Here is a 230686-nt window from a genome sequence, read left to right on the forward strand (position 1 = left end):
CCATAGTCGGCAGTGGGCTGGAGGTCGGTCAGGTATTCGGCATGGCGTCCGCCAAGGGATTTCTCCCAGAGGATCTCCTGGGCAGAAAGCCCAAGGGGAAGTAGCAAAAGGGGAAGCAATTTTCTCATATCGTATGTCTTAGTGGTTCTTTAATTACGGCGTATTATCTTACGACTGCGGAAAATTAACACATTTTTTTGTAATTCATTGGTAAGAATTCCGTAAAAGTAAGAACCGTATTTTTGGGCTTTTGAAAGGATTGCAGTTTTTATAAATGTTAATTTATTGCGAATAATTAGTAATGGTGCACTTTGCCATTTATGACATTCATCTGCCAAGACCTAGTTCAACAATTTAAAGATGCAAAAAGACAGGTGTCTAAATACTGAATGATGTAATGGTATAAAGGGTAGGTATTCTGTGCTGGCTATGCATTATATTTGCATAAAAATAACTATGGAGATCCAATTTGAAATATTCCTGAAACTATTGGAAATTGTAAATTTCAACCAGGCAGAGCTTTCCAGGAGGACGGGCAAACCTGTTGAAAGAATTAATGAATGGAAGAATGGTAAGCATTTGCCCTCTTTTAAGCAATTGGTTGTAAGGACTGAAAAACTAGGCTATAATTTGAATGTAGAACTGGTAAAGAATAAGGAGTAGTTTTTTTGACCAAAATTAAAAGCTAGGATATGCTATTTTTATAATGTTAGGATTTTGCTTCAATAGGGAGTGATGGTAGAGTTGTTTAGATATGTTTTTTACTAAAATTTTCTGTCTTTTTTTTAAACGTAAGGCAATAAAAAAAAGACGGTGAATACAGTCTTAGAATGGTCAAGAACATCCCACTATTTTTTATTTCTTTCAGCTTCAAGCAATCGTTCATAAAGCTTCTTATTTTCTTCGTAAGCTTCAATCAATTTATCCAAAGGATTGAAATTACAATTAAATGCACTTCCATGTACGATGTTACTATCGTTATATGTATTGCCTATAATATTTAACACAGCTTCTTCACTGAAATTCTTAATAGCTTCGGGTGTTACACCTAGCGCTTTCGCTACCTCAATTAGTTTTTCATCATCAATCGTCTCGCTGTTTTCCATTATTGAAATTGCCTGCTGATTTGTTCCCATAGCCTGGGCGAGTGCTTCTTGTTTCATATCGCGTAATTCGCGGATGCGGCTAATTTTTCTGCCGATGTGGTTTTTAGTTGGTGTCATAATTCAAAAGTAATAAATGTGTTTGGAACGCTGCAAATGTAAGATACGTGTAACATACAGAACAAAATGATACGGTACAGAAAACGGTCTTCCTTACTTGCAGTGATTTAACAAAAATACAATTTTTCGGATATGTTTCACTTTAAATTTCAAAATTATGTACCACAATTTATGCATTACCAAAGACCATCCCCATCAGGCAGACCTTGAAAGGGCGGTTGAAGTTGTTTTAAGTTATATTGCCGTAGAGGCCATTTACTTTTCCAAGCATCTTGAAGAAGGTTCGAACCTCGGAATTCTCCTTGTCATTCTGGCTGACGACAGTCCGCATTACTGGGATGATATTTACGAATATTCCTGGAAAATAGTAGAAACTTTCCCGCAGTTCTCGTTGCGCATTTTTGACAAGAAATGGATAGAAGACGATCTGAACGACGGTAATCCGTTTTTCGCGATGCATTGTACCTTGCAGTCCGTTGTCTATACGTCGACCGATGATGTCCTGTCGCACCTGCCGGTAGTTAAGAAAAAGCGTTTCCTGCGAAATGCGGTCAAATATTTTGAGTCCGAGATCAATGGCCTGCACAAATTGCGCGTGCAGGCATACAACTACCGCCGCGCCGACAGTTTCGTATTGGCCGCCTACACTGTTCATCAGGTCATCTGGCATTTATACCATACCGCAGCATGGTTCTTGACAGGAGAATATCCTGTTTCAAAAGACCTTGAAGTACAGCAAAAGCATGTCGTGATGTATGCGCCAGCATTGGGGTTGCTGTTCAATCCCGAAATAGAGGATGAAGCCGCACTTGAGGTAGAACTAAACGATGCCTGTGAAGCGGTGCAGAAAAACCTTGAGGCGGAACCGCTGACCATTGAGCTCGTGGACGCGGCAGCAGAAAAGATGATTTTTGCCGAAAAAGAACTCGAGCGGCTTTTTGCGCTCGCCATTGAACGCTGCAAATTGGAGTTTTCGAATAAGAAAACGCAAATGAAAATGCATGCGCGACAACCTAAAACGGCGGTGGTTTCCAAAAGCAGCACGGCTATAACTGCTGATGTTGGATCAACGAATGCACAAACAATGTCGCAAGACCTGCAGAATAGCTGTAAAATCATCACTGATTATATTCCGACAGATGGCATTTACTGTTTTGGAAAAAAGGAAACTGGGCATAGCGAAGATCTTGTGGACGGGTTTTCAAAGGATAAGGTCCGGCAGACGCAATTGTATCTTTTAGTGCTTGTTAAATCGACAAGGGCAAATGCATCGGCTGACCTCAGCGCGATTATCAACACCAAAACGGATGCACGAGTTAAGGCAACAGTATTGGTCCATAAGACCGCATCGTTGAAGCGGGCGGTTGGAGACCAGCACTATTTTTTCTCAAAGGTTATCCTCGAAGGTGAATTGCTCTATCAGGCGGATGGCTACAGGTGCCCGATAAAGAATAAAAAACTTCCGCAGCGCGACCCTTCGTTTGCAGAGCAATTTATGGTGGAGCGCGGCGCGATCGCCAATATTTTCCTGGAGGCGCATGCCGAAAGGGCATCCTGTACGATGTCGACCGTTGACCAAGTCATGTTAAACCTTGTGGCAGAGCATACCTGCCTGGGTCTGATCCGTGTGTTTCTCGGTTACACTCCCAATTATTTTTCATTGAATTATTTAGTAAATCTCTGCAGGTTCTTTACTTCGCTGCCTGACCAATTTTTCCCGAGGAACAGCGAAGAGGATGAACGTCTTTTTCGGATGGTCAGTACGCCTCCAAGCTCGATGCGCTTTAAGTATGAATGGGAAGTAAATGATACGGACATGGATTTCCTGTCGGGCAGATGCAGCGAGTTTGTGAGAGTTGCGCAAGAATTGGCGGGTACTGAATTGGAGCGGCTGAAAAGTGAAAACGTACAACCCTTAAACAGCTGAATGATGGAAAATATAAAAACATTGGAAGAACTAAAGGCATTCGTGCCACGGTATTTTCATAAGCTTGAACCAGTAAGGAATAAAGCCATTTTTACTTGCAAGGTCAGGGTGTATAATTATTTCGACATGGTGAGTGTCGCTGCCAATCTTCTTAAGCTTTGTGCGCTTGCAACACACGATGACGGGCAGGAAGTTTCTGAGTTAGTGCATAATAATAGCATAGACGTAAACCGCATCATAGAACTTGCGTTGCAGTTTATGCCTTATGACCAGGCCGAATTGGCAGATGAAATGTATTCGATGTTAGGGAAGGATGCTACGGAGCAGAAGTAGAGGGGTTGCAGGCTTTCACATCTATGGTTTCCTTCAAAATTTTTCAAAAGAAAAAAAGAGAAAAAAGAAAGTTGTTTATGGAATCGGGAATTTCAAATAAGCCAGGTTTTTAAAATCAAATACTACCCGCAGGGTGGAGATTTTATTTTAAACCCGCAGGGCTCGAACCTGGCGTCTTAAAATGACCGGTTATCTTCCCCAGCTCTGCGAAGTCTCCCGACTTCGCAGAGCTGGGGTGTTTTTTTGGATTGTAATTGTTCATCCTGAGTTGTTGTGTGAACTTTTTTTTGACTATTTTAAGGTGATGCTTCGGGTTGTGGTGCCGAGGGTTGTGGGTTCTAATCCCACTCTGGTCAATTATAACTTTATAGTATTAAAAAATATTGGTTCCCTATTCGAAAGCATTCACTGACCAATAAGATAGTGCAATTTGCCTATCATTCATTAAAAAACCCTCACCTCTGAAAACAATCCTTCCATTTTCTAATCGCCATTCAGCTTGAATAATTCTATTGTTCACTCTAAAAGTCAGTTCACAATTTACCGTACTATTTTCAATATCAATATAAACAGAATCATATTCGAATATACCATCACTTCTATCGTAAGCTTGACTATCTAATCTCACTCTCGCTATTTCCGTTAATAGTATACCACTCAATGCAGGGTGATTATTAGTATAAACACCGGTAAGACTTCCATCCAATTGTAGATCATACAATATTTGTCCTCTAAAATTTTCCATAAATGTTATTTCAAACTCCCCAACACCCTTCTAAAACTCTCCAACCCACTCTCAATATTCTCTATAATATCCACAGCCAAAACATCCGGGTCAGGCAGATTGTCCAAATCCGCCAAAGACTTATCCTTTAGCCAAGTAATATCCAAACTGGTTTTATCCCTTGCAATCACTTCATCATAAGAAAACTTGCGCCACCTTCCCTCTGGATTAGTTTCTGCGTTATAAGTTTCCATACGCTTGTGTCGGTTTTCAGGATTATATAATTCGATAAAATCCTTAAGATCGCTTAATTTTAAAGGATTCTTTTTTAAGGTATGATGGATGTTGGTTCTATAATCATACACCCACGTTTCTTTCGTCCACGGATCTTTGCTAGAAGGCTTACCATCAAAAAACAAGACGTTCGCTTTTACCCCATTGGCATAAAAGATACCCGTTGGTAAACGAAGAATGGTATGCAAATCAGTTGTTTCCAAAAGTTTCTTCCGAACCGTTTCCCCAACGCCACCTTCAAACAAAACATTGTCAGGCAAGACCACTGCCGCCTGTCCTGTGGTTTTCAGCATCGTGCGGATGTGCTGTACAAAGTTCAGCTGCTTGTTGCTCGTCGTAACCCAAAAATCTTGGCGGTTATACGTCAGGTCTTCTTTTTCCTGTTCGCCGTCTTCATTGGTAAACGTCATGCTGCTCTTCTTCCCGAAAGGAGGATTCGCCAAAATATAGTCATAACGTGTTCCCGAATCCGTAATCAAGGAATCATTAGGTGAGATAAAATTATCAGAATCGATATCGCCAATGTTGTGCAGGAACAAGTTCATCAAGGCAAGCCTTCTGGTGCTGGCTACAATCTCATTGCCAAAAAACGTTTCATATTTCAAGAACTTGTTCGCTTCTTTATCCAGTTTTCGGTTATCTACAATCCAGTCGTAAGCGGCCAAAAAGAAACCGCCTGTCCCACAAGCAGGATCCGCAATGGTCTTTAAAGGCTCCGGACGTAAACATTCCACCATTGCCTTGATCAAAGGTCTTGGTGTGAAATACTGTCCTGCACCACTCTTAGTATCTTCAGCGTTTTTCTCTAGCAAGCCTTCATAGATATCGCCTTTGTCTTTCACCCCCATCAAGATCCAACTCTCGGCATTGATCAAGGCAATCAATTTATAAAGCTTCGCAGGGTCTTGAATTTTGTTTTGGCTCTTGACAAAGATTTGCCCCAAGATGCCTTTTTCTTTGGCCAATTCTCTTAGCATACTGTTATAATGCGATTCCAGTTCTGTACCGCTTTTGGTGGTCAAGGTTTCCCAAGCAAATTCAGCAGGAATGGGCATTTCTCTGTTGTGAGGTGGCTTGCTGTATTCATCTGCCATTTTCAAAAAAAGCAGATACGTAAGCTGTTCTAAATAATCGCCATAGCCTACTCCGTCATCGCGGAGGGTTTGGCAGAAGGCCCAGACTTTTGAAACTATGGAGGATGTATTTTGTGATTTTTCTTTGCTCATTTTAATATTTACTTCCAAATAATTTTAATTAAATCAAATAATAGTTTGTGTCTTTCTTCTAGCTCTTCTTTACCAAAAACTTCCATACTTCTGAAATTAAGATTATAGCTGGTAATCATTTTAGAGAAATCCAATTTAGATTTATAAGTGTCTTCTCTTAAAGTTTCATTCCAATATAGTGTATTTGCATAAGATTTCAATTTCCTTTTGTAAGTTTCATTATTACTTGATATATTATCTGCTCCTTTTAAAATTAACAGTCCTCCTAATCTGTTTCGCTCTCTTTCAAATAGTTCTTCATCATTATCGAATAAATTTAAATTTTCTTTATTGTATGATAAAATATGTTCAACATGAAAACCATTTTTAGAGCCGGTATTTTGTATTAAATCATAAAAATTGTGCTTCATATTCATTTTAGTATTATCTGCAATGAACTTCTCTATTCGTGCAAAAAAATATCTTTTAAACCTTTTTTCTAATTCGATTCCTGTTTCTTTAAAAAATGAATAATTAATAATATCATCAACATTTACTCCTCTATAGTCTGAAATAAGTTGTAATAAATGAAATTCAAATACATCGTATATTTTTGATACTGATTGATTTCGTATTTCAGAACTTATTTTGTAAATTACAGTGGCAAACGCATTACTGTTGTAACTTCTTTGAAGTTGTAACAAACAAAACATTCTATCTAGCTGTCTACAAACAGCATATATTTTTTCCTCTTCGTCAATATCATTCAATTCACAAGCTGACATTATTAACAACCACTGTGTATTCATATCTATTAAATTATTATAGAATGTATAAGGCTGATTTTCATGATATGTTACTGCATACTTAAATACTTTTTGGTATAAATTAGTAAAATAAATAAAATCATTGAGAATAAATTTCTTTACTTCTTTCGGATTATGTTTAAGCTTTAAAACTTTATCATATTCATCATCAAACATAACCCTATGATAATCCTTATCAAATTTTTGAGCAAGACCTCTAGTATCAGCTAATTTGCCTTTTAAAAAGTAAGTGAAGAACTCATCAATCTCATCGTCTTTATAGTTGTTTATTTTATTTACCTGCTCTTCCCAAATTTCATTAAGCTTTAAGGCTATTAATTCATCTTTTTCAATCTGCCCTAATAATTTACCTTTTAATATTTCATAAGGCTTAAGTTTTACACCTCTGTCATTAATTACTTCAAAAACCATTGGAACCTCTGTTTGTTCTACAGATAAGTTTATTAATACTAACCTATTTAAGAAAAAGAAAATGAAAGATTCTAATTTATGGAGATTATCTCCAAACTCGGCATCCATCCATTTTGATATAATTTGATAATTTGAAACCATATTTTGAGCAGTAATACCGCTTGATGTATCTATTGTATCTAGTAGAATTCCATCTAATAATCCTTGCATACTTGTCTTGTGGATTTCATGGTTCATCCAAAATTCTCTCTTAAACCCAGAATGTCCTGTTATTTTGTTTTTAATCCAATCAGTTAAGTCTGATTTATTACTTTCAGCTAAATGCTTTAATTTAATTAGAATTAAAGTTATAGTGGTTAACCTCTGTTGACCATCAACTATAAAAATTTTACCATCAACTAAATTCGTTACATAAGTATTCAAATAATACCAAGAATATTTAGAAATTAATTGATCTAATGGAATATCGGAATCTTTGTGTTTTTTATATTCTTCATTAAATTTATAAAAAACATCTTCTAATAACCTTTTAACTGGTTCTTCGTTCCACTTATACTGTCTTTGGTAAAAATCTATGTAGTAAGTGGTATTTGAAAAAACTCTATCTATGTTTTGTTTGTCTGGTGAAATGTCCATGATTTACTTTTGTTATTTAATTAATTCTAATTGTCTTGCTATATCTTGCGTAAATTTTGAAAAAGGTCTTTTATAACACTCTTCGGGAGTTGTATAGTTACCAATAATTAATCTATCAATAAATGCTTCATCAGGAAAAAGTTTGTCTTCTTTTAAAATACTCATTAGGTCTTTTTTGTAAGTAGGACTGTAAATTTTTTTAATATAAATTAGTTCTTCGATTAAATCCTTTTGAGTATCATATATTTCCTTTATTCTAAAAGTATTATTATAATTTTCTCTATCATATCCATTTAATTCAAAATCTGAAATTAAATCACTTTTAGAATTAGTTTCCCAATATATTTGTTCTGATTTCTTATCAAGTTTAAATGTTATTAATTCTAGTTTAGTAGAATCTTCTTCAAAAAAATTAAATTCAATGTCATTATTTGTTTTTGCTTTATTGCAAATTGAACATGATGGTATTAAGTTAAAAAAACTAGTTGCTAAAAAAGGATATTTTGATTTAGCTTTTATATGGTCTAATTCAAATGTAGCCTTTCTTGATTTTACTTGACCTTTAAATTTTTTAGTTGTGTAATATTCAATTGGAATTATAACTGTCAATTGTGAATTGCAATAAAAACAAGTTTTGTATTGTAGTTCATTTGCTAAGTCCAAATATTCTTTACTCCTTAAATCTTCATATCTTAAGCATTCAACAATGGCTTTCCAAAATTTTGGAGTTATATTTTTTTGTTTAATAATATTATCAAATTCATTACATAGTTCAATAATCTTTTTTGGTTTAGCTTTTAAAATATTTCTATATTCATCTACTATTTTGTTAATGTATCTTATTTTGTCGGCACTTTTAAATCCATTTCTTTTTTTTAATAATTCTAATTTATCAATAGGCTTGATGAAATTTCTAGCTTCAAATAAATTGTCAGAGAAATGATTAACTTTTTCTTCAAGGTTTTTGTCAATTAAAATTTTTCTCATATCAATTACCTTTTAGTCTTTTAATTTCATCCTTAAGTTCTAAAATTATTTCATCTTTTGTTTTCACTCCTTTTTTTTCAGCAAGCAAAAACTCCAATCTTTCTTTTAAAATTGGCTCACCAATAATATTGATAATTTTTTCAATTTCATTTAATCGTTCTATACTAGGATTGATTTTTTCATCAATTAATTCTTTCCCTATTTCTTCAATTTTTTCTCTTGCAAAATCACCCATGAAGGTGTTTTCAAGATAAAACTTGTCTGCTAAAAGTTCATGTATATTTGCTCCAAAAGTATTTTTTATTGTAAATCTATAATCATCACTTTCACCAATACTAATGACATCTTCAATTTGCAGATCGCTCAGTAAATAAGGCGAATGAGAAGTGATAATAAAATGCTTTTTAATTGGGTTTATTTGATTAGTAAAAAGAATTAATCTTTTTAGAAACTCTTTTTGCCATTGAGGATGGAACCCTGTTGAGCCTTCATCAATTAATATGTATAATAAATTAACACCTTCAAACCTTTTCTCTTTATTTAGTTTCTCTAATAATCCGTAGTGTATTCTGGAAAACAAATTCAAATATGCTTTTTCTCCTGTACTAAGATTTGGCCAATCGAAAGTAAATAAAGGTAATTCTCCTTTAGAAGATATTATTTCGAGAATACCTCTTTCTATTTTTAAAAAATCTTTGACGATTTCAACATCATAAGTATAAAAGTCATCATTCCAATCATATCTTTTAAACTTGTTAATTATTTCATAAACGCATATTTGAATTCTTTTAAATAATTCATTATTGTCAATCCCGATGTTTAAATTCAAAATAAACTTTTCAAACAAATGTGGAATTCCCTTGTCATAGTCCTCAGTTTGGAAATTATATGTTTGAATTTTGGGCCTGTAATTGTTTTCTTCGTCTGTTTTAGGTTCAGGTCTATATTCAAAATTATAATATAATATTTCTAAAATTCTTTTGTAAAATGAATCTCGAGCAATAAAAAATTCATAATCTGAAACAGTTTTTCCTTTTAAATAATCCCTAGCTGAATAAAAAGCTCTCATATAAATCTTATCGAAATTTTCATAAAACTTAATATCTTCAAAATCAATATATCTTTGTTGTGTGTCAAATTTTTTGATTTTTCCATTAAAAAAAACACTTATTCCCTGATGAATAAAGTCTTTATAAAATCGGTTTGATTCATCTAAGATATTATCACCCAACTCAATAAATGAGATTTGTCTTTTAATTTCTTCTCTTCTAAAATTTATTGTTTGTGGTAAGGTTTGTTCGTTTTCTTCTTTTATTTGTTTCGATTCATTAAAAAGATAATCATTTGAAACATCGATATAATCAATAGGATCTATTTTAATTTCTTCAAATTCAAAAAAAGGAGAATAATATAATGAAGTGGATCTGATTTTACGGTTAAGAATACATTCATCAATATCAAACTCGATTCGTTTTGATTTAATAATATATAAATCATCGAAATGAGCAAAACCATTTTCATCTATAACTAATTTTTTTCGGTTTTTTTTTATTTCATCATCTTCAGTAATTGATTCTGAATAATAAAGTTTATCATCCATTGTATGTATAGCACACCAATGCCACCAAACAAAAGGGTAATCATAAATTCTATGCTCGTTGTTTAATTTACATATAATGTATTGAAGAAATTTCAATAAAGTTGTCTTCCCTAAACCATTTTTACCTACAATAGAATTAATTTTAATATCAGTTCCATAAAAATCATTAATGTAACTATCATTAACTCTAAAATCAATTTCTTTTGTTTTAGAATCAACAGAAAAATTATAGCGACCTTCTAAATTAAAATCTTTATTGCAAATTTTTAATTGTTTACCTGGTATTTCAAAAATTTTAAAATATAATAATTCCATATAATTTCTATTTCTAAACCAACTCCCCATTAAAAGCCTTCTTCAAAATACTCTGCCTCAAAGCCTCAGCCTGTTTTAAACTCTCATTAATACTTTCCTCCATTTTATCGGCAACACTTAAACGACTTTCGATTTCTTGAACGATTAGATGTTGCTCTTCAAAAGGGGCTATTGGTATATTAATTTTTTCTAAAATATCAACATTAATATTTTTTTGGGCTGTTGCTGGTGCTAACTCTTCTAACTTCTGTTTAAATGAAATGAAAAAATAATTCAAGTATTTATTGAAAAGAATACCATCTTTTGGAAGTAAGCCTACAACACTGTCTGGAAAACAAGCATCAAAATCTAATATTGCAGTTTCTCCAATATTTGCTGCAATTGTAATACACAAAGTTCCTTTTGGCCAAAGTTTACTTTGTGCTAATCCAATTTCACTGTATGTCTGAGAATATCTTTTTATATAGCCTCCATTTGCGTTTCTAATATCACCAGTTTGTATAAAAGGATAATTGCCTCCATATAATTCAGGTGCATTTCTTGGACGATGTTTTGATTTTCCTCTTTTTATTTCACAGACTTCCTTCAAATCAACTATTTTCCATCCCTTAGGCAACTCCCCTTCCTTCAAATTCTCATTTGTCAACTTCCCTTCAAAAGCCCATTTCAAAACACTTTGACGATACGTCTTTAATTGCTGTTGTGCTATTTTTAAATCTTCAATACCTTTGTCTATATCGCTGAAAAGTTCTTCGATTTTGGAGACGATTGCATTTTGGGTTTCAAGTGGCGGTATAGGGAGTTCTAACTTTTTTAAAATCGTTTGACTTATGTTTGGCTGAGCTCCACCTATCCCTTGTTTCACTAAATCTTGTTTTTTATGGAATAGGAAGTTGTAGATATATTTTGAATTCATTGATTCATTTTTATATATTCCGCAAACTGCCTGATTTGTTGCCGCCTCCACTCCCAAAAAAGCTAATTTTCCAATTGTTGCTCCATAAAGGGCAATCAATAAAGTACCTTTAGGAAATACTTTTGCACTTGAATTTTTTATAGCCTCCTCAGTAATTTTTTCTTCGGTATCATAAATAACTCCTTTGTTCAATTCTCCAGATTTTACCCAAGGAATTGTACCATTGTAATATGATTTATTTCCTCTTGAAGGAGTTCCTCCACTAGTAGTTTCACAAACTTCTCCGAGTGGTTTTACTTGCCACTTATTTACATTATTCATTAATTTACTACGATAACTTCAACATTAAAATTATTTTCACCTTTTCTTCTTTCTCCATTTAAGTCGTTAAAGTTTGAAATGTCACGAGTTTTTTTATAAGGATCATAAACAAAACAAAATAGCTTTCTCAGCCATTTGCATTGGTGATAAGACTCAAAATCAACTTTGAGCTGTTCAATAAAATGTATTTCATTTGAATCTTTTATTTTTATCATTTTTACCTCAATTAAAATTTTCTCTTCTCTAATAATTAAGTCTATTTTAGTTGATTTCCCACCCACCTTAGGGATAGGATCTTCCTCTCTAAGAGTTGGAAAAATTGATTTCAATATAACATATAAAATGTCTTGAACATCATACTCATCTTCAATTCTAAAAGTTGGATGATTTACCCTTCTATCTTTAATTATTTTTTGAATAGCATTACTGAAATTATTCATTACATCCCTAACCACTTCATCAGCATTTTTATTTATAAACTTTGTTTGAAGAAAAGTATCTTCAACATCTTCGAGCAAAATTTGCATTTGGACATCTATATCACAATCTCTCGTAATGCTTTTTAAAGTTGTGTTAAAATCTGTGTCATTTACTAAACTAACACCCAAAACAGTGCTAACGAGATTCACTAAAGGATCATCATCTATTTCTAAAATATCTTTTGATAATCTAGAAATTAGTGATGGTTCTACTTTAGTTAAAAAGTATTTTTGTTTTAAGTCGCTTTGATCATACTTCTCAATCATTTGTTGGCTTAATTCATCTTTAGCTGATAAATATAGACCTGCAAATTTATAAACATTGGAAATTGCACTAATTCCTTTAATTGGAGTTTTAGTAACGATTGCAACTATTTTTGAAGTATCAACAAATTCTTTTTTATAACCTATTAAAGCAAATTCTTCTTCAGGACTCAATTCAAAAGAATTATTTGACAGTTCTGAAAAAGACTTGATATACAAGTATGCGGCTAACTCAATATTTTTATGTTGAAATAACTTTGCTTTGTTGTGTTTCAGAATCTCTCTTAAATAAACCATAACTTATCGCTTACCGCTTTTAATCTTTCATAATCCCAACCTTCCACTTTTTTAAGCTCTTCAGTCATTTTAGCCATTATTGATGGGTACATAATTGTAACTGTTCTTTTAGAGGGCATATAACTTCTATGTGACAAGTGTGAAAACCAATATACTTGTTTAGCTATGTAGAACAGACTTGTAAATGTAGAACGTTTATCTAAGTCAATTTTTAAAGGCAAATCACTTTTACTAACAAAATGAAGTAAAGCAGAATGTTTGCTAAGTTGAATGTAAGTCCCTTGATTTATATCACCATTCCCATCATTGTAATACAATCTAAAATTATGACCATATGCTAAATGAACTAATGCAAACTCAAAATTGTAATTAGCTAGCCTTTTTTGTAACCCATTAATAGCTCTTATTTCGTATTCTTCACTTGCCGACTTAAATAAATGAAAAATTAAACGAAACGTACCTGACTTGCTCATCTCCTCTACTAAGGGTTTTAAAGTTTTATATAGATGATCCTCTAAATTTTCAGCATAATTTGAAAATGTAGATAGTGGCGAACAGTCGCCAGCCATATATCTGCCATCATTATGAAAAATTTGAGCAATACCTAGAACAAACTGGCCATTTTCAGATAATGTTGAACCAATACCAATAACCAACTCATCCTTTAGCTTATCTTCCTTTTCAATAGTCCAAGCTGTACCTCCCAATTTCGCATATGAGTTAAGAGAAATATTTGTCATTGTAAATGCATTCAAATTTTGTCTAATTGTTTCAATTTGAATGTCTTGTGTCGGTATTCCATTGCCAATAAATTTTGCTTTGCAAACATAATATGGTGAATTATTTGGACTTAATTTTTCCTGTGCTTCATTTACAATTACATAAATCAAATCACATTTCAATAACTCATCATCATATAACACTTCTTTGTAGCTTGCTAAGTCCTTATTAGTGATGGTTTTGAAATGAAAAATTAAAGAGTTGAAATGAAATACTTCTTTTAATTTCAACTCTATTTTTTTTATAAAACCTTCTGTTTCTCCTTGATATTCCGACGGGCAAATAATGCCAATGTTAATTTGTTTATTTTGATATAATTCTAGTGAATAAGGCTGATAAGTCTTAACCATTTCATCATAGTACCTTAAACTCTGGGTATTTTTACGGTTACTATAAAAATATCTCTGTGGCTTAGGAATTATTTCAGATTTAATTAATTCATCTTCAAAAGGCAAATACTTTTTAGAAACAGAGTTTATTTTCAAACCAAATGGCAATTGAATTTCAGTTTTATTTCTCTCAAGCCACCTATAAAAGCCATCAATAATAGAAAACATTTTTGCGTTTTTATTTTCTTTAGCAATGATTTGGTCATACATAGCAACTGCCCCTTTTGTTTCTAAGAAACGTTTTAACGATTGTTTGTTAGCAAAAATTCTTTCTTCATCTCCTTTCAATCCTTTTATGTCAAAACCATACCTTTCAAAATCAGCTTTGTTCCAAGTAAATACATTTTTAAGTGATGTTGACAATGAAAATCCCAACATTAATTTGTTTTCTTTGAAAAAGAAACAAGGTGAAAAATGAACAATTCTGTTTATTGATAATCCTTCAATGCCACCATTTAAAATATCTTTCATAGAAACAATTTCCCAAGAATTAGAATATTTATTCTTGAAAATTTTGTAACCCTTAGGTTCAATAAAATCGATAATAGCTCTTTCAAGTATTTTGGAAAGCACTTTTGCCTTTTCCGTAAAGTCAATTTCGATTAAACTATTCTTTTCAGGAAGTTCTGCATCCTTATCCTTTTTCCATATTAATATTCTATCATCATCACGATAAAAAGAAAAATATGGGAAATTTTCTTTTAAAGCTATAAATGCTTCCTTCGATGAATAATGACTGTATTCAACTGAATGAATAGGTACAGATTTTGTCGGTATATCAACCTGATAAAAGTTTAAAAATAATCCACTCATTATGCTGCTAAAACCTCATTTAATTCATTAATAATATTGTCCGTTTCTTCTCCAAACAAAACCCACATCTTACTCAAACCACCTTCCGCATTAAAAGGGCTTAAATCAAAATCCTCTTTTTCAATGCTAAAACTGTTGGCTACATAATCTTTCATCATTCGCAACCATTGCATTTGGGGTTCGGTAAACTTTAGAGTACCTGCTTGTTTTTTAAACACCCATTCCTGAAAATTACGGTCTACCGTTTTATCATAGGCCGTCAGCCATTCATCTGTTCCCATCGCCTTGCGTAATAGCGAAACCAATAAAACCAATTCTTGTTTTGGCTTTTCGGTTCTCGGCATTCGTTTGATCAACTTGCCTTCGGCATCGTGATCTTCTTCGGTGGCAAAGGCATCCCACAAAGCATTCAATCGCAAGGCAGGTCGCTCCACAAGAAGCAAGTCATACAAATCCCGAATCATCTTATAGGTCAGGCTTCTATTTTTATAGTCTTGGGAATAGAAAATCTGCAGGGCGGTAATCTCGTCTTTGTGCAGGTTAATCCAAGACTTGAAATCTGCAATTGCAGTATAGGCAGTTTCCACATGGTCTTTTACCCAGCCCTGTTTGGTAATGGTATCCATATTGACTACATCAATAATCTGGTCATATTGTTTGCGTATATCAATGATAAAATCCCTAAAATCCGGATTATGAAAAACGGCTACGGCATTTTCAATCAGTTTACAATGTGCTTCATCAATCTTTTTCTCAATCTCAAATGGAGGATAACCCTGTAGCTGACTTTTGACATTTGACTTTATACTTTCGATTATGTCCGGATCATAGGCATGCAGTAATTGTTTGACAATATGGTTTATTGAAGCACCACCAGACTGCTCCACAAACTTTTGCTTGTCCTTTTCAGAAAGCTGTTTGTCCAAACGCAACAATCGATTGGCTAAGGTCGTCAGCATATCTTCTGAGGTATTACCCATCGCCACGCTCGTCAGCACATCCTTCATGGAGATGCCTGGCGCTTTTTCTAAAGGTCGGCTGTCCGTTTTTTGGGATTGCTCCACACCTATGGCATCAATGATTACAAAATGATCCTTGCTGTATTTGGCGGTCGGCGTTCCTTTGGCTTTGAGTTCTTCTACTGAACAGGTTCGCGTGCCGCGTCCTTTCATTTGTTCATAGTAGCTTCGGCTTTTTACATCACGCATAAAGAGCAAGACTTCCAAAGGACGGATGTCGGTTCCCGTAGCAATCATATCTACGGTAACGGCTATACGGGGATAATAATCATTCCGAAACTGTTGCAGTACTGACTTTGGGTCTTCCTCGCTTCGGTAGGTAATCTTTTTGCAGAATTTATTTTCTTCGCCAAATTCCTCCCGGACAATCTCAATGATGTCTTCGGCATGGCTGTCGGTCTTGGCAAATATCAAAAGCTTGGGCACTTCAAAGTTGCCATCTTTGTCCAAACGGTCCGGAAACATTTGGGGCAGACTGTCCTTGGTTGCCCTGATAATGGTTCTGATGGTACTTGGATTGACAACGTCTTTATCAAGCTGTTTACCGCTATAGGCAACATCTTCATCAAGGGCTTGCCAAAATTTCTTTCGGGTTTGCCGCTCTCTTCTATCTACTTTTTCACCCAGCTTGATAATGTTTCCCTGTTTTGTAATTTCGGTTTCAATCGTGAAAACATTATACGGAACCAAAACACCATCGATCACCGCTTTTTCATAGCCGTAATCGGAAACCAAATTTTGATTGAAATACCCAAAGGTTCGGTTGTCAGGCGTTGCCGTGAGTCCGATTTGAAATACATCAAAGTAGTCCAGCACTTGTTTCCATAAATTATAGATGCTTCTATGGCATTCGTCAATGACGACGAAATCAAAAAACTCAATAGGCACTTTTTCATTATAACCAACAGGAACAGGCTCTTTTGCCTGAAATGCCATTTCATTGGGATTTTCCAGTTCCGCACTTTCGTCCAGTTCGGTTTCCTTTAGTATAGAATACATCCGCTGGATCGTACTGATATAGACTTGGCTGTCATTCGGAATAAACGAGCTATTCAGTCGCGTAACGCCATATAATTCTGTAAACAGGCGGTTGTCTTCATTGGCAATAAAAGAACGGAATTCGCCTTCTGCCTGTTCGCCAAGGTTTTTGGTATCGACTAAGAATAAGATACGTTTTGCTTTCGCGTATTTCAACAAGCGATATACAAAAGTGATCGCTGTAAAGGTTTTCCCAGAACCTGTAGCCATCTGTATCAAGGCTTTAGGTTTCTGTTCTTTAAAGGACTTCTCTAAATTGGCGATAGCACTAACTTGGCAGTCACGCAAGCCGTCTTCGGGAAGCGCAGGGAGATCGTGTAATCTTCCTCTAAGTGTTTTGTTTTCTTTTGACCATTGCTGGAACGTTTCGGGTCTGTGAAACGTAAATACGGTTCTAGACCGTGGCTTCGGGTCTCTATAATCCGTAAATCGGGTAATTGCTCCAGTACTTTCATAAACAAAAGGCAAAGGATCATTGTTTAACAATCGTAGTTTTGCATTGGCATAACTCGCAGATTGGTCTTCCACCGTAGTCAACCGAACACCTTCTTCCTCTCTTTTAGCCTCGATGATGCCAACTGCTTTTCGATCAACAAACAATACATAATCTGCCGGACCAATATCCGTTTGGTATTCTCTTATGGCAACACCCAAACCTGCCGAAAGATTAAATTTCTTCTTATCTTGAATAATCCACCCACAGCCAATGAGTTGGCTATCGATTTTATCACGGGCAATCTGCTCTGGATTTTGATTACTCATTCTTATTAATTGTTTGTTAATTTGATAAAGATATAAAATTTGTTGTAATGTTAAAATATTTACTTGAAAACCTTTATTGAATGGACTTTAAGGTACAATGATAATTATAAGCTTTTAATATAAATTACGGTTTTCCTCATTTTTACATTTTTTTGACGCTGCCAATGTCCAACAATCTCTAACCATCCACAATAGGGGAAACCCTATTTTTTAAGCAAACAATCAAATCACCCCCACAACCTTCACTCCAAACCCCTTCTCCTCCTGAAAGCCATAAAAACCACCATTCACCTCCTGCGAAAAGCGGTAATGCAAAACCGCAATGCGAATACCGTTTGCCGCTGCTGGAATAACTACAGGCAAGCTAATATCTTGAACGCCTCCATTTTTGGATACACGGACGACCTCACTGCTAAAAAGGGTAGCCCTCTGTTCCACCAAATCCAAAACCACTACACCAAGTTGCAGTTCAAAGTGGGTCGCACCCGTAATAAACTTCAACCTTTTGGGAGCAAATCCATTCAGGGTATAGGCCGCTGCAGTGGCATCATAAGAACCGGTGTCGGTCGGTAGGCAAAAGGACGTAAAGCAAAACCCCTCAAGCAAGGCTTTCCCATCAGCATGCTCCAACCCCACAGCTATCTGCCGTTTGCCACGTTCAGAAACCAGGTCGGTATTCTTGATTTGAATAAACAGCTGCATGAGCCTCCCTTGCAATTCCTCATTCCGCTGCTTGCCAAGAAAAGGAAACAAACTGTCCTTGAACAGCTTCTTCACACGCGAACAATGTCCAAACTCGGTATTGCTTTCCCGAACCCGAACCATCGAAGCACTTTTCTGAATACGCTCCTTTGTAAAGCCACCACCAGCTTTTCGGGCAACCAGCTTCCCTTTTCGCATATAGAAATTAATGCCATCAATAGTGCCAACCAAAGGCACAATACCCACCTGCTTTGCCATATCCTTATAATTTAAAAAACGTGGAGACAAATATCCGAAATAAAAACAATATATGCCGTATGTATGCCGTGTATATGTCGTATATATACCGTATAGTATTCGTATATAGAACGTATCTGATACATAAATACTATACTACTATTCTACAACCGAAATACTGCTCATCTTCTTCAACAACAGCCCCACCACATGATACATTCGGAAAAAAACAGAACCCATGTTCCAGCTACAGCGAGACCATTTACAGGTTTATAAAGTTCCACAAATGGCTAAAACTTAGAAATGGCGGGTTAAAAGGGAGCAGTTATCTTATCCCTTTTTATTTTTCGTAGTGGTGCTTTCGCATTTGCAATTTGCCCTTTATCTTTACCATCTAAAAAAAGCGCTATGGCACATCACTTTTTCGAAACACCACAGGATTTTAGAAATTGGCTAAAAGAAAACCATGATAAGGCATCAGAGATCATTGTGGCCTTCTACAAAAAAGATGCAGGCAAAAAGAGCATCACCTGGCCCGAAGCGGTAGAGGAAGCACTTTGCTTTGGCTGGATTGACAGTACCAGGAGAAAGATTGATGACGAAAGCTACTCGAATAGATTCACGCCTCGAAAGAAAACAAGCATCTGGAGTGCAAAAAATATAGCCAATATGGAGCGACTGCAAAAGGAAGGCCTCATGCATCCCGCCGGATGGGAAGCATTCAAACACAGGAAAGAACACCTATCAAAAGTGTACTCCTTTGAAAGTAAGGCAAAAGAACTGGATGAAGATTTCACCCAACTGTTTAAAATCAATAGAAAAGCTTGGGAATTCTTTACCAATCAGGCCCCTTCCTATCAGAAAGTAATCATCCATTGGATCATGACGGCCAAACAAGAAGCTACACGATTGTCAAGGCTAGAAAAAACAATCAAGGCAAGCGAAGAAGAAAAAAGACTGCAGCAATAGTAGTTATAAGTGGTGCATCACCAGCAATGTTGTTTCTAACAAATACCGTTTTAGATTATAAAACACAGATTATACAGATAGACTCTTATTAACTTGTAATTAAAAAATCGGTGTAAATCTGTGTAATCCGTGTTAACTAAAAATAATAGTGTTTAATTCTCAGCGAGTTTCTTATCAATGATTCGCTCCATATAATCCTGAATAAAGGCCTTGCATTTCAACTCGATCAAGTCCATTTCGGCATTTCGATTGGCAATCAAATTCTTTTCCATTCCCTTATCATTCTTATCATAAAAACCAATCGCTTTCTTGCCGTCAAACGTGCAGATGTAATTGCCACTCATAAACTGATACACATTCGAAGAATATTTGATCACAAATGGCTCCTCGCCTTCATTCTTGCTAGCCAAACTCCTTCCCCAGCTTCTAAAGGGCTTTTTATAACCAATCATATCCAAAATCGTAGGATAGATATCGATTTGTTGGGCCCATTCCGCACTAACACCTGGCTGTGCATATTTTCCATTTGGAGAATAGAAGAGTATTGGTACGGTATTTCGGTTAAATTCCTTTTTATATTCGTCATAAGCAATCGTATTCCCATGATCGGCAACCAGAACAAAAATAGTGTTATCATACCAAGGCTGTTTTTTGGCTTCCTTAAAAAATTGCTGTAAGGCATAATCTGTATACCCTATCCCTTCGTGAATATTTACGGTTCCCTTTGGAAACTTACCGCTATATTTTTCGGGAACTTTATAAGGCTCATGAGAAGAAACCGAGAAAAGCGTTGCCATAAAAGGCTGTTGCTTGGTGTCGAGCGTGTTTTTCATATACTGGAAAAAAGGCTCGTCCCAGATGCCCCAAACGCCATCAAATTCAGCATCATTATTAAATTCGGTCTTGCCATAATAATGCTCGATACCCAAGATATTCCCAAAACCTAGAAACCCCATAGAACCATTTGGAGCTCCATGGAAAAAACTGGTATCATAGCCTTCATCGTTCAAAACCGAAACCAATGACTGTATTTTCTGTTTTGGATAAGGCGAAGAGGTAAAGGCATCCTTGAATGAGGGTACTCCAGCCAAAATAGAAGACATTCCGTGAATCGACTTGAAGCCATTTGCATAAGCATTGGTATAAATCATACTGTGCTGTGCAAGCGAATCTACAAATGGAGAATAGCCTCTATACCCTGGAATATTCTGGTCTTTATTGAAGCTTGCAATGTATTCTCGGGCATAGCTTTCCAATATGAAAACCACCACATTCGGTTTTGTAGAAGGATTGTGGCTGTATTGTTTTATCGGCTTTGTGTATTTTGCAATAACCGATGGATCAACCAAATCTTGCTTCTTGAAACTGGTAGCACTTATCGTTCGGATAATAGCAAATGGGGTATTCAAAACCAAATCACCTTGCGAAATATGGCTTACATATCGATTGGCATCCAACATATTAATCGGTCGGGTACTCTTCTTGAAATCTCCCCTGATACCGCCAATACATAAAGTGGTTATGACTAGAAAACCAATCACTGAAAAGGCAAAATACTTTACATTCACCACAGGTTTTGTGTAGCTCACTTTCACTTTCTTATACAAATAAATCCATAAGTAAGAAAATGCAATTAGCAAAAGGAAGACATGCCAATAATTCACCAGAAAGTTTCCAAACAAGGTAGCTTTATTCGATTCATGTTCTAGCGAATCTACTACAGCAATGGTAGTACGGGAGAAAATAAATCGGTAGTAAATCAAGTCGATAAAATTGGTCGACCAAGCTATAAAGTTGGTTATAAAATAAAGATAGAATAAAAATTTCTGGAATCCTTTTTTTGTATTGACAACCAATGGCAGTATAGACAACAGTATAAACAACCCATTGGAATATAAAATGGCTGTAGTATCAAATGCCAAACCATGATAATAGAGCCTGAAGAATTCAAAAAACGAATCTACTACCAGAAGATCACTATTATACAAATAAAACAAAACTCGCGTGATGAAATAAAACAAATAAACCAATACTATTCTGTATAACAATATTTTATATTCGTTTAATCGAAAAAATTGCTGCATTATGTTGTCCTGATTAAAAGGTTTTTTAGAAGTGCAAAACTACATATTTCATAACAAAGATTTAATATTCTGAATAAATATTGTGAATGACTAGATATTTAATTAATTTGCAGTCACTAAAATATAATTTCATCAAAAATGAGTGCAATAACCCGGCTGTTTGATTTTCCCTATCATCAACAAAAAAACTACAATATTCCCGACTCATTAGTAACAAAACAGGACGGCGTTTGGGTGAAAACCTCGACCGATGAATATGTCGAAAAGGCCAATACCATCTCCAGAGCCTTGCTTCGATTAGGCATTCAAAAGAATGACAAGATTGCCATTATTTCTTCCAATAATAGAACCGAATGGCACATTATGGATATCGGGACGCTTCAAACGGGAGCCCAAACCGTACCTATTTACCCTACAATTTCCGAAGCTGATTATGAATACATATTGAACCACTCGGAAGCCAGCTATTGCTTTGTTTCGGATGATGTAGTTTTGGATAAGCTGAATGCCATCAAGCACAATGTGCCAAGACTAAAAGAGATGTATTCTTTTAACAAGATTGAAGGTTGCAAAAACTGGTCAGAACTATTAGAATTAGGAAAAGATACTAGCAATCAAGACGAAGTGGAGGAACGTAAAAACAACGTAAAACCGCTTGAACTTGCCACGATAATCTATACTTCTGGTACCACAGGAAAACCAAAAGGAGTGATGCTTTCGCATAATAATATCGTTTCGAACGTATTGGACTCTGCCAGTAGGATTCCGTTTGAAGCAGGAAAAAGCAAGGCCTTGAGTTTCTTGCCTATTTGCCATATCTATGAGCGAATGGTGACGTACATCTATCAATACTACGGAGTTGCCATCTATTTTGGTGAATCCATCGAAAAGATTTCCGATAATGTAAAGGAAATTGGGCCAAACGTGATGACAGGCGTTCCTAGACTTATCGAGAAAGTATATGAAAAGATTATTGCAAAAGGCACTGAATTGACAGGAATCAAGAAGAAATTATTTTTCTGGGCCATTTCTGTTGGTTTGAAATATGAACCGGATGGTGCAAACGGCTGGTGGTATGAATTTCAATTATCAATTGCCCGAAAACTTATTTTCAGCAAATGGAAAGCCGGTTTGGGTGGCAATTTAGATCTCATTGTAAACGGAAGTGCTGCACTACAACCACGATTGGCCCGCGTTTTTGCCGCAGCAGAAATATATGTGATGGAAGGCTATGGCTTATCCGAAACATCGCCTGTAATATCCGTAAATGACAGACGAAATGGTGGTTTCAAAATTGGTACAGCTGGAAAAATCATTGATAACGTAGAAGTAAAAATTGCCGAAGATGGCGAGATCCTTTGCAAAGGTCCAAACGTAATGATGGGCTATTATAAAGATGAAAAGCTCACCAGCGAAGCCATTGTAGACGGCTATTTTCATACCGGAGATATTGGTCAGGTGGATGCTGAAGGATTCCTGAAGATTACCGACCGTAAAAAAGAAATGTTCAAGACCTCTGGTGGAAAATACATAGCTCCTCAATTGATCGAGAATGCGATGAAACAATCGCGTTTCATTGGCGAAATAATGGTGATTGGCGACGGGGAGAAAATGCCTGGAGCTTTTATACAGCCTGATTTTGAATTCGTTAAACAATGGGCTAAAAAGAAAAACATCAACATCGGTAGTACTAACAAGGAGATCATTGCCAATGAAGAAGTAAAAAAACGTATCGACGAAGAAGTCGAAACCATCAATCAAAAGTTTGGACATTGGGAAAAGATCAAGCGTTTTGAATTGACTCCTGATGTTTGGTCGATTGATGGCGGACACCTCACCCCTACCATGAAACTCAAACGTAAAAGCGTTATGGAAATCTACAAGGATTTATACGATAAGATTTACAAATAAACAAAAGTCTCCCCATTTTAAGGGAGACTTTTATTTTTATAAACAGTAAAAAACAATATCAATGAAAAGGCGTTAGTAATGATTAAAAATTTTAACTATTTTTACTTCAACACTAGATAGATTGATTTATGAAATTTTCGCCAGACGTATTCGAATCCCTGCAAAGCAAACTAAAAGTTGGAAATCGCAGAGGGGTTCACTTAAATGCCATTCCGGGCAACTCCAGATATAAGTTTGATCTCTCAAGATTAGCTGCAATCAAGAAAAGTTTACCTGAACTTTTTGTCCTCGATTTGTTGACAATGAGTAATGTGAGCTTCACTTTTTCTACCCAACATAAAGAAGATAAACCAAAAGTAAAAACTGTTGCAAAGGATAGTATTTACTTGAATGATTATGATGAAATTCTTCCAAAGATAGAAAAACATCAAAAGGCAGATAGCGCTTCCGCAGATGAAGAACGTGAAATAAACCTTCGGAAAATTGCAACCAATATCGAAAATCTGATCTTCCAGAACGAAGTTGTAGCATCAGAAAAAGGAATGAATACGCTTGGTTTTGGATTTCCATTATTGATCAGAAGAGATGCAAATGACAATCAGATTTCGGCTTCGCCAATTTTAATCTGGACCGTTAAAATCAAGGCAACTTCGGCAATGAACACTTGGGAAATTAGCCGAACGGAAGATGATCCTATCTATTTGAACGAAGTGTTGGTCAATCATTTGCAAAGTGATTCGGGGGTATTTCTAAATGCAATTCCTACCGAAATGCTGGACGATGGAAAAATCGACAAGCCTGAACTTTTATCCATCTGCAAAAACATATTGGAACAACTGCAAACCAGTCAGGATTTGGATTTCATTTTAGATAATTATGCTCCAATTCCATCCATAAAGACAAAGGTTAGCTATGAAAAATTGTTACCCAAAAAAGGCGATACATTAATCGAGAAAAGTGGTATCTTCTCCCTTTTTGAAGTACAAAAACAAAATATCATCAACGATTATGACGAACTGATTGCTTCCTATTCTTTCGAAGAAAAAGCACCAAACGGTTTGTTCCAATCGATAACTCCAATTGCCACCGATCCTTCTCAACAAAGCATTTTAGAAGCCTTAAAGGCACATTCTAAAATCGTAATCCAAGGACCTCCTGGAACAGGAAAGAGCCAAACGCTCACAGCTTTGCTAATCAATGCTCTAGAAAACCGCCAGAAAACAATTGTGGTTTGCGAAAAACAAACCGCTCTTGAAGTTTTGCAAAATGCCCTTCAGCAGAAAGGCTTGGGCGATTTTTGCATGATGATAAAAGATAGTGTTTCCGACCGTCGTTTTGTCGTGGATCATGTTCGCACCAAGATTGATGCACCAACATTCAAGCAACATAAGGAAGTGTATCCTGATAGTGTTGTAAAAGAACTTCTGGAAGGCATTCATCTCAACAAAGAAGGCATCAATCAGGTGCATCACAAGCTGAACGAAAAAGTCATCAAGGATCAAGATTGGTCAGAAATTATTGGGCACCTTTTAGCTTTGAAAGCGAGTGCGGAAACCTTAAATCTGGAAGAATTAGCCCTAGATTTCTCGACTTCTGAACTAGATGAATTTCTTCAGACTATCGAAAGCGGACAACCTTTTTTCGCGAAATACCAAGCTTTTAAGGAAGATGCGTTTTTTAATCCGGATACAATCATTGTCAATAATCGATTTGAAACCGAACAACAACTAAAAAAATCTTTTGATCAGTATCAGAAAACAAGAGATGAGATACAGGCTTTGTTGGTACAATTCCGTTCGTACTATTTTGAAAAAAGAAAGGAAGAATTTGCTTCTCAATTAACCACTTTAGAACAACTGATTAACGAAATTATCGTCAGTACGGCTACACTATCTCCTGATTCTGATGTTTTCAATTTGGACAAGACAGGCGGTTTTTTCTATAAATTCCTTTCCCTCTTTTCTTCTTCAAAAAAAGAAGTTTTGCAAACACAGCAAAAACTTCGCAACAATATAACAGCAATAAAAAGTATTTCGTTGCACACTAATTTCCCTGAAATCAGCCTTAGTTCAGATATGTTGCAAAACGTAAAGAACTGCGAAAGTTATACTTCCAAAATGCAATTGGCTAAAACCGATTTTACCACAAAAATTGAAAGCGATTTCGAGCAGCTAGACGTATTGCATTTTTTTGAAACCAATTATCAAACTGCTGAATTAAAATCCATTCAGGAAAAAACCAAAAACTTAAAACTGCTTATCAATCAAGATCGTTGGACACAAAAAAGTATCAATGGGAATTCGTTTCAGGAAATCATTCAGGAAACAGATGAATTGATTTTTGTCTTCCAAAATGCTGCTCCAGAATTATTTGTAGCTACTTATGATTGGTTTTTATTTTTTAATTCGCTTTCGCCAACAAACCAACAGTTGGTTACGTTGTTATATCCTATATCCAATTGGAAAGATTCTTTTTTGTTTGCTTATTATTCGCTGCTTTTATTGAAAAAATCCGATAATAATTTGGCAATAAACGAAGAAAATTATAGCAATTTTGCCACAAAAATCAAGCACTTCGAATCGACACAAAAAAGCTATATCGAAAGTTATTGGAACAACAATCAATTACTTTCTACACAAAATTTTGAAAAATTAAATCCTGATATTTCGGTCGCCAATTTATACAACAAACGAAAAAGCACCAAGTTCAATCGGCTAACTTTAAGGCAAATTGCCAATAAGGACACTGATCTTTTCACGTCCTTCTTCCCTATCTTGTTGACCACTCCGGATGCTTGTTCGAATCTATTTCAAGGGAAAAATTTCTATTTTGACAACGTGGTTTTTGATGAAGCCAGCCAGCTGAAACTCGAAGATAATTTACCTGCAATGCTCAAGGGAAAAAACATCATTATTGCTGGTGACGAACACCAGATGCCTCCTTCCAATTATTTCAGCAAAGTGTTTGACGGGACATTTGAAGATGAAGAAGAAATTGAGGATGAAAACGAAAAAATCAACCAGAAGAATTCGATGCTTTCTATTGAATCGCTTTTGGATTTTGCCATGGAATTCAAATTCGAAAAGAATTATCTAGATTTTCATTACCGCTCGAAGCATCCCTATTTGATTGATTTTTCGAACCATGCTTTTTATGGTTCCCGATTAAAACCGCTTCCTGCAAACAGCCAATCAAAACCTATTGAATTTATCGAGGTTGATGGTGTTTTTGACGAACATATCAATGAGGCCGAAGCCGATAAAATCATTGAAATTCTGGAAAAAATAGAGCCATTGGAAAACGGGAAATATCCTTCGATTGGAATTGCAACCTTCAATATCACACAGCGAAATTTTATCAAACGAAAAATAATTCAAAAGCAAAATGATCCTACAGAAACTGCTTTCAGCCAAAAAATAACCGCTTTGGAAGAAGCCGGGTTGTTCATCAAGAACTTGGAAAATATTCAAGGAGACGAACGTGATATTATTTTGATTTCAACCACTTATGGCAAGAAAAAAGACGGTAAATTCATTCAAGGTTTTGGTCCAATCAACCATTCAAAAGGCTATAAATTATTAAATGTAATCATCACTCGTGCAAAAGAAAAAATTGTGATTTGCACCTCGATTCCGCAAGAATATTACAGCAATTACCGTGAGGCTTTGGAAAAAGAAGGAGGCAATAACCGTAAGGCTATTTTTTATGCCTACTTGAGTTATTGCAAAGCTGTTAGTGAAGAGAATGAAGCCAAGAGAAGTGAAATCTTGAAAGACCTCATCCTTTTTAGCCATGTTAGCGAAAAAGTAGAAACCTCTTCTAAAAAACTATTCAAAGAACAAGTTTACAACGCTTTACAGGAACGATTTCCGCAACATACTTTCAAGCTGAATCATCCTTTTGGAGGTTATACACTTGATATCATGGTGGAGATGTCGGGTACTACATCCATTGCTTTTGAATGTTTGAGCAAGGAAGAGTACAAGGGTGATTTAGCCTATCTGGAAGATTTACACAAAGAGAAAATCCTTAAAAATGCAGGTTATGAATATGCCCGGATTTGGAGTCAAAACTGGTGGCAGAATACGGAACGTGAATTGCGAAAATGGGAAGATAAATTGGTAGGATAGCTATTGGTTTATCGCTACAATTAGTTGAATAAAAAACCACGAACCTAAAAGTCCGTGGTTTCTTTTATTTAACGAAGATCTCCTTCAATTGCCCGATGATGTTGCCACTGCCAGAGATAGTGATTTCACCAATCTTATCGGCAATTTTCTCAACATATTCCATCTCTTTCAATTTCCACAACATCTCGTTTTCTTCCATCAATTTGGCAGTGTTCAACAAGCTTCTGGTAGAAGCCGTTTCTTCACGTCTCATGATGCTATTAGCCTGTGCTTTTTTCTCGGCCACCAAAACTTGGTTCATGATCTCTTTCATATCACCTGGCAAGATGATGTCTCGGATACCGGCATCGGCAACGACCAAACCCAAAGCATTGATTTTAACCTGAACATTGTCCAAGATTTCTTTTGCAATGGTATCTTTTCGGCTCAACAATTCATCCAACGTGAAACCGCCAATGAAGGCTCTCAAAGCCAATTGCATCAAGACATACAACTGTTTTTCAAAATCTTTATTATCCACCAAAGCCTTGAAAATATTTGTCACTTGGTAGCTCACAAAAAAGTTGATTCTCAAACCGGCCTTGTCCTTGGTCAATAATTCCTGACCAGAAATCTCCAATTGTTGTTGTCTTATATCGACATTCTTCACTTCTACAGAAATGGCATTGTTCCAGAAGTAGTAGGTTCCCGCCGTCAATTCTTTTGCAAAAATACCATTCACAAACAACAAACCTTTTTCGTAGTTAGCAACCTGAAAACGTCTCACATACATCTTTACCTTTATGTTTTCCAACAAAGCCAATGGAATCTGCTCAGTGATATATACTTTAGACAAGTCTGCTTTTACGAATTCATTCTTCATATAGCCTTTCCAAAACGCATATCTTCCTGTCGTTAAAACTTCCTTGAAAATACCGTTTACAAAATACAACACAATCTCATTATCGGCAACCTCAACGATTTCCAACAAGGAAGCCAAGGCCTCATTTTGCAACAAGATGTTCAATTCTAATGGTGCTACAAAAGAGTGTTTCTTTTCAAAAATCATTACTTCCTTGTTGCCCAAGATCCAGAAGTTGCCTTCCTCCAACACTTTTACTAATTTTTTATTTTCGAATACCAAACCAACCTGGTAGGCATTGATACGTACTGTTCTAATCATTTTTCTATTTTTTAATGTTTTACTAATAAGAAAACGAACCTTCTCTATCCTTCCTCCCTGACGGAAGCAAGAGTGTATTTTGCTAATTGGCAATTGTTTCGGACTATTTTCCAAAGAAATCCAACTGAATTTGATCGGTCAAGCCAAAAAGAAAAACCAATAGTTCAAAACACAGCATCGTGCTTTCAAGTCCTGTCAAAAGTGTAACCTTCAAATGTTGCATCCGAAGGCTCCTGATCGAGACAGGCTCCTTTTCCTTGTTGTGCATTATTTTAAAGAGCAATGCTTCTCTTTCTTTCAGATTTTGAGCCTGAAAAGGTTGACGCCACTGTCAATCCGAGCAAAATCGGAGCAGGATTCGAACCTGCGTAGCCATGTCTATTGTTCTAACCAACTGAACTATCCGCCGAGGCGGAACGGGAGTCGAACCCGTGACCCATAGAGTGGTGGCATTTTTTGGAAAACACCCAAACCTCCAAATCAAGTTGCACAGCAAAACATAATGCCTCTCGGCAAAGATTGCTACAATGATGCTATACAGAAACACGCAACAGGACTTGTTTGATATTTTAAATGCAATGAACCTATTTCTTTCTTGAACAAAGATTTCAAAACCACTACGCAATTATTTTGCGTAGTGGAATTTAATTTTGAATCCACGCCATCACCGTTTCTAGATAAGCACTTCTCACTTCTTCAAATCGGGTGATATTCGGAATATGATTGACTTCTAATAACTGTTTCGAACCATCCTTACAAACAATATAATCGTTACCAATCATACTCATATTGAGTGTTTTCATAAGGTGCAAGGTGTCGTCTAACAAATCCTGATCAATCTCTATAAAGCAAGCTGTATCAGGATGAATTGATTTTAACCATGTGTCTCCTTCCAACTTTATCTGCCAATATTGATTTCCTATTACCATAATTCTAACGGCATCGCCTTCAAAATAGGGTTCAATCGTTGAGGCCATCTCACTTTTCCAATCTCCAGTAAAGCGATGCTTGTTTTGTCCACAATGCCAGTTGCCCCATTTCGCAACCATATCAGTAGCAACTGTCACTTCTGTTTCGGCAGATATAAAACCTCTTGGAGCACCAAATCTTGAATGCTTCATTGCTTTTACCAGACACGGAATCTTTAATCGACAATCCATCATTGCTTCAGCATTCGGGAAACAGGCACCATTCCATACTGCCAAGCCTGTAATAAAATCAAAATCATTATCAAAAATGCCATAATACACTACCTTGTCAACTGGCAACATTCCAATACCATTTTCTTTTTCCATAAATAAAATACCATTCTTAATTACAATCTTAGGTATGGATTGGTGCCAAATAATAAGCCCTTTGTAACCAGACCTGATCACTTGATATTCTTCCATTTCAATTCCTACTAAAGCAATTCTTCCAAATTTTTCCATCTTTATTTATTTTAATATGTTGCGGAACAGATTCGAGTTGAACGAATACCTTCAGTGCTTCTCCCGAAGTTTCGGGACTAACGTGCAGACCACCTACACTACTATTCCAATTGTACAGGAAGAGTCCCGACGTTTCGGGACGAACTCTCAAAATACAGATCCTAAATCTGTCGCGTATGCCAATTCCGCCATTCCTGCATAGTCTGGGAAGCAAGATTCGAACTTGCGACCTCCCGCGTCCAAGGCGGGTAAACAACCACCGTTATCTTCCCAGTTTTAACTCCTGAGCACTTACTTGATGAGAGACAGTCAAAAAAATAAGCGCTTTCGGAGTTTTGTTTCCTTTCTAAAAAAACAGTTGTGATCTCGAAGGTCCCGAAACTTCGGGAGAACCCCCAACCTTTTGCTTCGTAGGCAATCGCTCTATCCAGTTGAGCTACGAAATCATTTCATTTTTGTGCATAAAAAAAGCACCTCATCAAGGTGCTTTCATAACATTCAACAGAATATACTTATTCCATTTGCCTGTATTCATGCACCTGCATAACTGTAAATCCAAGATCAAAACTCGGGTTCGCCAGTTGTCGGTTATGTGATTTTATGTTAAAAGCCATTGCTGCTATTTTTTTATATGTTGAAATCAATGTCGTCATCCTTACTCTATTATGTATTTTCTTTTCTCTCTTTCAGTTTCAGTCTTACTACTTAATACTCTAGTCTCAATATTTTCTCTCCCAACTTCCAACTTCCATCTCCCTACTCCCTACTCTTTTTCCTCTGCAAAGATAAAGTCAAAAAAAACAAACTTCCAAATCTTTTTTAAAATTATCTTATTGATAATCAATTAGTTAAACTCAAAAACAAACCATAAGAATTCCTGTCCACCCTTTCAGGTAGAAGCTCAATTGAACCAAATGACTGTCTCTCATCAGATTACTTTTCAAGGTTATTTTGTACTATTTAGTTTAATCATTAAACATTTTTCTATTTATTTCTTTAAATTATTTTCTATTTAGGCTTTTCATCTGGGGCTAAAACAAAAAAAGCGTCCCGATTATCAGGACGCTTCATGCTATTATTTTTGATTTTCTATTACATTTTCTACCTAAAAAACCAAACAATACCCTCACATCCACAGCGTCCACTAGGAAGTTTTGCTTCCTTGCGATCGCATAATAGTCTAAATGACGCGTTACTATGTTGGTATATGTTTTTCATTTCGAGGGCAAATGTAAGTGTTTTTTTATTTATTCAAAGTTTTCGAAGTTTTAAAATTTTAAATTTATATTGACTTTAAGGATTTTCCGAGAAGAATGGGGACAGTCCTTTTGAACCTGATCCATCTAAAACTTATTCTTTAACCAATGCTTCAGGCAACATCAGCAAAAAAGGTAATGCCTTGTTAAATTCCAATTCAGGATATTCCAATCCCAACAAGCGGATATTTTGATAATAAGTGGCGTGCTGTTCATAATACATCTTTTCACTTTCTATAAACCATGCCTTTTCGCCTAGTTTCTGTGCTAGAAACCATTTTTCATACAACCTCGCACTTCTTCCGTTGCCATCATTCCAAGGGTGGATTTTCACAAACACCAAATGAAGCATTGAGGCATAGAAAAAAACCTCTTCAATTATCATTTTCCTTTCAAGCAAGACAGCAAGGTCATGATGAAACTTTTTCATCTCGCCCTCTACTTCAAAAGGCGATACCGCAACATACTCTATCCTTCCGTCTGGAGTAGTCACAAACATATTCTGGGTTCTGTAAGTTCCTTGCCAATTCTTGGGCAAGATATGCCTGCTCAAAAGTTGATGGGATTCCATAATAGTAGATTGATTTAGCGGATGTAATTTTGCATAGGTATAAGCATCATACAAGTCGTCAATTTTTTTGGTATAATCCGCTAAAAACGCAATGCCAAACTTTTTATGCTTGATATAGCTGTCCAATTCAATGTCCTCACCTTCAATCTTACTGCTGTAAACGGACGACACCGAAGTATAAAAACTAAAAGTATCGGTTGAAATCTCCGCATCCTCCAAGGCATCAAAAGCATCTTGCAACCCTTTTGGCAACTGCTCTAGATAAAGAGGAAGTAAATCGTGGGCAAATAGCTGTAATTGGTTTTTCATAGTTGAGTATGATGCTAGTATTGGTTTGAAGCAAATATATTAAATTATTGGAGCGAAGTGTTTTTTGTGGTGTAGAAATACTTTTATCTTGTTCTAGATTCTTTTCCTTTGGATAGCCTGTCCCGATTTTTGCGGGAGGTAGCCGAAGGTCGGAATCAATCGCTTTAAGTTAAGAATATAAGAATTCCATTTTGTCATTCCGAAGAATAAGGAATCACATAATCTAAATCCAAGCTTGCAGAGCTACTTTATGAGATTCCTTATTCTTCGGAATGACAAAAAAACAGCTTAACTTAATGACGTTGAGGTCGGGGTGGATTATACCAAATGCTAATGGGCATCCTCTCTTTTAAGCAACCCCCATCCCCACTATCGTGTCTCAATCTCCACAATTTGCTTTCCTTTTTCGCCTAAATAATGTAGTACCACTTTCTCATAGACAGCTCCTCCCTCATCCGAATTGGTAAAAATCAAAAGGCCTTGTCCTGTTTTCGGGAAAATAAACACCAAGGTCCTCACGCCATGATCCGCACCACCATGTGACAGGGCATAATCGCCATCTTCAAAATCATAACGTTCAAAACCCAAACCGAAATGCTTGCCGTTTGTACTTTCAACTTGGGGTGTACTCATTTCTTTAAAAACGGCAGCCGAAAGTCCGTCGCCGTTCATTACCGCAATAAGGAACTTTCCATAATCCGCAATTGTCGTCATCAGATCATCGGCTCCGCTTGGCGTTTTGTTTTTTACGATAGGATAAGGCTTTTTGTTTTGGTCAAAGCCAATGGCAAGTCGGGTGGTGTCTATTTTTTTGTCCCATATATATCGGGTGTCTTTCATTTCTAGCGGTTCAAAAAGCAGTTCTTTGGCCAATTCCTGCAACGACTTTTTAAATTTACGTTCCAATGCCTTCCGAAGGTATTCATAACCTTCACCCGAATACTGATAATCAGTCCCTGGATCAAACTGAAAGGCCAGCTTCTTGTCCTCGGACATCCAACGCCAATTAGGGAAACCCGTTTGGTGGCTCAAAACAAGTCGCGTGGTGATTTTCTTGTGGCGAGGGTCTTTGGCTATTTCGGGATCGGTCCAATAGGGATAAAGCGGGTCGTCCAACTTCCATTTGCCCAAACTCACAAGTTTCAATGCCACCATTGCCGTAACAGGCTTGGTGAGTGAAGCTACATTAAAAATCGTGTTCGGGGAAGCTGGAATACCTTCCGCAATCTCGCCATACGTCTTGATTTCCTTTAATACCCCTTTCTCAATCACCCCGATTCCTAACAGGGGTACTTTATGGGCTTTAAGCCAAATTTTCACAGCATCATCATCTCCCAACATAGGCGATTTTGTAACAGAGAACTGTTTGATTTGATGCTCAAAACTCAAGGATCTCGCAAGTTTCCATTCGCCGTTTTCCAACAGCCAAACGTGTGTGAACTTCGCCGAACTTCCAAAACGTTCCGCTTGATCCGGTTGCTTTTCATAGAACTGATGCCAACCTTCCTGAACCGCTCCATACAGCGTTCCTTTTTGATAAAGGGCATAGATGGCGGTACTTTCCGGTACTAATTCCCTTCGGGCCTGAAAAGTGTTGGCGGGATTGCACAAGCCTTTTCTAAAATCCGACATAAACTTTTTCTTGTCAGCAATACCGTCCCTGTCGTGGAAGAATTCAAATGAATCACTCAGCAAGCTTTCAAACTGGACAACATTGCAAGTGTTGAACCCTATTTGAAAAAGCAGGCTGTCCTTTGCCATGATGGTCTTGTAGAGTGGTGACTCTGGAGCGAGTTGGGCATTGCCGTTGATCGTAAAAAAGAAGAGAAAGAAGCAACCGAGAAGTGCGTTTTGGAATTTCATACGTTTGTGTTTTGGACAGTCAAAAAGGATACCGCAAAAGTCAAGATCCTCCTCCAATACTCCAAAAAAACAACCCGACAAAAACCCGACAAATCACTGACACCCTTTATATCATGCTGAAATTCAGACGGAAATACAATGCCTTGTGTCGGTCGATGGCAACAGCATTTCGCACTATTACAAACACATTCGACAGCACCAGTACGATCATCAGTACTAAGGTAAATTCCCTACCCAACTTTAAAAAGATAAACAGCATAAACACAATTGGAGTCAAGATCGTCCAGAGGATTTGCAGCGAAACAATTTGCTTCGTAATGGGATGCTTGATTTTAAAGACGTGCATGAGCAATAATGGCACCAAGATATTGAAAAGTGGCACGATCAAAAAGGGCAAAGCAGAAAGATTCATGATTTTCACCTTCCCATAATCGAGCTCATTAGTTGATGAGGTATTACTAAAAGGAACTTCCTGCTCTTGGGGTTCCTCTGGAGCAACCGTATCAAGCAATTCCTGTTCTGCAACATTCAAGGCTTTCGCCAAAACCCGAAGGGTATAGCCCTTTGGAGCCTTCCCCGACTCAATTCGCTGGATAGTCCTAACCGAAACACCGGATTGTTCCGAGAGTTCTTCTTGGGTGAGGTGGCGGTGTTCGCGAAGGTTTTTTAGTGGTGACATATAGCAATAGATTATTTTTCCTGCACCACTTCAATTTTTTTATCGTCTATAAAAAGGATACAATTCACCTTGAAGGCACCTCCAAGCGTTACTTTAATCATTTTGCTTTCCTTATTTTGGTTCACAAGATGTCCCGTGAGGCGTGATGAAATTACAGAATACCGCTCGTCTTGCAAGTCGCCGTTAACATAGAGGCGTTCGCCGTTAAACCAAGTGTTTTCAATCCTGATTTCGTTTCCTTCATAACAGGCGGTCCAAATGCTTTTCATGTCCTTTAAGTGTTTTGCAAAATGAAAAGTAAATATAGTGCTTTCAATTTACAACTTCAAATCACTTGGCTGCAAAAGTTATACGCTAAAAAATACCGAAACTAGTGCTTCAAGACCTTAAAGATTTCCTTATGCTCACCACTTTCCACCACCACAATCAACAGTCCGGAGGAGGCTTCCAAGCCAAAGCTATTGTTTCCTTTCTGCAAGCTATAGTGGCTAATTTGACGACCTAAAGCATCATACACCACAACCGTTCCGTTATCTTCGGTACTGTGCAGTTGCAACGCATTCCCAACAGGGTTCTGCATCAGTCGGAAAGGTACGTTTTCCGTAACAAAATAATCCGTATCCAAAACCGCACAGGCCGCCTCTACCTCTACCTGTGAGTTGCACCCCAAAAGATTCGTATTGATGGTAACCAAGGCTCCGGCTGGCGGATTTTGTAGATAATTGCAAATGGACGGAACCGCACAAAAAGCCAAGAGGCCGTTTACCGCAATGGTCACACCGCCCGTCATCACCGTCGAGGCATTCCCCAAACCCTCAAGGCTCGTGAGCTGGCTGTTGCCTTCTATCACAAGGGCTCCTTCGTCTCCCCCAACAACAGTGGTCACATTTTCAAGTCCAGACAGGCTGGTTAGTACAGGATTTTCAACCACTTCCAGTATTTCACCGACAAAAGTCACACCCGAAAGCCCTTCTATGCTCGTCAGCGATTCACAATCGCGGATGATAAGGCCAAGGCCAACGGTTGCAAGGTTTTCCACACCGTCAAGATCAAGCAAGTCCGGACAGCTCCTTACCGTAAATTCACCACCTACAGAAGCCAGCGACGATAACGCTGCAAGACTTGAAAGTCCGCCCACTTCCCTCAGAATCAAATCGGTTCCTACAGTTTGCAGGTTTTGAAGACCGTTCAGGTTGGCAAGTGCGGGAACTTCCCTAATTTCCAAAGCTCCCGTGATGGAAACAATATTCGCCAAACCGTTCAGGTTGTTGATGCTTACTTCGTCTATAATCACATCACCATTGATTTCCGTACAATTGGGATACTCCACAAGAAAGGCGTCCAGTTGGGATTGGTTAGTAATCGTTAGTCCTGCCGGAGGACATTGTGCAAAAGAAAAGGTAGCCGCCATCAAGGCCAATGCCGAAAAGTAGTAGTGCTTCATAAACAAGATAAAAGTTATGTACAAGGTCATCCTCGACCCTATATTTTTGGCTCAAATATAGAAAGGTTTGTTGGATCTGCAAATAGTTTTAAAAGGGAGAAATACATGGAATGTTTGCTTACTTTCAAATCTTCCAACAAACATTTCCCACTGTTAAAATCCCAAAACCAAACCACTAATACTCCAAACAATACTATATTTGTAGTGGCTTTAGGGGTATTCTGAAAAGAATTGAGACAGTCCCTTTGAACCTGATACGGTTAACACCGTCGTAGGGAAAAGCAGGCAGGCACCTTCGTGTTCCGTCTATCTTTTATATTCCAAAGAATCTTCTTTAGCCATTACCGTATAACCCCAATTATATCAAAATGGACAAACAACTTTGGAAACACATTCAAGCCGTTCGGCAAGCATCACCTCTCGTACATAATATCACCAATTTTGTGGTAATGAACAATACCGCCAATGCTTTGCTGGCTGTAGGAGCATCACCCATCATGGCACATGCCCATTCAGAAGTAGAAGAAATGGTAGGCATCTGCCAGTCGTTGGTCATCAACATTGGTACACTCGATGAATATTTCGTTACTTCAATGTTATTGGCTGCCAAAAGAGTCAACGAACTCCAAAAACCTTGGCTGTTGGACCCCGTTGGTGCGGGAGCTACTTCCTACCGAAATACCGTACTATCACAACTATTGGAGTGCAAGCCAACGGTAGTCAGAGGCAATGCATCAGAAATACTAGCATTGGCAAAAGCAAACAGCACCACTACAAAAGGCGTTGACAGCACTGCCCAAAGCAACGAAGCTCTTGATGCTGCCCGTTTTATAAACAGTAAATACGGTGCAGTAGTCTGTATTTCTGGAGCAACAGATATCATCGTCAGCCAAGAACAGACCGTTTACCTCAGCAATGGCAATGCCCTCATGACAAAAGTAACCGGATTAGGTTGTTCAGCAAGTGCCGTGATTGGAGCTTTTATTGCAACGGTTGAAAATACTACCGAAGCGGTTGCAGCAGCAATGGCCTTGTTCAGCATCAGTGGCGAATTGGCGGCAAAGCACAGCAAAGGTCCCGGAAACCTACAAGTGAATCTATTGGACACGTTGCACGCGATCACCGAAGATGAATTTACAAACACTCTAAAAATCAAGCATGCCTAATTCCGAATTTCCTTACCAATTGTACCTCGTTATTTCAGAAGCCGACTGCAAAAACAGCCACTACCTCCAAGTAGCCGAACAGGCCATCAAGGGTGGTGTTGATATCATTCAATTAAGGGAGAAAAACCTAAGCACTGAACAATATATTGCAAAGGCAATTCGCTTAAAGGAAATAACCGACAAGTACAACATTCCACTCATCATCAACGACAGCCTAGAAACTGCCATGAGCGTCAATGCCTTTGGTATCCATGTTGGTAACAATGACATGACGCCTACAGAAATTCGAAGCGTATGGAAAGGCTGTCAAAGCTTGGGCTACTCCATTGAATTCATCGAGCAATTGCGAAACAAGGAAACCCATACGGCAGATTGCTTGGGCATCAGTCCTGTTTTTAATACAGCGACTAAAAAAGACACCATCAGAGAATGGGGGCTCGACGGAATAACAGCAATTCGAAGCCTGACCACCAAACCCCTTATCGCCATTGGCAACATGAATGGCAACAATGCCGAAGCCGTTATAAAAGCTGGTGCCGATTGTGTGGCGGTAGTCTCCGCCATCTGCTCGGCACCCAATCCTGAAAAGGCGGCCTATGAACTCAAAAACACAATTCTAAAATCCTTACAGATCCAATGAAAAAATACACCTACCCTTCCGTATTGGCCATAGCGGGATTCGACGGCAGTGGCGGAGCGGGACTTCAAGCCGATATCAAGACCATTTCTGCCCTTGGCTGTTTTGCTACCTCGGTACTCACGGCCTTGCCCGTCCAGAATACCCAGGGTGTCCGTACCATCTACCCCATTCCCTACAGTGCCGTACAGGAACAGATCGAAGCCATCATGGACGATATTGTTCCCGATGCCATCAAGATCGGAATGGTACACACTGCCGAACTCGTCACAACCATTGCCAACACCCTCAAACAATACCCACAAGTACCTATCGTTTTCGATCCTGTGATGGTCGCCACCAGCGGACACAAGCTCATCGAAGACTGCACCATCAACGCCATCATCGAAACACTATTTCCCATAGCGGCACTCATCACACCGAATATGGACGAAGCCGCCATACTAGCCAATATGGAAATAAAAACCCTGACCGATATGCACATCGCCGGAGCCAAGATACTTCAACTAGGCTGTAAGGCGGTTTTGCTAAAAGGCGGACACCTAGATGGCAAGTTGATTACCTCGCTTTATTTCCTACAAGAGGGAACCGTAACGGCTTTTGAATATGAGAAATTCGAAACCAACAACACCCACGGTTCGGGATGCACGCTTTCTTCTGCCATTGCTGGGTATATCGCTCAAGGCAAAAACCTCGCAGACGCCATCAAACTCGGACAAGACTATGTGCACCAAGCCATCTACCACGGAAAAGACGTGCTGATTGGCAAAGGAAACGGTCCGTTGAACCACTTTTTTAACCCTCAAAAACTCATCAAGAATGACTTGGTCTGAACAAACCTGGCAAACCATTGCCCCAATCTACAGGAAGATCATCGGAATGCCCTTCATCAGTGAACTAATGGGCGGCACGCTCGACCCGAAACGCTTTGAGTTCTATATCACACAGGATTCTGGCTACCTTGAACATTTCGGTAGGGCTTTGGCCTTGCTCGGTGCCAGAGCTACCCATATAGAAGATGCCTTGGCCTTTATGCGTTTTGCAGAAAATGCCCTCGTGGTCGAAAGCATCCTGCACGAATCGTATTTCAAGGATTTTGGCATCCAAGGTAAGGCCAAGCTCGAACCTGCCTGCCACCATTACGTTCATTTTCTAAAGAGTACCGCCTCGTTGGATGCCGTAGAAATCGGGATGGCAGCCGTACTCCCCTGCTTCTGGATCTACAAGGCCGTGGGCGACCATATCCTGCACAACCAGAATACCCAAGACAATCCCTATCAGGAATGGATCAATACCTATGCGGGAGAAGAATTCGGAATTGCCGTAAAGCAGGCCATCACGATTTGCGACACCGTTGCCGCCAACACTACTGAACAAACTAGGCAAGCAATGACCGAAGCCTTTGTAACCGCCAGCCTATTGGAATATGATTTTTGGAAAGGAGCTTATGAGTTGAGGAGGTGGTGAAAACCAAAAGTTCTTCCTTTTCGTCGCAAACATTCCCCTCCTCTGGAGGGGTGGCCGAAGGTCGGGGTGGCTTAGAAACTCAAAGTCTTTTAATGCTAAACACTAACGGAAACACCAGATTGTTCCGAGAGTTCTTCTTTAGGTTTTCGATTTCCAAAACAAATGTATTATTATTATTGTTCGCAGGTAATTCCCACCTCATTTGAATTACGCAATCTTTTGTACTTTTTTTTGTGAATTGCTTTCAAAATTTTATTTTAGTTGATTTAAAAAAATCGGACGCTGTAATTACTTGCAATGACTTCATTTTTTACTGATAAAATGATTGAGCAATTGCTTCATTTCTTCTAAGTGGGTCTAATGAAGTATAATCACGTTCATTCCTTACAAAATCTTCGTCATTCATATTATTTATGCTTAAATATAAGTAGCCTATATTTTTATGATCCCTTTGTCTCGTATCTTATTTAAACCTATCCCATGGCGGATTAGCATTATAATCATAGATACCTTTTATTGTTTTGAATAACTCAAAAAAATCGATTTTCCTGATATTCACATTTTCTAAAGGCGAAATAATTTTAAAAAATTCAGCATCGAAATCTGTCGAAGGAAAAATTGTTAGTTTGCCATCATTACATATCGCTAAAAATTTATATCCGTGGTCAGTCATTCTGCCAAACTCATAATAGACAATTTTAGAATTGACAGTAGCTAGCTTCCTTGAATACAAATACTTAAACTGCAAACTATCAACTTCGTTCTTGGGTATTTCATTATATTCTTTAAGAGACCGGACAATTTGTGATCTAAATCCATTCAACTTTTTGTCAAACTGCTGAGCAGTTAGCATGAATGAAGAAATCAAGAATAGTAGTAATATTGTTTTTCTCATTTCGGTTTAGCATCTATTAGTTCCTGTATAATTTTGCTTTCTGTAGCTTCTGCTTTTTTTTCAGTATCATGATTAGTCCCTTTCGTCTTGTTTTCATACGACTGCTGTGCGTTCACAGGATCTGTGGCATGGTCAATTTCATGACCGCTTGTTGCAGAAATCATACCTTCTTTATCATCGGAAATTTTTGCTAATTCTTGTGCCTGAGGATCTTTAAATTCATACCCTGCATCTATCATCTCTTTAAATGTTTCAAATTGCTTCTCAAAAATGACTACTTCAGCGGACTTAATTTTTACATTACCATCCTTGTCAACGGATAAATCCTTTGTGGTTGCTCCAAATTTAGTACTGACAGTTTCGCTATCAACTTTGAAAGAGACATTGTGTGTTGCATCCCTTGCCTTATCTAGCTGTTGCATCCCTGTTGCAGTTCTGGCAAGACCGTTTCCTATGCGTTGAGTATCGGCAGAAGCGTTAGCACTCCAAGCCAATGTACCATCACTTTTCCTTGTATAGGTAACCGCTTTACCATCTGTCCCCGGAATTACTCTCATACCGTCAGGATCAGTGAAAAATACAGGGTTATCTACTGCAAAAGTGTAGGGAGACCATCGCCTGTATTCTTCACTCAACGGGTCAGGCGAAAGCCACCTGCTCGGGATATCCACAATCGGTCTTGTATACATTCCATAGCTACTATCACGCTCAACTAAACCCACTATTTCTTTCCTGTCCACATGAAACCGCACAGAGCCGATAATGACAATACTGTCAAGGTCATGCACCTCGAGGTATTTCCCTTTGCTTAAGGTCGCAACCTTGGCCTTATACCCAAATTGCTTGAATGGGTTTCCAGCCTCAATATTCTTTTCTCGGCGTGCCTTTTCTTCTTTTGACAATTCTTCCTGTGCAAAGGCACTTCCTGCCAAAAAAAGAAACAGAACTGAAAAATAAAATTTCCTCATAGTCTTGTTTTATTGCTTGTTAAAGGTACTCAATTTTTTATTTTCATACTTATCTCTTTCCGTTTTTAATGAGACAAGCCAATTTATATACATTTCTTCGGGCATAAAGCGGTAACCGATTTCATGGATATGGGCATACACCTTTTCTAGCTGTTTGAAAGCGACTTTGGCTTTCTCCATATCGGTTTCCTGCTCAATCCTTTTCTTGTTTAGCTCCGCTTTTAAAATTAGGGCTGTTGCAAAATTGGGATAGGCTTTTATGGCTGTATCTGCACATTTCAGAAGAAATGTACCGTCATTCTCAGGATATGTTCTCTGATAGGCATTCGCCAAATCCATCATCACCAGTGCAATCGTTTCGTTAGTATTTAAAGCCTTCATATAGACCCCGTTCTTAATGGCATCGATATGCACAAACCCCGATGCCATGAGCCATGCATCATTGGGAAAAATGCCACTGGTTAGTTCAGTATTATACCAACCGTTCCTTTTATTCTGATGCTTGATATATATGTGGTTCGGGGCTAATGCCAGATGTGCCGTTGTTCCCTGCTCCTCACATAGAATTTTATACAGGTAGGGCAAGGAATGGCAATTGCCTTTTCGGGTATGGAGCAGTTTTGATACAAACATGTTCTCTAACGAGTCGTTCCCAAACACATCCTTGAAGTCATAACCGAATGGTACATACTTATATTGCTTGTCTTCAATAATAATCGGGATGCTGTCGCACATGACCTGATAGGCAGATGCCCATTTGTTGACATCTTTCTTGTCATTTTCGACATAAGCTAAGAACCTGTTTTCAATGAGCGATCGGCACATATTCGTAAGCAATGCAATTTCTTTAGATAGATAGGCCATGTCCAGCCCACCATTGAGATAGGCGTTCTCTACAGAAAACACCGCGGTCTTGAAGCTATATTTTCTTTCATTACTCAGCATGCCTTGAAGCGTTTCAAAGCTCTCTTGATAGAGCTTATCTTGGCTTTGTGCGAATACCGAAAAGGTATAAATAAAATATATAAATAGTACTATTAATCGCTTCATCAATCTTTGAGAGTTTTAGGCGGCTTTGCCAATATGCCTTTTAATTGTTTTGAAATATTCTCGTTATCCTGTTTTTGCTTTTCCCCTGCCATCGCCTGCAACCATTTTTGATAGGCATATTCCGGCATGTGTTCATAGCCAAGATTGTCAACCAGGTCGAATTGCTGGTTGACGCTGTCAAGCAATTCGATTGCTTTAGGGAAATGCCTTATATTTTGCAGGTCATTCGGGTCTTTGGGATTAATGCCCAACTGCTTCATCACATACTCAAATCTTGCACTGGCAATATTAGCCTTTAACATGTTCGCCGTGATACTGTTGGGGTAAAGGGCAAGTGCCTTATCAATGACAGCCTGCACAAATTCGTCATAGCCGAATTTAAAGATATAACCGCCCGCCAAATCCGTAAGGTGCTGTGCGAGAAGCTCCTTTCTTGAAAGGTTCTGCATATAGATTTTATTCTGCAATGCTTCCGACTTGATATACCCAGATTGCAGGATATAGGATTCTGTAGAAAACATTCCGTTGGTTAGTTCCACATTATACCATTTCCCCTTTTGGTCAGGAAAACGGATATAGGAATGATTGGGTGATAGGGCAAGATAGGCTTCGGCACCTATTTCCTCAGCCAATATCAGGTAAAGCATTGGCAAGGAATGACATTGACCCGAACCTGTCTCCATCAGCTTCGATACGAATAGCTTCGAATGGCTCTCAAACCCCATATAATCTTCAAAATCATATTTGAATGGTAGGTGTTCCTGCTTGGAAGATTTAAGTTGCAGGGTTTCAGAAAAGAATTGAAAGAGCATGAAATTCTTTGCCGAATTATCGGTAAGACTGTAATTAAGCTCTTTCATTTTGGCGATTAGGAAATCTGCGCTTTGCTTTATCACTTTGTCAAATTCGGCCTTGTCCATCTTGTTGCCAAAAAAGGCATTCTCCACCAGAAAATTATTTTCCTTGATGGAGAAGACGGTATCCAAGATGATTTTATTAAAGGCAGAATGGTAAAATTCGGCACCTGCCACAGCTCGTGAGGGCAGGCTGTATATAACTTCCCTTTTTGATTCCAATGCCTGAACATCTTTTGCAACCTCCCGCATTATTTGCATTTGCCGATGGATGTCCCTCTCTACCTCATTCATCAGGCTTGTATTCTGTAAATGTTGTCTCTTTTGTTCCGATTGAAGAACAGATGGAGAAGCCTGTTCCAGAACAGTCTTCCTATCTACAATCTGCTCGTTTACAACAACAGGGACAGCAAGGGGTGCTGGCACAGGTGGAGCGGGTAAAATCTGGGACAAACAGGAACCTCCATAAAGAATGGAAGCTACGAAAATAATACGCCGTATTGCCTTGTTTATCATTTGATTAAAAAGTATTAGTCAAATTTAGTAAAAATTTAATACGAATTTTTACGGATTTCCTCATTTAAGCAGATTTATTTCTGCTTACTATGTCCTGGAATTCCTTTTTAAGGTATATAACCTTAACAACCTGTTTCGAGTATTTTATCTTGTATTAGTAAATGAAATTTAACTAAAAATCCACCATAATATAATTAGAAAATTTTCTACAAGTGAAAACTCCTTATTTTTCGGGTGTTGTTCGGGTGTTGTTCGATAACTGTACCCTTTTTGCGAAGAAGACCCAAAGAATACCAGATAGAAAGGTTTACCGAACAACCAAAAAAAGGCCATTTTGAACAAAAAAAATGACGTTTGAAAGGGATAAAAATGTTTGAAAGTAATATTGCAAAATGTCGGAAAAAGCATGAACCGAACCTAGAATCTTGCTTAATGTTTGTTTTAAGTTTTAATAAAAAAGTAGAATTACAAACTGGAAGTATAAAATTCCTCTCCTACTTTACATCTTTTAAGTTTCTCAATAATAGACAAGCCGTGTTCTTGACTATCACACGGAATGATTAACTTGTTGGGTGCATTTTTAATGTCGTTTAGGACTGCAAAATTTCCTGCCATCATGATTTGGACTTTTAAAGTTCCTAGTATTTTGGGACGTATTACTCGCATTTATACAGTTATTGACTTTTTAAAGTTGGCTTTCAGATATTCGTTTGAAAAGAAGTAGATTTAGGAAGAGTATTGAATATTTATAAAAGTCTTATTCAGAAACTAATTTATTAATATCTCCAATAATTTTAATCAATTCATCGATTGAATTAATATTACTCCAACTTCTCTTATAATTTTCACAAGTAATATCAACTGTACCGTCTAACGATAAAGTTAACAATGTTTTAATTTCAGTATTTATGAAATCAATGTGATTAGTAATTAGTTTTTGTTTATAAACAAATCCTAACTCTTCAATCTGTTCTTTTGTTATCATGTCTCTTACTTTTTTATTAATTCATCAATAATCACCCAATCAGCATTTTTAAACTTTTCTAAATCATCTTTTACATTTTCCTCTAAAACAGCAAAACACAACAAATGTGTTGGACGAGAAAAACCAACATACATCATTTTCAATGCTTCAATTCCCGTTGGTGTTTCGCAGCTTTGTTTTTGTTTAAATAATGGGATAGTTTTTGTTTGCTGTTTTTTTACCGATTTATTTTTGCTAGCCTCTTTTAATTTTAAAGTTTCATAAATAGGCGTTTTATATGCAGTTTCTACATACATTGTTGCACAATGTGTTTGACCTTTTACTGCATGTACAGTTGCTACTTCAATACCTAAGTCATCTTTTACTATTTTTTTATTTTTAATTTTCATTTCATCAACGTATTCAAAAATAAAAAGTTGTGTTTTAGAATTAAGTTCTAAACTAAACCAATCTTTAAATTCGTTCTCAATGAAATCTTTTACAGAGTTAAATGTTTTTCTATAATTTTTCTTTGAAACTAAATCAAAACACCAACCAAATAATTTATCTTTAAACTTATCATAAACTTCATTATCTGAATGGTTTTTAATGTATTCTATTAAATCGCTTTTAGTAAAAAACCGTTCTACATTTTTACCTCTAATCTTCTTTAGTGTTTTCTTGTCTTCAAATCTTAATATTGCAATAAAAGAATTCAATATAGATTTTCTAACTGCTTCTAAAGTTTCTTTTTCCTGATTAAAAAGTTGAAGATATTTACTCAATGAATCGAAATCTTCTTTTTTTGCTTTACTTAATTTATTGTAATCAAAAATTGTATGAAGAGATAAATTACCGTCCCCTTCATTTGTTCTTTCCCCCGTCCAACCAATAATTTTAAAACCTTTTTTCTTTTCTTCGATATTATGAAGATTATGACTTTTTATTATTTCTTCAAACTTACTTTTTAATTGTTCTTTCGTTTCCTTAGTAAATAAAACTAAATGAGGATAGATTTCTTTTTCATCATTTAATAGATTTCTTTCACCAACAACTATAAATTTTTCATCTTCATTTCTGTGAGTAAAGTGATTCACTAATTCTGCATTTTTGGCACTTAAACGGTTTGAACCATTTAAATATTTAATTTTTCTTGGCTTCCAATCACATTCATCTTTAACCTTATTATAAATTGATTGATTTGGGTCACCAATTCTTTGAATTATTGTTTTAGAATTTTCATCAAAAAAAACATTCTCTACAATATCAATTTGATGTTTTTCTAAATCTTGCATTTCATCAATAAATACAAAACTAAAACGCTCTTTTAAAATTGTTTTTATATTAGGATATTTCAGTAAATATTCATTTGCCAATTCAAATGAATTATAGAATAGCAAATCACCATTATTTCTTAATTCATCATAAATTAATTTCAATTCATTTCCTGAAGGAGTACTGAAATTAAGTCTATTCCGTTTACTTGGAATATCATTTGAAAAAAAGCATTCTTCTTTTTCAAGATATCTAAACTCTTTAATTATGCTTTTGAAATTTAAAATATCTTGAGTTGCTAATTTTATGCGATTATTAAAATTGAAAAGAACTGTTTTTTCTTTTTGTGATAGGTCAGAATTTATAATTTTTGAGTAGTTTTCCTTTATATTTCCAAAAACATTATCGTCGTTTATTATCCCTATCTTATTGTATTTTAATAGAAGTTCTTTAACATCTTCTACATCATTTTCAACAAGAAATTGCTTTGTTATTTTATTATTCTTTGATTTAATGATATTGGAAATAAAACTAAAAATCTTACTTCCTTTATTATAAAATATTTTTCTTGTAATTAAGTCATTAATCCAGTCATCATCATTTCTGTTAATGTATGAACCATATTTTTCAAAGCAAGCCTGATTAGCGAGAAACTTGTTAACGAAGGTTTGGAGTGTTCCAACATAGTTTGGATACTCAAATAATTTAGGGCAATGTTTTTTTAGTTCTTTTTCAATTTCATCAACTGTTGAATTAGTATGTGCTAAAACTAAAACACCTGAACCATCTTTAAGCGGAAGTTGTTTAGACAAACAATAAAGTTTTGCCATTAATGCTGTCGTTTTGCCACTACCTGGTACTGCTAATAAATCACAAGTTTCAAGATTTTTAATAAATGGTATTCGTTCTGATTTATCAAATTGATTTCCTTTTATAAAAATTTGTTCTGCTTCCTTTATGTGTGTATCATCAATTTCAATTTTCATTACAAACGTGTTTGATAGCTTTTACTATATATCCCAACTTTTCATCTTTCTCCAATTTTTCTTTTGTGATTGACAAATCATTTTCAATTTTTTCAGCTAATAATGAAGCAACTTCAACTTTATCAATTGGACTATGACTTTTATCTTTTCTTAATTTTGACACAAATTTTGCTTCTTCAAACTTTTCTCCTTTGAACTCTTCTGTACCCGAATGAATTTTAGATACTGACTCTTTAAATAGTTTAGAAAGTATTTCCGATTTATATAAACACCACTCTAAAGTCCAATCGCTTGTATAGGATAATAATACTTTTGTTTCTTTAAAACTAATTTCTAATTCTTTTAGTTTCTTTTCTTTTTCTTCTTTTTTAATTGAACAAAATGAATTGTCTTTAGCTTCGGGTCTATTATCTAAATCCGTTATTATAGCAACGGGAATATTTAATTTTTCCAGTGTATTTTGTCTTAAAAATATTCTTGCGAATTTTAAATAAGCTGTAGAACCTACATTTACAATGGATATTTCTTTTTGTGTTAAATCATACCCTATTCTTTTAGCTATGATAGGTAAAATTATTTCTTCTGACCAACCTTCAACTAAAATCACACCTTTTGCAAAGAATAAATTTGCTTTTGTAACATCGAGAAATCGTTCTAAAAATTTATAATCGTATTTATCTAATTTAGTGTATTTATCTCTATTAGTTCTTTCGTTTTCTTCATTAGGAACTTCTCCTAAAGGCAGAGCAAAATTATTATTACAAAGTATCAAATTATGAAGCTTAACTTTTGATGCCAAATTTGGACTATGGGTAGATAATATAAATTGGACTTCCGTTTCTTTTTGAAGAGCTTCAATAATTTTCATCTGTGCTTGTGGGTGCAAATGTGCTTCTAACTCTTCTATCATACACAATTTCAAGCCATTCCAATTTTCCTTCTTTAAATGCAATAGCTCGGCCGCCATGTACAAACGATTCATGGTACCTAAACCTAAATTCTGTTGATTTAAAATACCAACAGAAACTTTTTCTAAAATGCTTTTTATATCGCTTTCTCCAAGAGATATATTTGATGTTTTGTTTTTATCTGTAAATGAAACTAAAAAGTCATCAATAACTTTTTTTAACTTTTCGTTTCCATCAGTTTTAAACCATTCTTCAATCTTTATATTTAATTTTTTAAATTCTAATTCAAATTGATGTTCCTCTTTTTTTGATTTCTTTTTAAAAAACTCATGCTCTTTAAGTATTTGAGATAACCTTGAATTCTTTTTTGCGGTTAAATCGTTATCAGCATCTCTTAATGCTTTTAAATATGTAGTTTTTAAATATTCTCTTGCTTCAGCATTTAACGGATAACCTGTTTCATCCATACCTGCTTTGACATCGGTTACTTGAATTTTGTCTTGTTTTATTTCGACTTGATAATTCAATCTTAAAATAGGTTTGGCTTCTTCTCCAATACCTTCCCAGCCTAACCATTCAATAAAATTTTTAGCTTCATTTGGTTTAATATCTTTAAACTCAAGTTCAATCCTTAATTTATCTGATTTTTTATAAAAATCAGATTCTTCAACCTTTATCCATTCGTATGCATGAGTTTTTAAAACTAATTTAATTGCATCAATAATAGCTGTTTTACCAGAATCATTTTCTCCAATTAAAACATTTAATCCTTTATTGAAAGGAACTATTAAATTTGGTTTATTCAAATCAAAAGAATCAATAGATCCATATTTTCTAAAATTCCAAAGTTTTAATTCTGATAAATACATAAACTATTTTTTTATTTCATTTCTAAAATCCACGCTACCTCTAGATTTCCTTCTTGTGGTTATGCTAATTAAACTAATCTCAAATATACCCAAACCTACCACATATTTCCCAACCCAAATTACGGTTTTCCATAAACACACAAATTATTTCAAAACCACCCTCACACTCTTACCAAATTTAACAAAAAAACCACCACAAAAACGTAGAAACTTTTCTACAACAAAAAACCCTTTATCTTAGGGGCTTTGTTCAGCCATTTACAATGAAAGTTGTTTTTGCGAAAAAAACCTCAATAGCATACTATCGATATAATATCAACACTGTTATCGCAATGATACAGTCTAGCCCAAACGCAAAAAGGCCCAGCAAGTAAGCTGGACCTTTTATTAATATAAAATAGCATTGTTATTGGCTAATCAGTTTTTCCAACCGCGCCATCATATCATCCTTTTCTTTCAGCATTCGCTCGTACAAGGCAATTTTCTCTTCATGCAATTGTACTATTTTATCAATAGGACTATTATTGAAACTCGGGTTATAATTGATTAAACCTTGGGTATCATGAAATGTATTCGAAATAATATTAATAGCCTGCTCCTCGTCAAAATTCTGGAACGCCTCCACAGGAATCTTTAAGGCTGCCGAAATCTGACGCAGCATATCCTCTTCAATGATGTCCCGCTGCTCCAATAGCGAGATCTTTTTCTGGTTCCACTCCTGCCCCAAATCAAAGGCAAGCGCCTCCTGCTTGATCCCCAGCATCTCCCTGAAGCGTTTTACGTTCCTGCCCTGATGTATTTTTTGTTCCATGGTATAAATGATTGTGATAGACCTAAAAGAAGACCTCTCTAGTAATAAGGTCTGCACCCCAAAGATAAAAAATATCTTGTAAAAAAATACAGTAAGAACGGATTTATATTACACACACCGCACATCTAGCAAATGGAGCACATTGTGAGAGCGGTCATAAAGCGGATAACGCTTCCCATTGGTTTCTTGGAAGAACTCGACCAGCACCAGCCAAAGTAAGAGTCCGGAACCGCTAGGCACTTCCATTGGTCGGAGTGCAATAGCAGCAGGCTCCACATCAACTCCCACGCTTACCATCGGGCTGCACTGCAGCTGGGAAGCCGCCCCTTCTGCATCCACAACCAATACCCCTGTCCGAAACCCCACATGGGTGGCACCGGCAGGACAGTCCAGCATCTGGGCGGGTACAAGCCCCTGCAACAGAAGCGTATAGTCTTCCTGCAAGGTAAACGGACAACGCAAAACCAAACCAAGTGCCGACTTCCCATTGAACTCAAAGCCCCGAAGCAGCTGCCTACCCTCCTCGGTACGCAACCCCTCGCCTGCGGTACGTTGGCCCCGCTCATGTTCCTGGTCACAGTGCCTTATCTTCGATAATACCGAAACCAGCCGCGTAGTGACAGTGGGGTCGGGAGCACACTGCAGCAGTGCGGCGGCACCATGCCGGATACACGCACCAAGCGTATTCAAACGCCCAAATTCCTGATAGTTCTCCCGTGTCCGCTGAAACGCAGGATCCGTCAGGATCCGCTGTTTCGTAAGCGTGTTTTGCTGTTTCACCAAGGTAGCCCCCTTCATATCCTTCCTTTTGTAAAAGATGAGTCCACCAACTGTCCCGCTGAGTTGCAAGGGGCCTTTCAATTGCGCCATGATAATAGGTTTTAGGAAACAAAGATAAGGGGGTAAAACCGTCCCTACCTCAGCCACCTGTCCCGTTAGTACCCTAATGTCCTCATTCGTACCCATTAATTCCCAAAACTGTGAGCCCTGATTCCCCAAAAAAACCAGCCACGCCACCCACCATCCTAAAATAAAGAATAGAAAGTATGTTTCACCCCAACACGCAAAGTGACCACCCCTCTCTTTGCGTCTTGGCGACTTGGCGAGAGCAAAAGTTAGACTTGAAGATAACTGAAAAACGCAATCGGATAGAAATAAACAATAAGAAATAGAAAGTAGCAACGCCCCCTTTACTCCCCATCTAAAGTAGGTCTAAGGTAGGTCAACCTCTATAACGCCCCTATGCAACAAGAACGTCCAAAAGTGGATACCGATAAAAGGATCGGTAAATTTATTAAGATTTTAGGGTGATTTTTTGAATGCGACATCCTGCGAATGCTTTTTATATGTAAATTTGAAAACCAGTACTACAATTAACCTTAAAAAGAATCAGTCGCCATGGGCAATACAAGTGAATCAGAACAGATTGCTCAACTCAAAAGACAGATTGCTTTTCAAAAAGTAGAAATTGACACCTTAACTTCCGAACTCCTCTTGTCGCAGGAAGAACATGTGTTCCAGAACAACGAGAAACAAAAAAGGGCCGATGAATTGTTCATTGCAAACAAGGAACTCGTTTTCCAGAATGAAGAGAAGCAAAAACGGGCAGACGAACTGTTCATAGCCCATGAGGAACTGGTTTTCCAAAATAACGAGAAACAGAAACGGGCAGATGAATTGATCATTGCCAATGCGGAACTCGTGTTCCAGAATGCGGAAAAGCACAAACGGGCGGATGAACTGATTATTGCCAATGCGGAACTTATTTTCCAGAATAAAGAGAAGCACAAACGGGCAGAAGAATTGGTGATGGCAAACAAGCATCTTGATGTGCAACACCAGGAAAATACAGCCTTGACCGAAAAGCTGACCCTCGCCAATGGAGAACTTCAGAAAACGGAAAACTATTTGAGAACCTATATCAAAGGGCTTGAGGAAATGATTTTTATCACTTCGCATAAGGTGAGGCAACCGGTTACGCAAATTTTGGGCATTGCCAATCTCATCGACCAATCTGCTGACTATTCGCTAGAGGAATTGAGAAATATTATTGGCTATGTGAAAAAGTCGGCACTTGCCTTGGACGATTTCACAAAGGAGCTTACTTTGACCATCAACCAACTGAAAAAGGAAGGCAAAAACAGGCTCAATAATCGATAAAAATTGACAAGCAATGCGTTTTGGGGTGCAGGGATTTCAAGACACAATGTGGTGCTAATTATTATAAAACGATCCTTATTCCACTACATCCGCCTGCCAATATTCAAAAGTTTTTAGTTCTCCGGTGTCAAGCCTGATGTCGTAGGTGATTTTCTTGGTCTGCAAGATCGAAAAGTCAATTTCCTTTTTGAATGGACCACCTGCATAGCAAAGGGTATGGTATTCTCCGTTTTCTCCACAAACATCGATACTGTCTGGAAACTGATGGATTGTGTTGAGGTCCAATTCTTTTCCGATAAAGGATTCGTCCAAGAGATCGGCCTGTGTCACAATTATTTTGGTTTTGATTCCTGATTGTAAGAACTCGTGAATGATCTCGGCAGACGATTTGTCCCAAAGCGGTTCTACCACTTCTATTCCCAATGGATGGAGTTTGCTTTCCCTGTAGGATTTTATGTCAGCCAAAAAAATATCGCCAAAAATAAAATGGGTAACGCCTTGTGCTTTGAAATGCTCGACTGTTTCACGCATTTTGTCGTCATAGTTGGTCAGGTCTTTTGCAAATAAAACAGTATGCAGCGGAATGCCAATACTCTGAGCTTGCCTTGACAGGATTTCCAAAGGAATGGCGTGAATGGAGGACGTTAGCGATTCCTGGTCGATTGTAGTCAATAAGGAGATAACCTCAAACTCATTGCATTGCAAGGTTTTTTGGAGTGCTAAAGCGGAGTCTTTTCCGCCACTCCAATTGAATACGGCTTTCTTTCTTTGGTTCATGCTGTTTTTTTATTTTTTGGACTTGAATAATTGCTTCATCAGGCTAAGGCCAGTCGTGTTACCCTCTTCGATGTTCACGAAATACTGAATCTGCCAACTTTGTGTTGCCATGGCTTGCTTGTTTGTCGTAGTGTCCCAAGGTGGATAAACTCTTATCCCTCGTTTTCCACCCTTCCCATTTTGCGAAAGTATTCCCTTGCTGACCAAGACGGCTTTGGGAAAAATAAATTGTCCTATTTTGTCCTCTGTTTTTGAGGTAATGATGATAAAATCGAGAGGATCTGAAGCGTCAAATGGGGCTGTTATTCCTTTTTCATTTCGTTTCCAGACGGTTACAAATTGCCCTGTTTTTGTAGGTGTGATTTTAGACATTCGGTGTTCTATAACTTGTCCGTCGAGTTGGAAGCTACAAGCACCATAGGCTGGATTTTCATTCTGTTGCAGATGGGTCAATTGCAGACCACATTTGTCATAAACCAATTGCTGAATCCATTTCAGGTCAGCAAAAAGTGGAGTTTCGGTTGGTATCACTTATTGTTTTTCTTTGTGAATTCATATAATACGCCTTCCTGTCCGTCAAAGTCAAAAGTGGAGGTAAACGTCATTCCTAGCTTCTCCAGCACTTTTATAGACGCCACATTCTCGCTCATGGCTCTACCAACGATGCGTTGAAGTCCGAGTTCATTACAACCAAAATCAAGACATCTCCTGGCCGTTTCAGTAGCAAAACCTTGGTTCCAATAGCCCTTAAAAAACCTGAAACCTATGTCGTATTCGTTCTTTTCTTTGCTGTATTTGAGTCCGCACCAACCCATGAATTGCAAAGTCGATTTGTCGAGTACGGCAAATCGACCTACTCCATATTTTTCAAATTGGTCATAATGGGTGAGAAAATCTTTTGCAGCCGCTATGCTTTCAAAAGGTGTGTCACCTGTGAATTGCAGTACTTCGGGGTCAAGATTTAGCGTATAAAAATCTGCAGCATATTCTGTTGTCAGATTGCGTAAAATAGTTCGTTGGGTTGTTAAAAAGAAGGGTTCTTTCATGTTACTACTTCTTCCCAATACGGTACAGCCTTCCTTCATCGGTCACGGCATATAAAGCGCCGTCTTTTCCTTGGGTAATGTCGCGAAAACGTTGCTTTTCCTCTTTCAACAGGCGTTCCTCTCCTACTACCTTATTGTTTTCAATGACAAGTCGGGCAATAAGGCTGCTGCTCAATCCGCCAATAAACAAATTGTTGTTCCACTCCGGTACATCTGTTCCGGTATAAAACGTCATACCGCTAGGCGAGAGTACAGGATCCCAATAATAGACTGGCTGTTCCAGTCCTTCTTTTTGTCCGATATGTTGCCCTATTTCGTCGCCACTGTATTCCATTCCGTAAGTGATTACAGGCCAACCATAGTTCTTTCCAGGCTGGATCAGGTTCAGCTCATCTCCTCCCAACGGGCCAAACTCATTTTCCCACAAATCACCCGTAACCGGATGGAACGCCAGTCCCTGAACGTTTCGGTGTCCATAACTGTAAATTTCGGGACGTGCATTTGGCGTGTTGGAAAACGGATTCCCTGCTGCAGGTTTTCCTTCGGTGGTAATGCGAAGTATCTTTCCGTTGGCAGAATTCAGCTGCTGAGCCTGTGGTCGGGTTTCCTTGTCCGAGCGTTCTCCCGTACTGAAAACTAGATTCCTCTGCTTGTCAAAAAGAATTCTCGAACCATAATGCAGGGTACTTTTGTGTCCGGGTGTAGCCCTGAAAATCACCACTACATTTTCCATTTTGCCTTCATCCGAAGCAAGTTTTCCTTTGGCTACAGCCGTGAGATTTCCTTCCTTTGTTTTTTCAGAATAGGTCCAATACACCATCCGATTGGTGGCGAAATTTGGATCCACTGTCACACCCAGCAAACCGCCTTGTCCGGCATCGTTTACTTCGGGTAGCCCTGTTATTTTTTCCGACACGACACCACTATTGGTAACAATTCGCATCGTTCCTCCCTTTTCTGTAACTAACAGTCTTCCATCTGGCAATGAAGCAACTCCCCAAGGCCTGTCGAGTTTGTCTGTAAGGATCTTGCCTTCGTAGGGAGTTGTGGTTTGAACACCTGCAATACGGGTCTGTCCTGCAAAGGCGGGTTTCAGGTCGCTGTTGGGTTGTTCGGTTTCAACCGGGGCGTTTGTTGTGGTGGTGGGCGATTCTAATTTTTCGTTCTTCTTTTCAGCATTCTTGTTGCCACAGGACGTTAGCACTAAGGCAGCCATTACGGTAGGAAAAATGTTTTTCATATTTTTTTTATTTTATGCATTCTAATATTTAATCTTTTTCCTAAAGATAGTAATGAATTTGGTTGTGGCAAAATGATTTCTATTTAAAAACACCCAATTTATCAAACCGATCACTAAATACAGATCACTGAATACTGATCACTGAATACTGATCACTGAACACTGAACACTGAACACTAATCCTCCCGACTCCCATCATCCGCCATCCTCACCATTTTAGGCGTGAATTTCGCCACCACATCTACCAAGTCTTCCTGTGAAGCCATCACCATGTTGATATCCTTGTAGGCCATTGGCGCTTCATCCAAACCAGCACCAATAAGCGTCACGCCGTGGTCTTTCAAGATGGTTTGCATCTCATTTTTGGTAATCGTCTTGATGGCTTGCGTTCGGCTCATCTGTCTTCCTGCTCCATGCGAAGCCGAGTTGATGGCGTTTTCCTCCCCTTTTCCTCTAACCAAGAATCCCGGTGCCGTCATACTTCCCGGAATGATTCCCATCACGCCTTTTCCGGCTGGAGTCGCTCCCTTTCTATGCACGATTACCTCTTCTCCATTCCATACTTCCTTCCAGGCAAAGTTGTGGTGGTTTTCCACTTTTGCCAAAACTGTCGCCCCCAAGGCTTTTTCCATTTTCTTATGGATGACCTCATGACAGGCAGAGGCATAATCTCCGGCAAGGTTCATTGCAATCCAATATTCCTGACCCAAGGACGAATTCATATCCAAATAGGCCAAGTTTTTTGCCACATCCGGTAATTTACAAACGTCTTTCGCCATTTTGGTATAATGTCCCGCAACCGTGGCACCAAAACCTCTGGAACCCGAATGCGTCAACAACGCTATATACTTACCTTTCGGGATGTTCAAAACGGCATCATCCTTGGCAAATTCCAAGATCCCGAACTCCACGAAGTGATTTCCTCCACCGGAAGAACCCAATTGTGACCAAGCCTTATCCTTCAACCCTTTTATTAAAGAGTTGGTTTGAAAATCTGGGCTTTCCATAACCGCATGATCCGATTTGTACTGTCCGTGAAAACCATGTCCGGCACCAAACTTCGAATGTGCCACCAATTCACGTTTGAATTTATCTTGATTTGCATAATAAAAATCTTCCGCCATATCATATACTGACAACGCCATCCTGCAACCAATATCTACACCCACTCCGTAAGGAATAATCGCATTGTTGGTTGCCAAAACACCACCAATCGGCAATCCGTATCCTTGATGAGCATCTGGCATCAAAGCACCTGCTACCGTAACAGGAAGTTGCATGGCTACTTTCATCTGGTTAATGGCACCGTCTTCGATATGGTCCAAACCATAAGCTGAAAACGCATCAGGAGTTGGATTCAAGGCGATAAAATCTTCTGGCTTTTCATTTGCTTTTTCAATTAAGGCGATGGCAAGCTTGCTAAATACCTTGTCGTCTATGTAATTTTCTGGAGTAGCCAATACGTTGGCATAGTGCTCCATCATTTGTTCTCTTGTAAAACCATTTCGGCCTCTGTTGATTCTTAAGGCAATACCTAAAACAGTTCCTTCGGCATATCCCAATGCCATTAAATCATTTCCGTTGATGGGTGTTTTCATAATTTCTATCTTTTGATGGTACAAAGATGATAGCGGTAGTACGCAATTATTTTGCGTAGTAGTATTTATGATTTAAAAATAATTCCTTTTCAGCAATTTTATGTAGTATTGTAAGCAAATAACTTGCAATGGATTCCTACGACATACTTTTAAATGCTCTAAAACAAATTACCTCCCTTGAACCGGAGGAGGAAATAATGTTTCGTAAAGCTTTTAAAACACATTCTTTAAAAAAGAACGAATACTTCTTGCAATCTACTAATGTAAACCATCGTTTGGGATTCCTATGCAAGGGTTTGGTACGCTATTTCGTTTTTAGAAATGAAGAGGAATCAACGTTGGAGTTTACCAAGGAAGGCGAATTTATTGCCGATTATGGGAGTTTTATATCGAAAGAACCTTCACTACAAAACATACAGGCATTGGAAGATTGCGAACTATTGGTCATTGAATACGACGAACTTCAAAAATTATACAAAGTTTCCCGAAATGCCAATCTATTAGGCAGGGTCATAATAGAACATCGTTTTATCATTATGGTCAACCAATTATTAACTGTTCACCGCTATAATCCGGAAGACCGTTACCGCTACTTCTTGACACATTATAAAGATCTTACCCAAAGAATTCCGCAATACCTCATTGCTTCCTTTGTTGGCGTAAAGCCACAATCTTTAAGCAGGATCAGGAAACGAATCGTACAGTAATTTGTTAACCCAAGTGCATCATTTTTAGTATAAAAGGCTTCTACATTTGTCTTGATTAGATTTAAAACAATTGTAAAACCTTGTTGTACTTCACGGTACGACAGTAAACTTAAATAAAATGACACTACTCATCATCTTTATGGTATTTGGTTTTTGCTTCTTATTGGAGCGACTCACACCAGGTTGGAAATTACCCGAAGTGCCTACTTGGACAATTAGGGTTTTAGCGATAAACTTCGTTCAACTTGGGGTTGTAACATTGGCTGGTTATACTTGGGAAATCTGGCTCGCACGCGTTTCCCTATTTGAACTGTCCAACTATGTAAATCCTTTCTTTGGAGGTTTGATTGCTTATTTTATTGCCACATTTATCTTTTATTGGTGGCACCGATGGAGACATAAGATCAATTTTCTGTGGACACATTTTCATCAGATTCACCACAGTCCACAACGCTTGGAAGTCATCACTTCTTTCTACAAGCATCCTTTAGAAATGACGGTAAATTCCATCATAGGAAGCCTTTTGGTTTTTACAACATTGGGATTGAGCTTGGAAGCGGGCGCCATTTATACGTTGTTCACCGCTCTGGGAGAATTCTTTTACCATACCAATGTAAAAACTCCGCAATGGATTGGTTATATTTTCCAACGTCCGGAAATGCACAGGATCCACCACGAATACGACAAGCACACCAATAATTATGGTGATATTGTGTGGTGGGACATGCTATTCGGAACCTATGAAAACCCTAAGGAGTTTCAATCTACTTGTGGCTTTGATACTGAAAAAGAACAACGACTGGGAGATATGCTCAAGTTTAAGGATGTGCATAAAGAATAATTCATAATTATTATTTTCAAAAAAGACCTGAGCAATTATCCATTGTTCAGGTTTTCTATTTTAAAAATCACTCAACGTTCTACGCAATTGTTTTGCGTAATAACAAAGATTTTCTATATTTGGGTAAACATCGCCATCCTAAACTTATGCAACTCCAAAAAATATTTATTGAATTACTCAAACATATTGGTTTCACTGAGGATAGCATCCAAAACCATTGGCAGACTTTAGAAAAAGCCTATTCCAAAAAATCAAGACACTACCATAATCTTACACATCTAGAAGAGATGATAGCATGTTTTGATACCTACAAAAATCAATTGCAATTTCCCGATGAAGTGCTGTACAGTATTTTCTACCACGACATTATCTATAAAAGCACCCGAAAAGACAACGAACTCAAAAGTGCAGAACTGGCGGTAGCCTTACTTCCAGACAACACGGCAATCAACAGTCGGATCGTTTTTGATATGATTCTTGCCACAAAGGACCACAGTAGCAAAGGTGTTGAAGATGAAAAATGGCTCATTGATTTCGATTTAAGAATCCTAGCAAAAGACTGGGAAGACTACAAAATCTATTTCAACCAAATAAGGAAGGAATACAGCATCTACCCCGATTTCCTCTACAACCCAGGCAGAAAAAAAGCCTTGGAACATTTCCTAGAAAAGGATTTCATCTACCAAACCGAAACCTTCAGGGAATTATTTGAAGCCAAAGCCAGACAAAATATCCAAAAGGAAATTGCTCAACTATAACCCAAAAACTCCTAAACCCTTAAACTTTAAACTTTTAAACTTCCTAAGATGGCCCAAAACAAAAACGCCCTCATCCGCTATAAAACCATCGACAAATGCCTGCAAAACCAATACCGCCAATGGACATTGGAAGATTTAATGAATGCTTGTTCCGAAGCCCTGTTTGAATACGAAGGCAAGGAAGATTCCGTAAGCAAGAGAACCGTTCAGTTGGATATACAGATGATGCGGAGCGAAAAACTAGGTTACAATGCTCCAATTGTAGTGTACGATAAGAAGTTTTACAAATACGAAGACGAAGAGTATTCCATCACTGATATTCCGTTGACGGAAACTGACATTAATGTGTTGACAGAAACCGTTTCGATGCTCAAGCAGTTCAAAGATTTTTCCCTGTTCAGCGATGTGTCGGACATCTTGCAACGTTTGGAAGATAAAATCTATGCCGAAAAATCGCATACGCAACCCGTTATTCATTTGGATAAGAATGAAAATCTCAAAGGATTAAATTTTTTAGACACGCTGTATCAAGCTATTATCAAGAAGATTGTTCTAAAGATTACCTACAAGTCGTTTACCTCACGTGATGAAAATACATTTTCCTTTCATCCCTACATCTTGAAGGAATTTAACAACCGTTGGTTTTTGGTGGGCAAGAAAAGAACAAACGCTCCTATCAGCAATCTGGCATTGGACAGGATTATTGCCATAGATTTCGATTTTAAGGCAGACTATATAAACGAGAATTTTGATGCAGAGAAATTCTATAAAAATGTTGTAGGTGTAACCGTCAATTCAGGTTTGCAACCCCGAAAGATCGAATTGCTGATTGACAGTACTAATGCCCCTTATGTGATTACGAAACCCCTCCATAATTCCCAAAGGCTGATCAAAACCAACGAGGACGGAAGCATCCTTATTCATCTTTTTTTAGTCGAAAATTATGAACTGCATCGCCTCCTTTTAGGTTTCGGATGTGGATTGGAAGTGATAAGTCCGGAAAGATTAAGAAATCAAATTAAGGAAAATTTTAAACAGGCTTTAGAAAAATACACTTAACTTTAAGAACATAAAAATTTTAAACCTAATATACTTTAAAAGAAGACTCAAAAACAAAAAAAAATAAATAAGACATAAAAAAAACACAATATAGTATGCATGCATAGTATTTTTTTAGTATCTTTGAAATCGTTATAGTTATATGAAAGACAAAACAATAGATTATATCTTGAGGGCAACTTGGCAAGCTGTATCAAGAATGTACAACGAGGAAGCCTCCAAATATGGTGGCACGATGGCAACAGGGTTCGTTTTATTAAGCATCGACAAAGACAAAGGAACACCATCAACAGCCTTGGGGCCTAAAATGGGAATGGAAGCCACGAGCCTCACCCGAACCCTCAAATCGATGGAAGAAAAAGGATTGATCATCAGAAAGAAAAATCCCGAAGATGGACGAGGAGTTTTGATTTACCTGACCAAATTCGGAAAGGAAAATAGGGAGCTGTCTAAAAATACGGTGCTCAAGTTCAATGAAATCATCAGGCAGAATATTTCAGATGAAAAGTTGGAGCATTTTATGGAAGTTGCCGAAACGATCAACAACCTCATTACAGAAAAGAAAGTGTTTTGGAAACCTTTCAAATAGACGAATAAAACAAACAACGAATAAACAATATAATAATGAAACGACTCATTAAAAAGGTTGCGGTAATTGGTTCAGGAATCATGGGATCGGGAATTGCCTGTCATTTTGCAAATATCGGTGTAGAAGTCCTGCTTCTCGATATTGTACCTCGTGAACTAACCGAAGCCGAACAAAAAAAAGGATTGACACTCGAAAGCAAAGTGGTTCGAAACCGAGTGGTAAATGACCATTTGGCAAACGCCCTGAAATCGAAGCCCTCTCCTATCTACAATCAAAAATTTGCTAACCGAATCACAACCGGAAACACTACGGACGATTTGGCAAAAATAGCCCATGTAGATTGGATTATCGAAGTGGTAATCGAAAGGCTTGACATTAAAAAACAAGTCTTTGAACAGATTGAGAAATACAGAAAACCGGGGACATTAATTACTTCCAATACCTCTGGAATCCCGATTCACTTTATGAGTGAAGGCCGAAGCGAAGACTTCCAAAAGCACTTCTGTGGGACACACTTCTTTAATCCGGCACGTTATTTAAAACTCTTCGAAATCATACCAGGTCCACAGACTTCTTCAGAAGTATTGGATTTTCTAAATGTATATGGCGAAAAGTTCCTAGGCAAAACTTCGGTCGTAGCCAAAGACACTCCTGCATTCATCGGAAACCGTATAGGTATCTATGGAATCATGAGTATGTTCCATTTGGTAAAAGAAATGGGACTTACTATTGAAGAAGTAGATAAGCTAACAGGACCAGTTATCGGCCGACCAAAATCAGCTACTTTCAGAACGGTTGATGTGGTAGGATTAGATACCTTAGTGCACGTTGCCAACGGACTTTACGAAGGTGTTCCGAACGATGAAGCACACGACTTGTTCAAGCTACCAGATTTCATCAGCAAGATGATGGAAAACAAATGGCTGGGTAGCAAAACGGGACAAGGTTTTTATAAAAAAGTAGACAAGGACATCTTGTCGTTAGACTTAGACACATTAGAATACAGAGCGGCAAAGAAAGCCTCTTTCGCTACATTAGAATTAACTAAAACCATCGATAAGCCAATCAATCGCTTCAAGGTTTTAGTAAAAGGAACAGACAAGGCGGGAGAATTCTACAGAAAAAACTTCACAGGTATGTTTGCTTATGTAGCCAACAGGGTTCCTGAAATTACAGAAGATTTCTATAAGATTGATGATGCGATGAAAGCCGGTTTCGGATGGGAAAACGGTCCATTTGAAATCTGGGATGCTATTGGTGTCGAAAAAGGCATCGAACTGATGAAAGCGGAGAATCTAGAGCCTGCAACTTGGGTGACGGAAATGCTGGCTTCTGGAAACAAATCGTTCTACACTATTAAAGATGGAGCGACCTATTATTATGACATCGCTTCAAAATCACAGAAGAAAATTCCTGGACAGGATGCTTTTATCATTTTGAATAATATCCGCGAAAGCAAAAAAGTTTGGAGCAATTCAGGTTCCGTAATCACGGATTTAGGTGACGGAATACTCAACCTAGAGTTCCAATCGAAAATGAATACTATCGGAGGTGATGTTTTGCAAGGTATCAACAAAGCCATCGATTTGGCCGAAAAAGAATATGCAGGTTTGGTGATTGGAAATCAAGCAGCTAATTTCTCTGTGGGTGCCAACATCGGAATGATTTTCATGATGGCAGTCGAGCAAGAATATGACGAGTTGAATATGGCCATCAAGTTGTTCCAAGACACAATGATGCGAGTTCGTTATTCCGGAATTCCAGTTGTGGTAGCTCCACACGGAATGACTCTAGGAGGCGGATGTGAAATGAGCATGCATGCTGATAAAGTTGTCGCTGCTGCGGAAACGTATATTGGTTTGGTAGAATTTGGTGTAGGAGTAATTCCAGGTGGCGGTGGTTCTAAGGAAATGGCTTTGAGAGCTTCGGATTTATTCCGTAAGAACGATGTTGAATTGAACGTATTGCAAGAATATTTCTTAACAGTGGCTATGGCAAAAGTTTCGACTTCTGCTCACGAAGCCTTCGATCTAGGCATCTTACAACACGGAAAAGACATCGTAGTCATCAACAAAGACCGACAGATTGCTGAAGCTAAGAAACAAGCATTGATTTTGGCAGAAGCGGGATATACACAGCCAATAAGAAGAAAAGATGTAAAGGTTTTAGGAAAGCAAGCATTGGGAATGTTCTTAGTTGGAACCGACCAAATGCAAGCTGGAAGCTACATCTCCGAGCACGATAAGAAGATAGCCAATAAACTGGCCTATGTAATGGCTGGTGGTGATTTATCAGAAGCTACTTTGGTTACTGAGCAATATTTATTGGATATTGAAAGAGAGGCTTTCTTGAGTTTGTGTACAGAGAGAAAGACATTGGAAAGAATTCAATTCATGCTAACAAAAGGAAAACCGCTTCGCAATTAATTATTTTAAATTATAAATGTTGAATTTTAAATGGTTCAGCTTATCGTTTAATAGACAATGATTTAATTTATAATTTACAATTCAAAATTTAAAATGATGAATAAAACAGCATACATCGTTAAAGCTTACCGCACCGCGGTAGGAAAAGCTCCAAAAGGAGTATTCAGATTCAAACGTCCCGACGAATTAGCTGCAGAAACCATTCAATACATGATGAATGAACTGCCAGATTTCGACAAGAAAAGAATAGACGACGTAATGGTCGGAAACGCAATGCCAGAAGCCGAACAAGGTTTAAATGTGGCACGATTGATTTCCTTGATGGGATTGAAAATCGATGACGTTCCAGGTGTTACCGTAAACCGTTATTGTGCTTCGGGATTGGAAACTATCGCCATGGCAACTGCAAAAATCCAATCAGGAATGGCAGATTGCATTATCGCTGGTGGTGCCGAAAGCATGAGCTTCATCCCAATGGGAGGTTACAAACCAACACCCGATTATGCCGTAGCAAAAGAAGGTCACGAAGATTATTATTGGGGAATGGGATTGACTGCGGAAGCTGTTGCAAAACAGTTCAAGGTTTCCCGTGAGGATCAAGATTTGTTCGCTTTCAACTCACACCAAAAAGCGTTGAAAGCACAAGCTGAAGGTAAATTCGATAAGCAAATTGTTCCGATAACTGTAGAACAAACTTACATCGATGAAAACGGAAAGAAAGCGACTAAATCGTATGTAGTTTCTAAAGATGAAGGTCCAAGAGCTGACACCAATTTAGAGGCTTTGGCTAAATTAAGACCTGTTTTTGCAGCCGACGGAAGTGTTACGGCAGGAAGTTCTTCACAAATGAGCGATGGTGCCGCTTTTGTAATGGTGATGTCAGAAGAGTTGGTAAAAGAATTAAACCTGGAACCAATTGCAAGAATGGTAAGCTATGCAGCTGCTGGAGTTGAACCTAGAATCATGGGAATTGGCCCCGTAAAAGCCATTCCGAAAGCCTTAAAACAAGCTGGAATGTCATTGAACGATATTGAGATAATTGAGTTAAACGAAGCCTTTGCATCACAATCTTTAGCAGTAGTGAGAGAATTAGGTATCAATCCTGATATCGTGAATGTGAACGGTGGAGCGATTGCTTTAGGTCACCCACTTGGCTGTACAGGAGCTAAACTTTCTGTTCAATTATTCGACGAAATGAAACGTAGAGGAAACAAATATGGCATTGTAACAATGTGTGTTGGTACTGGTCAAGGTGCTGCGGGAGTTTACGAGGTGCTTTAATTATTTGAGGATTTTCTCGCCTTTTTGTCATTCCGACGAAGGAGGAATCTCCCTAGAAATTTGAAATACTTGTAAAGATTCCTCCTTCGTCGGAATGACAAGATTGAGGTGATTGATTATAAATAAAAATATTAAAATAATATCAAAATGGCAGATACAATTGAAAAAGACGTAACCCGTGGTGGTCAGTTTTTAGTTAAGGAAACAAAAAGCGAAGACATCTTTACTCCTGAGGATTTTTCGGAGGAGCAATTGATGATGAAACAGATGGTCAAGGAATTTGTGGACAAGGAAATCTGGCCTAACAAAAATCGCTTTGAAAATAAGGACTACGCTTTCACCGAAGAGTGTATGAAAAAAGCGGGCGAACTTGGACTTCTTGGAGTTGCGGTTCCTGAAGAATATGGCGGACTCGGAATGGGATTCGTCTCCACAATGCTAGTTTGCGATTATATTTCGGGAGCAACAGGTTCGTTCTCGACAGCTTTTGGAGCACATACCGGAATCGGAACAATGCCAATCACCTTATACGGAACGGAAGAACAAAAGAAAAAATATGTTCCAAAATTAGCTTCGGGTGAATGGTTTGGAGCCTATTGCTTGACTGAACCAGGAGCGGGATCAGATGCCAATTCTGGAAAAACAAAAGCCGTTTTATCTGAAGATGGAACACATTATAAAATCACAGGACAAAAAATGTGGATCTCTAATGCTGGTTTCTGTAGCCTTTTCATTGTTTTTGCAAGAATTGGAGATGACAAAAATATTACCGGTTTTATCGTAGAAAATGATCCTTCAAACGGAATTTCGATGAACGAGGAAGAGCATAAACTCGGAATCCGTGCTTCTTCTACTCGTCAGGTTTTCTTTAGTGATACAAAAGTACCTGTGGAGAATATGCTTTCGGAAAGAGGAAATGGCTTCAAGATTGCAATGAATGCCTTGAATGTGGGTCGTATCAAATTAGGTGCTGCCTGTTTGGATGCTCAAAGAAGGGTCACTTCTGGAGCTGTAAAATATGCAAATGAAAGAATCCAATTCAATACACCAATTGCCAGCTTTGGAGCCATTCGTTCTAAAATTGCTGAAATGGCAACGTCTTGTTATGCAGGAGAAAGTGCGGCTTATCGTGCTGCTAAAAATGTAGAGGAAAGAATTGATGCAAGAGTTGCAAACGGTGAAAGCCACCAGGATGCTGAATTGAAAGGTGTTGAAGAATTTGCAATTGAATGTTCTATTCTAAAAGTAGCTATTTCTGAAGACATTCAAAACTGTGCTGACGAAGGAATTCAAATTTTGGGTGGAATGGGATTCTCCGAAGATACTCCAATGGAAAGTGCCTGGAGAGATGCCAGAATCGCTAGAATTTACGAAGGAACAAACGAAATCAACCGTATGCTTTCTGTAGGAATGTTGGTAAAGAAAGCCATGAAAGGTCATGTAGATTTATTAGGTCCAGCCATGAAAGTTCAAGAAGAATTGATGGGAATTCCTGATTTCAACACACCAGATTACAGCGAATTATTTGCAGAAGAAAAAGAAATTGTGGCCAAATTGAAAAAAGTATTCTTGATGGTAGCGGGTGCTGCTGTTCAAAAATATGGTCCGGATTTAGATGCTCACCAACAGTTATTAATGGCCGCTTCTGATATCTTGATTGAAATCTATATGGCAGAGTCTGTGATTTTGAGAACGGAGAAATTGGCCAAATCAAAAGGTCAGGAAAATGTGAAAGAGCAAATCGCAATGGCACAATTGTATCTCTACAAAGCCGTTGATATTGTAAATGCTAAAGGAAAAGAAGGAATTGCTTCTTTCTCTGAAGGCGACGAGCAAAGAATGATGTTGATGGGATTGAAACGTTTTACAAAATACACCAACCTTCCAAACGTGGTGGCCTTGCGTGAAACAATTGCTTCAAAATTGATTGCAGAAAATGAATATTGCTTCTAGAATTTTTTAGTAGGTTTATATAGTTTGTAATGAAAAAAGCCGTCGCGTTGAATTTAACGAGACGGCTTTTTGTTTCCTTTAGAAAACTACAATTAAAGTGGTTTTCTTCCTTGGATGATTCTTAAAAGCACGATAATTACGGCTATTACTAACAAGATATGGATTAATCCTCCTGTTGCTATTCCAGCTCCAAGAACTCCGAAGAATCCCAAAGCCCAAATAATTACCAAAATAACTGCGATTGTGTAAAGTAAATTTCCCATGATTTGAATTTTTATTGGTTTAGTTTTAATTTAATTATGATCGTTACCGTTCTAATTTTCTTATAGTACTAAATTACAGTATTTCATCAACGGGGTTTTTACAATATTAACTTTTAATGTTACACAATTCTGTCGCTACTCCATGACCTTATAAATTCGATCAAATCGCATCACTGCAATATCACCCATCAACAAGTTTAGCGTTTTTCCATCATCTGAAATCGAATAGCCATTCACTTTTTGTAACGTATTCATATACACACTCTCACCTTCTCCACCACAAAACATTTTAGTCGAAATCATTCCGTTTTCATCAAAAGAAATAGTGTTGGCCTCTACTTTTATCTTGCCCGAATAATTGTTGCAGCTGTTTTTTCCCATCACTTTATTTTCTTTCAAGACAAAAGTAATGTTGGGTTTCTGATCGGGATACAAACCTTCAAAGGCAATCCGAGGTCCTGAAATATAGTTGAGTTCCCAATTTCCTTCTAGAGAATTTGATCCAGTTGTGGCAACAGCTTTCTTAGAGTCGCACGACACAATGAATCCGAAAGTAATAGCCAATAATAAAGTTAGTTTTTTCATAATATACATTTTTTTGATTTCCATGATAGTGAATTAATCTACTTCTTAAAATTAGTGCTTTTAGAATGAAAGAGTTTTAAAATAAATACAAATTTTGGATTCTTTAAAATAGATTTCTACATTCGTAAAAATTAAACTTTAGAACATGAAAATACTTGGAATAGGCTCTCGAATCAACCATCCTGAATATGGAAAAGGTGTAGTTACAAACGTTTCCACAAAAGAATATTGGGTTACATTTATCGAAAACGGATTGGAAACCATAGCGTTAAACAGTGAGTTTGAGGTCATTGAAGCAGCCGATAATGAAGTGGACACCATCAGTTTTTATGATGTGGAAACCAGTTTGAAAAACATTTTACGAAAATGGTCAGATGTGACTGAAATCGTTCCAATTGCTGACAAGTGGAAAGGTGGAAAATTAATTTTGGATCCAGGACAAGCTGGTGTAGCAGGAAAAGACGTGCCAATTGATACTTTCTTCAATAAAATAGTGATGGTTCGCGACCGATTAAGAGTTATGGAGCAAAAGATAAATGCCAGCAATTTGGATAATTCCGAGAAAGTAGATTTGCAACAATACATCACTCGAATTTATGGAAGTCTCACCACTTTTAATGTACTTTTTAAATCGAACTCTGATTATTTTGTTGGAGAAAAATCAAAGTAGAGATAAAAAAAACGACCCCTCGATATAAAACCGAAGGGTCGTTCACCAAAAACAATTAAAACATAATCTTTGTAAAAAAATACAATTGTAGGGAAACAAATGCATTAAATTTTAGTCCAATTAGGTTTATCTACAAAACAAAAATGTACATCTCTAATGCTTATTATAAAGGCTTTTTGCCTTGAATAAGTCTTACTATAATTGCAATTACTGCAATAACTAACAACAGGTGAATAATGCTTCCTGTGACCAATCCACCAAGAAATCCAATGGCCCAAATTATAATTAAAATTACTGCTATGGTGTATAATAAATTTCCCATGATGGTGTGTTTTTATTTGTCGTTATATCTATTACAAAATTGGGTTTTTAAGCGCTGAATTTGTTATAGAATATTTCAAAAATGTTATAAGATTATTTATTCTCTGCCTCTTCAATTTCAAAAATTTCCTTTTGTATCGTTACTGCATAATCATTCGGGATGATTTTCTTCCCATACATTCGGGCATATACCTTGGTAAATTCTGCTCCAAAGTATAATATAATAGCCGAATAATATACCCACACTAAAATAATAACTACTGATCCGGCTGCTCCATACACCGTTGCCACTGTTGAATTTCCTAGGTAGAATCCAATTGCAAATTTTCCTATCATAAAAAAAATGGAGGTAAAACTTGAGCCTATCAAGGCATCTTTCCAAGCAATATCACCATCTGGCAAGGTTTTAAAGATAATCGAAAATAAAATGGTGGTACTGGCAAAAAGAATAATAATATTCAGAATATAAAACAAATAGACCGTTGCATCAGGAAAATAAAGTACCAATCGTGCATTGAGCAAATCCATAACTGTATTGACTGTTAAACTCACCAACAGCAAGAAACCAACTGAAGCAATCATGGAAAAAGACATCAGCCTGTTTTTGATAAACTTCATGACACCTTTATTGGGTTTGGCTTTCAGTCCCCAAATAAAATTGATAGAGCTTTGAATTTCGGCAAAAACCCCCGAAGCTCCAATTAGCAACATAATCCCACCAAAAACCGCTGCAAAAACATTACTGTCCGAAAGTTGTATATTCTTGATTGTTTCCTGAATCTGGGTCGCGGCATCATTCCCTACCAATCCATTTATCTGACCGAAAAACTGACCATTTACCGCTTCTTTTCCGAAAAAAATACCACAGATGTATAAAATTATAATAGATAAAGGAGGCAACGAAAAAATCGTATAATAGGACAACGAGGCACTGAGTTTTATAGCATTGTCTTCATCAAATTCCTTAAAAGTGGCTTTTAATAATCCCCATGATTTGTGTAAAAGTGCTTTTTTTCTCATAGCGTAAAATTTTTGTTTAATTGCTTTTTTACTTGGTAAAAATAGAGATTCCAAATACAGCAACGCTTATACAATACAACTATATAGTTACAAGATTTTCTTACGCCAAAAGGGCTAGCAGTTTATTTCTTTAAAATTTGTTGGGAGATAACCTCAAATAATGCCGTGGGATTGAAAGGTTTAATGACCACATCATCGATTCCGGCATCATCGGCTTTGTTTTCGACTTCATTTTTATCGAAAGCCGTAAGTGCGATAATGGGTGTGGTGATACCGAGACTCCTCATTTTTTTTGCAGTTTCATATCCGTCAATAATTGGCATATTGATGTCCATCAGAACTACGTCAAAATGTTGCTTCTGAATCAATTCAATAGCATCATATCCATTTTCTACCATTTTGCAACGGTGCTGTTGTCGTTCGATGATTTTTTGGGTAACCATCTGATTGATTTTATTATCTTCAACCACTAGGATATTGAGATTTTCTAACACGTTTTCATTTTTAATTTGGGGCTGTTTATTTTCAATTGCTTTTTCAAAGCCTATTACGAAGCTAAATTTTGTTCCTTCATTCTCCTTGCTTTCAAGCTGTATGCTACTTTTGAACAACTCGATAAGCCTTTTTACAATCGACAATCCGAGTCCTGTTCCTTGATAGTCGTCGCTTTTCCGTTCTAATTGTACAAATTTTTCAAAAATCTTTTCCTGATTTTCTTTGGTAATCCCAATACCGTTGTCTTTAACTTCGAAGGCAATAAAATATATTTTCCCTTCCACCCTGTCTAATTTGGCCGTAATTTTTACTTCTCCATTTTTGGTAAATTTCAAAGCATTACTTATAAGATTCATCAATATTTGGGACAACCTTAATTCATCTCCAATCAAATATTGCGGTATCTGAGGATCAAAATCAATGGTCAGGATATTTTCGTTTCCATCTGCAATAAAATGAAGTGAATTTTTAATCGTATTGATTTCTTCTTGAAGATTAAAAACACCATTTTCAAGTACAATCTTGTTCTCTTCCATCTTGCTGATTTGCAAAATATCATTCACGAGTGCCAATAGATATCGGGCTGAAAATCGCAACGAATGCAAATGATTACTGTTCACTAACTCCTTGTGTTCTTCCAGGATGATACTTGCAATTCCCACTACTCCATACAAAGGCGTCCTGAGTTCATGGCTGATGGTCGAAACAAACTGAGTTTTAAGCTCAGCATTTTCCTCGGCTTTTTTGTTTGCCAATGTTAGTTCTTCATTGGTTTTAAGAAGTTCGGCATTGAGTTTTTTTCTCAATTGATTACTTCGGTAGAAAGAATAGAGTAACAAAAGCATTACAATCATCAGCACCAAAAGCAACACGCTAACTGTTTTAGTAACCGATATCTTTTCTTGCTGAGTGGCATTTTCGCGTTCGATCCTTTCAAATTGGCTTTTATATTCGTCGAGTTCAATCTGGATGGCATATTTTTCTAAACTTCGTAGCTTCTCTTCGGAAAACAATGTATCGTTCATCAATTTTCGTTTGTTCTCATAAGCCTTGGCAAGCATAGGCTTATTGTAACGTTTATAATGTTCTGCCAAATTTTCATACAAATCAATCAGCAATCCATATAAATTTTCTCCTTTGCTTATTTTTAAAGCTTTCGCAAAAAAATCTTCAGCGAGTTCAGGCTGGTTTTGGTTGCTATAATACACGCCAAGGCAATTCAGCAAATGAAATTTCCCCTCTGCATCACCTTTTCGCTCAAAGTAGGATCTAATCTGACTCAAATATGAAAACCCCGACTCATAATCCTCATCTGAGAAATAGGCATTTGCCAAATTGAGCTTCGTATAAGCAATCTCCGTACTATCTTTAATTTTTTCGGCATAAAAGAGTGATTTTTGATAATAGGCAATCCCCTTTTTTACATCAATTTTATTGTAATAATAGGCACTGCCTAAATTGCTATATACCCAATCCTTTAGCGAATCATTCTCGGTTTGGTTGGCATATTGCAATGCCTTTTTATAAAATTCTATTGCCCTTTTGGACTGCGAAAACTCATCATAGACAACACCAATAGAGTTGTAGGAATGGGCTATCAAGTAAGGATCATCAATTTTAAAAGACCTCACCAATGCCTCCTTGGAAACTTCCAAAGATTTTTCATAATCGCCATTTCTATAATGATTCCCAGCTTGGGTTATTTGCTTCTCTATACTTTTCCGCTGGTCTTGTGCCGTTTGGGAGTATAAAAAAGAAATCGAAAATAGCAGTAATAGGATAAGGAGCTTTTTCACCTAAAAAATTTATGCCATGAAAATATAAAAATAATCCCAACAATGAGTCGGGATTAGTTTCTAAATTAGTTTCTAATTAATTTTCTGTATTTGATACGCTTTGGAGTCAAGTCACCACCAAGACGTTTCTTTTTATTTTCTTCGTATTCAGAGAAACTTCCTTCAAAGAAATAAACTTCAGAATCACCTTCAAAGGCCAAGATATGTGTACAGATTCTGTCCAAAAACCATCTATCGTGGGAAATTACAACTGCACAACCTGCAAAGTTTTCCAAACCTTCTTCCAAGGCACGAAGCGTGTTGATATCCAAATCATTCGTTGGCTCATCCAGCAACAACACGTTTCCTTCTTCTTTCAAAGTCATGGCAAGGTGCAAACGGTTTCGCTCACCACCCGAAAGCATCGATACTTTTTTATTTTGATCGCTTCCGCCAAAATTAAAACGGGATAGATAAGCCCTTGAGTTCACCTGTCTTCCGCCCATCATAATCAATTCCTGACCATCGGCAAAATTTTCCCAAATGGATTTATTTGGATCAATATTAGCATGAGATTGATCGACATAGGCAATTTTTACTGTCTCTCCAATAGCGAAGGATCCTGCATCTGGTGTTTCCTCACCCATAATCATTCTAAAAATAGTAGATTTACCAGCACCATTAGGCCCAATGATCCCAACAATTCCAGCCTGAGGCAATGTGAAGTTTAAGTTATCATACAATAATTTCTCACCATATCCTTTTGAAACGCTGGTTGCCTCTATAACATTTGTTCCCAAACGAGGACCATTTGGAATGTATAGTTCCAGTTTTTCATCCAATTGCTTTTGGTCTTCGTTTAATAGTTTATCATAGTTCTGCAAACGTGCTTTTTGCTTGGTCTGTCTTCCTTTTGCACCTTGACGCACCCAGTCCAACTCACGTTCAAGTGTTTTTCTTCTCTTCGAAGCCACCTTTTCTTCCTGAGCCATACGCGTTGATTTTTGATCCAACCAAGAAGAATAATTCCCTTTCCACGGAATACCTTCTCCTCTATCCAATTCAAGAATCCATCCGGCTACATTGTCAAGGAAATAACGGTCGTGCGTTACGGCAATCACGGTTCCTGCATATTGAGCCAAATGTTGCTCTAACCAAAGTACACTCTCTGCATCCAAGTGGTTGGTAGGCTCATCCAGTAACAAAACATCAGGTTGTTGCAACAACAATCTGCAAAGTGCCACACGACGACGCTCTCCACCAGAAAGCACCTTGATTGGCGTGTCTGGATCTGGAGTTCGAAGGGCATCCATTGCAATCTCTAACTTTGTATCGATTTCCCAAGCTCCCAAAGCGTCAATCTTGTCCTGTAAAGCTGCTTGACGGTCCATCAACTTGTCCATCTTATCTGGATCTGAATAGTTTTCTTCAAGCCCGAACAAATCATTAATTTGATTGTATTCTTCCAAAACCGCCATGGTTTCGGCAACACCTTCACGAACAATCTCGATTACGGTTTTACTTTCGTCCAATTGTGGTTCCTGTTCCAAATAACCCACGGTATAACCTGGCTGAAACACTACATCCCCTTGGTAATTTTTATCTACTCCAGCAATAATCCTCAAAAGGGAAGATTTTCCAGAACCATTTAGACCCAAAATACCAATCTTCGCCCCATAGAAAAAGCTCAAATAGATGTTCTTTAATACTTGCTTGTCGCTGCTTGAGTAGGTCTTACTCAATTTTTGCATCGAAAATATGACTTTCTTATCGTCTGACATTTGTTTTATTTTTTATTGCTATTATTTATTTTTTATTTCTTGAGCTACAAAGATAGTTTTAAATAAAAACAATGCAAAGGTGATTTTTAGAATATTAGGAACTCATTTTCTCCTAGTATTGCAAGCGTAGTATCTAAAATGCAAAAGCCCTGCAATTTCTTGCAGGGCTAAAACACTAAAAACAATTAACAAATTATTCCTTTATAATCTTGATGGTTTGTATAGCAGTATCAGAAGTTATTTTTACCAAATAGGCTCCACTTGCCAAATTCGACAAATCAAGTTGTGCAGTGTTGGCATTCACAGTTCTTGTAAACACCTCTTGTCCTAAAAGGTTGTAAATGGCAACATCACTAATGGCTGAAGCATGACTCAAATTCAAGAAGTTTTTCACTGGATTTGGATAGGCTTTCAAAGTATTTCTCTCAAAATTATCATCCGATAGGCTTTCATTAGTAGTGATTTCCAAACAGAAATTACCTTCATCTAGCTGTGAATATCCTGCCATCCTAACATAATAGGTTTCACCCACATTCACTTCTACATCTTCAATAATCGACATTGAAAAATTCCCGTTATCATCATTACATTCCATTTCGATCAAATCGCCACATGTCCCAGAATATACGGCCAAGACAGTATCAGTGATACTCGCTCCAGTGAAATCGGTCGAGATGTTTACAGTGGCAACGTTTGCTGGAACGGTGAAGCTAAACCATACGTCATTTTGCGGATTATCCATACAAGGAGAGGCTTCCCAGTCAGATCCTGTACTTCCAAGATTGGTTCCATTGTTTAGCACACCATTGCAATAGCCAGCATCAACTGTTAGAGCAACCGCTCCCTCACATTCATCGTTTAGTGGAGCTGTTTGTCTTTCGGTTAGGCAGATTTCGAAACTTACATTCGTAGGCTCCTCTTGATAAGAAAACACCCTAACATAATAGGTTGTTCCAATTTCAAGATTATCCACAAAAGGGGATTCTGGATCACTGATAAGATTGAGCTGTCCACAAGTTCCGTCAAACACCTCGATTAGCAAAGCTGCAAAGTCATCTGTTTCGGTTATCAATAGTTTATGGCTTGTTCCTGTAGCTACAAATGAAAACCAAACATCATCATCCGGGCTTCCTTCTTCGGTTTCAATACCCGAATCCGTTGCAGCAGCTAGAGAAGCCGTTGTAACCACGTCACACAATCCGTTTGTATTTACCGTCAAGGGTGTAGCTCCTTCACATTCGTCATTAGGCTGAAAGTCGGGCAATGTTCCAATACAAATATCAAAAGAACCAAAGTGAAATTCAGAATTATAGGTAAAAACACGAAGATAATATTCTGTCCCTACCGAAAGATCTTCCACTACAAACGTTTGAGGATCGCTTGAAACCACTATTTCTCCGCCACATTCACCATCAAAGACTTCTATGACAAAATCAGTTGTGGTTCCAAGAATGTTAAAAACTGATATCTTTTGGGTTTCGGAAAGAGCTGTAAAGCGGTACCAAACATCATCATCAGGATTTCCTGTTTCGGCATCAATACCAGAATTGGTTGCAAAGTTTATAGTTCCCGAAGCGATGGCCTCACAATTAAAATCTGTATTGACGGTTAGTTCAACTGCTGCATCACATTCATCGTTTGCAGGTGGTGGAGCTGGAGTAGAAATACAGACCGTAAAAGTAGTATCCGGATTTGGATTGTCATAATACGTATAGACTCTTAGATAATAAGTAGCACCAATTTCAAGGTCCGTTACAATTCCATTATTGGCATAAAATGTTTGAACGCTATTTTGTTCGTCACAAATGCCACTCAACACTTCAAAAGCCAGATCGGTATCATTTCCTTCAATATTTTCTAGGAATATCAAATGAGAGGTTGACGAAGCTACAAAAGAATACCAAACATCGTCATCTGCATCTCCCTCTACCCATTCTACCCCAGAATCAGTGGCAGATTGCAAGGTTCCAGGTGTAGAGGTTGCACAAAAGACACCTTGACCAACTGGCAAAGCAATTGCTCCAGAACATTCGTCATTGGCTGGTGGAGGTGGTGGCGTTCCGATACAGATATCAAAAGTAGTATCCACTATATAATCATAATAAGAGTAAACCCTCACATAATAAACGGTTTCTGGAATAAGATTCGAAACAATAAAAGTTTCTAGATCACTACTTTCCACTAATGTTCCCGAACAATCTGCTTCAAATAGTTCTACTGCAAGATCTTCTCCTTGCCACGTACTGGCTACAATATTGCTAACTTCAATTTTATGTGTAGAGGAAGTTGCAGTAAAGGAAAACCAGACATCATCGTCGGCCTGACCAAAATCTGCTTCTATTCCAGAATCGGTAGCAGATTGGAGTGTACCAGCAGTTACAGTTGAGCAAAGGAAATCTGTATTGACGGTAAGGTTCACTGCACTTTCACAATCATCGTTTGCAGGTGGCCCGGGAGGTGTTCCTACACAGATCTCAAAAGTAGTTTCCTGAGGCTCGTCTGAATAAGAATAAACCCTCACATAATAGGGAACCCCCACTTCAAGTCCGCCAACGACCAACATATTGGGAAAATCTACATACTCAATCAGATCCAAACCACCACAAGCTCCACTCATGACTTCTATTACCACATCATCTTCAACATTGTCCAACGAAATTTTATGGATTTCATTTGTAGCAGTAAAAAAGAACCAAACATCATCGTCAGCATTTCCTGTTTCTGCCTCAATTCCAGAATCTGTTGCTTCAAAGAGTGTTCCCGAAGTAACAGTTCCGCAGTTGTAATCCCCGTTTACTGTGAGTTCTGTAGCGGTATCACATTCGTCATTTGCAGGAGCAAAATCGAGATTGGCCTTTTTAGCAACAAGATGATGAGTATCTTGAACCGTTGTAGATTCCTGATCTGCAACTGGCAAATCCACCAGCCGGATAACTTGTGAACTGGCATACAAAAAGGACAAGAGTCCTAGTAAGAATAATTTTGTTTTCATAATTTATAGGTTTGGATTAAAAAAGTATTCCTTGTTAGAACAAACCCAGAGCTAAAAACCCTACCTAATTATTCATTTCAAAACAGTCCTAAACGCAAAAAATCCGCTCAAAAAAGCGGATTCATTATATTTTTTATGTGGGTACTACACTCTACCCTTCAATGAGCTAAAGACCCAGGCAATAGCAAAAAAGCCAATCCCTACTGCTGCAAAGCCCCATCCTGCCACATCATCATAGCGAAAAGCTCCGAGGCCTATCAATAATAACCCCATCAATACCATTATAAAGGTAGCCCATCCCAAGATGGTATTCTTATTCATTCCCATAGCTGTTGTTTTTGAAAGGCAAATATCGGGAAATAATTATGTATAAAAGAAGAATTTTGAAAGGTTTCCCCATAAAAATGCCAACATCACTTCAATATCAAATGAACTGTAACGTAAGATAAACACGTTATGATAACTAATTCTAACTATAGAAGTTTGAATTTCTTAACTTTGCAAAATGAAAGAAAAGATAATAAGAATAGTTTCTGAATTTAATAATGAACTAAAGCTTCAAGGATTTAAGGCATTTAAAATTGAAGATGACAGTAACGAAACACGTACCTACAGCAGAAAGGAATTTTATAAAATCTGCCTTACAACAGGGAAGAGTAAAATCCATTATTCTGATAAAACTTATGAACAGGAAGGTACGATTCTGTTTTTCGGAAATCCGCATATTCCCTATTCTTGGGAAACCATTTCTACTACTTATGTGGGTTACACCATTCTTTTCTCGGCAGAATTCTTTAAAAACTCCGAACGTTCTGAGAGCCTTCAACAATCCTCTTTCTTTAAGATTGGTGGAACTCCAATTTTAAAAATAACCCCCGAACAAAGGGATTTTCTCAATACCATTTTTCAGAAAATGATTGCAGAACAAGAAAGTGAATATGTATATAAAGATGAACTGATTAGAAATTATATCAGCCTGATTATTCACGAGTCTTTGAAAATGGAACCTTCTGAAAATTTTGAGCAAAATAAAAATGCATCTTCAAGATTATCATCTGTTTTTCTAGAATTACTAGAAAGACAATTTCCTATCGAAACCACCCAAAGTCCGCTTCAACTAAGAACTGCACAACATTATGCACAACATTTGAATGTGCATATCAATTATCTGAATCGAGCCGTAAAAGAAGTGACAGGAAAATCTACAACTTCACACATCACGGAGCGAATTATTACAGAAGCAAAAGCCCTTTTGCAACATACTGATTGGAGCATTTCCGAAATTGCTTATGCACTCGGATTTGATTACCCAACGTATTTCAACAATTTCTTTAAAAAAATTACTGGTGCCAATCCAAAATCATTTCGCTTGACGGAAGTTTGATTTTCTTAACTTTTGGTTTGATAATCGTTACTAGCTTGCTAAAAGGTCGTTCTATCTTTGTAATTGATTATCAAATCAATTTAAGATGTCAAATTCAAATATTATTTCCACTCCAGATCAACTACAAAAAGATATTTTTGAGCGATTGCTAAATGGCGAAACGATACTTCCTGATGATGCCCAAATTGGGCGATTGAGAGAAGAATCATTCGCTATAAAAGAATTGCTAACACAGATGAATAACACTACCAATCCTGAAGAGATTTCAAAGATACTGAGTGTTATTTTAGACAAGGAAATTCACAATCTTTCCATTTTCACACCACTTTACATCAATTACGGAAAGCACATCAATATTGGCAAAAATGTTTTTATCAATTTCGATTGCACCTTTTTGGCATTAGGTGGAATTACCATTGGGGATGATGTGCTGATAGGACCAAAAGTGAGCCTCATCACGGAAAATCATCCATTGAATCCAAAACATAGAAAAGGAATAATCAGCAAATCCATTCACATCAAAAAGAATGCTTGGATTGGTGCGAATGCAACCATCTTGCCTGGAGTTACCGTTGGCGAAAATGCAGTGGTTGCAGCTGGAGCAGTCGTTTCAAAAGATGTTCCTGATAATACAATCGTAGTTGGAATTCCTGCAAGAGTCATCAAAGAAATTGAATTTTAAAACCTCATCACTATGAAAACTATATCTGCTTTCCTTTTGAGTTTAATCTGTTTTCAGCTTTTTGCCTGTAGCAAAAATGAAGAAGTCAAACAGCCTGAAAATCCAACAACTATAAGTACTTCGAAAATGAAAATAACAATCGGCTCGACTGTTTTTACGGCAACACTTTATGATAATGTGACTGCAAATGCATTCAAAACAATGCTTCCACTCACCATTACTATGAGCGATCTTAACGCCAATGAAAAATTCTTTTATTTTTCTTCAACATTACCTACCAATGCTGCCAGCGGAGGAAGTATTCAAGCGGGAGATCTGATGCTGTATGGCAACAATTGTCTGGTTCTTTTTTACGAAAGTTTCAACACCTCATATAGCTATTCAAGAATCGGAAAAATTGATGATGTTGCTGAATTGGAAACGGCTTTGGGAGCTGGAAATGTAACAGTTAAATATGAATTAAATTAAAAATTATGAACACAAATATCAAAGACAGTACTAATTGCGAGTGGTTTAATGCCAATGCTATCACATCACCAATTTTGAAGAAAAAACTCAAGTAAATGGGTTAGAACCAGGTTCGACTGACGAATATAATTTAGTTAATAATAAAAAAAATCAACAATGAAATATCTATCAATAATTGCAATTGCATTCCTAATGTGTTTCGGACAAACATTTGCCCAAAACGCAAAATCAAAAAATAAAATGAATACAAAAGAACAATATACATTTGAACTCAGCGACAAAGTTACCCGTCAAAAAGTAAGCTTCAAAAACCGCTATGGCATTACACTTTCAGGAGATTTGTATCTTCCAAAAAATGCAGGAACTGAAAAATTAGCCGCATTGGCAATCAGCGGACCTTTTGGTGCTGTAAAAGAACAATCTTCTGGATTATATGCCAATCAAATGGCTGAACGTGGTTTCGCCGTTGTGGCATTCGACCCATCTTATACTGGCGAAAGTGGTGGAGAACCTCGCAATATAGCTTCATCTGACATTAATACGGAAGATTTTAGTGCAGCGGTTGATTTTTTAGGACTTCAAAAAAATGTAGATCGAAATAAAATCGGCATCATTGGGATTTGTGGTTTTGGTGGTTTTGCATTGAATGCTGTTGCAGTTGATAAAAGAGTGAAAGCTGTTGCCACAACAAGCATGTATGATATTCCCAGAGTTAACTCAAACGGATACAACGATAAAACCACAGTAGAAGAACGTACAAAAACGCTAGAAACTTTAAGTTTACAACGATGGGAAGATGCTGAAAATGGAAAACCTAAATATGGTGCACAACCAAACAAGGATAAATTGACTGGAGATGAGCCACAATTCATTAAAGAATATTTTGATTATTATAAAACGCCACGTGGCTTTCATGCTCGTTCCATAAATTCAAATGGAGCTTGGGCAAATACTTCTGCAATTGGATTGACTAATATGCAAATCTTAGCCCATCTAAAAGAAATCTCACCAAGACCAATGCTATTAATTGCTGGAGAAAATGCACACTCACGTTATATGAGCGAAGACATTTATAAATTGACTGCCGAGCCAAAAGAATTAATGATCATTCCAAATGCTGTTCACGTGGATTTGTATGATAAAATTGATATAATTCCATTTGATAAATTGGTGACCTTCTTCAAGGACAATTTGAAATAATATTGATTAACTTGATGTCTCTTGAAATCATCAAGATGCAGGACATCAATGAAGCCTATGTAAGGATGCTAAAGAGTGATGTGCGGTACCGTTTTGTGATTGATATGCAATCTTTGAAATAGTTTTTTTTAGCTATAATTTAAAAAACAGCTGTTGGTCATTTTAAATGATTGACAGCTGTTTTTTTAGTGATTTTTCGAAATAGATTACTTCATTGCTTTAATTGAATCATAGGTTAGAAGGCTTCATTCTATTGCTTTTGCTTAAAAGCTGTAGCAACAATAAACACATCATTTCGAACCACACCAAAAAAAAGAGCACCCTATTTAGCCTAATAGGATGCTCCGCTGACCACTAAAACTAACTCAAACTGTATTTGCAGTAAAATTACCACCAAGTCCTTACTTGCACAATACCTACAAATGGGTATTTTCCTGCATAAAAAAACCGCAACTGGGTTGCGGTTTTAAAAAAGTACTATTCGATGATCCAAACTTTATAGTCAGCAGCTGCGGTTCCTCGATTCCGAACATAGATCTTGATTGCATTACGTGGAACTGTTTTGCTCTACAGATGAACCCTTTCCTATCACGGAAGAACATCCTCTACAAGAGTGGAAAAACGAAAGTATCCCGTTTCCTATTCAAGATTTAAGAACCTTGAGTCCAAAGGAAATGAAGCTGGCACAGGAAGTTTTAAGGAAAATTATAAATGGCGAAGATATTGATTGAAAATTTTTGATAATCTGGCTTGAACAAAAAATGCGTCCCAAAAAAGGACGCATTCTTTTAAAGTCACTATTTAAAGAGTTCCGTAATTTTTTCAATACTTATATTGAGCCCTATATATAAAGAGTAATAAGGATTATAATAAGGGAGCATACCTCTTATATCTGCTCCTAAAATAAGTTCCGAACCATCCGCCAGAAATTGCCTGTAATAGGATCTTATCAGATAAAATCCATTCCAATTTCTATCTTCTTCCAATCTATAATATATCCTTTCTTGATCATTAACAGAAGCTACTTGAGGATAATTAGTAGTGACTCCAAAAGTAGGCTGAAAGAAAAGTGAGGACTTTTTGGCAAAAAGCAAATCAAATGTAACTCCTCCCCCAAAATATCCACTTAAAATATTTTGGTTATCTACATCCTCTTTAACTAAAAAAGGTGATGCCCTTTCTGGGATTTCATCAGAGGTATTAATAGTTATTGTTTCTGTTTGAATGGTTGCGATTGATGTTGCTATAGAAAGTTTTGAAATAAGAAGTTCCGCATGTGCATGTAAAAAAATGCGTGTCTTATTTTCACACATCAACCGAAATAATAATTGGCTATAGATACTATAGGAGGTGTTGCTAATTTTGGTTTTATACTGATTATATTGTTTGGAATAACTAGAGCCAACCTGCAGAATATCTAAGGGATTAATAAGAACATTTTCATTACGGTATCGTGTTATACTATCATTATTGGAATAATTTATTTTTAATATTCCAGTATTGAAACCAAATTTATATTTTTTTGTTGGTGGTGAATAAAAATTTATATGGCCTACATACCCTAATTTATTGCTTGAAAAATCAAAATCAGCGGCATTCAAATACATAAATTTATCTTCTTCAATATTACTATCTTTCTTTTCTTCTTTCTTTTCCTCTTTTGTTTCACAACAATTTTTAGATGCTTCAGTAAAACTGATATCATCGGGAAAATACTTGTCCAAGTTTTCCTTTTTTTTACCTGCCTTTAGATACTCCCTTTTCAATTTAATGGCAATATCATATATAGAATCTCTTTTATACTTATAAGAAATTGCAGATTTTGTCATTAGTGTATTGAGATCGGCATCAGTATATTTTTCTAAGGATTGATACTCTTCTTTAAAAATAGAATTATAGAGTTTGAATTTTTCTAATAGGTTTGATAACTTTATAGAATCATTTTCCTGCTTGTCCTTTTCAGTAGCCTGAATAGTAATGACATGCTCTTTACCATCATTTGTTTTAATGGTTATTTCCTGTCCGTGTGATGCAATACCTATTAATAGTAATGCAACAAAAAGTGATTTTGCTTTCATAATTTCTGTTCTTTAAGTTATTGGTAAATCAAAGTAAACCAATATCTTACAACAGAAAAATCCCTATAAGTAGGGATTTTAAAATACAATAATCAGTATCGTAAATTTCTAATTAAAAATCTTCACCAGCATCTCCTTCAACAAATCACTCTCCTTCAATGAAGCTCCAACACCCTTGCTTTTCACATCGGTATCACGCAAGGTGGCGACAATCTGGCTCACTTTTTTCATCGGATAATTTTTGAGGGCCACATCATAATCCTTTACAAAATAAGGGTTTATTTTCAAGACCGAGGCTACATTTTTAGGTGTCTTGTCTTTCAAACCGTGGTATTGCAACAGCTGGAGAAAAAAGCCAAAAACTAAGGTTGTGGTCATCACCATCGGGTGGTCTTTGGGGTTTTCGGCAAAATATTGGGCAATCTGATAGGATTTTAATTGGTTTCGTTCGCCAATGGCTTTCCTAAATTCAAACACATTGAAATCCTTGCTAAAACCAATGTTTTCCTCTATAACTTCTGGGGTTACGGTACTGCCTTGCGGCAAAATGATCGCAAGCTTGTCCAATTCATTCGCAATCTTGCTCAGATCGGTACCCAAGAAATCAACCAACATGGCAGTAGCCTTTGGCTCAATATTTAGTTTTTTGCCTGCCAAAACACGCTTCAGCCAGTCGCCTACTTGGTTTTCATAAAGTTTTTTGCTTTCATAAACGAGTCCGTTTTTTTCAAGCAATTTGGTGACTTTCTTCCGTTTGTCGAGGGTTTTATATTTGTAGCAAAACACCAAGACCGTTGTTGGCATTGGGTTTTCGGCATAGCTTTCGATCTTGTCGATGGTTTTGGTCAGGTCTTGAGCTTCCTTGACAATCACCACTTGGCGATCTGCCATCATCGGGTAGCGTTTTGCCGTCCCAATGATATCCTCCATCGATACATCACGACCGTAAAGCACCGTTTGGTTAAAGCCCTTCTCCTCTTCCGAAAGGATGTTCTGCTCAATATAATCTGATAATTTATCGATATAGTAAGACTCCTCACCCATCAAGAAATAAATAGGCTTGATGTTTCCAGCCTTGATATCGTTTACAATTTTTATAACCTCATCCATTTTTTAGTGGTCAGTGTTCAGTGTTCGGTGTTCGGTTTAGAAAGTTACCTCATTTCCAAATTATCTCATTTCCAAATTATCTCATTTCCAAATTATCTCATTTTCAAATTAAGCAATTATCTTTGCCTCATGCAACAGCTCAATTTTCCTGCCTATAACTTTCGTTTCAAAAATAGCGAAAATAAAACAGCTATCTTCGATGAAATTCGGAAAAAATTCATCATTCTCACACCCGAGGAATGGGTGCGACAACACGTGGTGCAGTATCTCATGAAGGAAAAAAACTATCCCAAATCGTTGATTAATGTTGAGAAATTGCTAAAAGTCAACGGCTTGGTAAAACGCTATGACGTGGTGGTTTTTAATAACGACGGTTCGATTTTGATCTTGGTGGAATGCAAAGCTCCCGAAATCAAGATTTCCCAAACGACTTTCGACCAAATTGCCCGATACAACATGACAATGAAGGCCGAATATTTAATGGTAACCAATGGTCATAATCATTACTTTTGCCAAATGGATTTTGAGAACGAACGGTATGATTTTTTGAGGGAATTACCGGGGTATTAGTGATCAGTATTCAGTGTTCAGTGTTCGGTGTTCAGTCACAGTATTCAGTCGCAGTCACAGATTGGAATTTGGAATTTGCTTTTTGGAATTTAAAAATTTATAAATGAATATAGCAGTTGTCATATTAAATTGGAATGGAGTGCAACTCTTGGAGCAGTTTCTGCCTTCGGTTCTGGCCTACTCTCCCGAGGCGACTGTTTATGTAGCCGATAATGCTTCAACGGATGATTCGGTTGCTTTTGTGAGGTCTAATTTTCCTTCAGTAAAAATCATTCACAACGACAAAAATTATGGGTTTGCAAAAGGCTATAACCAAGCATTGAACAACCTTGAGGCAGATGTATATGCTTTGGTAAATTCAGATATTGAGGTTACTCCAAACTGGCTTTCGCCGATAATTGAAACGTTTCTACAAGAACCTAAAACAGCAGTTATTCAACCCAAAATATTGGATTTTAAAAACAAGGAATACTTTGAATATGCTGGTGCCGCGGGCGGTTTCTTGGACAAATTTGGTTACCCCTTTTGCCGCGGAAGAATTTTTGATACCCTAGAAAAAGACATGGGCCAATATGATAACGATCTCCCTATCTTTTGGGCTTCGGGAGCTTGCTTTTTTATAAGGAGCGAAGTATTTCACGAATTAGGTGGGTTTGATGCTGATTTTTTTGCCCATCAGGAAGAAATCGATTTGTGTTGGCGAATCTTCAACAAAGGTTATACGATTAAATATTGTCATTCATCAAAAGTCTTTCACGTTGGAGGAGCGACTTTACAGGAAGGAAGCCCGATGAAAACGTTTCTGAACTTTAGAAATTCATTATGGATGCTGACTAAGAATCTTCCGCTGTCTAGTTTCTTTCCAATCCTTTTCATCCGAATGATTTTAGATGGAGTTGCCGCATTTCGTTTTCTGTTGCAAGGAAAAGGCAAACACTTTTTGATGATACTGAAAGCTCACTTTTATTTTTATTGGTTTCTTCCACGAAATCTGAGAAAAAGAGAAGGAAAACAAAACAAACAATACTTTAAAATAAAGAGTATCGTTTATAGTTACTATATTCGTAGTGGCAAGGTTTTTGACCGGCTATTTTAACATTAGTTTAGGTATCATTATGAATCTTTAAACTTATTAAACCCTAATTTTGTAAATAAATCTAAAACAACCGTTATGAAAAGAGTAATTCTGGCATTATCATTACTTGCCCTTTTGACCACCTCTTGTGGAACCAAAAAGAAAATCGCTGAACTGGAAAATAAAAACAAGGAAATTCAAAATTTATTGAATTCAGCCACCATCAAGTTGAACACTTGTTTGACTGAAAAAGAAGCAATGGCTAATCAAGTCGATTTTTTGAAGAAAAACAATTCTGATTTGATTAACAATATGGGTAACATGACAACTTTGTCTGCAAAAGGTGCCGAAAACATTGAAAAAGCATTAGAGTCAATCAAAGAAAAAGATTTAAAAATCACCAGAATGCAAGATGCTTTGACTAAAAAGGATAGTGTGACGCTAGCTTTGGTTACAAGCTTGAAACGTTCAGTTGGTATTTCTGATCCAGATATCGAAATCAATGTTGAAAAAGGGGTGGTTTTCATCTCAATCGCTGATAAACTATTGTTTAAAAGTGGTAGCTACGTTGTGAGCGACAGAGCAAAAGAAATCTTAGGAAAAGTTGCAAAAGTAGTAAACGACAAACCAGACTTTGAATGTATGGTTGAAGGTCATACGGACAATGTCCCTTTCATCAGCAACGGAACTTTATTAGACAACTGGGATTTGAGTGTGAAACGTTCTACCTCTATCGTGAGAATCTTGACAAAAGATTTTGGCGTTAACCCAAAACAATTGATAGCAGCCGGACGTGGAGAATTTGTTCCTTTAGTAGAAAACAACTCTGCTGAAAACAGAACTACAAACAGGAGAACTCGTATCGTAGTGATGCCAAAAATCGACCAGTTTTATGATATGATTGAAAAAGAAATGAAGAACAAGAAATAAATTCTAGTTTTCATATAATTCAAAGGCCTGAAATGATTTCAGGTCTTTTTTTTGTTCTCTTACCAAAGAAAGGAAAGCCAATAGAAAACAAAAAACTCTTTAGTTTCCTAAAGAGTTTTTGTTGGTGGGGAGAGCAGGATTCGAACCTGCGAAGTTTTCACAGCAGATTTACAGTCTGCCCTCGTTGGCCGCTTGAGTATCTCCCCATCCTTAAACAAATATGGTATTTGTTCCAAGCGGTTGCAAATATAGGAACTGTTTTGATGTTTGCAAACAAAATTTGAAGATAAATTTCAATTAATTTTTAAACTATTGGAATTGAATAAAATAAAAAATCTCCACGAGGGAGATTTTCTATTTTAATGCCAAAAAAGTGATTCTTACTTCAATATTTCGGCAACTTTTGCTCTTAATTCTGCACCTCTCAAGTCTCGAGCGATAATTTTTCCATTGGCATCTACGATAAATGTAGCAGGAATACTTTTAATATTGTAAAGTTGAGCTATAGGATCGTTCCAAAATTGTAAGTTAGAAACATGGTTCCATGTTAAGTTATCTTTTGCAATAGCTTCTTTCCATTTTGCGGCATCCTTATCAAGAGAAACTCCAATGATATTGAGTCCTTTTGCATGAAACTCATTATAAAGAGCTACCACACTTGGATTTTCCTTGCGACAAGGACCACACCAAGAAGCCCAAAAATCAATGATTGTGATTTTTCCTAAGGATTCTTTTAAAGATACCTGTTTCCCATCAGGATTTGGACCAGAGAAAGCTGGAGCAATACTTCCAACTGTTAACGACTTGAAATTATCAATCTTTGTCTTTACAGTCTTTCCAGGTTTTGTAGCTTTCAATGAAGCATCAAGAGTGTTGTAAACGGTTTTGATTTTTTCGATATCAACTTCAGGCTGGTTGAACATATTATCCAAAAACAAAACTGAAAGAAATGATTTTGGGTTTTTCTCAGGATAATTTGAAGTTATTGTCATCATCTCAGACTGCAACTTACCAAATTCTTCCATCAAATTGTTGATTGTAAGAGTGTCATTACTTGTTTGAGCCGCTTGCATTTTTGCCATGTTAGCTGCTTGAAAATCCTGCATTTTCTTTTGAATCTTCATAGCCGAAGCATTAAAACTTTGCAAGTCTTCATTGTTTTTAGTTCCACCAACTTTGCTTTTCGCAATACTGTCTTTATAAATCGTAAAGTTAATTTTACCGTTTTCAAGGATAAAGGCTACCTTACCTTGAATATCCTGAACCTGAATAAAATGAATTGAAGGTTCTGGAGTTTTGCCTTTAAAAGTGAATTTTTCGTTCTCTATTTTAACTGTATCAACTGGAACCATTCCCAGAACTTCATCCTGACGCTCCAAAATGACAGTTTTTCCGTTTTCTAATCCTTTCACTGTTCCTGTCAAAGTGAATTCATTGTCGATAATCACTGTAAAAGAGACTAAGCCAATTGCTAGTAATAGCATAAAAAATGTTTTTTTCATGTGCTTTTATTTTTTTAATTAATACAAAAATAGCCATGTTTCCATGGCTATTCAATTATTTTAGAAGTGAAGCAACTTTTGCTTTTAGCTCTTCACCACGAAGGTCTTTTGCAATTATTTTTCCTGATGCATCTAGCAATAAAGTAGCCGGAATCCCTTCAATACCATATTGCTTTGCAATTGGATCTTCCCAACCTTGAAGGTTTGAAATTTGAACCCAAGTCAGCTTATCTTTTGCTATCGCTTCTTTCCATTTATTGGCATTCGTATCAAGAGAAACTCCAATGATATTCAACCCTTTTGAATGCAACTCATTATATAAAGCAACCACATTTGGATTTTCTTTTCTACATGGTCCACACCATGAAGCCCAGAAATCGATAATAGTGATTTTTCCTAAAGATTGCTTTAAAGATATTTTCTTACCGTTAGTATCTGGAGCTGCAAAATCAGGAGCTATACTTCCTATTGCTGTGGAAGTGGCATCGCTACTGGACTTTTTTTTTCAGCTTCAGCCATTTCAGTAAGTCCTTTTTTGATTTTTTTTCCTTCTTTAGTATTTTTCAATTCAGGATCAAGATTTTCGAAATACTTGGTAAGTTTTGCAACATCACGATCTGGTTGATTCATCAACTGACCAATAAACATCAATGCCAAATAAGACTTAGGATTGTTTTCAACATGGTCAATAGTTAATTTTAAAAACTGCTCCTGAAAAGATTGGTTTTCTTTTATTAGAGCATTTCTTGTCACTGTATCTTGAGCAGCTTGAGCAGCATCCCATTTTTGCATATTAGATTCTCTAAAAGCCATCATCTTCTTCTGAATTTTTTCATATTCTTTAGAATAAGTGGTCAATTTGTCATTGCTATGTGTACCGCTAACAACGCTCTTGTTGATACTATCTTTATTTACTTTCAAATTGATTGCACCATTCTCAAGAACAAAAATAACTTTGCCCATTGTTGAATCGATTTGAATAAAGTGCAAACTTGGCTCAGTAACATCACCTTCAAATTTAAATTTTCCGTTTTCAACTTTAACAGTATCTAGTTGTACCCATCCTGTTGAATCTTGTTTTTGAAGATATACAGCTACACCATCTTTAACTCCATCAGCACTACCTTCAATTGTAAATTCATTTTTTCCAACCTTGTTACAAGAAACCAAAGTAGCAACAGCAAGTAATGACAAAAATATTTGTTTCATCTTTTAAAATTATTTTTTTATGATTTTAGATTGCAAAAGTATTTAATTTTATAAGCTTAGCCTATAAAACCGATTAAATTTTATGTATAATTTAATCTTTTTATTTTAGCGTTGATGGACAAACAAAATTCGTCAGTTTTAAACCTGCATTTCGAATTCCGCTGATGCCTTTTTCTACATTGATAAAATTATGAATTCCTCTTGATTTTAATATTGAACCCATAATGACAGAACGGTATCCACCAGCACAATGCAGATAGAAATCTTCATTTTTAGAAACCTCACTGAAGTTTTGATTAACGGTGTCCAAAGGAATATTCAACGCATTTTCTACATGTTCTGCAGAGAATTCACCTGGTTTTCTTGCATCTACAATAACACTTGTTTCAGATAATCCAGAAACAAATTCTTCTGGCGAAATAGATTGCATTGAATCGATTTCAAAACCTGCTTCTTGCCAAGCCGAAATTCCTCCTTCTAAATATCCTAAAACATTATCAAAACCGACTCTTGAAAGTCTGGTGATGGTTTCTTGCTCTCTACCTTCTGGCGTTACCAATAATAAAGGTTGTTTTACATCCATGATTAAAGCACCAACCCAAGGAGCAAAATTTCCTTGAATTCCGATGAAAATCGAATTTGGAATATGGCTTTTTACATAGTCATTTTCGTGACGAACATCCAAAACAATAGCTTCAGATTGGTTGGCCAAGGTTTCGAATTCTTTTGGACTCAAAGCCTTGAAACTTTTTTCGATAATAGTATCCAAACTTTCATATCCTTGAATGTTCATCATTACGTTTTGAGGAAAATAAGCCGGCGGAAGTCCCAAACCGTCCAATAATTCGGCTGTAAATTCTTCACGTGTCATATCTTCGCGTAAAGCGTAATTGGTTTTCTTTTGATTCCCTAAAGTATCGGTGGTTTCCTTGCTCATGTTTTTCCCACAAGCACTTCCTGCTCCATGACTTGGATACACAATCAAATCATCGGATAATGGCATGATTTTATTACGAAGCGAATCAAACAAATAAGAAGCTAATTTTTCCTGGGTTAAATCTCCCGATAAAGCTTGAGCCAAATCTGGACGGCCTACATCGCCAATAAACAAGGTATCTCCGGTAATAATACCATGCTGTTTTCCGTTTTCGTCGATTAGCAAATAGCAAGTACTTTCAAGTGTGTGACCTGGAGTATGAAGTGCTTTGATGGTATAATCTCCAACTTTAAATTTCTGATTATCGGTTGCAATTATAGCTTCGAATTCAGGTTTTGCAGTTGGTCCATACACAATTTGCCCACCTGTTTTCTTAGCCAAATCTAAATGTCCTGAAACAAAATCGGCATGGAAATGTGTTTCAAAAATATATTTAATCTTGGCATTATCTTTATTTGCTTTTTCAATGTAAGGTTGCACTTCTCTCAAAGGGTCAAAAATGGCTGCTTCGCCATTACTTTCAAGATAATAAGCTGCTTGAGCAATACAACCTGTATATATTTGTTCGATTTTCATTGTATTAGTTTTTAGTTGTACAAAATTAAGTATTTGTTTCTATATAAAAACTTAATTTTAGGGTATAAAAAAAGGCTTAGATAAAATCTAAACCTTACTTTTTATTTTTCTTCGAAAACTATTCTTGGTTTGTTGTTTTTCTCCAAGTAAAAGAATTCAAGATATGTCTTTTTGCAAATCTTCCTGGCGAATCAGCATTTACCATCTTTACATAAGTTGCTTTTGGCACACTGATATATTCGTAAATACTTCCGTTAGAAAACGTGATTTTCAATCTACCATCTACAAAATTATAATCTGTTATTGTTGCAGTAGCAATAGTTTCATTATACTCAGGTAGCAATTGCTTTGTAGTTTCTGGATTGATACTAACCAAATGATGATAAGCCTCAATGATTTTTTTACTAGTTTCTTCGGCAGCTGCCAATCCAGCATCATCGCCTTGAAATTTATCAGGATGAGCATCCTTCATTGCATTTCGGTAAATTGTTTTTAGTTCTTTCAACTCAACCGTCTTATCAACATTTAATAACTTTCTGTATTCAACTATTCTCTTCATAATGATATTGTAAAAGTTTGCCCTTTAGGAGTAAAAGAGGTTAGTCTCTTTCAAAATTGGCAATTTTTTGCAAAGGTACATTTAAAAAGAAGAAAAAAAACAGAAAACGATTATTTTCAAATAAAAAAAACGTTAACCAATGATTAACGCTTTCTTTTTCTATTTAAAATATAATTTTCGACAGCCTCTCTTGTAGTCAACCAGTTTCGACCTTCTTTGTAAGCATCAATCTTTCCTTGGCGTGCCAAAAGGCTGATGTATTCCTGTCCATAGGGCATATCGGGCTCTTTCACTAAATTTGAAATTTCAATGTATTCCTTATCATTATCAGGCATTGCATTCAAATAAATATTTAAAGTTCGCTCTAAAGCTTGAGTCATCAACAGCGTTAACTTTTGATAATTGCCACCATTTGCTTGATTTAGAGCTTCATAATATTTTTTCCTGTCATTTTTGAGAATGATAGCAGGCGGAAAACCACACCGCATCAATAGTAAATTCATCGCCAAACGAACAGTTCTTCCATTGCCATCAAAAAAAGGATGGATATAAACCAATTTATGATGAAAAACAGTAGCTAGCTCAATATCATTTAGTTGCAAAGGATTGTCGTTGATAAAAACAATTAATTCATCAAGCAAATCAGAAACTTTGTTTGCACTTGGAGGAACAAAATTTGCCCCAGTGATTCTCACGCCTCCATTTCTAATCCTTCCTGCAAAATCATCTTCTATGGAACGTAAAACCAAACCATGAAGCGAAAGAATATCAATACTTCTTAATTTATAATCATCATTTATAATAGAAAACAAATAGTTGATAGCCTTGTCGTGGTTATGGGTTTCAAAATGTTCCCGAAGTGATTTTCCCTTCACGGTAATTCCTTCTTGCAAAACCATTTGTGTTTCGCGAAGACTCATAGTGTTTCCTTCAATACTGTTAGAATTATAAGTCCATTCGATAGAAAGGCTTTCTCTGATTTTATTCAAAGCGACATTTGGCAAGGGCCTACTTGATTGCAAGGCTTGCTTTTTTTCATACAATCGATCAAAGGTTGTTTGAAGTTCTGTTCTATATGTCAAATCGATTTCCCACATAACCCCACAAAGATATTCTTATTATCGGATATATCAAAATTTAATCCTATCCGATATTAAGATTATTCTATTGTCATAGATTTCAATTTGGTACGGTAAGCTTCAAGTGCTACAGATTTAGAGATAAAACCAAGGTATTTCCCTTTTTGTATAACAGGAAGAAAGGCCACTTTGCTGGCTTCAAACTTATTCATAACCGTTTCCATACTATCGGTTGGATATACAATTTCAATTGGAGTCGACATTACATCTTTTACAGAGGTATATTTTACTTTGAAATTACTGAAGATAATTTCTCTAATATCATTGAAATGAATAATCCCGACAAGGTTCTTTTCTTTATCTACAACTCCAAAAATTACCTGATTGGAATGTGAAATCAAATCCACTAATTTTTCAAGATTTTCATCAGGTGAAACCGTTAGATAATCGGTCTGGATAATTTGATTTGTATCAATGGTAGAAAGAATATTGGTATCCTTATTACTAGTAAAAACGTGTCCTTTTTTAGCCAAATGCTTGACATCCATCGAATGCTTCTCAAATCTTTTGGAAACTGCAAAACTGATGGATGAAACAATCATCAAGGGAATCATCAAGTTATAACCACCTGTAATCTCTGCAATAAGGAAAATTGCCGTTAATGGAGCATGAAACAATCCGCTCAAAACACCAGCCATTCCTACGATTGTGAAATTACTGATTGGTAATTTTGAAATCCCTGTTAAGGTTATAAATTGTGAGAAGAAGAAACCTACATAGGAACCCAAAAATAATGATGGAGCAAAATTTCCACCATTTCCGCCACTTCCAAGTGTAAATCCAGTCGCAAAAACTTTCAACATCGCTGCCAAGCCTACAAATAATAAGAGTACCCATTTGTTATCTCTAAAATCGCTAAACAAAGTGTCTTGTAGCAACTTTCCTGGATCATTCTCAGATAACGTTTTAATACTTTCATAACCTTCACCAAAAAGCGTCGGAATAATAAAAATCAAAACTGCCAACATGGAAGCCCCAATCAATGCTTTTTTATAGGGCTTATCATTATATTTTGTAAAATATCTTTCGATTCTTTGAAACCACCTCGCATAATAAATCGTTATCAATCCTGTCATCAATCCGAGAAAGACATAAAAAGGAACATTTTGATAATCAAAATCCTGCTGTTTGCTAAACGACAGTAAAACATTCTCTTTCAAAAGTACAGCCGAAACAATCGCCCCAGTTGCCGCTGCAATCATAATTGGAGTAAAGGCAGCAATACTTACATCCACCAATAAAACTTCAATGGCAAACAAAACCCCAGCAATTGGAGCATTAAATGCCGCGGCAATTCCTGCAGCTACGCCACAGCCAATCAATAACGTTCTATCTTTATAGCTTAGCTTATAGGTTTGTGCAAAATTAGAACCAAAAGCTGCACCAGTAATTGTAATTGGTGACTCCAATCCAGCCGAACCTCCCAAGCCAACCGTCAGGGAACTTGTGATGATTTGGGCATACATTTGTTTTCGAGGCATGATGCTCGCTTTTTGAGCAACGGCATACATAATTTGGGAAGTACCTTTTTCAATTTTTCCACCTAAAACTTTCTTGATGACAAAGGCCGTTAATAAAATTCCTATTATTGGAAGAATACTATTAATGTAACTCAACTTAATAATTCCATTAATATAAGTTGCAAAAACAAAAACCCAGTGTGCAAAAGCTTTTAATATAATTACCGCCAAAGCAACCGATATTCCTACCAAGATACTGGCTAAAAAGATGAACTGTTTATTGGTTAATTTGGTTTGTCCCCAGGCTATTAATGATTCGAGTCGTTGTAAATATTTTTTCAGCATTTTTATTTTTTCTAAGAAAGTACGAAATTACTATTTTTATATTTAACCGATGTTTTTCAAGGCTTCCTTTTCACTTAAAGGCTTTAATTTTGCATTAGCGACAAATTTTTTAACATTCGAAGGATTTGTTTTCCCATATTCCCGTAAAGCCCAACCAATCGCTTTTCGGATAAAAAATTCATTCGAATCTGAATGCTTTTGAGATAATGCGAACAACAAATCAGCATTGGTTTTTTTCTTATAACCCAGTTGAAATAAAATGGCACTTCGGTTGAGCCACATATTTTTGGAATTTGAAAATTTCTCGATTACTTTTTCGGTTTCTTCAGGGAAATGAATCAAATATTCGCCTAAAAGATATTTGGCAATGACATCAACACTGTCCCACCAAGAATTGGTTACAATTAAAAACTCAATCAGGGAAATATCTTCTATCTTATAGTTGCCCTTTAGCTCTTTCATCAAAATTTCGATACCACAATAGTGCAATTCTCGTTGGCTTTTCAAAAGCAACTCTTTTGCAATATTCCTCGAATTTTCTGTAATTTCTTGCTGATGCTTTTTATAGGTCTCCTTAAAGATCAATCTTCTTTTTTCGGCTTTAACACCATAAAAAGAAAAATGATTCTTCATATAATTCTCCATCGCCACGGCATTTTCTGGATCGCTGTTTTCTTGAAATGCTTTCTCTAAATCTTTAATAAACCTCATTCGTAATTCTATTTTTTGTTGCCACAGATTAAAGGATTTTCACAGATTTCATTTAATATTTTTTTTTAATTCTTTTAATCTGTGGTAAATATTCCATCAAAACCCAACCGCTGTATCATCTCCTCTCCTATCGGCTCCACCTTCTAATCTCCCATCAGGTAAAACCAAAATTGCATCTACTTTTCCAATAACAGGAGTATTTCCTTGGTTGATGATATATCCTTTCTGCTTCAAATCATTTAATAAAGTCGAAGAAAAAGAATTTGGTTCGAAAATTACTTCATCAGGCAACCATTGGTGATGAAAACGAGGAGCATTCACGGCATTTTGCATACTCATCTCAAATTCATATACATTCAAAATCGTCTGTAAAACCGAAGTTATTATCGTTGAACCTCCCGGAGTTCCCAAAATCATATTCAGTTTTCCATCTTTTTCTACAATAGTTGGCGTCATCGAACTCAGCATCCGTTTTTCGGGAGCAATGCTATTGGCTTCGGCACCAACCAAACCATAAGAATTTGCAAATCCAGGTTTTGAACTAAAGTCGTCCATTTCATTGTTCAGAAAAAAGCCTAATTCCTCACAATATAGTTTTGAACCAAAAGCACCATTCAAAGTCGTAGTAACCGAAACCGCATTCCCAAATTGATCTATAATCGAATAATGAGTCGTTTCATCACTTTCATAAACCGATACATTTCCTCTCGAAACAGCAGCTGACTTTGTAGCTTTTTCCAAACTAAAATCGCTCATTCTTCCTTGCAAATAATTCTTGTCTAATAAAGACTTTACAGGAACTTTCACAAAATCAGGATCACCAAGATAATAACTTCTATCGGCATACGAACGCCTTTCAGCTTCAGTAATGACTTGAATTGTTTCTACTGAATTATGTCCGAATTCATTCAAATCAAATGGCTCAATCATTTTCATAATTTGACCCAAGCAAATGCCTCCGCTACTTGGTGGTGCCATCGAAATAATATTGAGATTTTTATACTTAAAAGTGATTGGAGTTCGCCATTTGGCTTCATATTTTGCCAAATCTTCCATCGTGATGATGCCACCATTTTGATTCAGATAATCAACTAGTTTTTGAGCCGTTTCGCCTTTATAAAATTCATCACGACCGTTTTTGGAAATCTTTTTTAAAGTTTCGGCTAAAGCCAAATATTGAATCGTGTCATTTTCATTGTAAACCTTAGCAACTAAAGAATTTTCGCCATTAGCTTTCAATAATTCATTTCTAAAATGAGAAAATTGTTTTTCTTGATTCTTGGTTATGACAACACCTTTTTCGGCCAATTCTATTACAGGTTTCAAAATAGTTTCAATGGGCAAGGTTCCAAATTTTTGATACACTTCGAAAATTCCTGCAATCGTTCCTGGAATGCCAACAGCCAAAGCCGTTTCGGTACTTTTCCCTGCAATCACATTACCATTTTCGTCCAGAAACATATTTTTTGTCGAAGCCAGAGGTGCTTTTTCTCGGTAATCTAAACTTCCGATTTCGCCGTTTGCTTTTCGGTACACCATAAATCCGCCACCTCCGATATTTCCGGCATACGGATAAGCAACTGCCAAGGCTAATTCGGTTGCAATCATAGCGTCAAAAGCATTTCCGCCTTGTTTCATTATTTCAATTCCAATTTTTGAAGCTTCCTCTCGGGCGGAAACCACCATTGCTTTTTCGGCCATTAAACCGGTTGGAATAATAGCCTTTTCGGTTTTACAACTCAAAAGACAAAGCATCATCAAAAGATACAGCTTTCTCATAGCATTGCTAATTTTCCTTTTACAAAACTCCTCATTTCTTCAAAAAAAGAAGTGAATTCTTCTTCAAAATCGGTATAAAATTCTTGGAGTTCGTTGACCGAAAATTGCATACCTGATTTATATTTTGTTCGACGATCCATCTGGCGTAAAATCTCTGACAATCCATCAATTGTAGCATAGCTTGACAACCAATTATATTCTACCATGTAGGGCATCATTTCCTTTGTCTTATCAGTAAGAATTGTATAATTTTCTTCTAATATTCGATAAAAATCAAGAGTAAAATCTTCCAACTTTATATTTGAATACTTTCTCCAGTTTTTTGCAAGGAAATGATCATAAAACATATCGATAATCACTCCGGAATAATGACCATATTTTTCGTGCAATCGATGCTTGCTTTTTCTAAATATCGGATGAAAATCAGTAAAAGTGTCAATTTCACGATGAAGTATTATGCCTAAACCAACTTCCTTTGGAAAATCGTCAAAGTTTTTCCCATGAATGCCATCGGCCATAAAATTGCCAATCTTGATAAAATCGTTGTCGCCTGAAAGGTATATGTGTGCTAAAAAATTCATTCGTCTAATTTAAAGAATTATAAACGAACCATTTTAATTTTTCAATTATATTTGTTTCATCTAAAATTTTAACATTCAAAATCTAAAATAAATATGACCTTAATAAAATCAATTTCAGGAATTCGCGGAACAATTGGCGGAAAAGTAGGCGATAATTTAACTCCGGTTGATGCCGTGAAATTTGCTTCGGCTTATGGAACTTGGCTGAAATCGTATTCTAATAAAGAAAAATTAATTGTCGTTATTGGTCGTGATGCCCGAATTTCTGGACCAATGATTCATAATTTGGTGGTAAATACTTTAATTGGATTAGGAATTGACGTGATTGATTTGGGTCTTTCTACAACGCCAACTGTTGAAATTGCCGTTCCTTTGGAGCAAGCCGATGGCGGAATCATCCTAACGGCAAGTCATAACCCGAAACAATGGAATGCCTTGAAATTATTGAATGAAAAAGGAGAATTTTTGAGTGGTGCCGAAGGTGCAAAAATCCTTGACATTGCTGAAAGAGAGGCTTTTGATTTCTCTGATGTGGATAATTTGGGAGAAATCACTTCGAACGATGCTTTTATGGACATCCATATTGATGAAGTTTTGAATATGCCTTTGGTGGATGTTGAAGCCGTAAAAGCCGCTAAATTCAAAGTAGTTGTAGATGGAGTAAATTCTTCGGGTGGAATCATTATTCCTAGATTATTAGAGTTAATGGGTGTTGAAGTAGTAAAATTATACTGTGAACCTAACGGACATTTCCCTCACAATCCAGAACCTTTGAAAGAACACTTGACGGATATTTCTGGATTGGTGATAAAAGAAAATGCCCATTTAGGAATTGTGGTTGATCCAGATGTGGATCGTTTGGCTTTTATCAGCGAAGACGGCGAAATGTTTGGAGAAGAATATACTTTGGTAGCGGTAGCCGATTATGTTTTGAGCAGAACACCAGGAAACACTGTTTCGAATATGTCATCTTCCCGTGCTTTGCGTGATGTGACCATTAAACATGGTGGAAAATATGAGGCAAGTGCTGTTGGCGAAGTGAATGTAGTAGAGTTGATGAAGAAAAACAATGCCATTATTGGTGGCGAAGGAAACGGAGGCATCATTTATCCAGAATCACATTATGGTAGGGATTCTATCGTTGGTGCGGCTTTGTTTTTGACACATTTGGCCTATAAAAAGATGAAAGTTTCAGAGTTGAGAGCTTCCTATCCGGAATATTATATGAGTAAAAATAAAATCGAATTGACACCACAAATTGATGTTGATGCAATTTTGGAAGCGATGACAGAAAAATATAAAATGGAAGAAATTTCTACAATTGACGGTGTAAAGATTGATTTTGCTGATAATTGGGTACATTTAAGAAAATCGAATACGGAACCGATTATCCGTATTTATACCGAAGCTTCTTCTCAAGAAAAAGCTGATGATTTGGCTTTGAGAATTATTGATGAGATTAAAGCTGTGGCTGGGATTTAAAAACTATAAAATGAATTTCCATATCAAACTCATTTTCATTTTACTGTTTTTTACAAACAGTTATGCCCAAGAAATAAAATGTGGTTGGTATGGAAAGAAATCCATTGCCGAAAGGGATAAAATGTTTCCTTTCAGTGAGGCTAAAAAAGTGTTGCTGATTTCATTTATTTCAACTGACGGAAGTAACATTTTAGTTCTTGATGATGATACTAGAATAGCTTTAGACACCACCAACATTGATAAATATCAAGTAAAATATTTAAAGTCATTTACTTTTTATCAAAACAAGGCTATCAAAAAATATTTTGCTAAAGAAATAGTTGAAATCGACAAGAATCAAATTGATACAATAAGTAACTTGCTATTCAATTACAAAATAAAAAATACTGATAAAATAAAAGGAGGAATCGATATTAAATGTTACACCCCTAGAAATGCTATTTTATTTTTAGACGAAAACAATAAAGTCATTTCAAATTTTGAAATATGTTTTGAATGTACGCAAGCTTACTTTTTCCCCGACCCATATAAAATCAATGAATTAGTAAGCCAAAAAAATTGTCATGAAAGAATGACGATTTTAAAAGATTTTTTTAAGTCTAATGGTATAAAATATGGCATCGAAAAATAATATACAATGAAAAACACCACACTACTCCTTTTCCTTCTAATAGCAACGAATCTTTCTGCCCAAAAATTTACCAAGGAAGAAAAAAAGCTCATCCAATCCGGAGATGTAAAAACAATGATGAAAGTCATTCAAATTACCGATAAAAAAGAGCTAAAAATCTTGACAAGTGTTTCCACAGATGTTGACCCAAAGGATGAATTATTGCCAGTACTAGCCGAAAGAATGTTCCTTTCAATGCGTGATCCAGCCAATCCAGGAATTGGAATCGCAGCGCCACAAGTTGGGATTAACAAAAATGTTTTTTGGGTTCAACGTTTTGACAAGGAAGGCGAGCCATTTGAATTTTATCTGAATCCGAAAATCATTTGGCGTTCGGCATTATTGCGAAAAGGAATGGAAGGCTGTCTTTCGATTCCAGATATTGATGGAGAGGTTTTGAGAAATTACACGATCAAGTTGACCTATTTTGATAGAGATGGAAAGTTTCACGAAGAAATAATCGAAGGCTTCACGGCTGTAGTTTTCCAACACGAATATGACCACTTGAACGGAATTTTATTCACCGACAGAATAAAGGAGCAAGAAAAACTTGAAGTTTCGAACGTTAGTGGGCAAATAAACCTATTTTTGGAAAAAAAATTAAGAAGACAATAAATCAACAAAATGGAAAAAAGAGAATTACCCAATGCAACAGCAGTTTTAGTTTTAGGAATTATATCAATCGTTTTAAGCTTTTGCTATGGTATTTTCGGAATAATATTAGGAATTATAGCATTGGTTTTGTCCAATAAAGATTTAAAATTATACAATGCAAATCCTGAAATTTATAATGGCATCCAAAATTTAAGAGCAGGAAGAATCTGTGGAATCATTGGATTAAGCATCGGTTCATTATTTTTCCTTATACTGATTGCTTATTTGATATTTATCGGTTCTATTTTACTTCCGTTGGCTGCTGGTGCCGCAGCCGCTTAAAAATATAATTCCAAAAAAAAGAGGCTGAATAATTAAATTCAGCCTCTTTTTTATATTTTATTTTCCTTTTCTTCGATTACGTTCAGTTTTGATAAGCGTCAGTTCACGACTGGTTTGCCCCGCAACCGAAGTATTTTCTTCCGCTCGACGGATCAAATACGGCATCACATCTCTAACAGGTCCAAATGGCAAATATTTCGCAACATTATATCCGTTTTCAGCCAAGTTATAACTGATATTGTCACTCATTCCGTATAGCTGACCAAACCAAATTCGATCATCATTCTTTTCAATATTGTTGATTCGCATCAAATCCATCAATTTATAAGAACTCAATTCATTATGGGTTCCTGCAAAAATGGCCATTTTCTCCAAATGTTCGACCATATAAACCACTGCGGCATCATAATTCACATCAGTAGCTTCTTTTGTAGCACAAATCGGGGACGGGTATCCTTTTTCTTCTGCACGCTTGATTTCCTTTTCCATGTAGGCTCCACGAACCAATTTCATTCCGATATAAAAACCGTCTTGTTTGGCTTGTTCATGTAATTTTTTCAAATAATCCAAACGATCCCAACGGTACATTTGCAAGGTGTTGAAAACAATGGCTTTTTCCCTATTGTATTTTTTCATCATTTCAGCAACCAAATCATCGGCGGCATCTTGCATCCAACTTTCTTCGCCATCAATCAATAAGGCAACATCTTTATCGTGAGCGGCTTTACAAACTTGGTCGAAACGCTCCACTACTCTATTCCATTCTGCTTGTTCTTCGGTATTCAAAGTTTGGCCTTCGCCTAATTTTTCATACAATTCAAAACGTCCAAAACCTGTTGGCTTGAAAACTGCAAACGGAATGGATTTTTTTTCTTCGGCAAAATCAATCGTCTTCAAGGTCATTTCCAAAGCAGCATCAAATTGGGCTTCTTCCTCTTTTCCTTCAACGGAATAATCCAAAACCGATGAAACGCCTTTTGTAAACATTTTATCTACCACCGGCAAACAATCGTTTTCATTTACACCACCACAGAAATGATCAAAAACCGTGGCTCGAATCAAACCTTCAACGGGCAAATGTGCCTTTATGGCAAAATTGGTAACGGCTGTTCCAATTCTCACCAAAGGCTGGCTATCAATTAGTTTGAATAAAAAATAAGCCCTATCAAGTTCGGTATCACTTTTTAAAGAAAAGGCAACTTGTGTATTATTGAAGATTTTTTCCATATGGGTCGTGACGAAAATGGTAAATTACTACTGAAAATTTAAGATTGCACAAATATAATTAGAATCTGATATTTTTTATTCTGAAAAGGCTATTCTTTTTATCATTCCGTTAAAAATAAAAAAATGGAACGGCAACATGCTGTACCAATACAACCTGCCGAAAATTCCTCTCGGTCGAAATGTGGCAATTTGGTGCAAATAATTGTCATCATCGATTCGAAATTCTAGCCAAGCTTCTCCTGGAAGTCGCATTTCTGCAAAAAGCAAAAGCCGCTTATTTTCTCTATCGGCTAACAAAACACGCCAAAAATCTAGCGAATCACCATTGTCTAAATTCGTTGGACTCGTTCGGCCGCGACGTAAACCTACTCCTCCAAAAAGCTTGTCAATCATACCTCGGGTTTTCCACATCCAATTTCCATAATACCAACCTTTTACGCCACCAATAGACCAAATATTATCCAATACTTGACTCGGATTTGTAATCTTGATTTTTTTACTGTCTTTCAAGCATCCGAACTTTGGAATTTGAATATAGTTTTTCAAATTGGTTCCGAAACGGCTTGTCGTCAAACTATCTTTCCAACTTGAAATTACTAAGTTTTGTTCTATTTTTTGAAAGGCAAGCTGAATCGCTTCGACATAGGAAATTGGTTTGATGTCGAGCATTTTTTGCAGTCGGTTGTCTTTGCAAATCACTTCGACTTTCATACTATCCACCAAGTTCATTGCTAATTTATAGGAAGTTGACGTCACGAAATACAACCAATACGACGATAATTTGGGTGTCATGAACGGCAAGGTCACAATCGCCAATTTGATACCTCGTGTTTTGGCATACAATTGCAACATTTGCTTGTAGGTAATCACGTTTGGACCACCAATATCAAAGGCTTCGTCGAAACAATCAGTTCTGTTTTGAACGCCAATCAGATATTTCATCACATCCCGAATGGCAATGGGTTGTGTTTTGGTTAACACCCATCTTGGCGTGACCATAACAGGCAATTTTTCGCATAAATCTCGGATAATTTCAAAAGAAGAACTGCCTGAACCCACAATGATTCCGGCTTTGAGAACCGTCAAATGGTGTTTTCCGTTAGATAATATTTTTTCGACATTATTTCGTGAAAGCATGTGTTTGGAAAGCTTTGGATCGTTGACAATTCCACTTAAATAAATCACCTGCCTTACCTTCATATATTCCGAATATTGATTGAAATTTTCGGCAGTTTTGGCTTCCATCACATCAAAACTTTCGGTAGAACTGGACATCGAATGAATCAAAAAATAAGCAATATCAATATTTTCAGGACAATTACCAAAGTTGAAATCCTCTAAAAAATCGACCTCCCAAATCTTAATGAGTGAAGCTGTTTCGGTATCAAGCCCTAATCGATTTGCATCCCTAACAGCACAAATGATTTCGTGCCCTTGACTGAGCAATTCTGGAAGCAATCGTCGGCCTACATAGCCATTTGCACCTGTTAGTAAGATTCTCATTTTTATAATTTTATCGAATTAATTTTTGAGCCATAAATTTCTAAACGCTTTATTTTTGTCATAATCATTCGCTTGTTTTTCGATATTGAAATAACGATTGCCTCTTGGGTCGTTACCAACTCCTGCCAAGTATGCCCAATTTCCCCAATTACTACAAACATCATAATCAACAAGTTGCTGTTCAAAATAGGCTGCTCCAAAACGCCAATCGAGTTTCAAATCATTGCATAAATAACTCGCAACGTTTTGACGTCCACGGTTGCTCATAAAACCTGTCATTTTTAATTCGAGCATATTGGCATCAACAAAATCGACTCCCGTTTTTCCATCGATCCATTCCTGCAATTGATGCTGATTGTTTTTATTGACTTGAATTCCTTTGCTTTGTATTCCTGCTTTTTGAAAAAATTTAGCATTGTATTTTTTCATCATAAACCTGAAATAATCACGCCACATCAACTCAAAAACCAACCAATAGGTCGAATCATTTGCTCCAAATTGGTGTTCATATTTGATAATTTCCTGGTAAATAAATCGTGGTGAAATACAACCCATTGACAGCCAAGCCGAAAATTTAGACGAATAATCGGAGCCAACGAGTCCGTTTCGAGTTTCTTTATAAATTGAAAGTGATTTTGTTTCAAAAAAATAATGGTTCAATCGTTTGATGGCTTCGGTTTCTCCACCTTTAAAATGTATCGCAGCTCTTTTGTCTATTGGTATAAATTCTAAATCTAATGCTTCGAAAGAAGGCAATTCTAAAGTTGGTATTTGAGGAGAAATGATTTCCTTTGGAGCTTCAAAAGCATTTCGAATCACAGCATCTTTTTCCGTTTTTTTTCTGAAATTGGTAAAAACATCTGGAATATCTTTTATCGAAAAAGGTAAATCTTCGGCATGATATAAAGTACTGGTGCTAATTGTTTCAAACTCACATTTCAGTTTAAAAAGTGTAGTTTGAACCAAAGATTCCGTTTGTTTTTCTTCAAATGCAACTTCTCTTTTTGCAAAAACTTTTGAAACTTTAAATTGCTGTACCATTTTAGGAATTTCGATTTCGGGTTTTCCTTTCAAAATCAATAATCCCGAACCTAATGCTCTTAAACTTTTATCTAGATCTTTCAAAGATTCGAGTAAAAATTGAGTCCTGTAACTTCCCGTTTTTTTAAATCCGTATTCAGTTGTTCCAAAATGAGCCTCATCAAAACAATAAACAGTAATAATGCTATTGCTTTGTGCAATTGCTTTTAGCAACGTTTCATTATCGTGCAAACGCAAGTCGGTTTTGAACCAAACAATGGAGGTTTTCATATCTATTTCTTCTTAAAGATCATGGGTTAAAAAGGCAAAAAAAAAAATCAAAAAACTATTTTACTTTTTACTTCTACATTTATCACTGCAATATTTTACGTCTTCCCAAACTTTTTCCCACTTTTTTCTCCAAGAAAAAGGTCGGTTGCAAACCAAGCAGATTTTTGAAGGCAAGTTTTGTTTTTTTACACCTTTCATCTTACATCAAAAGTAATCTTAGAAGGACTTTCATAAAGCAAAATCCACTTTTTATCGCTATTCAATTTGAAGGTTCCAATGTGTTCCTTGTTCCATTCTTGTGGTGCAATCAACGACAGGAAATGCACCCCATCTTCGCCTACATATAAATGATAAATTTCGCCAACTACAGGCTCAAATGAAAACTTGGCATTGTAAACCAACTCATTCCATTGATATTCTTGCATTAAATTTTGATACTGTAATTTGAGTTCGTCAAACTTGTTTTGAAATTCTTTATTTATAGTATCAATCCCACGACTTTTCCAACCTACAACATCATCCACTTTAATTGCAGGTGCACCAACATTGGTTCCGTAAGGCAAAATTGCAGCGTTATATCCTTTTTCATCAGAAAAAACGATGTTATCAGGTTTTTTAGTTTCCATTTTTTTTTTAGCTTTAGTTACGCTTTGAAATTTTATTATTCGAAATAGCCCGTTGTCTGTTGCATTTGAATCTGTCGATTTCTTGAACACGTTTTCCAGCATGTTTTGTACTGCAATTTTCAACTCTTTCCCGCCACAACTTATAACTGCTAAACTTCAATTCTTTTTTCATCAATACCTTTACATCGGCTTCAGCCAAACCAAATTGGAACTTTATGGCTTCAAATGGCGTTCTGTCTTCCCAAGCCATTTCGATGATTCTATCAATTTGAATCGCTGTTAATTGCTCTTTGTACATAAATAAATATTTTTGTTTAACTTTCTACAATTATAATTAAACAAAATTACAGCTTTTTTTTGAAGAAGATCTTTAATTTGACACAAAAAACATCTGGAGATACTTTAATGATGCAAAATAATATGTCTATTTTTGTTCAAAATTTAAAAAGACCTATGCAATCAATCCAAGCCGACGGATATTCTATTCATTTTAACGAGAAAGGATATGAAATTATCAATCAAATTGTGGTTGAAAAAAAATATTCTTCGATTTTTATTGTGGTAGATGAAAACACAAATGAATTTTGTTTGTCTAAATTTCTACCTAATTTGGCAGTTGAAATTCCGATAGAAATCATCGAAATAGAAGCTGGCGAAGAAATAAAAAACATCATGACTTGTGTCCAACTTTGGTCGATTTTATCAGAACTTGGAGCCGATAGAAAAAGTCTGGTTCTAAATCTGGGCGGTGGTGTAATTACCGATATGGGCGGTTTTGTAGCAGCAACTTTCAAGCGAGGAATTGATTTTATCAATATACCTACCACTTTATTAGGAATGGTTGATGCTTCAATTGGAGGAAAAAATGGTGTAGATTTGGATCATTTGAAAAATCAAATTGGCACGATCACAATTCCGCAAATGGTATTGATTGATACTTCTTTTTTAGAAACGCTTCGGCAGAATGAAATGCGATCGGGTCTAGCCGAAATGCTTAAACACGGACTCATTTACGACAAAAAATATTGGGAAAAATTTCTTGATTTAAGCCAAATCGATTTCGCCGATTTTGATACCTTAATATACGACTCGATCTTTATCAAAAATGAAATCGTAAAACAAGATCCGAGAGAAAACGGAATCAGGAAAGCACTGAATTTCGGACACACTTTAGGTCATGCAATCGAAAGTTATTTTTTGGAAAACAAAAACAAGAAAAAATTGCTTCATGGCGAAGCGATTGCCATTGGGATGATTTTGGAAAGCTACATTTCATGGAAAAAAGGTTTTTTGGCTGCAGATGAATATCTTCAAATTAAAACTACCCTAAAAAGTATTTATGAAGAAGTTCTTTTTGATGAAAATGACTTGATTCCGATACAAGAATTGCTTGTTCACGACAAGAAAAATGAGTACGGAAACATTCAATTTGCGTTAATTGAAGGTATCGGAAACATCAAAATAAATCAAACAGTTGAAAATAAACTGATTAACGAAGCTTTCGAAGATTATAAATCTTAATATTTTTTTAATTAAAAGCGTTGCATTTCGCCTAAATATTTTTTTACATTTGCCGTAATGAACAAGACTTCAAATACAGGAAATTATTCTTTCGAAAGCAATGAAAACAATAAATCATTTATACGATTATTGAAGCAGTTTTTTGCGGGAAATGGATTAACAAATTCTGATTCTTGTTCGGATTCCAATAACTATCACGAAAAATTGCCTATCATTTATGCAAATATTAGGGTTTGAATGGTGAGATTAAATAATTTTTACACTAATTTTAATCTTAAAACCTTGACAAATAAATGAATACTAAATATTTCGACTTAATAAACCAGACTTTTTACTTTCCTCAAGAAGAATTTACCTTAAACAAAGATACACTTCAGTTTCACAATATCGATTTGATGAAATTGGTAGAACAATACGGAACTCCGTTGAAGTTTACCTATTTGCCACAAATTTCCAACAACATCAACAAGGCCAAAAATTGGTTTCGTAAAGCGATGGAAAAAAACAAATATGAAGGTAAATATTTTTATTGCTATTGCACAAAAAGCTCTCATTTTGAATTCATTATGAATGAAGCTTTCAAGAACAATATCCATATTGAAACTTCTTCGGCTTTTGACATTAACATTGTTGAAAACCTATTGGAAAACGGAAAAATCAACAAAAGCACTTATGTAATTTGTAACGGTTTTAAAAGAGATCAATATATTACAAACATTGCACGTTTGATTAATAACGGACATAAAAACACAATTCCAATCATCGATAATTACGAAGAATTGGATTTGCTTCAAGCAGAAATTCCTGGAAAGATGAAAATCGGAATCAGGATTGCTGCCGAAGAAGAGCCTAAATTCGAGTTCTATACCTCTCGTTTAGGAATTGGATATAAAAACATTGTTAGCTTTTATAAAAAACAAATTCAAGAAAATCCAAATCTTGAATTGAAGATGTTGCACTTTTTTATCAATACAGGAATCAACGATACTTCCTATTATTGGAATGAATTAGTGAAATGTATCAAAGTATATATCGCTTTGAAAAAAGAATGCCCAACATTGGATGGATTGAATATCGGTGGTGGTTTCCCAATCAAAAATTCATTGGCTTTTGAATTCGACTATCAATATATGATCGACGAAATCATCAACCAGATCAAGATTGCTTGTGAAGAGGCAGAAGTTGATGTTCCAAACATTTTTACTGAATTTGGTTCGTTTACGGTTGGTGAAAGTGGTGGAGCAATCTATCAGGTTTTATACCAAAAACAACAAAATGATCGTGAAAAATGGAACATGATTGATTCGTCTTTCATCACAACTTTACCGGATACTTGGGCCATCAATAAACGTTTTATCATGTTGGCTGTGAACCGTTGGAACGATCAATATGAAAGGGTTTTATTAGGAGGAATGACTTGTGACAGTGATGATTATTACAACTCTGAACAAAATATGAATGCCATTTACCTACCAAAATACAACAAGGAAAAACCTTTATATATTGGATTTTTTAACACTGGAGCCTATCAGGAAACCATTGGAGGTTATGGAGGATTGCACCACTGCTTGATTCCGCAACCAAAACATATTTTGATTGACAGAGATGAAAATGGGATTTTAGCTACAGAAGTTTTCTCAGAACAACAAACATCAGAAGATGTCTTGAAAATATTAGGATACAGTAAAAAAGAATCTTAGAATTAAATAAACAAAAAACAGTTTGCTGTTTTAAAAAAATAGTTTTTCTTTGAACTCCAAACTACACAAACTAACAATATTAAATAAAATGAGCAAAGGTCCAATAAGTCAGTTTATTGAGAAGAATTACCTTCATTTCAATGCAGCAGCTTTAGTAGATGCGGCAAAAGGATATGAACAACATCTTCTGGAAAACGGAAAAATGATGATTACCCTTGGAGGTGCAATGAGTACTGCCGAACTAGGAAAATCGTTGGCAGAAATGATTCGTCAAGATAAAGTACATATTATTTCTTGTACAGGTGCAAATCTAGAAGAGGATATTATGAATTTAGTAGCTCACAATTCATACAAAAGAATTCCTAATTACAGAGATTTAACACCTCAAGAAGAACGTGATTTATTAGACAATCACTTTAACAGAGTTACCGATACCTGTATTCCCGAAGAAGAAGCTTTTAGAAGATTACAACAACATTTATATGATATTTGGTATAATGCCGATTCTAAAGAAGAGCGTTATTTCCCGCATGAATTTATGTATCAAATGATAAATTCAGGTGTTTTAAAACAATATTATGAAATTGATCCTAAGGATTCTTGGATGGTTGCAGCAGCAGAAAAAAACCTTCCAATAGTGGTTCCGGGTTGGGAAGATAGCACAATGGGAAATATTTTTGCTTCTTATTGTATCAAAGGTGAATTTAAACCTACGACAATGAAAAGTGGTATTGAATACATGATGTGGCTATCAGACTGGTATCCAAAGAATTCTAGCGGAAAAGGAGTTGGTTTTTTCCAAATTGGTGGCGGAATTGCAGGAGATTTTCCAATTTGTGTAGTGCCAATGTTATATCAAGATATGGAAATGCACGATATTCCTTTCTGGAGTTATTTTTGCCAAATTTCAGATTCGACAACAAGTTACGGATCATATTCTGGAGCCGTTCCTAATGAAAAAATTACTTGGGGAAAATTAGATATTGACACCCCAAAGTTTATTATAGAATCGGATGCAACGATTGTAGCCCCGTTAATTTTTGCTTATTTGTTAGATTTATAATAGTTTTATGAAAAGAATTATAGTTGATTACTCCAAACTCACTAATGAGATTTTAAACCTACTAGTGGAGAAATTTCCTGATGGTTATGATGATTCAGATATCATCCGTTTTAAAAATCACAAGGACGAGACTATTGAAGCAGTAGAAGTTCGAACAGAAGATACCATTTATTTGGTAAAAATCAGTACGAAATTATCAGACAGAATGGTTAATTTTGATGATGATGAAGATGTTATCGTTCCGCTTGAAGCCATCAAAGGCATTGATTTAGGTGATGAAGACGATGATGCTCCTTCAGATGACGATGATGATATTGATGATAATCTGGACAAGCCAGAAACTGATGATGAAGATGACGATGAAGACAGAAACGACATTGCTGACGACGAAGATGATGAAGATGATGAGGATTAATTCTTGTCGTTAAAAATATAATAAAGGAACTCTAAATGGGTTCCTTTTTTAGTAAATTTAGGTTTAAAACTCCAAAATGATAAGTTCCTTTCCTCCTATTATTGACAAAAATGCCGAAACCTTAATTCTAGGAACAATGCCTGGAGTAACTTCACTTGTGAAACAGGAATACTATGGCTATGCTCAAAATGCTTTTTGGAAAATAATGTTTTCAATATTTGATAAACTTCCTGTTCCTGAAGCTTTTCCACAAAAAGCAAATCTTCTGATAAAAAATAAAATTGCTTTATGGGATGTTTTGCAACATTGCGAAAGAAAAGGAAGTCTGGACATTCACATCAAGAATCATATCGAAAATGACTTCGATTCTTTATTTTCAGAATATCCAAAAATCAAAAGAATTCTTTTCAACGGAAAGGAAAGCCACAAATATTTTATGAAGAAATTCGGACAAATTGAAGGCATAACCTATCATGTCATGCCTTCAACGAGTCCTGCAAATACTGTTGCTTTTGAGAAGAAATTGCAACTTTGGTCGGAGGTTTTAAAATAACTACAAATATCTTTCCTGAAAAACCTGCTGATGATGGTTCTGATGACCTATAATAACGAAGCCTAAGGCACGAACCGACATATTATTATTGGAAGCTATTCCGCTTCTCAACAATTGTTCATCATCAAAATTCTTAAAAAGCGATAATGTTGATTGCCTTACAACTGATAATTCTGTCAATAAATCCATGATACTTCGATTTGCTCCATTAGCTATAGCTGCAAAATCATCTTCATTGAAGCCCGGCAATTCCGTTTTATCATTTCTAGCGAATCGCAAAGCCCTGTAAGCAAAAATTCGTTCGGAATCGATCAGGTGTTGCAAAATGTCTTTAATTGTCCATTTTCCTTCAGCATAACGATAATCATATTTATCCATTGGGATATTTTGAACAAACTTAATCAATCGGTGAACCGAAATTTCAAGCTCCTCGATTAACGTATATTCATCGGTTACTTTATTGATATAATTTGCATAAAATGATGCATATTCATTTGACGAAAGTTGTGTGATTTTCATTCGATAAAAAATTTATGCTGAGTTTCTACTAGCGTTTGTGTTTCCAAAAAGAGAACGTATGACAATTTTTTCATACACAGTAATTAGTTGTTGATTGGGATGCTCTTCTTTATTCAAATCCTTTATTTTTAGCAAAGCATATTGTTGTATTACCAAGAGCGGCAATACGATATGTTCTCTCATTGAAATTGATGCTTTACCATCAGGATAATTTTCCATCAACTCTTTATGCCCTGCAATTTTCAATAAAAGACGTTTCGTTTCATTAAATTCTTCTGAGATGATTTGCCAGAATTCTCCAAATTCAGCATCGTCTTTCATATAAGCCGTCAAGGGCAAAAAGGATTTTGCCAATGACATCATACTGTTTTCCAAAAGCGTCTTGAAGAACAATGAATGATCATACAAACTTTTTATTTTATCCCATTGATTGGTTTCTTCAAAATGTTTCAAAGCCGAACCAACCCCAAAAAATCCAGGAACATTCTGCTTCAATTGACTCCACGAACCCACAAATGGAATCGCTCTCAAAGCCGAAAAATCAAGCTTTTCAGATTTGTTTCTTTTCGCAGGACGGCTTCCAATATTGGCTTTTGCATAATACTTCAATGTACTCATTTGCTCCAAATAAGGGATAAACTTGGGATGATTTTTAAAATCCATGTATTTTTTATACCCTATTTCAGATAATTCATCCATGATTTGAATTTCAGTTTCCGAAAGCTTATTCTTGTTTCTATCAAATAACTGATTGGCAACTCCAGCGGTTAAAAGGTTTTCCAGATTGAATCGGCACGAATCCATTGTACCGAAATTAGAACTTATCGTTTGCCCTTGTATCGTAACTTGAATTTCATTGTTTTCAATTTCCGGACCAAGTGAAGCATAAAACTTATGTGTTTTTCCTCCTCCACGAGCCGGAGGACCACCTCTACCGTCAAAGAAAACGACTTTTACGCCATATTTTCGTGAAATAGCACTTATGGTTTGTTTTGCCTTATATATACTCCAATTTGCCATTAAATAGCCTCCGTCTTTGGTTCCGTCCGAAAAACCAAGCATCACGGTTTGTTTGTTTCCTCGGTTTTTTAAATGCTCTGCATAATTTGGATCCAGATACAACTGCTCCATGATTTTATAAGCATTCTTTAAATCATCAATTACTTCAAAGAGCGGAACAATATCAACCGATGGATTTTCCCAGCCAGACAACTTGAAAAACGATAGCGTTTCAATTACATGCAAGGCACTCTCATTATTACTAATGATGTATCGGTTTGATCCGAATTCTCCATTTCTTTCCTGAATCGTTTTAAGGGCCTGAATAGAACTTAAAGTAGACTGCGTTTCCCCTTCAAAATCATCTGGATTCAAATTGGCTTTTATTAAACCTAAGGCTTTTATTTTTTCTTCTTCCGGAAGATTCGAATAATTTTGAGGAAATATCGGAGTCTTGTTTTCGGAATCTTGCTTCACGATATCAGCAAAAACAGCATCATGGATTTTACTGTTTTGACGAATATCCAAAGTTGCAAAATAGAAGCCAAACAGATTCACTTTATTTATCAAAGCTTCAAGATTATCCAAATAAAGCGACTGATGTTCGTTTATAATAATCGTTTTAATAGCTTCTAATTTAGACTTGAACTCATCTAAAGTGATAAAAATTTCACCAGTAGAATAAAAAACAGAACGATAAAGCTTCGCTTCAATTTCTGTTATCAAACTATCTACATTATAAAAAGTTAGCTTTCTTTTTAAATCTCTAATATCATTGTAATAACACTTCAAAATAGAAGTCCTCAACCGATCCGCAACCTTCAAAGTAATTTCATTTGTAACAAACGGATTTCCATCACGGTCTCCACCTGGCCAAAACCCAAAATTGATGATGGGATTGCTAACTTCTTCTCCTTTGAAAATATTATTCTGAAGGTAATGAACCATTTCGCCTGCCGTTTGATAGAACACATTTTCAAGGTACCAGATCAAACTTACAGCCTCATCAAAAGGTGTTGGCTTTTCTTTCTTGATAAATGGCGTTTTACCGAGTTGCGACAACAGTTGCTTGATTTTTATGAGATCATTTTCACGAATTGCATCGGTTAAATCAGTAATAATACCTAAAACGGAACCAGGATAGAACTGTGTTGGATGAGCCGTCAATACAGTTCTCACGCTAAAATCCTGCAAAAGCGACTTTAATTCGCTTAAAACATCCTCAGAATCAGCTCTTTCTTTTATGTACCGCAACGAACCTTTGCCTTCCAAGTTATTTACTACCGGAAAAGCCGCATCTTCAATAGCATCAAAAAGCACCACTTGGCGTTCGACATATTGGATAAAGCGAAACATCAAACTTATTTTATTTCCTTCCGTTTGATCATCGAGATATTTTTCTGAAAAATGCTCAAAAATCTGATTTGGATTCCAGCCTTTTTTAAAGCCCGTTTCGCAAACGTCTGCAAATAAAGGCAATAAAACTCCTGTATTATCAATTGCATCAAATGGCAAAGTAATAAAAACACTGTTGTATATATGATATTTCGAGAGCACGTTTTGATTGAAACGTTCAATTTTTGGGGGTGTATACATCATTTTTTAATTTGGCTTTAAATTAATAAAAAAACCCCAAGCTTTCACTTGAGGTCCTAAATATTTACGATAACGATTGCTTACATGTTTTTGAAGATCGTATGCATCAAACGCTTTTTATCGTTGATACTTTCTTCAAGCGAAATCATAGTTTCAGTTCTGTATACGCCTTCAATGTCGTCGATCATGAAGATTACATCTTTAGCATGCTTCGTATCTTTCGCTCTAATTTTACAGAAAATATTGAATTTTCCTGTCGTTACGTGTGCAACTGTTACAAACGGAATATCATTAATTCGCTCTAAAACAAATTTAGTTTGTGAAGTGTTATTAAGGAAAACCCCAACATAAGCTATAAAAGAATAACCTAGTTTTTCATAATCAAGCGTTAATGAAGACCCCATTATAATACCAGCATCTTCCATTTTCTTAACTCTCACATGAACCGTTCCAGCAGAAATTAATAATTTTTTTGCTATATCTGTAAACGGAACTCTTGTGTTGTCAATCAACATATCCAAAATTTGGTGATCTACCTCATCTAAACGAAACTTGCTCATAGTCTTAATTTTTATTTTGTTTTGCTTTTTTTAATTTTTACAAGCCAAAGAGATTAAATATTTTTCAATAAAAAGCACGTTTGATTATAATTTTACCAAACCATTAACAATTTCAACGTTTTTACCTAGATAAAAGTCGGCTTTTTGATTCAAATTCGGAATATTTTTATTTGAATCTGAATACATTTGTTCTTTTGCATCATACTCGAAATGTCCGAAATTATCCTCTAAATCGCCTATTTTAACAACAAAAGCGTTAAAAAAGATTTTATTATCAATTAATTCTTCCTTGTATTGAGCAGCAAAATTCGTGATAATTTCTGAACTATCATAATTTATTCTGACATTTCTATAAACAAAATCAAAAAAATTAGGATTATTTTGAGGAATATTTATATAATCTATAATTTCATTATCAACTATAACGTTTTCGTAAATCGCAATGAATCCTGATAATAATGCAAAAAATATAAATTTTCGAGTTTCTTCCCTTTCATAGTCCCCTTGAAAATGTCCAGCCTCAAACAAAATTGTTGGTGTTCCAAGGCTTTGAAAAGTGTCCCCTATACAATTGATATTAAAGCTGTCATCAAACCTACCTACCTGACCTGGAATATATTGCTGAAGAACTTCGTTCATTCTAACAATTATATTTATAGCCTTGATTCTGTCTTCATTTATAGCTCGTTCTTCATTATAAGAAGGAGACAAAAAGGAAACTGTTGCCGGTTTTCCAGTATCTGAAACTCCAAAAATTGTTCTTTGATCGTGAAGATTATAGCAAAAATCAGGTTTGAATTCTTCATATATCTTTCGAAGAATATTGCTTTCTGGTTGGGTTAAATTTTGAGAATCTCTATTCAAATCGACCTTATTGGCATTTTCACGTGTATATAATTTCGCTCCATCCGGATTTAGCATCGGAATAGAATAGAATGTAAAAAATTCCAATAACTGATTTGCTGTTTCTGATTTACTATTTAAAAAATTCAAAAAATCAATCAAAGCCTTTGTAGTCGTACTTTCATTTCCATGCATTTGTGACCACAGCAAAATTTTTGTTTTCCCATTTCCAATTTGATACGAATAAATAGGTTGTTCCAAAACCGATTTTCCAATTAGCTGAAGCTGATTATTGGTATTTAATTTTTGCAATAATGGTTCGATATGTTCCAAAGTAATATACCGACCTTTAATTTTATCTTGTTTATTTTGACTAAATATTTTTTCGTAATCCATGTGTCGTTTTTTGCTGTTACAAAAGTAAACATCTTTGCATTTACAACTGTAACCGTAGTGTTTTTATTTAAAATTCAATTTTGTAAACACTCCTGTTCATTAATTATCTAGTAGAAACTCAATAAAGATTCTAAAATAAATAAATTTTAAATTTTTATAATTAAAATATTATTATTCAGTATTTTAAAGTATTTTATATGAAGTAAAAATTTATTGTTTTCGAACCTATTCTGATCTATTTACAATTGTAAAATTGATTTAGTAAAGATTAATATTTACATTTGTAACAACATTATCAAAACTTGTATTTTACAATGGTAAACACAGACGATTTCATCAAAAGGCTCGAAATTCTAATGGAACATTTTGGCATGAATGCTTCTTCATTTGCCGATAAGATTGGGGTACAACGTTCCAGTATTTCACATTTGCTTTCAGGAAGAAATAAACCGAGTTTGGATTTTGTTTTGAAAATAATGGACATTTTTCCAGAGGTAAATCTCTATTGGATTTTGAATGGAAAAGGGAACTTGGTAAAAAGTGAAACTGATTTTTCAGAAAAAAATAAAGCCAAAAACGAAAACCTCCACACTCCTATCTTATCCCAAGATCTTTCTTCGGAAAAAAATAATAGATCAGAATCGGAAGCCATAATTTCGAAAAATAAACCTGATCATTTTCAAATTTCAAAAACCGATTCGGAAATTTTCAAGATTGTTGTTTTTTATAAAGACGGAACTTTTAAAGATTTTGATCCTTCCTAGAAATATGAAAGCCTCTATCCAAATTTGAATTGAGGCTTTCAAAACCAAATAAAACAAAACACAAAAATTTATTTTTAGCAATTTTTCCCTGCGATACAATTACTTACGATAAATCTTTTCTTTTGGTTTTGTCTCAAAAACTATTTTCTGGAACTTTTCCAATAACACCTTTAAAATTGTTTTCTAAAATATCGAAATCGGATTCTATATTTCCTGTTGGATAAATAAGGTTCATTCAAAACGACCTGCTTCTTGCCATAATCAAAAGCTATTGGAATAATGGGTACTTTTGCCTTCAAAGCGATATAATAGAATCCGGTTTTCCATTCGGTTACTTTTTTACGGGTTCCTTCGGGAGCGATAGCGAGACGAAAAACAGCTCTTGAATTAAATATCGAAGCGATACCATCTACAATATTCTTTCCACCTGAACGATCCAGCGGAGCTCCTCCCATCCATCGAAAATAGGCTCCAAAGGGAAACACAAAAAGCTCTTTTTTGGCTACATAATTCATTTCCAAGTCGATAATCCCTCTAGCAAACAAACCAATGTAGAAATCATGCCAACTGGTGTGAGGTACAACAATCATTATACTTTTCTTAATACTGGAATCCATTTTGCCAATGATTTTCCATCCCATCAGTTTGAAAAATATCCATTCATAAATTTTTCGCTTCATTTCATAAAACATTTATGTAAAAATAATATTATTCGTTTATTTTTGGTAAAAAATCGCTAAATGCTCAAAAGAATCTTCAGCTATATCCTTCCTATAAATATTCTCAAAAAAAAATCTGCCTTTAGCAAATCATTAGAAGTTACCTGGGCAAATGGCGAGCTCGTTTTGGATTCGGCCAACACCAACTATTCCTATGGGAGTTTGCAACGAATTCTCAGAAAAGGACTCCAGATTATCGGTTTCAGTAAAATCGTCGAAATGGAACACATTCTCGTGCTTGGTGTGGCTGGTGGAAGCGTTATCAAGACGCTGGCTAATGAAATTAAGTTTGAGGGTAAGATTACAGGTGTCGAGATCGATTCTTCGGTTATAGCTCTTGCAAATGAATATTTTCAGCTGAACGAAATTCAGAATTTAAAAATTGTGATTGATGATGCTTTCGAATTTGTCCTTAAAACCAAAGAAAGATATGATTTGATTATCATCGATATTTTCCAAGACACGATGATGCCAAATTTCTTGTTTGAAGAATTTTTCATCAACAGAATTGGATTTCTTCTGAAAGAAAAGGGTTTCATCCTATTCAATACAATGTGTTTGAAGGAAAGCGATAACATTCGGAATGAGAAGTATGTATCCGCTTTTAATAAAAAGGAATTTGTAGTTCGAAAAATCCCAAGAGTCGAACAACACAATGAATTGATTATTGTAGAAAAAACAAAAAATCCGAATTAGCATTTTAGCAAACTCGGATTTTTTTTATTCTTTATAATTTTGATTTAAGAAATAACGCCTGAACCAATTAATTCGTCACCAATGTGCCAAGAAACAAATTGACCTTCGGTAATGGCAGATTGTGGTTCTTCAAAAGCCACATACATTCCGTTATCAAATTGATGCAATGTTGCTTTTTGCAAAGGTTGACGGTAACGAATTCTCGCCATCACTTCCATTTTTTCTCCTGCCTTTAGCTCTAAATCCTGACGAATCCAATGCACTTCTGATTGCTCTACAAACAATGCTTTCTTAAACAATCCAGGATGTTCGCTTCCCAATCCTGTGTAAACCGTATTCGTTTCTACATCTGTAGCGATTATAAAAAGTGGTTCGGTTGTTCCGCCTACTCCAAGTCCTTTTCGTTGACCATTTGTAAAATAATGAGCTCCTTGATGCTTTCCAACAACTTTTCCCATACTTGGAGTGTAAGGCAAACTTTGAGCTTCAAACTCTAAAACTGCTTGTTCCGAAACATTTTCGGGTTTATCTTGTTTGTAAATCGTGTCATTTTTATCAATCTGAACTATCACACCTTCTTTTGGTTGCAGTTTTTGCTGTAAAAATTCCGGCAAACGTACTTTCCCTATAAAGCATAAACCTTGGGAATCTCTTTTTTCGGCAGTTATCAGTTCCATTTCCGATGCTATCTTTCTAACTTCTGGCTTGGTCAATTCCCCAATAGGAAATAACGCTTTCGACAATTGTTCTTGTGATAATTGACATAAAAAATACGATTGATCCTTGTTACCATCTACACCTGCTAAAAGTTGGTAAACAGGCTTTCCATCAACTTCGATTTCGCCTTTTCGACAATAATGTCCGGTTGCGACAAAATCAGCTCCAAGATCCAAGGCAATTTTCATGAAAACATCAAACTTTATTTCTCGGTTGCACAAGACATCCGGATTTGGTGTTCTACCTTTTTCATATTCGTTGAACATGTAGTCAACGATTTTCTCTTTGTATTGTTCACTTAAATCAACCGTTTGAAACGGAATTCCAAGTTTTTCCGCAACTAAAAGTGCATCGTTACTGTCTTCAAGCCAAGGGCACTCGGTAGAAATGGTAACCGAATCATCGTGCCAGTTCTTCATAAAAAGACCAATCACTTCATAACCCTGCTGCTGCAACAGATAGGCTGCAACACTCGAATCTACACCACCAGAAAGTCCTACGACAACACGTTTCATCTTAAAATACTTTTAGAGTGCAAAAGTAATACTAAATATTTGTTTTGAAAGTTAAGGCGATTGTAATTATTTATATGCCAATAGTCGGCCTAAAAAAAATCCCAAAACTATTGTTTTGGGACGTCTGTTCTTTTCTCGAATTTTATTTTCTTCGGATATTTTTCTTCTTTTTTTAATTTCCCATTTACGAAAAATTTCCAAGTTCCATGTTTTGCCCCATTTTTAAAATTTCCTTGCGAAGCAACACTTCCATTTGGATCTCTAAAAATTGCCGGACCTTCATATACTCCATTTTTATAATTGGTTTCTTCAATTATGGTTCCATTTGTGGTATAAATTTTAGATAAACCATTTTTTTTGCCGTTTGCATATTGGGTTTCTTCAGCAATTTTTCCGTCGATAAAATATACTTTTCGCAAACCTGTCAATTCGCCTTTCACATATACTTCTTCGGTCATTAGCTGTTTAGATTCCTTATGGTAGTATTTCCAAACACCTTCATTTACTCGGTTTATTGTTTTCCCTTCAGATACAATATTATTTTTTCTGTCGTATACGATCGTGTAGGCAACTTTTCCTTTTTCACTAAATTCACGAGTAGCAATCACGGATTGAGCATTTGTATCATCAAAATACTTGAATATACCCACTTCTACTCCATGTTCAAAAGTTCCTTCATATCGGGGCCTTTTTGATTCCTCATGAACTCCTTTCCACAAACCGTGCTTTTTTCCGTTAGCATCCGTTTTATTAAATTCCGTTTGAGCCTTTATTTGCGACAGTGTTAGTAAAAAAACACACATCATAACTTGTTTTATGAACTTCATATCTATCCTTTTTTTGAACTGCAAATTTATACTTTAAATTAAACCTTTTAGAACTATTGATCATAAAACGAAGCTTTCGATTAAATCGTATGAGAATAAGGCATTTGTCGTATTTATTAACATATCTCCTTCTTCTACTTTTACATTATTAATTTAATCAAAAACAAATCATGAAAACAATTACAAAATTATTAAGTGTGCTTTTAATAGCAAGTTTTTCATTCTCTTGTAGCAGCGATAGCGAAGGAGATGAAACCGGTGGTGATCCTATCATTGGAAAATGGAAACAAATGAGTGCTACCGAAAACGGTGTTGCATTAACATTGGATTCTTGTGATTTACAAGAAGAAGCCGAGTTTAAAAACGATGGGGTTTTTCTATCGCTAGATTATGACCTTGTTAATGGTGAATGTATTCTAAATGATCCTAACGAACCTGGATTAACCATTGAAACAAAGTGGGTTAATGTGGCAACCAACTCTTATAAGGTTAATTTTTATATTAACGGACAAATTTCTCCTTATGCTTTAGAATTCACCACTGTATTTTCAAACAATAATAATACTGTAACCACTACTGCTACTGAAGAAGATGGCGATATCGTAGTATCTGTAATGAATAAAATATAATTTTACTTTACTTTACTTTAAACAAAAGCCAGCCAAAAGCTGGCTTTTGTTGTTTAATATAAATTTTTATTTAATAAACATTGATCGGTTATGTAAAAAGGCATGGATCATATAGATCATAGCACTTTTCAAGTTTCCCAAATTACAGAATAAGATGCAGAAAGGAATTTTAAAATTAAACAAATAATAATTTTTTGTTTAACTTTTTAAACCAATTATTAAACAAAAATATTTCTTTTTAAATTTGATAAACCTTAAAATTCACATAAACATGAAAAGATTAACCAAATTTAAAAACTTAGGATTTATTGCCTTGACGGCACTATTTCTAACTTCTTGTGATGGCGATGCCGACAGTCCGGCAGACATTGTAGATCCAGAACAAACAATTGTTGACATTGCAGTTTCAAATCCAGATTTCAGTATCTTGGTTGAAGCCTTGACAAAAGCCGATTTAGTTTCAACTCTAGATGGTGATGGACCATTTACTGTTTTTGCTCCAACAAATGCAGCTTTTAACTCTTTTCTTTCTGCAAATGGATTTGCAAATTTAGATGCTGTTCCAACTCCTGTCTTGAAAGAAGTTTTACTCAACCATGTGGTTTCGGGTGAAAATTTATCGGGATCACTTAGCACAGGTTATGTAAAAACCCTAGGAAAAGGTAGTGCGTCAACTTCTAACACGCTAAGTATGTTTATCAATACAACAAATGGTGTTGTGCTTAATGGAGGAACTACAAATGGTGGAGCTACTGTTACAACTGCAGATATTGAAGCAAGTAATGGAGTTATTCACGTTGTAAATGGCGTAATTGGATTGCCAACAATTGTAAACCATGCCATTGCAAATCCGAGCTTTGGAATCTTAGTGCAAGCCTTAACCCGTAATGATCAGCCAGACTTTGTTGGAATTTTATCTGGAACAGCAAGTTCTCCTTTTACTGTTTTTGCACCAACTGATGACGCTTTTGTTGATTTATTGGCTGAATTGGAATTGTCTTCTCTAGCAGATGTTCCCCAAGCCGTTTTGGAAAACACATTGAAATATCATGTTGTTGCTGGAGCTAATGTTTTATCTTCATCATTGACTAATAATCAATCTGTAACAACTTTTCAAGGAGGTAATTTCACCGTTGAATTGCCAAATTCTGGACCTCAAATTAGAGATGCAAATGATAGAATCAGTTTGATTATTGCAACTGATGTTCAAGCCTCAAATGGTGTTGTTCATGCTATTGATAAAGTTATATTACCAGGTTCATAAAAATAGTTTTTTCATTTCGTTTTGTTTAATTAAAAAAGCATCCGTTTTTGGCGGATGCTTTTTGTTTTTATAGAATACATATTGATATTACTTACCTTTTTGGGCTTTTTGAGCTTCGGCTTGTTCCATCATTTCTCTCATTTTCTTTTGGAATTTTCCTTCAGCTTTTGGCTTTGCCTTATTTTCCTGAATTTGAGCGTGAATTTTCTTTTCATCTACGATGTAATTTTTAATTACAAGCATAATTCCGATTGTAATTGTGTTTGAAATAAAGTAGTACAAACTCAATCCAGAAGCGTAGTTATTGAAGAAAAACAACATCATCAAAGGCGAAATATAGATCATTACTTTCATAATTTTCCCCATATCTGGCATTCCTTCTTGTTGTGGAGCCGACATTTGCTGGTCTCCCGTTGTCATTTTCATGTAGAAAAAGATGGCGATTGAAGCCAAAATAGGGAACAAACTCACGTGGTTTCCGTAGAATGGAATATAGAAGGGCAAATTCAAAACCGAATCAAAAGAAGATAAATCGTTTGCCCAAAGGAAACTTTTTTGCCTCAAATCGATTGCTGATGGGAAAAACTGGAATAAGGCATAGAAAACTGGAATTTGCATCAAAGCTGGCAAACATCCTGCCATCGGGTTTACCCCTGCTTTGTTGTAAAGTTTCATGGTCTCCTGTTGCTTTTTCATTGGGTCATTCTTGAACTTCTCTCCCAATTCAGCAATTTCTGGACGTAAAACTTTCATTTTAGCCTGAGAAAGATATGATTTATAGGTTATTGGCGACATTACCAAACGAACTAAAATCGTAAACACAATAATCACGATTCCGAAAGAACCGATAAAAGAACTCAAGAAATCATAGGTTGGAATAAACACATAACGGTTGATCCATCCGAAGATTCCCCAGCCTAAAGGAATTACCTCATCAAGGTTTCTCTTGTAATCGTTTAATATTTTATAATCCGAAGGACCATAATACCAGTTCATATTGTAGTTCACTTCTCCACCCTTGAAAGCCAAAGGCAAAACTGCTTTAAAATCTTTGGTAAAAACCGTATCAATTTCTTCGTCTTTTACTAAATTTTCTGATGTTAATTTTGCTGTTGCAAAAGGTGTATCAGTTAATAAAATTGAGGTAAAGAAATGCTGTTTGAATGCTACATAGGTTACATCCGAAGGATTTTCTTCGGCTAATCCGCTTTGTCCCGTATAATCGTCTTTTCCGTCTTCGTATTCAAAAACGATTTCGGCATAACGGTTTTCGTAGGTTACACTTTTCTCATTTCTGTAGGTTTTTAAATTCCATTCCAAATCGATTGGTTTAGAAGTGTTTAAAACGGAATTCATACCTTGAGTACGAACCGAAAAATCGAGCATATACTCATTTGGTTTCAGTACATAACGGTATTCCAAGAAAGCACTTGGACTTGATTTTAAACGCATTGTCAAGACTTGATTCTCACCTTCTTTTGTTAAAGTTGGTTCGAAAAATAAGTTTTTGGTATCCAAAGAACGGTTGTCTTGGGTTTGCAATTTCAAGTTTAAACTTGCGTTATTGTCCTTGATGATTTTTACCAAACTACCTGAGCCTTTTTCAAATTGTTCGAAGTTTTTTACGGTTGCATCCACAATGTATCCACCTTTATTCGCAATCTTAAGCGAAAGCAAATCGTTTTGAATGGTTGTGAAATCATTTTTTGCTGATGGAAGAGTTGCGGAATAGGCAAAGTTTCCAAGAGAACCTTTTAATTTTGCAAGTTGTGCAGAATCGGCTACAGTTGAATCGGCAATGATAGCAGGAGCTGTCTGAACTGTTGCTGCTTCTTTGTTTTTTGCTTCTTTGTCTATTTGTTCTTGCTTTGCTTTTTTCTCGGCAAGTTCTTTTTCTGAAGGTTGGTTTTGGAACATCATCCAAGCCAAGATTCCAAAAATTAATGCAAACCCAATTATCGAATTGAGGTCAAACTTTTTTTCTTCCATTTTTATTTTTGTTTCACTTATATGAAGTTTCCTGTTTTTGATGGGAAACTTTTATTTTTGAAAACGTTAAACGTTTTGTTTTTGAACCATTTAAGAAATTAAGCTTCATTAAAAAAAATGAGAACTTGATTCTTAGTTTTTTGAAACCATTCTGAAAACGAGAATGGATTTTTATCTAGCCCTGACTGGAGGGAAAATCCTTTTTGTTTTTTCTTTAAAAACAAAAAGATTTGGAAGGAAGGCAGGAATATGGCTTCCCAAAATGCCTACTGTTTCGCTCCTTAATTTTCTACTACTTCTGCTTTGCTTTTACGGTTGCTGCTACGAAATTCACGAAAAGTGGATGCGGATTGGCAACTGTGCTCTTGTATTCTGGGTGGTATTGAACGCCGATGAAAAACGGATGTTTCTCGATTTCGATGATTTCTACCAAGCCTGTATCAGGATTTATTCCAGAAGCTTTTAAGCCTGCATTTTCTAGTTTCTCCAAATATTCGCCATTGAACTCATATCTATGACGGTGTCTTTCTAGAATTGTTACATTCTTGTATATTTTATGTGCCAAGGTATTTTCCTTGATGTCGCATTTCCAAGCTCCAAGACGCATTGTCCCGCCTTTGTCTGTGATGGTTTTTTGTTCTTCCATGAGATCGATAACTGGATGCGATGTTCCCATGTTCATTTCGGTTGAATTGGCATCTGACAGTCCAAGAACGTTTCTTGAATACTCAATTACAGCCATTTGCATCCCTAGACAGATTCCAAAAAACGGAATATTATTTTCACGTGCATAACGAACGGCTTCGATTTTTCCTTCGATTCCTCTTTCGCCAAAACCTGGAGCGACTAGAATTCCATCAAGTCCTTCAAATTTTTGAGCCACATTTGATGCATCGATGTACTCTGAATGCACGGAAACTACATTTACTTTAGTTTCGTTTGCCGCACCTGCATGAATAAATGCTTCGAGAATTGACTTATATGAATCCTGTAATTCTACGTATTTCCCAATCAAACCGATATTTACGATATGTTTTGGGTTTTTTAATCTGTGTAAAAATACATTCCAGTTTTTTAAATCCGGAGTTGCTTTTTTAGGCAAATCAAGCTTTTTCAGTGCCACGATATCCAATCCTTCTTCAAGCATTAGGTTTGGCACTTCATAAATGGTTGAAGCATCGATAGATTGTATCACAGCTTCACGTTTAACGTTGCAAAACAAGGCTAGTTTCTGGCGTAATTCGTCTGAAAGTTCGTGTTCTGTTCTGCAAACCAAAATATCAGCTTTTATACCGCTTTCCATTAATGTTTTAACGGAATGTTGTGTTGGTTTTGTTTTCAATTCTCCAGCTGCAGCCAAAAATGGAACAAGTGTCAAATGGATTACAATTCCGTTGTTTTCACCTAATTCCCACACCAATTGACGAACGGACTCGATGTAAGGCAATGATTCGATATCACCTACGGTTCCTCCTATTTCGGTAATCACGATGTCAAACTCGCCGGTGTTGCCCAACAATTGCATTCTGTCCTTGATTTCGTTGGTAATGTGCGGTACTACCTGTACTGTTTTTCCAAGAAATTCTCCTCTTCTTTCCTTTTCGATTACCGAAAGATATACTCTTCCAGTGGTAACATTGTTGGCTTGAGATGTAGGAACGTTTAGAAATCTTTCGTAGTGTCCTAAATCCAAATCGGTTTCGGCCCCATCATCCGTTACATAACATTCTCCGTGTTCATAAGGGTTTAATGTCCCTGGATCGACGTTGATATAAGGGTCAAATTTTTGAATAGTAGTTCTGTAACCTCTGGCTTGCAATAATTTTGCTAAAGAAGCTGCGATAATTCCTTTACCTAAGGAAGATGTCACACCGCCTGTAACAAAAATATATTTTGTCTGATTCATTGTGTAGTTGTTTGTTGTAGTTGTGTAAAAAACGTGGCAAAAGTACGAATTAAATTCGATTATGTTGATTTGGTAATTTGATAATTTGTTGATTTGATAATTATACTACTGAAAGATATTTTCAGATTACATAATTTTCAAATTATCTCATTATATCGGTTTTGGATATTGCTTTTTGATGTTTCGGATTAAGTCTTCCAATCCATTCAATTTTAATTCGTAGATAAGTTGCAGTTGCTGGCCAAGTTCCCCTTTTGGAAAACCCTTGTTACTGTACCAAACAATGTAATATTCTGGAATATCAATTAGGTGCCAACCTTCGTATTTACCGAAGGGCATTTTAGTATGAGCGAGTTTGATGAGTTTTTGTTGGTCTGGGTTCAAGTGTGATTTATAAATTTATTTATCAGAATAATGTCCTATTGCCGAAATGACCTCAACAAGAACTGTATTTTCATTTACAGAATAAATGATTCTATCTTTTTGATTAATTCTGCGGGACCAAAATCCGGCAAGTTCATACTTTAAAGGTTCTGGTTGACCGACACCTTCAAATGGATGATTGGACAAATCCATTAGTATCAAATCGATTTTTTTAATTGTAGCTTTATTTCCGGCTTTCTTTGTGTGATCGAAGATGTTCTTTGGCAGTATCCGTTAATTCAATTATAAACTTTCCCATACATTCTCTGGATTTATGGTTGTGCGGTTTTTGCTTTTAGCAGCTTTCTTAACCATTTCAACAAATTCAGGTTTATATGGACTTTTATTTTCAACAATTTCAACTCCTTTGTGTTCTTGCACAAATAATTCCAACAAGGATTTGAAGGTTTTCCCTGCTTTGGTTTTTTCGTTTATTTTGATTGTAACTTCCATGCTTCTTCTTTTCGTTCTACAAATATAAGCAATCTCTAAATAAAGTTTTGGATGTTGCTAGAATATAATAAAAATGCCTCTCAGCTGAGAGGCATTTTTACTGTTTTATAATGATTTAATTTATGGAATTTATTTCCAATTTCTTGTTTGAATTCCAATCCCGAACTGATAGGAGAATTCCTCATCCATATATTGTGTTCCTGCTTTCAAGACGATTGCTTTACCTATTTTAAGTTTTAGACCAGCTTCAGGAAAAAATGAGAAATTCTTTTCTTCTTTAACCTCAAATAAAACTACTTCATCATCTGCATCTTCGGCAAAAAATTCTTGGTATCGAACTCCCCCACCCACGTAAAACCAAACTGGATAGGCAATCTTAAATGTAAAACCAAAGCTTGCTGTTAAAAAAGGATTTTTATAATCATCTGGTGCATCCTCTAGCGATTCTATTTCGGCGACAGCCTCACCCATTTTTAGACTAAAAACATCGGCATTTCCTGCCAAATTAAAATAAGTTGACAGACCTTTTAAGCTAACGCGACCAAATTCAAAACCAAAAGCTTCGTTTGTAGTAGCCGTTAGCATGAAATAGTTTGCCGTAGTCCTGTTGTCAACCGTGGCTTGCTTGTTCATTTTCTTTTCGATTTGGGCTAATTTTTTGTCTACTTCTAATCGGTTCTTTCCTTCAGGCAAAGTTTCTTTGTAGGTATCGAATTTATACTTTGCATTGGTTAAATCATCGTTTTCAAAATATTCATTTCCTTCTCTGAATAATATTTCTTCCAGAATATCTTTTGCTTCATTTTTATATTTTCCATCAGGATATTGGGATAAATAACGTTGAGCTGTTGAAGCGTCTTTATTACTTAATATCAAATCATAAGCAGCTTTTTCTTTGGCAACTGCCAATTTTTGGACAACCTCTTCTTTGTATTTTCCGTTTGGAAATTTTTGCTGATAATTTTCATATTTGCCAACTTGATTCGAAGTTATGGCTTCTTTATAAGTTTCTTCTTCTTTTTGAATCAGCAAATCGTTCAATGTTCCATTTTTAGGGTTCGCTGGATATTGCTTCAAAAAAGACCTAATTGTTTCTACATTAGAATTATTCAATGCATATTGATAGGCATCTTCTTCTTTTTTGATTGCTGCATCTAGTGCCTCCCTGTGTTCAACGGCAATAATACTGACCTTACTAATTCTCTCCTTGTCATTTTTATTCGCCTTTTCTATAAATTCTTTAGACAAGGTCTCGATTATAGTATCTTTTTTATCCAAATTGAATCTAGACTGTATTTCAAGGTAAAGGATATCGGGATTAGTTGTTCCGAATTCAGTTTTTGCACTGTTTAAATAATCTATTGTTTGTTGATAATTGTTATTCTCAAAAGCTTCTCTAGCTTTTGTATAATAGGCTTTAGCCAAAGTAAGATTCTGTCCAAAACTGTAATTACATAAGATTAAGAACAAAATTACGATAAATGATTTCTGAGTGTTTTTCATGATATTTATGTTTTTGATGGGTATTTAATTACTATAAAAAATTATTTTTCCTATTTTGATGGTGTACTCCAATAATCAATCTCTTCTTCTTTTTCATCTTTTTTGGCCGGCTCTTTGGCTTCTTTTGGGATTTCTTTAGCACTATTCGATTCGCCACCCCAATAATCAATTCCTCCGTCTTCCTCTTCCGTTTTTTTATTTTTATCCGAATGGTTTATAAATGCTTCTTCAGGAAAAACTACAGTAAAATAGGACTGTCTTGCTACGTTTGCTTCCTGATTATATATAGTTTGTATTTCTTCCAAATTTCTTGACCAATTGTATATTTTATGTTTTCCTTTTTCGACATCAACATATTTGGATTTTATTTCCGAAAGCATTTCTTTGATAAAAGGATATTCTCCACTTGAATTTGGACTAATGGCGATAATTGGGGAAAAATGCAGGGAGGCATTCTCGTTGATACTGATTTCGATCACACTAGGAAAAGATACATTTTCATAATATTGATTGTAATCCTTATCTGTTTGTACATAAAATATATAGAGAGGTGACTCATCTTCCGAAAAAATGTCAAAAGTTGGAGTGTGCTTTATTTCTTCGTTCAAGAACTCATCTCTTTTGCGTATCACGCTTTTCTTGATTTGACGATTTTCTTCGACTAAAAGATTGAATTCTCTTTTTTGTTCATCCAAAATTCGCTGTTTTTCAGCTTCAATTTCGGCAAGTCTTCTCCGTTCTTCTTCGGCTCGTCGGGCTTGTTCGGCTCGTCGCTCTTCGGCTTCTTCTTTTCTTCTTTTTTCCTCGCCAATCATATTAATAATTTCGAGTCCAGTTCCAACTGCCAATGTTGTCAATGCAGCATCTGAATTCCCTTGTGCAGCATATTCATTGACCAAAGCAGTACTACCTTGCAAATAATTTCCCTGACTCCACTGGTTCATAGTTTCTTGTGACGCAACATTAAGTGCTTCTGTTTTTCTACGATTTTCAGCTAGTTTGGCCTGCATTTCTTCAAACTGTTGTTGTCGCTTTTGTTCGGCTTGTTCTTGGGCAATTTGCTGTTGCCTTTTTATTTCCTCGTTTTTTTCTATCTGCAATTGCTTTTGCCGTTCTAGTTCTGATTGACGGTTTTGAGCTGCTGTATTGACTGAGGGTGAAGGCGAACTCGAATAAGATCCCGAACCTCCAGAACCTGTGCTATTATTTCCTTGACTGTTTTGTTTTTCTGTAGCTGTAGCTTTAGCTTGTCGGGCTTTTTCTTCCTCTTCTCTTTTCTTCTTTTCGGTTGCTTCGCGTTCTAAACGAGCTCGTTCCTCATCTTCTTTTTTCTTTTTGGCAGCGGCTTCACGTTCTAATCTTGCACGTTCTTCATCTTCTTTTTTCTTCTTGGCTGCAGCTTCTTTTTGAGCTTTCTCCTCCGTTAGGTTCACAATATTCGAAAGTCTCCAGCTCATTCCTCTAAATAAAGTATAGGTATCTCCTTCTTGAATTAAACATTGTTTTTGTTGTTCTCGATCTGAGGTTATCATATAAGAATGTACCCAATCATCATCGGGAGTGAACTGACCATTGGGCTCCAAATAAACAATCCTATTAATCCCTAATTTATAAGTCTTAGTACCAACACCACAGCCAAGTGTCAGGGTTACTTCTATTTCCATCTTATACTCTTGCGAAGTATTATTTTGAACATAAAAATAGTAGCTTTCGGCATCCGCCATACCTGACCAATATTTCTCGACCGAAAATGTAAAACGAGCATCTAATTGATGTACTCCAACTGTTCGTCTACCTTGAACTCTTTGTGAAAAGCTGCTTAGAGAAGAAAAAAACAGTAGCAAAAGAATTACTTTTTTCATATCGATTTGTTTAATTAAATCTTCTATTTTAGGGTAGTTGCTTCCTTAATAAAATTAACCGCAACGTTTATTAGCAAAAAAAAAGATGCTGTCAACAAAGATTTTTGGTGCAGATAAACATCATAACATATTGGCAAAATCTTTTTTTAACAATATTTTCACAAATTTCCACATTAATAAGATGCCAAAAAATACCTATAAATAGGTATTTTTTTGAATTTCGGCCAGAGCCAAAAAAAAAGGCTTGACTCCTTAAATGTCAAATCCCTTAGCTTTCTGTAGATAAAATGTTAGCTATAATACCAGTGTTTTGAAGACTATAGTCAAAAAAAAACACCTAAGATATTAGGTGCTTAATTGTAGTATCGATAGATCAGTAGCTTTTTTTATTTCCAATTAAAAGTAACCTCCTTTTCAATATCAGGATTCAAACTTAATAGAACAGGACAATGCATGGCTGCTCTTTCAAGAATGGTTTTTGATTTTTCATCAACCGCAACCGACAAGTTCATTACAATTATAATTTTTGAAATTTTTCTAGGCTCGGGTTGCATGATTTTAGTCACTTCAACTGTCGAACCTTCTAAATTCACATCCAAATCCTTTGATTTTATAGCCATAATGGAAATCATACAACTTCCTAAGGCATTGGCTAATAAATCGGTTGGAGAAAATGCTTCTCCTTTTCCGTGATTATCTGTTGGTGCATCTGAAAGAATTTCAGTTCCGGATTGCAAATGAACAGATGAAGTTCTTAATTCTCCTAGATAGGTTACTTTTGAGGTCATATTTTTTCAATTAAATTAAAAGTCAGGAATTAAAAACTCCTAAATTGTGGCAAGAGTAATTAAAAGCTTAATTGGCTACTTTAACAGATAAATCAGTATCGAAATAAAGGATATAAAATCCGTCGTTGTTAAATCCTTTTCCGTCTTTTCTTTCATAATCAAACTTGTTTTCAACCTGTTCCGTTGTAGCAGTTTCTAGAGTTTCTACAAACGGTTGTTCTTGCGACAAACGAAGCAATGCATCAAAGGTTACATCAAATCCACGAGTAGCATATTGGTTTGGAAAAACCTTGTTGGTTTCCTTGTATTTTCTTTCGAAAATTTGAGCTTCGGGGCTGTCTTTTTCTCTTGCAAGCGAAGGATAAAGCAGGTTCAATTTTGCCAAATTAGCCGTTACAATTTCATCTGAATCTAATTTTTCATTCGGTTCCAAAATTACAAGTTGAATTTGATAATCGGCCATTGAAGCTATAAGAACATTCATAATCATCTTAATCATGTAGGTGTTCTCGGTATCCATTACTACAAAATTCTTCTGGTTCTTCATCAACTGCGATTTCAAATTTTCGGATGAAAAATTGCCACCTTCAAAAGAAGCTAACTTTACATTTTTGTGATTCTCTTGAATGTATTTTCGGGTCGAAAGCTTTTTCGGGTCAATTACTCCAATAATATTGGCCGCTTTAGAATTCATATAATCAAACATGGCATCACGCATATATTCTGCAGATGGCATGGTTTGTATCAAATTTTCATAAGAAATCCCGGTTTCTTTTGATAAAGGCGACATCACGTGAACATTATTCTTAGCTAAGATTCCAGCTGTTTTTTCAACATTAGATTGATAGAAAGGTCCTATAACCAAATCCGTTTCTTGGAGTTGGTTTTGCTGAATTATTGTAGCTATACTGGAAGAATTCTTTGTCTCCTGTGAATCAAAAATCTTGATATCTACATTTAAATTCAGGATTTTGGCTGAGTCAATTGCCATCAAAGCACCCGAATAAAAATCGAGTGTCATGTTCAAAAACTTATCTTTTTTAAGCCTTGAAGAAGTTGAATTAACGGTGTCACTTTGAATTTTTGAAATATTGAAAGGCAACAATAGCGTTAATTTTTTTCTGTTCGAAGTATTTATAGTTTGTGACAAATCGGCGAAAGCCTTATCTGCATTACTAATTCTTTCATTTTCGGGAAGATTCAATACCATTCCCTCTTTAACTCCATCATTCAACTCTGGGTTCAACTTGATTAGATTTTCTTTCGAAATTCCTAATTTTCTAGAAAGACCAAAAAGTGTCTCCTTTGGTTGCACTACATAGCCTACTTTTTCAGTTTTTAAAGGTTGAGTATCGGTTTTTGCAGGAACTTCTACAATTTTATCCTCTTGCTTTGTTGTTGTTTTAGAATTTGTTGGAATTTTTAATCTAAAGCCTATTTGAAGTCCATCTTTAATTTCCGGATTGTTTTGTTCCAATTCTTCAATGGAAATATCATATTGTTTGGCTATCGAATATTTAGTTTCCTTTGCTTCAACTTGATGGATTGTAGTGTTTTTTGAGACTTTGTCTTGTTTTTTTTCTGTTTTAGCAACAACTGTAACAGTTTCATTTTTAACAGGAATTGCAATGGTACTTCCCACTTTCAAGCCATCCGTTTTTAAATTTTGGTTGGCTTTTTCAATTTCTTCAACAGAAACATTGTAGAGCTTTGACAAACCATAAAGCGTTTCTTTTGCAGCAACTGTGTGGGTCTTTGTGTTGGTATCGGGTTTTTCTATGATGATGGCACCATTTCCTTTAGGAATCAGCAATACCATATCAGGCTTCAATCCGTTTTGAGAATCGGGATTAAGATTGTAGATATTGGCAGGTGTAACTTTGTATTTTTGGGCGATCTTGGTAACCGTTTCACCTTTTTCTACAGTGTGTTTAATAAAATTGTCCTGTGCAAATGTTGCAGTGGAGAACAAAATAAAGGAGGCAAATACTAAAAGGTGTTTCTTCATAAAAAATATAGCGTTAAAAAGATTTTAGCATTCCTGCTCAAAAAAAGAGCCAGAATGCTAAAATTTAAAATTTATTTATTCCCATTCAATCGTTGCAGGTGGTTTCGAACTGATGTCATATACAACTCTGTTCACACCTTTCACTTTATTGATGATGTCATTTGACACTTTCATGAGGAAATCATAAGGCAAATGAACCCAATCCGCCGTCATTCCGTCTGTAGATTCTACAGCTCTCAAAGCGACAACTTTCTCGTATGTTCGTTCATCCCCCATAACTCCAACACTGTTAACAGGAAGAAGGATCGCTCCAGCCTGCCAAACCTTGTCGTATAATCCCCAAGATTTCAATCCGTCGATGAAAACGGCATCTACTTCCTGCAAGATACGAACTTTTTCTGGTGTAATATCTCCTAAAATTCGAATGGATAATCCTGGTCCTGGAAAAGGATGTCTTCCTAATAACGCAGGATCAATTCCTAATGTTGCACCAACTCTTCGAACTTCATCCTTGAATAACATTCGAAGTGGCTCCACAATTTTAAGTTTCATAAAATCCGGCAAACCTCCAACATTGTGATGTGATTTGATGGTTGCCGATGGACCTTTTACCGAAACCGATTCGATTACGTCAGGATAAATCGTTCCTTGAGCCAACCATTTCACGTCATCACTAATTTTAGATTCGTCATCAAAAACTTCGATAAAAACACGTCCGATGGTTTTTCTTTTGGTTTCAGGATCACTGATTCCAGCCAATTCATCTAAAAAGCGTGAAGAAGCATCCACTCCTTTCACGTTCAAGCCCATATCTTTATATTGATGTAAAACGCTTTCGAATTCGTTTTTGCGTAAAAGTCCGTTGTTTACAAAGATACAGTGCAAATTTGGTCCAATCGCTTGGTGCAATAAAACCGCTGCCACAGTAGAATCGACCCCTCCAGAAAGTCCTAAGACCACTTTATCGTTTTGGATTTTTTCTTTTAACTCGGCTACCATTTCTTCCACGAAGGCATTTGGTGTGAAGTTTTGAGGCACTTCGGCAATTTTCACTAGGAAATTCTCCAACATCTGCTTTCCATCTGTTGAATGGTATACTTCTGGGTGAAACTGTATAGCATAAGTTGTTTCTCCTTCAATCTTATAGGCCGCATTTTCTACATCGTGAGTACTCGCCAATTTGACACCGTTTGTTGGTAATTTTTTAATGGTATCACTGTGGCTCATCCAAACCTGAGAATTCTGAGAAACGCCTTCGAAGAAAGTTTCATTTTCTTTGATGAATGATAAATTTGCTCTTCCGTATTCTCTTGTGTTGGATGGTGCCACTTCGCCTCCGCTGAAATGCGAAAGATATTGGGCTCCGTAACAAACGGCAAGTAAAGGCATTTTTCCGCGAATCTGAGATAAATCAGGATGAGGAGCATCTTCGCCACGAACAGAAAATGGGCTTCCAGAAAGGATTACAGCTTTAAAACTTGATAAATCACTTGGAAAATGATTGTAAGGGAAAATTTCGCAGAATATATTTAATTCGCGAACTCGTCGGGCAATAAGTTGTGTGTATTGCGATCCGAAATCTAAAATAAGTACGTTGTGTTGCATGTGCAAAAATAACTTTTATAATCGGAATTCAAAATTGGTTTTTTTGATTTTTTTTTAAAACATTTTTTTACCGTCCACTTGCTAATTTATGCATTTCACTATCTTTATTTTTTTGATACTAGAAAATTGAATCACTTTTGATTGAAATTTTAAATCAATACTTATGAAATCCTTCAAAAAATTCATTTTTATTACTTTAGTGCCGATTATTTTAATTGTAGTTGGAACAATCATCAACAGTAAATCTTTTGATGATTTACGCCATTTTCATATCAACATTTCAGTTTTTAGCTTTTTTAGCATTATTTCATTTTGCTATGTTTATATCTATGAAAACTTAATGGTTAAAAAAGGAAAAGTAACACGAAACCTGGCTTATTCGATTTTGAGTGTCTTTGTGTTGACTTTAATCTTCTCTACTTTAATAGGATATTTACTGATGGATGACTTTAACTTTAAAATTTCTCTATTTCAATCTACACTAATGGTTTGTTTGTTCTTATTAGTGTTAGTGGTTTTTGAATTATATAAAAAAACTATCCAAGAAGAAATTTTTATAGTGAATGAGAAACCTTTTTACTATATAAAATTATTATTAAAAGTGTTTGGCATCTTAAGCTTTTTCCTGCTTATTTTTATATTTATTCCTCTTGTGGATAAAGTTTCGTTTGAAAAGGGAGTTGAAATAGTTGCTAAGATATTGCTCTTTAATTTACAAACCACTTTACTTTCATTCCTATCACTTTCAATACTTTACAAGATAAAACATCTTCGAAAAAAAATTATTTTAGGCGTTATTTCAGCCTCTATAATTTCTAGTCTAGGAAATTTATATCTAAATGAAGTTTTACAAAATTCCTTTTTTTTGGGTTTTATTGTTCATTTTTTATTTTGTCTCTTCTGCTGTTCCATGATTGTTTTGAGCTTAATTTACCGAAACAAAATCCAAAAACTATCTTTATCCTTTTCTAAAAAAGAAACGGAATACTTGCAACTCAAAAACCAAATCAATCCGCATTTTTTGTTTAATAATTTGAACACCTTGATTGCATTTATCGAAACCAATCCGCAAAAGGCAATAGCATTTGGGCATCATTTATCAAACGTATATCGTCATTATTTGAAAAATGATGAACATGATTTTGTCCTTTTAAAAAATGAAATACAATTCATTTCAGAATATCTGGCAATTTTCAAAGCTAAATTTGAAAATGGTTTTATTTTTGAAATTGAAAATGAAGCTTCACAAGAACAATATATCTTATCATTATCGTTGCAGGAACTCGTTGATAATATCTTTAAGCATAACATTTTGGATGTCGAAAATCCGGTTATCATCAAAATTTCGATTCATCAAAATGAATTGATCATCAGCAATACCAATGTTAGGAAAGAAGCGGTTCATTCTACAAAAAAAGGGTTGAAAAACATCCACAAAAGATATAATTTGCTAACCAAAAAACAAATTACGATAACGGACAATGCTACCTTTTTTGAAGTAAAAATTCCAATCTTACACCTAACAAAATGACAGCATTAATCATTGAAGACGAAATCCCAGCTGGAAAACGACTCGAGAAATTACTCTTGGAAAACGGATTTGTGGTTTTAACGCAATTGCATTCGGTCAAATCAGCATTGCTTTGGTTCAAGGAAAATAGTATGCCCGATTATATCTTTATGGATATTGAATTGGCAGATGGAAAATGTTTTGAACTATTCGAAAAGATAAAAATCGAATCGAAAGTTATTTTCACGACAGCTTATGATGAATATGCCTTGAAAGCCTTTGAATATAATGCGATTGACTATTTATTAAAACCAATTGATGAAAGAAAATTGAAGAAAATGCTCTCGAAAGTTGATACTTTTAAAGAAGGTTTTCTTGCTGATTTGGAACTTGTCAAGAACAGTTTATCAAACACTTTTAAAAAGTCGTTTTTGATTGCGACTTCAAAAGGATTAAAAAAAATTACGACAGGCGAAATCGTTGGCTTTGTATCTGAAAATAATGCAACTTACTTAATAACTGATAAAAATTTTAAAGCTCCGGTGAATTCATCTTTAGAAAAGTTAGAAATGGAACTTGATGGCAAACAATTCTTTAGAATCAACCGAAAATGCATTATCAACAAGCAATTTATCTCGGAAATCAATTATCAGAATGAAGTTGTAATCAACTCCTTATTCGATATTTCGTTAAAAATTAGTCGGTTAAAGATTAAACCATTTAAAGAATGGTTGGGTAGATAAAATAGTAATAGCTTTGACAAATTTTCTAAAATAAATCTGTTTTTTCTGACAATCCGTTTTTTTTTCTTTAACTTCGCTAAATACATATTTACAATCCCATATTTTAGGAGTAACCTTATGCATTTCATGCGATTACATATAAAAAAATGTCTGATACTTTTTTTTCTATTAGTATTTCAATCCAACTCTTTTGGACAGGATTTTAAATGGGTTTATGACATCGTTGGGAGGCTAACTGAAGCTAGCCCTGTTAGTCAAATTAATGACATAATAACAGACAACCAAGACAACATATATGTAACGGGAGTAAGTACTCACAGAAACGATTTCAGTAATGGAAGTGGAAATATTGTTTTTGATTATGAAACAGCACTTGTTTTCATCATTAAACTAAGTAAAAACAAAAATGTCTTGTGGGTAAAACATTTTAATGTACATTCAAATGTAGTTCTACATGTTGAGAAACTTCATATAGACTCTAATCAAAATCTTTTCTTGACAGGTTTTCTTTATCATTCGGGTGCTTCTTTTATAGATTTAAATCCAGATCCGGGTGAACAGCATACAATTGAAAACCCCTCACATCTTTATGGCATGATTATTAAGCTTAATCCATCCGGAAACTATATCAATAGTTGGCATTTTGAAGACTGCAATATTAATAATTTAGATTTTGATTCAAATCAAAATGTTATAGCAGTAGGAAGGCTTATAACACATGATATATTATCAGGAATACCTGCCGTATATACCGGAACTATATTTAAATTTGACAGCAATTTTAATACTATTTGGACGAAAACCCTTGATGGATATTCCACTGACTTATACAAAGTTGTTGTAGATAATTATGACGATTTAATTTTAACAGGGCATTATTATAAATCCTTAAATTTTGCTGGAGAAAGCTTTCAAGAAGATGCTGGACTTATTACGTGTAAGTTTGACAAAGATGGCAATGAAAAATGGATTTTAGAGCGAGCGTGGAATGAATCTACACCTGGTGGAAATCTTCCACCTAATGAAAATTTAGCAATTGATAGTAATAACACCTTGTATATTAGTTCTAATTACAATGATGCTTCTCAATTTAATTTTAATAATACTACAATAGCTAATTTACCATACCAAGGCAGTGCAGGTGCAGTAATGCTTGGTTTTGATACTGACGGAAATTATGTGTCACATTTTACTTTTTCTGGAACATTTCTGCAAAATTTTTCCTCATTCGCTATCAGTGAATTCGATGAATTTATCATTGGTACAATTACTGCTGGTGATGTATTTTTCAGAAATAGTAATGGTTTTGTGACATCTTTTAATGCTGAAAAAGAAAATATTTTAATAAAAATAAACTCATCCTATGAACTGATTGATTACAAAAAGATGGATCATTTGGTTAGAAACTTAAGTTTTGACAGCGAAAATAATATTATTATGGGACATCAAATTCATAATGATACTGATTTTGACCCGCATCCTATAAATGTGTACAATGTTAGCAGTATTGGTTTACATACGGGATATGTTCTAAAGCTGAGCTACTGCGATAGTTATCCACCAACTGGAGAAAACACAAATACGTTCTGTTCAGATGACAATGCTACTATAGCAGATTTAGAAATTAACGATTACAGCGTTAATTGGTATGCTTCCAATAATTCAATTGTTCCCTTGGACAGCACGACACTTTTAGTGGATGGACAAACCTACTATGCTGCTAAGGATAAATTAGATAACTGTCCAGATATTTTGGAAAGAATAACTGTATCGGTAATTATAAATCCAGTCCCACCAGCTCCAATCTTAAATCCAAACCAGCCGTGCTATAATAGTAGTTTAACACTTGCTGATTTGAGTATCGAAGGAGTAAACCTATCCTTTTATGATAATGCAACCACATCTATAAAATTAAATGATTTAACACTAATAAACCCAGAAAAAACTTATTATGTAAGCCAAACGCTTTCAGGTTGCGAAAGCCCCAGAACACCAATAAATATTCCAGGGCAAAGCACAGTTCAAATAAATAATCATATGATAAACCTTTGTGATACAGATAAAAACAATGTTGAACAAATAAATCTTTCCAACTACATTTCCTATCTTTTAAATGGAAATGAAAATGATTTTACGATTTCCTATCATAACACACAAGTTGATGCTGAAAATGGTTCAAATCCCATCCAAAATTTTGAAGAATATCAAGCAAACACTCAAAATGTTTATGTAAGATTTCTATACAACTCTTATTCTTGTTTCGAAATTGCAACACTGATAATTACTATTTCTTCTCCTCCAGAAATTACAGAAATAATAGTACGCGATTTGTCGAGCAACAATTCGATAACCGTTTTACCCAATAATCCTGAACATCTTTATTCGATTGACGGGATCAATTACCAAAGCAGCAATGTGTTCCAAAATGTTCTTGCTGGAGAATATACCGTCTATGTAAAAGATAAACTCGAAGTTTGTAACGAAGAAAAAGAAAAAGTATACCTACTCTCCTATCCGAAATTTTTCACCCCAAATGGCGATGGATATAATGATTTTTGGAAAATTGAATATGCTAAATTTCAATTTTCTGTTGATGTCGAGATCTATGATCGTTTTGGAAAACTTCTCGCGTCTTTCGACAAAAACAGTCCCGGATGGGATGGAACTTATAATGGATACAAGCTTCCTGCAACCGATTATTGGTTCAAGATAACACGCTTTTTAGATAAAAAAGTGATCCATAAAGGACATTTTTCTTTAAAAAGATAAGCCTTATTCCTCCTCCTCAGCCGTATGCGATTTCGAATAACCCCTCCATTTTTCAATAACATCCTGCATATCTTGAGGCAATTCAGTATCAAAACGCATCATTTCACCAGTTGTTGGATGCATGAAACCTAATGTCTTTGCATGAAGAGCCTGTCTTGGCAAAGCCTTAAAACAATTGTCGATAAACTGTTTGTATTTGGTAAATGTCGTTCCCTTTAAAATCAAATGGCCTCCATAACGTTCATCGTTAAATAAAGTATGCCCAATATGTTTCATGTGAACACGTATTTGATGGGTTCTACCCGTTTCTAATTGGCATGAAATCAACGTCACATAGCCAAAACGTTCTAAAACTTTATAATGCGTTACAGCAGGCTTTCCAATCTCTGGATCAGCAAAAACAGCCATTTGCATTCTGTCTTTTACGTGTCTTGCAATATTTCCTTCAATCGTTCCTTTATCATCCTTTACATTTCCCCAAACGAGTGCAATATATTCTCTTTCAGTAGTTTTCGCCTCAAATTGTTTGGCCAAATGCGTCATAGCAGCTTCGGTTTTTGCAATTACCAAAAGCCCCGAAGTATCCTTGTCGATTCTATGCACCAATCCTGGACGTTCGCTACTGTTCATTGGCAAATTCTCAAAATGATGGGCCAAAGCATTCACCAAAGTTCCCGTATAATTGCCATGTCCTGGATGCACTACCATTCCTGGCTCCTTGTTAATCAACAACAAAGCATCATCTTCATACACAATATCAAGCGGAATATCTTCTGGATCAACTCGGTTTTCAAATGGCGGATACGACAACATGATCCGAACAACATCTAAAGGTTTAACCTTATAATTAGACTTCACAGGAACATCATTCACATAAATATTGCCATTTGTAGCAGCGTTCTGGATTTTGTTCCGAGTCGCATTTGGCAACATGTGCATCAAATATTTATCAATTCTCAACAACAATTGCCCTTTGGGAACATCAAATCTAAAGTGCTCAAATAAATCGTCTTCTAATTCTATATCAACGGTGCTCTCAGAATTCATCTTCTACTGTTGTTTCACTGTCAATATTGGTATCAACAGTATCAATTTCTTCTTCATAACCCACTTTTCCATCTCCTAAAACTAAATCGATTTTAGAAGCTTTAGAAACTTTATCGCCAGCTTTTAATTTTTTTCCGTTCAAGTAAACTTCCAAAACCATGTCTTTACCCAAATAAGGTTTATAGGTTTTCTTTCCTACTTCCAACCCTAAAGATTTCAAAGTTGGCTCCACCTGACGCAAAGTTTTCTCCACTAAATCAGGCATCGTAACCGATTGGTATTTATCAGAATTAATTTTTATATATATTTTTCTCCCTTCTTTAACCTTATAACCAGGAGCTGGATCTTGCTTAACAACCGAAAATTTTGGATATCCTGCCTGAAAATCAGTCGTATCCAACAAAACATATTCTAAATCCAAAGCATCCAGTTTTTCCTCAGCCGCTTCAACCGACAATTTGCTCAAATCCGGAACCGTGATTTCCTCACCATGATTGGTTGTAAAATCCAACCATTTCAAAATGATAAAAGCCAAAGCTACAACTATAACAAGTGCAATTGCTACTTGAGTAAAAAACACCTTGCTTGTAAGAAACTTGCGTAAACTCATAAAAATTCTATTTCCGCAAAGATATAAAAATACTAAAGGCAATTCGTTTGAAAAAAAATGATAATTTTGTTTCATCATATTTTTTAGGAGCTTAATCCCGCTATCCGTTTCAATCTTTTGTCTCGTTAAAGAAACGAGACAAAAGGATTTCCACTACTATCGGGGCTAGGGCATCCTTTATCAATTTAAAATTCTTTTTCAAATGAAAAACATTGCGGTAGTAATGGGAGGATATTCTGACGAATCAGTAATATCGCTTCGAAGCGGACAGCTTATCCTCAACAATCTCGACAGAAATAAATATAATGTCTTCGAAATACACATCCTAACAGACGGATGGAATGCCATTGTAAACGGAAATAAATTCCCTATCAATAAATCTGATTTTACTTTTACGCAAAATAACGAAAAAATAAAATTCGACACCATCATCAATACGATCCACGGAACTCCTGGAGAAGACGGACACATGCAAGCCTATTGGGAACTTTTAGAAATACCCTATTCAGGTTGCAATTTCTACCAGTCGGCTTTGACATTTAATAAAAGAGATACGTTGTCTGTCCTTTCAAAATTCAACATCCCAAAAGCAAAATCGGTTTACGTTTCTAAAGGAAATATAATTTCTGGTGAAGAAATCAAAGCACAATTGGGTCTGCCTTTTTTCGTAAAGCCTAACCAATCGGGAAGCAGCCTAGGTGTTTCAAAAGTAAATGACTTGGTAGATTTTGAAAAAGCATTGGATTATGCTTTCGCTGAAGACAATGATATTTTGATTGAATCGTATCTAAAAGGAACCGAAGTTTCCGTCGGAGTTCTTAATTTCAAAGGAAAAACAACCGTTTTAGGGCTAACCGAAATTGTTTCTCAGAATGACTTCTTTGACTATGAAGCGAAATATTTAGGAAAATCCGAAGAAATTACGCCTGCAAGGTTAACTCCCGAAGTAGAGCAAAGGGTAAGGGAAACAGCTGCAAAAGTTTATGAAGCCTTAGGAATGTCAGGTTTTTCAAGAACTGATTTTATAGTTATGAACAATGTTCCGCATTTCATCGAAATCAACACCAATCCTGGGTTATCTGGACAAAGCATCTTCCCACAGCAGGCAGAATATGCCGGAATTGCCTTTTCTGATTTACTAGACAACGAAATCGAATTAGCTTTAAAAAGAAAATTATTATGGAAAAAATAGCAATATTCCCTGGTTCGTTCGACCCCATCACATTAGGCCATTACGACATCATCAAACGAAGTATTCCTCTTTTTGATAAAATTGTGGTAGCTATTGGCGTGAATGCCGAAAAAAAATACATGTTTTCATTAGAAGAAAGAAAACGCTTCATCGAAGAATCTTTTGCTGATGAACCTTCAATCTCAGTCGTTACTTATGAAGGCCTAACGATTGATTTATGCAAAAAAATGAAAGCCAAATTCATCCTTCGAGGTTTGAGAAATCCAGCCGATTTTGAATTCGAAAAAGCAATCGCCCATACCAACAGACGACTTTCAAAAATTGAAACCGTTTTCCTTTTAACCGCTGCCAATACTTCCTACATCAGTTCGAGCATCGTGCGTGATGTGTTGCGAAATGGTGGCGAATACCAAATGTTGGTTCCTGATGCCGTTAGGGTAAAATAATATAATTTGTAGAAAGCACGATTAAACACTACTTTCGCCAAAAATTAACATACGATAAAAATGAGTTTAGAACGAGAATTAATCAAAAGAAGTGGCGGAAAATGTGAACTTTCAGGTGCTACAGAAAACCTAAAAGTATATCAAACTCTTCCAACAAGAAAAGGTGGAATAGACGAAAGTATTTTAATAAATGAAACCCTTTTAAACCAGATTGAAAATCCAGAAACGATGGATGCCAATCTTTGGAGATGCTTGAACGACAGCATGTGGAGCGAACATTTGCCTGTGCAAGTGGTTTCGTGGAGAATGTTGAGCCGTTTGAAAAACCAAGAATTATTGGAGCAAATGTATCTTGACGAAGATGATTTGGCTTGGGCTCAAGCAACTGGCGAAGGCGAAGACGACGAAAACAAACTGGTTCACCGAGACAGTAACGGTGTGATTCTACAAACTGGAGATTCAGTAGTTTTAATCAAAGATTTGAAAGTAAAAGGTTCGAGCATGGTTGCAAAACAAGGAACTGCCGTGAGAAACATTCGTTTAGACCACGAAAACGAAACCTATATCGAAGGAAAAGTAGATGGACAACAGATTGTGATTATTACAGCTTATGTAAAGAAAATATAGTTTTAGAAAATAGATAAAAGAGGCAAGAGAAAAGACATTCCAATCTTTTCTCTTGCCTCTTTCTTCTTGGTTCTATTCTTCTTTCTTCACAACTTTCCTCGCCACTTCAATCTTAAATTTCTTGCCTTTCATCTTTTCATCCTTGATATTTTGAAGCAAGTCTTTCACTTTATTGAATTTCACGGCTGCAAATGAAATAAAATCTTTTACTTCAATCAATCCCAAATCGCCCTTTTCTAATTTTCCTTTCTGGGAAAAGAAACCAACGATGTCAATTTTATTCAGCTTATTTTTCTTTCCTCCCGAAATATAAATCGTTTGGAATTCTGGTGGTTTTGGCAATGATTTCGAATTTTCGACATTCAAAACCGGCATTTCATAATCAATATACTCTAATTTTTTTTCACTTTCGTGGAGGAGAATATAAGCAGTTCCAGAAGCCAACATTCTGGCGGTTCGACCGTTTCTATGCGTAAATTCGTCTTCTTTTGAAGGCAAATGATAATGGATTACGTGTTTCATTTCGGGAATATCCAAACCTCTTGCCGCCAAATCAGTCGTGATTAAATAACTCACACTTCCGTTTCTAAATTGAATCAAGGCACGTTCGCGTTCATCTTGATCCATTCCGCCATGATAATAAGTGGCGTAAATTCCTTTTTCGTTCAAAGTATCGCTGATTCTTTCGGCTGCATCACGATGGTTGCAAAAAATCAAAGCCGACTCTGATTTCAACGAGCAAATCAAACTAAATAAAGTATTGATTTTATCTTTTTCCTTAGAAACCACCATTTTCATGGAAAGGTTTGTCTTTTCTTCTTCTCTCGGAATAAAATCCAAAACAGTCGGATTCACAACCCTTGTATATTTCGGAATTTCAATATCGGAAGTAGCCGAAACCAAAATTCTCTTATTCAATTTAGATAATTTTCCGATGATAAAAGACATTTCTTCATGAAAACCGAGTTGCAAAGACTTGTCGAATTCATCCAAAATCAAAGTTTCAATTTTATCCGTCCTGAAAGTTCCTCTATCAATATGATCGGCAATTCTTCCTGGCGTTCCAATCAAAACTGCTGGTGGATTACTCAAATTTTTGATTTCAGTATCAATGGAATGTCCACCATAGCAAACGTTTGCTTTAAAACCAGTTCCCATTTTTTTCCAAACTTGCTCAATTTGCAGACCTAATTCCCTCGACGGAACAATGATCAAGCATTGAACCGAAAGGATTTCGGGTTGCAGCATTTCGAAAATGGGCATCAAGAAAGCTAAAGTTTTCCCAGAACCTGTTGGCGAAAGCAATAAAACATTACTTTCTTCTAGAATAGCTTCTTGTGCAGCAACCTGCATTTCGTTTAGGCTTTCGAACCCTAAATTCAAAAGTATATTGGTGGAATGGTGATTTTGATTCATTTTGCAAAGGTAAATGAATTAAACACAGATTTCACAGATTTTCACAGATGCTATTTCTTCAAAAAATTTATAACAATAAAAAAACGCAAATTGCACTAATTTTCACGAATTGAATTGTGAAAATTAGTGCAATTTGTGTTTTTTTTTTTTTAGAATTTATATCCAAACTATAGCATCAAGGAGCCTTTTCTTCAAATAATAATTTTATGTTTTCATAGGAGTTTTTCAAGGCTTCCTTGATTTCATCAGGATTTAGCCAAGCCACTTTTTCAATTCCTTCTTCTAATTGTCCTTGTGGAATGCCTTCAAAACTGGTTCGCATTTCAAACCAATGGGTTATTTTTAGTTTGTACCTACCATTTCGTTTAAAAATATGATAGGTCTTTTGCAATTTATCAGTTATAACCAATTTATTGACACCCGTTTCCTCTTCCACTTCGCGTAAAGCGGTATATTCAATCTCCTCGCCTTTTTCGATTCCACCTTTCGGTAAATCCCATTTTCCATTGCGAAAAATAAACAAAACCTCATTTTTTTTGTTGTAAACCAGTCCACCACCAGCTTTTTGAACAGGCAATTTTGTTTTCAAGGTTTTCATAATCTCCTTTTCATCAGGATGATAGAGATAGGCTTTTTGAATTTTATTTTGAAATATTTTTACAATAATTTGTTTAATATCAGCACTTTCCAACAAAAACAACTGAAAATCAGTCTCCTTAAAGATTTGATTAGTTAAAAAAAGTGGTTTGTCGTTCACAAAAACTTTATACATTTGTACTATGATTTTTAATAAAGATACAGCCAGCAAAACTGCAGAATTGCTTTTACAAATAAATGCAATTAAATTGAATCCAGGAAATCCTTTTACATGGGCTTCTGGATGGAAATCTCCTATTTATTGCGACAATAGGATAACACTCTCATTTCCACCTATCAGGAATTACCTGAAAGATGAATTTGCGAAAAACATTGAAAAACAATTTGGAAAACCAGATGTAATTGCCGGTGTTGCAACAGGTGCGATCGGGATTGGATTGCTTGTTGCTGAGGCTTTGGCATTGCCTTTTGTGTATGTTCGACCAGAACCAAAAAAACACGGGAGACTGAACCAAATTGAAGGTTTCTTGCAAAAAGGCCAAAACGTTGTCGTAATTGAAGACCTTATTAGTACTGGAAACAGTAGTCTAATGGCTGTTGAGGCTTTAAAAGAAGCTGGAGCGAATGTAAAAGGAATGGCTGCCATTTTCAGTTATGGTTTTCAAGTTGCCGAAGACAATTTCAAAAGAGCCAATGTAGATTTATATACTTTGAGCAATTATGAAAATCTTTTGCCTTTGGCTGTCAACAAAAAATATATCACAGAGGAAGAAGAAAAAACACTACAAGAATGGAGAACCAGTCCATCAACTTGGGGTGTTGAAGTGTAGATTTTGGATTCTATCAATATAAATTACAACTTATTAACTCTTAACTAAATAAAATGAATTTAGAAAGTCCAAAAGTTAGCGTACCTAAATCAGATCAATACTTATTTGATGCTTTGTGTGACGTAAAGAATTTTGAAAAATTAATGCCTGATAGTATTGCAAAATTCGAAGTACTTGATGAGAATGCTTTTATTTTTGGATTAAAGGGAATGCCTGAAATCAAATTAAAAATGAAAGAAAAAGTAGCCCCATCAAAAGTGGTTTTGGGTGCTGCATCCGATAAATTGCCATTTACATTGACAGCAAATATTGACAGCCTTTCTGAAAATAATTCGGATGTGCAGCTTTTCTTTGAAGGTGAGTTTAATGCGATGATGGCGATGATGATTAAGGGACCAATTAGCAAATTTATTGAGACTTTGGCACAGAACATGCATAAGCTATAAAATCAAATTAAAAAATAATTATAGAAGCCTTCTAGCACACGCTGTAGGCTTTTTTTTATTACAATTAACTTTCAAAATGTTAGATTATAGAGGTTAGCTTCTTTTTAACAAAAAATAATTCTGTATTTTTTATATTTGTAAAAAAAGTGTTTTTAAAGAAGAAATTATGAGAAATGAGTTTACAATATTTTATACAGATGATGATGCAGAAGATTTAGAATTCTTTACAGAAGTCACAAATGCCATTGGAGATCATCTGAATTTAGTGACCCAAGATAATGGCAAAAAGTTACTACACGATTTAGAAAACCCTCCACCAAACCCTCACATTGTATTCTTAGATTTGAATATGCCTGGAATTAGTGGATTTGATGTGTTACAACAATTAAGAAGTTCTGATGATTTTAAAAATCTTCCAATTGTGATTTTTTCAACTTCAAGTGATGAGCGAGTTATTGCTAAAAGTCGTGAACTTGGAGCAAGTTACTATGTTTCTAAACCAACAGATTTTTCGCTTTTGAAGAAAACTATTCAACATGCTTTGAGTATCAATTGGGATACCTTCATACCAAGTAAGGAAAATTTTGTATACCTAAATAGCTAGTTTGGAATGAAAGTTGAAAATTTAAAAGCCGATACGTCGGCTTCGGTTATTTTTTTAGAAAATCTTAAAAATAAAACTTCCGTATCCCATAAAAATCTAGAATCTTTACCTATTTCAAGATCAATTGTAGACCCCAAAATCACTATTGAACAATATGGCTTATACTTGAGTTTGATGTATGATGTAGTTAAAAATTTGGAAGACACAATTTATCCAATAGTTTCCAATGCAATTCCAGACTTAGAAGAAAGAAAAAAATCACATCTCTTACTGAATGATTTGAAATCTACTCCAATAGAAAAAACAACTCATCATTTTCCTTTTGAAGATGCTATAAAAATTTCGATGCCTTTTGCAATGGGAATGGTCTATGTAGTTGAAGGCTCGACTTTAGGGGGAAGATTCATTTTAAAAAATGTTCAAGAAGCTTTTGATTTTAATGAAGATAAAGGAGCTTCCTATTTTGCTGGATACGGAAATAAAACGGGAAGTTCTTGGAAAAAATTCTTAAATTCGCTAACAGAATTTGAAGCAAAAACAAATTCTGAAGAAGAAATAATTGCTGGTGCAACCTATGCTTTTGAAGCCATTCATAAACATTTATCAAAAAAATTTTAGTGTAGTTTATGAAAATAAAAGATATTGTGAACCGCGATATTGTGAACCTCACCAATTGCGAATTCGAACCCATTCATATTCCTGGAAGCATACAGCCTCACGGTTTTTTGATTGGAATTGACTCTAATTCTTGGAAAATTGACTTTTGTAGTGGAAATATTTCGAACTTTATAGCTTTATCGCATCAAAATATTTTAGGAAAGGATTTTAAAACTGTTTTTGGAAAAAAACAAGAAATACAGGTTCAACACTATATTTCAAAGGATTTATTTCTTTCTTCTACTCCACTCCAATTGGACTTTATGGGGAAATTTTTCCTTTGTACGATTCACAAAAGCAATACAACCTATATCCTTGAAGCCGAACCATTTGTGGAAGCATCCAAAGAACTTGCCGATGTTTATTCCCAAACTTCGCAGTTTCTATCCTATATGAATGAAACACATACGCTTCAAGAATTGTGTGCCATGGTTGCCAGAGGAACCCGCGAAATAACAGGTTATGATCGTGTCATGATTTACCGTTTTGACAAGGATTATAATGGAGAAGTTTTTGCGGAAAGCGTTAAAGAAGATCTTGAGCCTTTTCTAGGCTTGCATTATCCTCACACCGATATTCCTGTTCAAGCCCGCCAATTGTATATGCAAAACCTGTTGCGATTGATTGTAGATATTGATTATATCCCAGTTCCTCTTTATACTGTTGATGACGGAAATACAACGAAAAATCTCGATTTAAGCCTTTCCATTTTGCGAAGTACCTCTCCAATCCATGTTCAATATCTGCAAAATATGGGAGTTGGAGCTACCTTGACGATTTCGTTGATTCATCAAAAAAAATTATGGGGATTAATTGCCTGTCATCATTATAGTCCTAAAAACTTGTCTCCAGAAATTCGATTGGCGGCTCAATTGCAAGGACATTTTATCACTTCACAAATCGATATTCGCCAATCCAATGAAGAATATGATGTGGCAAGAAAATCAAATCTTGCCCTTGAGAAAATGATTTCACTAAATCTTCAATCTAAAGAAAATTCTTTTCAAAAGATTATAGAAAATGAAGCTTTATTGGAAATTTGCAATGCTGCAGGAGTTGCCATCATTTTTAATGGAACTGTCTATAAAAATGGTGTAACACCAGACGAAAAGTACATCAACAAGCTCATTGGCTGGATCAATAATTTCACTAAAGAAGATTCGTTTTCAACTGATAAATTATCAGATTTTTTGCTAAATGCCGACGATTATTGCCAAGAAGCTTCTGGAATTATTTACCATTCCTTGAGCATCGACAACCATGACTGCATCATTTGGTTTCGACCTGAATCGTTGACGGAAATTAATTGGGCTGGAGATCCAAATAAAGCTATCATTAAAGATGTAAATGGCTTATATCCAAGAAATTCTTTCGAGCTTTACAAAGAAATTGTAAAATGTCAAAGTAAGATTTGGTTACAACCGGAATTGAATGCTGCTGCAAATTATGCACATACCCTTCAAAAGCAATTCAGCTTAGTTCTTATTAGCCAGGAAGAAGAAAAATACCGAAAATTGAGTGAACTTTTAAAAGAAACCAATTCTGAACTAGAAAATATCAATTGGATTAGCACACACGATTTGCAAGAACCGTTGCGAAAAATTCAAATGATTTCTTCACGTCTTTTAGGCAAGGAAGATGAAGTCTTCTCCGAAACTGTTATCAACTCCGTTCAACGAATGAACCATTCTGCAAAAAGAATGCAAACCTTGCTAATCGACATTCTAAAATATACTAGAATCCAGCACATTGATGACACTTTCGAATTGGTAAAACCCGAAAATATTCTAGCAGAAGTTTTATCAGATTTAAATGAACATATTAACGAACAAAAAGCCATTATAAACATCCATGAATTACCAGAAATTAACGGTATTCCTTTTTTAATGAAGCAGTTATTCTCAAATTTAATTCAAAATTCCTTAAAATATTCTTTCCAGGATAAGGCTCCTATAATCAATATTCGAACATTGGGAATACAAGAAATAAATGAATTGCCATTTCAAGTACTAGAATTTGCTGACAATGGAATAGGTTTCGAACAAGAATTTGCCGAAAACATTTTTAATATTTTCAGTAGATTACACAATCAAGAAAAATATAAAGGTTCTGGAGTTGGTTTGGCTTTATGTAAAAAAATAATGCAAGTTCACAAGGGTCTAATTTTGGCAGAAGGAATTTCAAATGAAGGAGCTATTTTTAGATTATATTTCCCTTTAAATTCATAAACAAGTATACTTTAAATTTAATACAACATTTGGATTTCTTTTATCCCATAGGTCTTTATGCTATCATCTTCCAGTAACAATTCCAGTTGTCCCGTTTTGGAAACGCCCTGTATAATTCCCATAAAACGTTGCTTTTGTTGATTTTCAAAAGCCATTGGCAATCCTCTTTTAAAAAGTAAATGAGTGTAGCTTTGCCAAATTTCGGATGCTTTACCTTCCGAAAGCTTAACCATGTTTTGTTCTATATTTTCCACAATTTCTAAAAGCAATATTTCTTTTTCGAAAGAACGCTTAGCCATAAGCGAAAGCGAAGAAGCTTTTGGCAATCCGTCAAAATTGTCTTGATTTACATTTAGTCCAATTCCGATGATTGAATCGATTTGATTCGAACCTTTTATACTATTTTCGATAAGTATGCCACCAACTTTCTTATTGTCTGACATTATGTCGTTAGGCCATTTTATACTTAACTTCGGAATATTATATTTTTCTAGGACTGAAATAATAGCTGTTGCAACAGCGGTATTGAGATCATAAATTTGCTCTATATTAAAATTAAAATCCTTAACCAAGATACTCATAGTAAGATTTTTACCTTTTTCAGATACCCATACAGACCCCATTTGGCCTTTGCCCTTTGTTTGATCTTCAGTAGTAACAACCGTGAAGTTTTCGGGATCATTATGGGTCAATAAGTTCCTTAGGAAATCATTTGTAGAATCTATGGCATCGAGTTTGATTAATTTCATAGGAAAAATGTATGTGAGGGATTTAATCTTATGTTAAGGTTCAAAAATAATCACAAAAAATGGTAACTTTGCAAAAATAGAAAATTTTAAATGACGAAAAAGACTATAAATAATGATGTTTTACTTTCAAACATCATCAAAGGAATAGAAGAAGTTAAAGGAAACGACATTGATATCCTTGATTTAAGAGAAATTGACAATTCAGCTTGTGATTATTTTATCATTTGTAACGGAAACTCTAACACTCAAGTTAGTGCGATTGTCAACTCGGTTCAAAAAACAGTTTCAAAAGAATTAAAAGACAAGCCTTGGCATGTTGAAGGTATGGAAAATGCCGAGTGGGTTTTGATGGATTATGTGAACATTGTGGTTCATGTTTTTCAAAAGCACATTCGCGAATACTACAATATTGAAAGTCTTTGGGGTGATGCTAAAATCACAACCATCCAAAACAAATATTAAAAATGGCTAAAGAAAACAACCCAAACCCTAATAAATTCAAAATAGGTCCTTGGTTAATTCCAGGTGCACTTATTGCTTTTTTTATCATTTTCACCATATTCAGCGGTGATGGGGGTTTTGAAAAACCTCAAGAAATATCCTCTTCAAAATTCAATGCTTTTTTAGAAAAGGGCGAAATCCAAAAAGTAATCATCTACAATAAAGTAGAAGCCGAAGCCTTTTTGACAGAAGCCGCTCTAAAAGAAAAGGCACATGAAAAAGTTTCAAAAAACATGTTGGATCAACCAAATAAAGGTCCACACTACACCTTTGATATTGGAGATATTGAATCTTTTCAAAAGAAGCTTGAAACTGCTGTAGCACAAAAAAAATTAGTTGATTTCCAATTTACCCAAAGAGGCAATTGGAGTGAAATTTTTGTTAGCTTGTTGCCTATTTTGATTATTGTAGTAATCTGGATTTTCATCATGCGAAGAATGTCTGGTGCTGGTGGAGGAGCTGGTGCTGGTGGACAAATTTTCAACATCGGAAAATCTAAAGCTAAACTTTTTGACGAAAAAAATGATATAAAAATCACATTTAAAGACGTTGCCGGCCTTGAAGGTGCAAAAGAGGAAATCCAAGAAATCGTTGAGTTCCTGAAAAATCCAGAAAAATACACCAATCTTGGAGGTAAAATTCCAAAAGGTGCTTTGTTAGTGGGTCCTCCCGGAACTGGTAAAACCTTGTTAGCGAAAGCTGTTGCTGGTGAAGCAAAGGTTCCGTTTTTCTCTTTATCAGGTTCAGATTTCGTAGAAATGTTTGTTGGAGTTGGTGCTTCACGTGTTCGAGATTTATTCAAACAAGCTAAAGAAAAATCTCCAGCTATCATTTTTATTGATGAAATTGATGCCGTTGGTAGAGCTCGTGGAAAAAACAATATGTCGGGCGGAAACGATGAACGTGAAAACACTCTAAACCAATTGCTTACTGAAATGGATGGTTTTGGAACCAATTCAAATGTAATTGTTTTGGCTGCAACGAACAGGGCAGACGTTTTAGATAAAGCCTTGATGAGAGCGGGCCGTTTTGACCGACAGATTTTTGTGGATCTTCCGGACATTCGTGAAAGAAAAGAAATATTTGAAGTGCATTTGGCTCCTTTGAAAAAAGTGGAAGCTTTGGATACCGACTTTTTAGCAAAGCAAACTCCAGGATTTTCTGGAGCTGATATTGCCAATGTATGTAATGAAGCCGCTTTAATTGCTGCTAGAAAAGATAAAAAAGCAGTAGACAAACAAGATTTTCTTGATGCCGTTGACAGAATTGTTGGCGGTCTGGAAAAGAAAAATAAAATTGTGACTCCAGAAGAGAAAAAAGCAATTGCGATTCACGAAGCGGGTCATGCCACTGTTAGTTGGATGCTCGAACATGCTGCTCCATTGGTAAAAGTAACTATCGTTCCTAGAGGTCAAAGTTTAGGTGCCGCTTGGTATTTACCAGAAGAAAGGCTTATAGTTCGCCCTGATCAAATGCTGGATGAAATGTGTGCCACTATGGGAGGAAGAGCTGCTGAAAAAGTAACTTTCAACCGCATTTCGACTGGTGCTTTGAGTGATTTGGAAAAAGTAACCAAACAAGCTCGTGCAATGGTTACAATTTATGGTTTGAATGACAAAATAGGAAATGTTACCTATTATGATTCTACTGGTCAAAGTGAATATAATTTCTCAAAACCTTATTCAGAAGAAACGGCAATGGTAATCGATAAAGAAATTTCTGCATTGATAGAAAGTCAATATCAGAGAGCCATTCAAATTTTGGAAGAAAACAAAGATAAGCTAAATGAATTGGCAGCTATTTTGATAGAAAAGGAAGTGATTTTCAAGGATGACTTGGAAAATATCTTCGGAAAACGAAATTTCGATCCAAATTTGCAGGAAGAAATCAGTCTTTAATAGCTATTTGCACCTTTTTTTAGAAAAATCTTAATTCAATAAATATTTTGAATTAAGATTTTTTTATCTTTGAACGTTCCCAAGTCACAAATCACGTAGTTGAATATTTTTATATGAGTCTTTTTAAGAAATTTTTTGGTTCTGGTAATGATTCTTCAGATGAAGAAAAAGACAGCGACTACAATCCTTTTTCGTTAGATAACACGCCTATCGATGAATTGTTTACCTTGAATTTTAAAAAAAATGGAGGTAAATTCTTGTATTGTGAAAATATCGGTGAAGTAAAAACGCATTTTGAAGATATATTAGAAGAAAATGACTGGTTCGAAAGTGATGCAGTTTGTTATGAGCCAAAGCTTTTTAGCATGCTTGAAGAAAACAAACTAAATTACATCAAACCAGAAAACCCTAAATTTCTTTTAGCGAGTTGCGAGAATTTAATTGCTGATGAAGGTTCTATTCTATTTTCATCGAACCAAATTAAACAAAATAAGCCTCTTGAATTGCCTGCTAACATTATCATTATGGCAACTACAAGTCAAATTATTGCCAATAAAAGTGATGGTTTGAGAGAAATCAAGAAACGCTACGAAACCAATTACCCAACAAATATTACTACTATTAAATATTTTGAAAAAGCAAAAGAAGAAGATTTCCTCCATTATGGAAGTGTCGCCAAAAACCTTTATTTATTGCTTTTAGAAGATCTTTAAGATGAATGAAACACTAAAGAGATCGATTTCTGGTGCTATATACATTGTTTTATTAATAGCTTCAATCCTTTATTCTACTGAAAGTTTTTTTATTCTTTTTGGTGTTTTTCTCATTATTGCTGTTTATGAATTTTGTGAATTAGTTCATCTTCACAAGATTTTTCCAATTTTTATTGCTGCTTTGTCTTATGGAAGTATTGCTTATTTGTCTATCAATAAAATTAGATTAAGCAACAATTTTGATCTTACCTTACTTCTTGCAACACTTGTTATCTCTATAAAATGTATCATTTTTTTATTTAGTGAGAAAAAAGAAAAAATCGATGCAGTTTCAAAATATGTCTTTCTAATTGGATACATCATCTTGCCTTTCATCATTTTGACCAAAATTCCTTTTGGAATAAAAGGATACAATCCGAAAATTATTATCGGAATCTTTATTTTGATATGGACAAATGATACCTTTGCTTATATCGTTGGAAAATCAATCGGGAAACATAAATTATTCGAAAGAATTTCTCCCAAAAAAACAATAGAAGGCTTTCTGGGAGGTATTATTTTTGCCATCATTGCAAGTTTTTTAATTTCGAAATATTATATCGAAGGTGGAAAAGTTGCTCAGAATATTTGGATTGGATTTGCCGTAATCGTTGGTATTTTTGGCACAATTGGCGATTTAATTGAATCCAAATTTAAAAGAATTGCTGGAGTAAAAGACAGCGGAAAAATAATGCCAGGCCACGGAGGCATTTTAGATCGATTAGATAGTGTTATATTTGTAGCACCCTTTATATTTTTATTTTATCAAATTTTAAACTATGTTACATTTTCATAAAGAAGGAGCAAAAACGATTTTAGGAGCTTGTTTGCTAACAGTTGCAATTGTGTTTGCCGCTGATTATTTTTTAAAAGAGAACTTTTGGTTATTAAAAACCATACAAATTGTAGCATTAGTTTTCTTGGTAATCATTCTACAATTTTTTAGAAACCCAAACAGAAGCATCCGACCAGAAGACAAAACTTTGGTAGCACCAGTTGATGGAAAAGTGGTCGTAATCGAAGAAGTGTTTGAAAGCGAATACTTCAAAGACAAGCGTTTGCAGGTTTCGATTTTTATGTCGCCAATAAATGTTCACGTAACGAGATATGCCGCAAGCGGAAAAATTAATTTCAGCAAATACCATCCAGGAAAGTTCCTTGTTGCTTGGCATCCAAAAGCAAGCGAGGAAAACGAAAGAACAACAATTGTAATCGAAACCAAAGAATTCGGTGAAATTTTGTACCGTCAAATTGCTGGTGCTCTTGCAAAAAGAATTATAAACTATGCCGTTGAAGGAACTCAGGTAATTCAAGGAGATGATGCAGGATTTATCAAGTTTGGTTCAAGAGTAGATTTATTTTTACCATTGGGAACTGAATTGAATGTAAAGTTGAATGATGTTGTAAAAGGAAACAAGACCATAATTGCTCAGAAATAAATGTCCGAGAAAGATTTAGAAACTCGTTTTCAAGAAGCTGTAGAAATTGCTTCACAGATGACACAAGCATCTTTACCCCAAGATGTGCAGTTGCGTCTTTATGCCTATTACAAACAATCTACCTCAGGTGTGATTACCAATAATCAGCCTAATAATTTTGACTTAAGAAATGCGTTTAAAACAAATGCATGGATGCAAATCAGTCATCTTTCTGCTGATGAAGCCAAGGAAATGTATATTGAAATTATAAATTCCCTAGTTCAGAAATAGTTTATAAACGTCTAAAACGTTAATGATTATTAAAATTTACTCGCTGTTTTCAATTTAGCAGTATCTTTATACAACACTAATTTTTTTAATATGAAAAAGACAGTTTACTTTATTTCAAGCCTCGTTTTGGCAATTTCACTACAATCTTGCAATGACAAAAAACTTCAGGAAGTTGAAGTTCCGCTTCCAGAAAAAGAAGTTACAAACGCTCCAATGGGAAATCCAGCGGATGTCATTGCCGATGAAGGAACTTTTAAAATGATTCCGCTTCCTTATGCTTATGATGCTTTGGCTCCTTATATAGATGCCAAAACAATGGAAATTCACTTTTCAAAACATCATCTAGGATATACTAACAATCTTAACAAGGCGATTGCTGGAACTGAACTTGAAAAATTGACCATCGAAGAAATTTTAAACAAATTAGATTTAGAAAATAAAGCAGTAAGAAATAATGCCGGTGGGTATTACAACCATAATTTCTTTTGGACGGTCATGGGACCAAATGGTGGTGGCGAACCAACTGGAGCTTTGGCAGATGCCATCAAAAAAGACTTCGGTTCTTTTGCTGATTTCAAAAAACAATTTACAGAAGTAGCAACAAAGCAATTTGGTTCAGGATGGGCTTGGCTTTTGGTTGATAAAACAGGAAAGTTATCAGTAGCAAGTACTGCAAATCAAGATAACCCTTTAATGCCAAATATTGGTGTAACAGGAACTCCTGTTTTAGCATTGGACGTTTGGGAACATGCTTATTATTTGAACTATCAAAACAAAAGAGCCGATTATATCGATGCTTTTTTTAGTGTAATTAATTGGAAAGCGGTTGCTAAAAAATTCGATGCTGCAGCTCCAAAAGTAGTAGCTCAATAAAATACTTCAAAATATGATTATCAAATGCTCCTTTTTCAAGGGGCATTTTTTATTGAATAACATCCATAATAGAAAAGTCCCAATTTGGGACTTTTCTATTATGCGAAAATAAATCTTATTTCAAACTTGCCAAACTTTGCTCGATTGTAGCGATTTTAGATAAAGCATCGGCTTCTTTTTTACGTTCGTTTTCAATGATTTCAGCTTTTGCATTGGCTACAAATTTCTCGTTTGAAAGTTTTACTTGTACTGATTTCAAAAATCCTTTGATGTAATTCAATTCTTCTGTCAATTTTGCAATTTCTTCATCAACATTAATATTTCCTGATATCGGAATAAAATATTCATTAGATTTAACACGGAAAGACAAAGCCGAATCTACTTTTTCTGAAACATATTCAAAAGAAGTAATGTTTCCTAATTTAGTGACAACCGAATCAAAATAAGTTGAAAACTTATCGTTGTTGATGGCTTTCAATTCTATCGAATCTTTGAATGGAATGTTTTTGTCTTTTCGGATCGATCTAATTCCAGAAATCACTTCAATCGTAGTTTCAAAATCAGCAATCAATTCCGCATTGAATGGTTTAGCTTCTGGCCATGTTGAAATTATCAAGGCTTCCTCTGCACTTCTTTCTTTGATTAAATGCCAAATTTCTTCTGTCAAGAACGGCATAAACGGATGCAACAACTTCATGTTATTTTCTAGCATTTCTATCGCTTTCACAAAAGTAATACTGTCGATTGGTTGTTGGTAAGCCGGTTTAATCATTTCCAAGAACCACGAACAGAAATCGTCCCAAACCAATTTATAAATTCCCATCAAAGCATCAGAAATTCTGTATTTGTCGAAATTATCTTCGATTTCTGCCAACGTCTGGTTTAGTTTTGCTTCGTACCATTCGATGGCCACTTTAGAAGATTCTGGTTGTGGAATTGAATCTGAAACTTCCCATCCTTTGATCAACTTGAAGGCATTCCAAATTTTGTTTGAAAAAGCTTTTCCTTGATTGCAAAGTTCCTCATCAAACATAATATCATTTCCTGCAGAAGCACTCAAAAGCAATCCTACACGAACACCATCAGCCCCAAATTTTTCAATCAAGCCAAGCGGATCTGGCGAATTTCCTAATGATTTTGACATTTTTCTTCTTTGCTTGTCGCGAACCAAACCAGTCAAATATACATTGTTGAAAGGTTTTTCACCTGTATATTCATAACCTGCAATAATCATTCTAGCTACCCAGAAAAATAGAATATCCGGACCTGTAACCAAGTCGTTTGTTGGATAATAATATTTGAAGTCTTTATTTTCTGGATCTAAAATACCTCCGAAAACTGCCATTGGCCAAAGCCATGATGAGAACCAAGTGTCCAAGGCATCGGCATCTTGCTTTAAATCTTTTGTTTCAAGTTTAAAGTTTGAAGTTTTTTCCTGTGCTAATCTTAAAGCATCTCCAATGTTTTCGGCAACTACAAAATCTTCTTTTCCATCGCCATAATAATAGGCTGGAATTTGCTGACCCCACCAAAGTTGACGCGAAATATTCCAATCGCGAATGTTTTCCAACCAATGACGGTAGGTATTGTCAAATTTCTTAGGATATAATTTAATCTCTTCTGTTTCTAAAACTGCTTTGATGGCAGGTTTTACCAATTCTTCCATTTTCAGGAACCATTGGTCGGACAAGCGTGGCTCGATAACCGCCTTTGTTCTTTCAGAAGTTCCTACTTTGTTTAAGTGGATCTCTGTTTTAGCCAAACTTCCGTTTGCTTCAAGCTCTTTAGCGATTTCTTCACGAACTACAAAACGGTCTTTCCCTTGGTAATGCAATCCGAAGGAATTCAAGCTTGCATCGTCGTTGAAAATATCAATAACTTCAAGATTATGCTTGTCTCCTAAAGCCTTATCGTTTACGTCGTGAGCTGGAGTAACTTTCAAGCAACCTGTTCCAAATTCGATGTCAACATATTCGTCCTCAATGATTGGAATTACTCTTCCTGCAATAGGAACGATTGCTTTTTTACCTTTTAAATGTGTAAAACGCTCGTCGTTTGGATTGATGCAAATGGCAGTATCTCCGAAAATGGTTTCTGGACGCGTTGTTGCAATTAAAAGGTGTTGGGTGTTGGGTGTTGGGTGTTGGGTTTTACCATCTTCGTCAACAATTTCATATTTGATAAAATATAATTTTCCTTGTTGTTCTTCGTAGTTTACTTCTTCGTCTGATAAAGTTGTTTTCGCTTCTGGATCCCAGTTTACCATTCGGTAGCCACGGTAAATCATTCCTTTGTTGTATAAATCAACGAAGGATTTGATTACAGATGCTGACATATCTGGATCCATTGTGAATTTTGTTCGGTCCCAATCGCAAGAGCAACCCAATTGTTTTAGTTGTTCCAAGATGGTTCCACCGTATTTATCGGTCCATTCCCAAGCGTGTTTCAAGAATTCCTCACGTGACAAATCGTTCTTGTTGATACCTTCTTTTTTAAGCTTGTCCACCACTTTTGCTTCGGTTGCAATAGAAGCATGATCGGTTCCGGGAACCCAGCAAGCATTGAATCCTTTTAGTCGTGCACGACGAATTAGAACATCCTGAATGGTGTTGTTGAGCATGTGCCCCATGTGCAAAACTCCCGTCACGTTTGGCGGTGGAATTACAATGGTATAGGGTGTTCTATGGTCGGGTTCTGAGTGAAAATAATTGTTTTTCATCCAGTAGTCGTACCATTTTTGCTCGATGGCTTTGGCGTCGAATTGTGATGGAATTGTCATATTTTGTTTATTCGTTGATTCATTATTTATATTTTTCTTTTTAACCACCCCTTTCAGGCACCCTTCCAGAGGAGGGGAATTTGAGAATCTTATGTTTTGATTCCTCGGGAAAATGGTTGATTCTCTAGCCCTGATGGCTGCAAAATATCCTTTTGTTCTGGGGTTCAGAACAAAAGATATTTGCATCCAGCAGGAACATGGATTGCCGAAAAAGCCCAAGCGATTCGCTCCTAATAATAGAAATTAAACTTTTGGTACTCTTTTTGTAATGGATACAAAAGTAAAGAATTAACGGAGTATAAAAAATTAACTTCAATAATTTGTACTTTAATTAAAAGGAATTAAATTTACATACCTGAATTAAAAATTTTACAATGAAAAAATTATTACTTTTATTAGCTTTTGTTGGTGTTAGTGCGACTGGACTGGCACAAAATGGGGCTAAAATTGAGTTTACAGCCAAGGATAACACAATTGATTATGGAACCGTTTCGAAGGAATCTGACAATGGCTTGAGGAGTTTTGAGTTTAAAAATACAGGAAATGCTCCTTTGATTATTACGAATGTGCAGTCTACTTGCGGTTGTACGGTTCCGTCTTTTCCGAAAGAGCCTATTTTGCCTGGGAAAACGGGAAAAATTGATGTGAAGTATAATATGAATCCTGGTGCGATTCGAAAAACGATTACAGTCGAATCGAATGCTGTGAATTATGAGGGTGGAAAAGTGCCTTTGAAAATTAAGGGTGAAGTGATTGTAAAGAAGGAGACCAATCCGCTGGAGAAGAAAAAATCGATTATGGAGAAGAGCTAAATTTAGCTTTTAACAAGTATAGAAACTGTCAGAAATGGCAGTTTTTTTTTGCTTAATTTTCAACTATTAAGATTTCGACTCTTCTATTTGCTGCACGTTCTTCTTCGTTTTTTTCTGGTAATGGATGAATGGGTTGTGTGCTGCCAAAGCCTTTGAAAGTGACTCTGGTTTTTTCTATCCCTTGACCTACAAGGAAATTCTTGATAGCTTTTGCTCTTTCTTCAGAAAGCTTGCCTTTGTTAGATGGATTGCAACAAATATGACCTTGAATTTCGATTTTCAAGGTTGGATTGTTTTGCATTACTAATAATAACTCATATAATTTTCCTCTTGATTCATTGACAATTGCAAAGGTATTGAACTGGAAATTCAGATTTTCAATTTTTAATTTTTCGCCTGCTTTTGATTCGTTTACTTGCTTCATAAAGTCAACATCAAGCTTATATTCGGATGTGGTTCCATTTGGATTACTGATGGAAATTTTATCGGGATAATTGACAACTGGCTTTGGTTTTACTTCAGCTATTTCTGGTTTTTTGATGCCTAAAATTTCATCTTCACGGGCTAAATCTTTTTGAAGGATATAATAAATAGTTACCTTCCTATTTTGTGATTTATCATCGGATTGATTGTGCAATTCTCCAAAACTACGGGTTTTGAAATCTTCACGGATTTTTACCTTATCAGCAATCTCGTTAAATATAAAATTGACACGCTTTTTTGCCAAAGTATCATTGAAACCTATACTTCCATCTTCATCTGTATAGCCATTTATAGCTACAATTTTCACTTCCTTGTTGGCTTCCATCCAATCCTTTAATTTGGTGATCTCGGCTTTTTGCAATTCGAATTTATTGCTTTCGAAGAATACAGAAAATTTTTCCTGCGAAAATCCAGAAAGTGCTAATAAAAAAAATAATATAGATACGTATTTTGTCATTTGAAAATATTCGTTTTCACGAAAGTAAGTATTATTTACTGATTACCATAATTTCTACCCTTCTATTGGCATCTCGCTCTGCTTCACTTTTTTCTGGCAAGGGATAAATTGGTTTTGCACTTCCGAAGCTTTTAAAGGCTAGTCGGTTTTTGTTGATTCCGTTTTTGATCAGGAAATTATAGACCATTTTGGCTCTTAATAATGCAATTTGATGTGTATCATCAATCATACAACAAATATGACCATGAATTTCTATTTTGAGTGTTTCGTTGGTTTTCATTATTTGCAACAAATCTTCCAAGATTGGTCGGGATTCTACCCTAACAATATCACTGTGGTTATAAAAATTTAGGTTTTCCAGTTTCAGCTTCTCTCCTACTTTTGATTGTGTAATTTGCTTTTGGAGTTTTGATTCCACTATTGGCAATTCCTTTATTGTTTCTTCCTTTTGAACAACAATTTTAGTATAGTAAACAATTACTTTTCGATTCTCAGCTTGTACTTCAGATTGTTTAAAGTTTTCGCCAAAACCAATTATTTCAGGATTGTTCATATTCAAATGCTGTGACTGCAAAATTTTCAAAACTGAATTTGTCCTTCTCAAAGATAACTCTTTGTTATATTCATCAGTATCTACAAAATCGCAATAGCCTTCTATTTTAGTAACCTCGATTGAGTCATTGGCTTTAAGCCAATTGTTTAATTTTTCGATAGATTTTTCATTTGGAACGTCTCTATCAAATTCAAAAAATAATTCTAGTTTTTCTTGAGCAGATAATAGGTTTGCAAATAAAAGCAATAGTAGGGTTGCGTATTTTCGTTTCATTCGATAATTTTTATTTTAAACGGCGAGTTTAGAGTATTATTATATAAAAAAACACCTGCAAATATAAACTTACAGGTGTTTTTAGAATATTTAGAAAAAATTATCTTGTGAACAATAATTCTCTGTATTTAGTCAACGTCCAAGTTTCGTCGTCTACCAAAAGTTCAAGTTTATCACAGTGTTCTCTGATTACTTCGAAATAAGGTTTCACTTGATCACAGTATGATTCGGCCATTTTGTAACCATCAGTCAATGCATTTGCATTTTTTCTAGCTTCTGTCATGGCTTCAACATTGGTATTGATTCCTTCAATATGACCTGAAATTTCTCTGATTAGAACGATTTGTTCTTTACCGATTTTCTCAAACTCTGAACCAAAAATTTCTTTCAATCCTTTTACGTTTTCAATCAAGGTGTTTTGATATTTGATAGCTGTTGGAATCACATGATTTCTAGCAATATCACCTAAAACTCTACCTTCGATTTGGATTTTTTTAGTGTATTCTTCTAACTCGATTTCATAACGAGCCTCAACCTCAACGTGGTTCATGATTTTCAAATCACTGAACAAATCCAAAGCTTGTTGAGAAACTTTTGCTTTCAAAGCAGATGGAGTAGTCTTGAAATTACTCAAACCTCTTTTCTTAGCCTCTTTTTCCCAAGCTTCGCTGTATCCATCCCCTTCGAAAAGAATATTTTTAGAAGTTTTGATGTATTCTCTCAATACATTGAAAATTGCTTCGTCTTTTTTCAAGTCTTTTTTCTCGATCAAATTATCCACTTGAGCTTTGAAATCAATCAACTGTTTTGCAACGATAGCATTTAGAGTTGTCATTGCATTTGCACAGTTTGCAGATGAACCAACAGCTCTGAACTCGAATTTATTTCCGGTAAAGGCAAAAGGCGAAGTTCTATTTCTATCGGTGTTATCCAAAAGAACGTCTGGAAGTTTACCCACAACATTCAACTTCAAATCAGTTTTTTCTTCTGGAGATAATTTTCCGTCTGAAACACCTTCTAGGTTAGCCAAAACTCTTGTCAATTGTTCTCCAATGAAAACTGAAATAATTGCTGGAGGAGCTTCGTTAGCACCAAGTCTATGATCATTACTTGCTGTAGCAATAGCGGCTCTCAATAATGATTCATACGTATCAACAGCTTTGATTGTGTTTACAAAGAAAGTCAAAAATTGCAAGTTACTCATTGGGGTTTTTCCTGGACTCAACAAGTTTACACCTGTATCAGTCGCCAATGACCAGTTATTATGTTTTCCAGAACCATTAACTCCTTTGAAAGGTTTTTCATGGAAAAGAACTTTAAAATCGTGACGTTCCCCCACTTTAGACATCACATCCATTAACAGAGAGTTGTGGTCAACGGCTAAATTGGTTTCTTCAAAAATCGGAGCCAATTCAAATTGATTTGGAGCAACTTCGTTGTGACGCGTTTTTACCGGAATACCCAAAAGCATACATTCTTCTTCCAATTCTCTCATATAATTCAAGGCACGAGAAGGAATAGAACCAAAATAATGATCGTCTAATTGTTGTCCTTTTGCAGATGTATGTCCCAAAAGTGTTCTTCCTGTCATGATGATATCAGGACGAGAATTTGCCAAAGAGCTATCAATTAGGAAATATTCTTGTTCCCAACCTAAAGTAGCCGTAACTTTCTTTACATTCTTATCAAAATATTTGCAAACTTCTGTTGCAGCTTCGTCAATTGAATTCAAAGCTCTCAATAAAGGTGTTTTATAATCTAATGCTTCTCCTGTGTAAGAAATAAATACAGTTGGAATACATAAAGTTGTTCCAAAGATAAAAGCTGGAGATGTTGGATCCCAAGCCGTATAACCACGAGCTTCGAATGTATTTCTGATTCCCCCATTTGGAAAACTTGAAGCATCCGGCTCTTGTTGCACCAATTGAGCTCCACCAAATTTTTCAAAAACCTCTTTTCCATCATAAGAAGTTTCAAAAAAAGCATCGTGCTTTTCAGCAGTTGTTCCTGTTAGGGGTTGAAACCAGTGTGTATAATGAGTCACTCCTTTAGACAAAGCCCACTCTTTCATACCCATAGCGATATAATCTGCTAATTTTCTGTCAATTTTTGTTCCGTGCTGTACTGCATCCTGAACACCTTTAAAAGCATCTGAAGTCAAGAACTGCTTCATTGCTTTATCATTAAAAACATTTGCACCGAAGATGGTTGATTTTCTCTCGGCCTCTTCAAATTTAACTGGTTTTCTGTTGGAAGCTTCTTTTAGAGCCTGAAAACGTAATGTTGACATAAAAATAAGTTTTAAAAGTTATTATACCCCTACTAATTCGATGCAAAGATATTATTTTTTTGAATCTGAAAAACAAATACCCTATTTTTTTAGGGGTGAAAATGAATTTTTATCAAAATACAGCAAAATATCGGGATTTTAAGCATCGAACACAAAGAAGTATCATTATATAATTACCAACATAAAGTTAAATACGTTAAATAATGTATAATCCATTTCGAAGGCTGATGAATTATGGGTAACTTTAGAAAACAAATTGCTAAACAAAATAAATTTATGAGTAACAAAAAATTAATTATAGGAGTAGCAGCGGGAGTTGCTTTCCTAACAGCCGTTGGAATTCTTTTATACAAAAAGAAAAAAACGAAGAAAGAACGTTTTATGGACGAAGCCGAAGAACTAGCCGATAACTTTAAATCGAAATTAAATCATCTACAGCGTAAGGCTCAAAAGGAATTTAAAAATGTTTCTTCTACGGGCGAAGATTTGACCAATGTAGCAAAAGAACGAGTGACTGACTGGTTGAGTAAAGCTGGTAATTAACTTAGTAACAAATCAATATTTTTATGAAAGCTTTACTTTTTTAGTAAAGCTTTTTTTGATTTGTATAAATATGTTAAAACACGAATTCTGTAATATTTTCAAAATATACTATAACTGTTAGAGGTGTTTTTTAAAGAATTTTACCCTATCTGAAAGCTACCCTGATTTCTCCTTTCTTTAGATAAAATAAACCTACTAAAATTGCACAAAAATGGAAAATGCCAACCTTTACAACAAAACTGGAAGTTTGAAATTCATGCCCCATACTTCTAAGATAGCTACAGACTTTTTTACAGATAAGAAAAAAACTTTTGAACAAACCTTACCTGAAATATTGGTCTTGACCACTTATCCTCCAAGAGAATGCGGAATAGCAACATATTCTGAGGATTTGATTAAAGCCTTACGCAATCAATTTGTCTATTCATTTGACATAAAAATTTGTGCATTGGAAAGCAAAAAAGAAAAGCACACCTATAGTAATAAGGATGTGAAATACATTTTAGACACATCCGATTCACAATCCTATGAAGATCTGGCTCAAAAAATCAATAACGATAGCAACATCAAGATTGTTTTGCTCCAGCATGAATTTGGTTTATTTGCCGAAGGCGAAACTGCATTTTTAGAATTTGTAAAGCAAGTGAATAAACCCATTGTGTTTGTTTTTCATACCGTTTTACCAAGACCCGATGAAGTATTCAAACAAAAAGTGCAACATTTATTAGATCATGCTTCGGGAATAATTGTAATGACGCATGGTGCTTCGGAAATATTGACACGAGATTATATAGTAGAAGCTGAAAAAATTAGTGTGATTCCACACGGCACTCACTTGGTTCCACATTTGGACAAAACTGTTTTAAAAGAAAAATATGGTCTTCAAAATAGAAAAGTGCTTTCTACTTTCGGATTGCTTAGTTCTGGAAAAAGTATTGAAACCACATTGGATGCTTTGCCCAATATAATCAAAACTTCTCCTGAAGTTATGTTTGTTATTATCGGAAAAACACATCCTACTGTTGCCTTAAACGAAGGAGAAAAATACCGTGAATTTCTACAGGAAAAAATCATCGATTTGAATTTGCAAAAGCATGTGAAATTCGTCAACAAATATTTACCTCTCGACGAACTTTTAGAATATCTGCAATTGACGGATGTGTATTTGTTTACTTCTAAAGATCCTAATCAAGCTGTTAGCGGTACATTTGCCTATGCTTTAAGCTGTGGATGTCCAGTGGTTTCTACTCCAATTCCGCATGCAAAAGAATTTTTGTCGGGCGATACAGGCTTGCTTTTTGATTTTGGAAATTCTAAGGAATTGGCAGAATGCGTAAACCGGTTATTATTTGATGTACAATTGAAACAGAATATCATCAACAATGGTTTACATAAAATCACCTGTACAGCTTGGGAAAATTCGGCTGTAGCCCATGCCCAATTTTTGCAGAAGGTTTCGGATAATCAAATTGAATTGCATTATAAAAATCCAGATATCAATTTGGAACACATCAAAAAAATGACAACTGATTTTGGAATGTTGCAATTTTCGATTCTAAACCAGCCCGATATTAATTCAGGTTATACGATTGATGACAATGCCAGAGCCATGATTGCCTTGTGTCAGCATTATAAAATGACACAAGATCCATCTGACTTGAAGTACATCAAAATCTATTTGGATTTTATCGAATATTGTGAGTGCAAGGACAATCAGTTTTTGAATTATGTCGATTATAATAAAAATTTTACCGCTCAAAATTCCGAAGTTAATCTTGAGGATTCTACTGGAAGAGCGATTTGGGCTTTAGGATATTTGATCTCCTTATCCCATATATTGCCCGAAGAACTCACCCACAAAGCCGAAAGCTTATTCGAAAGAACTTTTGAATCTTCACAAAATGTGCATTCGCCAAGAGCCATGGCTTTTATCATAAAAGGATTGTATTATTATAACAGATCGGTTGAAAACGAGAATACGGTGGAACTTACAACTATTCTTGCCAATAGATTAGTGCAAATGTATCGCCATGAATCTAGTCCTGGCTGGGAATGGTTTGAAAGTTACTTGACGTATGCCAATAGTGTGTTACCAGAAGCTCTTTTGTGTGCTTATACCATTACAGGAAATCATACTTATCAAATGATTGCCAAGGAAAGTATGGACTTCTTGATCGCAAAAACTTTTACAGAAAATGCCATTAAAGTGGTGAGTAATAGAAGTTGGGAAATCAAAGGCGAAAAGACTGAAATGTATGGTGAACAACCTATTGACGTAGCTTATACTATCATCACACTACGAAAATTTCATGATATCTTTAAGGAAAAGCATTATTTGGACAAAATGGAAATGGCGTTTAACTGGTTTTTAGGCAATAATCACTTGAAGCAAATTATTTACAATCCGTGTACGGGTGGTTGCTTTGACGGATTAGAGGAAACAAATGTAAACCTCAACCAAGGAGCAGAATCTACAGTGAGTTATTTGATGGCTAGATTGATGAGCTACAAATATTTTGGGAACGAAAACAATGTTTACCAAAGAAGAAAAAGCAAAGTTTATAGCATGCAGCAATTGTAAACTATAATTTAAAAAAAATAAATTTCAATACAAATTGCACAAATTTTCACTAAAGATGAAGGAAAATTTGTGCAATTCTTTTTTAGAACTATTTCAATTTTAGAACTATTTCAATATAAAAATCTTTTTTTTTTACTGAATCGAAATCTTTTTAGTTGTTGTTTTCCCTTCGGATGAAATTTTAGCAAAATAAATTCCAGATGGAAAATCAATTGAGAATGAACTATTTCCTCTAAAAATTTTCGATAAAAGTTTTTGTCCTGTAATTGAATATAGTTCAATAGAAGCTTCGCCCTCAATTCCTGTAATATTGATGATGTTTTTCGCAGGATTAGGATAAACGGCAGCTTTCAACTCAGTATTTTCATCAACAGACAAAGTAGAATACCAAGTTTCACCCGCATTAGCCCCCCAAATATAATCAGCTAAGTTTGGATAATCAATGAACGGATTTCGGTTAAATTGCCAAGTGTAGATATAATTGTTTCGGTTCATTTCAAAATCATCCGAAGGATCTGCAGTGTTCCACATCAATAAAGTTGCAAGATCACCAAGTTCGCCAACTGTTGTATCTGCTGGATTTCCATTCACAACCTCTAATCCATTGTAACGAATTGCCATATAAAAAACCGCTCGTGCCACATCGCCTTTCCAGCTTCCTTGATTGCCTGCAAAACCATTATAATCGGTCAAGCCAAAATCTTTATTGTTACGAGAACTATTTTCCTGAGCATCTTCTGCACGAATATGATGGGCATCGGCATGACCGTGAATAATCATATCGGCACTTGTAGCTTCCCACACATTCATTCCATCAGGTGTATCCGATGTAGCGTTTGAAAAACCTCCTCTTGATTGCGGATAAATATGTTCGCGGTTCCACTTTCCTGCTCCACTCCCGGTATCTTGTATTAAAAGTTTAGAACGAGGTTGTTCCTTATACATCATCCAAATTTGGTTGCTATTTAGCGGATTTTGGTCGGCTATTTTCAACATTTCAAAAACGTCACCATAATTATGAGCCCGAACAACTGCTGGATTTGCAATAATATCCTGAATTGCCTGCTTTAGAACATCGCCTGCTTTTCCTTCTAAACTTTCATAATATCCTTCAGGAACCGTACTTGATACAATTCCATAAGTTGGATTTAAAGGCGTCCCCCATGGTGCAACTTCATAATCATCGTCAATTATCTCAATATCGATATTATCATTCAAGCGATTATAACCAAAGGGCAAAGTACCAAACTTGATTTTTGCCACTTCATCGCCTTCGTCGTTTTCATCATCGATAATCTGGATGGTTGTTGTAAAACTATTTTCTCCAACAGGAATCAAAACCGAAGTCGTTCCCGAAAAATCGGAAGTATTAAAAGAACCGCTATTTAAGGTGAACGTAAATGCCAATTGCTCACTAACAGCAGATTGAGTGGTAAATGTAATATTGAAACTTTCTCCTTCATTATATTGCAATTCTGGCCCACTAATCGTTATTCCGTTAAAGATAAAACCACTTCCATCGTTGTGAGCTCCAGGAGTAGGATTCTTGGTTTCGAAGGTGCCATCAGCTTTTCTCTGAATCGATTGGGTTGGTCCTTGCCCATTTTCATTTTCGTTATACTGAACCGTTATTCCCAAAAGAGCCATCAAGGCTACAGCATCATCATCGCTTGTATCATAACCAACGGCATCAATCAAGTTGGTTGATGTGGCTAAAGTTCCATCAGGGAAATCTTCAAAATTGCCAAGATAAATTGCAATTGCATCGGCTCCGTTTTCGAGCAAATTATCGCCAAAAATCTTTTCTGGAACCGGAGAAACAGAGGTACTTCCTATAAGTATCAAACCGTTAATATCAGTAGTCAATCCATCTAGATCCAAAGTATAATAACTACTATTTGCCGTACTTGAACTAGGATTTCCATTGAAACATACCAAAACATATCCGTCAAGCGGAAAATTAGGCACATCGGATTTCAATTCTACGAACTCTTTGGTATCGATACTCGGATTATCAGCATCAATTTCATTAATGACAATTTGTGCATTCGAAATGAAGCAAAATGCAATCAATAGTATAGTATAGTAATATTTTTTCATCAGAGATAATTTGTGTAAAAATAAGAAATTTAAAGTAGCACCTCATATCGTACTGAAAATGAATACAATTACTTAACACCAAAAATGAGCATTACTATTTGCAAATTCCCCAAAACATTTCATCCCAAAACAAAAACCACTCCCAATTAAATTGCTATTTTTGCCTTTGACAAAACATAATATATAATATATGCTGATTATTGGAATAGCAGGCGGAACAGGAAGCGGAAAAACCACTGTGGTGCAACAAATTATGAATGAATTGCCACAAACCGAAGTGGGAATCATTTCTCAAGATTCCTATTATAAGGAAAACCACAACCTTTCTTATGACGAAAGAGCCCTTATCAATTTTGACCATCCAAGAGCGATTGACTTTGAATTATTGGTAAAACATTTGAAGGAATTAAAATCCGGAAACACAATTGATCAGCCCGTTTATTCTTTTGTAACCCACAACAGAACAGAAGATACAATCGCCACACATCCTCGAAAAGTAATGATTGTAGAAGGAATTTTGATCCTTGCTAATCCCGAGCTTCGTGATATGTTCGACATTAAAATATATGTTCATGCCGATTCTGACGAGCGATTAATCCGAAGATTAAAACGTGATATTGCCGAACGTGGTCGTGATATGGAAGAGGTTTTAAACCGCTACCAAAACACATTGAAACCAATGCATGAGCAATTTATTGAGCCTACAAAAGCTTTCGCCGATATCATCATCCCGAACGACAAATACAATACCGTTGCAATTGATGTGGTTAGAGCCGTCATCAATCAACGTATTTTATAATAACTTTTGCTTACTTTTAAACATGAAGAATCCAATAAAAAAATTGACCGATAAACATCCTGTGCTTCGTTTTTTGAGCAATAAGTACGTTATTGTTTCGGCATTTTTTATAGTATGGATGCTTTTTCTGGATAACTATTCCTATCTGGATCATCGATTGCTTGATAAGGAAATCAATGAATTGGAAGATAACAAAGCCTATTATCAGGAAGAAATAAGAAAAGACAAAAAAAACATTAAGACCCTCAAAAATCCTCAACAGATAGAGAAATTCGCCCGAGAAAAATATTATATGAAAAAGGATAGTGAGGATATCTATATTATAGAATACCAAGGAGATTCTTTGAAGTAATCAGTACTTAAAAAAATAAAAAAATGTCAAACGATTTATTTAGCGATTTTCAACCCGTTTCATCCAAACAGTGGAAACAGCAAATCCAGTATGAACTAAAAGGTGCTGACTATAATGAAACGCTAGTTTGGGAAAGTTCTGAAGGTATAAAAGTGAAGCCGTTTTACCATAAAGACGAGGATCAGAAAAATTTTTCCAACACAAATAGTGCTGCAACTTTTAAAATTTGCCAAAACATTTTTGTGTATGATTTAGAAAAATCTGCCGAAAGAGCTTTGGAAACCTTAGACCGTGGTGCCGAAAGTATCCGTTTTACAATTGAAGACGAAACTACCGATGTTGCAAAATTGTTGACTAAACTTCCTTTAGAAAACATAACGGTTTACTTCAATTTACTGTTTCTTTCAATCGATTTCGTAAAAAAAATTGATGCGATTGCAAAAGATAAAAGCGCTACCATTTTTGTCCAAATCGATGCCGTTGGGAAACTAGCAAAAGAAGGAAACTGGCACACGAATCTTGAAACTGATTTTGACAGTTTAAATACACTTTCGATTGCCTGCCAAAATATTCATTTTATTAGTGTTGATGCCAGTTTATACCAAAATGCAGGTGCAAATGCAGTTCAACAAATTGCTTATACTTTGGCTCATGCCAATGAATATTTCAACCGAATAGCTACTATTTCAAAACCCATCTTGATTCAGGTTGCCGTAGGAACCAATTACTTTTTTGAAATTGCAAAAATAAGAGCGATTCGATTGTTGTTTAACCTTTTAGCTAAAGAATACGATCATAATTTAGATTGTCATATTTTGGCGATTCCAACCAAAAGAAACAAAACCTTATACGATTATAACGTCAACATGCTTCGCTCCACTACCGAATGCATGAGTGCGATTTTAGGAGGAGCCGATGCTGTTGCTAATTTGCCTTATGACGCTTTGTATCACAAAGACAATGAATTTGGCGACCGAATTGCTCGAAACCAATTATTGGTTTTAAAACACGAAAGTTATTTCGACAAAGTAAGCAATCCTTCGGATGGAGCCTACTACATCGAAAGCTTAACAGATCAACTAGCTGAAAAAGCCTTGAATTTATTCAAAGACATTGAAGCGAATGGCGGTTTTATTACCCAACTGATCGAAGGAACCATCCAACGAAAAATTCAGGAAAGTGCTGCAAAGGAGCAGGAATTATTCGATTCCGGCAAAGAAATTCTATTAGGAACGAATAAATATCCAAATAAAAATGATCGCATGAGTCATGATTTGGAATTGTTTCCTTTCGTAAAAACAAAGCCAAGAAAGACATTGGTTTCACCGATTATCGAGAAGAGATTGGCTGAAAAAATGGAGCAGGAACGTTTGGAAACCGAGAAAGAAAGCTAGTCATGAAAAGAAAAGACATTCAACATATAAAATTAGAAAACTCCAAAGAGCAAAAAGCAAATTCCAATAACTTGGAACAAAATTTTGTTACCGCTGAAGGAATCGAACTAAAATCAACTTATTCCAAAGAGGATATTGAAGGTTTAGAACATCTTGAATTTGGAGCTGGCTTTGCGCCAAATTTACGTGGTCCGTATGCAACCATGTACGTTCGTCGTCCTTGGACGGTTCGTCAATATGCAGGATTTTCAACCGCCGAAGAAAGTAATGCTTTCTACAGAAGAAATCTTGCCGCAGGACAAAAAGGACTTTCCATAGCATTCGATTTGCCAACCCACAGAGGGTATGATTCTGATCACGAACGCGTGGTGGGAGATGTAGGAAAAGCAGGAGTTGCCATTGATTCGGTGGAAGACATGAAAGTTTTATTCGACCAAATTCCATTGGATGAAATGTCGGTTTCGATGACGATGAACGGTGCCGTTTTGCCTATTATGGCATTTTATATCGTAGCCGCTGAAGAGCAAGGCGTGAAACCTGAGTTGCTTTCGGGAACGATCCAAAACGATATTTTGAAGGAATTCATGGTTCGAAATACGTATATCTATCCTCCTACTCCTTCGATGAAAATCATTGCTGATATCTTTGATTTTACCAGCAAGAAAATGCCAAAATTCAACTCGATTTCTATTTCGGGCTATCACATGCAAGAAGCCGGAGCAACCGCCGATATTGAATTGGCCTATACTTTAGCTGATGGTCTGGAATACATCCGAACGGGACTTGCCGCCGGAATGAAAATTGATGAGTTCGCTCCTCGACTTTCCTTCTTTTGGGCTATTGGGATGAATCATTTTATGGAAATTGCCAAGATGAGAGCCGGACGAATGATTTGGGCAAAATTGGTCAAACAATTCAACCCAAAAGATGATAAATCGCTTGCTTTGAGAACCCATTGCCAGACTTCTGGTTGGAGTTTGACCGAGCAAGATCCTTTTAATAATGTAGCCCGAACCACAATTGAAGCCTTGGCTGCTGCTTTTGGAGGCACACAATCCTTACATACAAATGCCTTAGACGAAGCCATCGCTTTGCCTACGGATTTCTCTGCACGAATTGCCCGTAATACTCAGATTTTCCTTCAGGAAGAAACCAAGATTACCAAGACGGTCGATCCTTGGGCAGGAAGTTTTTATATCGAAAGCCTTACGGCAGAAATAGCCGAAAAAGCTTGGGAACTGATTCTTGAAGTAGAGGAATTAGGCGGTATGACTAAAGCTATTGAAGCTGGAATTCCGAAGATGAGAATCGAGGAAGCTGCAGCGAGAAAGCAAGCCAGAATCGATAGTAGTCAGGATGTGATTGTTGGGGTCAACAAATACCGTTTGGAAAAAGAAGATCCATTGCATATTTTGGATGTTGACAACCAGATGGTGCGTCGTCAGCAAATTGAACGATTGGAAGAAATAAAAGCTTCCCGTGACAACGAAAAAGTAAAAAAGAACTTGAATGAATTGACCGAAGCCGCCAAGACCGGACAAGGCAATTTATTGGAAATAGCAGTGAATGCCGCTCGAAATCGTGCTACTTTAGGCGAAATCAGTGATGCATTGGAACTGGTTTTTGGACGATACAAAGCACAAATTAAATCTTTTAGTGGCGTGTATAGCAAAGAAATTAAAGACGACAAGAGTTTTGAATTGGCGAAGCAAAAAGCCGATCAATTCGCCAAGCAAGAAGGCCGTCGACCGAGGATTATGATTGCCAAAATGGGACAAGATGGTCACGACCGTGGGGCAAAAGTAGTAGCAACAGGTTATGCCGATGTAGGTTTTGACGTGGATATAGGTCCGCTTTTTCAAACGCCTGCCGAAGCTGCGAAGCAAGCGGTGGAAAACGACGTGCATATTTTAGGTGTTTCTTCACTTGCTGCTGGACACAAAACTTTAGTGCCTCAAGTAATTGAAGAACTTAAAAAATATGGTCGTGAAGATATTATGGTCATTGTAGGTGGTGTTATTCCAGCACAAGATTATCAGTATTTGTTTGATGCTGGAGCGGTTGCCGTTTTTGGTCCTGGGACTAAGATTAGTGAGGCTGCGATTACGATTTTGGATGTGCTTTTGGATTAGGCCTATACCGTAAATTTTACTGAATCTTAATTTCTTAATGGTTTAATTTTAAACATTAAGAAGTTAAGATTTTTTTTTGAACTTATTAAGAAGTCAAATAATTTTTAAAAAGCCCTGATAGTATAAACCGTCAGGGCTAATAAAAATCACTTCTTCTTCCCCTTTCCATCATCCGATTTTTTGGCCTTCTTCTTGTCTGAAAGCAATTCCTTTTTAGCCTTCAACCGTTTCTCCACCTCATCCGTTTCATAGGTTTCGTTGGAAAAAGTAGAAAGTTTGACTTCTTTTAAAAGCTTTAAGGCCTTTTTAAGTTCATTGGTTCTTTCTAACAAAAGTACTTTTTTAAGCAGGATTTCGGCTTTGTTGATACCTTTGATGGTCAATGCAAAATCAATCAGCTTTGTTGCTTCTTCATAATCTTCATTCAAAAGCAAGGTTTGGATATAAGGTGCATATACCGAAAGCGAATGGATATTGACACCCAAAGCTTCTTGAAAATACTGCTTTGCGGTTTCATAATCCGAAAGTTGCTCGGCATAAACTCGCCCATACAAACTCAAAGCCATTGTGTTCTTTGCATCATACGACAAGGCATAATCTAGGGATTCTATTGTACCTTCCAACCAATATGGATAATTATCCAAGGCTTGAAAAGTATATTTATCTACTGTTTTCATGTTATTGATTTAAAAATTAAAAGAGTGAAAGATTGAAAGATTCCAATCCTAATCTCTATCATAATCCAATTGTTGCTTTAATTTTTGTCGTTCGGACTTATAGCCTTTCTCGACTTTTTGCTTTTTAAAATCGGAACCTGTAAACGTTCTCGTCGGGTTGCCTCGCTCCACATTCAACTGGTTTTCCCATTGGCGGCTGACTTGCTGTTTCAAGGCTTCGAATTCGAAACCTTTTATTTTTTCGAGTAGCCGTTCGGTAGCCAGTTTTTTATTCTGATGTTGGGAACGTGAATCCATTGCTACGGTACTCAAACCTGTTGGCCCATGTGTGGCCCGAATTGCTGAACTCACTTTGTTCACATGTTGTCCTCCCGCTCCAGAGCTTCGCATCGCCTGGTAGTGAATGTCCTTTTCAGAAGCCTTCGGCATTTGCAACTGGTCCATTTCAAAGACACCAATAAACCAGTTTTTACGTTTGTGGAATTTCCTGAAACTGCTTTTCCCGATCCATTGGATGGTTCCTGTCCAAGAAGTTACGAATGCGTCAATTGATTTTCCTTTTAAGGCAACCAAAGCCGACTCCACAGTTCCGTTCTCGCTACCGGCTTCGCGTTGCAAAACCGTTGCTTGAATTTGCTGGTCTGCTGCTTCGTCAAGTATTTTTTTAAGCACTTGGGCAACCACCCAAGTGCATTCCGCAGGACCTCTTCCTGCTGTTATTTGTATTATTTTTTCCATTTTGTTACATTTTCTATCTGTCCATTCGGACAATTTTTGGGGTAAAAGTTCCTAAAACCGTTACCAATTCTTCCTGCAACGCCATCACTTTATGAATGTCCTTGTAGGCCATCGGTGCTTCATCAACACCACCACCAATCAAGTGTACTTCATGGTCTTTGAGTACTTTTTTGATTTCGCTTGGCGTAAACGTACTCTTGCACTTGGCCCTAGAGAACAATCTTCCCGCTCCGTGTGAAGCTGAATTCAGCGATGCTGCGTTTCCTTTTCCCATTACAATAAAACCTGGAGCCGTCATCGAACCAGGAATAATTCCCAATTGGCCTTGATGAGCCGGAGTCGCACCTTTCCTATGGACGATGCATTCCTTGCCATCCACCATTTCCTTCCAAGCAAAATTGTGATGGTTTTCAATCGTTACTACAATTCGCTTTCCGATGGCTTTTGCCACTCTTCGGTGGATATCGTCGTGGCATGCCTTTGCATAATCACCCGCCAAGTTTATCGCCAGCCAATATTCCTGACCGTCGTGTGTGTTCAAATCGAGCCAAGCCAAATGCTGTACATTTCGTGGCAACGGACATTGTTTCGTTGCCAAATATGTATAATGTTTCGCAATATTGGCACCCAAACCTCTCGAACCACTGTGCGACAAAATGCAGAAATAATTCCCAGGTTCTAATTTCCATTCTTTCAATGGAGCGTCCAATTGCACGGTTCCGAATTCAACAAAGTGATTCCCACCGCCCGAAGTTCCCAATTGCTTGTAAGCTTTTGGCAACAAACTTTTCAAGAGCGGAATATCCTGAAATTCAGACCTGCTGAATACCTCGTGATCTGCTTTTATGGCGTGGGTTTCGGTCATGCCGAATTTCGTATGGTCCTTTAAAATCGCCTGCAACTGATGGTCTTTTCCTTTCAGATAGGACGCTGGCAAATCGAAAATAGACAAGCTCATTCGGCATCCGATATCCACTCCAACACCATACGGAATTACCGCATTGTCTGTCGCAAGTACACCGCCAATCGGCAAACCATAACCCGAATGTGAATCGGGCATCAAGGCTCCGGCTACTGAAATGGGCAGTTTCAAGGCATCATACAATTGAAACTTAGCCTGCTGATCGATTTCGTTTTCACCAAAAATCGAGAACGGAGCTCGCGTTGTTTTCATCTGATGCATTCGCACTTCAACGGGTTTTATCAAACCCTCGGCTACCTTGCCCCATGTTCCGTGACCTTCAAATTTTTCAGGATAAAGCAAAACTTCTTTAGCCTCAGTTAGTATAGCTTCTTTTTTTTCTCTTTTTCTATACCTGTTAATTTGCCCTAAGGCAATATTGATTGCATTATTTTTTGGAAAGCCCAATTTGATCAGGTCTTTTCCGGATAATTTATTTCCCATAAATTGTTTAAAATCTTTTTGTTTTTGTGCGGGATATTTTAAATCATCAGAAATAAAATAACCGCATAGCATTTCATCCCGTTAGGGATAAATAAAAGAGCAGTTTTCGGGAATTTTTTGAAGTGTCTAGAATAAAAAAAGCCCGAACTAAATGTCTTCGGGCTTTTTCATATTTTATAAAATTGAATTTCTAAGATTGAAATAAGCCACGAAGCAATACCGCACCCAATCCTGTTGGTGTGAAGTCCTGTGAGAATGATTTGAATACAAACATTTTTCTTCGTTTTTAAAAGGTTATTATTTTTTCGTGTGCAAATATTTGATTTTATTTTTTTAATATGCAAATTTATTTTTTAAAATAAATAATGAAACATCTTGATAATTTAAGGATACAAAAAATATTTAGGCCCAGAATATCAATATAATTATATGTTTTGCATTAATTTATAAGATAATTAAGATTTTTTTTACTGAAAATATTCATTAATTGATTAAGTTTACATTCCGTAATTTTTTTCCTATGAGGGTACCCATTTTAACCATATTTCTGTTATTTTCATTTCATGCTTCCGCTCAGGAAATATGTAATAATGGTATTGACGATAACGGAAATGATTTGGTGGATATAATCGATGGTGGATGTCGCTGTAATTCTGCAGTTTCAAAATCATTAATACCAAATCATGATTTTGAAGATTATACTAGTTGTCCCAATGGTTCTTCACAATTATACAAAGCCTTTCCATGGGTACAAGGAACTTCTGGTAATCCAAGTTACATCAACAGATGTGGATATGTACTTCCCGATTTTGAAAATTATCCTACTAATAACTTTATTCCGAATGATGAAATTGAATATTTTCCTTCCGGAAATGGTATTGCTGGTGCAATCATGTCTTCCCCCTACAGCCAGTATATAAAATCAACTTTAACAACTCCTATACCCGCTCAAACGGATGCACAATTGTCTATTAGTGTAGCAGCAATTATTTATAAAAACAATGCTGGTCCTTATGAAATGGAAGTTGAGGATCTTGAACCAATGGATCTTACAATTTATGGAAGTCCAATTATAAATGATTTACCATTTCTTACCAATACCAATCCTGATATACCTGGATCTCCTTGGATAAAACTTGGAACAGCTGTTTATGTACCTAAGCCAAATTGGCATGTTACAACTATTAATTTCACTACACCAATTGAAATTCGCGAAGTAATGATTGGAGCACCAGAAAGTCTTCCAGACTCTTATTATGTTCCACTAATGCACATAGGTTCATATCCTTATTTTCTATATGACGAAGTGATAGTAAACACTTTAGCTGAATCGGATGCTTACATTACAAGATCGGGTAGTCTCTGTTCAGACGACATGTCATTAACTGTTCATTTATCCAATCCAACAACAGGAAATGTAGCCTATCAATGGTTTAAAGAATCGATACCTGTTTATGTAAATGGAAGTTCACCCACACTTGATATTTCTAATAGTATATTTGCCGTAAAAGACGGTACATACGAAGTAATAATTTATGACGATACCAATTGTTACAAAGCTTACTATACTCTAAATTTAATTACGCCAAACCCTACAGTAAAAGTAAAACCTCCAAGTTGTAATAACCCGGGAACCATTCTTATTACCTCTATCGCTGATGAATATAGTATTGACAATGGTGAAACTTGGAGCACAGATCCATTTTTCGATCCTGTTTTAGCAGGCACATATCTTGTAGTAACAAAGACAGATGGTTGTGTATCAAGCATAAGAAATGTGATTGTTCCGGCTAGAGCTCAAAATCTTCCAGCACCTCTTATAACTACTAATCAACCAGATTCATGTGCCGATATTGGTGATATTATTGTAAATGCAGCAGCAGCACTATATAGTTTTGATAATGGAGAAACTTGGACCTCAACTAATACATTAGAAGATGCACCTGCTGGAGATTATTTAGTCCTAATGGAAGACGAGACCGGATGCAGATCTCTAGCTCAAGCCATTACCTTGGAAAGCTTTACCAATAATTACGCACCACCATCTGGAGATCCGGAACAGTATTTTTGTATATCTGAAAATGCTACAGTTGGTGATATAAATCTAACAGGATTATCTATTTTATGGTATGACGCTCCTACTGGAGGAAATTTACTACCAACTTCAACACCCGTCATAGAAGGACAAACTTACTACGCAAGTCAATCAGTTAACAACTGTGAGAGTATTACTCGATTTGCTGTAACTACTTTTATTAGTACTACATTGAATGCCGCTGGATATGAAACTACAATTTGTGCTAATGACAATGATGAAAATGTATATATAAATTTATCTGACTTCAACTCAAATTTGACCCCCTCAACTACCTTCATTTTTCAATATTACAATTCATTAAATGGGGCCGAAAACCAAATCTTAGATGATGAAATCTTTAACTTTGAAGACTTTGAATTGCTTATTGGCGGCAAAACAATTTATGTTAGAATAAGTAACCAAGGTGGCTGCTTTAAAATTGTTGAGCTATTACTAAACATGGTATCCCCTCCATTAATTGATATAAAAGATAATATAGCACTATGTGAAGGAAAAGATCTAACAATAAATGCAGGGATAGGGTTTGATGAATATCTTTGGTCTACAAATGAAACCACACCTTCAATTACGGTCAATCAACCTGGAAATTATACTGTGACGGTTTCTGAGAATCATGAAAATATTGTTTGTACTAGCACCAAAACTTTTACTGTTTTCTCTTCAAATACAGCTACAATAACAGAAATATTAAATTCTGATTGGAACAACGATAAAAATACAATAGTGATAATGTTATCAGAAAATAGTATTGGCGACTATGAATACTCCTTGGATGGAATAAACTTTCAAGAGTCAAATACTTTCTCAGAGCTGAACGGTGGGGAACATATAGTGTATGTTAGAGATAAAAATAACTGTGGTATAATAGATAAAACAATATACTTACTTATGTTTCCAAAATATTTTACCCCAAATGGTGACAGTTTCAACGATACTTGGGGAGTAAAATTTTTAAAATCAGTAGAGACCTATACAACAGAAATTTATGATCGATATGGAAGGCTTTTAAAAACACTAAAAAACAGCGAAACTTGGGATGGTAATTTTAATGGAAAACAACTTCCTTCAACTGATTATTGGTTTCAAATTTCTAGTAGTGACGGAAAAAGCTATCGTTCACATTTTAGCTTAAAAAGATAGTTAGGCATAATCTATATTTCCTTTCCAAATGTCTTCTGTATTTTTTTAAATTTTTATCAGCTGCTTCATCTAATATAAGGCATTTGCATAGTCAAATTGTCAAACTATGCTTTGAAAAAAAAATATAAAGCTAAAGAAAAACAAAAACACTAATAACTAATACAATTTTAAAATATTAATCGTAATATTGCAATATTAAAACCAATCCATCATGGGAGCCACCAAAACCGAACATTTTACCGACAAGCAAAACCAAATCGCCATCATAGCAAAAGCACTGGGTCACCCTGCAAGAATCGCCATCATCGAATATTTGCTAAAGGTAAACGAGTGTATCTGTGGTGATATTGTAAACGAATTACCCCTTGCCCAACCTACAGTTTCACAACATTTGAAAGAACTCAAAAACGCAGGCTTAATAAAAGGGAATATCGAAGGTACTTCTGTTTGCTACTGCATCGACGAGAAAGCCTTTGCTCTTTTGAATAGCTACTTTTCGAATATTATAACGATCGTAACCCAACAAAAGTGCTGCTAAAGCATTTTTTTTATCCTTCTATATCGCAATATTGCATTATAACATTTAATATAAAATAATCATGAAACTATCAGATGTAAAAGACCTTCTTCCTACTTTGGAAAATGTAGAATTTCAACTCGAAAACGGCACCTTTGTACCCGAACATTTCCATGTTACAGAAGTGGGGATGATCACTAAAAACTTTATTGATTGTGGAGGTGTCATCCGCAAAGAACAAGTTGTAAACTTTCAATTGTGGAATGCTGATGATTTTGAACACCGCTTGAAACCAGGAAAATTACTCAACATCATCAAGCTTTCAGAAGAAAAACTGGGCATTCAGGATGTAGAAATCGAAGTGGAATACCAAAGCGAAACTATCGGGAAATATGACCTTGATTTCAACGGTAAGAACTTTGTACTAAGAAACAAAACCACGGCTTGCCTAGCTCAGGATGCTTGCGGTATCCCTTCAGAAAAACAAAAAAGAAGCTTGAGCGAATTGACCGCTACCTCAGCCAATTCATGTGCTCCAGGTTCTGGTTGTTGTAAATTTTAAAAAACTTGGTGAGAAGAAATCATAAACTAAAAACAAATGAACACAACACTTTCCCATTACATCACAAAAATTGAAGCCCAAGAAATAAGCGAGGTTCGAAAGGCCCTTTTGCAACCTCTTGTTGACTTCATCCAGCAAAAAGTGAACAATCAGCAACCAATTGACATCAACTTTATTTGTACCCACAATTCACGTCGTAGTCATCTGTCGCAAATTTGGGCACAAACCGCAGCCGCTCATTACAAAATTCAAAATGTAAATTGCTATTCTGGCGGAACGGAAGCCACTGCCCTTTTCCCAAAAGTAGCCAAAACCCTTGCCGATAGTGGTTTTGAAATTCTAACTTTAAGCGAAGGCAACAACCCTGTCTATGCTATCAAGCATGATGAAAATGCCGCACCAATCATTGGTTTCTCAAAAAAATATGACGATGCCTTCAACCCTGTTTCGGGTTTTGCAGCCATCATGACCTGTTCTCAAGCCGATGGTGGTTGTCCGTTTATTGCTGGTGCCGAAAAACGTATCCCGATTACCTTCGAAGACCCAAAAGCATTTGACAACACGCCTCAGCAAGACGAAAAATACGAGGAACGAAGCTTGCAAATTGCTTCCGAAATGTTCTATGTGTTTTCCAAAATCTCTAAGTAATATGCAGCCAAAACTGAAATTCCTCGACCGTTATCTGACCCTTTGGATCTTCTTGGCAATGGCTATTGGTGTAGGCCTTGGCTATGTGTTTCCAAATATTTCCGCTATAACCGATTCTTTATCGGTTGGCACTACCAATATTCCGCTTGCTATCGGGTTGATCCTGATGATGTATCCTCCACTTGCTAAAGTCGATTATTCGCTTTTGCCGGTGGCTTTTAAGGACAAAAAAGTAATGTCGCTCTCGCTGTTGCTCAACTGGATCATTGGTCCCATCTTGATGTTTATCCTCGCCATCATCTTCCTTCGCGATGAACCCGATTATATGGTAGGACTTATTTTGATTGGACTAGCAAGATGCATCGCGATGGTAATTGTTTGGAACGATTTGGCCAAAGGCAACCGTGAATATGCCGCTCTTTTGGTCGCTCTCAACAGCATCTTCCAAATTTTTTCGTATAGCTTTTTTGTGTGGCTCTTCATCAATGTATTGCCACAAAAATTGGGTCTGGGGAACTTTAATGTGAGTGTCCCGATGGGCGATGTGACGGAAAGTGTACTGATTTATCTCGGTATTCCGTTTCTTGCAGGTTTCCTGAGCCGCTATTTCCTTACGAAAACCAAAGGAAAAGAATGGTACAACCGCAGGTTTGTTCCCGCCATTTCGCCGATCACGCTTTATGCCTTGCTCTTCACCATAATCCTGATGTTTAGCCTCAAGGGCGATAAGATCCTCGAACTTCCAATGGATGTCATCAAAGTGGCGATCCCGCTGGTGGTTTATTTTGTGTTGATGTTCTTTATCAGCTTCTTTGTCAACAAGTCGATGGGGGTTTCCTATGACCGTAACGCTTCTATCTCGTTTACGGCTACAGGCAACAACTTTGAGTTGGCGATTGCCGTAGCGATTGCGGTTTTCGGCATCCATTCGCCACAGGCTTTTGTAGGGGTTATTGGGCCGCTGGTCGAAGTTCCGGTGCTGATTTTATTGGTGAGGGCGAGTTTGTTTTTGAAGAAGAAATATTATACGGTTTAACCACGAAGAACACGAAGGTTTTACGCGAAGGTCGCTAAGAAATTTTAAACATTAAGAAGTTAAGGTTTTGAACCATTAAGGGATTAAGTTTAATTAAGGTGGTACTTAATGAAACTTGATGTCTTTTTAACCACAAAGAACACGAAGGTTTCGCAATCCCGAAGCTTCGGGACACTAAGCTTTGGGTTGTTTTTAGGGTGAATTTAAACATTAAGAAGTTAAGGTTTTGAACCATTAAGGTGTTAAGAAAATTAAGGTGGTACTTAATGAAACTTAACACCTTAATGGTTTTCTTTTTTATCATCCGAATCATATAGCGAAAGATTTGAATACTAATTTTTGTTACATTCGTATCAAACTTTCAAGAAAAATGAAACCAAAATGAACAAAGAACACAACTACATCAACATCAACCGAGCCTCTTGGAACAATAGAACGGATGCCCATTTGCAATCGGCGTTTTATGACATGGAGGGTTTTCTAAAGGGGAATAGTTCGCTTAACAGTATTGAACTTGAATTGCTGGGTGATGTTGCAGGAAAGACCATCTTGCATTTGCAGTGTCATTTTGGTCAGGACACCATTTCGCTCAGCCGACTTGGTGCAGTAGCCACTGGCGTTGATTTGGCCGACAAAGCCATTGATAGTGCCAGACAAATTGCAAACGAAACAGGGTCTGATGCAACGTTTATTTGCTGTGATATTTATGATTTGCCGCATCACTTGGACCAGCAGTTTGATATCGTTTTCACGAGTTATGGAACCATTGGTTGGCTTCCCGATCTGGACAAATGGGCTAAGATTGTTTCGCGCTTTCTAAAACCTAGTGGTAAGTTTTTGATTGTTGAGTTTCATCCTGTCGTTTGGATGTTTGACGATAACTTTGAAAAGATTGGCTATAACTATTTCAACTCGGGTGCGATCATCGAAACCGAAAACGGAACGTATGCCGACAAAACGGCGGCTATTATACAGGAATATGTGACATGGAACCACAGTTTGAGCGAGGTAGTCAACAGCTTGATCCAAAACGGACTTGCTATCGATTCCCTAAACGAGTATGACTATTCGCCCTACGACTGCTTTAACAACACCATCGAGTTTGAACCTAAAAAATTTAGAATCGCCACTCTCGAAAATAAAATTCCGATGGTATATGCTATAAAGGCGACCAAGAAAGTCAACGAGTAAAAGCAACATGCTAAACCTCAACCCACAATAAATTAAACATGAAAAAAATACTATTTATCTTCCTGCTTACCCATTTAAGTTGCACCTCACAAACAGATTGTCCCGAGGGAATCAACCTGCTGCCGATGTATGGCGATGTCAAGAAATGTGCCCGACAGTTGCAATTGGATGAGGAATTTATCTTGGAATCCGAGAAGCAGTTTGGCGACCGTAGAGAAGCTTCGGTGTTTTATGTAGATAAGGGTTGGGATTATTTTAATCAGAATGACTTTGATACTGCCATGAAACGTTTTAATCAGGCGTGGCTTTTGGATCCGAATCATCCACAGGTGTATTGGGGCTTTGGCAACATCCTGGGCAAGAAAGGTGCCTTTGAACAATCGGTCAAGTTTTTAGAACAGTCTATCGCCATAGAACCTTTAAACCGAAATGTGTATGAATCGTTAGCCACAAGTTATGGTCAGTTGTATCTAAAGACGCGAAAAGAAACCTACATGAACCTCCGAATCAAAGCCTTGAGAAAGGCCATTGCTCTTTCGCCAAAGAATGCCTCAGCATACGGAGAATTGGCCAACTCCTATGCCTATTTCACCCAAAAGGACAGCCTGATCAAATACATCAAGATCACGGATGCACTCGATCCCTCTATCATCAGCGATGAAGTGAGAGCGATGGCAAAGAAAAAATAGGGGTCCTATCTAGATGGGTGAAATACGGATCTGATTTTGGAGCCTACCGCTGGAAAAAGAAACAATTATTGCTTCGGCTCAAAAAGCTAAATCCCCAAGCCTTTCAATCGAAAGGCTTTTTTTTATTTGAAAAATCCTTGGAGTGCTTCAAAATCGCCCTTACCCGCCTTATCCAACCCCCTTAGGGTGGTTCGGAACCACGTGTTTGGGGTTCCGAAATGGTTAAAAGCAGTATAGTAACCCCAAATACCCGGTTCCGAACCACGTTAACCCTGGTTCCGAACCGCCTTTACCCCCTTCAACAAGGCCCCCCTCCCCCCTTGGGTAACCACCCTTTTGCGGTTCTGAACCGGGTATTTGGGGTTGGTGAAGCGGTTGCAACCAGTTCACCACCCCCTTTGTCGTGGTTCCGAAGCACCCTACCCCCCTTAGGCAAGGCCCCCTCCCTCCTTGTGCAACACTCCTGTTATTAAGTCAAGCGGTTTGGTTGACTCTTTATATTCTCAATTTAATGATATTGTATGCAACACCCCATACTTCATAATACAATTGATCAAAAGGGGTTTATAACATTTCAACGAACTAAACTACAAACACACTCGGCTATTTTTGAAAGAATATTGGTTTCTTTTTAAATCTTTTTTAGCTTTTACGGAAAACCGTAATGTAATGGTGTAGCGATTGTTTAGGTTTGTGTTAAAGAAATAGGGTTTCCCCTAGTTGTGGGGAGGTTTTATTTGGTATTTTTGGGAATGAATTATAATAAGCGAAATAAACCTTCGCCAATCTACCCAAATTTGGGTGTATATGCGAAGGTTTGTTTCGCATATTTGATAGTTAGTGGCAATTTAACACTACAACAGAAAATATGGCTGACTGGAACAAAATCTCTTATGAAGAATTTGAACAACTTTGTTATGAAATAATATCAAGCGAAGGATTTTACAATATAACAAGACTTGGTGGAACTGGTGATAGAGGAAGGGATTTAATTGCTGAAAAACTTTCCCCACTATTACATGGCTCAAATGAAGTTCAACGGTGGATAATCCAATGTAAAAGATATACAACTACAAAACTTACTATTGAAGATTTAGCTGCGGAACTAAACAAAGTAAGAATGCACAAGCCTGATTATTATTTACTATTAATAACAAATGCCTTAAATCCAAATTTATATGATTGGTTACAACAAGTTAAAACTGAATATTCTTTTAAAATACATATTTTTGGGGTTGACTGGTTAGAAAATCAATTACAAAAAAGCCCATTACTGTATAAGCGTTTTTTTGAAAAAAATGATACTTACAGCCATCTTTTTAGAGTAAATCCAAATACAGATTTGCAAATATATACTGCCGGCAAAATGCCAACAGAAGCAATAAGAAACTCTATTACTTGGTGGAGAAAAGAGTTGCAAAACGAAACCAAAATGTTACAAAAGAAAATTGGATTTTACCATCCAGAATTTGCAGGTTGTGATCATACTGGAATCTATCTTTCAGAAACTGTACAAACAGATTTTGGAATGATTTCGCAATCAGATTTGGTTATAGCATACTTGGAAAATCGTGAACAATTTGGAACCATAACTGAGATTATGATTGCATATTCAATGAATAAACAATTAGCTATTTTTATTGATGAAGACATAAAGACTGAAATCAAATCTAACGAATATGATGAGATAACTGAAGTAAATATGGATTATTATGGAGAAGTTTATGAAAAAGTTTTTGAGACTAATCATATCTGTCCATGTGATTTAATGAATGAATTAAAACCAATTCACATGAACAACTACTGGTTTATGATAGAGTTTTTACGTTTACGTCAGCCAAACGCACATATTCAAATGACTACAAAAAATTCTGTTATAAAAGATATGTATAAATATATCGAACAAACCATAAAATAAACTGCCCCTAACAGCGGTTTCGCGCAATTGCTGGTTTTTGTTTTTATGTGTTCACGAAAAACGTTTATCTTTAACAGAAAATAATCCGTTCGCTGGGATCGCAACTGTCGCGAAGCCGCGGAACGTTGGCAGTAATTTTAAAAAAACCAAAGAGAATTCAATAACCTAACGAAACAGATGAGAAAAGGAATTTGTCAATTATGTGACAAGGAAAAGGATTTAGCTGAAAGTCACATTATTCCAAAATTTGTTTATCGTTGGATGAAACAAACTGGAGGGAAATATTTCAGAACTGCATTAAATCCAAACCAAAGATTACAAGATGGTATCAAGAATTATTTGTTATGTTTTGATTGTGAACAAAAATTTAGTAAATATGAAAAATGGTTTGCAGATAATATTTTTTTTCCTCATTTAAAAAACAGTTCCAAATTTCTAGAATATGATGAAAATCTAGGGAATTTTATTATATCTGTTCTATGGAGAAGATTGCTACTAAATAAAATAAATGGTCAAGAATATTTTGAAAAAGTATTTAATGATTGGAAATCATATTTAAATAATGAAGATGTTCTTCAAAATGATAAAATACATTTATTCTTTCTTGGAGATATATGGGGAGAAAATACTCAGCCCAATGAATTTGTTCATAGATATTTCACTCGTGCTACAGATACAAATATAGCTGAGATTGATAATGATATAATTGTATTTGCAAAATTTTCAAGATTTCTAGTTTTCGCTGAATTAAATATTAATAAACAGAATTTTAGAGGTACAAATGTTTACTTTGGAAAAAGTAAATTTCCTTTTGCACAGTATATCGACAACGGTAAAATATCTCTCTATTTTCTAGACCGTGCTGAAAAAATTTATCGTTTGGCTTTAAGTCGAATATCAGAAGAAGAACAAGTAAAAATTTTAACTGAAATAAACAAAAACCCTGAAAATTTTTGGGATTCTGACGCTGGAAAATCTGTTTCGTCTGACATCAATAGTGAAATTAGACCTTACAAGGTTGATGAAAGAATAAAATATGTATGCGATATTTGTTTAGATTCAATGAGGGAGCCAGAAGGACATTTATTACGAACTTATGAAATAGTGATATCCGAAAAATACTGGAAATATATTTTTAGTAATAACAATTTTGGGATTGATAAAGAAGGCTTAAAAAAGCGATTAGATTATTTTATAGAAGTTTCATCTTCACCTACTCCTTGGATTATTTGTGACAAATGTATTTCAATGTTTGATATAAAAGATATAGAAAAGAATAAAGCATATATGAATAAATGGTTTTCTACAAAAGGAAAATTCAGACCTAATAAATGTGGTGATTTCAGGAATTATTTGGACAACGATGAAATAAAAAAAATACCAGAAATGATAGCAGGTATAAATTAAGTTATTAAACACAAATAAAAAAACTAATGCCAACACTTGCTACAAGAGATTTGGGCAATTGGCTTAATAGTAAAATGGTCTTGTATTTGGGATGTTTAGGCAAATCCCCCCGCTACCGCGCGAATCCCTTCGCGTGGAAGTATGTAGAATTTTGTAGCTATTTATATAATTGCTTCTTTGTAATAATACGTTTGGGGTATATAGTTGAATTGTCCACGCGAAGGGATTCGCACGGTAGCAGGGACAGCGGACACAGTCCATTTGGTCTTAGACAAGTGCTACTAATACAAATTAAATTGGAGACCAGAACACAATCAAAGTAACAAGGAGTAATCCGAAAAGGCTTACAAGTAAGAAAAATTTAAAAATAGAAATTATGAGCAATCAACAAATTCAACCACCAAATCCAATTATTCCAACTATACCTGTTGGAACCATTGTTGCATTTTCTGGAAACCCAGCTACTATTCCTTCAGGCTGGATTTTGTGTAATGACTTTGGTAAAAAGAGCATACCAACAAATTACGAGGGGCCCCAGATACCTAATTTAGATGGTTTAACACTCATTGGACAAGGATTAAATTACAATTTTGGAGAACAAGGTGGAGAATCAACTCACCAATTATCTACTGCCGAAATTCCCCCTCACTCCCATACAATACATGGGGGTGATTTTGGCTCTCTTGGCACTTCTCTAGAAATTGGAGACAGTAGCTATGTACCTTACTGTACGACTAATGTTTTTGGTGCAAATGGAACGGACATTTCTGGAGAGGGGATTCCTCATAATAATATGCAGCCCTTTTATGTAGTTTACTATATCATGTTTATTGGTGTTTCAACTAGCCAAGGGCTTTACAACGCTGTTCCGTAAATAATTTAAAATTAATGTTGTGACCCGATCGGATATGCACAACAGTTAAGGCAGTTTTTCAAACCATACCCACAAGCAAAGTAAATCCTACCCTTTCTAATACCTTAAAAAAAATCCCTTTCAAAAGAAAGGGATTTTGCAGTATAGCTACATCAGGTTTACTTCCATCCGCCACCTAGAGCGTGATAGATGTTTACCATTGCATTCATCTGTTGCAGCTTGGTTTCGATCAAATCAAACTTGGATTCGAGTGCGTCACGTTGCGTTAACAATACTTCCATATAATCGGCTCGTGCCGATTGGAACAGGTCGTTTGAAATGGTTACCGAGGTATTGAGGGCTTCCACCTGCTTGGCTTTCAAGTTATAGGCCTTGGCGACATTATCAATCTTCGCCAGCTGGTTGGCCACTTCTACATAGGCATTCAGGATGGTTTTCTCATAATTATAGACCGCTTGGATCTGCATGGCATTGGCAGTATAATAACTCGCCTTGATGGCATTACGGTTGATGAGCGGTGCGATCAAATCTCCAGTAAGGGAATACAGCAACGACTCTGGAGTCTTGAACAAATACTTAGAGTCGAACGCATTCAGCCCCACGCCAGCCGAGATGCCTAACGAAGGATAGAACCTCGCTTTTGCTACCTTAATGTCTAATTTGGCTGCAGCCAAATCCATTTCGGCCTGTTTCACATCCGGACGGTTTTCGAGCAACTGGGCTGGAATTCCGGCACTGATGGCATTGGGTACCAAATCAATAAAGTTTTGGGTACTTCTCTGAACCGGTTGCGGAAACCTTCCCACCAAGAAATTGATCTTATTTTCGGTTTCAATAATCTGCTGCTGGATCTTGAACTCCAAGCTCTGGGTATCATATACCTGGGCTTCAAATCGTTTCACGGCCAACTCTGTTACCCTTGTGGCTTCCTTTTGAAACTTTACAATCTTGAGGGCATTGTTTTGGAGCTCTATGTTTTGCTTGACAATGGCCAATTGGTTATCCAAAGCCAACAATTCATAATAGGAATTTGCAATTTCAGCAATCAGGTTGGTCACCATAAAGTTCTTGCCCTCTATGGTTGCAAGGTATTTGCTAACGGAGGCTTTCTTGGCATTGTGGAGCTTGTTCCAGATGTCTAATTCCCAAGTAGCATAGGCTTTCACGCCATAATCCTGCAACGGTTCGGGCGTTTCAATTCCAGGCTTGATATCGGTAGTGGCATCATTTGCCCCTTGACTGGTGTACCTTCCCACTTTCTCTACTCCAGCACCCGCTTTCAGACCGACAAAAGGCAAATACTCTCCCTTTCTGGCCCTGATTTCGTTCCTAGCAATTTCAATTTCCTGCAAGGTAATATTCAGCTCCTGATTGTTGGACAAGGCAGTGGTGATGAGCGAATCCAGATGGGGATCTACAAAATACTCCTTCCATTTGAAAGTGGCAGTGTTCAAAGTGTCCTTTGAGTCGTTATAACTCAAAGGAACTTCTTTATTTTCTGTTTTCTGAACCATTGTAGGCGTCTTGCAACCCGTAAAGTTCAAAGCCAGACCCAGTATAATGATATATTTAAAGGTATTATTCATGTTCGTTCGTGTTTTCGAAATTATCTATTTGATGTACGAATCCTTCTGATAAAGAACTCTCTTCCTCGCCCTTGATGAGTTTTCGACCATCGGCCAACGAGCCAAAAATAAAGTACAATCCTGGCACGATGATGACCCCGAAGATTGTTCCGAAAAGCATCCCTCCAAGTGCAGAAGCTCCGATAGTCCTGTTTCCGATGGCTCCCGCTCCTGTGGCTATAATCAGTGGAATCAATCCGGCGATAAAGGCAAAAGAGGTCATCAAAATAGGTCGGAAACGCACTTTTGCACCTTCGATGGCAGCTTCCAGGATCGTGAAGCCCTGCTGTCGCTTGAGGACGGCAAATTCTACAATCAATACGGCATTCTTGCCTAGCAATCCGACGAGCATGATGAGTCCGATTTGGGCATAGATATCATTTTGAAGTCCCATCATTTCCAACAAGACAAAAGAACCGAAAACCCCAACCGGCAAGGAGAATACAACTGCCAACGGAATAAGGAAACTCTCATATTGGGCCGCCAACACAAAATAGACGAACACTAAAACAATAAGGAAGATATAAAGCGACTCGTTTCCACGTCCTGCTTCGTCATACGACAAACCTTCCCAAGCGATGTCATAGCCTTTTGGTAGCGATTCGCTGGCGACTTCTTTGATGGCGTTGATCGCATCGGCAGTGGTGTAGCCTTTTGCAGGAGCCCCTTGAATGGCAGCGGAATTATACATATTATAACGCGTTACCTCATTAGGTCCTTGGGTTTTCTTTAGCGTCATAAAGGCAGAATACGGTACCATTTCGCCTTGATCGTTCTTCACATAAAGGTTCAAGATATCCGATGGCAATCGTCTGAATTTTGGATCAGACTGTACATATACTTTAAAGAAACGTCCAAACTTGATAAAGCCTTGTTCGTAAGTACTACCAATCATGATATTAAGGTTTTCCATGGCATTACCAATAGAAACACCTTTTTGCATGGCCAGTTCGTTGTTGATTTCCAATTCATATTGAGGGTAATCGGCAGCGAAGAACGTGAACAAACCTGCAAGCTCTTTTCGTTTGCCCAAATCGGCCATAAACTGCTTATTGATTTTATCAAAATCCTGATAATCAGTTTCGGTATTCTTGTCTAGTAATCGCATGGAGAAACCACCAGAAGAACCAAACCCTGGGATTGCTGGCGGCTCAAAGAACTCTACTACAGCTCCAAGTCCCTCTGATTTTTCTTCAAGTTCTTCCATGATTTCCTTAACGGTATGCTTCCTGTCTGACCATTTTTTCAGGTTGATCAAACACGTTCCGGCATTAGAACCACGACCTTCCGTCATGATTTCGTAACCTGCCAATGATGAAACCGATTCTACACCGTCAATCTTCTCACAAATCTTTTGCAACTTCTGCGACACTTGATTGGTGCGTTCCAAAGTACTTCCGGGAGGTGTTTGGATGATGGCATAAATGGTTCCCTGATCCTCACTTGGAATAAATCCGGAAGGTAAAATTTGATTCTCGAAGAAAATACCGGCACAAAAAGCCAAGAGGATTCCAAACGTAAGCCATCTTCTGCTGACAATCTTTTTTAATAGTAGTACATATTTTCCTGTAAGTCGGTCGAATATTCGGTTGAAGGCATCTAAACTTTTGGTCAGAGGGTTGCCTTTCTTCTGTTTTCCGTGGTTGTTTTTTAATAACATCGCACATAAAACCGGTGTCAGCGTCAAAGCGATCAAGGCTGAAATTACGATGGAACTTGCCATGGTGATGGAAAACTGTCTGTAGAATGTTCCAACGGGTCCTGACATGAAGGATATCGGCAAGAATACTGAAACCATAACCGCTGTAATGGCAATGATGGCACCAGTGATTTCACCCAACACTTTTTTAACCGCATTGTAAGGCGTGATGTGCGGAAACTCCTCGAACTTGGCATGGACGGCCTCGACGACGACAATCGCATCATCGACCACGATACCAATAGCCAGTACCAAGGCAAACAACGTGACCAAGTTGATGGAAAGTCCGAAGAACTGTATCACAAAAAAGGCTCCGATTAGCGAAACGGGTACGGCCAAAATCGGAATCAGGGTCGAACGCCAATCGCCCAAAAAGATAAACACCACCAAGGCTACCAAGATAAAGGCATCCCGCAAGGTATCGATTACCTGATCGATAGAAGCATCAAGGAATTGCGACACGTCATAGCTAATTTTGTAGTCCATTCCTGGAGGGAACGTTTCCTTCATTTCCTCCAATTTGGCTTTTACTTCCTCGATTACATCACTGGCGTTACTGCCATAATTTTGTTTTAAGACGATAGCGGCAGAAGGATGTCCGTCAAGATTCGAATAGATATCGAAAAATTCACTTCCCAATTCTACCTTACCGATGTCTTTTAAATGGATCGTTTGTCCTTTTGAATTGGCACGGATGATGACATTATTATATTCTTCAGGCTTGTTGAACCTTCCCTTATAGGTCAAAACATATTCTAATGATTGGGCGGCAATTCCCGAACTCTGTCCGATTCTTCCCGGACGACCGATGATACTTTGTTCGCCCAAGGCTTTCATGACCTCATCTACCGAAATATTGTAGGCTCTCATTCGGTCCGGATTCAACCAAACACGCATGGCGTAGGTTCTACTTCCTAAGATTTGAGATCGTGCCACACCTTTGATTCTGCTGATTTCGGGAATCATCTTTACACTGGCATAATTGTAGAGGAATTTTTCATCCATACTTTTATCCTTCGCATAAAGGTTCACATACATCAACATACTCGGTTGGATTGGCGTGATGACAACCCCTTCACGTTGTACCAGTTCTGGCAAGAGTGGCATAACTTGATCGACCCTCGTCTTGACGCGAATAACCGCTTGGTTTGGGTCGGTACCAGGTTCGAATATGATTCTTAAAGTCGCTTCCCCAGCACTTGTAGCATCAGTAGCGATGTAACGCATTCCTTCTACCCCATTGATAGAATTCTCTAGCGTGATAAGGGTTGATTTTACCAAAACATCGGCACTTGCACCAGGATAGGCGATAAAAATATTTACCGTTGTTGGGGCAATCGGTGGAAACTGCGATATCGGCAGTTGCTTGATGGCTAAGGAGCCTACAAAAACGATGATGATGGAAATCACGATCGCAAAAACGGGTCTGTGTATAAACTTGCTAAACATTTTTTTCTTTTTTTAAGGAAATGCGATTACTCCGCATAAAGTTCCAAGTTAGACAGTACCGTTTGTGGTGCTACAAGCTTATACTTGATTTTTTCCTTTTCTTTTACAAGACGTAATCCTTCCAGAAGAATCTTGTCGTTTTCAGATAGTCCAGCTTTAATGGCAAAAAGATGTGGCATTTCGGCTTCTATTGTTACTTCTCTTGACTGTACCGTATTATTTTTATCAATTACAAAAACATATTTCTTGTCCAATACTTCAAAAGTTGCCTTCTGCGGAATCAGCAAGGTGTTTTTTAATGGAATAGTCACGTGAATATTACCTGTTTCGCCATGACGCAATAGACCTTTAGGATTAGGAAAAGTAGCCCTAAACTGAATGTTTCCGTTTTCGCTGTTGAAGTCGGCCTCGATAGTTTCTACAATTCCTGAATTTTCAAAATATTGATTATTGGCCATCAGTAATTTTACAACAGGTTTGGAATCACTTTTTTGATTCTGTCTGAAATCCAAATATTCAGCTTCGGGAACATTATAATAGACCCACATTTTGCTGTTATCCGAAAGGTTGGTTAGCAAATCGCCTTCTTCGACAAGGCTTCCCAATCGAACATTAAAGCGATCGATAATACCATCAAATGGAGCTCGAACTTGTGTGAATTCAAGATGGACTTTGGTAAGCGATAATTCGGCTTTGGCCTTATCCAATTTGGCTTTTGCCATTGCCAACTCATTTGGAGCAACTACATTATTTTCGGCTAAGCGTTTGGTATTCTTGTATTCGATTTCGGCAAAACTGGCTTCGGCTTTAGCTTTTTCCATTTCGGCTTCGTATAACTTGGGCATAATTTGAAAAAGGATTTGCCCTTGTTTTACAAATTGGCCTTCATCTACAAAAATCTTTTGCAGATAACCACGTTCTAATGCTCTTAATTCGATATGGCGACTGGCTTGGATTTGTGACACATAGTCTTTGGTGACAACAGTGTCTTTCCTGATGGGGTTGGTTACTAAAAATTGTTCTTCCTTTTCGTGTTCTTTATGTTCAGTCTTGCAACTTGCAGTTAATAGCAAGACAGAAAGGCTCATTAATATGAGTATTCTTTTCATTTTTCTTATGATTTTAAACGATATGTTTTTTTTGAAGTTTTTGGAAAAGGTGCGCGACGAAATCTTACACCTTATAATCCGTTTGGACTAATGCCAACAGATTTCGGGCAACGAAAATAGCCGAACAAAAGGTTCAGTATTTTACTTTGCGTGAAGAAAAGGGTATCAAATCCTGAAGGTACAGAATAGGATTTGGATAGTGTTAGAAGGGAAATAAACAAAATAATTCCTTGGCGGAAATTCTTTTTTGAGGGAATACGATAAGCCTAAAAATTGTGCTGTAAAAAGGCCTTTAGAAAGTGCGGGAATGCTTGAACCTTTTTTTACGGTAATGGATTCCTCCTCCTCTACTTTTTCGTTATCAGTTGTATAAACCGTCCTGTGATTGGCTTCTAATGTAGTATGAACCGAAGGAAAAAGAAAGTTTTGATGCATCAGTAGTAGATCATCGCCATATTCCTGTGAATGATGTGCAACACTATAGGATGGCAGTGCTTGAACATCTACATTGTGACGTGCCGAAAGCTTGACACATCCCAACACAAGAAAAAGAATAAAAGAAAACAAGGTTTTCATTAATGATCGGTTCATTCGGTGACAAAATTACATCATTTTATTCCTACTTCCGCTCCATCACCTATTTAATATATTGTTAAATTAATCATTTTTGATTTTCAATCTTGGTTGAAAAAATAGTTGAGAATTTTATACTTCCATTTTTGTTAAAGTCATTCATCATTGATTATAACCTTAAATATTATAGTAGTTTTGAAAAAAAAATGATCCAGATGATTAAACCATTACTTTTATATTCCTTTTTTCTACTTTGTTCTTTAACAATATACTCTCAAAACACTGTAGGAATTATAACCGACACGACGGATGCCTACCAAGGTTACACGCTTTTTACTTCCAATACCTCTACTTTTTTAATCAATAATTGTGGTGAAGTTATCAACCAATGGAGCAGTACTTTTACCCCTGGAAATTCGATGTATTTACTAGAAGATGGCTCCCTTTTGAGAACTGGAAGTACACCTTCTAACGATATTGTTTTTGGAGGTCAAGGTGGTGTTGTAGAAAAATACAGCTGGGAAGGTGCTTTGCTATGGCAATATTATTATGACACGCCACAATACCGTCAGCACCATGACATTTTTCCGATGCCAAATGGAAATGTAATGATTTTGGCAGCAAAAGTTATGACCAATGCCGAAGCGATTGAAGCAGGAAGAAACCCTGCCATGTTGCCCCAAGGAGTTTTATATTCAGAGCAACTGGTGGAAGTGCAACCTGTTGGAACCAACCAAGGGACAATTGTTTGGGAATGGGATATGAAAAACCATCTTGTGCAGGATTTTGATGCTACAAAAAGCAATTATGGAATTGTTTCCGAAAATCCACAAAAGCTAGACATCAACTTTACGAATGGTTCTGCCGGGAATTCCAACTGGCTTCATGTGAACTCTGTTCAATATAATGCCACATTGGATCAAATTATCTTGAGTTCCCGAAACCTGAGCGAAATCTGGATTATCGACCACTCGACTACAACAGCCGAAGCAGCAACTAGCACTGGTGGTACTTATGGAAAAGGTGGGGACATCTTGTACAGATGGGGAAATCCTCAGGCTTATGATAAAGGAACAGCATCTGACAGAACGTTGTTTGGCCAGCATTATCCGCATTGGATAGCCGATGATTTGATTGATGGTGGGAAACTTATGGTCTTTAATAACGGTAATGGAAGAGAGCCTCAATTCTCTGAAGTATATATCCTAAATCCGCCAACAAGTGCTCCTGGTTTTTATACCTTGGAGGCAGATGGCACTTATGGCCCCGAAGCTCCAGATTATATTTATGCTGATAACGCTACTAATCCGGCTAACTTTAATTCGCACATCTTGAGTGGTGCCGATCGTTTGCCTAACGGTAATATCTTTATTTGTGAAGGAACAAAGGGAAAGCTATTTGAGATTGATAGCAACGAAAATATTGTCTGGGAATACATCAATCCTGTTCATAATGTCACAGGAGCTATTGCTTCTCAAGGAGGCAACCCTCCTACTGTTCGACAATTGTTCAGAGGTCTTAAATATGGTGTTGATTATCCTGCATTTGAAGGAAAAGATTTGACACCAGGCGATCCAATTGAACTTAATTCTGAGCTCAATGTAGCCTGTACTGCATTAGGAGTTGACGAAAATGAATCAAATACCTTTATGTTAAGTCCAAATCCAACTTCAGGAATCATTAACCTGACAACGGACGCTGTTGTGACTAAGATTGAAGTATATAACATCTTGGGTGCTAAAATCAATACGGTTATGAATTCCAAAACTGTGGATTTATCCAATTTACAGAGCGGTATTTATGTTTTAAAACTATTTGCTAATGATGTTGTGAGTATAAAAAAAATTATCAAAGAATAATTAAAACCAAAAAATCCCTTTCGTTTGAAAGGGATTTTTTATTCACACCGTACGGACAGGTCGCGACCCGTCCCTACTTGCTCAAATACATTTTTCTTCTTGAATACAATTCATAAAATTGGTCATCTTTCAAGTCGTCAATAAACAAGATACTTTCTCCTGTAGATTTCATCTCCGGCCCAAGTGCTTTGTTTACATTTTTAAACTTACTGAATGAAAATACCGGTTGCTTGATGGCATAACCCTTTAATTGCGGATTAAATTTAAAGTCAGTTACTTTGTTTTCGCCCAACATCACTTTTGTAGCATAGTTTACATAAGGTTCTCCATACGCTTTTGCTATAAATGGAACCGTTCTTGACGCTCTTGGATTAGCTTCAATGATATAAACTGTATCGTCTTTTATGGCAAACTGGATGTTGATCAAACCTACTGTTCTCAAAGCCAAGGCAATTTTTTTGGTATGCTCTTTAATCTGTTGCATTACAAATTCTCCCAAGTTGAAAGGAGGCAATGTAGCGTTACTGTCGCCAGAGTGTACTCCACAAGGCTCGATGTGCTCCATGATCCCGATGATGTATACGTTTTCTCCATCACAAATTGCATCTGCTTCCGCTTCAATCGCACCATCCAAATAATGATCGAGCAATAATTTATTTCCTGGAATCGATTTCAATAAATCAATTACGTGTTCTTCTAATTCTTGCTTGTTGATGACAATCTTCATCCCTTGTCCACCCAACACATACGAAGGACGAACCAATAACGGGAAGTCTAAGGTATCTGCTAATTTTGAAGCTTCGTCGGCACTTTCGGCAATTCCGAATTTAGGGAAAGGAATGTTCAACTCCGTCAACAATTCTGAGAAACGCCCTCTATCTTCGGCTAAATCCAAAGCATCGAAACTTGTTCCTAGAATCTTGATTCCGTATTTTGATAGCTTTTCAGCCAATTTCAAAGCCGTTTGCCCACCCAATTGCACGATTACACCTTCTGGTTTTTCGTGACGGATGATGTCGTAAATATGTTCCCAGAAAACAGGCTCGAAGTATAACTTATCAGCAGTATCAAAATCCGTTGAAACCGTTTCAGGGTTACAGTTAATCATAATGGTTTCATAGCCACATTCTTTTGCAGCCAAAACACCGTGAACACAAGAGTAATCAAACTCAATCCCTTGCCCAATCCTGTTTGGTCCAGAACCTAGAACCACTACTTTCTTTTTATCAGTTACAATACTTTCGTTGTGAACGTATTTCTTACCGTCTGCTGTTTCAATTTCAGCTTCAAACGTAGAATAATAGTATGGTGTTAGTGCTTTAAATTCTGCCGCACAAGTATCCACTAATTTATAGACACGCTTTATGTCCATCTCTTCGCGTAGCTTATATACTTGGCTTTCTAAACAGCCCAACATATGTGCTATTTGGCGGTCGCCATATCCCTTTTGTTTTGCCTCAAGCACTAATTCTTTTGGCAAAGTATCAATTTTATAGTTTGAAATCTCTTTCTCTAGCAAGAACAATTCCTCATACTGCTTCAAGAACCACATGTCAATCTTGGTGATTTCATGTATTCTGCTCAATGGAATTCCCATTTGGATGGCATCATAAATCACAAACACACGGTCCCAACTTGCATACGTCAGTTTTTCGATGATTTGCTCATAATTTTTATAGCCTTTTCCGTCGGCCCCTAATCCATTTCTTTTTATTTCTAAAGATTGAGTTGCCTTATGCAAAGCTTCTTGAAACGAACGTCCAATTCCCATTACCTCGCCAACAGATTTCATCTGAAGACCTAGAGTCCTGTCTGCTCCTTCGAATTTATCAAAATTCCAACGTGGTATTTTTACGATAACATAATCCAATGTTGGTTCAAAAAGTGCTGAAGTCGATTTTGTAATTTGATTCTGAAGTTCATCCAAATTGTATCCTAAAGCCAGTTTCGAAGCAATTTTTGCAATTGGATAACCTGTAGCTTTTGATGCCAATGCTGATGAACGCGATACTCTTGGGTTGATTTCAATCGCCACAATGTCTTCCTTTTCGTCAGGCGAAACAGCAAATTGTACGTTACAACCTCCTGCAAAATTTCCGATGCTTCTCATCATCAAGATTGCCATGTCGCGCATTTTTTGGAACGTCGTGTCAGAAAGCGTCATTGCTGGAGCAACCGTGATAGAATCTCCTGTATGGATTCCCATCGGGTCCATATTTTCGATAGAGCAGATAATTACAACATTATCATTCTTATCTCTCAAAAGTTCCAATTCGTATTCTTTCCATCCTAGTAAAGCCTTGTCAATTAATACTTCATGAATTGGCGACATTTCTAAACCGTAGGTTAGTTTTTCGTCAAACTCTTCTTTAGAATGTACAAAAGCAGCTCCAGTTCCACCCAAGGTAAATGATGGACGGATTACCAATGGAAAACCAAATTCCTGAGCAATTTCTTTTCCTTTCAAGAAAGAGGTTGCCGTTTTCGCAGGTGCGGTTGGCACATTGATTTTCTCTAGCAATTGCTTGAACTGTTCCCTATCTTCAGTAATATTGATGGCATTGATATCCACACCAATTAATTTTACACCAAAATCTTCCCAGATTCCTTTTTCATCAGCTTCCAAGCATAAATTCAAGGCCGTTTGTCCGCCCATTGTTGGCAAAACAGCATCAATTTGCGGATGTTCTTTAAGGATTTCAATAATCGATTTTGTAGTCAATGGTTTTAGATAAACGTGATCTGCCATTGAAGGATCGGTCATAATCGTTGCAGGATTCGAGTTGATCAGGATTACTTCGATCCCTTCTTCCCTGATGGAACGAGCAGATTGAGAACCTGCATAATCAAATTCACAGGCTTGACCGATAACAATTGGTCCCGAACCAATAATTAAAACCGACTTGATGGAGTTGTCTTTTGGCATGTTGCTTTTTGTTTTAAGCTTTAAAGTTTCGAGTTGTGGGGTAAAACTTTAAAAGTAGTTAGGTTTTTATTCTTAAATTATCGCTGCTTGTAGTAACGTTAAAGGTTAAACTTCAAACAAATAACTTTCTTTAATGAAAAGGTATAAAAAAAGGCGATACTAAAATAAGTAACGCCTTTATTTATTTTTCAATAAACATTATTTTTTGTGTCTTGGTTCGCAAGATACAGTCAATTTATGTCTTCCTTTAGCTCTTCTACGAGCTAGAACTTTTCTTCCGTTCGGAGATTCCATTCTGTCCATAAATCCGTGTTTATTTCTTCTTTTTCTTTTCGATGGTTGAAATGTCCTTTTGCTCATTGCTTTGTATCTTTAAAAATCGTGATTTAATTTCTATGTAATCGTTTTTGAGATTTTGTTCCCTAAAAACCGAGTGCAAATATACAAAGGTTTTTTTTTCTGACAAGTAGTTTTATAAAAATATTTTTAATTGATTTTATTACCTTTGCAAACTCATATAAAAAACTAATTATGTTTCACAAAAATATCAAACTCATTTTAGCCGGACTTATTATTGCTACTGGTATTTGGCAATTTACAGAAAGTAATATCGGAAATGGAATTTTCCTTTTATTATTGTCGCTAATTTTCATTTTTCTATATTTTAAAAATGAGTTTATCCTATTGGCTTTCCTTAAATTAAGAAAACAGGATTTTCCGGGTGCTCAAAAATGGTTAGCTTACATCAAAAATCCAGAAGCTTCTTTGGTTAAAAAACAACAAGGATACTTTCAATATCTTCACGGATTGATGCTATCACAAACCAATATTACCCAGGCCGAAAAACATTTCAAGAAAGCATTGGAACTTGGTTTATCTATGGATACTGATATTGCTATTGCAAAACTGAATCTTGCTGGTGTAGCGATGACAAGAAGAAGAAAATTGGAAGCTACCAACCTTTTGAACGAAGCTAAAAAATTAGACAAGCAAGGTTTATTGAAAGACCAGATTAAGATGATGAAGGAACAAATGAAGAAGATTTAGTGATCTGTTTACAGTCACAGTAATCAGTTTCTATTTATAAAAAAGCTTTCAGTTTCCTGAAAGCTTTTCTTTTTAATATCCACTCAAAGGGATTTCAATTTCATATTTTTTCTTAGAAGCATTGGTCAGCTTCTTATCTCTCAACCAAGGATTATGAATCTTTAAAATCTTATAGTTGATACCTTGCTCTTTGGCGAAAGCCGCCAAATCCGTAATCGTAGAATCTACAACAATTTTCTTGGTTGGAATTCCCTGGTAAAGTTCTTCTTGAGCTACAGTAAAATTATAAAGCGTTGGGTTTTTCATGATTTCCTTAAGGGCCAAAATCCTGAAAACATAACGATGTGTTTCATCGGTCAACAATAAATCATAATAATTAGAAACACCTTGACTTGTAATTTGCTTGTTTACACCTGCCAAACCGCCATTATACGATGCTGCAGCCAAGGTCCATGAACCTAATCTTGATTTTGCATCCAATAGATAACGACAAGCGGCTTCAGTAGATTTCTCCAAATGATATCGCTCGTCCACTTCATCATTGACTTCCATCCCTCTTTCCTTTGCAGTTGCAGGCATAAATTGCCAAAAACCTTTTGCACCAGCAGAAGAAGTGGCATTCATCAAGGCACTTTCGGCTACAGCCAAATATTTAAAATCGTCTGGAACGCCATGTTTTTGCAAAATAGGTTCTATGATTGGAAAAAACCTATTGGCTCTTTTCAAAATCAAAAGCGTTGAAGCATCCAGATTCGCATTTACTAATAATTCTCTATCGAAACGTTCCCGCACATCCGAAACTGCAAGAGGTGTTGTTTCGCCTGCAAAGTCAACACTTGCCGGAAAATATCTTTTTGTCGTTTTTGTAGTTTCCACATTTTTGATTTCTCCCGAAACCGCGTGAATCAAAGCACCACTTGTTAGTACAACTGCTGCTATTATTCCTGTTCTTTTTATCCAGTTCATTTTCTTTTCGTTTTTATTGTGATTTGTAAAACTATCTAATAATACTTCCTATTCCAAAATTATTTTGGGTAAATTTTCGTTGAGCCATTTAAATTTGCTCAAAATCATAATATGTGTTCCACCTTTGATGGTAATACAATTTTTGATGTTTTTGATCGGGAAAACTTCGTCAATATCGCCATGAATGTGCACTACTTTTGTGTCAATTTCCGTTCTTTCCCACATAATCATCTGTTCGATAGCCCAATCGAGATACACTTTCTCCCGCATTGATAAATATTTTTCATACAATTTTAATCGCTGTTGGATGGCGGTTCCAAAAGAAAACTTCGACAATACTTCTACATTTTTCATCAAACCTGTGGGAACAAGTTTATAAGCCTTTGTAGATTTTGCAATTTTCATTCGCAACGGAACTTCTAAATTACATTTGACGCTCGAAATGATAATTACCTTTCTAAGCTTCAGAAACTGTGCCATTTCCTGAACCAGAACACCTCCAAACGAAACCCCGACCAAAACGGCATCGTCCTCGGTTACAAGCTTCGACATTCTTTTGGCGTAAGCCGTCAAAGATTCATTTTCAATAGGCATTTCCCAATCCAGCAAATGCATTTCAAATGTATCTTCTGGCAACTCTATTCTCTCAAAAATCAGGGAACTTGCAGCAAGTCCTGGCATAAAATAAACATGAATCTTTTGCATCAAAATTGTTTTAACGGTATGATAACAGCTAAATCCGCAAATTATTACGAATTTTGTATAAAATTAAAATTTTCTTTTGGGAAAATACTTCATCCTGACTTTAATTTATCAATAAATTATGACGACACAACTTTATAAATCTACCGAAAGAGGGAAAGCTAATTTCGGATGGCTTGATGCTAATTTTTCTTTTTCGTTTGGAAATTATTTCGATAAAGAGAAGGTACAATTTGGGATGCTTCGGGTTTTAAATGATGATACGATTGCTGCTGGAACGGGCTTTGGAACACATCCTCATGAGAATATGGAAATCATCACAATTCCCCTCGAAGGTGGCTTGAAACACCGCGACAGTATGGGAAATGAAGGCGTGATTGGTTTTGGAGAAGTACAAGTGATGAGTGCCGGAACTGGAATTTTACATTCTGAAATGAATGCAAGTCAAACTGAAAGCGCCAAGACTTTGCAACTTTGGGTGTTTCCAGAACAACAAGATGTTGAACCAAGATACGACCAGAAATCGTTTGATTTGACCAGTAAAATCAATACCTTTGTAACCGTTGTTTCGCCAAGGGATAAAAATGATGGAAACGCACTTTGGGTGCATCAGCAAACCTTTTTTAACCTTGGGATTTTTGAAAGCGGAACTACCATAAACTATATGGTTAATATTGCAAAAAATGGCGTCTATCTTTTTCTGATTGAAGGACAAATTGGAGTTAACAATCAAATACTGAATGAACGGGATGCAATGGGAATTACCGATTTTGAAAATTTTGAAATTACAATAAAACAGCAAGCAAAAATACTTTTAGTCGAAGTACCAATGACACACGAATAATTATGGAGATGCAAACTATGGAAATTAAAGACAATACTTTCTCAAGACAATTTGAGACACAGGTGGACGGAAAGTTGATTTCATTGGAATATTCGTTTCAAGAAAAGAAAATTTTCCTAACAAGGTTGAATGTTCCTGAAAATTTTGAAAACGAAGAATTTATTACTGATTTTCTAAAAAACATTATGGCTATTGCCGAAGAACGAAAATTAAAAGTAGTTCCGATTTTACCCAAAATCGCTGCTTTTTTTAGAAAAAACCCTGTTTACAAGGAATTACTTCCTCCAGGAATTAAAATTTAAATCGAATTCAGAAAAGCTTTTACTTGATTGTAAAAGCTTTTTTATTTTGGTAGAAATTATTACTTTTACCTAATGCCATCAGAAGAAACCACCCAAAAAGTCATTCATTTTTTTGAAAATATCGAGAAATATTATGGCTCCAAAACCGAAATTACCGAAGCTTTATGTACGGAAACCGATAATTTCGACACACAACTCACTACTTGGAATTTATCAGAATTTATTTTGATCCGTTCGGCTTATCGAAATGCTGGTGCTCGATTCATGATGGAAGGCGAAAAAATGTATTATGAAATTTCAGCAAAAATAATTGTAGATTTCAAACAGCCGGGAAGAAATTCATTTGAATTTATCGAACAATATAGTGAGAGCGTTTTTAGGATTACTAAGATTAAGTTCCACTACAAATACTAAGCTTTTTGATGCTCAAAAAGCAAATTCCAAAAAATAAGCTACAAATAACAAACAAGCTACAAAGCCAAAAAACCAAACCTTCGCAAATGCAAAGGTTTGGGTTTTTGTCCCGAAACTTCGGGATTAGAAAATTGTAATTTATTTGTTATTTGGAAATTCTATTTTGGAATTTTACACAAAAGCCTTCAAAAACTCCATCCTAACACTTCCATCTTCGTCAATTTTAGTAAGATTGATTTCATGTAAAGTATTCACCAATTCTGGATTCCAAGGTGTTTTAACTTTTACATAATTTTCAGTAAATCCGTGGATGTAGCCTTCCTTGTTTTCACCTTCAAAAAGAACCGTTCTGTTGGTTCCAATTTGGCTTTCATAAAAAGCACGACGCTTCTTAACCGAAAGTCCGCGAAGCATCTTGCTTCTTTTGGCTCTAACATTTCCCGGCACTACTCCATCCATTGTGGCAGCTTCGGTATTTTCCCTTTCAGAATACGTAAAAACGTGCAAATAGGAAATATCCAAATCATTCAAAAAATGATAGGTTTCAAGAAAATGTTCATCTGTTTCGCCTGGAAATCCAACGATAACATCCACCCCAATGCAAGCGTGAGGCATCACTTCACGGATTTTATTTACCCTTTCGGTATAAATTTCACGCAAATAACGACGCTTCATTTTCTTTAAAATATCGTTGCTACCGGATTGTAATGGAATATGAAAATGCGGAACGAAAGTGCGGCTTTTTGAAACGAATTCGATAGTTTCGTTTTTTAATAAATTTGGTTCGATGGAGGAAATTCTCAAACGCTCAATTCCTTCTACTTCATCCAGTTTCTGAACCAATTCATAAAAAGTATGTTCGTGTTTTTTATTGCCAAATTCTCCTTTTCCGTAATCGCCAATGTTGACACCGGTTAGAACAATTTCTTTGATATTTTGCTGTGAAATTTCCTTTGCGTTTTGCAACACGTTTTCCAAAGTATCACTTCTAGAAATACCCCTTGCCAAAGGAATCGTGCAATAGGTACATTTATAATCACAACCATCTTGAACCTTTAAGAAAGCCCTGGTTCGATCTCCAATAGAATAACTTCCTACGTAAAAATCGGCTTCCGAAATTTCGCAGGAATGCACTTCACCCATATCATTCTTGGACAAATCGTTGATATAATCTGTGATTTTGAATTTTTCGGTAGCTCCCAAAACCAAATCCACTCCGTCTACAGCTGCCAATTCTTCTGGTTTCAATTGGGCATAACATCCAACAGCGGCAACAAAGGCTTTATCATTCAACTTCATCGCTTTTTTCACCACTTGCTTGAATTGCTTGTCGGCATTTTCTGTAACCGAACAAGTATTGACGACATAAATATCAGCAACTTCTTCAAAATCAACACGATCAAAACCTTCGTCTTGAAAATTTCGAGCAATGGTAGAGGTTTCTGAAAAATTCAACTTGCACCCCAAAGTATAAAAAGCGACTTTCTTTTTGTTTTCCATAATAAAGCTTAATTAATGAAATCGTTGTCAAAAAATTAAGGTTGCAAATTTACATACAATTTTTTAAGATAGGAAATGAATATCAGGTTTAAATACAAATGATTAAGAATCAAAATCACTTCCAGAAAATTGCCTCAGTTTACCATTATGACAGCTTAGAAAGATAGTCGTAGAACGAAACGTCTTTGTCGATTTCCATTTTCTTAAAAATTCGTTCCTTACGTTTTCGACAAGCTTCTTGGGTAATATTAAAAATAGTACTGATTTCTTTGAGACTCAAATTCATATAAACATAGCATATAAAACGAATATCATTGGAAGAAAGATCGGGATGCTTTTCTTTTAGAGTAGAAAGTAAACCTTGATTAACTTCTTCGAAATGAACTATAAAATTATCCCATTCTGAATCTGTTTTCAGATGTTCTTTCAAACTCTTGATACGATTCTTAAGCTTTATATTTTGAGAAACATCAGGAAGTTCAGATAATGAATTAACAATTTCTTCAATCATTTCGTTTCTTCCTGAAAGATAAAGTGCTTTTGCTGAAAGTTTACGATTTTTTTGTTCGATTTCATTTTTCAAGGTTTCTTGTTCCAAAAGGGCTTCGTTTTCAATTTCTTTTACATGTTTTTCAAGCAAAAGATTTTCGTTTTTCTCTTTTTCCAATTCAAGGGCAATGATTTTTTGTTCCCTTTCAGCGATAATTTTCTTTTGTTCTTGCTTAATGGCTCTATTTCGGAACATTCTAAAAACTAGAAAAAACAAAATAATAAAAATTGCTACTGCTGCAAAAAAGATCTTCCTTTCAGTATTTGATTTTTCCAGTGAATTGTGAAGTTCATTTTTATAATTTTGAACTTCAAATTTCACTTTATTATTTTCATATAATTTACTTTTATGAATTGTAGAAAGTGAATCTTTTATTTCAACAAATCTGTTTTTAAAACTCAAAGCCTTTTCAAAATCTTTTTTTTCAGTATAAACTTCAGAAAGTGTCTCAAGGATATTTAATTTCATATCAAGATCCTTAACGTTTTGAAGCGCTAATTGCAAATAATAAATACATTTATCGGTTTTACCTTCCTGCAAGAAAATTCGAGCTAGATGGGTAATTATCGAAATATGATAGCTTTTATGTTTGTTTTTTTTTGTTTTTTCAAATAAAGAAAATAAAATTTCTTTTGCTACAGCAACATCACCCGTCAGAAGAAGATGTTCTGCATGAGTAATCTCGACTTGAATTCTAGCAACTGAATTAGGTTCTTCCCCTTTTAAATGCTGCATTGCTTCATCAATGTAGCGTTTTCCACTTTTCAAATCGTTTGTGCTATTAGCCACTCGCGCCAGGTTTACTGAATACATGACAATTTTTTTACTGTCATTTTCGGCCTTAGCAATATCATAAGCCTTTAAATAATATTCTTTTCCTTTTTCAAAATTTTTCTCTATAGAATATAAGACTGCTATATTATTCAAGACAGTCATTTCTTTTTTTTGATCTAAATGATTTATTGCAATTGTATAGGCATCCAAATAATTGTTTAAAGCCTCACCATAATCTCCTAAATCAAGATAAATTATTCCAAGATTATTTTTAATTTCAAAGTGTTCTTGATGCCAATTATTTTTTTCGGCAGCAATTTGTGACTTCATCAGATATTCCAAAGCAACAGAATAATTGCCTTTATCCATAGCCACAAAACCTGAATCAATAACTTTTTTCCATTGCTCCAGTGATTGCCCAAAACTGGTTAAACTAAAGATAACGCAAAAAAGAAGGGTAAAAAATAGCGATTTTGCTGTCATAAGTTGCACAAGTTGCCCATAAATATGAACTTCACAAAAAAACATATTTTAAGGAAGTTAAAGATTTAAATGGTAAATAATTTATAAATAAAACAGCTAATCTATAACATATATTTTTAAAAAGTATGCTTTAAATTATCCTTTAACAACACAAAATTGTTTCTTATAAAAAATTGTTTCTACAAAAATTTGACTGTTAGGGTTTCATAAATTGAAATTTTGCAGAAAGGTTGGTTTTATGGTTATTTTTTGTAAATTAGTCTTCTCAAAATTTTAAATTAATCTACATAATGAAAGATAAAATTATTATAGCTTTTTTGCTTTTTATGACAAGTTTGTTCCTGCATGCTCAGGAAAAAGTGCAGGTCAAAGCTTTACCAAAGGAAGGAACGGAGTTTGTAGCGAAGTATTTTAAGGATCAGAAAGTGAAAACGATCTTTAAAGTTATGGATGATCGAAAGCCAAAATATGAGGTGACACTTGAAAATGGAACCGAAATTGAGATGAACGACAGAGGAAGATGGACGGAAATTGAAGGTAAAAATAATGCAGTTCCGACTGGTTTTTTGAAAGAAGCTACAACAAATTATTTGAAAGCAAATTATGCAACTCAAAGGGTTTTGGAAATTGAAAAGGGACCAAGATTTGTTTTTGTGGAACTCGAAAACGGCATAAAATTGCAGTTTGAAGCCGAAGGTAAATTCAATAGAATTTATACAGAGGATTAAAGTAAGATTTATTTTTATAGAAAAAAAGGCTGTTTCATAATTTGAAACAGCCTTTTTTAATTATTCTTTTCTCCATTTTTTAGTTTCTTCGAAAACGTGTTCCAGAATTCGCATTTCCTTTTCGTCGAATTCTACGTTTCTTCTCATCATTACTAATCTTGCGGTTTCAAAAGCTTTTTTGGTGATATAAGTGGTAAAACCTGAAGCTCCACCCCAAGAGAAACTTGGAACGAAATTTCTAGGAAATCCACTTCCGAAAATATTTGAACTTACCCCAACAACGGTTCCGGTGTTGAACATTGTGTTGATACCACATTTACTATGGTCTCCCATCATCAATCCGCAGAATTGAAGACCAGTTTTGGCAAAACCTTCGGTTTCATAGCTCCACAATTTCACTTCTTCATAATTATTTTTCAGGTTCGAATTGTTACTGTCAGCACCGATATTACACCATTCGCCCAAAACTGAATTTCCTAAAAATCCGTCGTGACCTTTATTTGAATATCCAAAAAGCACTGAATTATTTACTTCACCTCCAATAACCGAATGTGGCCCAACCGTTGTGGCTCCATATACTTTGGTAGCTAATTTGACCCTTCCTGATTCGCATAAGGCAAATGGTCCACGGATTACAGAACCTTCCATAATCTCGGCATTTTTTCCAATGTAGATTGGCCCTGTTGAAGCGTTTAGGGTTACAAACTCCAGCTTTGCTCCTTCTTCTATAAAGATATTTTCAGGAGCAATTACATTGACACTTTTTGGAATTGGTTGCGATTTTCTGTCTTCGGTTAACAATTCAAAATCTTCACGAAGGGCAATATCATTCTTTTGAAAAATATCCCATGTATGCTCGATCATAATACAATCGTCATTGTATTCTATAACGTCATAGGTGTCAAAATCTACTTCCTCTTGTGAATCTTGCGTGAAGAAAGCGATTACTTCTTCGCCTTTAAAAACAGCTTGATTGGGTTCCAGATTTGAAACTAATTCGGCTAAAACCGCATTTGGCAAAAAAGAAGCGTTGATCATTACGTTTTCTTCTAATTCTACCATTGGGAATTTTTCAGACAGATATTCTTCTGTCAAGCTTGTGGTGGTAGAACCCAAGTATTTTTCCCATTTCTCACGAATGGTTAAAATCCCGACACGAATATCGGCAACTGGACGTGTGAAAGTAAAAGGAAGTAAGGCATTTCTAACTGTTCCGTCAAAAAGTATATAGTTCATTTGAGAAGTTTAAAATTTAACGTTCAAAGTTACAAAGTTTTGGGCAGGATAAAAATAAAAAAAGCCTTCCAAATTGGAAGGCTTTCTATATTGTAAAACGGTTAAATAATTACTTAACGTGTTTTGCGTATTTAGTTTTGAACTTGTCGATACGTCCTGCAGTATCAATAAGTTTAGATTTACCTGTGTAAAAAGGGTGAGAAGTTCTAGAAATCTCCATTTTTACAACTGGATATTCTACACCTTCGTGTACGATTGTTTCTTTAGTATCAGCAGTAGATTTTGTAATAAAAACTTCTTCGTTTGACATGTCTTTAAACGCTACTAATCTGTAATTCTCTGGGTGAATTCCTTTTTTCATCTTAAATCTTTTTATTTGTTGGCTATAATTCGCTTTGAAGCTTTTCTTTTTTTACCGAAAAGGTATAAACTCCTTATAACTTTTTGTTTTTACTTTATTATTTTGAGTGTGCAAATTTACAATTATTTTTCAATAAACAAATCTTTAGTTACTTTTTTTTAAAAGATTATATCAGATGATTTTCTACTATGTAAAAGCGGAATTAGTATATTTGTAGATTATTTTGAAACTACTTCAATGACAGACATTATTAAAAAAACCGGTTTTCAAATCGGTCTTCTCTTGGGATTTCTTTTAATCCTACTTTCAAGTTACATTTATTTCGTGGATTTATCTTTACTAACCAATGTTTGGGCGGGAGTTTCTACATTAATCCTTACTGTCATTTGTGGAATCATTTCTATTGTTGTAATAAAAAATAAACTTGACGGATTCATTACTTTCAAAGAGGCTTTTTCCGGATATTTTATTACGATTTTGACTGGAAGTTTACTTTCATGCCTTTTTTTGATTGTGATTTACAACTTCGTTCTCACACCTGAAACAAAGGCAAACATCATTTTAGCAATGCGTGATTTCGACATCAGTTTGCTAAAGCAAAACTTGATGCCACAAGAAAACATCGATAAAACATTGGAAGTATATAAAACGTTGAATCCTTTTTCCACAAATACGGTTTTATCCTCTTCTATAAAATATCTTTTAAGAGATTGTCTTATCGGATTTTTAGTCGCCTTAATTTTCAGAAATAAGAGAAATTTATAACATGAATTTATCCATAGTAATACCACTTCTAAATGAAGAAGAATCGTTGCAGGAACTCCATAATTGGATTGTTTCGGTAATGAAAACAAATAATTATACCTACGAAGTTATCTTTATTGATGATGGAAGCACCGATAGTTCGTGGCAGATAATAGAACGCCTTTCAACAGAAAATGATAATATAAAAGGTGTTCGCTTTCTGAAAAATTTTGGAAAATCTCAAGCTTTACATGCAGGTTTTGCTCGTGCAAATGGTGATGTGGTGATTACTATGGATGCCGATTTGCAAGACAATCCCGAGGAAATTCCAGAGTTGTACAACATGATTATCAACCAACAATTTGATTTGGTTTCAGGCTGGAAAAAGAAACGCTATGATTCGGTTTTTGCAAAAAATCTACCTTCAAAATTATTCAATTGGGCAGCCAGAAAAACATCGGATGTTCAACTAAACGACTTTAATTGTGGCTTGAAAGCCTATAAAAATATTGTCGTAAAAAACATCGAAGTTTCAGGTGAAATGCATCGTTACATTCCTGTTTTGGCAAAAAATGCAGGTTTCGGAAAAATTGGTGAAAAGGTCGTAAAGCATCAAGCCCGAAAATATGGCGAGACCAAATTCGGAATGGATCGTTTCATCAATGGTTTCTTGGATTTAATCACGATTTGGTTTCTTTCAAGATTCGGAAAAAGACCCATGCACTTGTTTGGGGCCTTGGGTTCTGGAATGTTTGTAATTGGTTTTATAGCCGCTTTATTTATAGGTATCAATAAATTAATTCGTTTGTACTATCATTATCCTACTATGAAAGTAACCGAAAATCCTTGGTTTTTTATATCTTTAACTACTATGGTTTTAGGAACTCAGTTATTCTTGGCTGGATTTTTAGGCGAAATCATTTTGAAGACAAAAAGTAACGAAGGACGATATAAAATATCAAAAGAAATAAATTTATAACCGTTTAAAATTTATTAGAAATGCACATCGAAAAACACATTTTAGACCAAGTAAACGAATGGCTTACACCAACATTTGACAATGATACACAAGAGAAAATCAAGGAAATGATGACCTCTTCTCCAAAAGAACTGGAAGAAAGTTTTTATAAGAATCTTGAGTTTGGAACTGGAGGAATGCGTGGTGTCATGGGAGTTGGAACCAACCGTATCAATAAATATACGTTAGGAAAAAACACGCAAGGACTTTCTAATTACATGCACAAGGTTTTTCCTGGAAAGAAATTAAAAGTGGTAATTGCTTACGACTGCCGTCACAATAGTAATACGTTGGCTAAAGTGGTTGCCGATGTTTTCTCTGCAAATAACATTCAGGTGTATTTATTTTCAGACTTACGTCCTACTCCAGAATTGTCTTTCGCCTTGAAATATTTAGGTTGCCAAGCGGGAATCGTACTTACCGCTTCTCATAATCCACCAGAATACAATGGTTACAAGGTTTATTGGGAAGATGGCGGACAATTGGTTCCACCTCAGGATGCCGAAATCATCAAGCTTATCGAAGATTTGAAATACGATGAAATCAAGTTTCAAGCCAATGAAAATTTGATTCAATATATAGACAAAGAAACTGATGATGCTTTCGTAAAGTCATCGATTGAAAATGCAAGTTTTGATACTTCGGCTTCCGCCAAAGACAATCTGAACATTGTTTTCACTTCCTTGCATGGAACTTCTATAAAATCTGTACCGCAAACTTTGGAACAAGCAGGTTATAAAAACGTGCATATTGTTCCAGAACAAGCTGAACCTAATGGTGATTTCCCAACGGTGAAATCTCCAAATCCAGAAGAGCCGGAAGCTTTGACGATGGCTTTGGCTTTGGCCGATAAATTAAATGCTGACATCGTTATTGGAACCGACCCTGATTGCGACAGATTAGGTGTTGCCGTTCGAAACAACGAAGGCAAAATGACACTGCTCAACGGAAACCAAACAATGGTTTTGATGACCGCTTTTTTATTGGAACAATGGAAAAAGCAAGAAAAAATCAACGGAAAACAATTCGTTGGTTCAACAATCGTTTCAACTCCAATGATGCTGGCTTTAGCCGATGGCTATGGTGTTGAATGCAAGGTTGGATTGACAGGTTTCAAATGGATTGCAAAAATGATCAAGGATTTCCCTGAACTGCAATTTATTGGTGGTGGGGAAGAAAGCTTTGGATTTATGGTGGGTGATGCCGTTCGCGACAAGGATGCCGTTGCTGCAACATTGTTGATTTGTGAAGTTGCTGCTCAAGCAAAAGCCAATGGAAGTTCGGTTTACAAAGAATTGCTCAACCTTTATGTAGATTTTGGTTTTTATAAAGAACATTTGGTTTCCCTGACTAAGAAAGGAATTGAAGGTTTGGCAGAAATTAATCAGATGATGATTGATTTACGTTTAAATCCTCTGAAAGAAATTGCAGGAGAACGTGTGGTAATGGTTGAAGATTATAAAAATTCGACAGCCAAAAATCTTTTTACAGGTGAAGTCGAAACAATGAGCATTCCAAAATCGGATGTGTTGATTTATTATACTGAAGATGGATCTAAAATTGCAGCACGACCAAGCGGAACCGAACCAAAAATAAAATTCTACGTGAGTGTAAATGCAACACTTGACAAGGTTGAAAATTTTGGTAAAGTTGAAGCTGAACTGGATACAAAAATTAAAAATATAATTGCCGATTTAGGAGTAAAATAATGGATGAAAATATAAAAAAAATTATTCCTTTTGCAAGAAAGTACAAAACGCATGTAGTTTGGAATGTAATCCACAACATACTGTATGCACTTTTTGGTACAATTGGAATGGTTATGATTTTTCCAGTGCTGAAAGTACTTTTTGGCAATGAAGAAAAAGTCACAAAGTTGCCAGATTATAATGGTTTGATGAACATTGGCAGTTACTTAAACGATACTCTTTTTTATTATGTCAATCACTTTTCAGAAACTTATGGTCCGGACTATGCCTTACTGCTAACCGTTTCATTAGTAGTTTTTACTTTTTTATTCAAAAACCTATTTGGCTATTTGGGATTACAACATCTAACCAAAATAAAAACAGGTGTTCTTCGTGATTTGCGTGAAAAAATGTTCAAAAAAATTATTGAACTGCCAATTCCATATTATTCAGAAAAACGTAAAGGAGATGTCATGGCTCGAATGCTGGGTGATGTTAATGAGGTTCAAAATTCTTTCTTTATGGTTTTGGAACTTATTGTAAAAGAACCTTTGACCATTTTGTTTTCTTTAGTTTCTATGATTTATATTAGCTGGAAACTCACGCTTTTCGTATTTATTTTTATTCCAGTTTCTGGTTTTATTATTTCTAGGATTGGAAAATCCTTGAAAGGAAAATCTGCTAAGGCACAACAAGAAAATGGTTTTCTAATTTCAGTTGTTGAAGAAACACTCTCGGGTTTAAAAGTTGTTAAAGGTTATAATGCAGAAAGTTTCTTTTCCAATACTTTCAGTGGCTCTATAAATAGATTATACAAATTGACCAACAGTATCGGAAAGAAAAATAATTTAGCTTCGCCAATGTCAGAGTTTCTTGGAATTGTTGTCATTTCTATCCTTCTTTTTTATGGAGGTAATTTAGTTTTAGTCGACAAATCTTTGGATGGCTCTTTATTTATTGCCTATATCGGACTGGCTTACAATATTTTAACTCCGGCAAAAGCAATTTCGAAAGCTTCATATCAGGTAAAAAATGGTTTGGCTGCAGCCGAAAGGGTTTTTGAAGTTTTAGAAGTCGAGAATACCATTCAAGATAAAGTTGATGCGATTGTTTTAGATGATTTCAAAAATGAAATTCAATTGAAAAACATCAATTTTTCGTATGGAGAAGAGTCGGTTTTAAAGAATTTCTCATTGACAATTCCCAAAGGAAAAACGGTTGCTTTGGTTGGACAATCTGGAAGCGGAAAAAGTACGATTGCAAATCTCTTGACGCGTTTTTATGATGTAAATAATGGCAAAATCCTGATTGACAATCATAATATAAAAGATGTGACGATGAAATCGCTTCGCGGACTAACTGGTTTGGTAACACAAGACAGTATTATGTTCAACGGAACAATCAAGGAAAATATTCGTCTTGGAAATTTAGAAGCTACCGATGAAGACGTTATAAATGCCCTTAAAATTGCCAATGCCTACGAATTCGTAAAAGATCTTCCAGAAGGAATTGAAACCAACATCGGCGACAGCGGAAACAAACTTTCGGGCGGACAAAAGCAACGGTTATCAATTGCCAGAGCCGTTTTGAAAAATCCACCAATCATGATTTTAGATGAAGCAACTTCTGCTTTGGATACAGAAAGTGAACGATTGGTTCAAGATGCCTTGGAGAATATGATGCAAAACAGAACTTCGGTTGTAATAGCACATCGACTCTCAACTATCCAAAAAGCGGATAAAATTGTGGTCATGCAAAAAGGTGAAATTGTAGAACAAGGAACTCATGAAGAACTTTTGGCAAAAGGTGGAACCTATTCTAAATTAGTGATGATGCAAAGTTTCGAATAAGAAATATTTACAAAGTTATAATCTAAATTTAAAAGTGTTGTTTTCAAAATTAGTACATTTAAAATATGTTTATAGCCGACAAAAACATCAAGCTTCCCTCCGATCCCGATACCATTGTCTGGAAATACTTGGACTTGTCTAAATTTGTCGATTTATTACTTTACCGAAAACTTTTTATGTCGCGTTCGGATAAATTTGAAGACCAATATGAAGGTACTTTCAGCGAACCGACTTTCGAGGAAATCAAGAAACTCTCTATTAATAATCCTAGCTTTTTAGAATATTATAAAACCCATCGAAAAAATGTAGTCATCAGCAGTTGGCACATTAACGAATATGAATCGTTTGCCATGTGGCAAATTTTTACCCAAAAAAGCGAAGGTTTGGCGATTCAATCCACTTTGGGAAGAATACAAAATGCTTTGAATGTCGATCATGAATACCATCAATATATTGGTGAAGTAAACTATATCGATTACAAAAAAGAATATATTCCGTTTGATAATACTTTTTTTCCCTTTCTTTTTAAACGAAAAAGTTTTCAATACGAAAGGGAAATCAGAATCATTTCCGATTTGACTTCCTATAATTTAGAAATCGATAACGGGCTGAAAATTGATGTGGATATTTGCAATCTTATTGAAAAAATTTATATCCATCCAAAATCCGAAAACTGGTATAAAAAACTGGTGATTGATCTGGTTGAACGTCTAGGATTTGATTTCAAAATCGAAAAATCAGATCTTGAGAGTGATATTTTAATTTAATTCTCAGGATTTTGTGAGTTCATCTTGAAGGATTTTTTTAAATTTACCTCAAATTAATCTTACAAGATGAACCTCCGTTTTTACAAACCTAAAAACAAACTTCTTCATCCTTACATGGAAGGCTATTATTTCCTTTCCAAGAAAGAAAGCGAACCTTCTTTTGAATACCTCACATTCCCAAATAATTTCAGTATTATTTCGGTTTATCAAGATACAGAACTTACGTTTTCTGAAAATAAAGTGGTAATCAACGGAAAAAAGAATGGTGCATTTTCATCGGATTTGATTTGTCACTACAAAAAACCAATTCAGGTGGTTTGCAAAGGAGAACTAAATGAAATTACTTTCTATTTTAAACCCTTAGGCTTGAATGCATTTCTTGACAAGCCTCTGAGTAATTTCACCAATGATTTTTTCTGCAATTTTATTCCTTTTGAAGATTATGTAGCTGTTATGCAATCCATTTTGGAAGAAAGAAACTTTGAAAAGCAAAAAGATAGTATCGAAAATTATTGGATTTCGAAGTTGGTAGGCTTCAAACATCCTTTTTTAAATCAGGTCATTGATGATTTAACGAATGTAAATAATGATTATTCCATTGCTGAGTTAGCCGAAAAACATAAAACTAGTAGGCAAAATTTGAGCAAGCATTTTGAAATGCATCTCTGCAAAACACCATCCGATTTCAAGAAAATCCATCGGTTTAGGGAAGCTTTAAAAACAAAAATCGATAAAAAAAAATCGGAAGAAAACCTCACGGCTTTGAGTAACGATTTACTGTTTTATGATCAATCGCATCTTATAAAAGATTTCAAATCTTTGACAGGAATGACACCAAAAACATTCTTCAAAAATATTTCTCCACAAGAGAATGGAGAAATAAATTGGTTATATACTCAATAGATTACATTTTTACAATTTTAATCAAAAATGTTACACTACATTTGTTAAAACAAAAAACATAATCAAGATGATTTCAGTAATAATTAAGTTGGTTTCGCTGTTAGTTTCTATGGTAGTTAATCTTTTCGAATACTTTTTCTAGGATTCAGCAAATCTTGCAGTACATTTTTAAACTGGTTTATAACTCTCCAGTTTCCAATCTTTAGTAGATAAATCTACAAAATAATAAAGAATCACATCGTTTTTATCAAACTGACCATTTTTATTGGTGTCTTCTATCGTCCTGAAATAAAGGCGGTTTTTTGATTCAACCAAATTCCAATCAATCAATTCCTGCATATCTGGAGAAAGTTTAGTAAAATCCTTTCCGCTAATATCACTGATGTATAATGACTTTATATCGCTAACATCCAACTTATTATCTTTATTGGTATCCATATCGGCAACGGAATACACCAATAGCTGATGCTTCGTTTTCTCAAAAATCGTATTCAAGTAACTGGCAGTTTGAATTACCATTTTTTTATCCGTCAACGGTCTGATTTCTGTTGAATCAATATGCTGAAACTTCAAATTTTGAAGAAATCCGGTAAGTTCAAATCGGTTGTAATTTGAAATGGAGAAACTCACCTTATCTGTATTCGACGAACCATAGCTCGATTTTGCTCTTCCTTCATATACTCTATAATCGCCAATGGGGTGAATCAAATATTTTGTTCCTTCCATCTGGATGGGTAAATCGGCAATTTCTATCTGTGAAGAATCTATGGGTTGTGGTTTTGCAGCTGCTGTGGACTCTGTTTTTTCATAAGTAACTTTTGGCGTTTCAGCCTCTTCTTTACAGCTTGTTAGTGCTAAAACTAAAACTCCAGCCAATAAAATATGTAAGTTTTTCATAGTCATCAAAATTCAATTCAAATATAGTGATTTTTAAAACTTCCTTCTAGAATTAACGTATTTATAACCTTGCAGAGAATTTCAAATTAAAAACCCTTGTGGTCAAATAATTCGGGACACCGTATTGGTTTTTAGAATAAACGTCACGAACCCAAGTATTTGTTATGGCGTTTTGGTTGTCAAATAAATTAAAGATTTCAAATCCTAAAGATAAATCTTTGAAATTTTTTAGCCAATGACCATCGGGTCTTTTTGCATTATTTTCAGTCAAAACATAGGAGAATCCAACATCCGCTCGACGGTAATCTCTCAAACGCGACTGATAAACATAAGGATCTGCATACGACGGTGAACCTCCAGGAAGACCTGTATTATACACTAAATTCAGGTATAATTTTACACTTGGAATGTTAGGCATATAATCTTGGAACAATATTCCAAACTTCAATCTCTGGTCGGTTGGTCGAGCTATAAAACCTTTATTATCGATATTTTCTTCGGTTTTCATATAACCAAAACTCAACCACGATTCAGTTCCAGGGACAAATTCACCGTTCATTCTCAAATCCAAACCTTGGGCAAAAGCCGTTGCATTGTTATTTGCAGCATATCGGATTCTAACATTCTCCAACGTGTAAGGATTCACATCTGTCAATGACTTATAATAGGCTTCGGAAACCAACTTGAACGGTCTATTCCACATTTTGAAACTATAATCGTTGCTCAAAACGATATGAAAAGACTGTTGTGCTTTTACATCTGGATTGACCATCCCGTTCATGTCTCGCAGCTCTCGATAAAATGGTGGCTGGTGATATAATCCTCCCGAAATTCTAAACACCATATCTTTTTCCCAACTTGGTTTTAGTGCAATCGAAGCTCTCGGGCTAAATGTTGTTTGGCTTTTTCCTTCTAAATTATCCCCCGAAACCTGCCAATTATGGGCTCTAATTCCTGCATTGTACCAAACTTCATGTTCACCAATTTCATCTTTTCGACTCCACTGCAAATAACCTGAAAGGCGGTCTATTTTTACATAATTCGTTGCTCTAACATTTTGATAAGGAACTAACGGACCAATATATGGATTATATGGCTGGTCATTATTGGGCAACTCAACAATAGGTGGATTGATTTTAAATCCAGCAGAATCAATCACTTCCCATTCCACAATTCTATCCCTAATGTCTTCTCTCGTATATTTGAAACCCCATTCTAAGATATTTTTTTCCTTTTGATAAACGCCTTTTACTTCAGCATTAAAGATCAAGGCATCCAAATCGTTTCGGGCATGATTCAATTGTGAGCCAATTCCTTCCGAAAAATCGATACTTCCTAAATCATCCGAACCAATATTGGTATTGACTTCTCCCAAACGGTATTGGGCAAAAATGTCAAAATATTCTTGTTCTGTCGTATGATAAGCCGAACCGATAAATTTCAACGTTAGATTTTCATTGGCTTGAAAGACCGATTTGAAAGCCCCAAAAAAAGTTTTGTATTCATCTTCTTCAACTCCGTCATATACTACCAACAAAGCGATTGGATCCTCAATTGTTCCAAAATTCGTCTGACGTGTCAACGGTTCATAACTGTATTTGTTCTGCGAAATATTTCCTAGAAAACTCCATTGCCATTTTGTAGAAGGCGTGTACGTAAAATAGGTTTGAACATCGGCAAAAGTGGGCCTGAAATTGCTTTCGGTTTCTTGACTGTTTACCAAAAGGCTGTTGTCACGATAACGAACTCCTGTGATATTGGTCCATTTTTGATTTGGCGAAACAGCTTCAACAGCTAGGCTTCCGCCAAGGAAACTTGCTTCGGCTGAAGCTCCAAATTTGGTTGGAATTCTATACGTAATATCCAAAACTGATGACAATTTATCACCATACTTCGCTTGGAAACCACCTGCTGAAAAATCTACATTTTCAACCATATCAGTGTTAGTAAAACTCAAACCTTCTTGTTGCCCGGAACGAATCAAAAAAGGTCGATAGACCTCAATTTCATTCACATACACAAGGTTTTCATCATAATTTCCACCTCTTACGTTGTATTGACTACTCAATTCGTTGTTTCCACTTACTCCTGCAAAAGTTTTCAAAACACTTTCAACCCCAGGCATTGCACTTGGATTTTTTTGAATAGTTACAGGATCGACATTTGTAAATCCTTGAATCTGATTTCTATTTTTAGAATTAACTACAACTGTCCCTAATTGTTCAGCATCTGATTTTAAGACAGGATTTAATATAAAATTCTCATTTGTTTTTAAATTTACAATCTGAGTAGCCTTTTTCAAAGTAACATGGCTAAAGGAAATCTTGACCTCCTCATTTGCAGGAATATTCAACATATAATAGCCATTTTGGTCAGACGAAGTAAAACCATTTGAAAAAGTAACATTTACATTTTCTACAGGCTTGCCGTTTTCATCCAAAATAACACCTTGAATTCGGGCAGTTTGTGCAAAAACTCCAAAACTGGTTAAGACAAGAAATAGGGTAATTAGTGTGTGATATGTTTTCAAGAGGACGTTTTATTTTTATTTTTGACTTCTAAAAAAATGAGTTTCAAAGATAGTAGAATTTCCAACATTATCAGAAACAACGACTTTTAAATCGTTCCTTCCTTCAACAATAAATCGATCATCAAATTCATGCGTTATCGTTTTGGTTTTATAATCATACTCGAATAAAATCCACTTTCCGTTCAAATATCCGTTATAACTTTTAATTCCCGAGAGATTATCGCTGATGGTCAGTTTCAAATTACTTTGCTTGCTGAGCCATTTTCCTTCGCTAATATTTACAGGCGAAATTCTTGGAGATGTCGTGTCTTTTGCTAATGTAAATTTGCCTAAATTTTTAGTATACGATGTAAAAACGCTGTCTTTAATTTTTGTGAAATTAAAATTCAGTCTTTTTCCTTCAATCGAAGCGATAAACATTTTTTCCTTTTCTTCTGGAGTAAAACTGTTGTTTTCAATCGTTACAGTAAAATTCTGATGAACCGGAACCGATTCGTCATGAAATGTCAAAGTATCTTCTTTTACATCAAAATTTAAATAAAAATCATCATAGAAAGTTCCCGCTGGAACAAATACCGAAATATTATCTTTCTTGTAAATATTATCGTTATTGGCTTTCAAAAAATAATCGGTTTTCTTGACATTACTTGCGATTGTTGGAGCAATTGGCGAATATTGAATTGGAACATTTACGATTACTTTATTAGCATTGAAATCCGAAACTTCAATCCTATAATTATTTGTAAGATTAGGTTTTACAGTAATTATTCCGAAATTTTCATCTGTTTTAATCAAACTCAACGGATAAGGATTCGTCATAAACAAACGTTGAATCCTAACTCCCATTTTCTTAAATCGGTAAAAATCCAACAATGCATTGATGTAACGACTTTCGTCGAAAGCAAATTTTTCAAATTCATATCCAAAATGTGGACTTCCGTTTAAAAACGATTGCACTTTGAAAAGTCCATTTTTATTGTAATTAAAATCAAACATATCATAAGAACTGATCCCGAAACCCACTTTCCCATTTACCGCCACTTTTTCGGAAACATAACTTCCATCCGCTTGAAGCGAAAGATTTAAAGTGATTGGCTGTAACGACTGATTCACAGTTGAATTTTCTCCAACAGGATAAGCCATCAAAGTCGTAACAACGGGTTTTTTGGTATCTTTTATCAAAGCATCAAACCCAAAAAGCATCGGATTGACTGGCTTTTCAGATTCGGTTTCTCTAATTTCAAAATGAAGATGTGGCCCACCCGAACCACCAGAATTACCCGATAATGCAATAATTTCTCCTTGCTTTATTGGTAAATCTTCAGGTTTTAAAAACATTTCTATTTCATAGGTTTCTTCCTTGTAATGATTTTCGCGAATGAAAGCTTCAATCGTTGGCGAAGCTTTTTTCAAATGACCATACACGCTTGTAAAACCATTTGGATGCGTGATATAAATTGCCTTTCCATAACCAAAAGTAGAAATCTTGATTCTGGACACATAGCCATCTGCGGAAGCATAAACATTTAGACCTTCTTTTTGTTGGGTTTTAAAATCCAAGCCTGTATGAAAGTGATTGCTTCGCAATTCTCCAAAGGAACCAGAGAGCGAAAGTTGAATATCCAAGGGTGGTTTGAAGTAATCCTTGGGGTAATTTACCTGAGAAAAAACCGGAATGGCAAATAGTAAAAAAAATAATCTAAAAATCATACTAAACATTTTTGCTAATATAAAAAAAAGTCACATTCTACAACAGAAAATACTTGATTTATAACTAGCTATTTTTCAAATTATTATGGCAAATGATAAGAAAATTTATAAAAAACAATTAAAAATATTGTATAATAAAATAGGAATACTAACTTTGTGAGATTAAGTAATGAATATTGCATCAATGAGTGAAATTGCGGAAATTGTTGATACTCTTGAAAATAGGCTTTCGAAACTTTTTACTAAATTGGACAATTTAGAGAAGACTTCGAAGGAGCTAGAACAGGAATTACAAAAATCTGCAACGATCATACAAAATCAATCCCGTGAGATTGAAACCTTGAAAGGGAAGTATGAGACGCTTAAGATGGCCAATTCGTTGCTTGGCAGTGAGGATAACAAAAGAGATACAAAGCTTAAGATAAATTCATTAATTCGTGAAATTGACTACTGTATTGCACAGTTGTCTGACTAGTAAATATGGACGAAAAGCTTAAAATTAAAATATCAATTGCCGACAGAGTGTATCCGTTAACGGTAGACATGTCGCAGGAAGAAGGACTGAGAAGTGCCTCTAAAAAAATTGATGTGATGATTAAGCAATTTGAAGAAAACTATGCTGTTCGGGACAAACAGGATGTTTTAGCCATGTGTGCTTTGCAATTTGCCTCTCAATTGGAGCAAAAACAAATTGACAAATCGACAGACAACACGGAAACAAATGAAAGATTACAGAAAATAAATAATTTATTAGCACAATATCTCGACAAATAAACGTTCTTTAACATAGACTAAAAATACTGCCTACATTAGTTCATATTTGGTAAACTCAACACTAACAATTTAGAATGAGCAAATCATCGTTACTATAGCAAGCCGTTTCAGTACGGAAGCTTGAACAACGAGTTAGCTCAAAACTTGTCCTTACGAGTTTATACAATCAATCTAATGTAGGCTTTTTTTATATACAAAAACAAAAACAAAATGGACAGTACACTAATTATAGTTATAGTAGGAATTGTAGGTCTTGCGGGAGGTTTTCTTATCGCAAAGATGATGGAAAAAAGCAATGTTTCTAACTTAATTAAAAATGCAAAAAAAGAAGCTACATCGATTTTAAAAGATGCAAATCTTGAAGCCGAAAACATCAAGAAAGATAAAATTCTTCAGGCAAAAGAAAAATTTATTGAATTAAAAGCAGAACACGAGCAAGTAATTCTGGGGAGAGATAAAAAAGTTGCAGAAGTCGAAAAAAGAGTTCGTGACAAAGAATCTTTAGTTTCGAATGAATTGGCTAAAGCCAAAAAAATCAACGATGATTTTGAAGCAAAAACCAAAGAATATCTTTCTAAAATAGAAATGCTCGACAGAAAACAGCTTGAAGTTGATAAAATGCACAAAAGTCAATTGGAACAATTGGAAGTGATTTCTGGCCTTTCGGCAGAAGAAGCAAAAAGCCAATTGGTTGAAGGCTTAAAAGCGGAAGCCAAAAGTAGTGCAATGTCTTATTTGCAAGATACTTTGGAAGAAGCAAAACTTACTGCTCAACAAGAAGCTAAGAAAATCATCATCAATACGATCCAGAGAGTTGGAACTGAGGAAGCAGTAGAAAATTGCGTTTCGGTTTTCAACATTGAATCAGATGATGTTAAAGGTAGAATCATTGGCCGTGAAGGTAGAAATATCCGTGCCTTGGAAGCTGCAACAGGTGTTGAAATCATTGTTGATGATACACCAGAAGCCATTATCCTTTCTTGTTTTGACCCTGTTAGAAGAGAAATTGCACGTTTGGCATTACACAAATTGGTTACTGATGGAAGGATTCACCCAGCAAGAATCGAAGAAGTTGTGGCAAAAACTACAAAACAAATTGACGACGAAATCATCGAAGTTGGAAAAAGAACCGTTATCGATCTAGGAATCCACGGTTTACATCCAGAATTGATTAAAGTTGTGGGTAGAATGAAATACCGTTCATCTTACGGACAAAATTTATTGCAACACTCACGTGAGGTTTCTAAACTTTGCGGCATCATGGCAGCTGAACTAGGATTGAATGTTAAATTGGCGAAAAGAGCAGGTTTACTACACGATATTGGTAAAGTTCCAGACACTGAAAGTGATTTACCACACGCTTTGTTAGGTATGCAATGGGCTGAAAAATATGGCGAAAAAGAAGAAGTTTGCAACGCTATTGGAGCTCACCACGACGAGATTGAAATGAAATCATTGCTTTCGCCAATTGTTCAGGTTTGTGATGCGATTTCAGGTGCTAGACCAGGTGCTAGACGTCAGGTTTTGGATTCTTACATTCAACGTTTGAAAGATTTGGAAGAAATTGCTTTTGGATTCCACGGTGTGAAAAATGCCTATGCAATTCAAGCTGGTAGAGAGCTTCGTGTTATCGTAGAAAGCGAAAAAGTTTCTGACGACAATGCTTCTACTCTATCTTTTGATATTTCTCAAAAAATTCAAACTGAAATGACGTATCCAGGTCAGGTTAAGGTTACTGTTATTAGAGAAACTAGAGCGGTAAACATCGCTAAATAAAAATAAAATATCTTACTTACATATAAAAATAGCCCGATTCGTTCGGGCTATTTTTTTTGGAATATTATAAAACAAACATATTAGGATCACTTCTTCTTCTTCAAATTTGGAAGAAACAAAGCAATACAACCAATCAAAGGCAAGTAAGCACAAAGATGATAGACATAATCAATACTGGTATGATCGGCTAAGTTTCCAAGAAGTGCCGAACCAAGACCTCCCATTCCAAAAGCGAAACCGTAGAACAACCCCGAAACCATTCCTAGTTTTTTAGGCAGTAATTCTTGGGCATAAACCAGTATAGCCGGAAAGGCTGATGAAATGATCATCCCGATTACAACCGAAAGTATTCCTGTCCAAAACAAATCTACATAAGGAAGTAATAATGTAAACGGTGCCGCTCCCAAAACCGAAAACCAAATCACATATTTTCTTCCGAATCTATCCCCCAAAGGTCCACCAATCAAGGTTCCAACAGCACAAGAAGCCAGAAACAAGAACAAATGAAACTGTGCATCTTGAATTGAAAGTTGAAACTTATCCATTAAATAAAAAGTGAAATAACTCGAAATGCTGGCCGTGTAAAAGAATTTTGAAAAAATCAATACCAAAAGAATTGCAACGGAAAGCACAATCTTCGTTTGAGACAAATCTGGAAGTATGATTTCAACATTTTTTTTGGCTCTTAAAATCAGATGGTTCTGATACCAAACGGCAATTTTAGAAAGCACAAAAATGGCCAGGATTGCTACAATTGCGAACCAAATAATATAATGCTGATTATTAGGAACCACAATCAAGGCTACTAATAAAGGCCCAATTGCTGTTCCCGCATTTCCACCCAATTGAAAAATGGATTGTGCCAAACCACGTTTTCCGCCAGATGCCAAGAAAGATATTCGGGAAGCTTCGGGGTGGAAGATTGACGAACCAATTCCCACTAAAACTACCGAAAGTATGATAATCGGAAAACTTGCAGCATACGCCAAAAGTATAATTCCTGAAAGCGTAAAGACCATTCCAAAAATCTGTGAATAGGGCTTGGGGCGTTTATCAGTGTATAATCCAACGATTGGTTGCAAGATCGAAGCTGCCATTTGATAAGCAAAGGTGATTAATCCGATTTGAGTAAAAGTTAGCTGATAACTGTCTTTCAAAATAGGATAAGCCGCTGGAATAACCGCCTGAAGCAAATCGTTTAAAAGATGGGCAAAAGCGATGGAAAACAAGATAGGATAAACTGTTTTCTGAGCCAAATCGGTTGTTGGTGTCGAGGTGTTTGTATTTGCAATTTCCATAAAAATCTAAAAAGTTTGTAAAATCCAATACCATAAAGCAAGAGTCAGGAAAGACAACGGAATTCCGAATCCAATCATCATACTGCTTAATTTCGGTTTTAATCCATGGGAAGATGCCAGAATCGAAGCTGTTATCATGGGAGCCATTGCCGCTTCCATGATGGAGACTTCTATGATCTTGCCGTTTTCGCCAAAAATTATTTTATAGAGGATATAAATAAATGCCGGTGTTATTATAAGCTTAAAAAAAAGTCCTAAAGCAAGGAAGTTCCAGTGTTTGCTTTGTCGCTCTATCTTGAGTTGCAAACCTACTGCAATCAGGGCTATTGTCGTTACAGTTCCGCCTAATTTCTGAAACACATTTTGCATTGTTTCTACAAAATCCAATTGGAAAACATTCAAAAAACCTCCAATGACAAAAGCAATAAATGGCGGAAACAAAACGACTTTTTTCAAAATCAAACTTGCATTTGGAGTATCGCGTGAATACATTGAAGCCACGATGATCCCTAATGTTGTTAATACTAAAAACGAACCCGTTTGATCTAAAACGATGGCCGTTTCCAATCCTTCTCTTCCGTATAAAGCTTCGATCACAGGAAATCCGACGAAAGAAGTATTCCCTAAGCCTCCTACCAAAATCAAACACCCTGTTAACTTTTTCGACCATCCAAAGGCTTTTCCTAACAACCAAAAGAATGCAAACGAAAGCATAAATCCAATCCAAGCAACTGCCATTGGAAACACCAATTGATAACTTAATGCAATTTTTGGTATATAATAAAGTGCTAAAGCCGGAAGTGAAATATAAATGACAAACTGGTTCAAAACCTTGTGGCTGTTCACTGGAAAATCTTTTATCCGCTGCAGGAAAATCCCCAGAAGCAAGCAAACAAAGACTATGATGATGTTTTCCATAACTGAAACTAGACTGCAAAAATACTACTATAAAATGTCAGATTTCATTTTTAACTCTTTTTTAATGTTTGGAATTCAGAAAGAATGTATATTTGTAACATATTTTATTACAGTATGCTTTCAGGTAAGTTTGCCATCACGTTACACATTCTCACTTTGCTTTCTAAATTTCCCGATGAATATCTATCGTCGGAATTTTTAGCGGGAAGTATGAATCTGCATCCTGTTTTGGTCCGCAAGGAAATTGCCAATCTGAAAAAACATAATATTGTAGAAAGTAAGGAAGGAAAAAATGGTGGTACAAAGCTTTTAATTCCTTCAAAAGACATCACGCTTGATATGATTTTCAAGCTTACTTTTGAAAAAGTAAGTCTGGGATTTTCTAAAAAAGATCCCAATCCGGATTGTCCTGTTGGAAAACAAATCAACCAGAATCTTCAATTGCTTTATGATAGTATCAATGATAAGATCAGCAACCAATTGAATAGCATCTCGCTGCTTGATTTTGAAAATAAGTTCTAGCCTTTTTTTTAAACAAAACTGTAACATTTTTAATTACATATAAATATGAAAGTAGCAATCATTGGAGCAACAGGATTTTTAGGTAAAAGTCTTGTAAACGAATTTACAAACCGCAAACACGAGGTAACAGCCATTTCGCGAACCGCACAGCCATCCGATAAGGAAAACTTGAAATATGTGGCGGTTGATGTCTTCAACATTCAAGAACTCTCTAATGTCTTGAAAGGACACGATGTGGTCGTGAGTGCCTTTAATCCAGGGTGGACGAACCCTAACATCTATACTGATTTTTTGGCTGGAGCCAAAGCGATTCAGGAAGCTGTGAAACAATCTGGTGTAAAGCGACTGATAACTGTTGGCGGTGCCGGAAGTTTATATATTGATGGAAATCAACTTGTGGATGGTCCAGAATTTCCTGCCGATATAAAACCTGGAGCTACAGCAGCTCGCGATTATTTGGAAATTATTAAAGCTGAAAAAGAATTGGATTGGGCTTTTTTCAGTCCAGCGATTGAGATGCATCCTGGGATAACGACAGGAAGAACGGGTAATTACCGTTTGGGTTTAGAAAACCCTATCTTTAATGCTGAAAACAGAAGTATCCTTTCTGGAGAAGATGTTGCTGTCGTGCTTGCTGACGAAGTTGAAAATCCGAAACACCATCAAGTAAGATTTACTGCAGCTTACTAAATCTAGCTTGCTTAAAAAATAGCTCATCTTATAAAACAGTTTCAGAATGCTTCTCGCTTTTTGAAACTGTTTTTGTAATTTTAACCCCAATCACAATACCTTTCCTTTATGAAATTCTTGGTTTTCTGCTTCACGCTGTTATTTTTTTCCTGCAATGTTGCCAAACAAAATAATACTACCACTTATAGTTCAAAAAATGTGACGGTTAAACAAGTTTCGCCTCATGTTTACCAGCATATTTCGTTTCTGGAAACCAAAAGTTTTGGCATGGTAGGCTGTAACGGAATGATTGTGATCGACCGGAATGAAGCCATTGTCTTTGATACCGCAGTTGATGATCAAACATCCGAAGAACTTATTTCAATCATCACCAATAAACTTCATTGTAAAATAAAAGCTGTTGTCGCCACACATTTCCATGATGATTGTTTGGGTGGTCTTGAGGCTTTTCATAAAATTGGAGTTCCCTCATTTGCAAATGAGCAAACCATCCAACTGGCGAAAAATCAAGGTTCGGCTGTTCCTCAAAACGGAATCGCGACTGAACATGAGTTTACCATTGGAACACAAAAAATACAGGCGAGATACTTTGGCGAAGGCCACACAAAAGACAATATCATTGGTTATTTTCCTTTAGAAAAGACCATGTTTGGTGGTTGTTTGGTTAAAGAGATGAATGCCGGAAAAGGAAATCTTGAAGATGCCAATGTAAAAGTTTGGCCAGAAACCATTCGCAACATCAAGTTGGCCTATCCAGATGTAAAGACCATTATTCCGGGACATGGCAAAATTGGAGACAAAGCTTTATTGGATTATACGATCACGCTTTTTCAAGAATAAGGTGAGGAATCCATTTTTAAACTCTTATTCTTTTACTTACTTTTACTACACCAAATATCAACCGTGAAAAAAGCTCCTAACAAAAAATCGGCTCTTGAAGAAAAAGAAGGTGTTGTACAACCCGAAAGCATCAGTGCATCGGTGGTGGAACATATTCAGCAGTTTAGAAAAGTGCAACCGTCTTCAAACGAACTTATTAAGGGAATTTTGGACGGAAACATTACTTCTTTGAGTAGGGCGATCACACTTGTTGAAAGTACAAACAGTAATCATTTGGCGAAAGCCAATGAAGTAATCAATGCCTGTTTGCCACATGCCAATCGCTCGGTTCGCATTGGGATTACAGGCGTTCCTGGTGTTGGAAAAAGTACTTTTATTGAAGCCTTCGGCAAATATTTGACCGGTTTGGGTAAAAAAGTAGCTGTCTTGGCGGTCGATCCTAGTAGTACTATTTCGCATGGGAGTATTCTTGGCGATAAAACCCGAATGGAAGAGCTGGTGAAAGATAAAAATGCCTACATCCGTCCTTCGGCTTCGGGTGATACTCTTGGTGGCGTGGCTCGAAAAACGCGTGAAACCATTACACTTTGTGAAGCCTGCGGATTTGATACTATCATCATTGAAACTGTTGGCGTTGGCCAGAGCGAAACTGCCGTTCACAGTATGGTTGACTTCTTTCTTCTGCTAAAAATATCCGGTGCTGGTGATGAACTTCAAGGCATCAAGCGTGGCATTATGGAAATGGCCGATGCGATTGTCATCAACAAAGCCGATGGCGATAACATCAAGCGAGCGAAATTGGCGAAGACCGAATTCAACAGAGCACTCCACCTTTTTCCTGCCAAAAAATCGGGATGGGTACCAACGGTTTCGACTTGCAGTTCTTATACCAAAGAAGGAATTGATGGGGTTTGGAATACCATTTCGGATTATTTGAAACTTACGGAAGGTAATGGCTATTTTGAAGAAAAGCGAAGCAGTCAAAACCACTATTGGATGCTCGAAACCATTAATGAACGGTTGAAAAATGACTTCTTTAACCATCCTGAAATAGCAACTTTGCTGGAAGAAAACAAAAAAGCAGTGCAAAACAATGAAATCTCACCGTTTGCAGCTGCTAGTATTTTATTGGAACACTATTTTAAGAAATAAGATATTTTAAATCCATTAAGGTGTTAAGCTTCATTAAGCATTCTGTTAGAATTTACAAAACTGAATACTGAACACTGAACACTATCTACTCCTCATATCGTGCCACTTCCCTATCATAAAACGCATTGGCTTGCGTGATCAAGTTTTCCATTTCGGCATTGAGTTCGGCTTCGTCTAGGTCTTCGTCTTCTTCGAGGAACTCTACCTCATCGTCTTTCAGGTTGATGATAAAACGAGGGTAATCCAAATGTATGATGAAGATATCTTCTGGGAAATCGGTATTGTCGCCTAGTAAAAATTTTGGTAATTCCATTTGAGTTTAAATTTTAGAGTTTAGATTTTAGAGTTTAGAATATGGAGTATAGAGTATAGAATCTGGGTCGTTTAACAAATCGGTGCAAACTTGATTGCGACTGAATACTGACCACTAACTACTGCCCACTAATTAACCTCTTGGTGAGTTTCTGAAAGCGAATATACAAAAATATTGCTGCAGCTGTTAATCCGGCTAAAAGTCCTATCCAGACACCTGTTGCTCCAAGACTCGTGTAAAGTCCCAAGTAGATCGAAATTGGGAAGCCAATTATCCAATAGGCCACAAAGGTTATATACATTGGGATTTTTGCATCTTGCAAGCCTCTCAAGGCTCCCAGGATCACGACTTGCAAACCATCTGATATTTGAAAAACTGCTGCAACCAAGAGCAACTGCGAAGCGATGGCAATCACTTCAAGGTTCTTGGTGAAGTTTTGTGCATCCTCAATGTCGATAAACATATAGGGCAAAGTGGTGTGCAAGGCTACAAAGAGCAAGGCAAAAACAATTTCGATGACTACTACCAGCAAAAATATCGAGATGGCTACGGTTCTCAACTTTTTATAATCGGCTAGTCCTTTCTGGTTGCCTACACGGATCATGGCTGCCACACTTAGTCCCATTGCAAACATAAAGGTTAGCGATGCCAAACTCAGTGCAATCTGGTTGGCTGCCTGACTGGTTGTCCCGATAATGCCACAGAGCCAGATCGCTCCGGTAAACAAAGCCACTTCGAAGAACATTTGCATGGCCGATGGCAAACCAAGGCTGATGATCCTGTTTCGCATGGCTGTATTAATTTCCTTCAAACTGAAACCTTCAAAATAAGCATGGAACTTAGGCTTGTTCACCATCACAAAATGCATAAAACCTAGCATTACAAACCGTGAAGCAATGGTTCCAACGGCTGCCCCAATGATACCCCACTGAGGGAAAATCCATATCCCATAGATGAGGAAGTAGTTTATGACCACATTGGTGAGGTTCCCGATGATGGTGGCCCACATCGAGTATTTGGTTTCACTAAGCCCGTCTGCAAACTGCTTGTAGGCTTGATACATTATAAGCGGAATCAAGGAGCAGCCGACGATATCGAGGTAAGGCTTTGCCATTTCTACTACCGCTTCGGGTTGTCCCATATAGGCAATCAAGGGCTTGCAAAAGAAGATGAGGATAAAGAGGGCAATGCCCAGAATACTACACAAGTAGAGTCCGTGGTGGAAAACGCTTCTCCCCTTTTCGATGTTCTTCTCGCCATCGGCTTCGGCAATTAGCGGGGTTAGCGCTGTGGAAAACCCAACTCCAAGGGACATGGCGATAAAAACAAAACTGTTCCCGAGGGATACGGCTGCAAGCTCTGTTGGTCCCAGTTTACCTACCATGATATTGTCGACAATTCCTACCAGGGTGTGGCCAATCATGCCCAGAATGATGGGATAGGCCAGTTTTAGATTATAGGAAAACTCTCGGGTGTACTGCTGCAGGGTCATGGTTTTGAAAATTTGTGTGCAAATGTAGTTAGAAGCTTTGAGAGTGTGGTGTTTTTTATTGCCGTTTTATAACAATTGAGGGAGCTAAATGGGGAATTTTGGTTTTTTGAGG

At 36.1% G+C, this 230686-nt stretch carries 206 protein-coding genes, 3 tRNA genes, 2 pseudogenes and 1 riboswitch; of the genes and pseudogenes, 98 read left to right on the forward strand and 113 right to left on the reverse strand.

The window, feature by feature from the left end; all coding sequences use genetic code 11:
- Positions 1–456 precede the first annotated feature (456 nt).
- A complete protein-coding gene (locus G508_RS0109135; protein ID WP_026705033.1) occupies positions 457–663 on the forward strand; it encodes a helix-turn-helix domain-containing protein in 207 nt (68 codons plus the stop codon).
- A 185-nt stretch (positions 664–848) separates the two neighbouring features.
- Here the strand turns inward: G508_RS0109135 and G508_RS0109140 are convergent, their stop codons facing one another.
- Positions 849–1226 carry a helix-turn-helix domain-containing protein gene (locus G508_RS0109140; protein WP_026705034.1) on the reverse strand — a complete coding sequence of 126 codons (378 nt, stop codon included), beginning with the start codon at positions 1224–1226 and terminating at the stop codon, positions 849–851.
- 154 nt (positions 1227–1380) lie between these two features.
- On the opposite strand from G508_RS0109140, the gene G508_RS0109145 reads away from it, so the two are divergent.
- Together G508_RS0109145 and G508_RS0109150 are read left to right on the forward strand one after the other, a co-directional pair.
- Positions 1381–3150, forward strand: coding sequence for a hypothetical protein (locus tag G508_RS0109145; RefSeq protein ID WP_026705035.1), 1770 nt, complete (start codon positions 1381–1383; stop codon positions 3148–3150).
- Positions 3151–3153: 3 nt separating this feature from the next.
- Positions 3154–3483, forward strand: coding sequence for a hypothetical protein (locus tag G508_RS0109150; RefSeq protein WP_157485927.1), 330 nt, complete (start codon positions 3154–3156; stop codon positions 3481–3483).
- Between the two features lie 391 nt (positions 3484–3874).
- On the opposite strand, the gene G508_RS0109160 is transcribed toward G508_RS0109150, so the two are convergent.
- The 10 genes from G508_RS0109160 to G508_RS0109205 all read right to left on the reverse strand — a co-directional run bounded on the left by G508_RS0109160 (position 3875) and on the right by G508_RS0109205 (position 18520).
- Positions 3875–4228 carry a hypothetical protein gene (locus G508_RS0109160; RefSeq protein ID WP_026705037.1) on the reverse strand — a complete coding sequence of 118 codons (354 nt, stop codon included), beginning with the start codon at positions 4226–4228 and terminating at the stop codon, positions 3875–3877.
- Positions 4229–4233: 5 nt separating this feature from the next.
- A complete protein-coding gene (locus G508_RS0109165; protein ID WP_035694495.1) occupies positions 4234–5727 on the reverse strand; it encodes a class I SAM-dependent DNA methyltransferase in 1494 nt (497 codons plus the stop codon).
- A gap of 8 nt (positions 5728–5735) precedes the next feature.
- Complete coding sequence (locus G508_RS0109170) at positions 5736–7580, reverse strand: DUF262 domain-containing protein (protein ID WP_026705039.1); 1845 nt, start codon at positions 7578–7580, stop codon at positions 5736–5738.
- Positions 7581–7592: 12 nt separating this feature from the next.
- Positions 7593–8567, reverse strand: a complete 975-nt coding sequence (locus G508_RS0109175) for an HNH endonuclease (RefSeq protein ID WP_026705040.1) — start codon at positions 8565–8567, stop codon at positions 7593–7595.
- 1 nt (position 8568) lies between these two features.
- A complete protein-coding gene (locus G508_RS0109180; protein WP_169628024.1) occupies positions 8569–10482 on the reverse strand; it encodes an AAA family ATPase in 1914 nt (637 codons plus the stop codon).
- A 13-nt stretch (positions 10483–10495) separates the two neighbouring features.
- Positions 10496–11719 carry a restriction endonuclease subunit S gene (locus tag G508_RS18775; RefSeq protein WP_051197529.1) on the reverse strand — a complete coding sequence of 408 codons (1224 nt, stop codon included), beginning with the start codon at positions 11717–11719 and terminating at the stop codon, positions 10496–10498.
- The gene (locus tag G508_RS0109190; protein ID WP_026705042.1) at positions 11719–12759 is read right to left on the reverse strand and encodes a PD-(D/E)XK nuclease domain-containing protein; all 1041 of its coding nucleotides are present in this window, start codon (positions 12757–12759) and stop codon (positions 11719–11721) included. Before G508_RS0109190 ends, G508_RS18775 begins: the two co-directional genes overlap by 1 nt.
- Positions 12747–14741, reverse strand: coding sequence for an argonaute/piwi family protein (locus G508_RS0109195; RefSeq protein ID WP_026705043.1), 1995 nt, complete (start codon positions 14739–14741; stop codon positions 12747–12749). Before G508_RS0109195 ends, G508_RS0109190 begins: the two co-directional genes overlap by 13 nt.
- Entirely contained in the window at positions 14741–17560 is a 2820-nt protein-coding gene (locus G508_RS0109200) for a type I restriction endonuclease subunit R (protein ID WP_026705044.1), read from the reverse strand. The genes G508_RS0109195 and G508_RS0109200 overlap by 1 nt, the downstream gene beginning before the upstream one ends.
- A 222-nt stretch (positions 17561–17782) precedes the next feature.
- Positions 17783–18520, reverse strand: coding sequence for a hypothetical protein (locus G508_RS0109205; protein ID WP_026705045.1), 738 nt, complete (start codon positions 18518–18520; stop codon positions 17783–17785).
- A gap of 387 nt (positions 18521–18907) precedes the next feature.
- Here G508_RS0109205 and G508_RS0109210 point away from each other — a divergent pair, with 387 nt between their 5' ends.
- Positions 18908–19468 carry a YdeI/OmpD-associated family protein gene (locus G508_RS0109210; protein WP_026705046.1) on the forward strand — a complete coding sequence of 187 codons (561 nt, stop codon included), beginning with the start codon at positions 18908–18910 and terminating at the stop codon, positions 19466–19468.
- 152 nt (positions 19469–19620) lie between these two features.
- Here the strand turns inward: G508_RS0109210 and G508_RS0109215 are convergent, their stop codons facing one another.
- The gene (locus G508_RS0109215; RefSeq protein WP_157485928.1) at positions 19621–21552 is read right to left on the reverse strand and encodes an LTA synthase family protein; all 1932 of its coding nucleotides are present in this window, start codon (positions 21550–21552) and stop codon (positions 19621–19623) included.
- 138 nt (positions 21553–21690) lie between these two features.
- On the opposite strand from G508_RS0109215, the gene G508_RS0109220 reads away from it, so the two are divergent.
- Complete coding sequence (locus G508_RS0109220; RefSeq protein ID WP_026705048.1) at positions 21691–23463, forward strand: AMP-dependent synthetase/ligase; 1773 nt, start codon at positions 21691–21693, stop codon at positions 23461–23463.
- A 128-nt stretch (positions 23464–23591) separates the two neighbouring features.
- The gene (locus G508_RS18780) at positions 23592–27593 is read left to right on the forward strand and encodes an AAA domain-containing protein (RefSeq protein WP_051197531.1); all 4002 of its coding nucleotides are present in this window, start codon (positions 23592–23594) and stop codon (positions 27591–27593) included.
- Positions 27594–27657: 64 nt separating this feature from the next.
- Here the strand turns inward: G508_RS18780 and G508_RS0109230 are convergent, their stop codons facing one another.
- From G508_RS0109230 to G508_RS0109245, 3 genes are all read right to left on the reverse strand, one after another.
- A complete protein-coding gene (locus G508_RS0109230; protein ID WP_026705049.1) occupies positions 27658–28755 on the reverse strand; it encodes a slipin family protein in 1098 nt (365 codons plus the stop codon).
- Between the two features lie 103 nt (positions 28756–28858).
- The gene (locus tag G508_RS19825) at positions 28859–29023 is read right to left on the reverse strand and encodes a hypothetical protein (RefSeq protein WP_157485929.1); all 165 of its coding nucleotides are present in this window, start codon (positions 29021–29023) and stop codon (positions 28859–28861) included.
- A 376-nt stretch (positions 29024–29399) separates the two neighbouring features.
- Positions 29400–30185, reverse strand: a complete 786-nt coding sequence (locus G508_RS0109245) for a hypothetical protein (protein WP_026705050.1) — start codon at positions 30183–30185, stop codon at positions 29400–29402.
- A gap of 16 nt (positions 30186–30201) precedes the next feature.
- Between G508_RS0109245 and G508_RS20075 the strand changes: the two genes are divergently transcribed.
- On the forward strand, positions 30202–30387 hold the full coding sequence (locus tag G508_RS20075; RefSeq protein WP_157485930.1) for a hypothetical protein: 186 nt from the start codon (positions 30202–30204) through the stop codon (positions 30385–30387).
- On the opposite strand, the gene G508_RS20080 is transcribed toward G508_RS20075, so the two are convergent.
- From G508_RS20080 to G508_RS0109270, 7 genes are all read right to left on the reverse strand, one after another.
- A tRNA-Pro gene (locus G508_RS20080) sits at positions 30388–30459 on the reverse strand.
- 87 nt (positions 30460–30546) lie between these two features.
- A tRNA-Arg gene (locus G508_RS20085) sits at positions 30547–30631 on the reverse strand.
- A gap of 904 nt (positions 30632–31535) precedes the next feature.
- Positions 31536–32321, reverse strand: a complete 786-nt coding sequence (locus G508_RS0109250; RefSeq protein ID WP_026705051.1) for a Fic family protein — start codon at positions 32319–32321, stop codon at positions 31536–31538.
- 369 nt (positions 32322–32690) lie between these two features.
- Positions 32691–34184, reverse strand: coding sequence for a serine hydrolase (locus tag G508_RS0109255; RefSeq protein WP_026705052.1), 1494 nt, complete (start codon positions 34182–34184; stop codon positions 32691–32693).
- A 106-nt stretch (positions 34185–34290) separates the two neighbouring features.
- A complete protein-coding gene (locus tag G508_RS0109260) occupies positions 34291–34863 on the reverse strand; it encodes a helix-turn-helix domain-containing protein (protein ID WP_026705053.1) in 573 nt (190 codons plus the stop codon).
- Between the two features lie 11 nt (positions 34864–34874).
- Positions 34875–35132, reverse strand: coding sequence for a hypothetical protein (locus tag G508_RS0109265; protein ID WP_026705054.1), 258 nt, complete (start codon positions 35130–35132; stop codon positions 34875–34877).
- Positions 35133–35233: 101 nt separating this feature from the next.
- Positions 35234–36337 carry a T9SS type A sorting domain-containing protein gene (locus tag G508_RS0109270; RefSeq protein ID WP_026705055.1) on the reverse strand — a complete coding sequence of 368 codons (1104 nt, stop codon included), beginning with the start codon at positions 36335–36337 and terminating at the stop codon, positions 35234–35236.
- 172 nt (positions 36338–36509) lie between these two features.
- Positions 36510–36602: riboswitch (TPP riboswitch) on the forward strand.
- A gap of 73 nt (positions 36603–36675) precedes the next feature.
- On the opposite strand from G508_RS0109270, the gene thiM reads away from it, so the two are divergent.
- From thiM to tenA, 4 genes are read left to right on the forward strand one after another with little or no spacing between them, the layout of a single operon-like run.
- A complete protein-coding gene (gene thiM, locus G508_RS0109280; protein ID WP_211223386.1) occupies positions 36676–37473 on the forward strand; it encodes a hydroxyethylthiazole kinase in 798 nt (265 codons plus the stop codon).
- The gene (gene thiE / locus G508_RS0109285) at positions 37466–38113 is read left to right on the forward strand and encodes a thiamine phosphate synthase (RefSeq protein ID WP_026705057.1); all 648 of its coding nucleotides are present in this window, start codon (positions 37466–37468) and stop codon (positions 38111–38113) included. Before thiM ends, thiE begins: the two co-directional genes overlap by 8 nt.
- Positions 38110–38943: a bifunctional hydroxymethylpyrimidine kinase/phosphomethylpyrimidine kinase gene (gene thiD / locus G508_RS0109290; RefSeq protein ID WP_026705058.1), complete on the forward strand. Its 834-nt coding sequence runs from the start codon at positions 38110–38112 to the stop codon at positions 38941–38943. Before thiE ends, thiD begins: the two co-directional genes overlap by 4 nt.
- Positions 38930–39577, forward strand: a complete 648-nt coding sequence (tenA, locus tag G508_RS0109295; protein WP_026705059.1) for a thiaminase II — start codon at positions 38930–38932, stop codon at positions 39575–39577. The genes thiD and tenA overlap by 14 nt, the downstream gene beginning before the upstream one ends.
- Before the next feature lie 463 nt (positions 39578–40040).
- Here tenA and G508_RS0109300 read toward each other — a convergent pair whose 3' ends face one another.
- From G508_RS0109300 to G508_RS0109345, 10 genes are all read right to left on the reverse strand, one after another.
- The gene (locus G508_RS0109300) at positions 40041–40472 is read right to left on the reverse strand and encodes a hypothetical protein (RefSeq protein ID WP_157485931.1); all 432 of its coding nucleotides are present in this window, start codon (positions 40470–40472) and stop codon (positions 40041–40043) included.
- Positions 40469–41260, reverse strand: coding sequence for an RHS repeat-associated core domain-containing protein (locus G508_RS19525; RefSeq protein WP_157485932.1), 792 nt, complete (start codon positions 41258–41260; stop codon positions 40469–40471). Before G508_RS19525 ends, G508_RS0109300 begins: the two co-directional genes overlap by 4 nt.
- Before the next feature lie 189 nt (positions 41261–41449).
- Positions 41450–42490 carry a hypothetical protein gene (locus tag G508_RS0109310; RefSeq protein WP_026705062.1) on the reverse strand — a complete coding sequence of 347 codons (1041 nt, stop codon included), beginning with the start codon at positions 42488–42490 and terminating at the stop codon, positions 41450–41452.
- A complete protein-coding gene (locus G508_RS0109315) occupies positions 42490–43770 on the reverse strand; it encodes a hypothetical protein (protein ID WP_157485933.1) in 1281 nt (426 codons plus the stop codon). The genes G508_RS0109310 and G508_RS0109315 overlap by 1 nt, the downstream gene beginning before the upstream one ends.
- 555 nt (positions 43771–44325) lie before the next feature.
- Positions 44326–44526, reverse strand: coding sequence for a hypothetical protein (locus G508_RS0109320; protein WP_026705064.1), 201 nt, complete (start codon positions 44524–44526; stop codon positions 44326–44328).
- A gap of 91 nt (positions 44527–44617) precedes the next feature.
- Entirely contained in the window at positions 44618–44845 is a 228-nt protein-coding gene (locus G508_RS0109325; protein WP_026705065.1) for a hypothetical protein, read from the reverse strand.
- 5 nt (positions 44846–44850) lie between these two features.
- Positions 44851–47085, reverse strand: coding sequence for a UvrD-helicase domain-containing protein (locus G508_RS0109330; protein WP_026705066.1), 2235 nt, complete (start codon positions 47083–47085; stop codon positions 44851–44853).
- A complete protein-coding gene (locus G508_RS0109335; RefSeq protein WP_026705067.1) occupies positions 47075–48862 on the reverse strand; it encodes an ATP-dependent nuclease in 1788 nt (595 codons plus the stop codon). Before G508_RS0109335 ends, G508_RS0109330 begins: the two co-directional genes overlap by 11 nt.
- 406 nt (positions 48863–49268) lie before the next feature.
- Positions 49269–49673 (reverse strand): helix-turn-helix domain-containing protein, encoded by a 405-nt coding sequence (locus G508_RS0109340; protein ID WP_026705068.1) that lies wholly within the window; start codon positions 49671–49673, stop codon positions 49269–49271.
- Positions 49674–49781: 108 nt separating this feature from the next.
- Positions 49782–50543 (reverse strand): hypothetical protein, encoded by a 762-nt coding sequence (locus G508_RS0109345; RefSeq protein WP_157485934.1) that lies wholly within the window; start codon positions 50541–50543, stop codon positions 49782–49784.
- 528 nt (positions 50544–51071) lie between these two features.
- Here G508_RS0109345 and G508_RS20290 point away from each other — a divergent pair.
- Positions 51072–51833: a hypothetical protein gene (locus G508_RS20290; RefSeq protein WP_051197533.1), complete on the forward strand. Its 762-nt coding sequence runs from the start codon at positions 51072–51074 to the stop codon at positions 51831–51833.
- Positions 51834–51908: 75 nt separating this feature from the next.
- On the opposite strand, the gene G508_RS0109355 is transcribed toward G508_RS20290, so the two are convergent.
- From G508_RS0109355 to G508_RS0109375, 5 genes are all read right to left on the reverse strand, one after another.
- Positions 51909–52610, reverse strand: coding sequence for a Dph6-related ATP pyrophosphatase (locus G508_RS0109355; RefSeq protein WP_026705070.1), 702 nt, complete (start codon positions 52608–52610; stop codon positions 51909–51911).
- A 9-nt stretch (positions 52611–52619) separates the two neighbouring features.
- A complete protein-coding gene (locus G508_RS0109360; protein WP_026705071.1) occupies positions 52620–53141 on the reverse strand; it encodes a MepB family protein in 522 nt (173 codons plus the stop codon).
- Positions 53138–53656, reverse strand: a complete 519-nt coding sequence (locus G508_RS0109365; protein ID WP_026705072.1) for a GNAT family N-acetyltransferase — start codon at positions 53654–53656, stop codon at positions 53138–53140. The genes G508_RS0109360 and G508_RS0109365 overlap by 4 nt, the downstream gene beginning before the upstream one ends.
- A gap of 4 nt (positions 53657–53660) precedes the next feature.
- Positions 53661–54896 carry a PQQ-dependent sugar dehydrogenase gene (locus G508_RS0109370; protein WP_026705073.1) on the reverse strand — a complete coding sequence of 412 codons (1236 nt, stop codon included), beginning with the start codon at positions 54894–54896 and terminating at the stop codon, positions 53661–53663.
- Positions 54897–55072: 176 nt separating this feature from the next.
- Positions 55073–56494 carry an RtcB family protein gene (locus G508_RS0109375; RefSeq protein WP_026705074.1) on the reverse strand — a complete coding sequence of 474 codons (1422 nt, stop codon included), beginning with the start codon at positions 56492–56494 and terminating at the stop codon, positions 55073–55075.
- Between the two features lie 128 nt (positions 56495–56622).
- Between G508_RS0109375 and G508_RS0109380 the strand changes: the two genes are divergently transcribed.
- The 8 genes from G508_RS0109380 to G508_RS0109415 all read left to right on the forward strand — a co-directional run bounded on the left by G508_RS0109380 (position 56623) and on the right by G508_RS0109415 (position 66108).
- Positions 56623–57201 (forward strand): Crp/Fnr family transcriptional regulator, encoded by a 579-nt coding sequence (locus G508_RS0109380; RefSeq protein WP_026705075.1) that lies wholly within the window; start codon positions 56623–56625, stop codon positions 57199–57201.
- 118 nt (positions 57202–57319) lie between these two features.
- Positions 57320–58042 carry a sterol desaturase family protein gene (locus G508_RS0109385; RefSeq protein ID WP_026705076.1) on the forward strand — a complete coding sequence of 241 codons (723 nt, stop codon included), beginning with the start codon at positions 57320–57322 and terminating at the stop codon, positions 58040–58042.
- Positions 58043–58188: 146 nt separating this feature from the next.
- A complete protein-coding gene (locus tag G508_RS0109390; RefSeq protein WP_026705077.1) occupies positions 58189–58800 on the forward strand; it encodes an HD domain-containing protein in 612 nt (203 codons plus the stop codon).
- Between the two features lie 48 nt (positions 58801–58848).
- Positions 58849–59859 carry a helix-turn-helix transcriptional regulator gene (locus tag G508_RS0109395; protein ID WP_026705078.1) on the forward strand — a complete coding sequence of 337 codons (1011 nt, stop codon included), beginning with the start codon at positions 58849–58851 and terminating at the stop codon, positions 59857–59859.
- Between the two features lie 142 nt (positions 59860–60001).
- On the forward strand, positions 60002–60448 hold the full coding sequence (locus G508_RS0109400) for a MarR family winged helix-turn-helix transcriptional regulator (RefSeq protein WP_026705079.1): 447 nt from the start codon (positions 60002–60004) through the stop codon (positions 60446–60448).
- A gap of 35 nt (positions 60449–60483) precedes the next feature.
- Entirely contained in the window at positions 60484–62874 is a 2391-nt protein-coding gene (locus tag G508_RS0109405) for a 3-hydroxyacyl-CoA dehydrogenase/enoyl-CoA hydratase family protein (RefSeq protein WP_026705080.1), read from the forward strand.
- Between the two features lie 96 nt (positions 62875–62970).
- On the forward strand, positions 62971–64155 hold the full coding sequence (locus G508_RS0109410) for an acetyl-CoA C-acyltransferase (protein ID WP_026705081.1): 1185 nt from the start codon (positions 62971–62973) through the stop codon (positions 64153–64155).
- Between the two features lie 147 nt (positions 64156–64302).
- Entirely contained in the window at positions 64303–66108 is a 1806-nt protein-coding gene (locus tag G508_RS0109415) for an acyl-CoA dehydrogenase family protein (RefSeq protein WP_035694498.1), read from the forward strand.
- Positions 66109–66200: 92 nt separating this feature from the next.
- On the opposite strand, the gene G508_RS20095 is transcribed toward G508_RS0109415, so the two are convergent.
- Both G508_RS20095 and G508_RS0109425 read right to left on the reverse strand, forming a co-directional pair.
- The gene (locus G508_RS20095) at positions 66201–66371 is read right to left on the reverse strand and encodes a lmo0937 family membrane protein (protein ID WP_157485935.1); all 171 of its coding nucleotides are present in this window, start codon (positions 66369–66371) and stop codon (positions 66201–66203) included.
- 135 nt (positions 66372–66506) lie between these two features.
- Positions 66507–66956 (reverse strand): META domain-containing protein, encoded by a 450-nt coding sequence (locus tag G508_RS0109425; protein WP_026705083.1) that lies wholly within the window; start codon positions 66954–66956, stop codon positions 66507–66509.
- A gap of 145 nt (positions 66957–67101) precedes the next feature.
- Here G508_RS0109425 and G508_RS0109430 point away from each other — a divergent pair, with 145 nt between their 5' ends.
- The gene (locus tag G508_RS0109430) at positions 67102–67626 is read left to right on the forward strand and encodes a hypothetical protein (RefSeq protein ID WP_026705084.1); all 525 of its coding nucleotides are present in this window, start codon (positions 67102–67104) and stop codon (positions 67624–67626) included.
- A gap of 163 nt (positions 67627–67789) precedes the next feature.
- Here G508_RS0109430 and G508_RS20100 read toward each other — a convergent pair whose 3' ends face one another.
- The 6 genes from G508_RS20100 to G508_RS18800 form a co-directional block, all read right to left on the reverse strand.
- Entirely contained in the window at positions 67790–67948 is a 159-nt protein-coding gene (locus G508_RS20100; protein WP_157485945.1) for a lmo0937 family membrane protein, read from the reverse strand.
- Between the two features lie 92 nt (positions 67949–68040).
- Positions 68041–68967: a YihY/virulence factor BrkB family protein gene (locus G508_RS0109440; protein WP_026705085.1), complete on the reverse strand. Its 927-nt coding sequence runs from the start codon at positions 68965–68967 to the stop codon at positions 68041–68043.
- A 122-nt stretch (positions 68968–69089) separates the two neighbouring features.
- Positions 69090–71258, reverse strand: a complete 2169-nt coding sequence (locus tag G508_RS0109445; RefSeq protein WP_026705086.1) for a tetratricopeptide repeat-containing hybrid sensor histidine kinase/response regulator — start codon at positions 71256–71258, stop codon at positions 69090–69092.
- A 65-nt stretch (positions 71259–71323) separates the two neighbouring features.
- Positions 71324–73018 (reverse strand): energy-dependent translational throttle protein EttA, encoded by a 1695-nt coding sequence (gene ettA, locus G508_RS0109450; protein WP_026705087.1) that lies wholly within the window; start codon positions 73016–73018, stop codon positions 71324–71326.
- Between the two features lie 193 nt (positions 73019–73211).
- Entirely contained in the window at positions 73212–76010 is a 2799-nt protein-coding gene (locus G508_RS19530; protein ID WP_026705088.1) for a T9SS type A sorting domain-containing protein, read from the reverse strand.
- Positions 76011–76154: 144 nt separating this feature from the next.
- Complete coding sequence (locus G508_RS18800) at positions 76155–76337, reverse strand: CAL67264 family membrane protein (protein ID WP_035694501.1); 183 nt, start codon at positions 76335–76337, stop codon at positions 76155–76157.
- 178 nt (positions 76338–76515) lie between these two features.
- On the opposite strand from G508_RS18800, the gene G508_RS0109465 reads away from it, so the two are divergent.
- The 6 genes and pseudogenes from G508_RS0109465 (at position 76516) to G508_RS0109490 (ending at position 80475) form a co-directional block, all read left to right on the forward strand.
- Positions 76516–77394 carry a helix-turn-helix domain-containing protein gene (locus tag G508_RS0109465; RefSeq protein WP_026705089.1) on the forward strand — a complete coding sequence of 293 codons (879 nt, stop codon included), beginning with the start codon at positions 76516–76518 and terminating at the stop codon, positions 77392–77394.
- Positions 77395–77479: 85 nt separating this feature from the next.
- Entirely contained in the window at positions 77480–78076 is a 597-nt protein-coding gene (locus G508_RS0109470) for a DapH/DapD/GlmU-related protein (protein WP_051197534.1), read from the forward strand.
- A gap of 12 nt (positions 78077–78088) precedes the next feature.
- A complete protein-coding gene (locus G508_RS0109475) occupies positions 78089–78544 on the forward strand; it encodes a cyclophilin-like fold protein (RefSeq protein WP_026705091.1) in 456 nt (151 codons plus the stop codon).
- 156 nt (positions 78545–78700) lie between these two features.
- A complete protein-coding gene (locus G508_RS0109480; protein ID WP_026705092.1) occupies positions 78701–79744 on the forward strand; it encodes an alpha/beta hydrolase in 1044 nt (347 codons plus the stop codon).
- Between the two features lie 20 nt (positions 79745–79764).
- Positions 79765–79866: pseudogene (locus G508_RS20105) on the forward strand (zinc-binding dehydrogenase); the annotation flags it as partial.
- Between the two features lie 420 nt (positions 79867–80286).
- Positions 80287–80475: a hypothetical protein gene (locus tag G508_RS0109490; protein WP_157485947.1), complete on the forward strand. Its 189-nt coding sequence runs from the start codon at positions 80287–80289 to the stop codon at positions 80473–80475.
- A gap of 66 nt (positions 80476–80541) precedes the next feature.
- Here the strand turns inward: G508_RS0109490 and G508_RS0109495 are convergent, their stop codons facing one another.
- Entirely contained in the window at positions 80542–81822 is a 1281-nt protein-coding gene (locus G508_RS0109495; protein WP_026705094.1) for a hypothetical protein, read from the reverse strand.
- 108 nt (positions 81823–81930) lie between these two features.
- Positions 81931–82932, reverse strand: coding sequence for a DNA polymerase III subunit delta (holA, locus tag G508_RS0109500; RefSeq protein WP_026705095.1), 1002 nt, complete (start codon positions 82930–82932; stop codon positions 81931–81933).
- Between the two features lie 129 nt (positions 82933–83061).
- Here holA and G508_RS0109505 point away from each other — a divergent pair, with 129 nt between their 5' ends.
- From G508_RS0109505 to G508_RS0109515, 3 genes are all read left to right on the forward strand, one after another.
- A complete protein-coding gene (locus G508_RS0109505) occupies positions 83062–83502 on the forward strand; it encodes a type I restriction enzyme HsdR N-terminal domain-containing protein (protein ID WP_026705096.1) in 441 nt (146 codons plus the stop codon).
- Positions 83503–83605: 103 nt separating this feature from the next.
- Positions 83606–84598 (forward strand): glycosyltransferase family 2 protein, encoded by a 993-nt coding sequence (locus tag G508_RS0109510; protein WP_026705097.1) that lies wholly within the window; start codon positions 83606–83608, stop codon positions 84596–84598.
- Between the two features lie 75 nt (positions 84599–84673).
- Positions 84674–85507, forward strand: a complete 834-nt coding sequence (locus G508_RS0109515; protein WP_026705098.1) for an OmpA/MotB family protein — start codon at positions 84674–84676, stop codon at positions 85505–85507.
- Between the two features lie 122 nt (positions 85508–85629).
- Here the strand turns inward: G508_RS0109515 and G508_RS0109520 are convergent.
- The 11 genes from G508_RS0109520 to G508_RS0109570 form a co-directional block, all read right to left on the reverse strand.
- Positions 85630–85713, reverse strand: a tRNA-Tyr gene (locus tag G508_RS0109520).
- 174 nt (positions 85714–85887) lie between these two features.
- Positions 85888–87009, reverse strand: a complete 1122-nt coding sequence (locus tag G508_RS0109525) for a TlpA disulfide reductase family protein (RefSeq protein WP_026705099.1) — start codon at positions 87007–87009, stop codon at positions 85888–85890.
- A gap of 55 nt (positions 87010–87064) precedes the next feature.
- Positions 87065–87478, reverse strand: coding sequence for a redoxin domain-containing protein (locus tag G508_RS0109530; protein ID WP_084625953.1), 414 nt, complete (start codon positions 87476–87478; stop codon positions 87065–87067).
- Positions 87475–88218, reverse strand: a complete 744-nt coding sequence (locus tag G508_RS18805; protein WP_051197536.1) for a DUF4369 domain-containing protein — start codon at positions 88216–88218, stop codon at positions 87475–87477. Before G508_RS18805 ends, G508_RS0109530 begins: the two co-directional genes overlap by 4 nt.
- A gap of 100 nt (positions 88219–88318) precedes the next feature.
- A complete protein-coding gene (locus G508_RS0109540) occupies positions 88319–89731 on the reverse strand; it encodes an MBL fold metallo-hydrolase (protein ID WP_026705101.1) in 1413 nt (470 codons plus the stop codon).
- 118 nt (positions 89732–89849) lie between these two features.
- Positions 89850–90290 (reverse strand): KTSC domain-containing protein, encoded by a 441-nt coding sequence (locus tag G508_RS0109545; protein WP_026705102.1) that lies wholly within the window; start codon positions 90288–90290, stop codon positions 89850–89852.
- Positions 90291–90433: 143 nt separating this feature from the next.
- The gene (locus G508_RS0109550; protein ID WP_035694504.1) at positions 90434–91387 is read right to left on the reverse strand and encodes a Fic family protein; all 954 of its coding nucleotides are present in this window, start codon (positions 91385–91387) and stop codon (positions 90434–90436) included.
- 62 nt (positions 91388–91449) lie between these two features.
- Positions 91450–93234 carry a chloride channel protein gene (locus tag G508_RS0109555; protein WP_026705104.1) on the reverse strand — a complete coding sequence of 595 codons (1785 nt, stop codon included), beginning with the start codon at positions 93232–93234 and terminating at the stop codon, positions 91450–91452.
- 42 nt (positions 93235–93276) lie between these two features.
- Complete coding sequence (locus G508_RS0109560) at positions 93277–93945, reverse strand: DNA alkylation repair protein (RefSeq protein WP_026705105.1); 669 nt, start codon at positions 93943–93945, stop codon at positions 93277–93279.
- Positions 93946–94041: 96 nt separating this feature from the next.
- Positions 94042–95724, reverse strand: coding sequence for a gamma-glutamyltransferase (ggt, locus tag G508_RS0109565; protein ID WP_026705106.1), 1683 nt, complete (start codon positions 95722–95724; stop codon positions 94042–94044).
- Positions 95721–96305 carry an acyl carrier protein phosphodiesterase gene (locus G508_RS0109570; RefSeq protein WP_026705107.1) on the reverse strand — a complete coding sequence of 195 codons (585 nt, stop codon included), beginning with the start codon at positions 96303–96305 and terminating at the stop codon, positions 95721–95723. The genes ggt and G508_RS0109570 overlap by 4 nt, the downstream gene beginning before the upstream one ends.
- A 93-nt stretch (positions 96306–96398) precedes the next feature.
- Between G508_RS0109570 and glmM the strand changes: the two genes are divergently transcribed.
- From glmM to G508_RS18810, 4 genes are read left to right on the forward strand one after another with little or no spacing between them, the layout of a single operon-like run.
- Positions 96399–97787, forward strand: a complete 1389-nt coding sequence (gene glmM, locus G508_RS0109575; protein WP_026705108.1) for a phosphoglucosamine mutase — start codon at positions 96399–96401, stop codon at positions 97785–97787.
- A 10-nt stretch (positions 97788–97797) separates the two neighbouring features.
- The gene (locus tag G508_RS0109580; RefSeq protein WP_157485949.1) at positions 97798–98418 is read left to right on the forward strand and encodes a hypothetical protein; all 621 of its coding nucleotides are present in this window, start codon (positions 97798–97800) and stop codon (positions 98416–98418) included.
- A gap of 6 nt (positions 98419–98424) precedes the next feature.
- On the forward strand, positions 98425–99072 hold the full coding sequence (gene def / locus G508_RS0109585; protein ID WP_026705110.1) for a peptide deformylase: 648 nt from the start codon (positions 98425–98427) through the stop codon (positions 99070–99072).
- Positions 99073–99081: 9 nt separating this feature from the next.
- Entirely contained in the window at positions 99082–99393 is a 312-nt protein-coding gene (locus G508_RS18810; RefSeq protein WP_035694505.1) for a CCC motif membrane protein, read from the forward strand.
- Between the two features lie 57 nt (positions 99394–99450).
- Here the strand turns inward: G508_RS18810 and G508_RS0109595 are convergent, their stop codons facing one another.
- From G508_RS0109595 to G508_RS0109620, 6 genes are all read right to left on the reverse strand, one after another.
- Positions 99451–100620 (reverse strand): proline dehydrogenase family protein, encoded by a 1170-nt coding sequence (locus tag G508_RS0109595; protein WP_026705111.1) that lies wholly within the window; start codon positions 100618–100620, stop codon positions 99451–99453.
- Positions 100621–100695: 75 nt separating this feature from the next.
- A complete protein-coding gene (locus tag G508_RS0109600; RefSeq protein ID WP_026705112.1) occupies positions 100696–102123 on the reverse strand; it encodes an SDR family oxidoreductase in 1428 nt (475 codons plus the stop codon).
- An 18-nt stretch (positions 102124–102141) separates the two neighbouring features.
- Positions 102142–103434, reverse strand: a complete 1293-nt coding sequence (locus tag G508_RS0109605; RefSeq protein WP_026705113.1) for a DASH family cryptochrome — start codon at positions 103432–103434, stop codon at positions 102142–102144.
- A gap of 60 nt (positions 103435–103494) precedes the next feature.
- A complete protein-coding gene (locus G508_RS19830; RefSeq protein WP_084625954.1) occupies positions 103495–103632 on the reverse strand; it encodes a DUF2256 domain-containing protein in 138 nt (45 codons plus the stop codon).
- Positions 103629–104060, reverse strand: coding sequence for a DUF2452 domain-containing protein (locus G508_RS0109615; RefSeq protein ID WP_026705114.1), 432 nt, complete (start codon positions 104058–104060; stop codon positions 103629–103631). Before G508_RS0109615 ends, G508_RS19830 begins: the two co-directional genes overlap by 4 nt.
- A 13-nt stretch (positions 104061–104073) precedes the next feature.
- Positions 104074–104358 (reverse strand): TIGR03643 family protein, encoded by a 285-nt coding sequence (locus tag G508_RS0109620; RefSeq protein ID WP_026705115.1) that lies wholly within the window; start codon positions 104356–104358, stop codon positions 104074–104076.
- A 155-nt stretch (positions 104359–104513) separates the two neighbouring features.
- On the opposite strand from G508_RS0109620, the gene aroB reads away from it, so the two are divergent.
- From aroB to G508_RS0109650, 6 genes are all read left to right on the forward strand, one after another.
- Entirely contained in the window at positions 104514–105581 is a 1068-nt protein-coding gene (aroB, locus tag G508_RS0109625) for a 3-dehydroquinate synthase (RefSeq protein ID WP_026705116.1), read from the forward strand.
- A 57-nt stretch (positions 105582–105638) separates the two neighbouring features.
- Entirely contained in the window at positions 105639–105818 is a 180-nt protein-coding gene (locus G508_RS0109630; protein WP_026705117.1) for a hypothetical protein, read from the forward strand.
- 56 nt (positions 105819–105874) lie between these two features.
- Positions 105875–107281 carry a type III PLP-dependent enzyme domain-containing protein gene (locus tag G508_RS0109635; protein ID WP_026705118.1) on the forward strand — a complete coding sequence of 469 codons (1407 nt, stop codon included), beginning with the start codon at positions 105875–105877 and terminating at the stop codon, positions 107279–107281.
- 88 nt (positions 107282–107369) lie between these two features.
- Complete coding sequence (locus G508_RS0109640) at positions 107370–108344, forward strand: deoxyhypusine synthase family protein (protein ID WP_026705119.1); 975 nt, start codon at positions 107370–107372, stop codon at positions 108342–108344.
- 7 nt (positions 108345–108351) lie between these two features.
- Positions 108352–108759 carry a hypothetical protein gene (locus tag G508_RS0109645; protein WP_026705120.1) on the forward strand — a complete coding sequence of 136 codons (408 nt, stop codon included), beginning with the start codon at positions 108352–108354 and terminating at the stop codon, positions 108757–108759.
- A gap of 76 nt (positions 108760–108835) precedes the next feature.
- Positions 108836–109312, forward strand: coding sequence for a DNA-deoxyinosine glycosylase (locus tag G508_RS0109650; protein ID WP_026705121.1), 477 nt, complete (start codon positions 108836–108838; stop codon positions 109310–109312).
- On the opposite strand, the gene G508_RS0109655 is transcribed toward G508_RS0109650, so the two are convergent.
- The 4 genes from G508_RS0109655 to G508_RS0109670 all read right to left on the reverse strand — a co-directional run bounded on the left by G508_RS0109655 (position 109313) and on the right by G508_RS0109670 (position 114225).
- Positions 109313–109831 (reverse strand): DinB family protein, encoded by a 519-nt coding sequence (locus G508_RS0109655; RefSeq protein ID WP_026705122.1) that lies wholly within the window; start codon positions 109829–109831, stop codon positions 109313–109315.
- A gap of 12 nt (positions 109832–109843) precedes the next feature.
- A complete protein-coding gene (locus tag G508_RS0109660; protein WP_026705123.1) occupies positions 109844–112426 on the reverse strand; it encodes a phosphoenolpyruvate carboxylase in 2583 nt (860 codons plus the stop codon).
- 80 nt (positions 112427–112506) lie between these two features.
- A complete protein-coding gene (locus G508_RS0109665) occupies positions 112507–112986 on the reverse strand; it encodes an Lrp/AsnC family transcriptional regulator (RefSeq protein WP_026705124.1) in 480 nt (159 codons plus the stop codon).
- Between the two features lie 84 nt (positions 112987–113070).
- The gene (locus tag G508_RS0109670; protein WP_026705125.1) at positions 113071–114225 is read right to left on the reverse strand and encodes a M14 family metallopeptidase; all 1155 of its coding nucleotides are present in this window, start codon (positions 114223–114225) and stop codon (positions 113071–113073) included.
- 314 nt (positions 114226–114539) lie between these two features.
- Here G508_RS0109670 and G508_RS0109675 point away from each other — a divergent pair, with 314 nt between their 5' ends.
- A complete protein-coding gene (locus tag G508_RS0109675) occupies positions 114540–114989 on the forward strand; it encodes a helix-turn-helix domain-containing protein (protein ID WP_026705126.1) in 450 nt (149 codons plus the stop codon).
- A 133-nt stretch (positions 114990–115122) separates the two neighbouring features.
- Here G508_RS0109675 and G508_RS18815 read toward each other — a convergent pair.
- Positions 115123–115669, reverse strand: a pseudogene (locus G508_RS18815) (1-acyl-sn-glycerol-3-phosphate acyltransferase).
- Positions 115670–115729: 60 nt separating this feature from the next.
- On the opposite strand from G508_RS18815, the gene G508_RS0109685 reads away from it, so the two are divergent.
- A complete protein-coding gene (locus tag G508_RS0109685; RefSeq protein WP_026705127.1) occupies positions 115730–116404 on the forward strand; it encodes a spermidine synthase in 675 nt (224 codons plus the stop codon).
- Positions 116405–116448: 44 nt separating this feature from the next.
- On the opposite strand, the gene mnmA is transcribed toward G508_RS0109685, so the two are convergent.
- Together mnmA and G508_RS0109695 are read right to left on the reverse strand one after the other, a co-directional pair.
- Positions 116449–117636, reverse strand: coding sequence for a tRNA 2-thiouridine(34) synthase MnmA (gene mnmA / locus G508_RS0109690; protein ID WP_026705128.1), 1188 nt, complete (start codon positions 117634–117636; stop codon positions 116449–116451).
- A gap of 107 nt (positions 117637–117743) precedes the next feature.
- Complete coding sequence (locus G508_RS0109695; protein ID WP_035694507.1) at positions 117744–118463, reverse strand: toxin-antitoxin system YwqK family antitoxin; 720 nt, start codon at positions 118461–118463, stop codon at positions 117744–117746.
- Between the two features lie 170 nt (positions 118464–118633).
- Between G508_RS0109695 and G508_RS0109700 the strand changes: the two genes are divergently transcribed.
- Complete coding sequence (locus G508_RS0109700) at positions 118634–119092, forward strand: hypothetical protein (protein ID WP_026705130.1); 459 nt, start codon at positions 118634–118636, stop codon at positions 119090–119092.
- A gap of 271 nt (positions 119093–119363) precedes the next feature.
- The gene (locus tag G508_RS0109705; protein ID WP_026705131.1) at positions 119364–120356 is read left to right on the forward strand and encodes a fasciclin domain-containing protein; all 993 of its coding nucleotides are present in this window, start codon (positions 119364–119366) and stop codon (positions 120354–120356) included.
- Between the two features lie 87 nt (positions 120357–120443).
- Here the strand turns inward: G508_RS0109705 and yidC are convergent, their stop codons facing one another.
- The 10 genes from yidC to guaA form a co-directional block, all read right to left on the reverse strand.
- Positions 120444–122345 (reverse strand): membrane protein insertase YidC, encoded by a 1902-nt coding sequence (yidC, locus tag G508_RS0109710; protein WP_026705132.1) that lies wholly within the window; start codon positions 122343–122345, stop codon positions 120444–120446.
- Positions 122346–122637: 292 nt separating this feature from the next.
- On the reverse strand, positions 122638–124251 hold the full coding sequence (locus G508_RS0109725) for a CTP synthase (protein WP_026705133.1): 1614 nt from the start codon (positions 124249–124251) through the stop codon (positions 122638–122640).
- Positions 124252–124401: 150 nt separating this feature from the next.
- Positions 124402–124635 carry a DUF3820 family protein gene (locus G508_RS0109730; RefSeq protein ID WP_026705134.1) on the reverse strand — a complete coding sequence of 78 codons (234 nt, stop codon included), beginning with the start codon at positions 124633–124635 and terminating at the stop codon, positions 124402–124404.
- A gap of 15 nt (positions 124636–124650) precedes the next feature.
- Entirely contained in the window at positions 124651–124827 is a 177-nt protein-coding gene (locus G508_RS20405; protein ID WP_084625955.1) for a Txe/YoeB family addiction module toxin, read from the reverse strand.
- A gap of 90 nt (positions 124828–124917) precedes the next feature.
- Positions 124918–125127 carry a DUF2683 family protein gene (locus G508_RS0109740; RefSeq protein WP_026705136.1) on the reverse strand — a complete coding sequence of 70 codons (210 nt, stop codon included), beginning with the start codon at positions 125125–125127 and terminating at the stop codon, positions 124918–124920.
- Between the two features lie 129 nt (positions 125128–125256).
- Entirely contained in the window at positions 125257–126630 is a 1374-nt protein-coding gene (locus G508_RS0109745; protein ID WP_026705137.1) for an outer membrane protein assembly factor BamD, read from the reverse strand.
- 50 nt (positions 126631–126680) lie between these two features.
- Positions 126681–128492, reverse strand: coding sequence for a hypothetical protein (locus tag G508_RS0109750; protein WP_026705138.1), 1812 nt, complete (start codon positions 128490–128492; stop codon positions 126681–126683).
- Positions 128493–128878: 386 nt separating this feature from the next.
- The gene (locus tag G508_RS0109755; protein WP_026705139.1) at positions 128879–129280 is read right to left on the reverse strand and encodes an OsmC family protein; all 402 of its coding nucleotides are present in this window, start codon (positions 129278–129280) and stop codon (positions 128879–128881) included.
- Positions 129281–129347: 67 nt separating this feature from the next.
- Positions 129348–131288, reverse strand: coding sequence for a LysM peptidoglycan-binding domain-containing protein (locus G508_RS0109760; RefSeq protein WP_026705140.1), 1941 nt, complete (start codon positions 131286–131288; stop codon positions 129348–129350).
- Positions 131289–131363: 75 nt separating this feature from the next.
- On the reverse strand, positions 131364–132893 hold the full coding sequence (gene guaA, locus G508_RS0109765; RefSeq protein WP_026705141.1) for a glutamine-hydrolyzing GMP synthase: 1530 nt from the start codon (positions 132891–132893) through the stop codon (positions 131364–131366).
- A 163-nt stretch (positions 132894–133056) separates the two neighbouring features.
- Here guaA and G508_RS0109770 point away from each other — a divergent pair, with 163 nt between their 5' ends.
- The 3 genes from G508_RS0109770 (at position 133057) to G508_RS0109785 (ending at position 137915) form a co-directional block, all read left to right on the forward strand.
- Entirely contained in the window at positions 133057–134424 is a 1368-nt protein-coding gene (locus G508_RS0109770) for a sensor histidine kinase (RefSeq protein ID WP_026705142.1), read from the forward strand.
- Positions 134421–135146 carry a LytR/AlgR family response regulator transcription factor gene (locus G508_RS0109775; RefSeq protein WP_026705143.1) on the forward strand — a complete coding sequence of 242 codons (726 nt, stop codon included), beginning with the start codon at positions 134421–134423 and terminating at the stop codon, positions 135144–135146. The genes G508_RS0109770 and G508_RS0109775 overlap by 4 nt, the downstream gene beginning before the upstream one ends.
- Positions 135147–135272: 126 nt before the next feature.
- Positions 135273–137915, forward strand: a complete 2643-nt coding sequence (locus G508_RS0109785) for a T9SS type B sorting domain-containing protein (protein ID WP_169628026.1) — start codon at positions 135273–135275, stop codon at positions 137913–137915.
- A 3-nt stretch (positions 137916–137918) separates the two neighbouring features.
- Here G508_RS0109785 and G508_RS0109790 read toward each other — a convergent pair whose 3' ends face one another.
- Positions 137919–138962: an RluA family pseudouridine synthase gene (locus G508_RS0109790; protein ID WP_026705145.1), complete on the reverse strand. Its 1044-nt coding sequence runs from the start codon at positions 138960–138962 to the stop codon at positions 137919–137921.
- Positions 138952–139650, reverse strand: coding sequence for a PASTA domain-containing protein (locus tag G508_RS0109795; RefSeq protein WP_342662959.1), 699 nt, complete (start codon positions 139648–139650; stop codon positions 138952–138954). Before G508_RS0109795 ends, G508_RS0109790 begins: the two co-directional genes overlap by 11 nt.
- A 124-nt stretch (positions 139651–139774) precedes the next feature.
- On the opposite strand from G508_RS0109795, the gene G508_RS0109800 reads away from it, so the two are divergent.
- Genes G508_RS0109800 through G508_RS0109810 form a run of 3 tightly spaced genes read left to right on the forward strand, consistent with a single transcriptional unit; the run spans position 139775 to position 141837 of the window.
- Positions 139775–140764: a D-alanine--D-alanine ligase gene (locus G508_RS0109800; protein WP_026705147.1), complete on the forward strand. Its 990-nt coding sequence runs from the start codon at positions 139775–139777 to the stop codon at positions 140762–140764.
- Positions 140752–141210 (forward strand): pantetheine-phosphate adenylyltransferase, encoded by a 459-nt coding sequence (gene coaD / locus G508_RS0109805; RefSeq protein ID WP_026705148.1) that lies wholly within the window; start codon positions 140752–140754, stop codon positions 141208–141210. The genes G508_RS0109800 and coaD overlap by 13 nt, the downstream gene beginning before the upstream one ends.
- A 60-nt stretch (positions 141211–141270) precedes the next feature.
- Positions 141271–141837 carry a PhnA domain-containing protein gene (locus G508_RS0109810; protein ID WP_026705149.1) on the forward strand — a complete coding sequence of 189 codons (567 nt, stop codon included), beginning with the start codon at positions 141271–141273 and terminating at the stop codon, positions 141835–141837.
- 72 nt (positions 141838–141909) lie between these two features.
- Here G508_RS0109810 and G508_RS0109815 read toward each other — a convergent pair whose 3' ends face one another.
- Together G508_RS0109815 and G508_RS0109820 are read right to left on the reverse strand one after the other, a co-directional pair.
- Positions 141910–143253: a DEAD/DEAH box helicase gene (locus tag G508_RS0109815; RefSeq protein ID WP_026705150.1), complete on the reverse strand. Its 1344-nt coding sequence runs from the start codon at positions 143251–143253 to the stop codon at positions 141910–141912.
- A 175-nt stretch (positions 143254–143428) separates the two neighbouring features.
- Entirely contained in the window at positions 143429–144025 is a 597-nt protein-coding gene (locus tag G508_RS0109820; RefSeq protein ID WP_026705151.1) for an NUDIX hydrolase, read from the reverse strand.
- Between the two features lie 7 nt (positions 144026–144032).
- On the opposite strand from G508_RS0109820, the gene pyrE reads away from it, so the two are divergent.
- The 5 genes from pyrE to G508_RS0109845 all read left to right on the forward strand — a co-directional run bounded on the left by pyrE (position 144033) and on the right by G508_RS0109845 (position 148615).
- Positions 144033–144680 (forward strand): orotate phosphoribosyltransferase, encoded by a 648-nt coding sequence (gene pyrE, locus G508_RS0109825; RefSeq protein WP_026705152.1) that lies wholly within the window; start codon positions 144033–144035, stop codon positions 144678–144680.
- A 53-nt stretch (positions 144681–144733) separates the two neighbouring features.
- Positions 144734–145126 (forward strand): hypothetical protein, encoded by a 393-nt coding sequence (locus G508_RS0109830; protein WP_026705153.1) that lies wholly within the window; start codon positions 144734–144736, stop codon positions 145124–145126.
- 166 nt (positions 145127–145292) lie between these two features.
- Complete coding sequence (locus G508_RS0109835; protein WP_035694510.1) at positions 145293–145730, forward strand: response regulator; 438 nt, start codon at positions 145293–145295, stop codon at positions 145728–145730.
- 6 nt (positions 145731–145736) lie between these two features.
- On the forward strand, positions 145737–146348 hold the full coding sequence (locus G508_RS19535; protein WP_051197540.1) for a biliverdin-producing heme oxygenase: 612 nt from the start codon (positions 145737–145739) through the stop codon (positions 146346–146348).
- Between the two features lie 8 nt (positions 146349–146356).
- On the forward strand, positions 146357–148615 hold the full coding sequence (locus G508_RS0109845; RefSeq protein WP_026705155.1) for an ATP-binding protein: 2259 nt from the start codon (positions 146357–146359) through the stop codon (positions 148613–148615).
- 17 nt (positions 148616–148632) lie between these two features.
- On the opposite strand, the gene G508_RS0109850 is transcribed toward G508_RS0109845, so the two are convergent.
- On the reverse strand, positions 148633–149364 hold the full coding sequence (locus tag G508_RS0109850) for a biotin--[acetyl-CoA-carboxylase] ligase (RefSeq protein ID WP_026705156.1): 732 nt from the start codon (positions 149362–149364) through the stop codon (positions 148633–148635).
- 90 nt (positions 149365–149454) lie between these two features.
- Between G508_RS0109850 and rsfS the strand changes: the two genes are divergently transcribed.
- From rsfS to G508_RS0109885, 7 genes are all read left to right on the forward strand, one after another.
- Positions 149455–149826: a ribosome silencing factor gene (rsfS, locus tag G508_RS0109855; protein ID WP_026705157.1), complete on the forward strand. Its 372-nt coding sequence runs from the start codon at positions 149455–149457 to the stop codon at positions 149824–149826.
- 2 nt (positions 149827–149828) lie between these two features.
- On the forward strand, positions 149829–151763 hold the full coding sequence (gene ftsH / locus G508_RS0109860) for an ATP-dependent zinc metalloprotease FtsH (RefSeq protein WP_026705158.1): 1935 nt from the start codon (positions 149829–149831) through the stop codon (positions 151761–151763).
- A 113-nt stretch (positions 151764–151876) separates the two neighbouring features.
- Positions 151877–152476 carry a lactate utilization protein B/C gene (locus G508_RS0109865; RefSeq protein WP_026705159.1) on the forward strand — a complete coding sequence of 200 codons (600 nt, stop codon included), beginning with the start codon at positions 151877–151879 and terminating at the stop codon, positions 152474–152476.
- Between the two features lies 1 nt (position 152477).
- Positions 152478–153311: a phosphatidate cytidylyltransferase gene (locus G508_RS0109870; protein ID WP_026705160.1), complete on the forward strand. Its 834-nt coding sequence runs from the start codon at positions 152478–152480 to the stop codon at positions 153309–153311.
- On the forward strand, positions 153295–153954 hold the full coding sequence (locus G508_RS0109875) for a phosphatidylserine decarboxylase family protein (protein ID WP_026705161.1): 660 nt from the start codon (positions 153295–153297) through the stop codon (positions 153952–153954). The genes G508_RS0109870 and G508_RS0109875 overlap by 17 nt, the downstream gene beginning before the upstream one ends.
- Positions 153955–154224 (forward strand): acyl-CoA-binding protein, encoded by a 270-nt coding sequence (locus G508_RS0109880; protein ID WP_026705162.1) that lies wholly within the window; start codon positions 153955–153957, stop codon positions 154222–154224.
- 90 nt (positions 154225–154314) lie between these two features.
- Positions 154315–155097: a superoxide dismutase gene (locus G508_RS0109885; RefSeq protein WP_084625956.1), complete on the forward strand. Its 783-nt coding sequence runs from the start codon at positions 154315–154317 to the stop codon at positions 155095–155097.
- Between the two features lie 115 nt (positions 155098–155212).
- Here G508_RS0109885 and G508_RS0109890 read toward each other — a convergent pair whose 3' ends face one another.
- Positions 155213–157876 (reverse strand): valine--tRNA ligase, encoded by a 2664-nt coding sequence (locus G508_RS0109890; RefSeq protein ID WP_026705164.1) that lies wholly within the window; start codon positions 157874–157876, stop codon positions 155213–155215.
- Between the two features lie 374 nt (positions 157877–158250).
- Here G508_RS0109890 and G508_RS0109895 point away from each other — a divergent pair, with 374 nt between their 5' ends.
- The gene (locus tag G508_RS0109895; RefSeq protein ID WP_026705165.1) at positions 158251–158688 is read left to right on the forward strand and encodes a DUF1573 domain-containing protein; all 438 of its coding nucleotides are present in this window, start codon (positions 158251–158253) and stop codon (positions 158686–158688) included.
- A 52-nt stretch (positions 158689–158740) separates the two neighbouring features.
- Here the strand turns inward: G508_RS0109895 and G508_RS0109900 are convergent, their stop codons facing one another.
- The 3 genes from G508_RS0109900 to G508_RS0109910 all read right to left on the reverse strand — a co-directional run bounded on the left by G508_RS0109900 (position 158741) and on the right by G508_RS0109910 (position 162744).
- Positions 158741–159628 carry an OmpA family protein gene (locus G508_RS0109900; RefSeq protein ID WP_035694513.1) on the reverse strand — a complete coding sequence of 296 codons (888 nt, stop codon included), beginning with the start codon at positions 159626–159628 and terminating at the stop codon, positions 158741–158743.
- Positions 159629–159659: 31 nt separating this feature from the next.
- Positions 159660–160454, reverse strand: coding sequence for an OmpA family protein (locus G508_RS19540; RefSeq protein ID WP_026705167.1), 795 nt, complete (start codon positions 160452–160454; stop codon positions 159660–159662).
- 100 nt (positions 160455–160554) lie between these two features.
- Entirely contained in the window at positions 160555–162744 is a 2190-nt protein-coding gene (locus tag G508_RS0109910; RefSeq protein ID WP_026705168.1) for a glutamine synthetase III family protein, read from the reverse strand.
- A gap of 276 nt (positions 162745–163020) precedes the next feature.
- On the opposite strand from G508_RS0109910, the gene G508_RS0109915 reads away from it, so the two are divergent.
- Both G508_RS0109915 and G508_RS0109920 read left to right on the forward strand, forming a co-directional pair.
- Positions 163021–163287, forward strand: coding sequence for a hypothetical protein (locus tag G508_RS0109915; protein ID WP_157485951.1), 267 nt, complete (start codon positions 163021–163023; stop codon positions 163285–163287).
- Positions 163288–163498: 211 nt separating this feature from the next.
- Positions 163499–165868, forward strand: a complete 2370-nt coding sequence (locus G508_RS0109920; RefSeq protein ID WP_084625957.1) for a glycosyltransferase — start codon at positions 163499–163501, stop codon at positions 165866–165868.
- A gap of 132 nt (positions 165869–166000) precedes the next feature.
- On the opposite strand, the gene G508_RS0109925 is transcribed toward G508_RS0109920, so the two are convergent.
- A complete protein-coding gene (locus G508_RS0109925; RefSeq protein WP_026705171.1) occupies positions 166001–167968 on the reverse strand; it encodes an endonuclease in 1968 nt (655 codons plus the stop codon).
- A 190-nt stretch (positions 167969–168158) separates the two neighbouring features.
- Between G508_RS0109925 and udk the strand changes: the two genes are divergently transcribed.
- Genes udk through scpA form a run of 4 tightly spaced genes read left to right on the forward strand, consistent with a single transcriptional unit; the run spans position 168159 to position 172645 of the window.
- On the forward strand, positions 168159–168767 hold the full coding sequence (gene udk, locus G508_RS0109930; RefSeq protein WP_026705172.1) for a uridine kinase: 609 nt from the start codon (positions 168159–168161) through the stop codon (positions 168765–168767).
- 22 nt (positions 168768–168789) lie between these two features.
- Positions 168790–169119, forward strand: coding sequence for an FtsB family cell division protein (locus tag G508_RS0109935; RefSeq protein ID WP_026705173.1), 330 nt, complete (start codon positions 168790–168792; stop codon positions 169117–169119).
- 23 nt (positions 169120–169142) lie between these two features.
- A complete protein-coding gene (locus G508_RS0109940; protein WP_026705174.1) occupies positions 169143–170513 on the forward strand; it encodes a methylmalonyl-CoA mutase subunit beta in 1371 nt (456 codons plus the stop codon).
- 2 nt (positions 170514–170515) lie between these two features.
- A complete protein-coding gene (scpA, locus tag G508_RS0109945; protein WP_026705175.1) occupies positions 170516–172645 on the forward strand; it encodes a methylmalonyl-CoA mutase in 2130 nt (709 codons plus the stop codon).
- Positions 172646–172791: 146 nt separating this feature from the next.
- On the opposite strand, the gene G508_RS0109950 is transcribed toward scpA, so the two are convergent.
- Genes G508_RS0109950 through G508_RS0109960 form a run of 3 tightly spaced genes read right to left on the reverse strand, consistent with a single transcriptional unit; the run spans position 172792 to position 175465 of the window.
- Entirely contained in the window at positions 172792–173322 is a 531-nt protein-coding gene (locus G508_RS0109950) for a tetratricopeptide repeat protein (protein ID WP_026705176.1), read from the reverse strand.
- Positions 173323–173370: 48 nt separating this feature from the next.
- Positions 173371–174060, reverse strand: coding sequence for a peptide chain release factor H (gene prfH / locus G508_RS0109955; protein WP_026705177.1), 690 nt, complete (start codon positions 174058–174060; stop codon positions 173371–173373).
- A gap of 13 nt (positions 174061–174073) precedes the next feature.
- A complete protein-coding gene (locus tag G508_RS0109960; RefSeq protein WP_026705178.1) occupies positions 174074–175465 on the reverse strand; it encodes an RtcB family protein in 1392 nt (463 codons plus the stop codon).
- Positions 175466–175985: 520 nt separating this feature from the next.
- Here G508_RS0109960 and G508_RS19545 point away from each other — a divergent pair.
- The 10 genes from G508_RS19545 (at position 175986) to G508_RS0110010 (ending at position 187545) form a co-directional block, all read left to right on the forward strand.
- Positions 175986–178703, forward strand: a complete 2718-nt coding sequence (locus G508_RS19545) for a T9SS type B sorting domain-containing protein (RefSeq protein WP_026705179.1) — start codon at positions 175986–175988, stop codon at positions 178701–178703.
- Positions 178704–178914: 211 nt separating this feature from the next.
- Positions 178915–179241, forward strand: a complete 327-nt coding sequence (locus G508_RS0109970; protein ID WP_026705180.1) for an ArsR/SmtB family transcription factor — start codon at positions 178915–178917, stop codon at positions 179239–179241.
- A 61-nt stretch (positions 179242–179302) separates the two neighbouring features.
- Positions 179303–179782, forward strand: coding sequence for a DUF6428 family protein (locus tag G508_RS0109975; RefSeq protein ID WP_026705181.1), 480 nt, complete (start codon positions 179303–179305; stop codon positions 179780–179782).
- Positions 179783–179818: 36 nt separating this feature from the next.
- Complete coding sequence (locus tag G508_RS0109980; protein ID WP_026705182.1) at positions 179819–180430, forward strand: arsenate-mycothiol transferase ArsC; 612 nt, start codon at positions 179819–179821, stop codon at positions 180428–180430.
- Position 180431: 1 nt separating this feature from the next.
- Complete coding sequence (arsB, locus tag G508_RS0109985; protein ID WP_026705183.1) at positions 180432–181466, forward strand: ACR3 family arsenite efflux transporter; 1035 nt, start codon at positions 180432–180434, stop codon at positions 181464–181466.
- Positions 181467–181847: 381 nt separating this feature from the next.
- Positions 181848–182657 carry a class I SAM-dependent methyltransferase gene (locus G508_RS0109990; protein WP_026705184.1) on the forward strand — a complete coding sequence of 270 codons (810 nt, stop codon included), beginning with the start codon at positions 181848–181850 and terminating at the stop codon, positions 182655–182657.
- 38 nt (positions 182658–182695) lie between these two features.
- Complete coding sequence (locus tag G508_RS0109995) at positions 182696–183346, forward strand: tetratricopeptide repeat protein (RefSeq protein ID WP_026705185.1); 651 nt, start codon at positions 182696–182698, stop codon at positions 183344–183346.
- An 868-nt stretch (positions 183347–184214) separates the two neighbouring features.
- Positions 184215–185264: a restriction endonuclease gene (locus tag G508_RS0110000; protein WP_026705186.1), complete on the forward strand. Its 1050-nt coding sequence runs from the start codon at positions 184215–184217 to the stop codon at positions 185262–185264.
- A gap of 177 nt (positions 185265–185441) precedes the next feature.
- Entirely contained in the window at positions 185442–186671 is a 1230-nt protein-coding gene (locus G508_RS19550; protein WP_051197542.1) for a hypothetical protein, read from the forward strand.
- A gap of 376 nt (positions 186672–187047) precedes the next feature.
- Positions 187048–187545 carry a hypothetical protein gene (locus G508_RS0110010; RefSeq protein ID WP_026705187.1) on the forward strand — a complete coding sequence of 166 codons (498 nt, stop codon included), beginning with the start codon at positions 187048–187050 and terminating at the stop codon, positions 187543–187545.
- A gap of 158 nt (positions 187546–187703) precedes the next feature.
- Here the strand turns inward: G508_RS0110010 and G508_RS0110015 are convergent, their stop codons facing one another.
- The 4 genes from G508_RS0110015 to G508_RS0110030 form a co-directional block, all read right to left on the reverse strand.
- Positions 187704–189131, reverse strand: a complete 1428-nt coding sequence (locus G508_RS0110015) for a TolC family protein (protein WP_026705188.1) — start codon at positions 189129–189131, stop codon at positions 187704–187706.
- A complete protein-coding gene (locus G508_RS0110020; protein WP_026705189.1) occupies positions 189124–192318 on the reverse strand; it encodes an efflux RND transporter permease subunit in 3195 nt (1064 codons plus the stop codon). Before G508_RS0110020 ends, G508_RS0110015 begins: the two co-directional genes overlap by 8 nt.
- Before the next feature lie 26 nt (positions 192319–192344).
- Positions 192345–193427 (reverse strand): efflux RND transporter periplasmic adaptor subunit, encoded by a 1083-nt coding sequence (locus tag G508_RS0110025; protein ID WP_026705190.1) that lies wholly within the window; start codon positions 193425–193427, stop codon positions 192345–192347.
- Between the two features lie 165 nt (positions 193428–193592).
- Complete coding sequence (locus G508_RS0110030) at positions 193593–194018, reverse strand: hypothetical protein (protein ID WP_157485953.1); 426 nt, start codon at positions 194016–194018, stop codon at positions 193593–193595.
- Between the two features lie 197 nt (positions 194019–194215).
- Here G508_RS0110030 and G508_RS0110035 point away from each other — a divergent pair, with 197 nt between their 5' ends.
- Positions 194216–195859 (forward strand): aryl-sulfate sulfotransferase, encoded by a 1644-nt coding sequence (locus tag G508_RS0110035; protein WP_026705192.1) that lies wholly within the window; start codon positions 194216–194218, stop codon positions 195857–195859.
- 73 nt (positions 195860–195932) lie between these two features.
- On the opposite strand, the gene carB is transcribed toward G508_RS0110035, so the two are convergent.
- On the reverse strand, positions 195933–198785 hold the full coding sequence (gene carB / locus G508_RS0110040; protein WP_026705193.1) for a carbamoyl-phosphate synthase large subunit: 2853 nt from the start codon (positions 198783–198785) through the stop codon (positions 195933–195935).
- A gap of 198 nt (positions 198786–198983) precedes the next feature.
- Positions 198984–199145, reverse strand: a complete 162-nt coding sequence (gene rpmH / locus G508_RS19835; protein ID WP_026978255.1) for a 50S ribosomal protein L34 — start codon at positions 199143–199145, stop codon at positions 198984–198986.
- Between the two features lie 171 nt (positions 199146–199316).
- On the opposite strand from rpmH, the gene G508_RS0110050 reads away from it, so the two are divergent.
- A complete protein-coding gene (locus G508_RS0110050) occupies positions 199317–199832 on the forward strand; it encodes a membrane protein (RefSeq protein ID WP_026705194.1) in 516 nt (171 codons plus the stop codon).
- 72 nt (positions 199833–199904) lie between these two features.
- Here G508_RS0110050 and G508_RS0110055 read toward each other — a convergent pair whose 3' ends face one another.
- On the reverse strand, positions 199905–200798 hold the full coding sequence (locus G508_RS0110055; RefSeq protein ID WP_026705195.1) for a lytic transglycosylase domain-containing protein: 894 nt from the start codon (positions 200796–200798) through the stop codon (positions 199905–199907).
- A gap of 48 nt (positions 200799–200846) precedes the next feature.
- Entirely contained in the window at positions 200847–201503 is a 657-nt protein-coding gene (locus G508_RS0110060) for an alpha/beta hydrolase (protein WP_026705196.1), read from the reverse strand.
- A 118-nt stretch (positions 201504–201621) separates the two neighbouring features.
- On the opposite strand from G508_RS0110060, the gene G508_RS0110065 reads away from it, so the two are divergent.
- The 3 genes from G508_RS0110065 to G508_RS0110075 all read left to right on the forward strand — a co-directional run bounded on the left by G508_RS0110065 (position 201622) and on the right by G508_RS0110075 (position 203060).
- Positions 201622–202344 carry a pirin family protein gene (locus G508_RS0110065; RefSeq protein WP_026705197.1) on the forward strand — a complete coding sequence of 241 codons (723 nt, stop codon included), beginning with the start codon at positions 201622–201624 and terminating at the stop codon, positions 202342–202344.
- Positions 202345–202361: 17 nt separating this feature from the next.
- Complete coding sequence (locus G508_RS0110070; RefSeq protein ID WP_026705198.1) at positions 202362–202646, forward strand: GNAT family N-acetyltransferase; 285 nt, start codon at positions 202362–202364, stop codon at positions 202644–202646.
- Between the two features lie 72 nt (positions 202647–202718).
- Positions 202719–203060: a hypothetical protein gene (locus G508_RS0110075; protein WP_026705199.1), complete on the forward strand. Its 342-nt coding sequence runs from the start codon at positions 202719–202721 to the stop codon at positions 203058–203060.
- Positions 203061–203231: 171 nt separating this feature from the next.
- Here the strand turns inward: G508_RS0110075 and mtaB are convergent, their stop codons facing one another.
- Complete coding sequence (mtaB, locus tag G508_RS0110080; protein WP_026705200.1) at positions 203232–204560, reverse strand: tRNA (N(6)-L-threonylcarbamoyladenosine(37)-C(2))-methylthiotransferase MtaB; 1329 nt, start codon at positions 204558–204560, stop codon at positions 203232–203234.
- Between the two features lie 145 nt (positions 204561–204705).
- Positions 204706–206367 carry a tetratricopeptide repeat protein gene (locus G508_RS0110085; RefSeq protein ID WP_026705201.1) on the reverse strand — a complete coding sequence of 554 codons (1662 nt, stop codon included), beginning with the start codon at positions 206365–206367 and terminating at the stop codon, positions 204706–204708.
- Between the two features lie 290 nt (positions 206368–206657).
- Here G508_RS0110085 and G508_RS0110090 point away from each other — a divergent pair, with 290 nt between their 5' ends.
- Positions 206658–207095, forward strand: a complete 438-nt coding sequence (locus G508_RS0110090) for a PepSY-like domain-containing protein (RefSeq protein WP_026705202.1) — start codon at positions 206658–206660, stop codon at positions 207093–207095.
- 60 nt (positions 207096–207155) lie between these two features.
- On the opposite strand, the gene G508_RS0110095 is transcribed toward G508_RS0110090, so the two are convergent.
- Both G508_RS0110095 and G508_RS0110100 read right to left on the reverse strand, forming a co-directional pair.
- The gene (locus G508_RS0110095; RefSeq protein WP_026705203.1) at positions 207156–208331 is read right to left on the reverse strand and encodes a GlmU family protein; all 1176 of its coding nucleotides are present in this window, start codon (positions 208329–208331) and stop codon (positions 207156–207158) included.
- 109 nt (positions 208332–208440) lie between these two features.
- Positions 208441–208692, reverse strand: a complete 252-nt coding sequence (locus G508_RS0110100) for a type B 50S ribosomal protein L31 (RefSeq protein WP_026705204.1) — start codon at positions 208690–208692, stop codon at positions 208441–208443.
- A gap of 237 nt (positions 208693–208929) precedes the next feature.
- On the opposite strand from G508_RS0110100, the gene G508_RS0110105 reads away from it, so the two are divergent.
- The 6 genes from G508_RS0110105 to G508_RS0110130 all read left to right on the forward strand — a co-directional run bounded on the left by G508_RS0110105 (position 208930) and on the right by G508_RS0110130 (position 215662).
- Positions 208930–209457, forward strand: a complete 528-nt coding sequence (locus tag G508_RS0110105) for a DUF4199 domain-containing protein (protein WP_026705205.1) — start codon at positions 208930–208932, stop codon at positions 209455–209457.
- 1 nt (position 209458) lies between these two features.
- Entirely contained in the window at positions 209459–210415 is a 957-nt protein-coding gene (locus G508_RS0110110; RefSeq protein ID WP_026705206.1) for a glycosyltransferase family 2 protein, read from the forward strand.
- A 20-nt stretch (positions 210416–210435) separates the two neighbouring features.
- Positions 210436–212163: a phospho-sugar mutase gene (locus tag G508_RS0110115; protein ID WP_026705207.1), complete on the forward strand. Its 1728-nt coding sequence runs from the start codon at positions 210436–210438 to the stop codon at positions 212161–212163.
- Positions 212163–213992: an ABC transporter ATP-binding protein gene (locus tag G508_RS0110120; RefSeq protein ID WP_026705208.1), complete on the forward strand. Its 1830-nt coding sequence runs from the start codon at positions 212163–212165 to the stop codon at positions 213990–213992. Before G508_RS0110115 ends, G508_RS0110120 begins: the two co-directional genes overlap by 1 nt.
- Positions 213993–214057: 65 nt before the next feature.
- Positions 214058–214759: a hypothetical protein gene (locus G508_RS0110125; RefSeq protein ID WP_026705209.1), complete on the forward strand. Its 702-nt coding sequence runs from the start codon at positions 214058–214060 to the stop codon at positions 214757–214759.
- Positions 214760–214825: 66 nt separating this feature from the next.
- Positions 214826–215662 (forward strand): helix-turn-helix domain-containing protein, encoded by an 837-nt coding sequence (locus tag G508_RS0110130; protein ID WP_026705210.1) that lies wholly within the window; start codon positions 214826–214828, stop codon positions 215660–215662.
- Positions 215663–215830: 168 nt separating this feature from the next.
- Here the strand turns inward: G508_RS0110130 and G508_RS0110135 are convergent, their stop codons facing one another.
- From G508_RS0110135 to G508_RS0110145, 3 genes are all read right to left on the reverse strand, one after another.
- Positions 215831–216559 carry a hypothetical protein gene (locus G508_RS0110135; protein ID WP_026705211.1) on the reverse strand — a complete coding sequence of 243 codons (729 nt, stop codon included), beginning with the start codon at positions 216557–216559 and terminating at the stop codon, positions 215831–215833.
- Between the two features lie 61 nt (positions 216560–216620).
- Positions 216621–219089 (reverse strand): TonB-dependent receptor, encoded by a 2469-nt coding sequence (locus G508_RS0110140; protein ID WP_051197544.1) that lies wholly within the window; start codon positions 219087–219089, stop codon positions 216621–216623.
- Between the two features lie 15 nt (positions 219090–219104).
- Positions 219105–220799: a M23 family metallopeptidase gene (locus G508_RS0110145; protein WP_026705213.1), complete on the reverse strand. Its 1695-nt coding sequence runs from the start codon at positions 220797–220799 to the stop codon at positions 219105–219107.
- A 184-nt stretch (positions 220800–220983) separates the two neighbouring features.
- Between G508_RS0110145 and G508_RS0110150 the strand changes: the two genes are divergently transcribed.
- The 3 genes from G508_RS0110150 to rny all read left to right on the forward strand — a co-directional run bounded on the left by G508_RS0110150 (position 220984) and on the right by rny (position 223349).
- Positions 220984–221274 (forward strand): hypothetical protein, encoded by a 291-nt coding sequence (locus G508_RS0110150; RefSeq protein ID WP_026705214.1) that lies wholly within the window; start codon positions 220984–220986, stop codon positions 221272–221274.
- Between the two features lie 5 nt (positions 221275–221279).
- Entirely contained in the window at positions 221280–221573 is a 294-nt protein-coding gene (locus tag G508_RS0110155) for a cell division protein ZapA (protein WP_026705215.1), read from the forward strand.
- 210 nt (positions 221574–221783) lie between these two features.
- Positions 221784–223349, forward strand: a complete 1566-nt coding sequence (rny, locus tag G508_RS0110160) for a ribonuclease Y (protein WP_026705216.1) — start codon at positions 221784–221786, stop codon at positions 223347–223349.
- Between the two features lie 86 nt (positions 223350–223435).
- On the opposite strand, the gene G508_RS0110165 is transcribed toward rny, so the two are convergent.
- A complete protein-coding gene (locus tag G508_RS0110165; protein ID WP_026705217.1) occupies positions 223436–224647 on the reverse strand; it encodes an MFS transporter in 1212 nt (403 codons plus the stop codon).
- Between the two features lie 6 nt (positions 224648–224653).
- Complete coding sequence (locus G508_RS0110170; RefSeq protein WP_026705218.1) at positions 224654–225565, reverse strand: AEC family transporter; 912 nt, start codon at positions 225563–225565, stop codon at positions 224654–224656.
- A 114-nt stretch (positions 225566–225679) separates the two neighbouring features.
- Between G508_RS0110170 and G508_RS0110175 the strand changes: the two genes are divergently transcribed.
- The 4 genes from G508_RS0110175 (at position 225680) to meaB (ending at position 228769) form a co-directional block, all read left to right on the forward strand.
- Positions 225680–226087: an Rrf2 family transcriptional regulator gene (locus G508_RS0110175; RefSeq protein WP_026705219.1), complete on the forward strand. Its 408-nt coding sequence runs from the start codon at positions 225680–225682 to the stop codon at positions 226085–226087.
- Positions 226088–226132: 45 nt separating this feature from the next.
- Entirely contained in the window at positions 226133–226777 is a 645-nt protein-coding gene (locus G508_RS0110180) for an NAD(P)-dependent oxidoreductase (RefSeq protein WP_026705220.1), read from the forward strand.
- Between the two features lie 108 nt (positions 226778–226885).
- On the forward strand, positions 226886–227617 hold the full coding sequence (gene bla / locus G508_RS0110185; RefSeq protein ID WP_026705221.1) for a subclass B1 metallo-beta-lactamase: 732 nt from the start codon (positions 226886–226888) through the stop codon (positions 227615–227617).
- A gap of 54 nt (positions 227618–227671) precedes the next feature.
- Positions 227672–228769 carry a methylmalonyl Co-A mutase-associated GTPase MeaB gene (gene meaB / locus G508_RS0110190; RefSeq protein WP_026705222.1) on the forward strand — a complete coding sequence of 366 codons (1098 nt, stop codon included), beginning with the start codon at positions 227672–227674 and terminating at the stop codon, positions 228767–228769.
- An 85-nt stretch (positions 228770–228854) separates the two neighbouring features.
- Here meaB and G508_RS0110195 read toward each other — a convergent pair whose 3' ends face one another.
- Positions 228855–229082 carry a hypothetical protein gene (locus tag G508_RS0110195; protein WP_026705223.1) on the reverse strand — a complete coding sequence of 76 codons (228 nt, stop codon included), beginning with the start codon at positions 229080–229082 and terminating at the stop codon, positions 228855–228857.
- A 118-nt stretch (positions 229083–229200) separates the two neighbouring features.
- Positions 229201–230574 carry an MATE family efflux transporter gene (locus tag G508_RS0110200; RefSeq protein WP_026705224.1) on the reverse strand — a complete coding sequence of 458 codons (1374 nt, stop codon included), beginning with the start codon at positions 230572–230574 and terminating at the stop codon, positions 229201–229203.
- Positions 230575–230686 lie beyond the last annotated feature (112 nt).

Source organism: Flavobacterium soli DSM 19725, assembly GCF_000422705.1.
Lineage (GTDB): Bacteria > Bacteroidota > Bacteroidia > Flavobacteriales > Flavobacteriaceae > Flavobacterium > Flavobacterium soli.

What these genes read in the sequence shown, in the direction of transcription:
- G508_RS0109135 (WP_026705033.1), top strand. Translation starts at nt 457, where the DNA reads ATGGAGATCCAATTTGAAATATTCCTGAAACTATTGGAAATTGTAAAT.
- G508_RS0109145 (WP_026705035.1), top strand. Translation starts at nt 1,381, where the DNA reads ATGTACCACAATTTATGCATTACCAAAGACCATCCCCATCAGGCAGAC.
- G508_RS0109150 (WP_157485927.1), top strand. Translation starts at nt 3,154, where the DNA reads ATGGAAAATATAAAAACATTGGAAGAACTAAAGGCATTCGTGCCACGG.
- G508_RS0109160 (WP_026705037.1), bottom strand. Translation starts at nt 4,228, where the DNA reads ATGGAAAATTTTAGAGGACAAATATTGTATGATCTACAATTGGATGGA.
- G508_RS0109165 (WP_035694495.1), bottom strand. Translation starts at nt 5,727, where the DNA reads ATGAGCAAAGAAAAATCACAAAATACATCCTCCATAGTTTCAAAAGTC.
- G508_RS0109170 (WP_026705039.1), bottom strand. Translation starts at nt 7,580, where the DNA reads ATGGACATTTCACCAGACAAACAAAACATAGATAGAGTTTTTTCAAAT.
- G508_RS0109175 (WP_026705040.1), bottom strand. Translation starts at nt 8,567, where the DNA reads ATGAGAAAAATTTTAATTGACAAAAACCTTGAAGAAAAAGTTAATCAT.
- G508_RS0109180 (WP_169628024.1), bottom strand. Translation starts at nt 10,482, where the DNA reads ATGGAATTATTATATTTTAAAATTTTTGAAATACCAGGTAAACAATTA.
- G508_RS18775 (WP_051197529.1), bottom strand. Translation starts at nt 11,719, where the DNA reads ATGAATAATGTAAATAAGTGGCAAGTAAAACCACTCGGAGAAGTTTGT.
- G508_RS0109190 (WP_026705042.1), bottom strand. Translation starts at nt 12,759, where the DNA reads ATGGTTTATTTAAGAGAGATTCTGAAACACAACAAAGCAAAGTTATTT.
- G508_RS0109195 (WP_026705043.1), bottom strand. Translation starts at nt 14,741, where the DNA reads ATGAGTGGATTATTTTTAAACTTTTATCAGGTTGATATACCGACAAAA.
- G508_RS0109200 (WP_026705044.1), bottom strand. Translation starts at nt 17,560, where the DNA reads ATGAGTAATCAAAATCCAGAGCAGATTGCCCGTGATAAAATCGATAGC.
- G508_RS0109205 (WP_026705045.1), bottom strand. Translation starts at nt 18,520, where the DNA reads ATGGCAAAGCAGGTGGGTATTGTGCCTTTGGTTGGCACTATTGATGGC.
- G508_RS0109210 (WP_026705046.1), top strand. Translation starts at nt 18,908, where the DNA reads ATGGCACATCACTTTTTCGAAACACCACAGGATTTTAGAAATTGGCTA.
- G508_RS0109215 (WP_157485928.1), bottom strand. Translation starts at nt 21,552, where the DNA reads ATGCAGCAATTTTTTCGATTAAACGAATATAAAATATTGTTATACAGA.
- G508_RS0109220 (WP_026705048.1), top strand. Translation starts at nt 21,691, where the DNA reads ATGAGTGCAATAACCCGGCTGTTTGATTTTCCCTATCATCAACAAAAA.
- G508_RS18780 (WP_051197531.1), top strand. Translation starts at nt 23,592, where the DNA reads ATGAAATTTTCGCCAGACGTATTCGAATCCCTGCAAAGCAAACTAAAA.
- G508_RS0109230 (WP_026705049.1), bottom strand. Translation starts at nt 28,755, where the DNA reads ATGATTAGAACAGTACGTATCAATGCCTACCAGGTTGGTTTGGTATTC.
- G508_RS19825 (WP_157485929.1), bottom strand. Translation starts at nt 29,023, where the DNA reads ATGCACAACAAGGAAAAGGAGCCTGTCTCGATCAGGAGCCTTCGGATG.
- G508_RS0109245 (WP_026705050.1), bottom strand. Translation starts at nt 30,185, where the DNA reads ATGGAAAAATTTGGAAGAATTGCTTTAGTAGGAATTGAAATGGAAGAA.
- G508_RS20075 (WP_157485930.1), top strand. Translation starts at nt 30,202, where the DNA reads ATGTTGCGGAACAGATTCGAGTTGAACGAATACCTTCAGTGCTTCTCC.
- G508_RS0109250 (WP_026705051.1), bottom strand. Translation starts at nt 32,321, where the DNA reads ATGAAAAACCAATTACAGCTATTTGCCCACGATTTACTTCCTCTTTAT.
- G508_RS0109255 (WP_026705052.1), bottom strand. Translation starts at nt 34,184, where the DNA reads ATGAAATTCCAAAACGCACTTCTCGGTTGCTTCTTTCTCTTCTTTTTT.
- G508_RS0109260 (WP_026705053.1), bottom strand. Translation starts at nt 34,863, where the DNA reads ATGTCACCACTAAAAAACCTTCGCGAACACCGCCACCTCACCCAAGAA.
- G508_RS0109265 (WP_026705054.1), bottom strand. Translation starts at nt 35,132, where the DNA reads ATGAAAAGCATTTGGACCGCCTGTTATGAAGGAAACGAAATCAGGATT.
- G508_RS0109270 (WP_026705055.1), bottom strand. Translation starts at nt 36,337, where the DNA reads ATGACCTTGTACATAACTTTTATCTTGTTTATGAAGCACTACTACTTT.
- thiM (WP_211223386.1), top strand. Translation starts at nt 36,676, where the DNA reads ATGGACAAACAACTTTGGAAACACATTCAAGCCGTTCGGCAAGCATCA.
- thiE (WP_026705057.1), top strand. Translation starts at nt 37,466, where the DNA reads ATGCCTAATTCCGAATTTCCTTACCAATTGTACCTCGTTATTTCAGAA.
- thiD (WP_026705058.1), top strand. Translation starts at nt 38,110, where the DNA reads ATGAAAAAATACACCTACCCTTCCGTATTGGCCATAGCGGGATTCGAC.
- tenA (WP_026705059.1), top strand. Translation starts at nt 38,930, where the DNA reads ATGACTTGGTCTGAACAAACCTGGCAAACCATTGCCCCAATCTACAGG.
- G508_RS0109300 (WP_157485931.1), bottom strand. Translation starts at nt 40,472, where the DNA reads ATGAGAAAAACAATATTACTACTATTCTTGATTTCTTCATTCATGCTA.
- G508_RS0109310 (WP_026705062.1), bottom strand. Translation starts at nt 42,490, where the DNA reads ATGAAGCGATTAATAGTACTATTTATATATTTTATTTATACCTTTTCG.
- G508_RS0109320 (WP_026705064.1), bottom strand. Translation starts at nt 44,526, where the DNA reads ATGCGAGTAATACGTCCCAAAATACTAGGAACTTTAAAAGTCCAAATC.
- G508_RS0109325 (WP_026705065.1), bottom strand. Translation starts at nt 44,845, where the DNA reads ATGATAACAAAAGAACAGATTGAAGAGTTAGGATTTGTTTATAAACAA.
- G508_RS0109330 (WP_026705066.1), bottom strand. Translation starts at nt 47,085, where the DNA reads ATGAAAATTGAAATTGATGATACACACATAAAGGAAGCAGAACAAATT.
- G508_RS0109335 (WP_026705067.1), bottom strand. Translation starts at nt 48,862, where the DNA reads ATGTATTTATCAGAATTAAAACTTTGGAATTTTAGAAAATATGGATCT.
- G508_RS0109340 (WP_026705068.1), bottom strand. Translation starts at nt 49,673, where the DNA reads ATGGAACAAAAAATACATCAGGGCAGGAACGTAAAACGCTTCAGGGAG.
- G508_RS0109345 (WP_157485934.1), bottom strand. Translation starts at nt 50,543, where the DNA reads ATGGCGCAATTGAAAGGCCCCTTGCAACTCAGCGGGACAGTTGGTGGA.
- G508_RS20290 (WP_051197533.1), top strand. Translation starts at nt 51,072, where the DNA reads ATGGGCAATACAAGTGAATCAGAACAGATTGCTCAACTCAAAAGACAG.
- G508_RS0109355 (WP_026705070.1), bottom strand. Translation starts at nt 52,610, where the DNA reads ATGAACCAAAGAAAGAAAGCCGTATTCAATTGGAGTGGCGGAAAAGAC.
- G508_RS0109365 (WP_026705072.1), bottom strand. Translation starts at nt 53,656, where the DNA reads ATGAAAGAACCCTTCTTTTTAACAACCCAACGAACTATTTTACGCAAT.
- G508_RS0109370 (WP_026705073.1), bottom strand. Translation starts at nt 54,896, where the DNA reads ATGAAAAACATTTTTCCTACCGTAATGGCTGCCTTAGTGCTAACGTCC.
- G508_RS0109375 (WP_026705074.1), bottom strand. Translation starts at nt 56,494, where the DNA reads ATGAAAACACCCATCAACGGAAATGATTTAATGGCATTGGGATATGCC.
- G508_RS0109380 (WP_026705075.1), top strand. Translation starts at nt 56,623, where the DNA reads ATGGATTCCTACGACATACTTTTAAATGCTCTAAAACAAATTACCTCC.
- G508_RS0109385 (WP_026705076.1), top strand. Translation starts at nt 57,320, where the DNA reads ATGACACTACTCATCATCTTTATGGTATTTGGTTTTTGCTTCTTATTG.
- G508_RS0109390 (WP_026705077.1), top strand. Translation starts at nt 58,189, where the DNA reads ATGCAACTCCAAAAAATATTTATTGAATTACTCAAACATATTGGTTTC.
- G508_RS0109395 (WP_026705078.1), top strand. Translation starts at nt 58,849, where the DNA reads ATGGCCCAAAACAAAAACGCCCTCATCCGCTATAAAACCATCGACAAA.
- G508_RS0109400 (WP_026705079.1), top strand. Translation starts at nt 60,002, where the DNA reads ATGAAAGACAAAACAATAGATTATATCTTGAGGGCAACTTGGCAAGCT.
- G508_RS0109405 (WP_026705080.1), top strand. Translation starts at nt 60,484, where the DNA reads ATGAAACGACTCATTAAAAAGGTTGCGGTAATTGGTTCAGGAATCATG.
- G508_RS0109410 (WP_026705081.1), top strand. Translation starts at nt 62,971, where the DNA reads ATGAATAAAACAGCATACATCGTTAAAGCTTACCGCACCGCGGTAGGA.
- G508_RS0109415 (WP_035694498.1), top strand. Translation starts at nt 64,303, where the DNA reads ATGGCAGATACAATTGAAAAAGACGTAACCCGTGGTGGTCAGTTTTTA.
- G508_RS20095 (WP_157485935.1), bottom strand. Translation starts at nt 66,371, where the DNA reads ATGGGAAATTTACTTTACACAATCGCAGTTATTTTGGTAATTATTTGG.
- G508_RS0109425 (WP_026705083.1), bottom strand. Translation starts at nt 66,956, where the DNA reads ATGAAAAAACTAACTTTATTATTGGCTATTACTTTCGGATTCATTGTG.
- G508_RS0109430 (WP_026705084.1), top strand. Translation starts at nt 67,102, where the DNA reads ATGAAAATACTTGGAATAGGCTCTCGAATCAACCATCCTGAATATGGA.
- G508_RS20100 (WP_157485945.1), bottom strand. Translation starts at nt 67,948, where the DNA reads ATGGGAAATTTATTATACACCATAGCAGTAATTTTAATTATAATTTGG.
- G508_RS0109440 (WP_026705085.1), bottom strand. Translation starts at nt 68,967, where the DNA reads ATGAGAAAAAAAGCACTTTTACACAAATCATGGGGATTATTAAAAGCC.
- ettA (WP_026705087.1), bottom strand. Translation starts at nt 73,018, where the DNA reads ATGTCAGACGATAAGAAAGTCATATTTTCGATGCAAAAATTGAGTAAG.
- G508_RS19530 (WP_026705088.1), bottom strand. Translation starts at nt 76,010, where the DNA reads ATGAAAACAAAATTATTCTTACTAGGACTCTTGTCCTTTTTGTATGCC.
- G508_RS18800 (WP_035694501.1), bottom strand. Translation starts at nt 76,337, where the DNA reads ATGGGAATGAATAAGAATACCATCTTGGGATGGGCTACCTTTATAATG.
- G508_RS0109465 (WP_026705089.1), top strand. Translation starts at nt 76,516, where the DNA reads ATGAAAGAAAAGATAATAAGAATAGTTTCTGAATTTAATAATGAACTA.
- G508_RS0109470 (WP_051197534.1), top strand. Translation starts at nt 77,480, where the DNA reads ATGTCAAATTCAAATATTATTTCCACTCCAGATCAACTACAAAAAGAT.
- G508_RS0109475 (WP_026705091.1), top strand. Translation starts at nt 78,089, where the DNA reads ATGAAAACTATATCTGCTTTCCTTTTGAGTTTAATCTGTTTTCAGCTT.
- G508_RS0109480 (WP_026705092.1), top strand. Translation starts at nt 78,701, where the DNA reads ATGAAATATCTATCAATAATTGCAATTGCATTCCTAATGTGTTTCGGA.
- G508_RS0109495 (WP_026705094.1), bottom strand. Translation starts at nt 81,822, where the DNA reads ATGAAAGCAAAATCACTTTTTGTTGCATTACTATTAATAGGTATTGCA.
- holA (WP_026705095.1), bottom strand. Translation starts at nt 82,932, where the DNA reads ATGGATGAGGTTATAAAAATTGTAAACGATATCAAGGCTGGAAACATC.
- G508_RS0109505 (WP_026705096.1), top strand. Translation starts at nt 83,062, where the DNA reads ATGCAACAGCTCAATTTTCCTGCCTATAACTTTCGTTTCAAAAATAGC.
- G508_RS0109510 (WP_026705097.1), top strand. Translation starts at nt 83,606, where the DNA reads ATGAATATAGCAGTTGTCATATTAAATTGGAATGGAGTGCAACTCTTG.
- G508_RS0109515 (WP_026705098.1), top strand. Translation starts at nt 84,674, where the DNA reads ATGAAAAGAGTAATTCTGGCATTATCATTACTTGCCCTTTTGACCACC.
- G508_RS0109525 (WP_026705099.1), bottom strand. Translation starts at nt 87,009, where the DNA reads ATGAAAAAAACATTTTTTATGCTATTACTAGCAATTGGCTTAGTCTCT.
- G508_RS18805 (WP_051197536.1), bottom strand. Translation starts at nt 88,218, where the DNA reads ATGAAACAAATATTTTTGTCATTACTTGCTGTTGCTACTTTGGTTTCT.
- G508_RS0109540 (WP_026705101.1), bottom strand. Translation starts at nt 89,731, where the DNA reads ATGAAAATCGAACAAATATATACAGGTTGTATTGCTCAAGCAGCTTAT.
- G508_RS0109545 (WP_026705102.1), bottom strand. Translation starts at nt 90,290, where the DNA reads ATGAAGAGAATAGTTGAATACAGAAAGTTATTAAATGTTGATAAGACG.
- G508_RS0109550 (WP_035694504.1), bottom strand. Translation starts at nt 91,387, where the DNA reads ATGTGGGAAATCGATTTGACATATAGAACAGAACTTCAAACAACCTTT.
- G508_RS0109555 (WP_026705104.1), bottom strand. Translation starts at nt 93,234, where the DNA reads ATGCTGAAAAAATATTTACAACGACTCGAATCATTAATAGCCTGGGGA.
- G508_RS0109560 (WP_026705105.1), bottom strand. Translation starts at nt 93,945, where the DNA reads ATGAGGTTTATTAAAGATTTAGAGAAAGCATTTCAAGAAAACAGCGAT.
- ggt (WP_026705106.1), bottom strand. Translation starts at nt 95,724, where the DNA reads ATGAGAAAGCTGTATCTTTTGATGATGCTTTGTCTTTTGAGTTGTAAA.
- G508_RS0109570 (WP_026705107.1), bottom strand. Translation starts at nt 96,305, where the DNA reads ATGAATTTTTTAGCACACATATACCTTTCAGGCGACAACGATTTTATC.
- glmM (WP_026705108.1), top strand. Translation starts at nt 96,399, where the DNA reads ATGACCTTAATAAAATCAATTTCAGGAATTCGCGGAACAATTGGCGGA.
- G508_RS0109580 (WP_157485949.1), top strand. Translation starts at nt 97,798, where the DNA reads ATGAATTTCCATATCAAACTCATTTTCATTTTACTGTTTTTTACAAAC.
- def (WP_026705110.1), top strand. Translation starts at nt 98,425, where the DNA reads ATGAAAAACACCACACTACTCCTTTTCCTTCTAATAGCAACGAATCTT.
- G508_RS18810 (WP_035694505.1), top strand. Translation starts at nt 99,082, where the DNA reads ATGGAAAAAAGAGAATTACCCAATGCAACAGCAGTTTTAGTTTTAGGA.
- G508_RS0109595 (WP_026705111.1), bottom strand. Translation starts at nt 100,620, where the DNA reads ATGGAAAAAATCTTCAATAATACACAAGTTGCCTTTTCTTTAAAAAGT.
- G508_RS0109600 (WP_026705112.1), bottom strand. Translation starts at nt 102,123, where the DNA reads ATGAGAATCTTACTAACAGGTGCAAATGGCTATGTAGGCCGACGATTG.
- G508_RS0109605 (WP_026705113.1), bottom strand. Translation starts at nt 103,434, where the DNA reads ATGAAAACCTCCATTGTTTGGTTCAAAACCGACTTGCGTTTGCACGAT.
- G508_RS19830 (WP_084625954.1), bottom strand. Translation starts at nt 103,632, where the DNA reads ATGAAAGGTGTAAAAAAACAAAACTTGCCTTCAAAAATCTGCTTGGTT.
- G508_RS0109615 (WP_026705114.1), bottom strand. Translation starts at nt 104,060, where the DNA reads ATGGAAACTAAAAAACCTGATAACATCGTTTTTTCTGATGAAAAAGGA.
- G508_RS0109620 (WP_026705115.1), bottom strand. Translation starts at nt 104,358, where the DNA reads ATGTACAAAGAGCAATTAACAGCGATTCAAATTGATAGAATCATCGAA.
- aroB (WP_026705116.1), top strand. Translation starts at nt 104,514, where the DNA reads ATGCAATCAATCCAAGCCGACGGATATTCTATTCATTTTAACGAGAAA.
- G508_RS0109630 (WP_026705117.1), top strand. Translation starts at nt 105,639, where the DNA reads ATGAACAAGACTTCAAATACAGGAAATTATTCTTTCGAAAGCAATGAA.
- G508_RS0109635 (WP_026705118.1), top strand. Translation starts at nt 105,875, where the DNA reads ATGAATACTAAATATTTCGACTTAATAAACCAGACTTTTTACTTTCCT.
- G508_RS0109640 (WP_026705119.1), top strand. Translation starts at nt 107,370, where the DNA reads ATGAGCAAAGGTCCAATAAGTCAGTTTATTGAGAAGAATTACCTTCAT.
- G508_RS0109645 (WP_026705120.1), top strand. Translation starts at nt 108,352, where the DNA reads ATGAAAAGAATTATAGTTGATTACTCCAAACTCACTAATGAGATTTTA.
- G508_RS0109650 (WP_026705121.1), top strand. Translation starts at nt 108,836, where the DNA reads ATGATAAGTTCCTTTCCTCCTATTATTGACAAAAATGCCGAAACCTTA.
- G508_RS0109655 (WP_026705122.1), bottom strand. Translation starts at nt 109,831, where the DNA reads ATGAAAATCACACAACTTTCGTCAAATGAATATGCATCATTTTATGCA.
- G508_RS0109660 (WP_026705123.1), bottom strand. Translation starts at nt 112,426, where the DNA reads ATGTATACACCCCCAAAAATTGAACGTTTCAATCAAAACGTGCTCTCG.
- G508_RS0109665 (WP_026705124.1), bottom strand. Translation starts at nt 112,986, where the DNA reads ATGAGCAAGTTTCGTTTAGATGAGGTAGATCACCAAATTTTGGATATG.
- G508_RS0109670 (WP_026705125.1), bottom strand. Translation starts at nt 114,225, where the DNA reads ATGGATTACGAAAAAATATTTAGTCAAAATAAACAAGATAAAATTAAA.
- G508_RS0109675 (WP_026705126.1), top strand. Translation starts at nt 114,540, where the DNA reads ATGGTAAACACAGACGATTTCATCAAAAGGCTCGAAATTCTAATGGAA.
- G508_RS0109685 (WP_026705127.1), top strand. Translation starts at nt 115,730, where the DNA reads ATGCTCAAAAGAATCTTCAGCTATATCCTTCCTATAAATATTCTCAAA.
- mnmA (WP_026705128.1), bottom strand. Translation starts at nt 117,636, where the DNA reads ATGAAACGTGTTGTCGTAGGACTTTCTGGTGGTGTAGATTCGAGTGTT.
- G508_RS0109695 (WP_035694507.1), bottom strand. Translation starts at nt 118,463, where the DNA reads ATGAAGTTCATAAAACAAGTTATGATGTGTGTTTTTTTACTAACACTG.
- G508_RS0109700 (WP_026705130.1), top strand. Translation starts at nt 118,634, where the DNA reads ATGAAAACAATTACAAAATTATTAAGTGTGCTTTTAATAGCAAGTTTT.
- G508_RS0109705 (WP_026705131.1), top strand. Translation starts at nt 119,364, where the DNA reads ATGAAAAGATTAACCAAATTTAAAAACTTAGGATTTATTGCCTTGACG.
- yidC (WP_026705132.1), bottom strand. Translation starts at nt 122,345, where the DNA reads ATGGAAGAAAAAAAGTTTGACCTCAATTCGATAATTGGGTTTGCATTA.
- G508_RS0109725 (WP_026705133.1), bottom strand. Translation starts at nt 124,251, where the DNA reads ATGAATCAGACAAAATATATTTTTGTTACAGGCGGTGTGACATCTTCC.
- G508_RS20405 (WP_084625955.1), bottom strand. Translation starts at nt 124,827, where the DNA reads ATGGATTTGTCCAATCATCCATTTGAAGGTGTCGGTCAACCAGAACCT.
- G508_RS0109740 (WP_026705136.1), bottom strand. Translation starts at nt 125,127, where the DNA reads ATGGAAGTTACAATCAAAATAAACGAAAAAACCAAAGCAGGGAAAACC.
- G508_RS0109745 (WP_026705137.1), bottom strand. Translation starts at nt 126,630, where the DNA reads ATGAAAAACACTCAGAAATCATTTATCGTAATTTTGTTCTTAATCTTA.
- G508_RS0109750 (WP_026705138.1), bottom strand. Translation starts at nt 128,492, where the DNA reads ATGAAAAAAGTAATTCTTTTGCTACTGTTTTTTTCTTCTCTAAGCAGC.
- G508_RS0109755 (WP_026705139.1), bottom strand. Translation starts at nt 129,280, where the DNA reads ATGACCTCAAAAGTAACCTATCTAGGAGAATTAAGAACTTCATCTGTT.
- G508_RS0109760 (WP_026705140.1), bottom strand. Translation starts at nt 131,288, where the DNA reads ATGAAGAAACACCTTTTAGTATTTGCCTCCTTTATTTTGTTCTCCACT.
- guaA (WP_026705141.1), bottom strand. Translation starts at nt 132,893, where the DNA reads ATGCAACACAACGTACTTATTTTAGATTTCGGATCGCAATACACACAA.
- G508_RS0109770 (WP_026705142.1), top strand. Translation starts at nt 133,057, where the DNA reads ATGAAATCCTTCAAAAAATTCATTTTTATTACTTTAGTGCCGATTATT.
- G508_RS0109775 (WP_026705143.1), top strand. Translation starts at nt 134,421, where the DNA reads ATGACAGCATTAATCATTGAAGACGAAATCCCAGCTGGAAAACGACTC.
- G508_RS0109785 (WP_169628026.1), top strand. Translation starts at nt 135,273, where the DNA reads ATGCGATTACATATAAAAAAATGTCTGATACTTTTTTTTCTATTAGTA.
- G508_RS0109790 (WP_026705145.1), bottom strand. Translation starts at nt 138,962, where the DNA reads ATGAATTCTGAGAGCACCGTTGATATAGAATTAGAAGACGATTTATTT.
- G508_RS0109795 (WP_342662959.1), bottom strand. Translation starts at nt 139,650, where the DNA reads ATGATGAAACAAAATTATCATTTTTTTTCAAACGAATTGCCTTTAGTA.
- G508_RS0109800 (WP_026705147.1), top strand. Translation starts at nt 139,775, where the DNA reads ATGAAAAACATTGCGGTAGTAATGGGAGGATATTCTGACGAATCAGTA.
- coaD (WP_026705148.1), top strand. Translation starts at nt 140,752, where the DNA reads ATGGAAAAAATAGCAATATTCCCTGGTTCGTTCGACCCCATCACATTA.
- G508_RS0109810 (WP_026705149.1), top strand. Translation starts at nt 141,271, where the DNA reads ATGAGTTTAGAACGAGAATTAATCAAAAGAAGTGGCGGAAAATGTGAA.
- G508_RS0109815 (WP_026705150.1), bottom strand. Translation starts at nt 143,253, where the DNA reads ATGAATCAAAATCACCATTCCACCAATATACTTTTGAATTTAGGGTTC.
- G508_RS0109820 (WP_026705151.1), bottom strand. Translation starts at nt 144,025, where the DNA reads ATGTATAAAGTTTTTGTGAACGACAAACCACTTTTTTTAACTAATCAA.
- pyrE (WP_026705152.1), top strand. Translation starts at nt 144,033, where the DNA reads ATGATTTTTAATAAAGATACAGCCAGCAAAACTGCAGAATTGCTTTTA.
- G508_RS0109830 (WP_026705153.1), top strand. Translation starts at nt 144,734, where the DNA reads ATGAATTTAGAAAGTCCAAAAGTTAGCGTACCTAAATCAGATCAATAC.
- G508_RS0109835 (WP_035694510.1), top strand. Translation starts at nt 145,293, where the DNA reads ATGAGAAATGAGTTTACAATATTTTATACAGATGATGATGCAGAAGAT.
- G508_RS19535 (WP_051197540.1), top strand. Translation starts at nt 145,737, where the DNA reads ATGAAAGTTGAAAATTTAAAAGCCGATACGTCGGCTTCGGTTATTTTT.
- G508_RS0109845 (WP_026705155.1), top strand. Translation starts at nt 146,357, where the DNA reads ATGAAAATAAAAGATATTGTGAACCGCGATATTGTGAACCTCACCAAT.
- G508_RS0109850 (WP_026705156.1), bottom strand. Translation starts at nt 149,364, where the DNA reads ATGAAATTAATCAAACTCGATGCCATAGATTCTACAAATGATTTCCTA.
- rsfS (WP_026705157.1), top strand. Translation starts at nt 149,455, where the DNA reads ATGACGAAAAAGACTATAAATAATGATGTTTTACTTTCAAACATCATC.
- ftsH (WP_026705158.1), top strand. Translation starts at nt 149,829, where the DNA reads ATGGCTAAAGAAAACAACCCAAACCCTAATAAATTCAAAATAGGTCCT.
- G508_RS0109865 (WP_026705159.1), top strand. Translation starts at nt 151,877, where the DNA reads ATGAGTCTTTTTAAGAAATTTTTTGGTTCTGGTAATGATTCTTCAGAT.
- G508_RS0109870 (WP_026705160.1), top strand. Translation starts at nt 152,478, where the DNA reads ATGAATGAAACACTAAAGAGATCGATTTCTGGTGCTATATACATTGTT.
- G508_RS0109875 (WP_026705161.1), top strand. Translation starts at nt 153,295, where the DNA reads ATGTTACATTTTCATAAAGAAGGAGCAAAAACGATTTTAGGAGCTTGT.
- G508_RS0109880 (WP_026705162.1), top strand. Translation starts at nt 153,955, where the DNA reads ATGTCCGAGAAAGATTTAGAAACTCGTTTTCAAGAAGCTGTAGAAATT.
- G508_RS0109885 (WP_084625956.1), top strand. Translation starts at nt 154,315, where the DNA reads ATGAAAAAGACAGTTTACTTTATTTCAAGCCTCGTTTTGGCAATTTCA.
- G508_RS0109890 (WP_026705164.1), bottom strand. Translation starts at nt 157,876, where the DNA reads ATGACAATTCCATCACAATTCGACGCCAAAGCCATCGAGCAAAAATGG.
- G508_RS0109895 (WP_026705165.1), top strand. Translation starts at nt 158,251, where the DNA reads ATGAAAAAATTATTACTTTTATTAGCTTTTGTTGGTGTTAGTGCGACT.
- G508_RS0109900 (WP_035694513.1), bottom strand. Translation starts at nt 159,628, where the DNA reads ATGACAAAATACGTATCTATATTATTTTTTTTATTAGCACTTTCTGGA.
- G508_RS19540 (WP_026705167.1), bottom strand. Translation starts at nt 160,454, where the DNA reads ATGAAACGAAAATACGCAACCCTACTATTGCTTTTATTTGCAAACCTA.
- G508_RS0109910 (WP_026705168.1), bottom strand. Translation starts at nt 162,744, where the DNA reads ATGTCAACATTACGTTTTCAGGCTCTAAAAGAAGCTTCCAACAGAAAA.
- G508_RS0109915 (WP_157485951.1), top strand. Translation starts at nt 163,021, where the DNA reads ATGAGTAACAAAAAATTAATTATAGGAGTAGCAGCGGGAGTTGCTTTC.
- G508_RS0109920 (WP_084625957.1), top strand. Translation starts at nt 163,499, where the DNA reads ATGGAAAATGCCAACCTTTACAACAAAACTGGAAGTTTGAAATTCATG.
- G508_RS0109925 (WP_026705171.1), bottom strand. Translation starts at nt 167,968, where the DNA reads ATGAAAAAATATTACTATACTATACTATTGATTGCATTTTGCTTCATT.
- udk (WP_026705172.1), top strand. Translation starts at nt 168,159, where the DNA reads ATGCTGATTATTGGAATAGCAGGCGGAACAGGAAGCGGAAAAACCACT.
- G508_RS0109935 (WP_026705173.1), top strand. Translation starts at nt 168,790, where the DNA reads ATGAAGAATCCAATAAAAAAATTGACCGATAAACATCCTGTGCTTCGT.
- G508_RS0109940 (WP_026705174.1), top strand. Translation starts at nt 169,143, where the DNA reads ATGTCAAACGATTTATTTAGCGATTTTCAACCCGTTTCATCCAAACAG.
- scpA (WP_026705175.1), top strand. Translation starts at nt 170,516, where the DNA reads ATGAAAAGAAAAGACATTCAACATATAAAATTAGAAAACTCCAAAGAG.
- G508_RS0109950 (WP_026705176.1), bottom strand. Translation starts at nt 173,322, where the DNA reads ATGAAAACAGTAGATAAATATACTTTTCAAGCCTTGGATAATTATCCA.
- prfH (WP_026705177.1), bottom strand. Translation starts at nt 174,060, where the DNA reads ATGGAAAAAATAATACAAATAACAGCAGGAAGAGGTCCTGCGGAATGC.
- G508_RS0109960 (WP_026705178.1), bottom strand. Translation starts at nt 175,465, where the DNA reads ATGGGAAATAAATTATCCGGAAAAGACCTGATCAAATTGGGCTTTCCA.
- G508_RS19545 (WP_026705179.1), top strand. Translation starts at nt 175,986, where the DNA reads ATGAGGGTACCCATTTTAACCATATTTCTGTTATTTTCATTTCATGCT.
- G508_RS0109970 (WP_026705180.1), top strand. Translation starts at nt 178,915, where the DNA reads ATGGGAGCCACCAAAACCGAACATTTTACCGACAAGCAAAACCAAATC.
- G508_RS0109975 (WP_026705181.1), top strand. Translation starts at nt 179,303, where the DNA reads ATGAAACTATCAGATGTAAAAGACCTTCTTCCTACTTTGGAAAATGTA.
- G508_RS0109980 (WP_026705182.1), top strand. Translation starts at nt 179,819, where the DNA reads ATGAACACAACACTTTCCCATTACATCACAAAAATTGAAGCCCAAGAA.
- arsB (WP_026705183.1), top strand. Translation starts at nt 180,432, where the DNA reads ATGCAGCCAAAACTGAAATTCCTCGACCGTTATCTGACCCTTTGGATC.
- G508_RS0109990 (WP_026705184.1), top strand. Translation starts at nt 181,848, where the DNA reads ATGAACAAAGAACACAACTACATCAACATCAACCGAGCCTCTTGGAAC.
- G508_RS0109995 (WP_026705185.1), top strand. Translation starts at nt 182,696, where the DNA reads ATGAAAAAAATACTATTTATCTTCCTGCTTACCCATTTAAGTTGCACC.
- G508_RS0110000 (WP_026705186.1), top strand. Translation starts at nt 184,215, where the DNA reads ATGGCTGACTGGAACAAAATCTCTTATGAAGAATTTGAACAACTTTGT.
- G508_RS19550 (WP_051197542.1), top strand. Translation starts at nt 185,442, where the DNA reads ATGAGAAAAGGAATTTGTCAATTATGTGACAAGGAAAAGGATTTAGCT.
- G508_RS0110010 (WP_026705187.1), top strand. Translation starts at nt 187,048, where the DNA reads ATGAGCAATCAACAAATTCAACCACCAAATCCAATTATTCCAACTATA.
- G508_RS0110015 (WP_026705188.1), bottom strand. Translation starts at nt 189,131, where the DNA reads ATGAATAATACCTTTAAATATATCATTATACTGGGTCTGGCTTTGAAC.
- G508_RS0110020 (WP_026705189.1), bottom strand. Translation starts at nt 192,318, where the DNA reads ATGTTTAGCAAGTTTATACACAGACCCGTTTTTGCGATCGTGATTTCC.
- G508_RS0110025 (WP_026705190.1), bottom strand. Translation starts at nt 193,427, where the DNA reads ATGAAAAGAATACTCATATTAATGAGCCTTTCTGTCTTGCTATTAACT.
- G508_RS0110030 (WP_157485953.1), bottom strand. Translation starts at nt 194,018, where the DNA reads ATGAACCGATCATTAATGAAAACCTTGTTTTCTTTTATTCTTTTTCTT.
- G508_RS0110035 (WP_026705192.1), top strand. Translation starts at nt 194,216, where the DNA reads ATGATTAAACCATTACTTTTATATTCCTTTTTTCTACTTTGTTCTTTA.
- carB (WP_026705193.1), bottom strand. Translation starts at nt 198,785, where the DNA reads ATGCCAAAAGACAACTCCATCAAGTCGGTTTTAATTATTGGTTCGGGA.
- rpmH (WP_026978255.1), bottom strand. Translation starts at nt 199,145, where the DNA reads ATGAGCAAAAGGACATTTCAACCATCGAAAAGAAAAAGAAGAAATAAA.
- G508_RS0110050 (WP_026705194.1), top strand. Translation starts at nt 199,317, where the DNA reads ATGTTTCACAAAAATATCAAACTCATTTTAGCCGGACTTATTATTGCT.
- G508_RS0110055 (WP_026705195.1), bottom strand. Translation starts at nt 200,798, where the DNA reads ATGAACTGGATAAAAAGAACAGGAATAATAGCAGCAGTTGTACTAACA.
- G508_RS0110060 (WP_026705196.1), bottom strand. Translation starts at nt 201,503, where the DNA reads ATGCAAAAGATTCATGTTTATTTTATGCCAGGACTTGCTGCAAGTTCC.
- G508_RS0110065 (WP_026705197.1), top strand. Translation starts at nt 201,622, where the DNA reads ATGACGACACAACTTTATAAATCTACCGAAAGAGGGAAAGCTAATTTC.
- G508_RS0110070 (WP_026705198.1), top strand. Translation starts at nt 202,362, where the DNA reads ATGGAAATTAAAGACAATACTTTCTCAAGACAATTTGAGACACAGGTG.
- G508_RS0110075 (WP_026705199.1), top strand. Translation starts at nt 202,719, where the DNA reads ATGCCATCAGAAGAAACCACCCAAAAAGTCATTCATTTTTTTGAAAAT.
- mtaB (WP_026705200.1), bottom strand. Translation starts at nt 204,560, where the DNA reads ATGGAAAACAAAAAGAAAGTCGCTTTTTATACTTTGGGGTGCAAGTTG.
- G508_RS0110085 (WP_026705201.1), bottom strand. Translation starts at nt 206,367, where the DNA reads ATGACAGCAAAATCGCTATTTTTTACCCTTCTTTTTTGCGTTATCTTT.
- G508_RS0110090 (WP_026705202.1), top strand. Translation starts at nt 206,658, where the DNA reads ATGAAAGATAAAATTATTATAGCTTTTTTGCTTTTTATGACAAGTTTG.
- G508_RS0110095 (WP_026705203.1), bottom strand. Translation starts at nt 208,331, where the DNA reads ATGAACTATATACTTTTTGACGGAACAGTTAGAAATGCCTTACTTCCT.
- G508_RS0110100 (WP_026705204.1), bottom strand. Translation starts at nt 208,692, where the DNA reads ATGAAAAAAGGAATTCACCCAGAGAATTACAGATTAGTAGCGTTTAAA.
- G508_RS0110105 (WP_026705205.1), top strand. Translation starts at nt 208,930, where the DNA reads ATGACAGACATTATTAAAAAAACCGGTTTTCAAATCGGTCTTCTCTTG.
- G508_RS0110110 (WP_026705206.1), top strand. Translation starts at nt 209,459, where the DNA reads ATGAATTTATCCATAGTAATACCACTTCTAAATGAAGAAGAATCGTTG.
- G508_RS0110115 (WP_026705207.1), top strand. Translation starts at nt 210,436, where the DNA reads ATGCACATCGAAAAACACATTTTAGACCAAGTAAACGAATGGCTTACA.
- G508_RS0110120 (WP_026705208.1), top strand. Translation starts at nt 212,163, where the DNA reads ATGGATGAAAATATAAAAAAAATTATTCCTTTTGCAAGAAAGTACAAA.
- G508_RS0110125 (WP_026705209.1), top strand. Translation starts at nt 214,058, where the DNA reads ATGTTTATAGCCGACAAAAACATCAAGCTTCCCTCCGATCCCGATACC.
- G508_RS0110130 (WP_026705210.1), top strand. Translation starts at nt 214,826, where the DNA reads ATGAACCTCCGTTTTTACAAACCTAAAAACAAACTTCTTCATCCTTAC.
- G508_RS0110135 (WP_026705211.1), bottom strand. Translation starts at nt 216,559, where the DNA reads ATGAAAAACTTACATATTTTATTGGCTGGAGTTTTAGTTTTAGCACTA.
- G508_RS0110145 (WP_026705213.1), bottom strand. Translation starts at nt 220,799, where the DNA reads ATGATTTTTAGATTATTTTTTTTACTATTTGCCATTCCGGTTTTTTCT.
- G508_RS0110150 (WP_026705214.1), top strand. Translation starts at nt 220,984, where the DNA reads ATGAGTGAAATTGCGGAAATTGTTGATACTCTTGAAAATAGGCTTTCG.
- G508_RS0110155 (WP_026705215.1), top strand. Translation starts at nt 221,280, where the DNA reads ATGGACGAAAAGCTTAAAATTAAAATATCAATTGCCGACAGAGTGTAT.
- rny (WP_026705216.1), top strand. Translation starts at nt 221,784, where the DNA reads ATGGACAGTACACTAATTATAGTTATAGTAGGAATTGTAGGTCTTGCG.
- G508_RS0110165 (WP_026705217.1), bottom strand. Translation starts at nt 224,647, where the DNA reads ATGGAAATTGCAAATACAAACACCTCGACACCAACAACCGATTTGGCT.
- G508_RS0110170 (WP_026705218.1), bottom strand. Translation starts at nt 225,565, where the DNA reads ATGGAAAACATCATCATAGTCTTTGTTTGCTTGCTTCTGGGGATTTTC.
- G508_RS0110175 (WP_026705219.1), top strand. Translation starts at nt 225,680, where the DNA reads ATGCTTTCAGGTAAGTTTGCCATCACGTTACACATTCTCACTTTGCTT.
- G508_RS0110180 (WP_026705220.1), top strand. Translation starts at nt 226,133, where the DNA reads ATGAAAGTAGCAATCATTGGAGCAACAGGATTTTTAGGTAAAAGTCTT.
- bla (WP_026705221.1), top strand. Translation starts at nt 226,886, where the DNA reads ATGAAATTCTTGGTTTTCTGCTTCACGCTGTTATTTTTTTCCTGCAAT.
- G508_RS0110195 (WP_026705223.1), bottom strand. Translation starts at nt 229,082, where the DNA reads ATGGAATTACCAAAATTTTTACTAGGCGACAATACCGATTTCCCAGAA.
- G508_RS0110200 (WP_026705224.1), bottom strand. Translation starts at nt 230,574, where the DNA reads ATGACCCTGCAGCAGTACACCCGAGAGTTTTCCTATAATCTAAAACTG.